This window comes from Hymenobacter sp. HD11105, assembly GCF_054051685.1.
Genome location: NZ_JBSWBR010000002.1, coordinates 576,717 through 807,402, shown reverse-complemented (window position 1 = coordinate 807,402; position 230,686 = coordinate 576,717). Strand labels below are relative to the sequence as shown.

Genomic DNA, 230,686 nt, shown 5'->3' with positions numbered 1-230,686 from the left:
CCGCCGCCGCCGCCCTGGATTTCCTTGGCTAGCTCGCGCACCAGCGTAGAAGCATTCAATTTGCCCCCCACAGCCAGTTCGTCGGCTAGCATCACGGCCAGTTGCGGCTTACCTTCAATCTCAGCGCCCAGCACCAGCACCAGGTTGGGTACCGCTTGACGTAGATTGAAAGCCAGCGTTTTCAATCCATCAGCAGAGTTAACCTGCACATGAGCGGCCAGGAAATTCACACCATTCAGGGGCTTCACCTGAGACGCCAGCTGCTCTTTCTGCTGGTTGAGGCTTTGCTGAGCAAAAGATTCAATCTGCTTGCGCAGGCCGGCAATTTCCTCGGTTTGCTTCTCGATGCTGGTCAACAAATGCTGGGGGTTGCCCAGCGCCTCTCGCACTTGCTGAAGCAAGTCCAGCTGCTGGTTTACGTAAGCTTCGGCTGCCTCGGCAGTTACGGCTTCGATGCGGCGTACACCCGCTCCTACCGCCGATTCGGCGGTGATTTTGAAGAAGCCAATGTCGCCGGTGGTGCGCACGTGGGTGCCGCCGCATAGCTCTACCGAAAAGTCCTTGTCGAAGGTGATGACGCGCACGAAGTCGCCGTATTTCTCACCGAATAAGGCCGTTGCGCCTAACTCTTTGGCTTCGGCAATGGGCACGTTGCGGCGCTCATCCAGCGGGATTTGCTGGCGGATACGCTCGTTTACCAAGGTTTCTACCTGGCGCAGCTGGTCGTCGGTTACTTTGGTGAAGTGGCTGAAGTCAAAGCGCAGGAGCTTTTCGTTCACTAAGGAGCCTTTCTGAGCTACGTGGGTGCCTACCACCTCACGCAGTGCGGCTTGCAGCAAGTGGGTAGCGGTGTGGTTGCGCTGAATCTGGGCGCGGCGGGCATGGTCGATGCGGCCGATGAAGCCGGCGCTCAGGTCTTCGGGCAGATCCAGGACGGTGTGCACGATAAGGTCGTTTTCCTTCTTCGTGTCAATCACCCGCACCTTCGACAAGTCCGACTCAAGGTAACCCGTGTCGCCAATTTGCCCCCCCGACTCGGCGTAGAAGGGCGTTTGATCTAGCACTACTTGATACTCAGTTTTGCCTTTGCGGTCGGTGCGGCGGTAGCGCAGAATGCGGGCCGGCGCCTCCTGCTGGTCGTAGCCGACAAAGGCAGGCTGCTCCTCCGAGTCGGCCACGATGGTCCAGTCGCTTTGCTCAGCCTCCTGGGCGTTGCGCGAGCGGCTTTTCTGCTGTTCCAGTGCCTTTTTAAAGCCTTCTTCGTCTACGGTCAAGCCTTTTTCGCGGGCAATGAGTGCGGTAAGGTCCAGTGGGAAACCGAAGGTATCGGACAGTTCGAAGGCGGTGGCACCGTCGATGCGGTTGCCGTTGGCTTTGGCGGTTTCTTCCAGGGCATCCAGACGGCGCAGGCCGTTTTCCAGCGTTTTCAGGAAAGCAATTTCTTCCTCCTCAATTACGCGCTGCACAAACTGCTGTTGTTGCTTTAGCTCAGGGAAAATGTGCTTCATCTGGTCGGCTAGCACGGGCACGAGCTTGTAGAGGAAAGGCTGCTTTTGGTTCAGCGAGGAAAAGGCGTAGCGCACAGCCCGACGCAGAATGCGGCGAATCACGTAGCCGGCCTTCACATTGCTGGGCAGCTGCCCATCCGCAATGGTGAAGCTGATGGTGCGAATGTGGTCGGCAATAACGCGGATGGCGATGTCCGTCTTTTCGTTTTCGGTGGCTGGCTGGTCATTCACGGTGGCCGGGGCCGTGCCGTGGTATTCCAGGCCCACTTCGGAGGCGATAAACTGGATTAGCGGCTGGAAAACGTCGGTGTCGTAGTTCGACTTTACGCCCGACACGGCCATCATCAAGCGCTCGAAGCCCATGCCAGTATCCACATGCTGGGCCGGCAGCTTCACCAGCGACTTATCGGCTAGGCGCTGGAATTCCATAAACACGTTATTCCAGATTTCTACCACCTGCGGGTGGTCATTATTTACCAAGTCCCGACCTGATTTTTGGGCTACCTCAGCCTCGTCGCGCAGGTCGATGTGGATTTCGGTGCAGGGGCCGCAGGGGCCGGTGTCGCCCATTTCCCAGAAGTTGTCCTTCTTGTTGCCGGGCATAATGCGTTCCTCGGCCACGTACTGCCGCCACAGTTCTTGGGTCTCGGTATCGGCGCCGAGACCGTCGCCCTGGTCGCCTTCGAAGTAGGTAACATAAAGGCGGTCTTTGGGCAGTTTGTATACTTCCGTGAGCAGCTCCCAGGCCCAGGCAATGGCGTCTTTCTTGAAATAATCGCCAAACGACCAGTTGCCGAGCATTTCGAACATGGTGTGGTGGTAGGTGTCGTAGCCTACTTCTTCCAGGTCATTGTGCTTACCCGATACGCGCAGACACTTCTGCGTATCGGCGATGCGCTTGAAGGGCGCGGGCTTATTGCCGAGGAAGTAATCCTTGAACGGGGCCATGCCCGAGTTGATGAACAGCAGCGTTGGGTCGTCCTTCACCACAATGGGCGCCGAGGGCACAATGTGGTGACCTTTGGAAGCGAAAAAATCGAGGAATTGCTGACGGACGTGGTGAGCCGAAGGAAGTGACATGGCAGGAGCCCTGAGCTTGAGCTTGGGGAATGGTTAGAATCGTGGAACGGAAGCTGGCCGTGCTACCAGAAAGTTGGCATCGGCCAGGATTTTGGCTACTTTTCGCCATTAAACTTAATGGCACTAGCAGCAAAGTTAGCCGACTTTGATAGTAGCGCGAACTTTCAGTTGGCGTTTCGTCAGGTTTGCTGCAAAAATGCCCCCCAGCCATACACTCAACGATACGCGAACTAAAAGTTGGCTCGCGCCCTCCTTCGGGTCGCGCTACAAAGCACCACTAGTATATGCCTTACAAAGAACGCGACATCGAAAAGCAGTACTTCACCATCGGCGAGGTGGCCGCCCAATTTAATGTAGCGCCTTCGCTGATTCGCTTCTGGGAAACGGAATTTGAGGAATTGCGCCCCCGCAAGAGCAAGAAAGGCAACCGCCTCTACACACCCCAGGACATCGATGTTTTCCGCACCATCTATCATTTGGTGAAAGAGCGTGGCTACACCATCCCCGGCGCCCGCGACCTGATGAAGCAAAAAGGCCCCCAGCTCAAGGAAAAAATCGACGTGATTCAGAGCCTGGAGAAAGTGCGCAAATTCATGGTAACGATGAAGAAGGAGCTGGACGCTATTAGCAAGACGCAGTAATATCTAATCGGACCGTCTGCAGAGCGGTAGGGAAGCATTTCGCTCGCGGTCGTGGGATTAGTTATCCTGTGTCAGCACGCGAGATGCTTCCCTACCGCTCTGCATGACGGTCGGATTAGGATTCAATGCAAATGACTTCAGTGCAAGTCGTGGCGTACTATTTGACTGGCCGGAAAGCACTACTGTCTACTCGCTTCCATCTGCGTTTTACTTCATGCCCGCCGACGATACCCTTCTCTACGAAGTCGCTCTAACTCTTTTTCCTGGAATTGGTCCCCAACTTACCCGCCAGCTGATGAGCTACGGGGGCTCGGCCAAAAACGTCCTGCATTTGCCTCCCGGCAAGTTGCGTAAGATTCCGGGCGTGGGCAACACCACCGTGACCACACTTACCGGCCCAGAGCGCGCCAAAGCTCTAACTCGCGCCGAAACCTCCCTGCGCCGGGCCGAAAAGGATGGCGTACAGCTACTGTTCTATACCAGCAAACTCTACCCTAGCCGCCTCAAGCAAATTCCCGACGCGCCGGCCCTACTCTACTACCACGGCACCGCTGACCTGAATCACCCTAAAACTGTAGCCTTGGTCGGCACGCGCAAAGCCACCGATTATGGGCGCGAGCAAACCGAGCGCATCGTGCAGGGCTTCGTAACGCATAACCCGTTAGTTGTAAGCGGCCTGGCCTACGGCATCGATATAGCGGCTCACCGCGCCGCCTTGCAGGAAGGCCTAGAAACTATCGGCGTAATGGCTACCGGCCTCGACTTTATTTATCCCGCCGCCCACCGCAAAACGGCCGAGAAAATGATTACCCAAGGCGGCTTGCTCACCGAGTTTCCCTTCGGCACCCAACCCGACCGCTATAACTTCCCAGCCCGTAACCGCATCATCGCCGGCCTTTCCGACGGAACCGTAGTCGTGGAAGCGGCACGCAAAGGTGGCGCCCTCATCACGGCCGAAATTGCGCTTAGCTACAACCGCGACGTGCTAGCCGTGCCCGGTAACCTAGGCACCGACACGTCCGAAGGCTGCAATCATTTAATCAAGAGCAACAAAGCCGCCATGTACGCCGAGCCCCGCGACTTAGAGGAAATACTAAATTGGGATGCGGCCCTGCACCAAACCGGTAAAAAACGCCCCCCAGCTGCTTACGACGCCGACGATTTCTCAGCGGAAGAATTTCAGCTTATTCAAGTGTTGGCTTTGCAGGAAGAATTATTGGATAATCTGAGCTGGAAAGCGCAGTTGCCCGTTAATCAGGCGGCTAGCCTGCTGCTGGGCTTGGAGTTTCGGGGAGTGGTGAAGGCCCTGCCCGGCAAGCGCTTTTCCCTATTATAAAGGCAATGACTAGGCTGTGCCAAGTCTTTAGAGTTTGAGCATCGCCATTACACCTGCGGCATTTACCTTTTCCTGACTACGGCCTTGCCTACCCTACTCTTTAACGGTCAGCTCATTGCAGAAGAAGCCTTTACACTAGCTTTACCCAACCGGGGCTTATTCTACAATGATGGCTTTTTTGAAACCCTTATCTGGGTGAATGGCGGCGTGCGCTTTCTTCCCCATCACCTGGATCGGATGCGCGCCGCCGCTACCGCTTTGCAGCTTTCTTTGCCCATTGCCTTGAGTACGCTGGAAGGCCTAGGGAGCCTTTTTGGGCAAGTTGTAGCAGCCCAAGGCTTGGCAGCCGTTCGCTTACGCCTACACATCTGGCGGGCCGGGGCCGGCTTATACACCCCCACCACCCAGGAAGCTGACTATCTGATAACCGCCGCTCCGTACGAGCCAACCGACTCACCCGGTGCCCGCGCTGATATTAGCCAGCAGGTACGGACGCACTTTTCCCCTTTCAGCTTCTGCAAGGGCCCCAATGCCCTTACCTACGTACTGGCCGCCCAGGAGCGCGCAGCGCGTGGCCTCGACGAAATCTTGTTGCTGGATAGTGCCGGGCACGTGGCCGAAGCCGGTGCAGCAGCCATTTTTTGGCTGAAGAATGATTGCCTTTATACGCCGTCTATTAGCACCGGGTGCGTGGCAGGTGTACGTAGGACGCACTTGCTGCACACAGCCCAGGCACATGGTCTTGCTACCGAAGAAGGGCTCTATTCACAACAGGATCTGTGCACTGCCGAAGCCGTGTTTACGGCCAATGTGGCATCGTTGCGGCCTATCTGGAACATTGGTAAGGCGGGCTTTTCTCCTGATCCTCACCCGCTGTTTACCCAACTACAGCACTGGGAGACAAACTATTAATTCAGAGGCGGAAAATTGCGCCGACGCAGCTGACGCCAGCTTTCCTCAAACTCCACCAAGTCTGCTTCGGTCACCTCGTTTGCGCGCAGCACTTCCGCCCGCGGACTCTGACCAGCGGCCAGCGCATACAGAGCTACCCACGTTCGGTGCCGACGCGTCAGGACTGTCTGGGCAGGTTCGGTGGCGTAGAAAGAGAAGGCGTCGCGGCTAATCACGCGGGCAGTTACGAAAGACACCGGTGGTTGGATTGCTTTTGCTGGAATTTATTTTTTATGCAAAATTTTATATTGTTGGATAAATATACTTGCTGTAGCTTAAACTCTATGGTATTGCAGAATTTATAATGCAATTAGCTCAACTTGCCGTCGAGCTTTATTGAATCGAAAAATTGGCGCTTAAATCCTCTTCGGAGGTCTGAGGGCCGGGCTCAAAACGGAGCATTCGGAAAACACGCTGGGCTTCGTCGGCCAAGGATTGCAGGGCAGGTGCGGGCACTGGCCCGTCGCGGTAGGGATTGGGCGCAGGCGTGAGAGCCACTACTGACGTGCGGCTCACCCGGCCATTGGGCGCCACTTGCAGACGAATAACCACTTTCGCTTCGGCGCGGGCCTGCACGGCGGACGCCGGGTAGCGGCTATTTTGGGAGAAAAACACCATGGAAATGCTGTCTTCGGGCAAGGATTGACCTTGGCGCATTCTGCTACCTAGTCCCCGCTTCAACAGCTTGGATTGAGCCACGCGCGGCTTTTCGGTGGTGTCGGGAGCAGCCTGCGCTTGGGGGTTTGGGACGCGTTGCTTTTTTTGCAGGGGCTCAATGGCGACCGGTGGCCGGGCCGTCCAGCGGTTGTAGCTATTCTGGGCCTGCGCAGCGGGCGCCAACAGCAGTATCAATAAGCCAGTTGCCAGCAACGTATACCACGATTGCTGTAGTTTGATGGGGGTTGCGTCGCTACGCTTCATATCACTTGCTGCCTCTGGGATTGACGAATGCTGGGGGGCACATTTGACTCAGCCTGATTTCCTACGTCAGCCCCAGCAAATAAATTCCCCATAGCCGAACGCTACGGGAACGTCCGATGCCACTAGCACAACCTATGGAGTACAATCCGGTAATGGTAGTTGCATCAGTCGCTACCTAAGATACAGCGTGCGGCCGACAGATCATACGGCTACAGGCGCTTTTATGGCTGGGTGCGGCTCGTAATTTTCGAGGGTAAAGTCCTCATACTGAAAGCCGAAAATATCGGTAACGGCGGGATTCAGACGCAACTGGGGCAAGGGGCGCGGCTCGCGCGTGAGCTGTAAGCGCGCTTGCTCCAGGTGGTTGGAATACAAATGCGTGTCGCCGCCGGTCCAGATAAACTCGCCAGGCTCTAGGTCCGTTACCTGGGCCATCATCAGCGTGAGCATGGCGTAGGAAGCAATGTTAAAGGGTACGCCCAAAAACACGTCGGCGGAGCGCTGGTAGAGCTGGCAGGAAAGCTTGCCGTCGGCCACGTAAAACTGAAACAAGGCGTGGCAGGGCGTGAGGCGCATGAGGGGCAGGTCGGCCACGTTCCAGGCTGAGACCACCATGCGGCGCGAATCGGGCTGGGTGCGCAGCAGGCGCACCATTTCGGCTATCTGGTCGATACTCTGACCGTCGGTAGTCGTCCAGCTGCGCCACTGCTTGCCATAAATGGGCCCCAGGTTACCGTCGGCATCGGCCCACTCCCGCCAGATGCTCACGCCCACTTCCTCCAGCGACTTATTGCTGGTGTCGCCGCGCAGAAACCACAGCAGTTCGTGGATAATGCTCTTTAGATGGACTTTTTTGGTGGTAACGAGTGGGAAGCCCTGGGCCAGATCGAAGCGCATCTGGTAGCCAAATACTGAGAGCGTGCCGGTGCCGGTGCGGTCAGTTTTGGTGGTGCCGTGGTCGAGGATATGGCGAACGAGGTCGAGGTACTGCTGCATGCGAAGAATAGCGCCCGCCGAAGCTGGCTTGAAAGAGGTGCGGATAGGTCAAGTTGCCAAAAATAGAAAAAGCCGCCCGGTTTGGGGCGGCTTTTCTGTTTTCTCAATAAGCATTTGTATTCGCTTATACTGCGGCTGCTTCTTGGGGCTTCGTTTCGTGCCGTTGGACGGCAATCCGAATGCGCGATGCTAAACCGTACAGGTCATCAAGCGAAAATATATCAACTCGCTCCCCGCCTTCCACATCAAAAAGCGTTACATACTTCTTACTCCCGTTGAAGTGGAGCCGGCAAATCGGTTTCCGGTTGTTGTCGTCGAGCAGAATACCACAGTATGACTGCACATCTCGCATTACAACTCGGTTTACGGGCACCATTTTGCGCAAAATAGCTCGCACAATCATAAAGCCCTCGGTTTCCTCCATCGTTGTTTCGATGCCTTTGTCAACTGGTTCGGTACTCACTGCCTCGGCAGTAACTACTGGAATTGGAGCAACCGGTACTTCAGGCGCCAACAGACCGTGGCCACTGGTATCAACCATAGCCGAGCGCAGCCGCATGGTAATCTTATCGTTCAGAAACTGATGAAACGAGCGATGCACTAGCGCCGCAAACTGCTCCTTGAGTTTGGGAGTTAGTACACCATCATACACTTGCTTTGATACGAAGTGAATAAAGTCAGTGGATGGCTGCGTGAACTGTTCATCGAAATACTTCTTGAAAGCCCGCATGTACTTGAGATTGTACGCGGCAAAAAGCATGTCTTCGAGGTTGAAGGATGACTTGCTTAGCTTTTTGAGTTCGGTAACATCATTCTCCTGAAAGTTGAATAAGTCGAACTCCATGAAGGGGCGCTCATCCATCTTATTGGCTTGCTCTAAATCGGTGAACAGCCGATACGTAATTCCATTAGTAAGTATTGCGATACGTGCCTCCGTAACGTGGAAGTAGCGGAATAGCTGGCTCGCGTGATTGATGCTTAAATCGCCGCCAGCGTGCTTGCACTCGAATAAAATAATGGGTTTGCCATCGCGCATGATGGCGTAATCAATCTTCTCGCCCTTCTTAGTACCGATGTCGCAAACAAACTCGGGTACTACTTCCGTGGGATCAAACACATTGTAGCCAAGGGCATTGATGAACGGCATAATGAGCGCGTTCTTCGTGGCCTCCTCGGTTTGAATATGACTGATTTGCTTTTGCGCCCGCGACGCCAGATTAGTTAATTGGTCTATAAGCTCCATATATGAGGTTAGATTGTTATAAAATCTCCTCAATGTAAGTGCTATATATACTATTACAAAGTCAGTTCGAATAAACAGATTTTGTATTTTCCTCAGCCAAGCTTTAAGTCTACCGCTTGCTAATCTTATTCATCGAAATAGCTCGCTGCTGATTGCTCTTGAAGCCACCCATGCCCTCGGCCCGAAGCGCCAGATGCTTGGTGCTGCGGCCAGCCATACGCTTGCGCCACATTTTGAAGGAAGACGCTTTCATCATCTTCCGCATTAGGGCAATGACGTCTTTCTCCGCTAGGCCAAACTGCGCTTCGATGGCCTCGAAAGGCGTGCGGTCTTCCCAGCCCATTTCCATGATGCGGTCCACGTCGGCGGTGGAGAGGTTTTGGTATCCGGTTTCTTCGTTTTTCATAAAGAATACTTGGCTCCATTAGATTCTAGAAGCCAAGTATTCTAACAACAAAAAGCCCCGCTACTTGGCGGGGCTTTTTTACTGAATCAACGTTCTATTTACAGCGACTTCGTAACTGGCGCAGCGGCCGGCGCTGGAGCAGCTTTCACAGCGGCTGTTTTGGTGTCTTTTTTCATGCAGCAGGCAGCGGTGCCCTTCTCGGGCATGTTGCAGGTTTTGGCCGCGGTGCTTTTATTGGCTTTCTTCTCGTTTTTGCCCTCGTGGGCAGCGGCGGTTCCGACGGAAGCAAACAGGGCGAGGGCCAGCAGGGCATTTTTCATAAGTGGTAAGAAGCAAAGTGAGGAAACAAAACCTGGCGGGGCACGGTTGGCTTGGCTACGCCTTCCTACTGGTTCACGCCGCTTCTAAAGTACGAACCGCGACCTAAAGCGCCAAGCGCGCCGCTGTTCAGTATCTCCTATCTCGCCCGAATGCCGCTTCGCAAATTTAGTTACCTCACGCTGCTGGTCTTGGCCCTGGTGTCGGCCCTGAGCGTGTATTACGTGGCTCAGCTGCGCTTCAACTACAACTTCAACGACTTCTACCCCGCCGGCGACCCCGACCTGGATTACTACGAGCAGTACTCCAAGCGCTTCGGCAACGACAACGACTACGTGCTCATCGGCCTGGAAGCCCCGGCCGACGGCAGCGTGTTCAACGCGCCATTTCTGGCCCGCGTCGATTCATTTACGCGCTTTGCCCAGGGTCAGCGCTACGTGGAGCAAGTCACCTCGCCCACTACGCTTACTAACCCAATTGTGGAAGGCCTGGGCGTGTTCAACATTCCCTACCTGCACCTGGATGAGCCCGCGCGCCTGCCGGCCGATTCGGCCCTGATCTACCAGACGCCTGGCCTGGTGGGCAACCTGTTTGCCACCAATGGCCGGTCCGTCACGGTCATGCTCCAGACCGCACCCGACCTAAAAAAGCCCCCCGGCGACTCTCTGATGACCAGCCTGACCACCAGGCTCGCGCAGCTGGGCTTCGCGGAAAGCGACTACCACATGGCCGGCAAACTGGTGGCCCAGTCGGTGTTCGTGGATAGGTTGCAGCGGGAGATGATTCTGTTCATGAGCCTGTCGGTCATGCTGGTGACGGGGCTGCTGTGGTTTACGTTTCGGACCTGGTGGGGCGTGGTTATGCCGCTGGTGGTGGTGCTGGGGGCCATTTTGTGGGGACTGGGGCTGATGTCGGCCTGCGGAGTGAGCATTGATTTGATGACGGCCCTGCTGCCGGTTATCATGTTCACGGTCGGCATGTCCGACACCATCCACTTCATCACCCGCTACGTGACGGAGCTGGGCTACGGGGCCACCAAAAACGACGCCCTGCGCACTACCATTCGCGAGTCGGGCTTCGGCTCGGGGCTGTCGGCGCTGACTACTAGCATCGGCTTTTTCTCGCTGATGACCAGCTCCATTCGGCCCATTCATAACTTTGGGCTGTTCACGGGCATCTCGGTGCTGCTGGCTTTTGTGCTCACCTTCACGCTATTGCCGGCCCTGCTCCTGCTGTTGCGCAAACCCCAGCTACGCGAGCCCCGCAAGCACGGCCGCGACTGGGATGGCGTGTTGGGCCGCATGTTTAGCTGGGTACTGCGGCGGCGACGGCTGGTATTTGGGCTTGGGGGGCTAATTATTGCCGGCTCGCTCGCCTCGGCCATGCAAGTGCGCATCAACTCGGCCCTGCTCGATGACTTGTCGGAGGGCGACCCAGTGCGCCAGGACTTCGGCTTTTTTGAGCAAAACTTCGCCGGCGTGCGGCCCTTCGAGCTGGATTTGAAGCCGGCTAACGGCGGCACTATCTACGATTTGGCCGTACTGCGCCAGATTGAGCGCGTCGAAACCTATCTGCGCCAGGATGTCGGGCTGCGCTTTGTGGCCTCGCCGGTTACTATCGTGAAGTCGGTGCGCAAGGCGCTGAACGGGGGCGGCGTGGCTGAGTATCGCCTGCCCGAGTCGGATGCAGAAATGCGCCAGATCGTGTCCAAAATCAAGCTTTTCCGCAAGAAGCCGGAGTTTCGCTCCCTGGTCCAGCCCGATGCGAGAGAAGGCCGCCTCACCGGCCGCATGTCCGACATAGGCAGCATCCGCGCCGACGCGGCCAACGCCAAGCTGCGCACCTACTTAGCCCAAAACATCGACGCCAGTCTGCTCCAAACCCGCCTCACCGGCTCGGCCAACCTCATTGACAAAAACAACGAAAACCTCAGCCGCGACATGATTGTGGGCATGAGCCTCGATATCATCATGGTCACGCTGATTGTGCTGGCGCTGTTCCGCAGCCTGCGCATGACAGCCGTGGTACTCGTGCCCAATCTCGTTCCCATTATCGTGGTGGCAGGCGTAATGGGACTAACCGGCGTGAATATGAAGGTGAGCACCAGCATCATATTCACCATCGCCTTCGGCATTGCTGTGGATGATACCATTCACTTTATCAGCAAGTTAAAGCTGACTTTGTTACAGGAGCCCAACTTATTCCGGGCCGTACGCCGCACCTACCTGATGGCCGGCAAAGCTGTTATTGTCACCTCATTAATCCTAGTGGGGGGCTTTTCGACGCTAATTTTCTCCTCCTTCGACGGTACGTTTTACGTGGGCTTGCTCATCGGACTTACCCTGCTCTTTGGGGTAATTGCCGAGTTGACCCTGCTACCCTTGCTGATTCTGTACTTCTACAAGCACAAACCCAAGGAGATACGACAGCCGGTAGCGGTGCTAGGGGGCTAATTAGCGAATTGCTATATAAGCCGCCACCCGGACAAACTACACGCGGCACTTCGCCGTTATAGTGGCGTATGAGTATGAGAACATATATTTTTTTCTTGGTGATGTTGCTGGTCGTGGGCGCCAATAAAGGGTTGGCCCAGCAACCGGCCGCTAATGACCCATTACTGCGCGAAATCAGGGAACGGGAGCAGCTCATGCGCACCTATGAGCGCACCAGCACCCAGCGCAACGGCCTGTTTGGGAAAAAGGCTTCGAAAAAAGACTTGAGCGAGGTAAATGCCGCCCTGCGCCGCATTATCCGCAAAGACACCGAAATTTTGCAGGCTGTAAAGCAGCGCACCTTGCCCAACATGGCCCAGATAGAAGCTGCTCGGGTTCGGGCCGAAAGCGCTGCCATAGCAGCTACCAATGGTAAGTATGAGGCCCTGGAAAACCAGATTGAGGAGTTGCAAATAAGAGAGATGGAGCGCGAAAAGCGTGAAGTGGAGCGCGAAACCCGCCTGCTCATAGCTCAGGCCGCTGCCGCCGATGCCGAGAAGGCCCGCGCCCAGCGCGAGATGATTGCCATGGGGCTAGCCGCCTTGAGCGCGGTGCTGCTGGGCTATATTCTGTGGCAGCGAAACCGCCAGAGCAAGATGCGGCCGGTTCCGCTGCAACGCCAGAGTCGCTAGGTGAGAAATGGGAAGCCGTTGTTACTTTGTAGCATGATACGAAGCTTGCTTTCCGGGTTTTTCCTGTTAATTACTTTTTTCGCCGCCGCCCAAACCACTGGCCCAGTTCCAGTTACGGAACCCAGCCCCGTTACTCGTCTGATTCAGGAGCGGGAGCTGCTGGTGCGTCAGTACGAGGCGGCGAATGCCCGCCGCAACAGCTTATTTGGCAATCAGCCTTCCAAAAAAGACCTCCAAGAAGTTATAGAATCCCTCAAAGGCATCATCCGCAAGGACACGGAAATTGTGCAGGCCGTGAAAAATGACGCCCTACGCCGCACGGCCAATATTGTGGCCGAAAAGCAGCAGGCCCAGCAGCAAATCAGCGTCGCCCAAACCGACCAGAGCAGCACCCGCCAGCGCTTCTACGACCTCGAGAACCAGATCCAAAACTTAGAAATGCGCGACAAGCAGCGCGAAAAAAAGCTCCTTGACGCCCAAGCCGCCGCCAAGGAAGCCGAAGACGCCCGCACCAGCCGCGAGATGATTGCTGTAGGTTTGGCGCTGCTCTGCGTGGGGTTGTTGCTGTATATTTTCAAGCTGCGTCAGCGCATCCCAGCCCGTCGCGGCCGCCGCTAAATTTGCCCCCCAGAACGAGGTAGCGGCGCATATTTGCGTCTCTAAAGTTGTTTAGCCTGTCATCCTGATAAAAGAATGACCTTATTAACGCAGAACGAGTCGTTGTTGCGCACGTAGCTCAACCGGCTTAAGGTCCTTCGCAAGCTCAGGATGACAGAATAAACAATCGCTTAAAAAAGACCCCTAGAAGCCCAATTTATGCTGATCCCGGCTGCGCAATACCTGACGTACGCCGAAGCGGTGGGGCTCTACAATGAGCTGCGCGACGCAGAAATTGCCGCCTTGGTCAAAACCTGCGGGCCGCCGTCTTTTCCCTTCGGCGACGGGCTGTATTATCAATTATTAATCGAGGAAGACGAAGCTACAGTGGCCCAGCCAATTGTGGCTGAGTTTGAGCGCCGCCGCACCGAGCCAACGCCGCAGAAATGCCCTCGCTGCGGCTCCACCGAGGTATTGCCCGTGTTGCGGCCGGCGTGGTGGCAGCGCATATTTTACGCCGGCACCACGCTGTATAAATGCAGAAATTGCAGTAGAGAGTTCTCGCGGTAGAGACGCAATAGTTGGAGTCTCGTCGTTAGCGCCGCTGCCCTCCGGTTGCTGATGGTGTTTGTTTGAACAACTTGGCTGCAACTACCCTATTATGCGTCGTTCAACGCCGAGACGCAAGATGTTGCACCTCTACCCTGTTCTAGCCATCAGCTTCTCAGAAAAAACGCGAGTATTGCTGGAAAGCTTGTCTGTTTTTCGCGCGCCATGAAATTCCCTCTGACCTACTTCTTGCTCCTGCTTACCATGACGTTGCAAGCCCAAACCCGCCCCGTCATGCTTTTCGACGCAGGCTGGCGCTTCCATCGGGGCGGCGCCCAGGGAGCCGAAAAGCCAGAGTTCAACGACACCCAATGGCGCCCCCTCGACCTGCCCCACGACTGGAGCGTTGAGGACTTACCGGGCACCTCCTCCCCCTTCAGCCTCGATGCCCCTAGCCAGGTAAGCGGCGGCTTCACGACGGGCGGCACTGGCTGGTACCGTAAGACCTTCGTGATGCCTGCAGCGCAGAAAGGCCAGCGCGTTCAGCTTCAGTTCGATGGCGTGTACATGAACGCGGAGGTGTGGCTGAATGGTCAATCCTTGGGCGCGCATCCCTACGGCTACACCAGCTTCTGGTACGATGTCACTGATAAAGTAAAGTTTGGAGTCAATAACGTGGTGGCGGTGCAGGTCAAAAACGAAGGCGCGAACAGCCGCTGGTATTCTGGCTCAGGCATTTACCGCCACGTATGGCTCACGGTGCAGGCGCCCGTGCACATTAGGCAGTGGGGGGCTTTTTTCACAACGCCTACCGTAACGGCCGCGGCGGCACAAGTGAAAGCCCAGACCCAAGTAGTAAACGAGACCAAGCAAGTAGCCCAAGTCACGCTGGTAACCCGCCTCCGCAATGCCGCCGGCCAGGAAGTAGCCCGCACCGAGGCCAGGCAAAGCGTGGCGGCCGGCACCACCGCTACCGTGGACCAATTACTCACCGTAAAGTCGCCGGAAAGATGGTCGGTGGAGAAACCCACGCTGTACACGGCGGTCACGGAAATATATCAGGGCCAGCAGCTGACGGATCAGGTAGAAACGCCTTTCGGCATCCGCTCAATTTCGTTTGATGCCCAGAACGGCTTTCAGCTGAATGGCCAAACTGTGAAGCTGAAAGGCGGCTGTATTCACCACGACAACGGCCCCCTGGGCGCCAAGGCCTACGACCGCGCCGAGGAGCGCAAGATTGAGCTGCTCAAAGCCAGCGGCTACAACGCCATTCGCTGCTCTCACAATCCGCCCTCTCCCGCCCTGCTCGACGCCTGCGACCGGCTCGGCATGCTCGTCATCGATGAAGCCTTCGACCAATGGCGGGAAGCCAAAAACCCTTACGACTACCACCTTTACTTCAATAAGTGGTGGCAGCAGGACGTAGCCAGCATGGTGCGCCGCGACCGCAACCACCCCTCTATCATTCTGTGGAGCCTGGGCAATGAAATACCAGAGCGCGGCAGCCCCGAAGGCGTAAAAACCGCTCGCCAGCTAGCCGATTACATCCGCACCCTCGACCCGACCCGGCCCATCACGGCCGCCGTCAACGGCCTCGGCCCCGACAAAGACCCGTATTTCGCCGTGCTCGACGTAGCCGGCTACAACTACGCCGCCGGTGGCGACCATCACCAAGCTTATATTTACGCCAAGGACCACGCCCGCCTGCCCAAACGTCTTATGTACGGCGCTGAGTCCTACCCACTCGAAGCCTTCGGCAGTTGGATGAGCGTAGTCGATCACCCCTACGTGCTCGGCGACTTCGTCTGGACCGCCGTGGACTACATCGGCGAGGCCAGCATCGGTTGGCTGGGCTACTGGCAAAACCAAGGTTTCTACCCCTGGAACCTCGCCTTTTGCGGCGACATCGACGTGTGCGGCTGGAAGCGGCCCCAGTCCTATTACCGCGATGCGCTCTGGAAAGAAAATCAGATTTCGCTCTTTGTAAAGCCCCCCACGCCCTCGTTCCCGCTGAACCCCAACAAGGAAGAATGGAGCAAGTGGGAATGGCACGACGTGCTAGCCGACTGGACCTGGCCCGGCCAGGAAAATCAGCCTCTGACCGTGGAAGTGTATTCTTCCTGCGAGCAGGTTGAGTTGTTCCTCAATGGCAAAAGCCTGGGAACCAAGCCCACCACTCGCGCCACCAAGTTCACCGCCACCTGGAGCGTGCCCTACCAGCCCGGTGAGCTAAAAGCCATCGGCCGCACCAGCAATAAGGAGGTAGCTACCGCCACGCTAAAATCGGCTGACAAACCAGTTCGCCTCGCCCTCACCCCCGATCGCCAAACCATAAAGGCTAACGGTCATGATTTGAGCTACATAACTGTAGAACTGGTGGACAGCAAAGGTGTCCGCAATCCGAAAGTGGAAAACACCCTAAAGTTTGAGCTGACTGGCCCCGGCACTATTGTAGGCGTTGGCAATGCCAATCCGCGCAGCACTGAGAGCTACCTGCGCCCCCAACGCAACGCCTGGCAGGGACGAGCTTTAGTCATTGTGAAGGCAAATGAGCAGGCGGGCAAAATTACGTTGCGCGCTTCGGCCGACGGTTTCCCGGCGGCGGAAATAGCAATTCAGGTAGAATAGTCCTCGTACCATCTCGACAGAAAGTGCCTGTATTCGTATGCTGTAATATCCGTTTATCAACAGAGGTTCTCTTCGTCGCCTCACGCTAACTCGCGCCGGTCCTGCCTATGAGATTACTGTCCAGAATGCTGCTACTTGGATTGCTCGCCTCAGCTTGCCAAAGTCGGTCTGATCTGCCTACGGAAGCTGCTACGCCCGACACCACCTACACACCTACTGCCAAACCCGCTGACTCTGTCACCACGGCGAGCAACGACTCGGCGGCCGTGCCCACTGAGCCTTTAGTAAGGCTAACCTTAACGGCCAACGCCCTACAGCTGGTAAACGCCCAAACGGGCTCCACAAATGAAATTACGCTGGGTCGGTCCTTTGAGCCGCTAGTGGCTACCATGACGACTGTGCTGCAACAGCCTCCCGCCAACGTTGGCGTGAACGAGGAGTGCGGCGCTGGCCCGTTGAAAATGGCCACCTGGCCCAATGGCCTCACGTTGGCTTTCCAGGCAAAAGCCCCCCAGAGCGCGGCAGCGGACAGCGCGGCGACTCAGGAGTGGCAGTTTGTGGGCTGGTCGCTCAATCCCACTCAGTTTTCAGGCCCAGCCCTCATCACGATGGCGGGTATAGGCCTTGGCTCCACTCGGGCTGAAATGGAAAGTGCCTATGTCATTAAGGTTGTCAAGTCCAGCCTGGGCTACGAGTTTTCCACCTCCACAGGCCTGTACGGCCTGCTCGACGGGATGGGCTCGGAGGCGCGGATTACGGCCATGTGGAGCGGCACCAGCTGCGTGTTTCGCTAGATACGCGCCTTTGGAGCTGAGCGCCACGCTTAGCAGAAACGATCATTAGCGCCCTTTAAAGTAGGTAAAGAGTCTGCAAACAGCTTATTGCGCTTCACTGCGAAAACATCAGTTACAGTAAAATACTTCTATAACTTATTCAACCTAAACTCGACTAGAACTATTTATAAGCACGTCAGTAAATAATTAAAAATATTGACAGATTATTGACCTAGAAACTTCGAATTAACCAATAAAATTGCAAGATCAAGCCGGACTGTATTTATACAGCATCTGTTGCATCGATTGCCTTTTATTGGTTACTTATTTGAAGCAACTCTACACCCTCCTCTGCTTCTTCCTAACGTTTCAAGCAGTAGCTCAAACAGGTATTCCGGTGCCGGCTTTTACCCAGTTTGAGGCCTCGATGCAGCAGTTTTTGCAGCGTTGGAACATACCAGGCGCTTCCGTGGCCTTTGGGTCGCAGGGACGATTGGTGTATGCCCGTGCCTTCGGCCACGCCGATCCGGCCCGCACGGAGCTGATGCAGCCGTATCATCTGCTGCGCGTAGCCAGCGTCTCGAAGCCCATCACGGCCCTGGCTATTATGAAGCTCGTGGAGCAAGGCCGCCTGAGCTTGGCTGGCAAAGTATTTGGCCCCCAGGGCTATCTACGCAGCCCCTACTATACCCGCGCCATCACCGACCAGCGCATGTACGACATCACGGTACAGCAACTCCTGGAGCACACCGCCGGCTGGGACCGTCTCGTCGGTTGCGACGGATACGCGGGCTGCGACCCAGTGGATTTTCCTTTGCACGTAGCTCAGGCCCTGAAAGCTCCCACTCCCGTAGCTGACTCCACGCTGGTGCGCTTTCTGGTAGGTAAAGGCCTTAATTTTGCCCCCGGCACGCGCTATGCGTACTCCAATGTGGGCTATCTGGTGCTAGGCAAAATCGTAGAAGCCGTAACGGGGCAGCCCTATAAAGCCTGGGTGCGCCACAATTTGCTCGTGCCAGCCGGAGCGCTCGAAGCTCACTTAGGGTATAGCAAGCTGAGCCGCCGCTTGGAGCGGGAAGCGGCCTACGCGAGCCACTACGACATGCTGGCTTGTGATGGGTCGGGCAAAGCAGTGCCCGCCGCTTACGGCGGCTTCAACCTGGAAGCCATGGGGGCGCACGGCGGCTGGGCGTTCTCGGCCCGCGACCTGGTGCGTCTGCAACTGGCCACCGCGGGCAGTGCCGATCGTCCCGGCCTGCTGACGCCCGCTACGCTCGCCGCTATGGTGCAGCCCTCGGCGGTCGGGGCGGGCTACGCCAAAGGCTGGCAGGTGAATAGCGCCGGCCACCGCTGGCACGGCGGCGATTTCGATGGCACCGCTGCCTATTTGGTACATACGGCGGGCGACGTGACCTGGGCTATCCTGCTGAATGCCCGCCCGAGCGCCCCGGAATTCTGGGACGAGTTAGACCGTTTGGGCTGGGTGGGGGGGCAAAATGCCACCGTCTGGCCGGCACACAACCTGCTCGCGCCCGCTCAAAATGCCACCAACCTCACGGCCACGGAAGATTCGGCGGGCGTGTTGCTGCGCTGGACCCGCGGCACCGGCACCCGCCGCTTGGTCCTTTTGCAGGCCGATAAGCCCATAACTAGTTTCCCGCTGGATGGTAGCCGCTACCCGGTGGCGAGCTTGGACCAAACCTCATCGCTCGGCCAAGGCACTTTTGTAGTAGCCAACGAAACGGCCGATTCGGTGCGCCTGCGCAAGTTGGACCTGAGCCGCACCTACTACGTTCGGGTGGTGGAATACGCTGACAACGCAGCTACCGGCTTCCAGGCAATCTATACCCTCGACGGCAACCCCACGCTACGCCTGCATGCGCCGGCGCCTGAGCTATCGTATGCTGCCAGCAGCGCCCCAACTCTAGATCTATATCCAAATCCAGCGCGGGATCAACTGCACATAGCGGGCCTCAGTTTTGCTATGGCATATGAGGTACTGACTCCGCAGGGCCGGCAGGTGCAGAGTGGCTTACTGACAGCCGGCAGGCCTATCTCAATCGGAGACTTAGTACCCGGCGCTTATATTATTCGAGTTCAGACGGCGAATCGAAATGTGTTTCGGCGGTTTGTGAAAGAATAAAGCTTAAAAACAGCTCATAATTACTTCATCTCAAGATTATACTTCAAATCTCTAAGTCGACCTTTCACGTTTATCATCAAAATATACTTTACTAACAATGGAATTAAGCTAAAGGGTGATTTCAACGAAAATGAATAAATAAAAGTGGCCTTGGTAGTGTCTGCGTTTATTTCCTCAAAACGCCAAGAGCCTGCGAATGCCGTGAATATTTTGTTTGGCTTGGTCAGCTTTATAGCTGCTACAGCTGGTGGGTTGTAAGAAACATATTTCGTTTCCATTCCAATTCCGTGCTTGGAAACACACCAGGATTTCACCCCCTTTGCCGCTTCTTTAGCTCCGTCTAATAGGACTGCTTCACGCAGGAAAGTATCCCAAACCAGACGCTGATTATAATCTTGCGTGTAATCGAATATACGCTGCCGCGGGCAATTAATTTCGATTGACTCAGTGAATTTTATCAACCTCATTACACCGCATTCTTTTTAATAGATGTGAGTAAGTACCGTTGAAATATCCGCAATACGAGCGTTATAGGCTTTGGAAAATCGAGGAGACGAAGGTCGCACTAATTAATGTAATATTTCTACCTCACCTTCAGCCACTATTTCTCCTTTTTCGTTGTTACCAACGATCTATCCAATCCCGATTCCTTTGTCTGAACAACATATCCTCACCGATCCTTACGCGCTGGAAAAAGAGCTGCGCAAGGTGCAGGCCCTGCTGAAACTGGAGCAGCAGGAAGACCTGGAGCAATTTAAAATCAAGAGTGCCAAAACCACCATCGCCGAGCGCCAGCACCGTGGCCTGACGTGGTATCCAGTTAAGATTACTAAGGAAGAAATTGGCTTTGGCGGCAAGCTGGTGCTCGAATTGGAGCGCCCGGCCAGCCAGAACAGTCTGCACCTATTTCAAGTGGGGCGCAATGCGGCTCTCTTCGGTAATATTCCAAATCGCGCTGGCTCCGACCGCCCCACGCTCAACGGCGTGATTACGGCTGTGCGCCGCAATAAAATCCTGCTTGCCACCACCAAAGAAGACCTGCCTGATTGGGTCGATGAAGGTAAGCTGGGCGTGGATCTGACCTTCGACGAGGTCAGCTACCGCGAAATGGACTACGCCCTAGGCAAAGTTATGGGGGCGTATGAGTCGCGCCTGGCTGAGCTGAGGGATGTGCTTCTGGGGGGCAAATTAGCCCGCTTCAAGCCCGATGCAGAGGCTACGCTCTACTATCCGAGTCCGATGAATGAGTCGCAGCTGGCGGCGGTGCGCCATGTGCTGGCGGCGCAGGATGTGGCTATTATTCACGGCCCTCCCGGCACAGGCAAAACCACCACACTGGTGCAGGCCATCATCGAAACCATCCGGCGCGAGCGGCGGGTGCTGGTGTGTGCGCCTTCCAATACAGCCGTGGATTTGCTGACCGAAAAGCTAGCTGAGCGTGGCGTGAACGTCATTCGTATGGGTAACCCCTCGCGCGTGTCGGACTTGCTGCTGGATCATACGCTCGACGCTCAGATAATGAACCACAAGAGCTACTCTGAGCTAAAATCGATGCGGCAGACGGCGGAGCAATACCGCGAGATGGCTGGCAAATTCAAGCGGCATTTTGGTTGGGAGGAGCGCGAGCAGCGCCGTATGCTGAAAGAGCAGGCCCACCAAATGCTACAGGAGTCGGATCAGCTGGAGCGCTACATTACAGAGGATTTGCTGGATAAGGTGCAGGTAATCACTTGTACGCTGGTGGGCGCCGGCAACCGCGCCATCCGCCATCTCACCTACGAGACGGTGTTTATCGACGAAGCGGCTCAGGCTTTGGAGCCCGGCTGCTGGATTCCGATTACCCGCGCCAACCGGGTGGTGCTGGCCGGCGACCATTGCCAATTGCCCCCCACGGTAAAAAGCGAGCAAGCCGCCCGCGACGGTCTGCGCGAAACGCTGTTTGAAAAGTGCATTCAGCGCCAGCCCGACGTGGCTCGCATGCTGGAAGTGCAATACCGTATGCACGAGCAGATTATGGCCTTCAGCTCGGCGCAGTTCTACGACAACAAGCTCATAGCGCACTCCACCGTCCGCCACGCCGATCTGCCCGACTACGACCTCCGCTTCGCCCCCGACCTAGCTGTGGAGTTTCTGGACACCGCTGGCTTCGGCTTCCAAGAAATGGGAATCGCCGAAAGTCGCTCAGTAGCCAACCCCGAAGAAGCCGACCTGCTTCTGCGTCGCCTAACCGAACTGCTGGCCGCCTACGTGCCAGAAGATCATCTGGAAGACTTGCTTACAGTTGGAGTAATTGCCCCCTACCGCTCCCAGATCAATTACCTGAAGGACAAGGTAGAAGAATCGCCTGAGCTGGCCGAAATGACCACCCACCGCCTGCTCACCGTAGGCACCGTGGATGCCTTTCAAGGCCAGGAGCGCGATATTATCTGCGTATCGATGACGCGCTCCAACTCGGCTGGCGACATCGGCTTCCTCTCCGATATCCGCCGCATGAACGTAGGCATGACCCGCGCCCGCCGCAAGCTCCTTATCGTGGGCGACTCCAGCACGCTGGGCCGTCATCCGTTCTATAAGGACTTTCTGGATTATGTGGAGAGCATTGGGGCGTATCGGACGGCTTGGGAAATGCAGTAGAAGGCTGACGTGGGTCTCCCCCGGCCCCCACCTTAGGCAAGGCTAGCTATCCCAGGCACTAAGCATGTTATTAAAAAAAGCCCCCCAACTTATTGTTAGGGGGCTTTTTTCTTCCAAAAAGGAAAGGTTGGTAGTGGTTGCGGAGGCGGAAGCCGACGTAGCCGCGTAGAACGACTAGAGAGAGCCTCTCCCTATTCTTTCTTTAGGAGAGGGAGCCGGGGAGTGAGGTTCACGTCAGGCTCCTACTCCAAATCAATCACCGACATGGTATGCGGGGCGTCTGACTTCGAGTTTACAAAGTTTTTCTCCGGCTTGTCGAAGTTAGTTACGTAGAGGCGCTTGCCGATGAGTAGCACTTCGGCGGGCTGGTCGAGGAGACCTTTGGCGCCGTCGGTGTCGCCATTTTTAGCCAGCGTGGTTACCGAGTTGTTCTTTAGGTTAATGACCTGAATGGCGTTTTCGCGGGAGTTGCAGAGGTAAAGTTTGTCGGTGGCCCGGTCGATAATGAGGCCATCGACGCAGGAAACTTTCTCACCCTTGAGCTGCATAGTTTCTTTTTTAGCCAACGTGCCATCAGGATTCAGTGTCATTTTATACATGGTGCCATCGCCGAAGGAGCCGGTGTAGAGGTTGCCCCGGCTGTCGTAGTCGAGGCCGTCGGCGCCGTTATCTACGCCGGTCTCGTTTACTTTGGTGGTGAAAGTTGCCAGCACGTGCGGGTCCTTGGTTTTGGGCTTGAGGTGCACTACGCCTTTGTTTAGCTCATCCAGGGTAAAGACCAGCACGGCGCTGCCTTTGTCGTCGTTGGGCATGTCCCACTGACTATCGGTTACATAAATCTTGTTGCCTTTCCAGACCACGGCATTGGCTAGGGCAAAGTTGTCGACCACCGTTTCTACGGGCCCGGGCTTACCATTCTCTACCCGCACTCGCATGAGCCTAGATTTGAAGTTCTTGTCGTTTTCGTACTGATTTTCGGCGTAGTAAAGGTTACCATCAGGCCCAAAAGCCAGGTCCATGGGGGCCGCCTTATTGGTGGTGGGCTCGGGGGGCAAAGTGGTCAGGTAGGGTTGCAGGCTAGTGTCGGTCACTTCCATGAGCACAGCCGGGTAGGAGTTGTTGGCCAGGTTCGGAACGGAGAGGATAATGTTGCCGTTGGGCGCCAGCGCCATGCCATCGGGGGTATTATGGGCCTCATCGAGGGTGTGTAGCAGCCTAGGACTACCGATGGTAACCACTGTATCGGCCGCTACCGCCGCGTGGGTGGTCGAATCAACGGGAACGGCGGAAGTTCTTTCCGAGTCGGTGCTGCTGGTATTGGACTGGCAGCCACCCAACAACGTGCCGCTGGTGAGCAGCACCGCAAGTAGATTCGTTTTCATAGCGGTAGAAGGAGCAGGTTGTTGATTTCGGATTACTCTATGGTTTAGGTTAACGGCCTATCAACAAACTCGTTTGTGTGAGGACAAATTTTACTTCATCAAAACCTCTCTGCCTAGGTTGCAGTATCACGGAGAGTAGCACTAGCATTAGACATCATTTCCGTAACTAGCCGCTCGAAACCCATTTCCAACCCACATTCCAGGACGCACCAGTCCCCTTGCAGTATGGCTCAAATCAGCGAAAACAAAGTCGTTACCATCACCTACGACCTGAGCGTGACGGACGAAAACAACGAAAAAGTATTGGTCGAATCTGCGGAGGCGGATAGCCCCATGGTGTTTCTGTTCGGCAAGAGCGGCCTACCCGAAGAGTTTGAAAACCAACTCGATGGCAAGCAGGCCGGCGACACGTTCAACTTCTCCCTCACCCCCGACCAAGCTTACGGCGACTACGATCAGCAAGCCGTGGTAAGCATCCCAAAGCAGGTATTCGAAATCGACGGCCAGATAGATGAGGAAATGCTCCAGGAAGGCAACTTCCTGCCCATGTCCGACAACGAAGGCAATCAGATGCAAGGCAAAGTCGTGTCTATCGGCGACACAGAAGTGCAAATGGACTTCAACCACCCCCTGGCCGGTATGGTTATGCACTTCGACGGTCAGGTAGCCGCCGTCCGCGACGCGACGCAAGAAGAGCTAGCCCACGGCCACGTACACGGCGAAGGTGGGCATCAGCATTAAAAATTGATTTTAGTTTGACTAAAAAAGGGGCTATATAGCCCCTTTTTTAATTTATATAAAGACACTTTAATCTTTGACTAATTAATTATAGTGCAATCAAAAATCAAATTATCAGGTTTATTTCAGTTAGTTTTTACAATTTTTCTCAAAGTCACATTATCTCCTGCATCATCATAAGAATCAATTATTTTCATACAAAACTGTCCTTGATCCATTACCAAAATACTCCTAATTAAAAAAGTAGGAGAGGAATCTGTTGCAGGCCAGTAAGTATGCAGCATTAAACCTGGATCTACGGTATTAGTCCCTTCTCCGCGATATTTAATGCTATAAGGTGAATCGAAGATCACACGGTTGTCTTCTAAGATGACAAAACGCTCCTCAGTAAATCGATAAGTTTTCTGCTTTCCTGTGCTTTGAGGTGTCTGCAACGTGGTCTCAGATCCTCGTCGTGGAGATTCTGTTTGGACCCACTCCCAATCCCCAATAATAGCCGCTTTAGCTACTTCTTTTAATTGTATCTCTTCCAATACTGAACAAACCTCATCGAAGACCGGAGCTTCTTCTTTCTTGCAGCCGATGCTTGCTAACAGGATTACCGATAAAGCGAGTGAAAGCACACTATTTTTCATTGAGCATTAATTATATAGATTGTTTTTATGATGAGTAGCTATTTGTTATTAAGGTTGCATTCAGTATATAGTACTATTTAAATAAATTTCACTGCCCCCCGCAAATCCGGCCAGAACTCCCGAAAATCCGTTTCATACGTCGGCAGCTCCGCCAGAAACGCGGCGCCTCCCTTGGCTAGAATCTCGGCGTTGGGTACGCGGCGGCTTAAACCGAGCAGGGCTCTTTCCAGGCCTTGAGGGTGGGCATAGCCGGTGAGCCAGTCGTCGCGGCGCATGTAGTGGAGCAGGTGCTGGAGGCGCTCGGGTAACTCGTGGCGGCGGGCGTGCAGCAGAGCGTAGTGGCGCTGGGCGAAGGCAGGCAGCGGCTCGGCAGGGTTCTGATTGTAGCGGGCGAAGTCGCGGGCCAGCAGGTGATCAAAGCCCATGTCGGAGACAACGCCGGCCCACTTGCCCAAGCCAGCTTCGCGCAGGCGGGCGGTGGTGCGGCGCACCAGCGGGTGGGCATCGGTGAAGGAATCAATGAAGCGGTGCAGGCGGATGCCGCGCTGCACGCCGGGCGGGTAGGCCAGCACCCCGGCCCGGCCACGCACGGCTTCGGCCGCGAAATTGCCGACTACGATGTCGGCGTAATCGGGCGCGTCGGGCGGGCCGGAGAGCAGCAGGTGGGCCAGGAAGTTCATGGGGGCAAAAGTACGCGGCGCCGGTCGAAAAGCTGAGCCGTGCTGAACCTTCAGCCCCACCGGCCGTATTTCTTGGTACTGATCTAAATACCACCAAAACCCTAGAAATCATGGCCGAGCACGTAGCCGTAAGTAACGACGTTACCAAGCTGATTGACCGTATTAAAGACATCAAAATCGCGATGATGACCACCATCGAGCCCGATGGCACCCTGCACAGCCGCCCGATGTATACCCACGAGCCCGAGAATACCGGCACACTCTGGTTTTTCACGGAGCGCGATTCTGCCAAAATCGACGAAGTGCAGCAGGATCGGCACATCAATCTAGGCTACTCCAAGCCTGATGACAACCTGTACGTGTCCATTTCGGGCATCGCCAGCATCGTGAACGATCGGGAAAAAATCAAAGAATTATGGAGGGAGCCACTTCGGTCCTGGTTTCCCAAAGGCTCCGACGATCCGAATATTTCACTACTCAAAGTAGATATCCAGCGCGGCGAATACTGGGACCAGCCCAGCAATGTGTTGGTGCACGCCTTTGGCTACCTTAAGGCTGTAACCACCGGCGAGCGGTATCAGCCCACCGGCGACGAGCATACAAAAGTAAATCCCTAAAGGTGCTTTTCTGAGCTATATGAAGAGGGCCGGAAGCAATTCCGGCCCTTTTTTGTTGCTTACTAGTTATACGATTCCACTCGTCTTTTTCCGTCATGCAGAGCGGTAGCGAAGCATCTCGCGTGCTTCGTTGAGTTACTATTGCAATGACCGCGAGCGAGATGCTTCGCTGCCGCTTTGCATGACGTTCTGATAGCATAGTAGAACTCCACATCTTTACTTTCGATTCTGAATACTGCTTCCTTGACTTCTACCCCGCTCACCACCATTTCGTTATTTGGCCTCGCGCCGGGCCACGTGCGTTGGGGCCTTGCCCAAATGGGCACCTCTCAGGCTCCGCTGCGCAAGGTGGCGGGTTTGCGGTTTTTTAAGTTACTAGGTAGTGGGGCCGATAATGGGTTTGGATTGCGGCCCAACCTGCATTTGTACGGGATGATGGCGGTGTGGGAATCGGCGGCGGCGGCCGAAGTGTTTTTTGCTACGCACCCGCTTTGGGCAGAGTACCAGCGGCGGAGCCAGGAGATATGGACGGCTCATTTAGCGCCCATCAAAGCGCACGGGCTTTGGGATGGAGTTAATCCATTTGATTACAGTGTAGAAATGTCCCCCAGCAACGGGCCGGTGGCCGTGCTAACGCGCGCCTCCATTCGATGGTGGAAAACGCCGCGCTTCTGGAAGTACGTGGCTCCTACCAGCGCCGCCATTGCTAAGGCGCAAGGCGTGCTAGGAGCTGTGGGGTTGGGCGAGTTGCCTGTGGTACGGCAAGCCACGTTTAGCATCTGGGAATCGGCGCAGGCCATGCAGCAGTATGCTTATCGGGATGCTCAGCACAAGGAAGTTATCCGGCTGACGCGCCAAGAGAAATGGTACGGGGAGGAGATGTTTGCGCGGTTTCGGGTGCTGAGTAGTGAAGGCACCTGGGGGGGCAAAAACCCGCTGGCGGGCGTGAATCTGTTCTAAAATGGTTGTGCTGACGACAGGAAATACCTCTACCCTATTATGATTGCCTGATTCAATTATCCAACTCACCATTGTTACCTTAATATTACCACCGCTGCGCCTGCTTTACGTAATTTGCGGGCTATGATACGACGTTTACTACCAGCACTGGTCCTGTTTGGAAGTTTGCTGCTGGCACTACTGCCCACAGCGGTGCGGGCCCAGGGGGAGGCCGACGAGCGGCCCATGCGCTTCAACGGCCTGGAATTCCTTTCCCCCGACTCCTCTTTTTATATCAACTTTCGCTTCCGTATGCAAAACCGAGCGGGCTTCATTTCCCAATCGGGCACTGATTTGAGCGTGCGGGAGTATGATGCCCGCGTGCGCCGCCTGCGCCTACGGGCCGATGGCTACGTACTCAAAGAAACGTTGGGGTATAGTCTGCAACTGTCTTTTTCCCGCGGCGACCAGGATTTTGAAGCCTCTGGCGTAGCCAATATTGTGCGCGACGCGGTGATATTCTACAACTTTACCCCCAATTTCTACGCGGCTTTTGGGCTAAACAAGCTTCCTGGCAACCGCCAACGCGTCACATCGTCGGGGCAGCTGCAGTTTGCGGAACGTTCCATCGTAAACGCGGCCCTAACCATCGACCGCGACTTTGGCCTTAAGCTTTATTATACCCATCCACTGGGACCCGTGGCGCTGTACTCGCTGAAAGGCGCAATAACCACTGGCGAAGGCCGGAGCGCCAATGTTACTAGTCCGGGCCTGGCGTATACGGGCCGGGCCGAGCTGCTGCCCCTCGGTGCTTTCCAGGATGGCGGCGACTACTCAGAGGGCGACGTCGTGCGCGAACCCACGCCGAAAGTGTCGTTGGCGGCGGGCTACAGCTTTAACCGGCAAACTACGCGCACCGGTGGCCAGCTCGGTCCTGACTTATACAGCCCCGTCGATCTGGGAACATTCATTGCCGATGCCATGATTAAATACCAAGGCTGGGCGTATCTGGGCGAATATCTGCAACGTCACAGCCCCGATCCATTCACCTACGACTCCACCGACGAGCTGCGCTATGCTTATGTAGGCCGTGGCCTAAATCAGCAGCTCTCCTACTATTTTCCTTCCGGCTGGGAGCCAGCGTTGCGCTACTCCTGGCTGCGACCAGACCAAGTTCTTCGCAATCAAGCCACTCAGCAGGAGGTGCTGGAAGTTGGTTTAACCAAATATCTGCGCAAGCACCGGGTAAAAGCTCAACTTAATGCAAGCTACCAGCCGGCCCGCGGAAATTGGGACTTTGATGCGCCCGGCAACCGCTGGGGCGGCGTGTTTCAGTTTGAGCTAGGAATTTAAATTGGGTCAGTCGCAAAAAAGCCCCCCAGAGCCGGCCAAACAACCCTCACGCCTACTATAGGCTATTTATCAAGGAGCCGCGCGGCTTTTTGCGTAATTTCGCCTGTTCAGAACAGCCTAAACTCCTGCTAATGCCCGCGTATCGTCCCGAGGAAATTGAAAAAAAGTGGCAAGCCCACTGGAAAACGCATAAAACTTTCGAGGTCAGCAACAGCTCCGACAAGCCCAAGTACTACGTGCTCGACATGTTCCCGTACCCCAGCGGCGCGGGCCTCCACGTAGGTCATCCGCTAGGATACATTGCCTCCGATATTGTGTCGCGCTTCAAGCGGTTGCAGGGCTTTAACGTGCTGCATCCCATGGGCTTCGACTCGTTTGGCCTGCCCGCCGAGCAGTACGCTATTCAAACTGGTCAGCACCCCGAGAAGACCACCCGCGAGAACATTCAGCGCTACATCGAGCAGCTTTCGTCGCTCGGTTTTAGCTATGACTGGAGCCGCGAAATCCGTACTTCTGACCCGAGCTACTACAAGTGGACGCAGTGGATTTTCCTGAAGCTGTTCAACTCCTGGTATAACCTGGAAACCAACCGCGCCGAGAGCATCCGCACCTTGCAGGATATTTTTGGGGAGAAAGGCAGCGCTGGCGTGCGCGCCGCTGGCGACGCCGATGAGCGCCACGACTTCACGGCCGGGCAGTGGCAGATGATGACCGAGAAGCAGCGCATCGACGCGGTTCACCCCTATCGGCTGGCATATCAGTCGGATACGTACGTGAATTGGTGCGCGGCGCTGGGCACGGTGCTTAGCAATGATGAGGTGAAAGATGGCCTCTCGGAGCGCGGCGGCTACCCCGTGGAGCGCCGCCTCATGCCCCAGTGGAACTTGCGTATCACCGCCTACGCCGACCGTCTGCTTCAGGGCCTCGACACCATCGACTGGCCTGAGCCGGTGAAGGAAATGCAGCGCAACTGGATTGGCCGCTCGGTGGGCGCCGAGGTTACGTTTCCGCTCCAAAATACCCCCCAGCAGGGTATTAAGGTGTATACCACCCGCGTCGACACGATTTACGGAGCAACGTTTATGGTGTTGGCGCCCGAGCACGAGTTGGCCGCCCAGCTCACGACGCCTGAGCAAAAAGAAGCCGTGGAAGCCTACGTGCTGGCCAGCAAGCGCCGCTCGGAGCGCGACCGGATGGCCGACACCAAAACCGTGTCGGGTGTATTTACCGGCAGCTACGCTATCAATCCGGTGAGTGGGGAGCCTGTGCCCGTGTGGTTGGCCGACTACGTGCTGGCTGGCTACGGCACCGGCGCCGTGATGGCCGTGCCCAGCGGCGACCAGCGCGACTACCTCTTCGCCAAGCACTTCGATCTGCTCATCATCGCCGTCACCGACGCCCAGCAGAATCTCGATCAGCAAGCCGACCCCACCAAGGAAGGCCGCTACATCAACTCGGAGCTCATCAACGGCCTCACCTATAAAGAAGCCACCGACAAGCTCATTGCTTGGCTGGAAGAGCATAACCTGGGCAAAGGCAAGGTAAACTTCCGTCTGCGCGACGCTATTTTTGGCCGTCAGCGCTACTGGGGTGAGCCGCTCCCGATCTACTACAAAGAAGGCTTGGCCTACGGTGTTGCCGAAGCTGATTTGCCCGTCGTGCTGCCCGAAATCGACGAGTACAAGCCCACCGAAACCGGCGAGCCACCCCTGGGCCGTGCGCAGGATTGGAAGTACCGTGGTAAGTTCGACTTCGAGCTAAGCACTATGCCTGGTTGGGCTGGCTCTAGCTGGTACTACCTGCGCTACATGGATCCGCACAACGACGAGCGGTTTGTGAGCGAGGAAGCCGAGCAGTACTGGCAAACCGTGGACCTCTACATGGGTGGTGCCGAGCACGCCACCGGCCACTTGCTGTACTCCCGTTTCTGGTATCTGTTTTTGAAGGATCTGGGCCTCGTCAGCGGCAACGAGCCTTTCCAGAAGCTGATAAATCAGGGGATGATTTTGGGGCGCTCGAATTTTGTGTATCGCATCAATGGCACGAATACATTCGTCTCGCTTGGCAAAAAGGAGCAGTACGAAACCACTGCTTTGCATGTCGATGTGAGCATCGTTGACAATGACGTGTTGGACGTAGAGAGGTACAAGAAGTGGCGTGAAGAAAACGCCACGGCCGAGTTCATCCTGGAAGAAAATGGCACCTATCTCTGCGGCACCGAAGTCGAGAAGATGTCGAAGTCGAAGCACAACGTTGTTAATCCTGACGACCTCATCAGTCGTTATGGCGCTGACGCGTTACGCCTCTACGAAATGTTCCTGGGGCCGCTGGAGCAGTTCAAGCCTTGGAATACCAGCGGCATGAGCGGTGTGAGCAGCTTCCTTAAGAAGCTCTGGCGCTTGTTCCATCCCGAAGATGGTAAGCTGGCCGTCACCGACGAGGCTGCGACGCCTGCCGAGCTAAAGGCTCTACACAAAGCCATCAAGAAGGCGCAGGAAGACATCGAGCGGTTCTCGTTCAACACTTCCGTCAGTACCTTCATGATTGCCGTGAACGAGCTAACAGCCTTGAATTGTCACAAGCGCGCTATTCTGGAGCCGCTCACGGTTATCATTTCTCCTTACGCGCCTCACCTGGCGGAGGAGCTGTGGGCTGAGCTAGGTCACGAACCCGGCAGCATTACAACGGCTCAATTCCCGGTGTTTGAGGAGAAATACCTCGAAGAAGCTAGCATCGATTACCCTATTTCATTCAACGGCAAAATGCGCGGCAAAATGACCTTCGCCGCTGCTGCCGTTGCTGCAGATATTGAGAAGGAAGTGTTGGCCTCCGAGATATTTGAGAAGTTCAGCGAAGGCAAAGCAGCGAAAAAGGTAATCGTCGTGCCCGGCCGTATGGTGAATGTCGTGGTGTAACTCGAGCCGATCTTGAGCTTGAAAAAGCCCCCCAGACGAGTTCTGGGGGGCTTTTTTATGGCAAGCACAGCACTAACAGCTTATTTACACAACCGGGTTAGGCACCTGGGTAGGCGCTTTATCGAGGCCGCAGCGCTCCATGAAGGGGTTGGTAAATACCCGGCGTGTGGGGGCGTCAAGCAGGCGGTGGCGGCTAGCAAGCCACTGGTTTACCGCCGTGTCGCCGTACATTTTACGGAGGCGGGGTTCGGTCAGGTTGAAGTTAATTTTGCCCCAATGCAGGGTGTAGGGTATGTTCAGGATTTCCAAACGGGCCCAGATCATCTCCAGAAACCGGCGCGTAACTCGGGCTTCGACGCCGTCGAACTCTAGCACAGCTGTAACCGGAAAGCGCGTGAAGCCTAGGGTGGCTTTAGTGCCTTTTACAAACCGCAGCCCCAGCACGCCGGGAAAGGGCGTTTGTTGGTTGAGCGAGTGAACTTCGGCCAGCACGCGCAGCACGTCGCGGTTGTCGATGCCGATGGCGGCGCTGGCCGCTTTGCCCCGGATGTTGGTGTTGTCGAAGGTTTCGCTCATGGTGCCGGCCGTGCCGTTGTTGCGCTCCAAGGCTAGCGGGTACAGCCGATTCACGAGCGTAGGCACCAAGGCCACGCCTGCGCTACCCAAATGGTCGAGCACCGTCGAAATCAGGCCCAGCGAACTATCACCGTAGATAAAACCTGAAGCGGGTGCCTGCCGGCGCGGATACACAGCTCGGTACGGCGCCTTAAATAGCAGTTGCACAAATACGCCCCGGTTCGAATCAGCACCTGTGGGGTCGAACTGATGGGGATTAATGATGATGGTGAGGTGGTAAGGCTGGCGCGTGGGGTCGTTGAGCGGGAGTTGCAGCCACGGTTTCAGGCCCGTCAGGTCGAGATGGGTCATGAGGCGCTTTAGGCCTTCGCGGTAGGGTACGCGCGGGGAGCTGGATTCTTCCAGCAAAAACAAGGGCTCCGTTTCCAGCAGCACGCCATGTATAAAGCCGAAGCTACCGAAGCTCACCAAGGCCGCATTGAATAGGTCATCGTCGCGAAACACGTCCGTTACACCCAGCCAGTCCGTAAATTTGGTTGCAGCCACCGGGTACGAGGCCCTTTCCAGCCACACATGCCGGTCGGGGCCCGTGACAATATGCAGGCCCACTACCGTTTCCTGGACGGAACCAAAGCGAAAAGCCCCCCCGTGCGTTCCAGTTGAGAAAGCGCCCACAATGCTTTGGCCATTGCTGGCCCCGGAAGCCCGCACCGACTTTTGTCGAGACTCCAACTGTTGCTCCAAGCCGATGATGCTCATGCCGCACTCCGTAAAAAACAGATTGTCGGCCCGGGCCCCCGCAGTCTGATACGCGGGCGCGACCATGCTCGGCTGGAGGGCAAATGACTGCCGCAACGCCATGGTATCTACCAAACCTCCATCGGTTACGCACACTTCCGAGAACGACCAGCCCTTTCCGATTGCCCGCAGGCGCACGTTGTGCTCGATACCGTAGCGAATCAGCCACTGAAAATTGGCTGTCGTTTGCTGGTACTGCTGCTGGCTGGTAGGCAGATTGGGAATGCGCAGCTTGAAGCAGGCGCTAGCTTGCAAGCGCTGCGTGAAGTTCTCGTGGCGGTTGGTCCACTCCGCCATTGGGAGCGCCTCAATTCCGTTGGGCAGGCTCATGGTTGGACGGATAAACGGAGTGCGGGCTGGGTGACTGGCCCCAGCCCCAATGTATCAACGGCGGGCGTGTAGGGCGCACAGCACCAGCTTACGCGCTGCTTCGTCACGACGCCTACCGTGACGAGGGAAAGCAGAAAGTAGCCAAAGTTGGTATTCACCGTGACGCTGTTCAGATGGTTAAAGCGCGAGTCGCAGGGTGGCTTTAGGTCGGCGGGTTGCTTCAGACCCCAGAAATACGAGGTGACTACTTTGGTACTGTTCGGGTCATTCACCACCGAATCGCAGTCGTAGATTGTGGCAATGCGCGTAGTCATGCAGCCCGACAGTGATGCGCTTAGTAGTGCTAGTACGATTATGCTAGGTAGATATCGAATCATAGCCTTATCAATAATTTGTATAGTAATAATTTATATATAAAATATACTAAACACAAACCTTTCGAAAGAAAGAAGCCGCGTCGCCCAAACCTATATAGGTTAGGATGACGCGGCGTTTTAATCACTTGAAAGCGGAAGGGAATACTTAGCTGTCTTTAGCGAGTTCTTCGCGTATGGCGCGTGGCAGCGACGCCCGCACCAAATCGTACGAATGATCGGTCCACTCGCGGAGCTGAGAAGCAGAAACACCGCTGCCAATGACAACGGTGTTCCAATGTTTTTTATTCATATGGTACCCCGGCAGCACGTAATCAAACTCCTCGCGGAGTTGCACGGCGCGATCAGGGTCACACTTCAGATTAACGCTGCCGTACTGGCTGATGCTGGTGAGGGAGAAGATTTTGCCCCCCACCTTGAATACCAGCGTATCCTCGTCGAAGGGCGTTTCCTCCGTCACGCCGGACTTGAGCAGACAGTAATCGCGATAATCTTCGATGTTCATTTCAAGACTAGAGCACGTAGCGGAACAGCATCACCAGCAAGCAGACCAAGAACATGGCCATGGAGAGCTTATTGATAAAATGCATGGTACGCAGGTTGAAGTTGGAGTGCCGATTCGGGTCATTCTTGCGGAAGAAATAACCGAGGGCAGGACCGAAATTAAACAGGTTGCGACCTTTCATTACAGTGGCTTTTGGTACGCTATAATAACACCTGACCGGTGAAAATGATTTGCTGCAAGTTAAAATAAATACATAAACACATCATCCCTGATAGAGCTCAAAAACACGATTTACAGCTTCTAAAGGGCGTTTTTATGGCTACCAGGCCTTATGAAACGAATAATTTTATTTATAATTAATCAAATAATACTTTGACTTATATTAATATTTGATTAAATTATTTGAGTAGCTACAATACACTCCTGAAACAAGGACCAACTCCAAGAAAAGCCCCCGAACTTCCAGTACAGCGCCAACAGCTTCCAGCTATTCTACTTGCACAAATGCCCTAGTAGCTGTTCGTGCGCCTGCCTCACGTGGAAGTCAGGATGTCCATGCGATGGGCAGCCCCCGCCTGAATCTCTTGCGATTCCCCTATCGGCATTCTTTCACCCAACCAATCATCTGTTATGAAACTGCCATTATCAAACAGCCGCCGAAAAGTGGCTCATCTGTTCGTGCTTTTTATGTCCGCAATGCTCTTCTACAGCTGCGACGAGTTGTACGAAGAGTTGGTGCGCCAGCCGTCCAAAACCGCTCAGCAGGAAAGCGCCAACGTCGTGTACGATTGGTATAAGGTGATGGCCAGAACCCAACTGCGCACAACCCCGCAGCCAGTTATTATCTTAAACAACCGAAACTTTGGCTACATAGGCGTTGGCCTGTACGAAGCAGTGCGTCCCGGCATAAGGGGAGCCGTGAGTTTATCCACCAAGCTGTATCAAATGCCCACTATGCCCGCCCCGGAGGTGGGCCGGGAGTTTTTGTGGGGCGCTAGTGCCAATGCTGCCCTTGCCAGTATGTTCAGGCAGTTTATAGTTGGCCTGACCGATGCCGATAGAGCCCGTATTGATTCATTGGAAAACGCCTACAACAACCGATTCAGACTAGGCACTTCTGACGCCGCTATTACCCGTTCGCAAGCCTACGGGCGGGCCGTAGCAACGGCTATCTACAACTGGTCGACAACCGATAACTTCAATCTGAGCAGTCAAGGGTATGTGCCACCGGTATTTCCAGGATCGTGGGTGCCTACGCCACCTGCTTTTGCCGCCCCGGTAGGACCTTTTTTACAGAATTCAAGGCCATTCTTAGCATCAAGTTTAACAGCTACAGCGCCGCCATTACCTTTTCCTTATTCCGAAGATCCGTCCTCTCAGTTTTATAAAGAGGCTAAAGCAGTGTATGACATTGGGAAAGCCCTGACTCCGGAGCAAAGAGCAACAGCCAACTGGTGGGCTGATGCGGGTGGCGTGGGCGTAGGAACTCCAGCGCCCTACCATGATCTTTCTACCATAACCGGGCTTCTGGAAAGCAAGAAGGTCAGGCTGGGGCAGGCGGCGGAAGTGTATGCCAAAACTGGGATTGCGATAAAAGACGGACCCATCAATACCTTCAGAGGCAAGTTTCAATATAACCTGCTGCGGCCGGTTACTTACATCCAACGGCATATCGATCCAACCTGGCAAACGTATTTGCCTTCGCCTCCTTATCCTGAGTACCCTTCCGGACTTGTTGGGCTAAACGCGCCCGTTATGCAGGTGCTAATCAGAGAATTCGGCGACATTCCGATAACCGACAATGCGTATGCCTGGAGAGGTTTGCCTGCCCGGCAGTATCCTTCTATTTCGGCCTTGATGGAAGAGGCGGCTTTTTCCAGAGTCTACGCTGGCATACACTATCCATTCACACAAACTATCTCTATTGAAATGGGCAGAGAACTAGGCAATAGAATCGCCGATCTTAACCTAACACCTAATTAGTGATCCTCAGGGGTTTGGTCGCGGATTCCCTTTGTTATTCTCTGTATCTCGATGCTAGAGCACAGCTGAAGAACTAACCTGCGGACAACAATTCGAGTGTTGAGCTAGCTATGACAAAAGGTGTTTGTCCTTCTCGAGAGGGCAAACACCTTTTTTTGAATGGATAAATAAGCGCTGGAGGGCTTTTTTCAGCACTTAAATCTTACAGCGCAGCTTTCCGCTAATTTGCAGCGTCCTTGCTATTGTAATCCGATTGACAAATTTACTCTGCCCCTCTTTCATGAAAAGACTTTTCCTCGCTGCCTGCCTTCTGGGGGGCAATTTTGCTGCCTTCGCTCAAGCCACTGCTACTGAAACCGCCGCCGTTAAGCAAACCATCACCACCTTTTTCGATGGCATGCGGCGCGGCGACAGCACGATGGTACGGAATACCTTGGCGCCGGGCGCGGTGTTCCAAGTTATTGCCAACCGCGAGGGCAAAATGCAGGTGCGGGTAGAGCAGGTGGCTGGTTTTTTGAAAAGTGTGGGCACGCCGCACAAGGAAGTGTACGATGAGCGCATCACTTTCGAGCAAGTGCTCATCGATGCCAACCTAGCCAGCGTCTGGACGCCGTACCAGTTCTACATTGGTACCACCTTCAGCCACTGCGGCTACAACTCGTTTCAACTGGTGAAGCTGGCCGAGGGCTGGAAAATCGTGCACATCATCGACACCAAACGCAAGGATAAGTGAAAGTAAGCGGCCGTTAGAAATTGGGTATACGCTTTAAGGGTGTCGAATCCGCTTTCCAACTGTCTAGCTCGTACAGGTCGCCTTCGGTATCCAGATAAAGCGAAGCCAAGACAGGCACCTCATCCTCATCTTTATACCAGAGTTCGGCTACTACCTTGCCTAGGTGCCGGTTCTGCTTAATGCTTACAAAGCGCAGGCTGCCCATTCCGCCATCGTCCACTTCCTGCACCTCGGCGGTGGGTAGCAAGGCCAAGATTCTTTCCACCTGAGGCTTGCCCCGCAGCATATAAATCAGCAAACCCAGCTCCGGCAGAGTCAACAGACGCTTTTCCATTCTTCCGGCTACTGCGAAGGCTGGTGCAGGGTTACGAATTGGCAGGCGAACTAACCGGCGTTGAAAGCCCCATAATCAGCTCAGCATTAAGCTCGCGCAGATCCGGCACAACTTGGTCGGCGTGGTGCAGATCTTGACCGCTGGAATGTGGGCTGCTGAAACCGATACAGTACATACCGGCAGCTTTGGCCGCCGTCACGCCGTTGGCCGAATCCTCAATTATCAGACACTCATGCGGCGGCTTGCCGGCCAACTTGGCCGCGTGCAGGAAAAGCGCCGGGTTGGGCTTCGACTGCGGAAAATCTTCCCCACTGACTAGATTATCGAAGTACGGATACAGCTCGAACCGCTTAAATACGCGGTGAATCGTTTCCTTGGAAGCCGACGAAGCTAGCTGTAGCGGCATTCCGGCCCGGTGCAAGTCCAGAACCAGCTCGCGGGCGCCGGGCAGCAATTCTAAGTCAGTCGATTCGTCGAAGGCTTTGCCGAAGAACTCTCGCTTGCGGCTCATCAGCGTTTCTACATCTTCGGTCAGGCTAAATTCCTGCTTGAACTGCTGGTACATGTTGCGGGTAGAGGACCCCAGAAAGGTGGCGTATTTCTCATCCGTTAGCGTGATGCCCAGCTCGGCGAAGTGCTGGAAAAAGGCGTCGCGGTGGAGCGGCTCGGTGTCAACAAGCACGCCGTCCATATCGAAAATGACAGTTTTGATCATGTAGAAGGGGTTGTAGCGGGCGAAGATAGTACGCCTTCTACGGCTTTTTGCCCCCCACAGCCGGGCTAGGCCGAAACTCCGGCTTTCGCTAACGCCACAATATCCGGCACTTCTAGCACGCGCTTGGGGTAGCCGTGGCGCACGGCATTGATCATAGCCTGGCCCATCTCCTGCAAGGTGGAAACGTACTTAGGAAACAAGGGCCGCATCACCGGATAAAGCCAGGAAATGTAAGCGTAAGCAGAAAGCGTATTTTTCAGTCCCTTGGTAGGCTGCATAAAGCCGGGCCGAAACATGTATGCCTTTTTAAAAGGCATCTGCAACAGCGCGTTTTCGGTCTGGCCCTTTACGCGCGCCCACATCAGCTTTCCTTTGCCGGTACCATCCGTCCCTGAGCCCGACACAAAGCAGAACGTAAGGTCCGGATTATGGTACAGCACAGCTTGGGCAACGTGCATGGTCAAATCGAAGGTGATGCGACGATACTCCGGCTCCTTCATGCCCACCGACGACACACCCAGACAGAAAAAGCAGGCATTGTAGCCCGCCAGCTGGTCCTGAATGGCCGATAAGTCGTGGAAGTCGCTGTGCACAATTTCGCGCAGCTTGGGGTGACTTAGGCCGTAGGGCTTGCGGCTAATAGATAGCACCTGCTCCACATCGGGGTCGTTGAGGCATTCGTGCAGTACACCCTCCCCCACCATACCTGTCGCCCCGGTTAGTATCGCTCTAATCTTCATGCAACGGTAGACGTTCGACCGCAAAGGATGTTTTAAGTCGCAAGCTCCTCAGCTGAAAATGCTCCCCACAGAAGCAAAAAGGACCCGAATGACAACTGCTGCCTTCCGGGTCCTTCTGTTAAGTAAAATGTCTTTCCGGCTCTTCTGAGGGGGTTATTCTTTACGCCGGCGGGTAATCACGTAATACTGACCGGGGCTGGTCGTGATGTTCGTCCTGTACTTGCCGTCTTTCGAATCCCAAACAGCCTCGTCGGCCTGCTCGTTGCGGGCGTTCAGCTTGGTTTGCATTTTCAATAGGCTGGTCGAGTCCGATAAGGCCGTAAGCGTAGTCACGCAGATGTCGTTTCGGAAGCCGAAGCCAATCATGGCACTTTCTGGGTTCTTATCGCCGGCCTGATACCACTCGATATCGGTGCCGTCGGCGGCCATGTCAACGCGCAGCTTTTTGTACTTTCTGTCGCGCTTCCGCACGTCCTTCTTGATGGCCTTTCTATCCTTGCCAATGGACTGAATATCCTGGGCCTGTGCAGCGGTAGCGCACAGCAGGCACACCAGGATCAATGCTAAGAGGTTCTTCATGGTTTCTAGTCGAGCAGAGCTAGAAAGCAAATAACGGACCTTTTGTAAAGAGCCTGTTTTCTTAAATCTGTGCAGGTTAATAAAATTGTCATACAAGGCTTGCCGCAGTTTCTTATAATAGTGAACTCAACGAAGCAGGAGATATGCTTCGAAAAGCTCTTTACCATTCCAAATTAAATCGACTTATATGACCTGTATAAAGTATCTTGTTTGATATAGATTATATTTCCATTATCCTGATAAAAATATTTACCAATTATTTTAACAAACATACTATCATTGCCAGTAATAGAGATTGAAAAAGGTATTGTATCTCTTTTTTCGGCCTTATCCTTATCAAACCAAACTGCGTATCCATTATTGTTTCCTATACTATCTATAAATGATTTATTTTCAAGCATTTGATCTTTAATGGAATACATAAAGTCAGGAATATCATGATAAGCCTTGAGTATTATTATTGAAACAGCAATAAATAGAATAATAAAATATATTATCAGGATCTTTAAAGATATTTTATTATAATATTTATAAGCCTTAGATAAATTATTGAGTATATTCATTTCTAATGTTAACTAAGTAATCTACACCCCTACCGGCTCTTCCAGCCGCACGGGCTCAATCCAGCGGCCGTCTTCGCGCATGAGCTCAATTAGCTCATCAACGGCCAACTCTTCGGGCACGGCTTTTTTGATAACATCCTGGCCGCGGTAGAGGGCAATTTTGCCTTTGCCCACGCCCACATAGCCGTAGTCGGCGTCGGCCATTTCGCCGGGCCCGTTCACGATGCAGCCCATTATGCCGATTTTGACGCCCTTGAGGTGGTCGGTGCGCTTGCGGATCATGGCGGTGGTTTCCTGGAGGTCGAAGAGGGTGCGGCCGCAGCTGGGGCAACTGATGTACTCCGTCTTGGACATGCGCGTGCGGGCCGCTTGCAGAATGCCGAAAGAGAGCTGGTTGAGCTGGTCGATGGTGGGCAGCCATTCTTCTTTGGCGCGCTCGGGCAGCAATTCGGTGCTAAGCACCACGCCGTCGCCGAGGCCGTCCAGGAGCAGGCCGCCGACGTCGGTGGCGGCGTAGAGTTGGGTTTGCTCGGGCGTGAGCTCCGGGTACTGACGGTTGATGATGACCGGGTTAGTTACTCCCTGATTAATCAGCCGGAAAAACGCGCGCCGCAGCTCCGGCATGGCATGGGCATTATCGGTGTAGAGGATAATAACGGCCGTAGCGTCGGCACGAAGTTGGTCGAGGGTCGGCGGTGTGAGCGACTCCAGATTCTGAAATACGAAGTTCAGCTCCGTGTGAGCCGGGCCAGCGGTGGCGTACTCAGCCTGGGTGAGCACCGGAAAATGGTCGGCGCGGCGGCCGGCGTCGAGCCAAGCTTGGTAGTCAACTACTTCCTTCAAGCCATTGGGCAGCATAAACGGCACCGGGCGCTGGCCGCTGTAGATATAGTCGGCGCCCAGGTCGTTCATCTGAAACTTGTCCAGGAATACCGAATACAATTGCCCCACAGCACGCAAATCGGCATACTCCACCGACGACAAGCGCGAGATATCAGCCATGACCCGCGGCACATTTTGCCCCCCAATGTTCAGCACTTCGCGCGTGCTGCGGCGGTGATACTGGAACGGGTCGATGGGCACTTCCGTCACCGGTGCAATCGGCTTAGCTTCGGCGGCGCGGTTGGTGTAGCGGTCAATCAGGGCTTTGGCAACGGGCGCTTCGGCTTCGGGCGCTTCGGTGAGCGACACGCGCACGGTGTCACCGATGCCATCTTCCAGCAACGTCCCGATGCCCACGGCCGACTTGATGCGACCGTCTTCGGCTTCGCCGGCTTCGGTTACGCCTAAGTGCAGCGGGTAGGGTTGCAGGCCTTCCTCGTCCAGCTTTTGCACCAGTAAGCGGTAAGCCTGCACCATCACCTGGGTGTTGGAGGCCTTCATGCTGAGCACCACATCGTAGTAATTCTCCTCCTCGCACAGCCGCAGGAACTCCAGCGCCGACTCCACCATGCCCAGCGGCGTATCGCCGTAGCGCGACAAAATACGGTCCGATAAAGAGCCGTGGTTAGTCCCAATACGCATAGCGGTGCCGTACTGCTTGCAGATCTGCACCAACGGGCGGAACCGTTCACGAATGCGGTTTACTTCCGCCTGATAGGTGGCGTCGGTGTACTCGATGAAGTCAAACTTCTTCTTGTCGGCGTAGTTGCCGGGGTTCACGCGCACTTTCTCCACGATGCGCGCGGCCAGCTCGGCGGCGTTAGGCGTGAAGTGAATATCAGCAATGAGTGGCACGTTGCAGCCGCGTTTGCGCAGCTCCTTCTTGATTTCCAGTAGGTTCTGGGCCTCCTTCATGCTGGGCGCGGTGATGCGCACATACTCGCAGCCAGCTTCCACCATGCGCAGGGTCTGCTCTACTGAGCCGAGCGTGTCCATTGTATCCACGGTGGTCATACTCTGCACGCGGATGGGATTTTTGCCCCCCAGCGGCACATCGCCAATCTTGACTTCCCGCGAAAGGCGGCGCTGGTACTCAGTAAGGCTAGGGCAATAAATCTTATTCATCATCTGGAGGCAATTTTCTGGGTAGAAAACTAGCGAGGCAAAGGGAAAGTTGCGGCGCCGCAAAGGTACAAGCTCCCGGCGGCTTCCGGGAAGGTTTGGGTTCTGAAAGAAGCAGCAAGCAATTATTGCGCTATCCTTCTGCGGGCCATCTTGGAAAACATTAGTGGAGCATTTAGCTCGCTATATTACTATTTACAAGGCGGTCATGCAGAGCGGTAGCGAAGCATTTCGCGTGCAGTCGTTGCCAAACTAAACAACGAAGCGAGCGAGATGCTTCGCTACCGCTCTGCATGACAGTCAGTTTGAAAAGTATTATAACAAGTAATTCACAGTCCTTCATACAGATGCCTAGACACAAAATATTGCCCTTCTATCTATAGGCTATAATCAACTACGCCTTACCTTGCCCAACCTTACTTCCCCTTCTTGCCCGTATGACCTCATTGCCTTACTCCCGCCGTCATTTTATACAAGTTGCTGGTTTAGGGCTGGCGGGGCTGCCCTTGCTACTCTCAAGCTGCGCTTCCATGATAACCTCCGAAAAAGGCCCCCAGAGTCAGGAAGAGTACTTAGTGTACGTCGGGACGTATGCTAAGCCGGAGCAAGACAGCATTTTTCTCTACAAGCTAAACGTGAGCACCGGCGCCCTCATTCGCCTAGGCGCTACCAAAGCCGGCGCCAATCCCTCTTACTTAACTCTGGACTCTCGGCACGAGCACCTTTATGCCGTTAATGAAACCACTGATTTTCAGGGCAAAGCTAGTGGGGCCGTTAGTGCCTTTGCTATCGACCAGAGAAACGGTGGGCTAGCCTTTCTGAATCAGCAGTCGGCGCTGGGGTCGGCACCGTGCTACATCAGCCTCGACAAAACGGAACGCTACGCCCTGGTGGCCAGCTACTTGGGCGGCAATGTGGGTATGCTACCCATTGAGCCCAACGGCGAGCTTGCCCCCGTCGCTGATACCAAGCAGCACACGGGTTCGAGTGTGCACAAAAACCAAAATGCCCCCCACGCCCACTGCATCGTAGCTGACCCCGCCAACCGCTTCGTCTTTGCCGTGGACTTGGGTACTGATAAGGTGTACGGCTACCGCCTGAACACAAAAGAGGATGCTTTGGAGCCAAGCGCTGCACCGGCCTTTACCGCCGCGCCCGGCGCTGGCCCGCGCCACCTCACGTTTCACCCCGGCGGCCAGCTGGCTTTCCTCATCAACGAGCTAAACTCCACCATCACTTCCCTGCGTTATGATGAGGGTGCTGGCACTTTTCAGGAAATTCAAACCCTCCCGACGCTGCCTGCCGACTTTGGGGGGCAAAATTCCTGCGCCGATATTCACGTGTCGCCCAATGGCCGGTTTCTCTACGGCTCCAACCGCGGCCACGACAGCCTGGTGGTTTACAGCATCGGCACCAGCACTGGCCGTCTGAGTTTGGTAGAGCATGTTCCGACCCAAGGTAAAAAGCCCCGCAATTTCACGCTGGATCCGAGTGGGAAAATAGCGCTGGTGGCCAATCAGGAAACAAATAACATCGTCACGTTTCGCGTAAACAGCGACACGGGCCAGCTCACGCCCACCGGCAACACCGTGCAGGTACCGGCACCGGTTTGCCTGAAAGTAGTGGAAAATTTCACTCAGAGTCAGCGCAGCTAGCTGACTGCCCTACTCACTAAGTCGCTAAATCACTCATTCGCTCAATCACTCCTTCACCCGCAGCATAATCTTGCCGATATGCTCGCTGCTTTCCATGAGCCGGTGCGCCGCGGCCGCTTCTTCCAGGCTTAGCACTTTGTAGATTACGGGCTTAAAATGCCCCCCAGCCAGCAGCGGCCACACGTTTTTTTCTACTTCGGCCGCTAGCGCGGCCTTAAACTCAGCGCTGCGGGGGCGTAGCGTACTGCCGGTAATAGTGAGGCGGCGGCGCATGATTTCTAGGGCATTGAACTCGGCTTTAGCACCCTGCATAGCGTTGATAAACACCAAACGACCGTCGTCGCGGAGCAAGCGCAGGTTTTTTGCTGTGTAGTCGCCCCCTACCATATCCAGCACCACATCTACTCCTCCTTCGGCCTGCAATTCGGCTTCAAAGTCGTCTGTTTTGTAATTGATGCAGCGGTCGGCTCCTAGGCTGAGGCAGGCTTGGCGCTTCTCCTCAGAGCCTGCAGTAGCGAATACCCGAGAGCCCAGTGCGTGCGCCAATTGAATGGCCGTAATGCCAATGCCACTGCTTCCACCATGTACCAGCAGCGTTTCGCCAGCTTGCAACTGCCCGCGCTGAAACACGTTGTGCCACACCGTAAACACGGTTTCGGGCAAAGAAGCAGCCTCGACAAAGCTCCACCCAGCGGGCATGGACAAGCAGTGGCGAGCGTCGGCGGCTACGTACTCGGCGTAGCCACCCACCGTTATTAGAGCGCAAACAGTATCACCCTCCTGCCAGCGCGTGACTTCAGCGCCGCATTGTATAATGGTGCCCGCTACTTCCAAGCCCGGAATCATGCCCTGCACGTCGCCGCTGCCGGCGTATTTGCCCTGGCGCAGGAACACATCGGGACGGTTTATGCCGGCCGCGTGTATCTGAATCAGCACCTCGTGCGCCGTGGGCTGTGGCCGGGGCTGCTCTTTGAGCTGCAATACCTCCGGCCCACCCGCCTGCGCTATAGTTATAGCTTTCATCTGTTTTGGCTCCATATACGTTCTGAAAGGCTTATTTTCTTGCGGTTGACTAAAGCCTATACGCACGAACGGAGCCTAACCACCAAACGCCGCCTCTGCCTCTCCCATTCGAGCTAAAACTACCGTATCTTTTGGGTGCCTTGCGCCCCTGCTCTGCTTGGGGGGCATTTTTGCATTACTATGAAAAAGATTAATCCACTTCCGACTATTCTCACCGCCGCCCGCGCCACGGGCCTGCGTGCTTGGCAAACTGGCCTGCTGTTTCAGAAAGTGGCCCGCACAGCCCTCGAAACGATTCAGGACGTGCTGAGGGCCGAAATAAAGAACGGTAACGCTCAGCTCGTTGCGGATTTTTTGTCTAATACTGCCATGCCCGCGGCCCGCGCCATGCTCCTCAAGCGCATGACCACCCGCCTACTTATGCGCATTGGCTTGCGCGGGGCCCTGGCTAGTAGTGTAGTGGGCTGGATTTTGCCCTTTGTACTAGAGAAAATGGTGCAAGTCGGCGTCAAAACCGGCTTGTTTGAGAAGATCAGGACCCACGATACCGTCACCGATGCTCTGCACCGCCTCGACGAGCTTAAGCGCGCTGCCTGGAAGCTCATTGCCCCCGATGCCGGCAGCGGCGCCGAGCTTCTTCCCGACAATACCGCTATTCCGCCCGCCCTGCCGACCCCAAACACTAGCGAAAGAGCTTAAGCCAAGTAGTGCATTTGTTGACTTTCACGCGTTTGAAAACTAAACAATGCCCGTTGACATGATTTAAAAGGGAATTTTTACTGTAAAAAAGCCCCCCAAAGCAATTATCAACTCCTAGAATATAGTAGATTTACCAATCCGTGGATTTATCGCCTTTTGGCACGTTGGGCTATCTATGAAAAAGTTAGTTATACTCTTGAGCCTACTAGCTTGGTCTGCGCCAAGTAGCCAAGCCCAAAACGCTAAATCCAAGAAGGCGGACCGCACGGCTTCCGCCTCCGTGCGCACCCTGGATACTCAGAATGGCTTCGGTAAAGCTACCTTCGGCGCCGATATCAGCACCTTCCGCGACCTGGAGTTGGTCAAGAGCGACGCTGCCACTGACACTCATTTCTACAACTACCTCACCGACAACCTGAAAGTCGGCGCCCATAAGCTTACGGGCATCACCTACGGCTTCTACAAAGACAAGCTTTACTACATTGAGCTGCGCATGATGGGTGAAGCCAACTGCCGCGGTATCCGGGAGCTACTCAGCGCCCAATACGGTCCGGCCCAGAGTCCCGGCCAAGCCCCCACCGTTTGGTGGATGGGCCAGCAAGTAACGCTACGCTACACCGAAGCGCCTGTGGGCTACGCTACCATTATTTTAGGCAGTAACCACCTAGCTGGGCAGCGCCTAGCTCAGCGCAAAGCCGCCGGTTCTCCGGCCGCTTAAGCCTCATCTGCTACAAGTACGCGGCTGACAAGGCAGCTTACGCCGAATTAATTATGAGCTATAATCAGCATTTACAAATGCATCACTGATGCACTTACAAATTCTGTTTACCTTTGCTGCTCATCACCGGTTCAGGAAATAAGTGCACAAAGGGCGTAAAATTGTAGCGTGGTGGCTGTTATTGCTGCTGGTTCGGGTGCTGACGCCCGAGGCTACCGTGCTACTCCTGCACTTTCACGAACACACGCAAGAAGCTTCGTCCGGGCCTGCTGTGGCAAAATCGCGTACTCAAACCGAGCTTTCGCCAGAGCACAAACACTGCCATGCCGAACAGCTTTATAACACGCCTTTTCAGCCTGGCCTACCTGTAAGCGCGCCCGCACCTTTGCGGCTGTACCGCTATGCCACGTACCGGCCGCTGGCGCCCGTATGCCGGGCGTCGCACCTGCTGGACGGTGCTTCCCTGCGTGGGCCTCCGGCCTACTGCGCCTAAGCCCCAACTTTTATTTGTAGCGTTTAGCAGCACTCGTGTGCCCGGACGGTTATGTCTAGTTCTGGCTTGCGAGCTACTAGCTCCCGTCCCCTGTGGCGGGACAAACGCAGGGCTGCGCCCCTGCTAGTACAGGCTGTATCCTGTTCGCTTTCAGGTGTCTGCGCTTGGGGCTGACTTTTCCAATTACCGCAATGTCATTGGCCCCATGGCAGCTATGGCACTGCCCGTGGCCGGGGCAGGCGTGCGGTATGCCTCTCCTTTTCTCTGATTTCACCCTGCTGAGGCGCGTGGCGCTACGGTCTGGGTATGTTCGCTTTGGCATGTACCGACTTATTCTGTTTATACTTTTTTGCTTTCCCTTGTTGGCCGTAGGCCAGCAGTCATCTGGTCATATCGACGGCCATATCACGGGTCCGGGTGGGCACGGCCTGGAGGGAGTATCGGTGGTAGAAACCTCCGGCCGTTTTTCCGCTCTTAGTGGAGCCGATGGGCATTTTTCGCTGACGCTACCTTTCGGCGAATACACGCTCATTACCCGCAGCCTCAGCCACCAGGAGCAGCGGCGCGCAGTGGTGCTGAGCGCTGATTCTCCGACCTTAACCGTCGACTTTACGCTGCAACCCACTACCAGGACCTTGCAGGAAGTAGAAGTGCTGGGTCGCAAAGAAACCACCTATAAGAGCGACTACAGCTTTGTGGGTACTCGCACGGCCACGGCCCTCATCGACGTGCCCCAGTCTATTTCCACCGTTACCAAGGAGCTCATGGAGGACCGTCAGGCCTACCGCCTCACCGAAACGGTGAAGAACGTGGCCGGCGTGACCCAGTACTCGCACTACGACGACTTTACGATTCGCGGCTTCCGCAACGGCTACGAGAGCGGCTTCCGGCTGCTGAACGGTTTGCGCTCGGGTTTCAGCTACGGCAACTCCTTTACCCAGGCGCCTCTCACGGTGAACCTGGAGCGGGTGGAGGTGCTCAAAGGCCCGGGGGCGGCGTTGTTTGGTGACATCAACCCCGGTGGCACCATCAATATGGTAACTAAAAAGCCGCTTGATGTGGAGCGCAAAGCCCTGACGTTTTCGACGGGTAGCTTCAATACCACCCGGGCCACGGCCGACTTCACAGGCCCGCTCACGAGCCAGAAAAACGTGCTTTACCGCTTCAACGCGGGCTACGAAAAGTCAAACACCTTCCGCGACGTGAATGACACCAAGTCGCTGATGATTGCGCCGACCGTAACGTTCTTGGTGTCAGACAAAACCACGCTCAACGCCGAACTGGTGTACACCCACATCGACGGCTACCTCGACCGGGGCTTGCCTATCCGTGCCAACGACTTGTACGCCGTGCCGCGCGCTTTCACGCTCAGCCAGCCGAGTGATTACTTCCGCACGAATACCTACTACCTGAACGCTTCACTCAACCACAAATTCACGGATTGGCTGTCCTTTAACGCCTCCTATCTCGATTTCACCTACAACGAGAACCTGAGCGAGCACCGCACCCTGAACTCCTACGCCGATGCGCCCGCCAACACGGTGATGAACCTGCGCTACTTTGACCGGCGGGCCGAGGAGTACACCAAAAACTTGTCGACTTACTTCTCGCTGAGCCGCAACACCGGCTCCCTGGCTCATAAAGTAGTGCTGGGGGGCGATTATATCCGCTTCAACACCGATAAGCAGAGCACTATGTTTGAGGCGCGGCAGAAGCTGGTGAACGGCGTGACCACGCCCCTGACTTTCGATTTGAAAAGCCCCCTGTACGAAATTCAGGACCCCACCAAGTACGTGCGCCGCCCCCTACCCCAATTCTTTACTGACTACATCAACTCGATATATCACACCGTGGGCCTGTATGCCCAGGACCAGATAGAGGTGACGCCGCGGCTGGGCCTGCTGCTGGGCGTGCGCTACGAGCTCTTTGCCGATGAGCGCGACTACGGCGACGGCTCCACCACCATTCCGCAGCGCAAAGTGCTGCCTCGCGCCGGCCTCACGTATTCTATCCTCGACAACCTGAATTATTTCGCCAGCTACAGCGCCGGCTTCCGGCCGCTCAAGCCCGAGTACATCCGTTTCCCGGAGCGCTACGGCCGCAGCTCGGCTTTCAGCCCGGAGACCAGCTACCAGCTAGAAACGGGCCTGAAGGGGGAATTTTTCCACAAAGCGTTGTTCGGCACCGTGGCCGCCTACCAGATTGTCAGACGCAATCAGCTAGTGAGCACCGGCTCGCTCACGCCGGACGGGGCACCCGTGTACCGCCAGAACGGAGAGGCTCGGTCGCGCGGCGTGGAGGTGGAGCTAACCGGCAACATCTTGCCCAACTTAAGCTTGAACACCTCCTACGCCTTCAATCACACGGAAGTGCTGCAAGCTGATTTGGCGGCCGAAAACGGGCAGTCCCTAGCCAATGCGCCCAGAAATTCGGGCGGCCTCTGGGCCAAGTACACCTTCCTGACACCGGCCCTGCGGGGCCTGGGCGTAGCCGTGGGGGGCAATTATGTAAGCCGCCGCCGCACTGAAAACCAGATTGCCGCCGTGGGCACAGGAGAACTGTACTGGGGCCGCTGGCCTAGCTACACCGTGGCCGACGTGGCCCTGTTCTACACCGTGGGCAGGTTTAACTTCCATGCCAACGTCAACAACGTGCTCGACAAGTACTACTTCGTGGGCGGCTACGACTTCTTCCGCGCCAGCCCCGGCGCACCCCGCAATTTCATGGCTACGCTAGGCTATTCATTCTAGCGAATAAGCTCCTAACAGGGCTAAAATCAGAGAAACAACTTATGAGATACATCTTAGAAGCTAAGGACTTGCGCAAGCAGTACCCGGAAAAGCTGGCCCTGCAAGGGCTCAACCTGCAGATTGAAGCTGGGGAAGTATTCTGCCTATTGGGTCAGAACGGAGCGGGCAAGTCCACGACTATCAACCTCTTTTTGGGGTTCATTCAGCCCACCGCTGGCGCGGCCTTTATCGACGGGCTGGAAGTTGCCATGAACCCGCTGAAAATCAAGCAGCACCTGGCTTACATTCCGGAGAACGTGATGCTCTACCCCCACCTGACGGGGCTGGAAAACCTTTCACTGTTTAGCAGTCTGGCGGGCTTCAACTACCAGGAAAGCGAGCTGCTGGCTTACTTGGCCCAGGCTGGGCTGCCAGCCGAAGCGGTGCAGCGTCGGGTGGGCACTTATTCCAAAGGCATGCGCCAGAAGGTAGGCATTGCCATTGCCGTGGCCAAGCATGCCAAGGTGCTCTTGCTCGACGAACCTACTTCCGGCCTCGACCCCAAGGCCAGCAACGAGTTTTCGTCGCTGCTGCGCGAGCTCAGCCAGCAGGGCACGGCCGTGTTCATGGCCACCCACGATATTTTTCGGGCCAAGGAAGTGGGCACGCGGGTGGGCATTATGCGCGAGGGTGAGCTAGTAGACGTGCGCCCAACCACCGCCCTGAACGCCAACGAGCTGGAGCAGCTTTACCTCCACTATATGCACTAGCCCATGATTCAGACTATCGCCCAAAAAGAGTTTATAAGCACCCTGCGCGACCGGCGCTTCGTGGTGCTGAGCGTGCTGGTGCTGGGTTTGCTGCTAGCGGCGGCCCTAGTCGGCCGGGCCAGCTACCGCACCTTGCAGCAGGAACGCCGGGTGGCGCAGCAGACTGTTAACGACCAATTTCATCACCAGCCCAACCGCCATCCGCACCGGGTGGCGCACTACGGCTCCTTTGCCTTCCGGCCCAAGTCGGCCCTGAGTTTTCTAGATACCGGGCTGGACTCGTTTACCGGCGCGTCGGTGTATCTGGAGGCCCACCAGCAGAACAGCGTCAACTTCAGCCAGGCCCAGCAGTCGGGCTCCCTTATTCGGTTCGGGGAGCTGAGCGTAGCCTTTGTACTGCAGCTGCTGGTGCCCCTGTTGATTATCTTCTTGTGCTTTAGCGCGTTCACGGAGGAGCGCGAAAGTGGCACTCTGAAGCTGCTGCTGAGCCAAGGCGTATCGTTGCGGCAGGTAGCCTGGGGTAAAATTGCGGGCTACGGGCGGGCGGTGGCGCTGGTGGTGGTGCCGGCGCTGGTGCTGGCGGCGGGGCTGCTGTTCGGGCAGGAAGACCTGGCCGACAACCCCGATTTGTGGGCGCGGCTGGCCTTGTTCGCTTTGAGCTACGCCGTGTACTTCTTCCTGTTTATCGTGGGCTCGGTGGTAGTATCGGCGTGGCAGCAGCACGCGCGCACGGCCCTCGTGACCCTGCTCGGATTCTGGATGCTGGGCTGCATTATTCTGCCCAAAGCAACTGCCAACCTGGGCGCCAACCTTTTCCCCGCCATCACCAAAGCCCAGATGGATGCCGCGGTGCACGAAGAGGCCCAAAAAGGCATCAACGGCCACGACCCACAAGATCAGCGTTCGGCCGCCCTCAAGGCAGGTTTGCTAAAGCAGTATGGGGTCGATTCCGAGGAAAAGCTGCCGGTGAGCGTGGGCGGCCTGGTGATGGCCGAAAGTGAGGCGTACACCAGCAAGGTATACCAGCGGCACTTCGCCGATTTAACTAGCACCTACGAGCGCCAAAACGCCCTCTCCACCTGGATAGGTCTGCTGAATCCCTACCAGGCCATTCGGCCGCTGTCCATGGGCTTGGCCGGCTCCGACTTCGTCCACTACGTGCACTTTCAGCAGGCCGCTGAGGCCTACCGCTACCAGTTGGTGCAGCGCCTTAACGCTTTGCAGGCCGGCATGGGCTACGGCGACAAAGAGCGCAAGCTCGACGCGGCTGCTTGGCGGGCCATTCCCACCTTCGCTTATCAAGCGCCGCCCCTAGGCTGGGCGCTGAGCTACCTGCTGGTACCCGCGCTGGCTTTGCTGCTGTGGGCCGGGGCCCTAAGCTGGCTGGGACTGAAACTGATTGACAAAACGAGCATTGCTTAGCCTGATGAAGATATTCTGGATTCTGTTTACGTATGAGTGGCGGCATTTCAAGGCCGCGAAGGGCCTCGTGCTGCTGACTACCTTGGTACTGCTGGTGGGCTTCTACGGCATCTACTACGGCACCACCGAAATTGGGCGGCAGCGCCAGCACCTGGCCGAGCTGCCTACTCTGGCCAGCCACAACGTGGAGGAGCTGAAAGTGAAGTTTCCGGGCGAAGCCGACGCCGGCGAGATTGGCTACTACCACACTACGTTTGCCGTGCATCACCCAACGCCCTGGGCCAGCCTTTCCCTGGGTCAGCGCGACGTGAACCCTTACTACGTGAAGCTGCGCCTGCTGGGCCTGCAAGCTCAGCTCTACGCCTCCGAAAACGTGAACCCCAGCAAGGCTCTCAACGGCAACTTCGATCTGGCTTTTGTGCTGGTGTATCTGTTCCCGCTGCTCATTATTGCTCTGAGCTTCAACCTGCTGTCCAGCGAGAAAGAGCAAGGCATCCTGACCCTGCTCCTGGCCCAGCCGATTAGCGCCGGGCTGGTCGTGGGGGCCAAATTGGCGTTTCGGCTGGCTCTGGTACTCGGGCTGGCCTTGGTGCTGTCGGCGGTGGCCATGCTGTTGGCGCAAGTGCCGCTGGATGGGCGCGTGGGACTGTGGCTGGCGCTGGTAGTGCTTTATTGTTTGTTTTGGTTGGGCCTGGCTTACGTGGTGACGGGCTTGCAGCGCAACTCGGCCTTCAACGCGGTGGCGCTGGTGGGGCTGTGGTTGGTGCTGGTAGTGCTGGTGCCGGGTCTGCTGAACGTGTACGTGAGTGCCGCCCGGCCCGTGCCCCAGGGCATTGAGCTGACGGTGAAGCAGCGCGAGGAAATCCACGGCGGCTGGGATAAGCCCAAGGCCGAAACCATGAACCGTTTCTTCGCCTTGTACCCGCAGTTTCGCGATACGACCACCATCAAGGAGCGCTTCGTGTGGCGCTGGTACTACTCCTTTCAGCACCTCGGCGACCAATCAGTGCAGCCTCTGGCCGCGGCTTACGCCCAGGGTTTGCAGCAGCGCTACGAGCTGGTTAACCGTCTCAGCTGGCTTTCCCCCGCCATTAACGCTCAAACCAGCCTCAACGCCCTGGCGGGCACCGACTTGCCTTCTCACCTGGCCTTCCAGCAAAGCGCCACCCGCTACCACGATGCGCTGCGGACCTTCTACTACTCTTACCTCTTCCACAAAGTAGCCTTCACCCACGCCGACTACGCCCAGGAGCCCACGCACACGTTCACGAGCACCTCCGAAATCGGGACGGCAGTTGGTGGCCTGAGCAAGCTGCTACTCAGCGTGATCGGCCTATTTGCCGCTGGGCTGCTCCTGTTCCGGGCGCGGCCCATTAATCCGCGCTAAGCATTTGGTCTTCAATAGCTAGCCAAACAGTTTATTTATCAATCCGCTTGTTTCCATGCACTTTCGACTTCTTTTTATTGTCACTTTTCTTTACGCTTTGCCAAGCCTAGGCTACGCAGCGGTAAAGCCGTTTTCCTTCCGCAATGAGACCATCAAAGCCGGCGCCAAACGCTCAATATTACTGCCCATAGCAGCAGGCAAAGACAGCACGGTAATTCCGGTGACCGTTTTTCACGGCGCGAAAAAGGGCCCGGTGCTGGGTATAATTGCCGGTGTGCACGGCTACGAGTATCCGCCTATTCTGGCGGCCCAGCAGTTGGCTCAGTCCCTGGACCCGGCTCAGCTTAGCGGCACCGTTATTCTGGTGCACCTAGCTAATGTGCCGGGTTTCCTGGGACGCCGAATACAGGTTAACCCCTTGGATAGCAAGAACCTGAACCGGGTATTCCCAGGCAAAGCTGACGGCACCATAACCGAACGCCTGGCCTGGACCCTAAGCAATGACATTATCGCCCGCTGCAACTACGTCATCGACGTGCACGCCGGCGACGCCCTCGATGACCTGCGCCCCTATTCAGGTTACTACAACTACTTCGACACCCCCGAGCTCTCCGAAAAAGGCCGGCAGATGGCCGTGGCCCTGGGTTTTCCCTACGTAGTGCAGTTCGGCAACGAGCCCACGCTTAAGGAGGAAGGCGTGTACTGCTCGCGCGAGGCCATCAAGCGCGGCATTCCGGCTGTCGACATCGAGTGCGGGCGCTTTGGTTTGCCCGAAGGGGAAGCGGTAGCCCAAATCAAGCAGGCTCTCTACCGGCTGCTGAGTCATTTGGACATGCAAAAAATGCCCCCCAGCGCACCCAATCAGCCCTTACTGATTGCGCGGCGCACCACTATTTCCAGCCCGCACACCGGCTTTTTCTTCCCGCAAGTAAAGGCAGGCGAGCTGATTTATACGGGCCGCAAGCTGGGCTACATCACCGATCTGTTTGGCAATCCGCTAAGCGAAGTAATTGCGCCCACCAATGGCGTCGTGCTGTACATGACGGCGACGCCTCCCATTAGCAAGGGAGAGAGCTTATTTAGTATCGGCGAAATATGATGATAAAGACAGGCGTAGCTTTTACACTGTTTGATTAGAGAAGGCTTCAAACAAAACGTCTGTTGACACTCATCAACTTACCTACTCTCAGTACTTCTCATGAGGAAGGAGCGTACTAGCTTGCACAGCTGTTCGTGTGTCTGACAAAACAGAATAAGCGGATGCAACCTTATTCTAGCACTTGGACTCTTCACCTAAATAATGCCTGACTGTGATGAAAAATATCCTCGTATTCTTCCTGCTGCTAGCCACTCTCGTCTCTTGTCAAAAAGAAGAGATAGCCGCGGTTGAACCCTATCCCCAAACGTGGCAGCTAGTCAAATTAACAGGAGAAATGCCGAATTATGTCAAGACTGGCGCTGATCTGCCTTGGCAAGAGACTTATGTATTCAGGGCCGATAGCACATTCACAAAAACGCGCCGGCAAGGTGACCAGGTAACGGAAGCCAGCGGCACGTTTGCATTGCAGGACTTCTCAGACGGTCAATACGTTGTACTCACATATAATACGATGAGCAGCATTATTGGCAGTTGCACAACGGTAGAGTTGAAGGAGAACCTTGCTCTCAAAGCGGACGATACGCTTGTGAGCACTTGGCGGGCTTGTGATGGTCCGGGACTTGAGTATAAAAAAGTAAAACAGGATCAGTCTAAGTAAGCTACTGGCCGTGCTTGCAGCCTACTTTGATAATAGATTTATAACCAACTGTTAAAACAAGACGACTTCGCGCACTGGTGCCTGAAATGAAACTTGTGCCGTGAAGAAAAAGCCCCCCAGAAACATCTGGGGGGCTTTTTTGTGAAGGAATTTGAACACGAGTTCCGCAGGCCATCATGTCGTCCAAATGCAACAAGCATTACACACCTCAGCTTGCTGTGCATATTAATTGGGGTCTTGGGTTAGCCACATCATCCTTATTAGGTCTTGGTACTCAATCAGGTTCGTTGGGTGAATTTCTATGGCCTACCCTGCCTCCAGGCAAAAGGAAACCACTGATAGTGCGCTCTTAGGCCGGCACTTCGCTCTCATTGAAAACTATACTGTTGAGCCCGTGCTTAGGCGGGCCTCTCCTCACTGCTCAGAATAACGATACTTAAGTTTATAACTTATTGATATTCAGGTCGCCGGAATCATTTGTCAACCTAGGCAACACCTTTTTATATTATGTATTCAAAGGTTTGGCATTTTTCTAAGGATGCTTTTGCTGACCTATATCGTTTAAGTCGCTCATTTTATATTCTAAGGTTTTGATAAGTCGATTTACCAGCATTTGCACCACTATGAAAAACATAAGTATTGAATATCAAATGCTTACGTATCTATTGCATAAATCTAGGAATATGCATCCTCCCACGAAAAGTGTAAAACTATAGAGGTTAAGAAACCCGTATGTTCGGAAGCAAAAAAAGAACGCATGTAACTAACCTTCTACTCTCAGTAAGTACATGAACAGACTTCTACTTCTCGTTAGCCGGCTAACGTTGGTCTTCACTTTGCTTACGGCGCCCGGGGCCTCCTTCGGTCAAAGCAGTGAACACCCCTCCAAAAACCCCATTCCGCAAGCGGCGCTGGACCACTTCAAAAAGAACCAACGAGCACTAGAGCTGGCCGACGAGGATGTAGCTGACCTCGTAGTAAGCAGTCAGAGTACCAGCAAGCACAACGGCCTAAAGCATATTTATCTCCAGCAGCGCCACCAAGGCATTGAGATTTATGGTGCCGTCACCAACGTCAATCTGACTAAGGACGACCAGGTCGTTAGCGTGGGCAACCGGTTCCACAAAGAGCTAGGCAAGAAGATCAAGGGCAATCAAGCCAAGCTAGATGCCCCCGCCGCCGCAACTGCTGCCGCCCAACACCTTGGTCTGAAGCTCACGGCTCCCTTAGCCTACCAACAGCAAAGCCGCGACCCCAACCGGGCTGCCTTGCTTTCTCCGGGGGGCATTTCTTTACGCCCTATCCCCGCAAGGCTCGTGTATCAACCGCTGGCCGACGGCCAGTTGGTATTAGCCTGGGAAGTTTCTATCTACGAGTTGGATGCCCGCAACTGGTGGAACGTCCGCGTAGACGCGGCCACTGGTGCCATCTTAGACAAAGATAACCTCGTAGTTGAATGCAACTTTGACAACGATGGCCACGCAGGCGAACCGCTGAAAGCTACTAGTGCAGCGGCCGCCGCTCCGTTCTCGTTTGCCGCAGTTGCAGCCGGCCCCACGGCTAACGCCTACAACGTGTTTGCCATACCCACGGAAACGCCTAGCCACGGACCCCGCGTCTTCGTGAGCACCGACGTAGCCGACAAAAAGGCCTCCCCTATGGGCTGGCACACGGTGGCTCCAGGTATTTCGTATACCATCACCCGCGGCAACAATGTGCACGCCTACGAGGACCCAGACAACAACAACAATCTTTTGGGCCTCAACTACAGTCCTAACGCCGGTTCTTCGCTGCTGTTTGACTATCCGGTTGACTTTACTAAGCAGCCCATTACCTACCGTGATGCGGCCACGACCAACTTGTTTTACATGAGCAACATCATGCACGACATTTGGTATCAGTACGGCTTCGATGAAGCCAGCGGCAACTTTCAAGCTACCAACCCCAACCTACTGGTGGGCCTAGGTGCCGATCAGGTAATGGCCGAGTCCCAGGACAGCCGCAACGTGGCAGCTACCCGCAACAATGCCAACTTCGCAACTCCTGTAGACGGCCAAGCCCCCCGCATGCAGATGTACTTGTGGAGCGGCGCCCCCGACCCGAACCTCTTTCAGGTGAGTGCGCCAGCCGGCATTGCTGGTACTTACCCCGCTCGGGAAGGCTCCTTTAGCAAGCCCCTGACTGCAACGGCCGTCACCGGCAAATTGGTGCTCGCCCAGAGCACTCCTCCTGCCTCACCAGGCATCAGCGAAGAAGGGTGCGGCGCCTTTACCAACGCCAGTGCCGTCAGTGGCAACATTGCTGTTGTATACCGCGGCAACTGTGGCTTTGCCGACAAGGTGCAAAACGCGCAAAAGGCTGGAGCCATTGCCGTGGTTGTTATTAATAACATTTCCGGTGAGCCCACGGTAATGGGAGGCGCCCCCACGCAGGCTACGCCTGCTATAACTATCCCCGCCGTCATGATTAGCCAGGAGGCCGGCCAATCTATCCGCCAACAGCTCGACGCCGGTACGCTTGTTACGGTAATTCTGAAAAATAGCGGCTCGCTGCCCGAACTCGACGGTGACTTCGACAACGGTATTATTGCCCACGAGTATGGTCACGGCATTTCCACCCGTCTTACCGGCGGCCCAAACAACTCCAGCTGCCTGCGCAACGCCGAACAAGGCGGAGAAGGTTGGAGCGACTGGTTTGGCCTTATGATTACTATGAAGCCCGGCGACACCGGCGCTAAGCCCCGGGGCATCGGCACCTACGTGCAGAACCAACCCACGTCCGGCCGCGGCATTCGCCCTTCGCCCTACAGCACCGACTTCGGAGTAAATAGCTATACCTACGGCGCCACGAATGACGCGGCTCTCACCCAACCCCACGGCGTGGGCTTTGTGTGGGCCACTATGCTATGGGACATGACGTGGGCCTTGGTAAACCAGTATGGGTTTGACCCCAATTTTTACACTGGCAAAGGTGGTAACAACCTAGCCATGCAACTGGTGATTGATGGGTTGAAACTGCAGGCCTGTAACCCAGGATTCGTAGATGCCCGCGACGCCATCTTAGCGGCGGACCGCGCCAACAATGCTGGAGCCAACCAACAGTTGATCTGGACGGTATTTGCTAAACGCGGCCTGGGCTTTAGCGCCAAGCAAGGACTGAGCACAGACCGCAGTGACCAAGTAGAGGCGTTTGATTTGCCCCCCGCTTATACGTGCACGGCTCCTACCATCACCCTACAGGCCACATCGAGCGTGTACACGGGCGGCCCGGTTTCGACCATCTACCTGGGCTACGGTCCACAAAGCGTACAGCTACAAGCTAATACCCCTAGCACAGGCTTGGTTAGCTACAAGTGGAGCCCAGCAGCAGGCTTAAGCAACGCGGCCATTGCAAACCCAGTGTTTACGCCCACAGCGGCGGGCACCTACCCTCTGACGGTCACCTCTACCACTAGCGCAGGCTGCAGCGCGTCGGCAACGGTAACTATTACTGTGGTAGACGTGCGCTGCGGTCCAAACAACGACCAAGTATTAGTCTGCAACAACAAGACAAGCCGGTGCGTGAAATCCAGCGATGTATCGGGTTACCTGAATCGCGGCGGCTCCCTAGGAAATTGCCCCCCAAGCACCAAGGCATCTGCTGCGGCAGCTCAGGAGGAATCATTCGACTCGGAACTCACCAGCGCGCCAAATCCGGCGGTGGATAAAACAGCGGTTTCCTTCACCTTGCGGGAAGCTGGCACATTCCGCCTGGAGGTGCTCAACTTGCAGGGCACGGTGGTAGCGGTGCTAGGCGAAGGCTCCGGCGTAGCCGGCCAGCAGTTCACCTACGAGTTTACCAAGGGCCGCTTGCCCGGCGAGCTGTTTATTGCTCACCTAATTACCGGTAAGAGCAACCGCTTCACGCGCATTATGATGAAGAACTAAGCCTTCTGGAATCGAGGTATCAACCCGGAATTATGCGAGTGCATAATTCCGGGTTTTTCTTTGTGGCTGCTTTTCAAAAGTAGAGCCTACTAGTCAGAGCTTTCCTGATTATTTAGGCGATGGAAGCGTGATTCTCGCTGGCCGTTGATCCGTTAAGCAGATCTTACAAGAACCTTGCACGTGGCAAATGCCTCCCTCAGATTAATCCTTTCGCATGCTACGCAAACAGTGTCGGGAGGCATTATTTATCACCTACCTTGACCACCCCATAAGACCCGCCCGCGTGACTGCTGAAAGTTTGGGCTTTCGTTCGCCTTGCCCGGTATATTTCCTACTGACCCTGCTATAATTTAAATGCCCCCTGATACGGCCTGCTGGCGGCCCTGAAGCAGTACACCATTCTGAATTTGCCCCCCGACGGGAGCATGAACTGCTTGGTTGCCCGCAGCGAAGCGCAGGCCAGTGCCCAGCGCATGGCTGAGTTAAAGCAGCAATTGGCCTTACGACCCTAAGCTGAACTTCCCGCTTACCGGTATCTTACTTGCTCGTATTACCTCTTCCGGATTCGGGACCTTTAGTCCGTTGACCCAGTCGTGTTAGTGCTATCTCCCTATTTCCGATTCCCTTTGCTGGCCACTGTGATGCTCCTTTATACAACAAACGCACGTTTAAGCCAACGCGGCGCGCACCTTTTCGGGAGTAACTCCGTTCGCCAGTAATGAGCCACTCACGACCGGCGTCCGCAACGCTCTACTTCACGAACAAAGCCGGTCAGCTGCGGTTGGACTCACGCGGCTTTGTGCGCCTAGACTGGGCCCCGGGACCGCGCGACCCCGCAGACTTTCACGGCTTGCTCCATCATGCCCTGGGCGCTCTGCAGCACAGCGGGGCGGGCGGCTTGCTGCGTGTGCAGAGCGGGGGAATGAGCCCTTTTACCGCAACCGAACAGCTGTGGCTGCACACGACTTGGGTACCGGAACTGCGCGCCCACGTCGGTCCCTGCTGCCACGCACTGGTCACGGCCAAGCACCTGCAGGCTCGCCTGGCCACGGCCCAAGTAGAGGCCGACTTACATCAAGAAGCGTTGACTTGTCACAGCTTTGAGGACGAAGGCTATGCCATCGCCTGGTTGCAGGCTCAAGCATGCAGGTAGCTAAAACGTCGGTACTACGCGGGCTGAGCCTCCCCGCGGAACTTAGGAACCAAGGGCGCGTACTGCTGAGACAACCCGTAAGGTGCGCGGGCTTTCCCTTACTATATGCCTGACACTCCCGTGCCCTCCCCCCATGCCTCCTCCGATGAGGCGGAAAACCACGCCCTGCGTGCCGATAATGATCAGCTGCGCGCGGACCACGTAGCGACTACGGTCCAGCAGGCCGAGCAGGATCGCTACCAGCAAAGCCAAGCGCGCTTTCGCACCGTGTTCGAGAACTCGCCGCTAGGCCAGAAAATCATCACGCCCGATCTGACTATCTGCCAGGTCAACCCCGCCATGGTGGCCATGCTGGGCTACGCCCAGCTCGAGGACGTGGTGGGCCATAAAATTCGCGAGTTTGCCCACCCCGACCACCGGGCCGACTGGCAGCAGCTACAAACGCGCCTGTGGGCGCACAAGCTGCCTCACTTCTCGCTTGAAACCTGTTTGGTCCGGGCCGATGGCTCCTCCTTCTGGTGTCAGGTCACTTCCGTGCTGTTTCCCGACGAAGAGGGGGAGTTGGGCTACACTATTCTAGAAGATATTTCGGAGCGCAAGGCCTTAGAAGCCAAACTCCGCCGCCTCTACGATGCCCAAGAAACGATTTTGCAGCTAGCGACGCACGATATCAAGGCCCCCATTGCCCAGATTGAGCTGCTAGTGGACCTGCTACAGCGCGAGGTAGCAGGCCGGGCTGGGGATGGTCCACCGCCCCCAGAAATGGTGCACTACCTGGCCCTCATCCAGCGCGCCTGCGTCCACGCGACGGGTTTGCTTGAGGACTTACTTTACGTAGGCGACTTGGATGCGCACGGCTTGGACAAGCGGCCCACAGATCTGCATACTTACTTGGCAGTACGCCTAGAGGGGCATCGCCTGGCTGCCCAGGATAAGGCCGTAACCTTGGCGCTGGATCTGCCAACCGAACCCGTGCTCGGGTGCCTGCATCCGGGAAAGTTCGGCCGGGTTCTAGACAACATAATAGGCAACGCCCTAAAGTTCACGCCCGCCGGGGGTACCATCACGCTGGGAGCGCAGCGTCACGAGGACAGCGTCCGCCTCACGGTGCAGGACACGGGCATCGGCATTCCCGGCAAGCTACACCACCAGTTGTTCGACAAGTTCAACCCCACCCGTCGGCAGGGCCTACACGGGGAGACCACCACCGGGCTGGGCTGTTCATTGCCAAGCAGATCGTGCAGCTACACGGAGGCTCGATTTGGTTGGAAAGCCGGGAGCAGGAAGGCACCACTTTCTTTATCGAGTTGCCCTAGCGGCCAGGCTGTACGCCTTCGCTATCTATGAGTATCAATCACTGGCTGGCTTGACGCTATTTTTCGCTGATCCGCTATGTCATACGTTGACACGCCTCCTTGGGAAATGGGAATTCAAGCAGGCTGCAATCTTGTGGAGGACAACCGTCTACGCCTTCAAGTTTGGCCCTGCCGTGGAGTGCGCATTACGGGACCCAGGCTTCCTGCAGGGCAGTCTTAAGCCAGAACAGGAGTGCGCCCGCGCGCCGGGGCGAAGTCATGGTCCTCTACGTGGGCCAAGACCTGATCCAGGGTCAACCTACCTTGCTCGAAGGCTTCGAGCAGCAACCCTTCGTAGGGTTGCAGGGGAAGAAATGGCTGCTGAGCGAACCGCAGGGCAAAGCTGATTGCTTGGCGCTGCGCCGGTGCAAGGGCACTCGAAGAAAAAGAAGACATACCTACGAAACGTTTCATTGGCTAGGTCAACTTTCTAGCCACACCTTGCCTAAACGAAATAGTTAGTAAACTTGTTTTCAGAAAGTTAGCTCAGCAAGACTTCGTATTGCCTGCTGACCAGCAAGCTATCTGGCTATGATGCAACTTAAAATAATATACTTTATATTGAGGGACTGCTGCATCGTCTGGGAAGGCTCTCTGTGGAGCTTACATGTAAGCTATAATCTGCTAATTTTTTCCTAAGCGCGGCCCTTATCAATTTGCTATTAGCCCCAAAAAAGGCAGGTTACGCGGCCCCCCTTTGGAGCTTATTCAGTATTCATAGACGGTGAAGCACTCCATTTATGGAGTAACAGGATTAAAATACTGGGGTAGAATATTGGTGATTTTCTTAGTCGTTAAGAGCTTAAACTGGTAGCTAGCCATGAGTAGATCATGCATCTAAGCCATGACCTAAAAATTAGAACAGGTCGCGCTCTAATAATTATGCTCATGGCATGCTCAGTTAGCATGCCATGGGCATGAGCCTCGATAAACTTGGTGCCGTTGAGCCCAGACTGCTGTTCCTACCGTTAAATGAGTGCTGGGCACTCATTCCCAAGCGGTCTGGCCAAGGGCTCTCCAGGTATCAGGCCTGGGCCCCAGTACGCGCTACTAACCGTTGGAAAGCGAGGGCCAGCGCTCGACAAGCCTTCAATCCAGAAGATGGGTGGTCGATCCATCCTCGACTAGAAGCACCCTGCATAGTTGGTATTCGGGCGTTATAAGCTTAGGATAAAGGCAAGGAAACATGGGGCAAATGAACGAAAAAGCTTGTGCCGGCTCCCGCGTAACTGTGCACCTCCACGCGTCCGCCAGCATTCTCCACCATCTTTTTAACCATATACAAGCCCACGCCCGTACCCTCCACATGGTCGTGAAAGCGCTGAAACATCGTAAAGAGCTTGGGTAAGTGAGCGGCATCTAGACCTAATCCATTGTCGTGGACTTCCAGCACCGTGAAATTAGTCCGCACGTGCGCCTGTACATCGATGTGTGGCGTGCGATGGGGCGAGTGATACTTTAAAGCGTTGCTGAGCAGATTGTAGACGACCGAGCGCAGATTTTTCTCGGGGAACAGCACCGGCGGGAAATCCCTTACCTCAATCCGCACGCGGGCCCCAGTAGCCTGAATAAGTTGAGCCAAGTCCTGCCGCACATCCTCCACAACCGTAGCCAAGTCCACTGCTGTTGTGGCGGGAGCATGCTCCTTTTGCAGTTTGCTGACTTCGGTCAGATGATGGATGGTGCGCTTAAAGCGCTCAACCGACTCGCGCATCAGCCCCAGCGTGGGCCCTACATACGGGCCCTGAGAGATGTCGAGGGGCAGCTCTTCGTGTAGCAGGTAAAGCAGCCCTTCGATGTTGCTAATAGGCGCCTTCAAATCGTGGGAAGCCGAGTAGATAAAGTTGTCTAGGTCCACATTGGTGCGCGTGAGTTGCTCGTTGGCCGCGTGCAGATCGGCATTCAGGCTTTGAGCTTCGTCTCGGGCCGTGCGCAGTTTGTAGGTCAGGCGCCGCAGGGCCTGCTCGGCCAATTGCTGCTCGTGCACGTCGATCACCACCCCGGCCATGCCTTCAAACTCTCCACTCGCAGCAAAGCGGGGACGGGCGGCGTCGATGGCCCAGCGGTACTGCCCGTTGTGGCGGCGCAGACGGTAGAGGACGCGGAACGGGCCTTGCTGGGCATTCGCTTCTCGAAATGCCTGTCTAGTTTGCGGGGCGTCCTCGGGGTGCACCGCGTTCAGCCAGCCTTCGCCCAGTGCCTGGGTGGGGGTATGCCCAGTGAAGGCATACCACTGTTCGTTGAGGTAAGTGCACTGTCCCTGGGCATCGGTGACCCAAACCATGGCCGGTAGATGGTCGGCCATAGCGCGGAAATACTGCTCGCTTTCCAGCAGGGACTGCTGCAGACGCTTGAGTTCGTGCACATCAATGGCGGCACCGACCCACTGCCTCACCTGCCCCGCCGCGTCGCGCAAGGGTACGGCCCGGTCCAGGTGCCAGCGGTACTCGCCCGTGGCCGCTACCCGCAGCCGCATTTCGGCCTGGAACGGCTGGCCGGTGCTCACGGCGGTAAGCCAAGCCTGTAGGAAGGGAGCCTGGTCCTCGGGGTGCATATACTCCTGCCAGCCAAAACCCTGGCCGTTGGCGGCGCTGGTAAACTGCTCCCAGTTCGGGCTCAGATAGGTAGTGCTGCCCGCCGCGTCCGCTTCCCACACGATGAGGGGGGTGGTTTCGGCCAGACGCCGGAAGCGGGCTTCACTGTGTTCGGCCTGCTGCTGGGCTTGCCCCCGCTTGGCTACTTCTAGCTGTAGAGCGAATGTGCGCTCTTCCACCCGAGCTTCTAACTCCCGGTTAAGGCGTTGCAGCGCGTGCTGGCTCCGCGACAGAGCTTCATTGTTGGCCCGTATCTCCTCATTGGCGGCGGCCAGCTCTGCGTTGAGCTCTGCGGTTCGGCGCTCCTGTACTTCCACACGTTGCCTAGCGATTACCACTTCGGTTACGTCAGTGGCCACCACTAGCACGCCTGTGGTCTGGCCCTGGGCGTCGCGCTGGGGCTGGTAGACGAAGTTAAAGAAAATGGTCTCGCGCCGGCCGTGGCGCACAAGTTCGATGGGCAGTTCGGTGCCCACATAGGGCTGGCCCGAGTGCAGCACGCCATCGAGTAAGGCGTCAACGCCTTGGCCCCGCAATTCGGGCAGGGCCTCGAGCAAAGGTAAGCTCAGCAGCTGGGCCGGCATGCGCGCCCAGATTTCGCATACGGCGGGGTTGGCCAGCTGAATGCGGTAAGTGGGTCCTTCAAGCAATGCAATAGCGACCGGGGCCTGCTCAAATACCCGGTGTAGCTGGGCGCGCTGCTCCTCGGCCTCGGCGCGCGCGGCTCGCTCGGCCGCCTGGCTAGCGCGCAGTGCTTGTTCTACGGGGGTACGGGGCTGCTCGGCCGTATCAGTGAAGCTCACTAGCAGGCCGGCGCCCACCCGCCGGGCGGACAGGAGAAAGTAGTTATCTAGCCCATCGCCTTGGTAATTAACGGCCATCCGCGCGGGCTCCCCTGATTCAAAAGTGTCGCGATGGAAGGCAAACACGCCCGTCCCTAAGGTGTGGGGATAGTGCTGCAAGTAACTGCCGGCTGGCTGGGCTGGCTGCTGGAGGATGCGCTGGGCCGCGGGGTTGAGCCAGTCGATGCGAAAATCTACAAGGTTTCCTTCGGCATCGCGCACGGGCGAGTAAAACGCCAAGCCCGTCAGGGAAGTCTCTAGCACGGCTGCCAAGAGGTCGGCAGGGGAATAAGTCGCCAATAGATCGGCGGGAAAAGCAGAAAGCGGGGTAGCTTCGGTAGGCATAGCCAAAACTACGGATAAAGGGTGGGCAACGCTTCACGGCCGGAAAATCCCCGCAGGGTTTTGGTTGGGCAGGTGAGGGGGTGATTCAACCCTTACTTGGGCTGGTGGTCAACCCAAATAGTGTCCTCGATGTGTTCACAAACCTTTTAACCATGAACAAACCAGCCCTCGAGCCCTCCACGTGCGGGTGCAGGACAAGGATGGGCACGGGCACCACGGGCTCCCGGTCCGGGTGCCGGTTCTTGCGGGTCTTGCATACGATTTCATTCAATGTCAGCTCGCCAGACTCGAAGCGCGACAGCTGCCGCTCGTGAGACAAGGATTTTGGCTAGTGTAGAGCGCTTGACATCTTCTAAACGCTGTGCTTTCCTCCTGCCCTTTCCCCGGTGGCTTTTTTTTGGAGCTCATGCAACGTACCCCGCCCGCACGTACTCTCTTCCTTAACCTGTTGTTGGCTCCCCTACATTTCTCGCCAACAAGTGGCTGCCAAGCGCGCTTTGGCTTCACTTGATGCGACCTGACCCTTTCCCCTCACCGCGCTCTCACTCCACTCTCATGCCCACTACCTACCATATCCCCGGAGTTGGCCAGCTCACGGCTGCCTCTGACCGGGACTTAGTAGAAGCCTTGCGTCGCGCTACGCAGGAGTGGGTGCCCAGCGGCAGCCTCGGTGAGTTTATGGCGGGTATGGCCTTGCGTGCTTACGTGCTGAAGGGTGCCTTAGTGCGCACCGACCATGTTTTCTTCTTCCTGACCGACCTGATGGATTATGGGTTCGTAACCCCGATCTCGTAGAATTAGCCCCCTGAGTGATGGTTAGGCAGTAACTACGTAATGCATCCACCTGGCGGCGACACCAGCTGACATCTGCACGGTGCCTCAGACAACGACTTGGTCGGCCTAGCTACCAACAGCCCAAGCTTAGTGTAAGGCTAGGCCGCGCTGGTCATTAATACTCCATGATTGATCTCGCACGTCATAGAAAGACCCCGAGCGAGGGCCCGCACATCTGTGCCTTTCTTATGTGATTGATGCCTTGATGCAGTTATGTACTGCCGGGTATAGTAGGCTAAGACGAGGAAGTAGGACTTCACAGATACCGCGCTGTGATGTGCGCGTGTGGCGATTGTATCAATTGGCTAACAGGCTAGGTAAGCTGCCACCGGCTTGTTTTTCGCTGCCCGGCCTGTGAGGAGACACGGAAACCTATTGGGTTAAAGTCGAGGCGCTTTGGCTTTTTGTTGGGCTTCGGAGTACTCACCCTCACTAGTAAAATCGTGTTAGTGGAGATTGCGAACATGTGGTGGGAGGTCGCACTACTTATGGGGGGCTAATTCTCATTGGCATAAATGTGTATATCCACCGACATGCTGTTTTGAAACCGGCAGCTAGTTCGTTCACCAACGAATATATTCTTTAAGTTACTACTGCCCGATCAAATGAATAGTAAGCAATCCGCGCTGCACGCGACTGTGTTTACCCGCGAGACGCTACTAGGCCGCCTCGCGAGTCAGCCCCTCTGGGATGTGATTGTCATTGGCGGAGGGGCCACCGGCCTGGGCGTGGCCATTGACAGTCTCAGTCGGGGCTACAAAACCCTGCTGCTTGAGCGGGAGGACTACGCCAAAGGCACCAGCAGCCGCAGCACCAAGCTCGTGCACGGCGGCGTGCGCTATCTGGCCCAGGGCGAGGTAAGGCTGGTGCGTGAGGCGCTGGTGGAGCGAGGCCGGCTGCTGCGCAACGCCCCACATCTAGTGTTCAATCAGGCCTTTATTATTCCAACCTACTCGTGGTGGGACCGTGCCTTTTACACCCTGGGCCTGACCCTTTATGACCTGCTGGCCGGCAAGCACAGCCTGGGGCCCTCCCAGCAGTTGAGCAGGTCAGAAACCTTGCAGCGGCTGGGCAACCTCCAGGCCGAGGGCTTACAAGGCGGAGTGCTCTACTATGACGGACAGTTTGACGATGCACGCCTGGCCATCAACCTGGCGCAAACCGCCCTGGAACTCGGCGGCACGCTGCTCAACCACTGCTCCGTGCGCGGCCTTCTCAAAGATGAGCGGGGCCGCGTGTGCGGCGTGCGGGCTACGGACGAGGAAACTGGCAGCCGCTATGAGTTGCGAGGTACCGTCGTGGTCAATGCCACCGGCATCTTTGTCGACGAAATACGGGAGTTGGACCAACCCGGAGTTCCGAAGCTGGTGCGCCCTAGTCAGGGGGTGCACTTAGTGCTAGATAAGTCCTTTCTGCCTGGCGAGGCGGCACTGCTAATTCCGCAAACGGACGACGGACGCGTGCTCTTTGCCGTGCCTTGGCAGGGGCGCGTGCTGTTAGGCACGACGGACACGCCCTTGAGTGAAACCCACGTTGAGCCGCGCGCCCAGGAGGCAGAGATTGACTTCCTCCTACGCACCGCCGCCCGCTACCTTGCCCGCGCCCCGCAGCGCAGTGACGTGCGGAGCGTGTTTGCCGGACTGCGGCCGCTAGCGGCACCACAAGACCATTCGCAGAAAACCCAGGAAATCTCACGCTCGCACAAAATTCAAGTTTCGGAAGCAGGCCTGCTAACCATCACGGGGGGCAAGTGGACCACGTACCGCCGTATGGGACAGGACGCCATCGATACTGCTATCCGCTTGGGCAAATTGCCCCCCACCGCGAGCCAGACGGCCACCCTGCCCATCCATGGGGCCATGACCCCGTCTGACCCCGGCCATTACCTCTCGGTGTACGGCAGCGACCAGCCAGCTCTGCTCGAACTAATTCAGCGGCAGCCTGCCCTAGGAACCAAGCTGGACGAGAAGCTTGACTTCTGCCAAGCTGAAGTTGTCTGGGCGGCGCGGTACGAGTTGGCCCGCACCGTGGAGGATGTGCTGGCCCGCCGGGTGCGGGTGCTCTTTCTTGACGCGCAGGCCGCTATCCGGATGGCCCCTACGGTAGCGGCGCTGCTGGCCGCCGAATTAGGGCACGATGCGCGCTGGCAGCAGCAGCAGGTTTCTGCCTTTACCCACCTGGCCCTGGGATACTTACTCCCCGCACCGCGGGTGCTCCCAGCAACGGCGCCATAACACTCTGCATGGGCAGCAACCGGCACTAATGGCACGAGGGAAAGTGTAACCGCCACCCGCGGTGAGGCGATACCAGCAGTCTAGTAGCTCAATGGCTTATCACCTGTTTCCACGTCCCAACTGAATGCCTACCTCGGATAAAACTATCTTGTTTAAGCTTGCTACTTAAAGAACGTATCAGCTTTACTAAGGAACGTTGGGTTTTGAGCCGCCGGCATTTACTCTGGGTAAGCGATTTACTTGGGTCATCAATGGTCATGAGCTGCAGGATGTGGCACTACGTGAACCTTCCTTTGTTGAGCAGCATCTGACCGAATTTAGTCTAATCCTCATACGTGCCGTTCAATCCTGTGGCGCTTTTGGCATAGGTTTATTCCGCCCTGGCATAGCCACGCCAGAGCGAAACTCACAGCTTTACTATCGCCCTTCCGGCTTTAAGTACTTAGCCAGAAAATTCTCTATCGCCGGATCGGTTATCTCGAGTTTGTCGGCGTAGGCTACCCCGTGGCCCACCCCGTCTATTCGCAGGTAGTCAATGGGGGCCCCGGCCTTTCGCATCTGCTGGACAAAATTATCAGTCCGCTCGGGGCGCACCACCGGATCATCTGCTCCCTGGATGAGAAGCATCGGCGGGTGGTTGGCGGAAATATAGCCAATAGGCCACCAGATGGGTTTGGCCATGGGTACATCCCGACCGAGTTCGGTGGGGGGCGCACCGGCCACCACCACATTCAGCCCGCTGGAAAAGTCATTCCAGCCGCCGTCGCCTTCCAGGCCGGCCGACGCTGGCACCATGGCGAGCATCAGAGCCAAGTGAGCCCCGGCCGAGTGACCGTAGCCCCCAATGCGGTCCGGATCCACGTGGTAGCTCGCCGCATGTGCCCGCAGCCAGCGAACGGCACTCTTCACGTCTTCAATACAGGCTGGGAATGGCGCTTCACCGGTCAGCCGGTAGTTGACATTGATGGTAACGTACCCTTTTAGGGCGTAGTCCAGCATCATTTTCTGGTAAACTGGGTCTGACTTGGAGCCCATGCTCCACCCGCCCCCGTGCACAATAACGAGGGCAGGCCGCCGCTGACTGCCCCCCGCAGCGGGCATAGCCAGGTCTAGCACCCAAGAAGGACTGCTACCTTCCCGGTAACGAATGTCTTTGGCCACGGCAATTGTTTTAAAGTCCGCGCCAGCGTCGCGAACCGTATTGCTTGCACTATTTCCTGTTTTGACTGCTTGGCTGCAAGAAACCGCCGCGGCCGCTACTGCTATCAGGGCAACCGCCCGCAGGGTGCATTTCATAATGTTTACTGTTTAAGATTTTTAGTCTTTAAAGTCCAGCCCGGATAGGCTGCCAGATCATTACGGAGAAATACGTCGGCCTTGGTCTTGTCACCTTTCAACTGCCAGGCCAACCAATTCAGCGCTATTTGGGCAAAAGAGCCGCCGAACTTATCCGGAAAGGTGCCCATATGCCCCCCATTACCCAGATCAGCCAAGGCTACCGGAACCTGGTCAATTCGCTCGTAGTCCAGTTGCGCATTAGCATAAGCAATGTCAGAAGGTCCACCAATAATATAGATGATGGGACTATGCAGTTTCTTCAATGATTCCTTATCGGCGCCAGCCATCGCCATATTGCCCATGCCAGCATTGAAAATCACCGCTGTTTTTATGCGGGCATCTGCGGCCGCGTATAGTGCCTGAGCACCGCCGCAGGATTGCCCCATGGCCGCTATTTTACTGGTATCTACTTGGTTGTAATACTCACTTTTTTTATCCCTGCTTTGGGCAACTATCCAATCGATAGCATCTATCAACATGGAGGACGGTGTAGAAGCAGGCTTTAACAAAGGCTCCTTTGCCAGGGGGCCAATGGCTAGGATGATGTAGCCATGCGAGGCGATTTCCGATAGCACCCGCTCGTGGGTAAAGGAGGTGTTCGCACAGCCCCCATTCCCAAACACAATAACCGGCAGCCGGCCTTCCGCCCGACGTGCGGCTTTAATGTCTTTAGGACGATAAACGACATATGCAGGAAAGGCGGCTTCCTTAGCGGCAATTGCTTTGTGGGGCCCACTGCTACCATTATCAATGACTTTGAAGTCTATCACCTGGGCTAAAGCCGCCGTCATGCTTAGATAAAGTAACCCAGTAATCGCAATGAATTTTCTCATAAAGCTTATCCGACGAATGAAATAGTTGATTTTAACTACGTTTTACTTTCTATCGATAATTAGGGTCTTTGTCAAGGGGACAATCAACTTCACTATGGATGTTGCTGGTGATAGCTTGATGTGCTATAAGAGCTATACAGCATAAAATATTTCTGGCTTTACAGAACCGTGCCTCTGAAGCACAGGTCCGTGAAGTGCCCTAGCATGCTATGAATTTACTGATGGGCACAAGTGTAATTGAATCAAAAGATAGGTATTAAGTAATTCCGGTGGCAGATAAAGCTTGGCCCAGCAATTCGCTTGTGCTAACAGACATACTGGGGAACACTGCTTAGGACAATGCTGCTTCTCGGATACAGGCTTGGGAAAGTAGTGCTACTACTTTATGTAGTCTTCTAAAAGGAGAATAGGCTTTCAGCGCCCTCCTCTTCGGCCTATGAAGCTGGGCTACCCCAGTTGTCCTCTCAGACTATTTACGGGCTTGGGGCTCCTAGATGGCCACCCTTTACTTAGTTAAATACTTAGCTCAACAGTAAAGAGGCAAATGGGCGCTGGGTAGCTCCTGATAAATAACATTTATGACACTACCTTGCATAACAAGGTTCTATATGTATGTTTGCACATATATATCATGCAACGCTTTCATCCTGTCCTCTTTATCCCCTACCTAACCCACCCGATTAGCTATGCCTCACTCTTGCTCACTCACGACCCATCTCGCTATGCAGAGATTTCAATCTTTCTTCTGGTTGCGCACGGCGAGTGCCGTGCTGGCGCTCCTGATTAGTATTCCTGCTGCAGCGCAAGCTCCATCGGCGCCCGACAGCGTCGACCAAGTAGTGCAGCGCGCTATGCGCCAGTTGCGAATTCCCGGCGTGCAGCTGGCGGTGGTGCGCCAAGGTCGCCTCGTCAAGTTGGGCAATTACGGCTTGGCTAACGTGCAGGACTCTGTGCCAGTCACTTCACAAACCCGCTTTTTCCTCAACTCCATCACCAAGGCCTTTGTGGGGGTGGCCGTAATGCAGCTGGTGGAAGCCGGTAAACTGGAACTGACCGCCCCAGTAGGCCGCTACCTGCCCGAACTGCCCGCCACCTGGCACCCAGTCACCGTCCGGCAGCTGCTTACTCATACTTCCGGCTTACCCGACATCTTGCCCGAGGATGCGCTGGTGACTGAAAATAACGAAAAGGCTGCTTGGGCGCAGGTGCAAGCCCAGCCGCTGGACTTCCCAGCTGGCCAGCAATTTGCCTACAACCAAACCAACTACCTGTTGCTGGGCCGCTTGATTACCCAACTTAGCGGCCAGCCCTTCGCGGAGTTTATTCAGCAGCGGCAGCTCAACGTGGTGGGTATGCCCCGCACCAGCGTCGGCGACGCCCACGACGTGCTGCCCCACGGCGCCCGCGGCTACACCCACACCCAGTACGTGGACGGGCAGCGACGACGCAGCCCGCAGCTACGCAACCTGTTTGAAGTGTTTCCCCCTTCTCTGCGCCCGGCGGCGGGCATGAGTTCCACGGCCGAGGAACTGTCCCGATGGCTCATCGCGCTACAGCAAGGCAAGCTACTACAACCCGCCAGCCTGACCACACTCTGGACGCCGGGTCGCCTAAACGACGGCTCCCAGCGCGGCTTTGGCGGCCCGCTCACCGGCTACGCCCTGGGTTGGCCGACGGTCGACCGGCTCGAGCACCCGGCCGTGGCCCCCGTTGGGGGCGGCCGCTCGGCCGTGTTTCTCTACCCCCAGGATGAGTTGGCCATCGTGGTACTGACCAACCTGCAGGGCGCTAATCCCGACCGCTTCGTCGACGCGCTGGCCGCCTGCTACCTGCCCGATATGCGTGTAGCCGATGGCTTCGGCCTGCCTCCCACCCTGCGTGCCCTGCACCGCACCCTGCGCCAGCACGGTTTTCGCCATTTGGAGGCTGAAGTAAAAAAAGCCCGCCGCCACGACCCGGCCTACGCCCTGCCGGAAGGGGCCGTTAATGCCTGGGGCTACTCACTCGTGGAGCAGGGCCAGTTGAGTGATGCGCTGGCTGTGTTTGCGCTCAACGTACGCCTCTACCCCACTAGCGCCAACACCTACGACAGCCTGGCCGAAACCTACGCCGCCCTTGGCGACAAGAAGCGAGCAACTCAGCACTACGCCCGCGCCCTGCAGCTGAACCCCCAGAACCGCACGGCAGCCGAGTACCTCCAGCAGCGGTGAGCTGTTGCCTCGGGTAAGCATTTCAACGGGAAAAATAGTCCACGAACCATGAGCAGCCTGCCAAGCAAGATCCGACAGGGAGTTCGGTACCTCAGTAGCGGCGCTTTGCTCGCCGGTTTGTTCTTTATTGGACTGGTCTGCTATCCCGGCCCGCACATCCCCTTCCCCGAGCAGGATTACGAGGTATTGCTTCTGCGCAACATCACTGTCATTGATGTCAGGGGGGAGCGAGTACTGTATGGCCAACACGTCCGCATTAAAGGTGGCCGCATTGCCGCCATCTCGAGTGCTTCCCTCGCGACGACCGCAGGACCGGGGGAAAAGCTCAAAATCATTGACGGCACCGGCCGTTATCTGCTCCCGGCTTTTTGGGACATGCACGTGCACCTGACTAAACGGAGCCCGCAGATAGCCTATCCAGCCTTTATCCGACACGGCATTACCCATGTGCGGGATATGCGGGGGGCCGCTACTGCCCGCGACCCCTTTGCCGGCTACCAGCCGGAGCTGGAGAAATGGAATAAAGCTGTAAATGACCACACCTTATTGGGTCCCCGCCTCCACGGATATGCCAGTTTTGCCATCGACGGCCCTCACACCCGGTACCAGGGCCTGCCCAGCTTTTATAACTGCGCCACCCCAGCAGATGCTCGCAAGCTCGTGGCCTACCTGGCCGGCCAGAACATCACGCTGATTAAGGTGTATAACAATTTGCCCCGACAAGCCTTTTTCACCCTGGTGCAGGAAGCGAAAAAGGCCGGAATTGCGGTGGCCGGGCATAAGCCAGTACGGGTAAGCACGGTTGAAGCTTCCCAGGCCGGAATGAAAAGCTTGGAACACGCCCGCTTTCTTCTCTGGGATAGTTTTGCCGGAGCTGATAGCCTGCGGCGCCAGCAAGATCCTATGAGACTGGACAATACCCAACTCCGCCAACGGATGTTGGCGGAGCATGATACTGCCCTGCTCCAGGCCATGTTTCGCGTGCTACGCCACAACGCCACCTGGTACACACCCACGCATCTGACCCGCAAAGCGGATGCCTTTGCCGGGGATCAGGAATTCAGAGCAAGGTATAAAGATGTAAACCCCATCATGCGCTTTCTGGCTTTCGAGGATCTGGACGCAACGCTGCAAGAAGACACGACCGCGCTAGCCCGGCAGGTGTACCGGGATTTTTATGTAAAGGGATTGGAGATCTCCGGGCAGGCGTCCCGGCAGGGTATAAAGCTGCTGGCCGGCTCCGATGTACCCGAGCTACCCGGCTCGTCGCTGCATGAAGAACTAGTAGAATTAGCAAGAGCCGGCCTGCCCCCGATGGAAGTTTTGCGCACGGCTACGCTCTATCCGGCTCAGTACTATGGGCTGGACAGCCTTTATGGCAGTATCGAGCGCGGGAAACGAGCGGATCTGGTACTTCTCTCAGCCAACCCATTACAAGATATTCGCCATACGGTGGCGATTCAGGGCGTCATTATGGACGGCCGCTATGTAGATCAACACTCCCTCGCCACCTTGGCCTCAGTGGTAAACAAGCGAAGTGCCAGCTGGGACATGCAGGCCAAACTGCTATGGGATATCATGGTCTATATGACCCTTTAGCCTTTACTTCCGGTCGTGCCCGCATCTCCATCTTCCCAATGAGGTAGCTGTTCAATCCCTAGGCATCAGCGCTTCAACAGAAAGGACGTCTCGGATGACGTAACAGGACGTCAAGTCACCAGGGAGAATCAGTGGTCATCGCCGCACAAAGTCGCTTAGCGTAATGTGGTGGGTTTGTTTCTGGGCGTCGGCATATATGTTATACTTGGTCGGATAATAGGTGTTGGTTTCCGGAAAATAGAGCGGCTGCCCAAATGCGGTGGAGGTTCGGTTGCCGCTTTGCAACTCCTCGATGGTCACGATGGGAGAGATAAAGGTATACCGGCCGTTATATGTCCCTAACACCATAGCGTGGGTCATCCCCAAAAAACCCATTCCGTCTGACCAATGGCGGCCGATACCGGGCAGCCGAGAACCCCCAGGAGAATGAGTAGCGGGCATGAAACCGGCTGGGGGAAGAATGTCGAACTTAGCTGCTGGGTCGGTCGGGGCTGGGATGGCGGCCCGTTCGGCCCGCGAGGTCATAAAGAAGCGCGGATCAAAGTGAGGGCCAATAAAGGAAGGACCGTTTGGGCCCGGCATGCCATGGCCTTGGGAAGCCCAGTCGATCTGGATATGGTCAAAGGGGGTGAGTTCTTTGGCCCGCTCCGGCAGTGGTACTTCATCCACGCTGAAGTTGGTATTTGGCAGATTTTGTAAGGCCTCGCGGGTAAGCTCCAACCCTAGCTCGATCGGTTCCTGCTTGGCATTGACAGAAAGCCAGGCGTTGGCTTTCCCGTTCCCCACGTTCACCGAAGGGCCGCGATAAATTCTAAGCTGATCCTTAGGCTGTAGAACGTAGTCGTCTATCAGGTCACAGGAGGGGAGCAGCAGAGTGCTGGCAAATAATAGTAGTGGGTAAAGTAGCCGTTTCATAGTAGTAAGTGATTGAAGTTTGGTAACTAAATTTCAACCACTTAGTAGAAAAATGCGGCCTGAATGAGTAGCCAGTTAAGGCCAGTGAGCAATCGGTGGGTTAGAGCGATTATTATGCTTAGTGCGGTACAGCTTGGAGAATAACAGGTCTCCACCACCTGTCAAAAGAGATGTAAGAAGGCGACACTTATTGGAGTAAATGTGCTCTAAAAGAGAGGTATCGAAAGAAAGCCCCCCACAAACTTTGCTTTGAGTAAACAAGACTCTAAACCGAAGCTGCCTCACTTTACCCGTCAACCAGCGAATTCTAGCTCTTATGCGTTGGGTTTATTCAGCAAGACGCTCAATACTAGTTCTTTGCGTTGCCGAGCAATAGGTACTGGGGTACCGTCGCTCATTTCAATATAACCACCCTCCGCTTTCACGTACCGGCTTACTTGCTGGAGATTAATAAGGTGAGAATGATGCACTCGGAAGAAGCCGTGTGGCTGTAAAAGCTCTTCTACTTCTTTGAGGGTTTTCGAGACGATAAGCTTTGATTTATCGGTGAAATACAAGGTTGTGTAGTTACTCGACGACTCACAACGCGCTATGCTTTTAGGCTTGACAAACGTGATTCCTTCCTGGGTAGCGAAGGGTAGTTTGCTGGGTGCAAGCGAGGGGTGGGCGTAGTGTTCTAGCAATAGTTGAAATTGATCTTTAAATGGGGAGGGCTGCCGTTTCTTATCATAGCGCTGAACGGCCGCCATCAACTCTTCCGCCGCGATGGGTTTAAGCAAAAAATCGAGCGCGGCGAACTTGAAGGCTTTGACGGCAAACTGGTCGTAAGCCGTGGTAAAGATGACGTCAAAAGCAGGTTCGGGAAACGGGCGTATAACCTCAAAGCCGTTTTTATGCGGCATCTCGATATCCAAGAATACCAAGTGCGGCGCATGCCGGTGAATAGCCGCAATGCCTTCGTCGGCCGTAGTGCACAACTCCGCTATTTGCACGTGCGGGCAATACGTTTGGAGCTGCCACTCTAGCATTTCCAACGCATTCTTTTCGTCATCTACCAGAATAGCTTTTACCATATCGGTTTGCTTTTACATCCCTGTGCAGCGAACAATGGCTAACTAATAGCTGATTGCAAATAATAGAAAAATGCCCCCAGGGCTATGTATCGCTAGCACGCCTGCGCTGGTAGCTGAACGAGGATCTTCGTGCCGCTATCATGGCCCTGCCCATCGCGCAAATCCTTCACCTCTACTGTCGCCTTCAAGCCATAGAGCTCCTGGATTAAGAAAAGGCGGTCCTGGCTGATTTGCATACCATACGATTTATTACTGATGGCCTCTTTGCTTTTCAGCTCCTTCGCCTTTTGGCGGCCAATACCATTGTCTTCTATTTCTACGGTCAGCAAGTCTTCCGTGGGTTGGCTAAAGCGCACCCATAAATGCCCCCCTTCTTCTTTGTGCAATAAGCCATGCCAGATCGCATTTTCGATATAGGGCTGCAGCAACATGGATGGAATAGCCAGGGAGTCGGGCTCGATACCTTCTTCTACCTCAATGGTATACTCAAAGGCATTCGCAAAGCGCATCCTTTCCATTTCAATGTAGAGTTGTAGGGTCTGAATCTCCTTCTCTAAGGTTATGCTTTCACTAGCCGAATTGTCAAGGATTAAGCGCATAAGACGAGCGAATTTCGTCAGGTAATGCGAGGCTTTTTTGGGGTCGCTTTTAACGATATAGCGGTTGATACTATTCAGGCAATTAAATAGGAAATGCGGGTTCATTTGCGCCCTGAGCACCCGCATTTCGGTCTGGTGAATTTGTTTCGTGAAGCTGAACTTGAGTTGACTTTCATGCCGTATCTGACGAACTCGGTAAACGGAAAACCCGATGGACAAAAGCAGGGCAGATCCCCCCAGTAGGGCGTAGGTTCTTATACGCCGCGCGTAGCGCTCTTGCGCTTCGCGTCTTTCCTGTCCTACTTGTTGCTGGCGCAGGGCTTCTTGATATTTAATGCTCTCTATCTGTTTTATTTTTTCCTGGTTGAAGAGGCTGTCTCGGAGGGCAGTCAATACTACTAGGTACTTATAGGCACTATCCTTCGGCGTCTTATTAGCATATAGCTCGTGCACCAAGGAAGAGGCATCTACTTGCGCGGCGAGTCGCTGCATCCGGCGAGAAATAGCGAACGAACTTTTTGCATAATACAGGGCTGAGTCTAGTTGATTTCGCAGCCGATAAACAGTAGCGAGTGCTAGTTGACCATTGGCGGCAAGGTCATGGCGAAATCCGATTTTCTTTACGTACTCGATGCATAATTTTGAGTAATAGACAGTACTGTCATGCACTGCTCTTTTAGAAAAGTACTTAACCAAATTATCGGTAGTGAGCGCTAATTGCTGATTGTCCTGTATATCATGGGCCATTTTGTAGGCTAGCCTTTTATAATGGAGAGCTGAGTCCGCTTGATTTAAACCTTCGAAAGCGTGGCTCATAAAGTTCATATACCCACCCAAGGCATAACGCTTCAACTCTTTGTCGTCTTTGGGCTGAAGCGAAGGCACCAGCTTTTGCGACCGTCGGGCATAGCGGAGTGTCGTTTGGTATTCCTGTAAATCGTTATTTACAAACATCACATGACGCAAGGCTACCCACACCGCGAGGGAATCTTTGGTTTGCTCAGCGCGATGAAGATTTCGAAAAGCCGTCTGGAGAGCTTCTGGGTAACGGCCAGTTTGTCGGTAAGCCCATATCATCAGCCAGTACGCATCAGAGGCTCCATCTGCATCGTTAATTTTTTGGGCCAAGGCCAGAGCTCGCTGACTATACCTTAATTGCGAGTCGGCATTACCTAATTGCAGTGAACCACGCGCTAAACCCAAGAGTAGTTTTAAACGCACCGTATCTGTTTTCTCCTGAGCTAAGCGCCTCGCAAGGCTATTCAGTTTCGCTGGAGAAGTGGTCCGGACCTGCGGCAGTTCCGTCTGGGCATAGGCCACAGTCCCGAGCAGGAGGTAGAGAAGAACTAAAGCACCACTTCGCATAGCTGCGGTATCAATGAATGGAACCCTAATGAAAATAGGGAAAAGAACGGTGGTGAAGCGCTTCACCACCGTTCTTTTCCCTATTTTAAAACGCTCCCGTTCGTAATTGGTCTCCTGCTCATGTTACTTCCCCCGTGGGGTTCTGGGAAATGCCCCCCGCTGCCCGGCGCAGGGGACACAGTGTTCTCATAGCGAGGCTATTATAGGCCAGAGAGGAATCTATCAGAAAGAGGAAGTAGAGACAGTGTAAATGGCGCTGGCAGGTAGATCCTCGATGATCATGGACAGCAACCGCAGATATTTCTGGCGCTCAGTTAAAGACGTGTTTAGTACGATTCACTTAGCAATTGCTTTCTTGCAATCATTCGGTACTGTACACCATACTCTAACTACGGCTGTTATTATTAGGCACTCTGAGTGAATCGCTACCCAAGGTGGCTCTCTTACTACTTGCCATGGTGCTACAACTGTGGGCAGTAGAGCTCCTCGTAAAAGACCTCTTTGCTGATCATGACTAAGCTGCTTCGGATGCTCTTATTACTCCGTGGGGGGCAAAATCCGCCGAACTAATTCTACTTAAGCTCTCTCCCACCCATGCCCTTAGAACTAACTAACGGATTCGGCAAAATCTACCTTACGATTGAGTACGACACCACCAACCAGTGGGTCTACAACAATTGGATTGGCTACCAAACCTACATTGGCATCATTGCCGGGGCTGATGCCTGCTTGCACCCGTTGCGCGACAACCATTGCGCTTATCTGCTCAACGATAACCGCCAGGTGATTGGCCCTTGGGACCACGCCGTGGAGTGGATTGCCACTGACTGGGCGCCCCGCGCCATCGAGCAGGGCCTCACGCACTTCGCCCACGTCGTCAGTCCCGAATCGCTGGCGGCAGTTTCCGCCGAAGCTATGCACACTGGCATCGGGACCCGATTAGAAATGCGCATGTTCTCAAAAATCGACGAGGCGCAAGCCTGGCTGCGGCAGGCGCAAAGTGCAGCCAGCGTTTGATACAGTAGCCATGTTTATAGCTCTCATTGCTCTGTGGGGGGCAAAATCCGGGTCGAAAGCCAGGAGAACGACACTACCTTACTGTATCAATTTGTAACAAGCCCGCCGCTGGCCCGTTTTTTACCCAGTGTCGATCACCTGCCGCCTATAACGCATAAATCAGGTCCGCGTAGGGCGGGGTTCGCGGTCCGTATGGCAGGCGGTACCAACGGGTCGATACGGGCCAGAATAGGTAGAGTAAAAAGGAAGGCAAAAGCCCAAAAGCAGCCAGTTCACTTTCACCAGTAGGATCCGCCAAAAGTTCGCACACGCGCTACAGTCGCCTTTCGATATAAGGTATATTATTTTAATCAGGATCGAATCCGGACCGTTTCTAGGTCAGTATACAACCCGAAGTTAAGCTGCATTAAATTTCTGAAGATAAGTTACCTAGCTGGCTCGTGTTAGGCAGGTAGGGTGAGCCAGTGGACCTAGTCGATGAAACGTTTCCTAGGAATGGCTTCTTTCTCTTCTCCTGCCTTAGCTCAGGCGCAGCGCCAGGCGATCAGCTTTGCCCTGCGGTATGCTTCCCCTGGAACCTTACGAAGGCTTGCTGCTGGAGGCTTTCGAGCGGGGCGAGTTAACCCTGGATCAGGTCCTAGCGCATGTGGAGGCCCAGGACTCTGCCCCGGCGCTCGGGCTCGTTCCGGGCCAGGCATAAGGGTCTCTGCTGGGCTTGCGTGGTGGCCGCCGGCGAGCGTGCGCTGACCTTGCCGGACAGGGAGGAACTACCCCCTACTTAGCCGGGAAGGCCACAATAAAGGTGGAGCCGTAGCCCAGCTGGCTTTCTATGCGGATGCTGCCGCCGGTGTGGTCTACGATCTTCTTGACCAGGTACAGGCCCACGCCCGAGCCCTCCACGTGGGAGTGCAGGCGTTTGAACAAGGTAAACAGCTGTCCCTGCTGGGCGCTACTCAGGCCCAGCCCATTATCCTGCACGCGCAGCAGCACCTGGCCTTCGGTGCGTTGGCTGCTGACGCGCACCACCGGCGCGCGGTCGGGGTGGCGGTACTTAAGGCCATTGCTCACCAGGTTGAAGACCAGGCTCCGCAGGTTTTTTTCGGCGATGGCCAGCGAGGGCTTGCCCGCTAGGTCCACCTCGATCTGGCCGCCGGAGACGGTCAGTTGGGGCTGCAGGTCTTGGCGCACATCCTCGACCACGGCGGCTAGGCTGACGGCTTGCCGCAAGGGGGTCACTTCGCCCTGCAGGGTCCCGATGTCGCTGAGCTTGTCGAGCGTATGGTGAAAGCGCTCCAGCGCCTGCTGCATCATCCCTAGGATGCTGGGCACCTGGTCCGCTTGCTGGGCTCCGGGGGCCAGCTCCTGCGTCAACGCCTGCATCAAGCTTTCAAGGTTGATAATAGGCGCTTTTAGGTCGTGGGAAGCGGCATAGACAAACGTGTCTAGGTCGGCATTGGTGTGGGCCAAGTGGGTGTTGGCTTCCAGCAACTCTTCATTGGTCACGCGCAGCTCTTCGTTGACGATGGCTAACTCTTCGTTGGCGGTCCGCAGCAGCTGCTGTTGCTCGTGCTCGCGCGCCTCGGCCTGCTTGCGGGCGGTGACGTCTTCCAGGGTGGTAAAGCCCCACTGCTGGCCGTCCTCGACAAACAAGACGGAGGTGACCCGACACCAGAAGCAGCTGCCATCGGCCCGCACGAAGTAGCTTTCGAGCACATAGGAGGGTAGGTGATGGGTCCACAAGGCCTCGCGCAAGCGGTTCCAATCGGCCTGATAGCGGGGATGCACAAAGTCTAGGATAACCCGGCCCAGCAGCTGCTCGGGGCTGGCTAAGCCCAGCAGGGCCGCGACGGCCGGGTTCGCTTCCCGAATGGTCAGGTCAGGGCCAATGATTTTCTGGCCGAGGGGGGACGCTTCAAACACGCTGCGGAAGCGCACCTGGCTGTGCTGGTAGGCCTCAGCCAGGGCTTGATACTCCGCCTTGACGAGACGCTCGGCCTGCAGCCAGGTGATTTCGGCCCGTAGGGCCTGGATTTCCACTTCCAGAGAAGACGGGTCAGGGTGAGACATAGCGGGCAGCGGACCAAGAGAGGAGGAAAGCAGGAAGCCAGCGGAAGATACTCGCAGAAAATTGACTTAGTACCTCGAGGAGAGAAAAAAAGCAAGCAAAAAGCGAGCCTCGGCGCTAGGGCAATTCGATAAAGATTTGGGGGCATATGCGTACTCAACGTAGCTTACCTGAGATTAACACTATCCCCAAAAACAGCTACTACGTGCCGTATACAAGGTTTTTGTCAGGCTGTGTTAGGCACCCAAACAAAAAAGCCGTCCCCACCCGGAAACGGCCTTTTAATGTATCGGAAGCCGGAGAAAATTCCCACCCAACTCCGGTCCGACCCTGTACGCTGACCTTAGTGCCGGAACATCAGTTCGCGGTACTTAACCAGCGGCCAGTCCTCATCGGCCACCATCAGCTCCAGCTTATCGGCTGAGCGGCGAATGGGGTCGAAACATGTCTTCACCTCGTCGCAGTAGGCAATGGCCCGCTCGCGAGTGTCTTCAATCTTGTTGGCTTTCTTGCGGCGCTCAATCATCTCCGTCACCGTAGTTTTGATGGTTGAGATGTGGCGCGAAATGGCCTTAATCGTGTCTACCGTCACCTGCGAGAACTCGTCGTCGAGGCCGAGCTCGCGCAGACCGCGGATGTTGGTGATAAGCTTGGTTTGATAGGCGATGGCCGTGGGAATGATGTGGTTGACGGCCAAATCGCCCATGGTGCGGCTTTCAATCTGGATTTTCTTGATGTAATCTTCCAGCAAGATTTCGTGGCGAGCGTGCAGCTCTACCTTCGAGAAGATGTTGTGGTGGCTGAACAGAGTGGCCGCGTCCTCGCGCGTTAGGGCGTCAAGGGCCAGCGGCGTGGTGCGCACGTTGGCTAGGCCCCGGCTCTCGGCTTCGTCTTCCCACTCCTGTGAGTAACCGTTGCCCTCGAAGCGGATAGCTTTGGAAGAGATAACATAGTCGCGCAGTACTTCCACGATGGCTACTTCCTTCTTTTTGCCCTGCTCAATCAGCTCATCTACCGACTCTTTAAAAGCAATTAGCTGGTCGGCTACGATGGTGTTGAGCACCGTCATGGCTGAGGAGCAGTTGGCCGACGAGCCCACGGCGCGCAGTTCAAACTTGTTGCCGGTGAAGGCAAAAGGCGAGGTGCGGTTGCGGTCGGTGTTATCGAGCAGAATAGCCGGAATCTTGTCGATACCAAGCTTCAAGTAAATGTTGTCGCCCTTATCCAATGGGAGCTTAGCGGTGCGCTCCAGCTCGTCCAATACGGAGTTGAGTTGGGAGCCCACGAACACCGACATAATAGCCGGTGGCGCTTCGTTAGCACCCAAGCGGTGGTCGTTGGAAGCCGAGGCGATGCTGGCGCGTAGCAAGTCGGCGTGACGATGCACAGCCTTAATAGTGGTAATAAAGAAAGCCAGGAATTGCAAGTTTTCCTTGGGGCGACGGCCCGGCGCGAGCAGGTTCACGCCCGTGTCGGTGCTCATGGCCCAGTTGTTATGCTTGCCTGAGCCGTTTACACCGGCAAAAGGCTTTTCGTGGAGCAGTACTTTGAAGTTGTGCTGCTCGGCCACGCGCTCCATGATATCCATCAGGAGCTGGTTGTGGTCGACGGCAAGGTTGGCGTCCTCGAAGGTAGGTGCGCACTCAAACTGGTTGGGTGCCACTTCGTTGTGGCGAGTGCGCAGCGGAATACCTAAGCGGTTCGCTTCCTCTTCGTAATCAATCATGAAGGCGTGTACCCGGCTCGGAATAGAGCCAAAGTAGTGGTCTTCGAGCTGCTGACCTTTGGCTGGAGCGTGTCCGAAGAGGGTACGGCCGGTCATTACCAAGTCGGGACGGGCATCGAAAAGAGCTCTATCAACCAGGAAATACTCCTGCTCGATACCGAGCGTGGTGTTTACGCGGTTTACGTCTTTGTCAAAATACTGGCAAACATCTACAGCCGCCTGCTCCAGAATAGCCAACGACTTGAGCAAAGGGGCTTTATAATCCAGGGCTTCACCGGTGTAAGCCACGAAAATCGTAGGGATACAGAGGGTTTTAGCGCCGGCCGTTTCGATGATGAAGGCAGGTGAAGTTGGGTCCCAAGCGGTGTAGCCGCGGGCTTCGAAAGTATTACGGATGCCGCCATTAGGGAAGCTCGATGCGTCGGGCTCCTGCTGCACCAGGGCAGAGCCCTTAAAATTCTCAATCGGACGACCGTCGGAGTTCAGGTCGAAAAACGAATCGTGCTTTTCAGCCGTTGCGCCGGTCAGGGGCTGAAACCAGTGGGTGTAGTGCGTGGCACCTTTGGCCATGGCCCAGGTTTTCATTGCCGAAGCCACTGCGTCGGCTACGCTGCGCTCTACTGGCGTGCCTTGCTTTACGGCTGACTGCAATTTCTTGAAATACTCGCCCGGCATAGTGGCGCGCATTGCATCAAGATTGAACACGTTGCGCCCGAACGTATCGGAGCGCCGCTCCCCAGACTGAGTTACAGTAACTGGACGACGCTGATCTACTAATTCGAGAGCTTTAAAGCGGAGAATGGCCATGTAAAGTTTGCGCGGGGTTGTTATTTATAAGGCAAATGTAGATGAACGATAGTTTATTTTCCAAATACCCCCTTAAAATTAGAGGGTATTTGGAAAATAACTTGTGTTTATACTGTAAACCACCCAAATATTACAAGACGGCTAAGTAGAAGCTAGGGCAGTATAGCTTGAGTTGCCGTTATCTTACATGAAGACATCATGTAGAGCGGAGCGAAGGATTTTTCGCCTTGACGAATGATTATTAATCTAATGTCAGCACGCCAGATGCTTCGCTTTGCTATGCATGACGGTATGTTTACAACTGGGAGGTCCAGACGCCAACTGCTTCGTTCCTTGTAGTCTACTACCCAGCAGCCAGCCCTTTGAGATAATACCATCTCCTTTGCCGTTGCTGTCACTTTCATCCTCGTCTTGCTGCGCTACCTTTGCCACGTGAGAAACCGCTTTGCCTTCCAGCCGTGGTATTTTTTGTTCTGGCTGGTCTTTTTTGTCGCCGCGAAGGCTATTTTTCTGGGATACCACACGGCTAAGACGGCCGCTTTGCCTTGGAGCACTGTGGGGGGCATTTTTGGTTACGGACTGCGGCTGGACGCGTCTACGGCAGCTTACCTGTGCATTGTGCCGTTCGTATTGCTGCTGGGGGGCAATTTGGCCGGGCCGCGTTTCCCTACCGACCGGCTAATTCGTTTCTACACGGCCGTAATGGGCGTGGTAGTCAGTGTCTTTACCGTAGCCGATCTGGAGCTTTACCGGGCTTGGGGCTTCCGCCTCGATGCCACTCCCCTACAGTACATTGATTCGCCGGCTGAAATGACGGCTTCGGCTGGTAGTGCACCGGTGTTGCTGCTGGGGGGCATTTTTGGACTGCTGCTGGTGCTGGGGTGGTGGCTGTATAAAACGCTGGTGGGGCGCCTACCCACCTTGCCGCCCGGCTTCGGACGGTGGCGAGCAGCGCTAGTGAGTCTGCTACTGCTGGCGCTGCTGGTAGTACCGTTGCGGGGGGGCTTGCAGCAGATTCCGATTAACCAGAGCGACGTTTATTTTTCCAGCCAGCCCTTCGCCAACCACGCGGCCGTAAATGTGCCCTGGAACGTGCTCAATTCGCTATTGCTCAAGAATAGTGGCCCGAATCCGTACCAGTTTATGCCCGATTCCACGGCTAAGCGCTTGGTGAAGCAGCTCTACGCAGCGCCAGCCACTACTGCCACGCCCGACTCAGGCACCTCTAGCATCCTGCGCACGCCGCGACCCAACGTCCTGTTTATCATTCTGGAAAGCTTTACAGCCAAATTTGTGGGCAGCACGGGCGGGGAGAAGGGCGTGACGCCTAACCTAGATAGTTTAGCCCGCACCAGTGTACTATTTACCAACGTGTACGCCAGCGGCGACCGGAGCCAAAAAGGCCTTGTAGCTTTGCTAAGCGGCTACCCCAACCAGCCCACCGGCAGCATTATTAAGGTCCCGCGCAAAACGGAGAAGCTGCCTCACCTGGCCCGCTCCTTTGAGCAGGCTGGTTATCGCACCTCCTATTATTATGGCGGCGAGTTAGCCTTTGCCAATATGAAAAGCTACCTCGTAGCGGCCGGCTATGACCAACTCACCGAACGCGCTGATTTTGCCCCCCAGGAGCAAAACTCCAAGTGGGGCGCCCACGACCACATTCTTTTCAATCGAATTCTGGCCGATTTAAGTCTTCAAGACACCTCTGATCAGCCTTTCTTCCTCACTGCTTTTACCCTCAGCAGCCACGAGCCCTTCGAGATACCTATTCCGAAGAAATTTCCCGGCACCAGTGAAACAGCGCTGTTTCGCAACTCTGTGTACTACACTGATTGGGCGCTGGGTCAATTTATACGCCAAGCCAGCCAACAGCCTTGGTGGAACAATACGTTGGTTGTGCTGGTAGCCGACCATGGGCACCCATTGCCCGGCAACTCCGCCAACGAAAGCCCAGCCAAGTTTCACATACCATTCGTATTAACGGGCGGCGCTTTACGTCTGGAGGTTCGGGGCCGCACTATCAGCAGCTTTGGCGCCCAAACCGACGTGGCCACTACTCTTCTAGCCCAACTCAACCTACCAACTAGTGAGTATAGCTGGGGCCGTGATTTGCTGCGGCCAGGGGGCAAATCTTTTGCGTTTTACAACTTCAACGACGGTTTCGGCATGCTCACGCCCGCCGGCGCCGTGACTTACGACCACGTAGCCCGCCGCGTAATTTCCCGCGGTGCGCGCGTGCCGGATGCTCAGGTGAAGCAAGGGCAGGCATATCAGCAAGTGTCGTTCGAGGACTACCTACGGAAGTAACCCTTCATCCAACCTAATTTCTTTAGCGCCTTGGCCTGAGTTCGGTAGCTGGCGCTTGTCACTACTGTGGAGCCTAGCCTTTGGCTGATGCAAAGGCCAACTCCTGCCTTTCCTTCTTTGGCTACCTTATCTGTGGTTATTCAGCGGTAAAATATTTGGTTATAATGAGCCCGTAATCGTTTGCGGAAGCGATTGCGATATTTTCATTTTCTGCCTTCTGAAAAGATGAGGCTTTTTCTTTCGTAGCGCTCCTATCTTCCAAACGAAGTCCTTTAAAAGCGGCGCAAAGCCAACTCTGCGCCACCCACCCGACCAAAACCATCCGCTATGAAAAGAATGCTCCTCTCACTTACCAGTAGAATTTCTACCACAAGTACAACGGCTTCGCTAGCTCTTGTGCTAAGTCTTATAGGCTTAGATGTATTTGCCCAAGCGCCTCCCCTGGTGTACCCAGTAGAGAATACGGGAGCAAACTGCGCGGCTCCTCCCCTGCCTACCTTCAGCCAACTGCCTGTTGTTGAACCCTTAACTGACCCGTTTATGTGGTCGAATGGGCGGGGGCGCTCGACCAGTTTCAGCGACTGGGAATGCCGACGCAATGAGATCAAAGCCGAGATTGAAAACTATGAGATTGGGCGCCGCCCCGGGCGCCCCGAAACCATCACGGCCAGCTATGCTCCCGGCACGGGCACGGCCAACGGTACGCTTACCGTCAATGTTACGGTAAATGGCAAAACGCTGACGTTGACCTCCCAAGTAAGCCTGCCAGCTGGCCCCGGCCCTTTCCCGGCTATTATCGGAATGAACAGCTTATCGGGCAGTATGCCGGCAGCGATTTTCACCAGCCGCAACGTGGCGCGTATTCAGTACGCGCACAACAACGTCACGACCTATGGTAATCCGCAGCTGTCGGATCCTTATTATCAACTGTATCCGGATCAGAATTTGGAGAACTCTGGCCAGTACGCGGCCTGGAGCTGGGGCGTAAGCCGCCTCATCGATGGTATGGAGCTGGTGCAAGCTAGTCTACCCATTGATTTGAAACATATCGGAGTAACCGGCTGCTCCTACGCTGGTAAAATGGCCCTCTTCTCCGGAGCCATGGACGAGCGCATTGCCCTGACCATTGCACAAGAATCGGGCGGCGGTGGCGCGCCGGCCTGGCGCGTGTCCCAAACCTTGGGTGGAGTAGAAAATCTTGGGGCCACGGACTACCGTTGGTTCAAGGATGACATGAAGCAGTTCGCCGAATCAAATGTGGCCAAACTGCCCCACGACCACCACGAGCTGATGGCCATGATTGCCCCCCGGGCTCTGCTAGTGACGGGCAACACTGACTTTGAGTGGCTGGCCAACCCGTCGGCGTACGTGTCGGCGCGGGCGGCGCACGAGGTGTGGAAGACCTTCGGCATCGGCGACCGGTTTGGCTTCTACATCGATGGCGGCCACAATCACTGCGCGGTGCCAGCTACCCAGCAGCCCGCCGTAGAGGCTTTCGTAGACAAATTTTTGCTGGGCAACCCGAATGTCAACACCAATATTACCACTCACCCCTATCCGGCGCTGGACTATCAGCGCTGGTACAAATGGTGGGGCACGGCTACCCCCGTTTTGCCCGCTGAGCCTCTGGGCAAACGCCTATGGCTGGAAGCCGAATGCGCTACGGTAGGCTCAGGCTGGGAGGTAGTAAATGACCCAGAAGCCTCCAGTGAAAAATATGTACGGGTAAAAAGCGGGCTTAGCAGCCCAGCAACCCCACCCACCGATGCCTCTTCCCACTTAGTACTGCCTTTTACAATTGATAGTGCGGCCACTTATAATTTGGTGGCCCGGCAAGCTGTTACCGCCGGAGAAGAATATGGCTACTGGGTAAAGATTGATAATGAGCCCTTTCAATCTATCGGTAGCCAACTAGTAACCAATGGAGGGTTTGAAAATGGCTTGACGGGGTGGAGAACAGTTAACTCAACCGGCGCTACCATTTCGGCTAATAGCGTGGCGGCGGAGGCTCATACCGGCAGCGGCTCGATGAAGGTAGTAAACCTGACCGCCCAACCACCTAATAATCAGTGGCGCGTGCAGGTCTCTAGCGCGGCCTTCTCGACTACTATTGGGAAGCAGTATATGATTTCATATTGGGTAAGAGCCGCGGCGCCTGGGGGATCTATACGTCTTTCCACCGGGCCTTCCAGCGCCCAGTACCAAGCCGATCAAACGATTGGCACGGAGTGGCAGCAGATTTCCTGGACCATCACGGCCTCTATTGCTTCCACTACTTTTCTGTTCGATATGGGCCAGGTAGCTGCTACCTATTATATCGATGATGTGAGCGTGAAAGAAGTGAATACCGGTAGTGGCTGGGGCTGGACTAAACTGAAAGATGCGGTCTTAAATCCAGGTCAGCACACGTTAACCATTGCCTATAATGCAGGCGGCGCAGCGAAACTGGATAAACTTGTGCTTGCTACTTCCATGGCTTCCATTAGCGGTCTGGGAGGCACGGCCCCTTACTGCGGGATAGTGACGGGGGCCACCAAGGCCGGAGCGGCTACCGCTATAGAAGTTTATCCAAACCCTGCCGAAGACAAAATCAACATCAAGCTAGGCGCTGATCAGCACGTAAAAAGCATTGAAGTGGTAGATACGATGGGCAGAGTGTTGTCGCGGGTGAATGTAGGCAAACAAAGCACGCTGAGCATCCCGAGTGATAAGCTCAAGCCGGGCGTTTACCTGATTCGCTTTAAAGGGGATACAACCAAAACGCAGCGCGTGATTATTCAATAACAAATCACTCAAAAAAGCCCCCCACAACGGTTTTTTAACGCTAAACACTACACTAAAGAAAGCCCGGCAGCAGCTAGTTGTCGGGCTTTCTTATGTTTGATTATAAAGGGCAACCTCAGGGCGCCCGGCCGGCGGCCTGAACCGACTGATCTTCGTTAGGGTAATTATGAGAACGCTACTATTCGTTTATAATGCTGATGCAGGCCTAGCTAATGGGTTGTGGGATATGGCGCACAAAATCCTTTCGCCCCGCACCTACCCTTGCTCTTTGTGCAGCATCACCTACGGCGCCACCAGTATGCGTCCGGAGTGGAAACAATTCTTGCAATCTTTGCCCGTAGCGGCCCGCTTTCTGCACCGCGACGAGTTCCAACAGGAGTTTCCGCAACTCAAGAACCAGGCCTTACCGGTGGTATTTTGGCAACACGACGCTCAGACGCTAGAACCTCTCCTGACCCGCGCTGAGCTAGATTCGCTGAGCTTGCCGGAACTGATGCAACGCCTGCAACAAGCAACGCTGCCTGCCTGACGTAGGCATTACTTCTATTTCCAGGATACCAGATTAATATAGAGACGCACTACTTTGTGTCTCATCGTTGAACGACTGAAGCCGCGCTGCTCGGACATACTAGCTTCAGCAACGACGAGACGCAAAGTATTGCGTCTCTACATCGTTCGGACAAGTAAACTTCCGTTTAGCATCCAGGCAATTACCTGGCAGATGAAGGCAAAAGCGTGCACTTGTTCGTACCTTTGCGGCTTCGTATGGAACAGAAGAAAGTTGCTTTTTATACTTTGGGCTGTAAGCTCAATTTCTCCGAGACGTCTGCTATTGGGCGGCAGTTTGAGGAGCGCGGTTTCCGCAAAGTCCCCTTTGAGGACGCGGCCGATATTTACGTTATCAATACTTGCTCTGTCACCGACCACGCCGACCGCAAGTGTCGCAAAGTGGTAAAAGAGGCCCTAAAGCACAATCCAGAGGCCTTCGTGACTATTGTAGGCTGTTATGCCCAGCTTAAGCCCCAGGAAATAGCCGAGATTCCGGGTGTGCACGCCGTATTAGGCGCGGCCGAGAAATTCCAGCTGGTGGATATTCTGGCCGGCTTCGAAAAAGCCCCCCAGGCGCAGGTGTACGCCAGCCCCATCAGCGCGGCCACTGAATTTCACGCCGCCCATTCCTTCGGCGACCGTACTCGCACTTTCCTCAAAGTGCAGGACGGCTGCGACTATTCCTGCTCCTTTTGCACCATTCCGCTGGCCCGCGGTAACAGTCGCTCGGGCAGCGTGCAGAGTGTGGTAGAGCGCGTACAGGACTTGGCCACGACCAGCGTAAAAGAAATCGTGCTGACCGGTGTGAACCTGGGCGATTTCGGTTTACAGGGGGCAAATCGGGAGCGCAAGGAGAACTTCTACGACCTAGTGCAAGCTTTGGACAAAGTGGAAGGCATCAACCGCTTCCGCATTTCCAGCTGCGAACCCAACCTGCTCACTAACGACGTAATTCGCTTCGTGGCCCAATCGCGGCGGTTTATGCCCCACTTTCACATTCCGCTGCAAAGCGGCTCCGATAAGATTCTGGGCCTCATGCGCCGCCGCTACCGTCGCGCCCTCTACGCCGACCGCGTACGCCTGATTAAAGAGGTCATGCCCCACGCCTGCATTGGTGTAGATGTTATTGTAGGATTTCCGGGCGAAACCGAGGAGGACTTTCTGGAAACCTACCAATTCCTGAATGACCTGGACATCAGTTACCTGCACGTTTTCCCTTATTCGGAGCGTGAGAATACGCTGGCGCCCACCCTGTCCGGGCGCGTGCAGGACCGCGTGCGTCACGATCGCACTACGCAGTTGCGCAGCCTTTCGGAGAAAAAAAAGCGCCATTTCTACGAGCAGCACACAGGCCAGGAAACTGATGTGCTGTTTGAAGACGATGTGACAAATGGCGTAATGGAAGGCTTCACGCCCAATTATATTCGGGTAGCCGCCAAGTACGACCCATTGCTAGTAGGCGAGCTAAAGCGCCTGCGCCTGATAGCCGTCAATCCACAAGGGCAGATGGAAGCTGAGGAAATAGGCTTCGAAGTATTGCAGCACTAAACGATTGCTTCTTTCTAACGAGAGGCATTATATGTATAAGTCATTATAAACAAAAAGGCCCTAGCTATATAGCTAGGGCCTTTTTGTTGCTCAATCTAGTTTAAACAGCGACACTATTAGCTACGGTTGCCTTTAATACGAATGGATACACAGCTTACATTTTTCGCTGCATCAAATCCAGCATCTGCTGCATTAAACGCTGCTGCTCCTGCAAATGCTGGTTGCGTAGCTCGGCCATTGCTAGCTGATGCGCCATTTGCTGAGTGTAAAGCGCAGTTTGCCAACTAGTATCAGCAAAAATTGCAGACGTTGCTGGGGGCGTGGGCGTGGCCGCAGCGGCTTGGGGCGTTGGTGGTTGCGTAGGAGCAGCAGGCTCAGGCTTTGCTGCCAGATTGGCTGCTACAGGTTCGGGAGCAGCGGGAGTTTGTGGTGTAGAAGTTTCAGCAGCGGGCTGGGCCACGGAAACAGCAGCCGGAGTGGTAGCCACAGCCACGGGGGGCTTTTCTTTAGCGGATACAGGTTTCACAGACGTGTTTTCTGTGGAAGTAACCTGGCTGGCTACTCCAGTCAGTTCCTCCGCAAGCATCGGTCCGTTGCCTTGCAGTAGCCAGTCTTTAGACAGATTTGGATATACTTCAAATACCTTACACAAAAGGTCAAACCCTGGCTTATTACGCTCGTCTACTAAATGTTGAATAACGGTAGCCGTCTTGTCAAGGGAGGCTGCAAAAGCATTTTTTGAGATACCTAAGTAAGCAATAAACTCCGAAAAGCGCTGACCAACAGTCGTATCTTTAGTCATACCCAAATGTTTTATATTGAAATCGAAAGCAAGATATAACAAATGAGTAAACAAGCGACTATCTCTTACATTAGCGCACCAAAGCCAGCATCATCGCCCTGTCGGGCCCGACAATAAAAATACTTGGGAAGCGTGTTAGCGAAAGGCTAATTTTTTATCAATTCAGACTCGTAGTTATAGCGCGCGGATCGACCAGATCGAAATATTCGGCGACACTCGCTCCTCCCTGCTTCATACCATCGTCGCGCTGACCTCAATCAGACCCGAGCCTCGAGCTTTGAGGAAGGCCAGATAATCTACATTTTGGGTGGTGGTTTCAAACTGCGGGCGCAGGTCTAAGTTTTTCGAGTAGAGGGTTGCTCCGGGCCGAGGGGGCCGTGAGATAGATTATCATACTCTTTGTAATATCCTTCTCAGGCACTCGCACTTCTGGCAGCTCAGCATCTTGTGGCAGCAAAAGCAACTCCCCCACAATATGCCATACATAGCTGCTGCCACAACGTGGGCAGACGACCAGCCATCAGCACAGGCTGCATGAGGTATGTATACAGCTGAGAAATATTCAGCGGCCCGGCGGCAGGTGAGCGGTGCTTAAAAATCTTGGGCAAGTCCCATGAGAATAATGACCATTTTTATGAGAGATGTTTATGTATTTGGCATAAGCATAACTCCCCAGCCGCACTACAGATGAATCAGCAAGATTTGACCGGGTTTCAACCGATTAGCTATATCTATACTCTACCATCTTAAAGCTCTGATTGGGATCAGTCAAAAGCGCTGTTTTGTCATGATCGATCTGGCTTCTGCCTGTCGGAGCATGTTTACTGTGATAGTTATTGTCGGCGCAATGAAGCGGCGGAGGTGCTTCGGCTTTGCTTAGCATAACGATTCCCGAAAATTTTCAGGAATGAAGAAAGCCCACTAGTGAGTGACACTAGTTTAATGTGGTGTGGACAAGCAAATCTGCCCCCCAACCTAAATCAAAAGCTAGTCTAGACATCCGTGATTAGGCAGCCTTCATCTCCCCACCTACTTTACTAGTGCAACGCTCGGGATTATGCGGCGTGCGGTATTTGCGGCTCCAGCTCTGGCTTACTCGTAGCGTAAGGACTCAATCGGGTCGAGGCCGGCGGCTTTGCTGGCGGGATAATAGCCGGAGGCTAGGCCCACGCTTACGCAGATTACTAGGCCCACCATCATCCATAGCCATGGCACCAGGAACGTGCCGCCGCCCGGAATAAAGAGCGAAATAGCGTTGCCACCGGCCACGCCCAGCACAATACCCAACGCGCCGCCCATCACACAAATCACGATGGCTTCGATGAGAAACTGCTGACGAATCTGGATGGCCGTTGCGCCCAGAGCCTTGCGGATACCGATTTCGCGGGTGCGCTCCGTCACCGACACCATCATGATATTCATGAGGGCGATGCTGGCGCCGAGCAGCGTAATAAAGCCGACAATAAAGCCTCCCGTACGCAGATTTCCCGACAGGCTGTCGAGAGTGGCGACGGCGGAGTCGCTGCGCTCCATCTCGAACGAATCTTCCTGCCCAAGCCGGTCGCCACGCACGGCGCGCATGATGCCGGTGGCCTGACCCATGATAAAGGTCAGGTTGTCGGGGTCAGTGGTGGCGGTTTTGATATCGTAGGTGAGGGCCCGCTGCCGGGGCATCTGATTACCAGTAATCAGGGGAATAAGTACGAGTCGGTCGGCGCCCCCGCCCCCACCCATGCCGCTGCCGCTGGCTTCCAGTTGCCCAATAATTTGGAAGCGCTGGCCCAGGAAGAACACGTACTGATCGACGGCGGATTGATTGGGGAAAAGCTTATCCTTTATTTCAGTGCCTACAATGGCCACATTGGCGCCTTCCTCCAGCTCGCGGGGCGAAAAGGAACGGCCGGCTTCCAGGTTATAGCTTTGAATGCGCAGGTAATTCTCGTCGCCGGCAATTACCTGCATGTTGGGGTTCGTCTTGAGCCCACCGGCTTTTACTTCGGTGGCCCCGGCAACAAAAGCTGAAATGCCCACCTGGGCGTCGTCGCCGAGGCGCTCTTTATACTGGCGGGCCTGTAAGTAGCTAATGGCTGGATAAGTACGCCCCTGCACGCCGCCGCGCCGGAAGCGGTTGGTATAACCCTTTGCCGTCAGCTCAAAAGAATTGGCCCCCAGACTGGCAAACGTATTGGTTAAGGACGACTTGATGGCGTCGATGGCCGTGAGAATGCCCACCAGCGACATAATGCCAATGCTCACGATAAGGGCCGTGAGCACGGTGCGCAACAGGTTGCTCTGGATGGAACGGAAAGCCTCGCGGATGTTTTCTAGCAAGTGCATAATGGCGGCCAAGTGGCGACAAAACGTAAATAGGAAGGCTGCCCGAAAATGTTCTCAAAGCGGCCTGAATGAGCCACTGAGCCTGATTTGAGCTGACGACTGCTCATGCAAGGTAGCCGGTTTTGGGCAGACTCCGGCCGGGTTTTAGTACCTTTAAATCATGGGGCAGCGCTGATTTTTGTGTTTTCGCTGATTTTCCTCGTTGTATCACCTACTTGGCTGCCTTAAGCGTTATTCGCGAATTGTGGTTGTCTAATCTAGTGTTCTGCCTGCTCACCTTTTGAACGTAAGAATCTGATGCTTGTAAAACGCCTTTCGTTTCTGCTGTTGCTAGTGGCCCTGTGGCTCGGTGCTCCGCTGGCCGCTTGGGCCAACCAGATCCTGATTCCGATGGATAAGGCGCAGAAAGAACATTTGAAAGCTTATGGTGCTACCTACTGGCTGCTTAGCAAGCAGGTAGAAGTAGATTGGCTGCTCAACTACCGCGGGGGGGCTTTTTCCTGCGCCGCCGGGCCGGGCATCGAGAACGAGTTGACCGTGCGCGGCGTCAGCTTTCAGGTTATTTCCTCGGCCCAATACGGTAGCATTTTGCAGGAAATTGCCAATCCCGACGCCAACATGGACATCATGAAGCTGGAGAAGGTGCCCAAGATTGCAGTGTACACGCCCAAGGACAAGCAGCCCTGGGACGACGCGGTGACGATGGTACTGGCCTATGCCGAAATTCCTTACACCCAGATTTATGACGACGAAGTGCTGCGTGGCGACTTGCCTAAGTACGATTGGCTGCACCTGCACCACGAAGACTTCACTGGCCAGTACGGTAAGTTTTACGCCTCCTACCGCAACCGCCCTTGGTATCAGCGGCAGCAGCGGGACTCGGAAGCCGCGGCTAAGCGCAACGGCTTCGCGAAAGTAAGCCAGATGAAAGGCGCCGTGACGGTCAAAATGCAGGAGTTCATTGCCGGGGGGGGCTTTTTGTTTGCCATGTGCTCGGCCACCGACTCTTATGATATTGCCCTGGCTGGCCTCGGCCTGGATATGGTAGAAAGTATGTACGACGGCGACCCCGCCGATCCACAGGCCCAGAGTAAGCTCAACTTCAATCGCACGCTGGCTTTCAAGGACTTTCAGCTCGTGCGCGACCCCTATCAGTACGAGTATTCCAGCATTGATATGCAGCCCTACGAGCGCGGCGTGTACGAAGACAACGACTATTTCCAGCTCTTCACCTTCTCGGCGAAATATGACCCGGTGCCCACGATGCTCACCCAAAACCACGAAAAGACTGTGAAAGGCTTTATGGGTCAAACTACGGCCTTTCGCAAAAGCCTGGTGAAGTCCGATGTGATTGTGATGGGCGAAAACAAGCAGTCGGGGGAGGTGCGCTACATGCATGGCACCCTGGGCAAAGGCACCTGGACGTTTTACGGCGGCCACGACCCCGAAGATTATCAGCACTTAGTGGAAGAAGAGCCCACCGACCTAGCTCTGCATCCTAATTCGCCCGGCTACCGCCTAATTCTAAATAACATTCTGTTTCCAGCGGCCAAAAAAAAGAAGCAAAAGACCTGATTTGCCTCAGCTCGGCATCGGTCTTTTGCCCGAAACTTTGAGTGCTCACTTACTTAAGCATTCAGCAAAAAAGCCCCCCAGACGACTTAAGAAGTCATCTGGGGGGCTTTTTTGGTTTGAACCGGCCTTGCTGTTACTTGGCGGTAGTGAGGTGAGTTGCGGGAGAAAGCTGCACAATTTGGCGGGGCAACGCAGGAATATCTTCGTTTTTGTAGGGGTCAATATCTAGGGTGAGCTGTATCAGCACGGGCTGCCCGTTGGCTACTCCCGACACAATAAGCTGGTAGGCCACGCCCCCTTCTTCCGTTACATAGCTTAGCTTGTAGCCTTTAGCTGGTTTACCAAGGATAAAACCTTCAAAAGGCATCATATCCGTTTTCTTGTGCGCCTTCTTCATTTGCTTGGCAAATTCTTCTGGCGCCGTTCGCATTACCGCGTAGTCCATGTACAGCCAAGTCAGCTCGTATTTATCGCACTTCACTTGGTACGGACTCTGGCTCACGCATCCCTCGGGCGACTCAAGATCTTGACCGCAGAAGTTCAGCTTCACAGTTGCAGGTGGTGTCGCCTCTGTCTGGGCAAAAGCCAAAGAAGCGCAAAACAGGAAAACAAGAGTAAAAAAGCTTTTCATAGCCATAAATATGGACATTATCCAGATATCCTGATTACGTCCAAGTGAAATTTTTACAAAATAACCGCTTGAAATCAAGGAAACTCCGCCTTGTTGCTGGTTAATAACAGCATTGCAAACAATGTGCCTCTATATCACTTACTTTGATTTTGCACGTTTACAAGGAGCAGCTTCGTTCTTTCACCCCCAATAACCTCTTAGAATAGCGCTATTGAAGCGTTCTTTTGTAATCAAGGTTATACAAGAATCAAATTGCCCCGTATGGTAAGCTGGGGGCATTTTTTCTGCGCCCTACCTCTTGACTCGCCTTGAGCGCTTTCGTCCGACTACCTTAACCACCTTGCCCGTATGGATCTTAACCATTCCAACTACGGCCTTTCAGCCAGCAAAGAAGAAGACCGCCTGGCCGAAGACGTCTCGAATCCCCTGCCCCGGGCCGTGCTCCGGCTCAACTCCTATTCTCTGCTTGATGGCGAGTGGCGCTTTGCCGTTGACGACGCCGACTCGGGTCTGCGCGACGGCTGGTATCTAGGCTATGATTACAAGCATACGGCTCAATGGCCTGGCTCTATTGAAGAGCACATGGCTGAGGCGAAAGGCCAGTCTCACCCCGCCGGCTGGCACGACAAGATCGTGGCTTGGTACGAGCGCGAGTTCACCCTGCCCGAGCTAGACGAGCCGGAGGCGCGCACAATGCTACAGCTCACATTTGGGGCTTGCGGCTACGAAACCCGCGTGTGGCTCAATGGGCGCCTGCTCCGGACGGTGGAGGGAGAAGAAGTGCACTATGGCGAATACACGTCATTTTCTTACGAGCTCAACGAAGAGAGCTTGCACATAGTAAACCGCCTGACGGTGCGCATTGCCGATACCATGGACGCCGAAACGCCCCGCGGTAAGCAGGAATCGCACGTGTACAAGCGCGGCGGTATCTGGTACCAAACCTACACCGGGGCCGTGCGCAGCGTGTGGCTGGAAGTGGTAGAGCGCAATCGGCTGCGCTCCCGCGTAGGCGTGGTGAGCGTGGTAGAAGACCAGCTCGTGCGCTTCAACCTCACCACCCGTATTCACGACCCAGGCTGCTACACGCTGCGTCTGCAGGTGTTTGAGCGCGACGCGGACGAGGATGCTCACCCCCTGGCTACATCCGACTTTCCGCTACGGCTGGAAGCGGGGCAAAAGCAGCAGCGAGTGGTGCTGGAGCTACCCGGTGCGGCGCTGTGGGCGCCCGGCGCGCCCCACCTCTACCGCCTTGTGGCACAACTTATTGATAGCGAAGATTATGTAGCCCAAATTGAGTCGCACTTTGGCCTGCGCAAGATTGAGTCGCGGGGGCGGTACGTGTACCTCAACAATGAATCAATCTACCTCGACGGCATTCTGTATCAGCCGGGCACGGCTACTTACGAGGAGATGAAGCGCCATATGTACGCCATGAAGGAGCTGGGCTGCAACCTAGTGCGCGTACATATTGCGGGGGTTGATCCGCGCATTTACAACCTAGCCGACGAGCTGGGATTGCTTCTGTGGGTAGAAGTGCCAAGTCCGCACAGCTCTACGCCGCGCAGCCGCCAGAACCACCAAGCCGAACTGCTGCGTATGGTAGCGCTTATCGAAACGCACCCATCGGTGGTCATTTGGAGTCTGTACAACGAAGATTGGGGCGCCCAGGACATTGCCACCAACCCTGATACTCAACGGTATATCGTGGACATGTACCACTACATGCAAATTGCCCACCCGCAGTTTCTGGTAGTGGACAATGACGGCTGGCATCACATTTCCCACACGGGCCGCCTGAAGTCAGACCTGCTGACAGCCCACCTTTATACCCCCGACCTCGCGCGCTGGCAGGAACTGCTCGACCGTCTGGTGGGGGGCGAAATGGAAGGCACAGCGGCCTTTCCCCTCGTGGTGGGCGACCCGTTCTTCTACCGGCGGCAAGTGCCGTTGGTGGTCAGCGAGTGGGGCGGCTTCGGCTTCCCTGACTATGGCGGTCCCAAGGATGCCGCCGAGCGGACCGAGCGCATCAGCGACTTCAAACGAGAGCTGCGCGCCCGCCCCATCGCCGGTGATGTGTACACTCAGGCCACCAACATTGAGGACGAGCGCAATGGCCTCATCGATGCGCACACGGGCGAGCTGTCGGTGCCGGCGGGCTTGCTTTCTTCCCAATCAGTCGAGGTTCCGGTGAATCCCAAGGTGGCCGACTAGTCTTTAATCGACGCTTAAAAAAGCCCCCCAACCGTATATGTTACGGCTGGGGGGCTTTTTCTGGTATAACCGAGGCGCTTTTTAATATTTGAGTCAGGTCCCAAGCCTGGATCAGCGTGGGGCGATGCTTCGTTGCTAGAGCGCTTAGTGCATCCGGTCGTCGCGCACGGGCAGGTTGGTTACGATATCACCTTCTATTTTGAGCAACTCCTGCAAGCGGGTGTCTACCTCTTGCTTGTCGCAATACTCCTTAGCCAGCTCCACGTAGCTCACGAAATGGCCCGCTTCCGATACCATCAGCTCGTAGTAGAATTTCGACAAGTCGGGATCGGGAATGTGCTTCCATAGGAGCTTAAACCGCTCGCAGCTACGGGCTTCAATCAGCGCGCTTACCAGTAGCTGATCCATCAGCTGCCGCTCGCGCGGGCCGCCTTTGCGCACGTGGGCCATGAGCTGCACCACGTACTCATCGCGGCGTGGCCGCCCCAGAGCGTGGCCCCGCTTGCGCAGCTCGTGCAGCACCCGCTCGAAGTGGGCCCACTCCTCGGCAACTAGCTCCGTAAGTTCATCAACCAGCCGTGTTTTTTCGGGGTACTTCACGATCAGGCTAATGCCCGTACTGGCCGCTTTTTGCTCGCAGTACGCATGGTCAACGAGAATATCCTCGATGTTCTTGCTAGCAATATCCACCCAGCGCGGGTCGGTATTCAGCTTGAGTTTGAGGATGGTTTTTTCTTTAGGCTCTTGTTCCATGGGATGATTATTGAAAGAACGTCATGCGCAGAATGCTCCGTATGACATACGCCTTCAATGATTTAGCTGAATATTTCTAGTCAAAAAACTGCCACTTCAACCCTACTTCGAATCGCCTGGGCAAGCTAGTATAGTAAGGGGTAGTGAAGTAGCCATTGCGGTGCAGGCCCTGATTGAGGTAAGCCATTTTCAGGAACACGGACACTGTGCGGATATCCACGTTCACGAAAGCATCGAGCAGGGAATACCGGCGAATAGTGAAGTGGTCTTGCACAAAAAACTGCTGGGTGCTGGGGCTGTAGTCGTAGGCTCGGAAGCGCGACTGGTAGTACAGCTCCGAGCCAATTTGACCAAACAACGCCTTCTTAAAAATATAGCCCTGGTAGTAAATCTTTGCGTCAGCCACAATGGCCGGGATGCGCAGCCCTTCCTGGTCGCCGCCCAGCGTATAGGTGGCCTGGTTGTCGGCGAAGAAATTGCCTATTTGGAAGCGGTGGCGCACGCCTACAATTACCAGCTGGAGCTGATCGGAAAGCTGAGCCGGCTCGGCCCGTTGATTATAGTACACCAGGTTGGAAATATTCGCGACGGCGACGGATGCCTGAAAGCGCTGCCGGCCCAGGGTTTGATCGAGGCGGCCCGAGAGCTGGTTGACGAAGGTGTTATCAAAGCCGTAGTTATTCCACTCATAATGATTGCCTCGGAACTCGCGCTCGGTGAGCGTGGGAGAATAGGTAGCACTATAAAGCTCGGCCGTGATGGGCCCGGTGCGAGCAGCGGCCCGTCCCCAGTATTCAATTACGCCACGTGCGGGACCTGGCTTCGTGATATCAGGGATTTTGACTTCTCCGGCCGCTTCCACTCCAAATATGCGGTAGCGAAACGCAGCATTGCCCCCCAGAAAAATCTGGTTGTAGGTACGATCTGGCAGGTTTCCAATGGTAACGCTAGGGTCAATCAAACTGCCCGCGTCTAAGGTAGCTAGGCGGTGCCGGCCATAAAGCCGATATTCTACCAGCTTGGTGGCACCCAGTACGCCTACGGAGTTTTCTACCTGCGTAAACCGCACTGAGTCGTTTGTGATGGTAGGACTTAGCGTGGTGCGGGGATAGTACAGCGGGGCCGCGTCGCCCCGGGGAATTGTGATGTCGTTGTAGCGGTTAGTTTGGCGGCTGATGTCCAACACATGAAAAGCCGTGAGTCCACGTCCTAGCAAACGATACGTCTGGGCCAGATGGATACGGTCCCGCTTATCGAAGTTGCGGGCCCCGGTAAGCCACACCTGCTCCTCGCCGTAGTCAAACAGATTCCTTGTTCTCACCACGTTATTTTCTCCAATATCGGCAGGCTGAGGTCGAATACCGCCTTGCTCCACGGCTTGATGGCGGCCAGTATTCACGTTGAAGAGCAAATGATACCGATCATCGGTGGTCTGGTAGCGCACAAAGAAAAGTACGCCCGAGTGGCGGGTGAGGCCTTCCGTGCCTGCATTGGTGAATATCTTGTTGGAAGAAAACCGCTCGTACGCGAAGCCTACGTTGGCATTGCGCTTGATGCTGCGGGCATAGGACACCTCAAATACTTGCTCACCAGTGCTGCCCTGCACGAAGCGAAAGAACGTATAGGGCGAGCGGGTGTCGTAGTAGGGAATGGTAGCCGAGTTGCGCATGTATTTGTCGAATACATTGCGGCCCAGGCGAGCGCCAAGCTGAGTGTTAGGCTCCCACAGCAACCGGCGCGAGGCAGTACCGCCATTGCCTAGATCCTGCTGAAAAGAGCTGTCGTGGTACCAGTTGCGCGCCTGCTGTATGCCCACCAGGGTTGTGTCTATCATCCGCCCTTCGTGCTTGTCGCGCAGCACATCGGCCTCCCGAATGACCAGGGTAGTTTTGGGGCCATACAGGGTTTTCGTCGTGTCGTCCACGATTTGCGCGTGCGCACTATGAAAGCTCAAAATGCCCCCCAACAGCAAAATCAGCACACAGAACCAGCGAGCGAACTGGCGAACAAACAAAGCCTTGGCCGGAGTCGGGCGGTACGACGGGGGCGCAGCGAAAAACAAAGGGAGCAAAAAGTCAGACAACAGCTTGGGGCTGAAAATAAGGAGAAAGCAATTGCCGAAGGCGGGCGGCATCATCGGCCAAAAACTGCACGGTAATCGGAATATAAAAAATGGGTAATTCTGCTACTATGGCTTGCAAGTGGGGTTCCAGCAGGCGCACAGCATCCTTTTGGGTAGTAAAAACGCACTGACCGGGCTGTAATTGTGCAGCTATGCTGGCCACCTCCGTTGCTGTGAAAGCATGATGATCAGCGAAGTTAGCGTGACGAACAATATGGTAGCCACTTGTGGCCAGATACGCGCGCAACGGCTCGGGCTGAGCGATGCCCGTTAGCAAGACAATGGCCTTGCTGGGGGGCATTTTCAGGCTACCAACGGCCACTGGCTCACCGTAGGTATAGGTCGAAAATAGCACGGGCACCGCTGGCCGGGTGTAGTGCTGTATCTGCCGGGTGATGTCTTGGCGCTGGGCAGCGCTCAACTGCGCGGCGCACTTCGTAACCACCACGGCATCGGCGCGACGGGCCCCACGGCGGCTTTCGCGCAGGCGACCGGCGGGCAGCACATAGTCGGTGTAAAACGGGCGCTGCTGCTCGGTGAGGAGAATGCTCAGGGCGGGGCGCACGCGCCGGTGCTGGTAGGCATCGTCCAGCACTATGGTCGTTAGCTCGGGCTGGGCGCTTAGGAGTTGGCGAAGCCCTGCGCACCGATCTTCGGCCACCGCGACCGGAATTTGCCCCCCAAAGGCTTGATACTGTTGCTGGGGCTCGTCGCCGATGGTCGCGGCGGTAGCGGTGGCATCAGCCAGGTAGTAGCCTTTAGTGCGCCGTCCGTAGCCCCGGCTCAGAATGGCGGGTTTTGCGCCCTGGGCCCGCAGCTCGGCTACTAGCCAAGCCACGTGCGGCGTTTTACCGGTGCCGCCCACACGTAGGTTACCCACGCTGATCAGCGGCGTAGTGAAAGCTGTTGATGCTTTTAAACCCTTATCATACAGCCAGTTTCGCACGCCCATCACTCCGGCGTACAGCCAAGCAAAGGGGAGCAACAACAGGGTGAGCAGATGAGGCATTGGGCGAGAAAAGCGCGTGGGGGGCAAAAGTACGGGGAAATGCAGAGTACGCCACTTTTGCTGTTTCTAGTCTGCTTCTCGTATGCACAGCAACTGCTCTGCTCCTATGTCAACATTTGCCACTCGCCTGCGTCAATTCCTGACCAGCTTTCCCCTACCCGATGCTCTCCCCGACAACGTGCAGGCGCTCAGTCCTTATCAAGAGCCAATACCCCTGGCCTTATTCAGTCAGTTTGCCGCCCAGTATTACACTGACAATCAGCCCCGTGTCGGCTTGCTGGGCATCAACCCCGGCCGGCTAGGCAACGGCCGCACCGGCGTAGCCTTCACCGACCCAGTGGCGCTGGCAGCCTACGGTATTCCGAATGAGCTCCCCCAGCAGCGTGAGCCTTCGAGCCAGTTTGTGCACGCCGTGGTTCAGGCTATAGGTGGCCCCGCCGTTTTCTTTTGGCACTGTTACCTAGGCTCGCTCTACCCCCATGTATTGCTGCGCGAGGGGCGCAATTACAACTATTACGATGCTCCTGCCCTCACCACAGCGCTGGATCCTGCCATCCGGCTTTCATTGCAGCGGCAGGTAGAGGAAGTAGGCCTGCGCCGCGACGTAGTTGTGTGCCTTGGCCGCCGCAATGGGCAGTACCTGACGCGCTGGAACCAGGAATTGCGCTTGTTTGACCACATTCATATACTGGATCACCCGCGCTACCTGATGCAGTACAAGCGCCGCGACCTGACTGCAAACGTGGCGCGCTACGTTGAGGTGTTGACTGGCGTAATGCAGTAAGGAAGAAATCGAATGATTGCTACAACTTGCAGCGGCCCACATATTGTAAAGCCCAAGGGTAGTTAGAGTAACTAGCTACCCTCTTATTCCTCATTTATAGTTTTTGCTCTACTCCAATGCCCACCGTTGCTGACCTTGCCCGCGCCCTTGAAAAGGCGGCGCCCCTCGCCTACCAAGAATCGTATGACAATGCCGGCTTACAGTGCGGCGACCCACGGGCCGAAGTAACTGGCGTCCTGATTGCGCTCGACTGCACCCCGGCCGTCCTCGACGAAGCCCTACAACGGGGCTGTAATGTGGTGGTGGCTCACCATCCGGTCATTTTTCGACCCTTAAAAAGCTTGACTGGAGCGACTGAAGTGGAGCGCATCTTGCTCAAAGCCTTGAAAAACGATATTGCCATCTATGCTGCCCACACCAACCTAGATAATGTGCGACACGGCGTAAACCGGAAGTTGGGCGAGAAATTGGGTTTGCAGAATCTGCGCATTTTAGCCCCTACCAGCGGTAATTTAGCTAAGCTAATTACGTACATCCCACCCACTCATACCGAAGCTGTATTGCAAGCGCTCTACCAAGCCGGGGCGGGCCAAATCGGTGACTATTCCGAGTGCAGCTTTCGCTCCGATGGCGTGGGCACCTTCACTCCCGGCCCTGATACTCAACCCTTCCAGGGCCAGCCCGGCCAGCCTGAGACTACTCCCGAGCAGCGGGTAGAAGTGCTACTGCCTCTGCACCAGCAGAAAAGCGTGCTCCGAGTCTTGAAACAAGCCCACCCCTATGAGGAAGTGGCTTATGAAATAGTCAAGCTCGAAAACGAAAACCAGGATGTAGGGGCCGGAATGATCGGTGATTTGCCTGAACCGCTGGCGCCGGCGGCGTTTCGGCAGCGGCTGCGCGCGGCCCTGGGCGTACCGGTGGTAAAGCACACCGACTTCGACCAACCTATTTGCCGCGTGGCTTTGTGCGGTGGAGCCGGCAGCTTTCTCCTCAACAAAGCTCGCGCGGCCGGCGCCGATGCCTACGTGACCGGAGACCTGAAATACCATGAGTTCTTCGGCCCCGAAGGCCAGCTATTGCTCTGCGACGTGGGCCATTTTGAGAGCGAACAATTCACCAGCGAGCTATTTCAAGAATTGCTAACCTCAACGTTTTCGAGTACTTTTGCGGTCTTAATCGCAGAGACCCTCACCAACCCCGTCCGTTATGACTTCTAACCCTACCGCGGAAACCCCCGTTGCCAACAAGCTGGAGGCCCTATTAAACCTGCAGCGCATTGATTCGCAGCTCGATGAAATTCGTCGTGTACGCGGTGACTTGCCCGAGGAAGTTCGTGATCTGGAGGACGAAATTATCGGCTACGAAGTGCGTGTAGGCAAGTTTGACGAGGAGATTTCAGGCCTCAACGACCAAATCAAGCAGCGCAAGCAGGCTGCCAAAGATGCGGAAGGACTTATTCGTAAGTATGAGGAGCAGCAGCAAAACGTGCGCAACAACCGCGAATACGAGGCTATTGCCAAGGAAATTGAATTGCAGCGTCTAGAAATTCAGATTTCCGAGAAGAAAATAAAAGAAGCTCAATATCAGATTGAGCAGAAAAACAACGAAATCGCCGGCACTAAGCAGCGTCTCGACGAGCGCCGCAAGGACTTGGCAAATAAGCAGGGCGAGCTGCAAACCATTGTAGGCGAAAGCGAAGCCGACGAGAAGAAGCTCATGACTGAGCGTGACGGCGCCGTGAAGCCCATTGAGGAGCGCTTGTTGATGGCCTACACCCGCATCCGCGGCAACGTGCGCAACGGCCTGGCCGTAGTGACCGTAAAGCGCGACGCTTGCGGTGGCTGCTTTAACACCGTGCCGCCCCAGCGCCAAGCCGACATTATTTCGCACAAGAAGATCATCGTGTGCGAGCACTGCGGACGGGTTTTGGCCGACGTAGACTTGAAGGCTGCTTAATTATAGTTGAGATATTAGATTAGAAGGAAGGAACGGCCCGGTGTCGTTCCTTTTTTCGTTATGGTGCAGATGATATTTCCCGCAGAGGCACGCAGAGGGTTACGCAGAGGAGCGCAGAGAATGCTCCTCCTGGTCTGTCTGTTCTCCTTCGCAAATCTCTGTGCCTGCCTTAGCGCTTCCCCGCTGAAATTGTTGGCCGCGCAAAAGCCCCCCATGGCCGCTCTGACACCTAATCAGGCCCACGCTTATGCTGAACTGCTAAAGCTGCGCGTACCCGCTGCCCGCGCCTTACTCCGCACCGAAAACCCAGCTAGCCCTGGCACCCTGCTCGTTGCTGATTGCATAGAGATGGTAGAAATCCTGATCAGCCAGGATGCAACGCGCTATTCGACCATTCAGGAAAAGCAGGAACAGCGCATTAGCGCACTGGAAAAAGCCCCCCAGACGCCCCTGCGCGACTACGCCCGGGCTGAAATCAGTCTGCATCGGGCCGTGACTCAGGTTGTATTCGAGCATGAGGTTCAGGGTGCTTGGAATCTGCGCCAGGCCTACCAACAGATGCAAACGGTAGTCAAGCGCTACCCCGACTATCTACCAGCGCGTAAGTCGCTGGGGATGTTGCAGTTCGCTATTGGGTCGTTGCCCGAAGGTTACCGATGGTTTTTGCGGCTGCTGGGCTTGAATGGCAGCGTGGACGGCGGCCTGAAGCACCTACGCGCCGCAGCTCAGCAGCCTCACGACTTTCAACTGGAGAGCCAGCTTATTTTGGCTCTTATCGAGGAGACTTACTTCCGGCGCAGCACCGAAACGACCCAACTAGTTACGCGCCTCGCCGCCCAGCAGCCCGACAATTTGCTGGTTGCCTTCTTGGTTATCAGCCAGAATAAGAAGCTGCACCACACCGACCGCGCCTTGGCTGCTTTCCGAGCCCGCCCGATCGGCCCGACGTATCTGCCCGTGCCCTACCTGCACCACATGGCCGCCGACTTACTGCTTTATCAAGGTCAATACGCGGCGTCGGAGCGAGAGAACCTGCAGTTTCTGCAGCTCTACCGCGGCCAGCACTACCGCAAGTCAGCGGCCTTCAAGCTGTATCTGGCCGCCTGGCTCGGCGGCAAACAGACAGCTGCCGACCGCTACCGCCAGCAGATTGCCGCTGGAGGACGAACCGTAGTAGAGGAGGATACTTACGCCCAACGTTTTTACGAGGATAAAACGCCTCTAAATCCTATTCTAACGCGGGCCCGCCTCCAGCTCGACGGCGGCTACTACCAAGAGGCCCTCACAACGCTGCAAACCTTTACCAGCACCCAGCGCACGACGCTACGCGACCAATTGGAAGCGCCTTACCGTCGCGCCCGCGCTTACCATGGGCTCGGCCAACTGGATTCGGCCCGGCGCTACTACGCTCGCACTATTGCGCTGGCGCGGGGTCAGGCACCCTACTATTTTGCCCCCCAGGCGGCTTTGCAGCTCGGGTATTTGTATCAGGCAGTCGGTCAAACTCAGCTTGCTCGCACTTATTTCCAGCAGGCCCTTCATTATCCGAAGCATGAGTACAAAAACAGCACGGATATGAAGGCAAAAGTGGCGCTGGCTGAGCTTAAGTAGGGTAAAACACTGCCTTGGGTCCTACCTTCGTAGCGTGTCAATCATTCCGCTCTCCAGTTTACCAATTACGCCCGCCGAGTTCCGGGCTAAGGCCTTGTACTGGGCTAGCCGTTTCCAGTACTGCGCCTACTACGAGCCCAATGACCTTGCCTATCCTCAGGGGGCATTTTCGCGTCTTCTAGCGGTGCGTAATACTCTAGCCGTGGCACCTACATCGCTGACGGAGCTGCGGGCCTGGCTTCAACTGCCTACCCGCGCGCCTCGCTGCGGAATTCTGAGCTATGAACTGAAGAATGAGATAGAAGCGCTCAACAGCCATCATTTCGACGGTTTATCCTTTCCAAGTCTTCATTTTTTTGAGCCCGAATTCTGGCTCACCTGGCAAGCAGATAGCCTAGAGATTCACGGTGTGGAGGGCATTTTAGAGGAAATCCTAGCCACCATCGTCCCGGAACCAGTGGCATCTTTGGTGCCCGAAATGCAGGCTCGGATGCCGAAGACCGAGTACCTGACGGCGGTAGCAGCTATTCAGGAAGATATTTTGAATGGGGAAGTCTACGAATTAAATCTTTGCCAAGAATTTTACGCCGAACAGGTTGCAATAGAGCCGATTGGCACTTTCCTCAACCTCAACACTGCTTCTCCTACACCCTTCGCGGGATTCTATAAGTGGCAAGATCGGTACTTGCTTTGTGCGTCACCCGAGCGGTTTTTGCGCCAGCAAGGCGATATTTTGCTTTCCCAGCCGATCAAAGGCACTATTCGTCGCGGCGCTACGCCCACCGAAGATGAACAGCTACGCCAGCAGCTACGCCACGACGAAAAGGAGCAAGCTGAGAATCTGATGATTGTGGACTTAGTGCGCAATGACCTCGCCCGAGTGGCCCTCACGGGCTCGGTGCACGTTCTCGAGCTATTCGGCTTATATGGCTTCCGCCACGTGTGGCAAATGATATCATCGGTGCAAGCCAAGCGCCGCTCCGACTGTGACTTGGTTGATGTACTTCGAGCGGCCTTTCCAATGGGTTCCATGACGGGCGCCCCCAAAATCAGGGCTATGCAACTCATTGAACACTACGAGCATAGCCGCCGCGGTTTGTACAGCGGCAGTTTGGGAGTCATTTGGCCCTCCGGCGACTTCGATTTTAACGTGGTCATCCGCAGCTTGCAGTACAATGCCGCTACGGGTTACCTCTCATTTCAGGTCGGCTCGGCTATCACCTACGACTCGGTACCGGAGCAGGAATACAATGAGTGCTTACTGAAGGCAAAAGCGCTGCTAGGGGTGTTGGGGGCCAGTATATCGTAGACTCTCGCTCCTTTTACTATCTGTACTATCAGTTGCAGACATAATCAGGCACCAAAAAATGAACGGAGCTAGCAAACAACAAGCTCTGCCATTCTGTCATTTTAAGCCTAAAAAACTTACCTTTGCCCTCCTTATTCGTGTTTGACCGCTATGTCGCAGCCCATTCTTACTCTCGACTTTCTAGATACTCCGGCTCCAGTAACCACTACTGACCACGCACATACCCCCAGTGGCGAGGTGCGCGTAAGCGCCGCTACGCGTACGGGCCGGCAGCGCAAGCTCTACATAGAGAGCTACGGTTGCCAGATGAATTTCTCCGACTCCGAAATCGTGTCTTCTATCCTTTTTGAGGAAGGATTTGACACAACGGAGCAGCTAGAAGGTGCCGACTTAGTGCTACTCAACACCTGCTCTATTCGCGAAAAGGCTGAACAGACGGTACGGATGCGACTTTCTCAAATCAACGGCCACAAAAAGCGGAATCCGGGCCTATTGGTTGGCGTACTGGGCTGCATGGCTGAGCGCCTGAAAACCAAGTTCTTAGAGGAAGAGAAAATTGTAGACTTAGTAGTGGGCCCCGATGCCTACCGCGACCTTCCCCGCCTGATTCAGGAAGTGGATGGGGGGCAAAAAGCGGTGAACGTATTGCTCTCCCGGGAGGAAACCTACGCCGACATCACGCCAGTGCGCTTGAACTCAAATGGCGTATCCGCCTTTGTGAGCATCATGCGGGGCTGCGATAATATGTGCTCCTTCTGTGTGGTTCCCTTCACCCGGGGCCGCGAGCGTAGCCGCGATGCCCACAGCATCGTGCAGGAGTGCCGCGACCTAATAGCTGCTGGCTACAAGGAAGTTACCTTGCTAGGGCAAAACGTAGACAGCTACAAATGGGCATCCGATGATGGGCAGGAGCAAGTGAATTTTGCGCAGCTGTTGGAGCAAGTAGCCCTGCTTAGCCCCGAGTTGCGGGTGCGCTTCTCTACCTCTCATCCCAAGGATATTACGGACGAGGTGTTGCACACCATGGCGCGGTACGACAACATCTGCAATTACATTCACTTGCCCGCTCAAAGTGGTAATTCTCGAGTACTCAAGCTGATGAACCGCACCTACGATCGTCCTTGGTATGAGGATCGGGTGCAGGCCATTCGCCGTATTTTAGGCGACGACTGCGCCATCAGCACCGACATGATTTCGGGTTTCTGCTCTGAAACCGAGGAAGAACACCAAGATACGCTGAGCCTAATGGAGCAGGTACAGTACGACATGGCCTATATGTTCTTCTATTCGGAGCGCCCTGGCACGCTGGCCGCGCGCAAGTTGGAAGATGATGTGCCGTTGGAAGTAAAAAAGCGCCGCTTGGCCGAGGTCATTGCTGTGCAACAAAAGCACAATCTCATCCGCAACCAACGCGCCATCGGGCAGGTACACAAAGTGCTGGTTGAGAATTTCTCCAAACGCTCCGATGAGTTCCTGAGCGGGCGCAACGATCAAAACAAGGTTGTTATTTTCCCGAAAGAAGGTTTTCAGAAAGGCGATTACGTAAATGTGCTAGTGCACGACTGCACGGCCAGCACGCTCTTCGGCAAAGCAGTTTAAAGCGCGAATCGGCTCTCTTTTTAGAGAAGAAGCTTTTTCGGATTTAAAATAAATACTGCCGCTTTTCGTCTTTTCAACGAAAACCTATCTACTGATTTTGACTCCCAGCGAAATACAATCTATCAAACAACGCTTCGGCATTATTGGCAATGCGCCGGCGCTGAACTACGCTATTCAGGTGGCTGCCCAAGTGGCACCTACTGATATGACCGTGCTGATTTCGGGTGAAAGTGGCTCGGGTAAGGAATCCTTTTCCAAGATTATCCACGCCCTGTCGCCCCGTAAGCACGGACAGTTTATTGCCATTAACTGCGGCGCCATTCCCGAAGGAACCATTGACTCCGAGTTGTTTGGGCACGAGAAGGGCTCATTCACGGGTGCAAACGAAGCGCGCAAAGGTTACTTTGAAGTAACCAACGGAGGCACCATGTTCCTAGATGAAATCGGGGAGATGCCGCTAGGTACGCAGGCGCGGCTGCTGCGCGTACTCGAAAACGGTGAGTTTATCCGGGTGGGCGCCAGCAAAGTGCAGAAGACAGATGTGCGCGTAGTGGCGGCCAGCAATGTGAATCTGCTCGACGCTGTGCGTGAAGGGCGATTCCGTGAGGATCTGTATTACCGCCTCAATACGGTGCCCATTACAGTTCCACCGTTGCGTGAACGCGGCGATGATATTTATCTACTATTCAGAAAGTTTGCTACTGACTTTGCCGAGCGTTACCGTGTTAAGCCAATCAGTCTCACGCCCGATGCGGTGGCCGAGTTGCAGCGCTTTCGTTTTCCTGGCAACATTCGTCAGCTAAAGAATATCGCCGAGCAAATGTCGGTGCTAGAGATGGAGCGCGAGTTAGATGCGGCCCGCCTGCGCCAGTATCTGCCCGCCGACCAAAGCAGCCGCTTGCCCATGCTTCTCAGCGCCGCCGGCTCCGACGGCTCAGCAAATACATACTCCGAGCGCGACCTGCTTTACAAAGTGCTTTTCGACATGCGGCGTGACATGACCGACTTGAAAAAGTTGGTACTAGACCTAGCGGCTGGTCAGCGACCAGCCGAAGCGCAGGAACTGTTGCGTCAAAACAGTCACTTGTTCAACAATTTAAATGTAGCTCCTTCCTACGAAGGCGGCCGCTTGAATCGGCCGGCCGCACCGGATGCTCCTGGGGAGTACTTTATTACGCCGCGTCCCGTTAATGACTTGAACGATGGAGGTGACGAGGTTAACTATGACGACGAGGCCCAACGTGTAGAGGACATTCCGCACGAAACGGAGGAAGAAACCTTGTCGCTAGAAGCCAAGGAGAAGGAAATGATCATGAAAGCGCTCAAAAAGCACCACAACAAGCGCAAATATGCGGCACACGATCTGGGCATTTCGGAGCGCACTTTATACCGTAAACTCAAGCAGTATGACCTGGAGCAACTTTAATCGCCGGAGCAGTTGGCTGCTGGGGGGCGTTTTAATGTTTTTGCTGGCTAGTTGCAGTGTGTATTCTTTCACGGGCACCAACATCGACCCGGCAGTAAAGACTATTTCTATCGCTACGTTTCAGAACAACGCCAGCAACGGTCCTTCCTCTCTCTCTCAACGCTTTACGGAGGATTTCAAGGACTATTTTCAGCGCAATACTACGCTCAAGCTCGTGCCTCGCGACGGCGACTTGCAGTTTGAGGGAGCCATTACGGCGTATGACTTTGCGCCGGCGGCAATTCAGCGCGAAGGCAATGTGGACCAGGCCGGTCAGAACCGGCTGACCATTCAGGTGCAGGTCCGGTTTGTGAATACCAAAGACCCGTTGCAGGATTTGGAGCAGACTTTTCAGAGTAGCGACAACTTCTCCGCCACCACGGATATTTCGACCATCAACAACGATCCGCGGGTTCGGGTAATCACCAACAATATCATTACCGACATTTTCAATAAGTCGGTGGCTAACTGGTAGTTTCTACGAACTTGGACAGTGGGCTAGGCCAAACTCGGCTGTTTAGTGGATAAATTACCGTATTGTTGTCGGCTCAAAAAGTTTGACCCAGCGCTCACTCTAGATCCGTCTGGTATAAGCATTCAACTTTGAGCTGACTAAATCACAAAATCAGTAACAAGCACCTAAAACCAATGACCCGCGCCTCTCTGCTGCATATTCTGGACAACTTGGGGGGTATTTCGGAGACGGAAGTTCAGGAGTTGGAGCAGTTGGCTGCTGCTTTCCCTTACTGTCAAACGGCTCATTTGCTGCTGGCTAAGGCCGCCCATGACCGCGGTAGTATGCTGGCTGCCCAGCGCTTACGCCGCGCCGCCACCTATGCCGTGGACCGGCAGCGTCTGCGGACTCTCATTGAGCTACCGGCTCCGCTACCGCCTGCGCAACTAGCCGCCGCGGCTGACGCAACGCGCGTGGCTACAGCTCCCGTTTTGCTCGAAATTGCTCCCCAGCTCGCGCCAGCCATGGCAATAAGTGAGGCGATAGAAGAGGCCGAACTAGTAGAAGCGGAGGACGCGCCCGCTAGCACGGGATCTGAGCTGGAATTGCTATATGGCCAAACATTAGATACACTCGTGCCTGCCGCCGAGCTTGCCTCCCCAGAAGTGCCCCCTAGCCCAATGCTGAAGGTAACAGAGCCAGAACCGACAGTTGTAACAGCTACAGCAGAGGAGGAAAGACCGGAACCGCATAACGAGGCCAAAAATACGCCCCAACCGGACTCAGAAGTAACTTTTGCTGAGGAAATCTCTTCTACGACCGAAACTAATACTACTCTGGTAGAAGAACCGGCTCCGGAGGAGTCAGCAACTACTATTGAAGTAGAGGAGAGCATAATAGAAGGAAGTGAAGCACAAGCTCCTGAGGTCACTATTTCGGCTGACACAGACGCCACGACAGAAGAGCAATCAGAGGCGGCACTTGTATCCGAAGCCGCAGATGAGGCGGCTATAGAGTATCCGAGGAATGAGGCTACCGAGGCAATCCCCGATTCGGATGCTCCTCCCGCTTTCAATGAGCCGGAGGTCACTTCTCTATCGGCAGAGGTAGAGTTATTACCGGTCGCGCCGCCCATTCGACCGCCAGTGGAAGCAGGCTCTTCGCGGTTTGAGTTTGGCTTAACGCAGCCCTTGCCTGTTGCTATTCCAAGCTACAATCTATTCGACGTTGAGAAAGCGCCGTCTAAATCAACTGTAGTTATCCCATCTTTCTGGGCCGATGAGGAAGTAGGTTACGCGCCCGGTCTGGGTAGTCGCTTGGGTTTTTGCCTGCAAGCTCAGGACGAATATACCCTAGATTTGCCCCCCAGCGCATTTTTCGAGCCTGATGCGTTGCTGCTTCAGCACCTGAAGCAGCACCAACCCGCGCCGCCGCCAATTCCAAAAAGCATTGACCTGATTGACAAGTTTTTGCGTAGTAAGCCTCGGTTTAGAGCCCCTTTGCCCCTGCCGCCAACCACCGAAGCCCAAGCCGATCTGTCGGTGCGCAGTACGGTAGCTGAGCCCAGTTTGGCCTCGGAAAGTCTGGCCCGCATCTTGGCTCGGCAGGGCAAAATCACTAAGGCTATTGAAATATATGAACGGCTTATGGTGCGCCACCCGGAAAAAAAGGCGTATTTTGCCGACCAAATTCAACAATTGCAAACCTTCGAGTAGATGTATATTGCCCTCATTGCCCTGATTATTTTTGTTTGCTTGCTTCTGGCCCTGGTTGTATTGGCCCAGAATCCGAAAGGCGGTGGGCTGTCGAACCAGTTTGGTGCTGGCGGCGCGGCCAACCTAATGGGTGTGAAGCGGACTGGTGATTTGTTGGAGCGTCTGACTTGGGGTTTTGCTCTAGGCTTGATGGTACTGACGCTGGGTACTCATGTACTCAATGGTAACGACAACTCCGGTCCGGCCCGCAGCATCAACCAGCAGCGTGCCCTCGAAACTCAGCTACCTACTGCCCCAGCTATTCCTGGCGCCGCTCCTAGTGCTACCGCTCCAGCAGCTTCCGGCACGGCCACTCCTAATGAGCGGGCAGCATCGGCTCCCGCTCAAGAGACAACACCACAAACTCAGCAGCCTACGCCGGCCTCTACTCCCAACGAGTAAACCTTTCGCCTCGTGGCGAGCGACAGAAACTATAGCCGGTGGTTCCCATTTCAGGGAGCCACCGGCTTTTTTATGTGGTTTGTCAAACGTGTCAGGTCCGGCCAGACCTGACACGTTTGGCAGCCATTGGATAGCAAAGAGCTTGAAAAAAGTTCACTTTCATGACCATTATGTCAGGTTTGGGTGGGCTGGCACAAGAAGTGTCGGGAACGGCGCACGGGTTTATTCACTCAACATCTTTCAACCAAAACGTACAATATGTCACTTAGCATGAAACCGCTGGCCGACCGCGTGATTATCGCGCCAGCCGCCGCCGAGGAAAAAACCAAGTCGGGCATCATCATTCCCGATACGGCCAAGGAAAAGCCCCAGCGCGGCGAAGTAGTGGCCATAGGCGAAGGCAAAGTAGCCGACAGTGGTACCCTCATCGCTCCCCAGGTAAAAGTGGGCGACCAAGTGCTCTACGGTAAGTACGCCGGCACTGAAATCACCGTTGATGGGCAGGATTACCTGATCATGCGCGAGTCTGATATTTTCGCCGTTCTGTAGGGTTTCCTTTCTTTTCCTGAATTACCTCTCTATCCAAAAATAAGATGGCTAAAAACATCCAATTCGACACCGACGGCCGCGACAAGCTAAAGCGCGGTGTAGATAAGCTGGCTAACGCCGTGAAAGTAACCCTCGGTCCTAAGGGCCGCAACGTGGTTATCGACAAGAAATTCGGCGCCCCCACCATCACCAAGGACGGTGTGACGGTAGCCAAAGAAATTGAACTGACTGACCCCGTTGAGAACATGGGTGCTCAGTTAGTAAAAGAAGTTGCTTCAAAGACTGCTGATCAGGCTGGTGACGGTACTACTACCGCTACTGTATTGGCTCAGGCTATCTATACTGCTGGTTCGAAGAACGTAGCTGCTGGTGCCAACCCAATGGACCTGAAGCGCGGCATCGATAAGGCAGTACACGCTGTTGTTGCTAACCTGAAGGCTCAGTCGAAGAAGATTGAGAACTCTTCGGAGATTGCCCAGGTAGGTACCATTTCGGCCAACAATGACTCGGAAATCGGCCAAATGATTGCCGACGCTATGGACAAAGTGGGCAAAGAAGGCGTTATCACCGTGGAAGAAGCTCGTGGCACTGAAACCGAAGTAAAAACGGTGGAAGGCATGCAGTTCGACCGCGGTTACCTCTCCCCTTACTTCGTGACCAACCCAGAGAAGATGGAAGTGGAGTTGGAAAACCCCTTCGTGCTAATCTATGACAAGAAAGTAAGCACTATGAAGGAGCTGCTGCCCGTATTGGAGCAAGTAGTTCAGACTGGTAAGCCTTTGGTTATCATCTCGGAAGATGTTGATGGCGAGGCTTTGGCTACATTGGTAGTTAACAAGCTACGTGGTTCGTTGAAGATTGCAGCCGTAAAGGCTCCCGGCTTCGGCGACCGTCGAAAGGCTATGTTGGAAGACATCGCTGTGCTAACTGGTGGTACTGTGATTTCGGAAGAGCGCGGCTACAAGCTTGACAGCGCTACAATCGAGTACCTCGGTACTGCTGAGAAAATCATCATTGACAAGGACAACACGACCATCGTCAATGGTAAAGGTGAGAAGGCTACTATCACGGCCCGTATCAACGAAATCAAAGCTCAGATTCAGACGACTACGTCGGACTACGATAAGGAGAAGCTGCAGGAGCGTTTGGCTAAGTTGTCGGGTGGTGTAGCTATCCTTTACATCGGTGCTTCTACGGAAGTAGAGATGAAAGAGAAGAAAGACCGCGTTGACGATGCCTTGCACGCAACTCGCGCAGCCGTTGAAGAAGGTGTAGTACCCGGTGGTGGCGTTGCTTTGGTGCGCGCTATCGAGTCACTGGCTGCTGTTGACACGCTGAACGGCGATGAGCGTACGGGTGTAAACATCATCCGCACTGCCCTTGAGGCTCCGCTGCGCTGCATCGTAGGCAACGCCGGTGGCGAAGGCTCGGTGGTAGTACAGAAGGTGCGTGAAGGCTCAGGCGACTACGGCTACAACGCCCGCGAAGACCGCTATGAGAACCTGATGGCCGCTGGCATCCTCGACCCAACCAAGGTAACCCGTTTGGCTTTGGAGAATGCTGCTTCTATTGCTGGCTTGCTCCTGACCACTGAGTGTGTTATCTCGGATGAGCCAGAAGAAGAGAAAGCAAGTGCTGGCGGTTCCGGTGGCATGGGCGGCATGGGTGGCATGGGCGGCATGATGTAATATCAGCCGCGCAGCTAGCTTAGCTGTTCGCTTAACAAGTAAAAAGCCCCCCAGACAATGTTTGGGGGGCTTTTTGTGTTTATGTCGCGCTGGAATAGACCATCCATCTTAATTTACCACTATGAGCTTCAGCACTGCTAAAGCTTAGCGGGTAAATTTGGTGGAATCCAGCAGAGAGAGGTAGCTCGTCTGGATGTAGCCCGTGGCTCCCCTTCCGCTAGACCAAGGGGCCTCTCGCAACGACGCCCGACACCAGCCATTAGCTTGTACCGCATGAACCTCCAGCGTGTCGCCTTGAGTCACAACGCCCATGGTTGTAGCGGTCAGGTCGGTGGTGGGGTGAGATAATAGTGGGACATCCAAGGCCATAACAGCAGCTGGATGAGAGAGCAGACGGCTGGGGACGGGTTGGGTGTAATAGTAGACTAAATAGCCGAAAACGGTATTAACTAGCATGGTCCACCCAACTAATTGCCACCAGTTAATGCGCCATTCTCCCGCTTGCCGACGCACGGGGGCTAATCGCAGAAACTTGCTCATATATATAAGGACAGTAGAAACCTAGGTATGAAAACGTATACAAAAAAGCCCCCCAGACTTGGTCTAGGGGGCTTTTCCGTGGCATAGAAAACCTAGTTTCCGCGGCCGTGCATCATGTGGAATAGCTTCTTGGCAATAGCAATCAGAATCAAGCCAGCCAGAATAACGAAGCCGGCAATAAGGCCAAACACCTTCAAAGCCCCGAGTTCCTCCACGTAAGCTGCGATGTAGCCACCGGCAATCTGCGCGACGAAGGGAGCCAGAAACCACACACCCATAAGGGCCGAGGTATAACTGATTGGAGCTAGGCGCGTCACCATAGACAAGCCAATAGGTGACAAACACAACTCGCCGATGGTATGGAAGAAGTAAGTAGCGAGCAACCATAGGATGCTGGCTTTCACCGTCGTATCACTCACGTCGCCGCCGCGCTCTAGTACAGCGCCCACCATAAACAGGAAGCCCATACCCAGCAGCACCATTCCTAAGCCCATTTTAACGGGAATACTTAAGTCTTTGCCCTTACGGCCCAGGCTCAGCCATATGCTAGCAACGATAGGTGCCAGCGCCACGATAAACAGTGGGTTAACTGATTGAAACCAAGAAGTAGGAATCAAATATCCAAACACTTCGCGGTTGATGTAGCTATCCGTGTACAAGGTTAGGGAGCTACCGGCCTGCTCAAAGCCGGCCCAAAAGAACACCACAAATAGCGTGATAATGAAAATCACCGCCATACGGTCGGTTTCCTCTTTCGACAGCGTTTCTTTCGGCGCATTCACGTCTTTCACCACCTTCACTGGCGCTAAGCCAATAGGGCCAAGCAAGCGGGGGGCAAATAAGTTGAAGATAATTTGCCCCAGTACCATACCCAGACCAGCGGCCAAGAAGCCGTAGCGGAAGCCGTAGTTGCTTACCTGCTCCACACCGTTAACTACGGTCTTCGTAGCAAATAGGTCTTCGGCAAAATAACCGCACACCAGCGGCGCAAGAAAGGCACCGATGTTGATGCCCATATAGAAGATGGTGAACGCCGAGTCGCGGCGGGGGTCGCCTTGCTCGTAGAGTTGACCAACAAGCGTGGAAATATTGGGTTTAAAGAAGCCGTTACCAATAATAAGTAGCAGCAACCCCAGACAAGTAGTCAGCGGCAGGCCAAACGCCACGGCTGGACTACCGGGAGTAGTTGAGAATAGAGAAAACTGCCCCAAGGCCATCAGGGTACCGCCAATAAGGATGGCGCGCCGCTGCCCAATGAAACGGTCGGCAATCCAGCCCCCGATAATGGGCGTAAAATACACAAAGCCAGTGAAGTAACCGTATATAAGCGTAGCCGTTGCGGCGGGTACTTCCAGGCCACCTGCCAAGATGGTTTTGGTAAGGTACAGCGTAAGCAGGCCCCGCATGCCGTAGTAGCTGAATCGCTCCCAGAGTTCTGTAAAGAAGAGCAGATAGAGGGCTTTGGGGTGTCCTTGCTGCGCGGCAACCGGTGGCTGATTGGGCACGACGGAGGCTGATTGCATGTAAAAGAAGGTAAAGATGGAGGTGGAAAGGAAACCGCCCTGTAACAGAGGGCGGGGGTTGGTAAAGCTACAAAAGTTTCGCAACAGCTAACTTTTCCCTTCTGTGCTGGTATACGATGTCAATAGGTACAGCGAAAATTCGCTACGAGTACAATCGAGGCTAACTCAGCCGTGTCTGAGTCGGTTTTTTGACTACTTTTGCTCCTACAATTCCCATCTCCCACCCACCCAATTATTGTTTATCGGCTTATGATGGACACTGCCACCCACGCTCTTAACCGCCTTCAACCCTTGGGATTTGCCCAGGCTTCCAAGGTACACCTTAACCTTACGCCCGCTGAACTGGTAGAGGAAGCTCTACGCCGCGGCGAGGGAACCCTCACTGATACTGGTGCGCTCATGGCCGACACTGGTAAGTTCACTGGTCGTTCGCCTAAGGACCGCTTTGTAGTACAGGATGCGAACACCCAAGACAGTGTGTGGTGGGGCGACATCAATATCCCCTTCGATGCTGATAAGTTCGACCAGCTTCACCAAAAAATGGTGGACTACTTGGCCGATAGAGAAATTTATGTGCGCGAGGCTTTTGCTGGCGCTAACCCCGACTACCGCCTAAAGCTGCGCGTAGTAAATGAGCTAGCCTGGCACAACATGTTCTGCTACAACATGTTCCTGCGCCCTGCTGAAGGTGAGGACACCACCTGGACGCCTGACTTCAGCATCATCTGCGCCCCCGGCTTCGAGGCTGACCCGGCCGTAGATGGTACCCGCCAGTCCAACTTTGCTATCCTGAACTTCACCAAGAAAATGATTCTCATTGGCGGCACGGGCTACGCTGGCGAGATGAAAAAGGGCATTTTTGGTGTGCTAAACTACCTGCTCCCGCATGAGCAGAACACGCTGCCCATGCACTGCTCGGCCAACGTGGGTGCAGCCGGCGACGCAGCTATTTTCTTCGGCCTTTCGGGCACGGGCAAAACCACTCTTTCTGCCGACCCTAACCGTGGCCTGATCGGCGACGACGAGCACGGCTGGACTCCCGACGCGGGCATCTTCAATTTTGAAGGCGGCTGCTATGCGAAGGTTATCGACCTAAGCCGCGAGAAAGAGCCGCAAATCTGGGATGCAATTCGGTTCGGTGCCATCGTGGAGAACACGCGCTTCATCCCCGGCACGCACACCGTGGATTACGCCAACAAGTCGGTGACGGAGAATACCCGTACGGCCTACCCAATCCATTTCATCGACAATGCCATTGAGCCGTCGGTGGCCGATGCGCCGAAGAACATTTTCTTCTTGACGGCTGATGCGTTTGGCGTTTTGCCCCCCATCAGCAAGCTTGACAAGAGCCACGCCATGTACCACTTCATGTCTGGCTACACGGCGAAGGTAGCCGGCACTGAGATGGGCATCACCGAGCCTCAGACCACCTTCTCGGCTTGCTTTGGCGCTGTGTTCTTGCCCCTGCACCCCACCAAGTACGCCGAGATGCTGGGCCAGAAAATGGACGAAAACCCCGACGTGAACGTGTGGCTGATCAACACGGGCTGGACCGGCGGCAGCTACGGCGTAGGCTCGCGCATGAAGCTGAGCTACACCCGCGCCATGATTACGGCTGCCCTCAACGGTGAGCTAAACGACGTTGAGTTCATGAAGCATCCTACGTTCGGCGTAGAAGTGCCCAATAGCGTGCCCGGCGTACCAGCCGATATTCTGGAACCACGCAACACGTGGACCGACAAAGAGGCGTACGATAAAACCGCTGCTTCCTTAGCTGATAAGTTTGTGAGCAACTTCAAGAAGTACGCTGATTATGCGAACGAAGACATACTAGCTGGCGCGCCCAAAGTGGCCGTTGCTGCTGGCGTATAGTATCATACTGCAATTCAAAAAAGCCCCCCAGAAGCAAACTGGGGGGCTTTTTTGTTCCTATCCAGCCAAACCCACTAGTTTTGCTGCTTGTAACTACTTTTCCTCCTTTCCCTATGCGTAAGCTTCTGCTGCCTCTGCTCCTTGTGTTCCTCTCGCCGCTTAGCCTATGGGCCTGGGGCACAGATGGACACCGCGCCATTGGTAAAATTGCCGAACAACACCTCTCTCGCCGCGCCAAAAGCAAAGTCTACCAATTGCTGGGTACCGAAACAATGCCATTAATCAGCACCTGGCCCGACGAAATTCGTTCTTACCCGGAGTTTAAGGAAACTGCGCCCTGGCACTACGTAAACACGCCCTCAGGCCTCAACCACGATCAATATGTGCAGCAGTTGAAGGCCCAAACGGAACCCAACGCTTACAATGCCCTGCTCACGCAATTGAGCATCCTGAAAGACACCAGCAAATCGCAGGCTGAACGCCTGGCGGCGCTAAAGTTTGTCGTGCATATCGTCGGTGATGTGCATCAGCCCCTGCACGCGGGCCACGCCGAGGATAAGGGCGGCAACGATATTAAGGTGAAATTTCGCGGCCGCGACACCAACCTGCACAGCCTTTGGGACAGCGGCCTACTTGATTATCAGGGTCTAACCTATACTGAAATGGCTACAGCCTACGACGCCAAGCTGCGTGGCAGTGTGGTGCGGAAGCTACAGGCCGCTTCACCCGAGCAGTGGCTCTGGGAATCGTATCAGGCCAGCAACCAGCTATACCAGGAGACCCCCAACAATGCCGATATCGACTACCGCTACTATCCGGCCCACTCCGTGCTGATGCGCCAGCGGATCATTGATGCTGGCATCCGCCTGGCCGGGGTGCTCAATAAGGCACTCGGCTAAGCGGCTACTTAATGGCCAACTAAGTTACTTGCTAGGCGATTTCGTAAGCAGACCATTGCACTCATTTCAAAAGCCCTACTGGCATTGGTCGGTGGGGCTTTTCATTTCCTTACCGCGTCCCTGGTATCTTCGTCGTATGCCGTACACCTTTTACGCCCCCAATCTTAACTCCGCAACTTATCTGCTGCCCGAGGACGAGAGCAAGCACGCCGTCCGCGTACTGCGCCTCGCTCCCGGCGACGCAGTGGAGCTTTTGGATGGCGTGGGGGGCATTTTTGAGGCCGAGGTGGCAGACGCCAACCCAAAGCGTTGCCTGCTTCGCGTACTCCACGAACAACGAGTACCGCGCCGTGCTTATGCTGTACACCTCGCCGTAGCGCCCACCAAAAACCTCGACCGGATGGAATGGCTAGTTGAAAAAGCTACCGAAATCGGGGTAGACCGCATTAGCTTTTTACGCTGTGCACGCTCCGAGCGTCGCGAGCTAAAGCTGGATCGGCTGGAGAAAATTACCATTAGCGCCCTGAAACAGTCGGGGCAGGCGTGGCTGCCGCAGCTGGGCGATCTGACGGACTATTCAACCTTTATTCCAACTCTCGAGCCATCTACCAGCTTTATAGCACATCTGGCCGAAGGCGAGCGTACAGCCTTGTCGCAGGTGGCGGCTCGGGGGGCAAATTGCTGCATCCTGATTGGGCCGGAAGGCGACTTTACCTCAGTCGAGATTGATGCGGCACTAGAGCGAGGCATCCGGCCTGTAACGCTGGGCGCGACGCGCCTTCGCACCGAAACGGCCGCACTAGCGGCCGTTCATACTGTCCATATTGCGCACGAATTTGCCCTTAATTCAACCATTAAAGTGAGTTAACTACTAAAACCAGCGAACCAGCAAGTATTAAGCGAGACGCTTCATTGAACGGCGGCTACCGTTATCTACGTTCTCTCCGCGAGAAACCCCACTACCACCATGCTCAAGCATTTTCTTCTGGCCCTCGTCCTTTTATTGGGCACGGCAGCGTCCCCCGTCCCGAGCTTCCGTATTGCCAAGCTACATTACGGCGGCGGCGGCGACTGGTACTCCAACAAAACGAGCTTGCCCAACCTGATTCAGTTCTGTAACCAGACGCTTAAAACCAACATTGCGCCCGAAGAGGCTGTTGTGGAGCTCGACAACCCGGAGCTATTCACGTACCCATTTGTACACATGACGGGCCACGGCAACGTCGTTTTTACGGAAGCTGAAGCCAAGAACCTGCGACGTTACCTCACTGGCGGCGGTTTCCTGCACATCGACGACAACTATGGCCTCGACAAGTTCATCCGCCCCGAGATGAAGAAGGTGTTTCCAGAGCTGGAGTTTGTAGAGTTGCCCTTCTCCCACCCCATTTATCACCAAAAATTCGATTTCCCCAAAGGTTTGCCCAAGGTACATGAGCACGAAGGCAAGCGTCCACAGGGTTTTGGCCTCCTCTACAAAGGCCGTCTGGTGTGCTTTTATAGCTATGAGTGCGACTTAGGCAACGGCTGGGAAGACGTAGGCACCTACGATGACCCACCCGCTACGCATGAGGCCGCGCTCCGCATGGGTGCCAATTTGGTAGCTTACGCCCTGACCCAGGACTAAAAGCGCGCCTGTGCTGTATAAGTAGGCAAGTTCATGACTATAAAAGCTGCAACGGCCGACTCACTAGGTTTTAGTGAAGCGGCCGTTGCAGCTTTTTTGCCCCCAGCACCTAGTGGGGTTTTAATCGTATTTAGGCTTGAGTATCTCGCTCAAAATAAAGCCCGCACGCAAGTCGGCCGGATTGCGCAGCATGGCCTGCACGCGGCGCCGAGCATCTTGGCGAGCCTCCTCGGCAGCCCGGATAGGTTGGCGAGACCGGTTTTCGTCGCGGGCTGGCAGCGCCGAGGTGCGCGGCAGGGTATCAGCGCGACGTGCGGGCCGCGCCAGGGCTTCGAGAGAGCGGGCCGGCGGCGGAATGGTTTCTAACGATCGGGCAGGCACCTCCGTGCGCTCCAAGCTGCGCGGTACTGGAGCCTGTTCACGCGGTAGTGGCCGACCAGCCGGCGTGGTTTGCGCGGGGCGAGCCACAGGCGGTGCGGGCTGGCCCTCGTTCCCCTGCCTATTTTGCGATTTCATCTGCTCCAGCAATTCCTGAAAGGAAGTAGTGGGCAAACCCGGGACTTTGGGCGGAGTGGGCCGCTCGCGCACTTCTCGATCCGCCATCTCGCGGGCCTTTTGAATCATGCGCCACACAAAAACACCTAGGCCGAGAAGGATAAGCAGTAAGGTTTGAAACTTGTCCATAGGGTTAGTTTGAGGCGTGAGTGAATTAGGTAAAAGCCATTCTTCGGCTTCTTCACCCCACACGTGGTGCACTGATAACAATTGAGAGCAAGTATTAGCGCACTCCCTTTTCAGGAAATTTACCGGTTTTAGTCCGATAGAAGGCTTGTATCTTCTCCAGATCGGCCTCATAGTCTCCGCTAGGGTAAATGGGACCACCAACGCCGGATTCTTTGTTCTTATAATCCAGGAAACCCAGCAGGATGGGGACGTTGGCTCCCTCGGCCGCGAAATAAAAGCCCTTACGCCATTTGGGCTGGTACTGACGAGTGCCTTCGGGCGTGATAAGAATAACCAGCTCCTCACGCTCCTGAAACAGCTTTATCATCCCATCGACGAGGCTGTTGTTGCGGCTACGGTCTACGGGTAGAGCACCCAACGAGCGCATCAGCCACCCCACAAAAGGATTATCAACCCACTCTTTCTTGACGGTAAAGCGCACGGGCACATTCATCAGAAAGAAGGAGGCCCGAGCGTACAGAATGTCCCAATTACTCGTGTGCGGGGCCGCAATCATCATGGCTTTAGTTATACCAGGCGGGACCCGTGAAACTAGCTTCCAGCCTGTTAGCCAAAACCAGAATTTAGAGAAGTAGTACCAGAAGAAAGGTGTAGTAGAGGCTCTTGGCATAAAGATTTGTTTGGTGGGCCAACGAAAAAATGCCCCCCAGGGTTAAAACTAGATAATTTTTTGGCCCTTAACCGGCCGTGCGCGTTTTCTATTGCAACGCTCGCAGCTGAGGCGCCAGGCTAAGCGTATGGCGATAACCAATATCGAAGAGCTCGGTGGCGCGGCGGTAGCTCAGGGTGCGAAAGTGGCGCAGTTCGGGCGGCTCTATGACCAAGTCACAGCGTAGCCGTCGGGCGGGCGTGTTAGCATTGATACCCAGCAGTAAGGTGCGTTCCACCAGGCTGCGAAAAGAAGTGATGCGCGCGGCTGCATTCACCGGATTGCAGTGCACGCCCACAACGGCCATGCCTTGGTCGAGGAGCGGCTCCACAGGCAGGTTATTCAGCAAGCCCCCATCAACTAATTGTCGCCCCTGGTACTCGACAGGTCTATAAAGAACGGGTACCGCCGAAGAGCCCAGCAGAACCGGCAGCAGCGGCCCTTCAGAAAAATATACGGATACACCCTCCACCAGATCAGTGGCTACCAAGGTGAGAGGGCGCTGCAAGTCGGCGAATGTAAAATTGGCCCCCAGGTGCTCTTCCAGTAGCTGCTGTACCGCGTCGAGGTGCAGCAATCCATGCCTACTAAAGGCTGGCCGTAGCAAACGGGTTATAGGCATGGCCGTAAACAGGCGCAATATCTCAGCCGGTGCATAGCCAGCCGCATAAAAGGCGCCCACTATGGCGCCGGAGCTAACTCCTACGAGCCGCGCTACCGGAATTTCTAGCTCGTCTAGCGCTGCCAATACGCCTAGGTGCGCAATTCCACGTGCTCCGCCCCCCGACAATGCAAAGCCTATTTCCCGCATGTGGTAGTTGTTACGAAGACGCCTGGTTTAACACAGCCTGTCAGTTGATCAGTTAAATAACTCAACTTCAGACCTACAGATCTTCTAGGCGCAGGGTTTCTGCCAAACGCACTCCTCTGTCGGTCATCTGCACGGTGCAAGCGGCTACGGTATGGTCGTGCTCGAGTAAAAGAACCCAATTCTCAGCCGCCGCCCGATTAAGTACCGCTTCTTTTTCAGCCAACGTCACAAGCGGGCGCATATCGTAACCCATCACGTAGGGCAGCGGAATATGGCCAGCCGAGGGCAATAAGTCAGCCATAAAGGCTAGTGTGCGGCCTTTGTATTCCAGCACGGGCACCATCATCTTCTCAGTGTGACCATCTACGAAGATGATTTCCCGAAACTGCGGCAGCGGGGAAGCGGCGCCCGGGGTTATGAACTGCAAATGCCCGCTTTCCTGAATAGGCAGGATGTTTTCCTTCAGAAAACTAGCCTTCTCCCGAGCGTTAGGCGTCACAGCCCACTGCCAATGCGCTTCATTCGACCAATATGTAGCATTCGGAAAAGCCACTTCCAAATTGCCCCCCGGCGTACGCACCACCGATCCACCGCAATGGTCGAAGTGCAGATGCGTCAGAAATACGTCGGTAACATCGGCAGCCGTGAAGCCCCGCTGGCGCAGGGAGTTCTCCAGCGTATCATCGCCATGAGGGTAAAAATGCCCTCTGAACTTCTCATCCTGCTTGTTACCCATCCCATTATCAACGAGAATGAGGCGGTTGCCATCCTCAATGAGCAAGCAACGCATTGCCCACGTACACATATTGTTCTCGTCGGGTGGGTTCAACTTTTGCCACATGCTTTTAGGCACCACGCCAAACATGGCCCCACCATCGAGCTTGAACAAGCCAGTATCAATAGTATGCAGGTTCATTTAATATTTATCAGTTACCATTTAACATTCAACAATCACTCAGCCCTGAAAAAGGCTTCTTTTGAAAGGACATTTAACGCGACCAGAACAGCTGTTAAATGGTAACTGATAAATATTAAATATTCTCCACCACGCCCATAGCCGCGAACTTATCAATACGCTGGCTGATGCGCTCGTCCGCGGGCATAGCACTTAGCTCATCGAGCGTTTTGATGAGGGTCTTTTTCAGAGTATCAATCATTTTAGGCGCATTGGTATGGGCCCCTCCCAGCGGCTCCTTCACAATGCCATCCACCAGTTTGGCTTGCATCATGTCGGTTGCCGTCAGTTTGAGGGCTTCTGCGGCTTGCTCTTTATAGTCCCAGCTGCGCCACAAGATGCTGGAGCACGACTCTGGTGAAATAACTGAGTACCACGTATTCTCCAGCATCAGCACCCGGTCACCGATGGCAATGCCCAATGCTCCACCCGATGCCCCCTCGCCGATAATGACGCAGATAACCGGCACCTTCAGAAGAAACATTTCCTTTAAATTGCGGGCAATAGCTTCGCCCTGCCCCCGCTCTTCGGCCTCAAGGCCCGGAAATGCGCCAGGCGTGTCGATGAGCGTGACGATTGGCTTGTTAAATTTCTCCGCAAGCTTCATTAGGCGCAAAGCCTTCCGATAGCCCTCGGGGTTAGGCATTCCGAAGTTGCGAAATTGCCTCTGCTTCGTGTTACGACCCTTTTGCTGACCAATAAACATCACAGAGCGGCCATCCAAGTCAGCAAAGCCGCCTACCATAGCTTTATCGTCAGCTACGGTACGGTCGCCGTGCAGTTCAATAAACTTGCTAGCCATGCCTTCGATATAGTCGAGGGTATACGGCCGGTCGGGGTGACGCGAGAGCTGCACCCGCTGCCAGCGGGTGAGGTTGGCGTAGGTTTCTTTTTTGAGGGCCTTGATTTTGGCCTCCAACGCCGCGACGGCCTCCGATACATCTACTTGGCTGTCAACAGCCAATTGCTGCATTTCGCGGAGTTTGCCTTCAAGGGCCGCGATAGGTTGTTCGAAATCGAGGAGCATTGCCGGGAAAGAAATAGGCGTCAGATAACGAAAAAGGGGTAGAAGCTGGATAAATCAGGCTCAAACCAGAGTCGGCAAAGGTAAGAGAAACCATTCCACCCGCGATACCGAACCGCTTGAATCATGGCTACAAAAAACAATGTCGCTGAAAAACAGCCACAACTGAATAGAAACGCTTTTTTTTACAAAAAAATTGCGCCCTGTGTTGTGCAGTCTCAAACCTCCTCCTACCTTTGCAGCACTTTAAGGGAAAAACAAACGGTTCACCCACAAAGTAATTGGTTCGGTAGTTCAGTTGGTTAGAATGCCGCCCTGTCACGGCGGAGGTCGCGGGTTCGAGTCCCGTCCGGACCGCAGGTCATCCTGTGAAGCCCTTGTAAGTCAATAACTTACAAGGGCTTTTTGTTTGTAGGTAAAACATAGGTAAAACAAACAGTGGGATGCCTCAAATTTCTCTTTCTTAGGTCGAGCGCAAAAACAGATCCTGTGCAGATAGCGCCGATAGTTATAGAATAAGGCACAGTAGTGCACTTCCTTTCCCATTGTCTAACTTGTAAATTTAAATATACCCTTGCTGTGCTAACTCTGGAGTATGGCTATAGAGCTTCAGAATTGTGTTAGAATGAAGTCATAATCCCAGCAAACATAGCAGCCTATTTTTACTATGTTTGCTGGCTAACTATATGTACTGCGTCTCTATTTGATACAATTTTACTTTGCTCTATGCATACCCCTGAACAGCAGGCTCGCCTGCGCATCGACCAGCAGCTTGAACTCGCTGGCTGGATAATTCAAGACGCTGATAAAATCAATCTAGGCGCTGGACCTGGTATTGCGGTGCGAGAGCTTCAAACAGAGACAGGGCCTGCTGATTATGGTCTAATCGTAGATAAAAAGCTAGCTGGTATTGTGGAAGCTAAACGAGAGGGCACCTCTCTAATAGCTGTAGCGGAGCAAACTAACCGCTACCAGACCAGTTCCACCATGTATATTCAAAGGGCAGCGCCGGTACTGCCCTACGGTTACGAGGCTAACGGGAGTGAGGTACGCTTTCGCGACCTGCGAGATCCCAATTCTCGCTCCCGCAACGTCTACAACTTTCACCGCCCAGAAACATTGCGCGCTTGGTTGAATGATGATGTGACTTTGCGCCACCGCCTGCAGTCACTTCCTGCGCTAGTTACCACTGGCTTGCGCGACTGTCAGGTGGAAGCTATTAGCAACTTAGAAGAATCCTTGAGTTACGACCGGCCTCGTGCTCTCATCCAGATGGCGACCGGTTCGGGTAAGACGTTCACAGCCGTATCCTTAATCTACCGACTCCTTAAGTTTGCAAAAGCAAAGCGCATTCTCTTTTTAGTTGATCGCGGCAACTTAGGTCGACAGACACTGCAGGAATTTCAGCAATATACCCCGGCCGACGACAGCCGAAAGTTCACTGAGTTGTACAACGTACAGCACTTGACTTCCAACAAGCTTAATACGGTTAGCAAGGTCACTATCACCACTATTCAACGCCTGTACTCTATGCTGCGTGGCGAAGCTGAGTACGAAGCTGCCAACGAGGAGAGTTCTGGATTTGAGGATAACGAAGTAATAGCTACATCACGTCCTAAGGAGGTGGCTTATAATGCTACCATTCCGCCTGAGACTTATGATTTTGTAGTTATCGACGAGTGCCACCGCTCCATATATAACATCTGGCAACAGGTGCTCGAATACTTCGATGCCCACCTCATAGGTCTCACAGCCACTCCAGCTAAGCAAACCTTCGGCTTCTTCAACCGCAACCTGGTGATGGAGTACAGCCACGAGCGCGCCGTGGTGGATGGTGTGAACGTGGGTTCCGATGAGTACCACATTGGTACACGAATCTCCCAACAGGGCTCCACGGTAGAAAAGGGACAGCCAGTACAACACGTCGAGCGCCTCACGCGCAAGAAGCGCTGGGAATCCCTCGACGACGACCTGACCTATACTGCTACCCAGCTTGACCGTTCCGTAACGGCTAGTGACCAAATTCGTAGTGTTATTCGCGAATTTCGGGATAAGCTCTTCATTCAGATCTTCCCTGGTCGGAGTATCGTGCCCAAAACGCTCATCTTCGCCAAGAGCGACGACCATGCTGACCGCATCGTAGACATTGTGCGCGAGGAGTTTGGCAAGGGTAACGACTTCTGCAAAAAAATCACCCATGGCACTACTGGCGAAAAAGCTGATACGCTCATCCGCAAGTTTCGCAAGGATTATAATCCGCGCATAGCCGTGACGGTGGACATGATTGCCACCGGTACTGATATCCGCCCGCTGGAATGTTTGCTCTTTATGCGCGACGTGCGTAGCCGCGTTTACTTTGAGCAAATGAAGGGCCGGGGCACTCGTGTCATTAGTAGCAGCGACCTACAGGAAGTAAGCTCCGACGCCACTATGAAGACGCGCTTTGTACTAGTTGATGCAGTAGGTGTAACGCACTCACTGAAAAAGGAGTCAACTATTACTACTGAAGCTATTAAGGGCGTAAGCTTCAAAGAATTACTAAAAGCATTATCACTTGGCAGCACCGATTCAGGGTATTTAAAAACCCTGGCTACCCGGTTGGCGCGCTTGGATCAGCAGCTTACACCCGCTGAGCAGGCAGCTGTAGGAAAGCATGCGGAAGGATCCACTGTTAAGGACCTTGCAGGCCGGCTCTTTGATGCCGTCGACCCAATAAAATTGGAGGACACAGCTACTCGTCTGGCTCAGGCTGAAGGTATAGTGCTCTCCATCACTGGATCTGATGGAGAAGAACAGCCAGCGGAAGTTCCAGAAAAGTACTATCAGCAGGCTGAGCAGCAGCTCACAACGACTGCAGTAGCCCCCTTCGAAAACCCTGAGCTACGCGAGCTACTAATCAAGCTGCACACCCAGAAAGACCTTATTATCGACCATCTCAGTATTGATGAAATTTTGGTCTCAGAGTTCGGCAGAAAGTTTTCACAAGAGGAAGCTGCTGAGGAGTTAGCCCGCCAACATGTAGGTAAGTTTCACGCCTTCCTTGAGGAACATCAATCCGAAATTATAGCCTTGCAAATACTTTACAACCAACCTTGGAGCGACCGCGAACTGACTCACAAGCAACTTAAAGAACTTGCCGATGACATGAAGCGGATGCACCCAAGCCTGACCCCGATACATCTCTGGGATGCATATGAGCGGCTCGATAAAACCCGAGTACGGGGGAACATGGGCCAAGCTGGTACCAAAGAGATGCTTACCAATCTCATCAATTTGGTGCGTTTTGCTCTAAATCATACCAATGTGCTTGAACCCTTCCCCCAGACCGTAGAAGATCGCTACCTACAGTGGTTAAGCCAGCAGCAGTTGGCGGGCCGCATGTTCAATGAGCAGCAAAGACACTGGCTTGACATGATGAAGGACCACATAGCTTCTTCCCTAACTGTGGGAACAGCGGATTTCAGTTACGTACCTTTTCAGGATTATGGCGGCTACGTACGCGCTCAAACCCTATTCGGCCATGAGCTTCCCACAGTGGTGCAAGAATTAAATAAAGCACTCGCCGCGTAATCGGCTTAATTAATAGAATGCAGAAGAAAAAGGAATTGCCGAAGGGCTGGATATGGACAACCATTGGCGAATTAGCAAGAACAAGTAGTGGTGGCACTCCAAGCCGCAAAAATCCTCACTATTTCACTGGTCATATTCCTTGGGTTAAATCGGGTGAGCTAGGGGATGGCTATGTCAAGAACTGTGAGGAGTTTATTACTGAAGATGCAGTCGCCAATTCCAGCGCTAAAGTCTTTCCTAAACACACTTTGCTAGTTGCCCTTTATGGAGCAACTGTTGGTAAAGTTGGCATCCTCACCATGGATGCAACTACTAATCAGGCTGTGTGTGGGATTTTTCTACCTGAATCAGTAGAGTTACAGTATGCATTTAATTATCTAATTTCTATACGTAGAGAGCTGATTGCGCAAGGAAAGGGAGGAGCGCAGCCAAACATAAGTCAGGATATTGTTAGAAGCATCCCTTTCCCCCTAGCGCCCCTGCCCGAGCAGCGCCGCATCGTGGCAAAGCTAGAGGAGCTTTTTAGCCGCCTAGATGCGGGCGTGGCCACCCTACGCCGAACCCAGGCCCAGTTGAAACGCTACCGCCAATCAGTGCTGCATGCAGCGGTGACAGGCGAACTGACCCGCCCTTGGCGTGAAGCTCATCCCCAGCCTGAGGAAACAGGAGAGGATTTACTGGCGCGCATCCGCCAGGAGCGACGGGCGCAATGGGAAGCCATTCAAGTGGCGAAGCGTGGGGGGCAATTTTCGCTTAATGACGCTTGGAAAAAGAAATACGAGGAGCCTGCCGCCCCTGATACTTCTGGGTTGCCGGACTTGCCGAAGGGGTGGACGTGGACAGGATTTGCTCAAGTAGCTGCTCTTGAAGCCTATGCTCTTAAGGCAGGCCCCTTTGGTTCGGCTCTAAAGAAAGAATACTATGTATCCTCTGGCTACAAGATTTATGGTCAAGAACAGGTTATTCGTCAAGATGCAAACTACGGTGACTATTTTATTGATGAAGCGCGATACGAGAGTTTGAAATCTTGTGCAGTTAAACCTGGCGACATTTTAATAAGCTTGGTTGGTACAATCGGCAAAGTTTTAGTCCTGCCTGATGGAATTCTACCTGGAATCATCAATCCTCGTTTGGTGAAACTTAGCCTTGACAACCAAACTATAAGAGCAGACTTTGCTAAGATTTATATTGACTCACCAATCGTAAAGTCTAGGTTTTCTACGGTATCACACGGTGGGACAATGGATATTCTGAACCTATCGACTCTGCGTGAGCTTCCAGTGCCTCTTCCTTCACTAGCTGAACAAGATTTTATCTTATTGGAAGTCGATCGACTATTTTCAGCACTCGACCATGTTGAACAAGCCTTGAAAGTGGAACTCGTCCGCTCCGAACGGCTGCGTCAAAGTATCCTTCACCGCGCCTTCACTGGTAAGCTCGTGCCTCAGAATGCCACCGATGAGCCTGCCGCGGCACTACTAGCTCGGCTTGACCAGAAGCCAGCTGCCCAGCCCGCTGCTAAAGCTAAGCGCGGACGTAAGGCTAAGGATTCAATCCAAATCGACCTGTCTTTTTAGTTTTCCTTAATTGTGGGAAGAGAAATAAGCTTATTCTCCGGCTACAGCCAGAAAGAGAACCGCACGACTAACTATTGCCTATTGGTATTGAAGCTACTGTATCAGGAACATCCTAAATTCCTGGCAGAGGCACTGAGTACTATCGTAGGGGGTGGCAGCGGCGTGCAGGTAGGTGTTCAATTCCAGCAGCAGGTTGGCAAAGGAGCCAGCGTACCCGATGGCATCATCACCCAGCCTTCATTTGCTGTTTATATCGAAACCAAGAACTTCGATTGGTTTTACTCACAGCAGCTTAGCGACCACTTGATCGCGCTGGCGCAGGAAAACGCTGAGCAGAAAATAATGCTAGCGCTTTCTAACTTTGAGGGTGATGTGAGTCAACGTTTTAAGGACGTGCAAAAGCAATGCACTGAGCAATATGGTGGGCGAATCGTCTTTGCCGCCGTCACCTTTCAGGAGTTGCTCGACGCTGTACGCCTTCCAGGCTTGTCTCCTAGCCTCAACAGCACCATCGACGAGTTTGAGCAATACCTAAACCACGAAAACTTGCTCCCCGACTGGAAAGGTCGTTTAGATGTATGCAACTGCTCTCAGTTTGCGGGCATGTTGGTGTCAGCTAATGTCTACATCTGCCCGGCGGAAGGTGGCGCTTACAGCCACAGCCGCTGCGAGTTCCTTGGCCTGTATTGGAGCAAGTACGTGCGCTACATTGCCAACGTCCGAGGAGTAGTTGACCTCTATAAAGATAACACACACAAGCTACTCTGGATTAATGACGGCTCTGCTGAAGGCGACATCGTAGACCTAGCCCGACAACGGTTTAAGCAAGCCTACCTTGATAATACTGATTGGAACGCTCGGGTATTCGTACTTGGCCCGCTGGTAGAAACAGCTTTCCACAAAAATACCTCTGGTGGCATGCGCAGCAGCCGGGAATACTTCTGGGTACGACACTTATTGCCAGCTTCTCCCGAAGAACTAGCTGAGAAATTGCGCGCTGCTACCTGGTCCAAACTGAAATAAATACTTCCTAATGAATAACGAGGCTTCTACAATTTCCGGGCGCGTATGGAACTACGCTGGCGTTCTGCGCGACGCCGGGGTGAGCTATAGTGATTACGTTGAGCAGATCACCTTCCTGCTCTTCCTTAAAATGGCCGACGAGCAGGCTGATACTGACGATGTACCTGCACTACCCGAGGGTCAAAACTGGGCTTCCATGCGCAAGCTCGAAGGCGACGAATTGGAAGTGCAGTATCGCCACGTACTTACTAGCTTGTCCAATCAACCCGGCATGCTCGGCATCATCTTTAAGAAAGCGCAGAACAAAATTCACAACCCTGCCCTACTACGTCAGCTCATCAGCACAATTGACAAGGAAAACTGGTCAGGCATGAGCATCGATGTAAAGGGTGAGGTGTACGAAAGCCTGCTAGAGCGCAATGCTGAGGACGTGAAAGGCGGTGCAGGCCAGTACTTCACACCGCGCCCACTTATCCAGGCCATCGTCGACGTAGTTGCTCCGCGTCCAGGCCAGACCATCTGTGACCCTGCCTGCGGCACAGCGGGCTTCTTACTCGTGGCCCGCGACTACTTGGTAAAGCACTACGCTCGCACCATGGACCGCGACCAAAAGCACGCTTTGCGCAATGGCACCTTCTACGGCTCCGACATTGTAGATTCTGTAGTGCGCCTAGCAGCCATGAACCTGTACTTGCACGGCATCGGCGGCCTGGAAAGCCCCGTGCTCACCAGGGACTCCCTCGCCTCAGACCCCGGTGAGCGACATGATATCATCTTAGCCAACCCGCCCTTTGGTAAGAAGAGCAGCATCACTGTACTCGGCGAGGATGGGGAAGCCAGCAAGGAAAAGACGACCTACGAGAGGCCCGACTTCATTGCCACCACTGGTAACAAGCAACTCAACTTTATCCAGCACATCTACACCATCCTCAAGGTGGACGGTAATGCTGCTGTGGTACTGCCCGATAACATACTTTTCGAGGGCGGAGCGGGGGAAACTATCCGCCGCAAATTGCTCAAAGATTGTGATGTACATACCCTACTACGCCTGCCTACCGGCATCTTCTATGCCCAAGGCGTAAAGGCTAATGTACTCTTCTTCACCAAGAAGACCAGCGGAGAAAATGCTCGCACTAGTAAGCTATGGGTATACGACCTAAGGACAAATCAGCATTTCACTCCTAAAACCAACCCCCTGCGCCGCACCCACCTCGACGACTTTGTGCAATGCTACGGTAAGCCCGGGGAAATAGGCAAGCGTACAGAAACCGAGCGATTTAAGTCCTTCACTTATGAAGAGTTGCTGGCCCGCGATAAGGTGAGCATGGACATCTTCTGGCTTAAGGACGAAACTCTGGAGGACAGCGCCTCGCTGCCTGCCCCCGATGTGCTGGCTTTGGAGATTACCGAGAACCTGCAGGCAGCCCTGGCCCAGTTCACCAGCATTGCTGAGGAGCTAGAGGTGACTGAGTAGATTAAGCTGATTAAAAACCAGGCACTCACGACAAGTGCCTGGTTTCATTTTGAGTGGGTCTCTATTTCTATTGCTTACCTATCGGAGCATGGCTTATTCTATTTGTACGGCTCTAATTCAGCGTTCTACTAACACCGCAGACTTTGAGGCCACAGCATCACAGCGGCTGGCGCTATTGGACGTAATATTAACCCAGCTCCATCCTACAGATGTATTGATATTGCCGGGGGGCTATTTCAACTTTCGCAAGAAGCCTTTAGACGTGTATAAATGGGTAAAAGAGCATTTACCGCCGCTGGTTAAGCAGCACAGCCCTAATACTGTAGTGGCGGTGGGCTTAGATATAAACATAGGCGGGCAACGGCATGAATTAGCCGTGGCTATTAGTAAAAGTAAGATCAAGGCAGCGGCTCGCAAGTTTCAGATGGATTTGCCTACTAAAGCAGATGGTCCTTGGGAAAAGGAAGCCGGTTGGAACCGTACCTTCACTAAAAAAGGCAAGCGGTATTATTTAGCCATCTGCAACGATATTTTCGGGCTAAGGAGAAGGAAGGTCGGTATGGAGCTACCAGTGCATGCAGTGCTAAATACTATTCACTATTTCAGTCCAGCAGGTGAAGACCATGGGGGTGACGTGCAATTCGCACGGCATGGCTTGGCTGGGGCTGCCCACCACTGGAAACGGCCCGTGTTTGGAGCAGCACACTTTCTGCGCCCGCAGATTCCAGAGAACTGGCCGTCCGGGGTAAAGTGGAAGCGCGGCCTCGCCGATGACTACCATTGGACCTACGCAGACAATACGCTGAAACCTCAGCAGATTGACAGCCTTAGGGTTAAAGTTGGAAGTGACACAGCAGAGCTACGATACTACCAATTTTAATCTAGCACCTACTTAACTGCACTTCTGTCCGAAGTGCACTATGTATCGCCTTTCAGGCAAAAGCCTATTACCTTATCTGCTCCGCTACTAGCTACCACCCAATCTTAAGACGTCATATTTAGCGCCGCCATACCCGGCTCGGTGCCCGCTTTCCAGCATGCTTTGCAGCGTGCGGCTGTCGAGCAGGATGGCCGAGGGCTCCGGCCGGCCGTGCGCAGCAGCTAGCGCGGGTCATCCACCATTGATTCAAAGCAGCGTGACTCCAGCCAGCCGCGGCAGTTGCAGGCACACGGCCGGCCAAGCCGGAAACTCGCTAGGCAGGTAGCGCCACGGCACCCCGGTGCGGGTCAGGTAGCGCACGGCGTTGAACAAGTGCCGCAGCAGATATTCCCGTTGAGGGGGCGCTTCGCTCATCAACGTCAGGTAGGGTGCGGCAAACGCCCATTCGTCGTCGCTTACATCACTCGGATAATCAGGATGGAGTTTTTCATCCCCAAATTCCCTCAATTAGACATTAACACGCACTAGGGAATTAGCATTGAGAGACAGTCGTAAACATATTTGACGCCAGCGGTTATTGATTCTATTAGCCATTAGTTGAACGCAACGAAGTCGTAACCCGAAAAATACATAACAGCATTTCCTGTTTAGTATTCGCAATAAAATCTTTTAAGTTTAATTCGTCTCCATAACAGCTAAGTCCCATTGGAAACGTTAATCGTGCAATACCATAGAAATAGCGCAGAAAAGTAGCACGATGGGGGTTGTCCTTCGAAGACTCGCTCCTTTCAATAATTTTTTGAATCAGTTCTCTGCGAATACTTACTTGCCTCGCATTGTCATTAAATTTAGCCCGGCCTATTTTGTCAGATTCAACGACTTGGCTGAATATGGCTTTTGCATCATTCTGGGACTTCTCTAAAGTATCAAGCATGATTTCTAGCGAAGGCTGGTTCTTCATAAAGGATTCAACCGTTGTGGAGCAAATAGGACTGATACTTTTAAATTGTGAACTTGTTTTATAAGTATTAAACTCTATTCTTTCTGAAACAATTGCATCAGAAAACGCATTAAAGTGGACTCTTTCAGCTTCAAGCAGACTATCATATTGTGCTCTAAACAATTTCCCGCCATCATACTTGGACGCATCCAACTCATAAGTTTTCACCATGTTGTTAAGCATCCGTGAATTGTTTTTTCCTATTATTTCTAACTCGATGCGTAATTTACTATAAGCTTCATACCTGCGAATTAAAAAATTAAATAAATATTCATGCGACTCGATTAACTTTCTCTGTTTTAGGCTTAATGTAGGCGAAGCTGCTAAAATAGCGAGTTTCTGGCTTGCATCCCTGGAAGCTTGACGAAATGCGGCTTCATCGATAGCATACTCAAGCTTACTTTTTAGTCCAGCAAGTTCCTGGTTTTGCTGATAAAGCGTCACCTTATTAGGGTTAACGTGGGTAATTGAGGGGGTACCCTTTCCCGTCCGTGTTGACAGTATCTTTGTTAATTGTACTTCCTGAAAATCAAACGTGCCATCCGGATTAGCACTTAATACCCGAGTGAACTTCTTAAACCCCTCCTTTTCAACCAAAAGGCTGTAACTAATACCACTTACTAATTCTACCCTTATATCAAATATTCCTCTGCTGTCAGTGTATTTTTCTTTAGGCACTCCTCTACTTGTTATACTAACTTTAGCATTTGTGATTACATTTAGGTTTGTGTCAGAAACCCTACCTGTTATTTGAACAATTTTTTGAGATTGTGATCCTCCATTAATTAATATTGCTGATGAAATGTCGGCCGCTTTAGTAATTGCGGACGCTGACAGACACAGGTTAGACAAAATGCAGATAGCAACTATAATCTTGCACATGGTTAATTACTTTAAAATGTACGCGCTAATCGTATATCCTGAAAAACTTTCTGAGGATTAGGAGATAAATACTCATTAAACACCTTGTATTTCTGTACATCTACCCTTATTTTAAAAGAAGCATGTTCATCATTTTTATCAAAAGCGATACGGTAAACACCTTTATTATCAGTGTAAGTATAGGGTGGTACGCCTGAACTTTCTATACTAACATGTGCACCGCTTATTGGCAGTTCGCTCTCAGCATCTATGACTCGGCCGGATAAAATAATTTTTTCGGCTCCCAAACTGGGTTGCTCCTTAACAGCAGATGGTGCGATTGGCACTTTGGGAGTAGGTTGGGCTTGCTCTTGGGAAGTCTTCACGTCCTTATTGATGGGATCAACGGCTAGTTTTATGATACTACCCACAGCGGCTATTAGAGCAATCACAATTGCTGCCTTGTCTCTAGAAGTCATAACGAGAAGGTTACTGATTATGCAATTTAATATTTAAGCTTAAACTGAGATACTCCTTATGGCAAGTATTGTATATAAGCGGCTTCGAATGAAGAATGATCTTCTGGCGGTGGTCTAACTAGAGCGTGTTAATGACTCAGCAGGTTGATATGATTTGCTTTGACCATCATCAATCAGGCAAAGACGAGGTAGTGAATGCCTTCCAAGGTACTGGCGAGTCGTTCATAATTCCGGGATAAGCATCGGAAGCGGGCAGCCCAGGCAAAGGAGCGCTCGACGTCCCAGCGCATGGGCAGTAAATGGCTCGCTTGGCCTGCGGCAATTTGACGACGTGCAATTCGATGTCCTGGGCCGCCGCGGCCTGCGCCGGTTCCTGGCCGGTAGAGCCCTAGTCGACATAGACCAGCATCATAGTTTGGCCCGTGATAGCCTGCACTTCTTCGGCAAGCGCCGCCACCTGTGCCCGGTTCTGAGCATTGGCTGGCGTGACCAGCGCCGCCAATGCCCAGCGTGTCGACGGCCAAGTGCACCTTACTGCCTTTGCGGCGCTAGCCCGCCCGGTGGCCACTTTCCGGCCTGCTTTGCAGCGTTCGACTGTCGTGCAGCATCGCCAAAGGCTCCGGCGAGTGGCCTTGGGTGGTGTGCAGCAGGTGCCGCAAATTGTCGACCAGTATCTCAACGCAGCGTGCCTCCAGCCACCTTTACCAACTCTACGCCTACTTAAAGCAGCCCCGCCAAGGACCTGTCCCCTTGGAAGCCATCCTTCTGTACCCCGTTACGGAGCAAGCCTATCACTTTCGCTACCAAGTAGAAGGCACGCCCCACGCCATGCGTAAAAACCGTAAATCTGGATCAGCCGTGGCAAGTCGTGGAAAGCGAGTTGCTATCTATCGTCGGTTTATAAGAGGACCACAATGTTCATCATAAACCCATTATATTCTGCGTATTTAATGACTAGATGGTCCCAAAATGGAGTATAAGTGCATGTAATAGTTTAGCAAGACTCCTCTCATAGATGAGGTGATTGCTTGCAGACAGCAGTCAATTCTGGCAAACCAATCAACACTTCGGATCCTTCTTTGAGCTTATTCAGTGCGTCGTAAAGAGCTTCGTAATTCCCCCCTCCCAGATGGTAGAAAAAGTAACGGATAGCGGCTTCGAGTACTTACACGACCACCAAAAATACCCTCTACGGTATCGTAGAGGGTATTTTGTCTTTAAAAGAGTACACGTAGGAGTACACGCATCAACCACCTGCGTGAGCCTTCTTAACTTTGTCGTGACAAACTAGCTAGTAGATCCAGTATCTGTAAGCTCAGCAACACCAAGTCACGCTGCTCGTTTCGAGTCATTCATACCATAGTGGAACTAACGCGTTAGCAAAAGAAGTAGCCGCCCCAATGCAGCAAGAAGATGTCTAAGCCATCATCAAGCAAATGGGGCTTCTCCATAGAGAGAAGCCTCATGAAACCTAGCATGTCGGTCGAGAAGATGTCTTTTTATGATAGCATCGCCTTTGCAATATTTTGCAATATAATACCTAGCATGAGTGCGTTTTAGTGGGCTTGTGCTCATACAAGTAAGCCCGCATTTAGCCAGTAAAGCTGCTTAAGTAGCATTGCTTGATTGCTATTCAAAAAGGAAGTATCCTCGGGTAGCAAGGCGCCAAAAACGAGGAGTGGGGCCTTAGCAGCAGTATTCGGCTCCGGCCGCAGCCATACCTTGCCTCGCCAGAATGCGAAGCGTTTGGTTACTGCCGCGTTCAGGTGGCCCGCCGCCAAGGCAACGGGGTAAGCCTCGCGCAGATGCTTCGTAAAGGCGGCTTCGTCCAGTTGCTGTGAGCTGACGTGAGCGTTTTCTTCAATGAGTAGCAGCAGCACGAAGGCCAGTACCTGCTCGGCCGGACCGAAACTGAAAGGGCGGGTTCTCCCCTGCCCCTGCGCCAGCGACCCAAGCAGATGGTGCTGTAGGCGAACCTTACCAACGAAGCGCTTAATCTGACGGGGCGTGCGCAGTAGGGCGCGGATGTGATCGGCATAGGCCAGCAGCAGCAGTTGCAGTAGCATAGGCTCGCGTTGCTGGGCCGGTGCGTTTTTGGCCTGTTGCAGCCCCTGCCTTGTTTGGTACCAGCCATAGCCAGCCAGAACCAGGGGCAGCAGCGCCACCAGCCCTAATACAAAGAAAGCAAAATAGTTCTGCCACTGCCAACGGGGGAGTAGTTTAGCTCTAGTATATATCGATTCGTAATAATTTCTTAAGTCTTCCTTTGAAAAATTAGATAAACTCCCTTTGCGATGCCATAGATAGTCTTGCTGGGCGCGGCAGGAGTCCAGCCAGCGTAGTAAATGCAGTTCTCGATGGCACGAGTCCAGCAACTGCCGGGCAATGCCGTCGCGCTTTGTACTTGCTTCGCCCTGTTGTAGCTCCAAAGTGTTAACCAAGGCCAGCTTTTGCTGCATGAGCGTGGTGGAGTCGGGAGACGGCCGCCGGGACGGAAGCGAATCCGGCGCCGCCAAGTCCGGCAGGTCTGGTTTTTTTAACTTCTGGGCTTGCGCGTCACTAAGCTGAAGTAGGGCCAACTCGCGTCGGTAAGCAGCCAGCAGGCTGGCCTGCTGGCCGGGTTGCTGCAAGTAGCGCAACTGCAGGGTGGCCAAATCTTGCTGGATGGCGTCGAGAACGTCTAGGGAGGCAGCCTGGTTTTTACGCAGTCCATATAGTAAACTCAAACGCCGAGTCCGAATGGCAACCGCATTAGCTGAATCTAAATCGGCCACATTATTTACATTTAGTCCACGCAAATAATTTAGGCTGTTGTAAAGCTGCATGTTATGGGCGATGACCTGCCGACGGAAGCGTAGTAGCTCCCCTAGCGATAGGCTGTGGCGGCTGGAGTCAAGTCTTTGCAGTTGAGCAGTGACTTTCACCAGCGAATCCAAGAGGTACCTTTGCAGAGTGAATTGTTTATACTCATAATCAAGGTTTGGGGCAACAGTAAGGAGGGCATGGATGCGTTGCGGTAGCGTATGGCGGCCCACCTTGGCGGAGCGAGAGGGTTGAGAGGGTTCGGCCGAGTTTGTCAGTGCAAGGCATACTAGCGCTGCCAACGCCACGCCGGCTACACTGCCTAGTAGCGGCTGCCACCTGACCTGCCCGACCCACGTGCCGAGCCGTCTGAAGTGCGCACGGATAGTTACCAAGCCAGCTATCAGTTGTCGTCGAATGCGTTGCCTGTGGGTTCTCATGCAGTGGTCGGCGGCATGCTGGGTGTACGAGTGGGCGCTTCGCTGCCGAAGAGTAAGTGGTTGAGTTGGTCAGGGGTGCAGTTTTGCAGGCTTGGCAAGGGCACCACCAAATCAACCAGCTTGGCTAGGTAGCGGGCAGCGTGCCGGGTTGCTTGGTCTTCGGGCAGACGGCTCTTTGCGTCCAAGGCTTCGCCCAGGGTGCGGGCTACTTCCGGCACGTACATTCCCAGCACGAAATACAACCGGGCTTCGCCTTGCCGCTCTTCCTCAAGTTGGCTGGCCGTGTCGGAGATGAAGTTGATGCTTTCCAGCAGCTCCAGCACCCGGCTTCCGGGAATGCGGTCCACGTCGTCGATGAAGATCAGGAAACGGGTGTGGGGCGGGGTGGCCCGCATCAGCAGACGGAACTCTTGCTGGTATTTGCGGCGGTAGCCGGCATCAGCCCGTGCGGCCTCTAGCCGGAAACGTTCCATCGGCACGAGGCCAGCTAGCAGGTTGGTGCGCTCCTGCCAGGTTTTGAGCAGACCCCAGGCGGCCCCGCCCCAAGCTGCTATGAACGCCAGCAGGGCGGTCTTGTCGACTGGATTATTTGCACTTCCGAACAGGGCCGCCGCCGGGGCCACCCTTCCGCCGTCCGCCAGCCCGGTTTGCAGCAGCGCGTAGAGGAACCCTCCCGCGCCCGCCAGCCCCAGCGCCAGTACGAAGGCCGTGCGCAAGGCTTCCCAGAACCCTTGGCTGCGCAGCCGCTGCCACCACAGGCGCCGGTGAAAGCCCGGCATCGCCTCGCACCGGGCTAGGATGGTGCCCAGAAAGGTAGCGAGCAGGTGCTGCTCGCTTTGGAAGTGCCATACGTTAAACCACAGGTCTTGAAAGGCGGGTCTCGTGCCTTCAGTTGTTAGGGCGCTACGTATTTGGGCCATCAGCGAGCTTTTGCCTGAGCCCCAACCTCCAGACAGCACTAAGCTGTAGGGGGCCTGCGTAGCTGGGTGTTGCAGCAACTCACAAATGGCCTTGGTCAAGATGCCAAAGCCCAGCGCATCTTGGTCGGCCGGCTGGTCAGCCAAGCCCCGCGGAGTAGATACGTATGCCACCTGCGGCGGGCGTTGCGACTGCCGAAAAAACGCTTGCTTGGTGCGATTGAACTCGTCGAGTAAGTAAAGTGCCGCCAAGCCTGTAAGGCAACCCAGCCCCAACAGCACGAGAGAAATGAGAAATACCCGTTCGGCTTCGAGGCCAAATAGCGAGCCATGAGTATGGAGCCAACTCGGTATCGCTTCCATTAGGGCTAGCAGGAATAATGTACCCAGCAGCACCCATATTCCCACTAATAATGCGCTACACCAGCGAAGGGCCCGGCGCTGAACTACGAAGCGCTGGGTTAGGGTTACCAACTCGGAGCTATCGTTCAGCGCAGTCGTCGCATCTGGGGTGGACATATAGAAGGCATTTGACCCTTTATATTAGTAAAATGTGCGTGGTAAATCTAGTATTACGTAAGTTGGGTTATTTCCTTTAGGCTCTTCCGTGCAGTATCAAGTCAACGATCCCTCGCTAGAATCACAGTGGCGGTCTCTCATCCTCTTCGGCAAAAACTCGGCGACCTACAAGTTTGCCTTTGCCAAGACGTTGCTGGAACTCGCCGAACACGAAACCACCACCATTACCCTCTCCGACTTAGCCGAACCCTTTGCTCGGCACATAGTCGAGCATTTGCGCGAGCACGACAAGCAAGGCAGCGCGGCGTCGAGCAAGTTTTTGACTATATGCCGCCAGTTTCTGGCGAATCAAGTCTCACAGGAGCGCCTGTTGCAGCAAACCGAGCAATTAGGTTTTGTGAACGTGCTGGATGCCTTCCAAGTGGTCAATGGGGGCCTGTTGCCCCAGCCCTTCTATGAGCAGCACAAAGTCAACGGCAAGCCCCAGCTCACGCTCACTGATCACTTTCTGCGCCTGAAAGAGTCGTTTCACTTCCAGAACCTCCCCCAAGAGGCGGAAGCGCGGTGGCGGCTGGTAGAAACGGCCTGGAACCTGAACGTCAGCCCCAACGTGCTCGAGGTGGAGTATGACGAGGCCGCCAGCCAATTCTTCATCCAGCGGGATCTACTGCGCCGGGTGAACATCACCTCCGTGCGGGATGCGTTGAACGGCTACCAGAAGGGCAAGTGCTTCTACAGCTTACAGAATATCAGCATTGTGCCGGGCTCTGCACAGCTCTGCGCTGTGGATCACTTTCTGCCGCACTTGCACAAACAGATTCACCTGCCGGCCAATATCAATGGCGTGTGGAACCTAGTGCTGGCCGATCGAAGCATCAATGGCCAAAAGAGCGCCCGGGTGCCGCACGTGCGTTTCTTAAAACGGCTGCACCAGCGCAACGAGTTCTTCATTGAGAGCAAACATCCCTTATCCGAAACGATCATCAACCAGACGGGCCCTACGCCCGAAAAACGCCGACATTTCCTGCAGCGCCACTACCAGTTGGCCCTCGACTACGCCATTCACGAGTGGCAACCGGCGGTGGAACTGCCCGGTACCTTCTAGTCTATGAGCGTCTTTCTGCAGCTGCCCGCCGAGCGTATCCTTTACCGGGATGCTCACTTCTTCATTATTCTGGATAAGTATCCAGTTTCGCCCGGACACTCGCTCATCATTTCCAATGAGCTGCGAGCAGACTACTTCGCCCTTACGCTTGAGGAACAGCAGCACTTACCTTTAGTCATCGCGCAGGCCAAGCACTTGGTAGAGCAGACCTACCTTCCAGCCGGCTATAATATAGGCATGAATTGCGGCACCGTTGCGGGTCAAACCGTGCCCCATTTTCACTGCCATCTTATTCCCCGCTACCAGGATGATATGGCTGATCCACGCGGTGGCATTCGACATTGTGTAGCTGGCAAGGGCTACTACTAAAGGCCTATTACCGAAAAACTTACGCTTATAAAGATTACTTTACCACTACACGCTTAACAACTGCTATTGGTTCTAAGCGCAAAGTGTATACGCCTGAAGGTAGGCCAACGGTAGAGATGGTGAAGGAAGATTTAGCAGGAATAGCCTCTATCCGGCGCACTACCTGTCCTAAAGCGTTAAACAACACCGCCTGTATAGGCATTGCCTTGATCCGATTTGGCAACAGCACCGTAAAGTTTTCTAAGGCTGGATTAGGGTATAGAGTTACTGCCGATGCTGATACTGGGATTGGACTGGTAAGTACAGTGCCTGTGTTGAGTAGTACGCCTGCCGTCGCGCTGAACGGACCAGTAAGGTTGGCTGTGACGATATCGAGCCTGCCGTCCTTATTTAAATCACTGAGCGCTAGATAATATGGCTCACCACCTACATTAAAAGACAATGCTGGATCAAATCCCCCACCGTTCTTTCCTAGCAACACCTCTACCCTATTTGCTACCCGGTTGTTTGCAACTACGTCTAATCGCCCATCACCATTTAGGTCGCCCAGTGCTAGTCGGGTAGGAAACCCTGAGACAGCATATGTACTGGCAGATGTGAACGTACCGGCGCCTTGCCCGAGCAAGAGGCCAATGGTGTTTGCGTTCCGGTTAGCTGTAACTATGTCCAGTAAGCCGTCTCCGTTGACGTCACCTAAGACTACATGTACCGGCGAACCGCCAGCCGAGAAGGTGCGGGGAGGATCGAACGCTACACCCCCGCCGCTCTGCCTAAGCAGAACACTCACATTGTTAGTGCCTGCACCGTTGGTAGTGGTGACGATATCAGATAATCCGTCACCGTTCACATCGCCCAAGGCCATTCCAATGTCAAAGCTAACTGGCATTCCGGTTAGGAATGAACCAGCCGGCGAGAGCTGGCCATTACCTTGCCCAAGTAGAACTGATACATTATTAGTATTAGGGTTTGTGCCCGTGTTGTAGTTAGAAGTAACAATATCAAGTTGACCGTCGCTGTTAAAGTCCCTCAAGATCAAGCCTGCGATATAGCTACTCCCTGTAGAATAGGCGGTTGCGGGTGCTAGCACTCCACTAGCCTGCCCCTGCATTATCCCAACATTGATAGGCCCGGTACCACCAGCTACAACTACATCTTGCCTACCGTCACCATTCATGTCACCAATTGCAACATCGTTAGGGTTTAAGGGGATAGAATAGGTAGTCGCAGCTACAAAGCTCCCACCCTGCTGCCCTAGCAACACTCTCACGACCGGATTACCCTCTATATAGATGATATCCGGCTGGTTATCTCCGTTTACGTCGCCAACCGCCAAACCCCTTGGACCACTTCCACTGGAAGAGGTAGTGTATGTTATAACAGGGGCGAAGGATTGAGCATATGCACCTGAGGTCAGCATATAGATTACAAGCAAGAAAACCGCAGACAGGTTATCCTTAGACATTGACTCAAAAGAGGAGTTCATTTAGCTAATGCGATAGAGGTGTTGGTAATAAAATTTCGAACTAATGAATATATAATGCAATAGAGTTAAACTAAATACCTTTCAAGTCAATGAGTTATCAACGGAAATGGTTAGTATTTGCGAAACAGAAATAAGGCGCTTGCTTAATAACAGCAATAACCCAGCGGTCAATGAGTATGTGGCCTATAGTGAGGTAACGCAGTTACCGTTTGATACAGCTCGCCAGAACCAGGTCCTATAGACGGGTAAACTAGGCGTCGGCATGCTAGCATATGCTTTTTAATGGAATCCCATCCATATTAATCCGCCACAGTTCCTCCAAGCAAGTGGTGTAGGCTGGAGTCATCATCTCCTTCTTTCCAGCCCATAAGGCTCCGTTGCTGGTCTTGTATCGCTGAGCAACTGCAAAGCCTACTGTCCCCGCCCCATAACGACTATTGAGCTTGTCGAGATCGGCCATGAGTTTAGTCCGCTGCTGAATTTGCGCTGTCGATTCAAACAGGCTCAACTGCTGCTGACCGGCTGCTTCTAACCCATCAAAGACAACACCAGCCTTTTTGTAAGCCGTCTGGGGTTGCCAGAGCCGTTTCAATACTGCGCGGGCGTAGCGAATCAATTCCGCCGTATCACTCGTGGCCACAGGCAAGGTCAGCGTGGCCGAAGAGGTGTAGGGCGGCGGCTCACCGCCAAACCGGTTCTTGCTGATAAACACGGTCACTACCTGCACCGCCGAGTCTTGTCGTCGCAGCTTCTCGGCCGCGCGGGTGGTGAACGCGGCTACAGCTCCTAACACGTCCTGATAAGCTGTCAAAGGTTTACCAAAAGTGCGGGTACAGGCAATGCTCTGTCGGGACAGGGTGCCATCTTCACTCGGTGCCATCGCCAGACAAGAAACGCCCTGCAGTTCGCGTACCAGCCTTGCACCCACCACCCCGCCTAAATGCTTGCGGGCCCACGCCTCCGACACGCGGGCCAGCGCGGCCGCCGTAGTGATACCGTGGGCGTGGAGCTTGGCTGCATACTGGTGGCCAATGCCCCACACATCCTGCACGGCCACCCGCTCTAAGGCCCACTGCCTTCTTTCCTCCGAGTCTAAGTACAGCACGCCATCTAAGTCCAGGTTTTTCTTGGCGATGCGGTTGGCCAGCTTAGCCAGCGTTTTGGTCGGGGCAATACCGACACAGGTGGGAATGTGGGTCCACTGCTTAATCTCTCGGCGGATACGACGGCCGTAGGCTTCCAGTCCCCCCAGCCAGCGTTCCATGCCAGCTAGGTTCAGAAAGGCTTCGTCAATGGAGTAAATCTCCAACTCAGGGGCTACGTCAGCCAAGTAGCCCATTACCCGCCGTGACATATCCCCGTAGAGAGCGTAATTACTGGACAGCACGCGAATGCCGTGCTGCGCCACCAGGGGCTTGATCTTGAAGAGGGGCTCGCCCATGGGAATGCCTAGCGCCTTGGCCTCGGCCGAGCGCGAGACCACACAGCCGTCATTATTGCTCAAGACCACTACTGGTAAGCCTTGGAGTTGGGGCTGAAAAGCCCGCTCGCAGCTTACGTAGAAGTTGTTACCATCAACTAACGCGAACATAGCGCGAAAGCCTTCCTGGCCGGGTTTCAGTGAGCACGTGCGTGACTACGCCCCAGCAGTCAAACAAGTCGGGCTCCTCCCCAATCGGGATAGATGGATACATCGGATTATCGGGTACTAGCCACCAAGAGCCCGGGCTACGCTCTACCAACCGCTTAACGGTGTGCTGGCCTTCCACCACGGCAATGATCACGTCATTGGAACGGGGCTTTAGGCGGCAATCCACGGCCAGCAAGGCCCCGTCCCGAATACCGGACTCACCGCCTGTCATACTATGCCCCTCCACCATCACCAGGTACGTCGCGTGAGGGTGTGACAAAAGCATGGCGTTTAAATCCAGCTTGACGCCCAAATGATCTTCCGCTGGGGAAGGAAAGCCAGCCGGGACATACGACTGAAAGAAAGGAAGCAGCAGGGGCTTCCGTAGAATATCGAGAACAACGACGCGGCTCATAACAACAACACAGGTGGGTTTGCTGCAATAATACGTGTTGCTAAATTAATTAGCATAATGTATTGCCAACAATTTTAGCACAGCAAGCAATTCTTCTATCTCCACCTTATTACACCTAAGGGGAAAGGACTGATTTAGAGTCCAACTATCTGTGCGTGCGTAAGCGGCAAGTATCCACGCAGCTGTAAAACACAGCCGAACCCTTGAGGTGACATACTTGCTGTGGTAATTATAATACATAGCTACGGCGGGATTTGCCCCTTCACTCCTAGCCTTTTCCGTCAGGTCTATTCCTTCCTAAGACCTAAATGGTCATTCAGGAAGCCCTGCTTCCACATGCCAGGCTTTTGGCGTTGGAAAAAATTTTGTGAAAAATTTTCGGGAGGCAGCGGGTGGACCGACCAGCCTATCGCCAAGCCCCGGGGGCTTTACGACAACGGCCCTACCCCCCCCTTCAAGCAGCAGCGATCCTTATTTCTGCGACTGCTTGCATCGGAGATGCGAGTTAACTCTTCCACATTTAACCTTTTACGCGTTATGAAACTACAGCGTGCTGATAGACAGCAATGCCAGATGCGCCTGCTACTGCAAGGGCCCAGCGGGGCGAGCAAAACCATGGGGGCTATACAGGTTGCCCAAGGCCTGGCCGGGGGCGATTGGTCCAAGGTCGCCGTGATTGACAGTGAGAACGGCTCGGCCGATTTGTACGATGACTTGGGCGAGTACCGCGTGCTGCGGCTATCATTCCCATTCAGTCCAGAGCGCTATGCCGAGGCCATCCGCGTGTGTGAGCAAGCGGGTATGCAGATCATTATCCTCGACTCCATTACGCCGGAGTGAGAACACCTGCTCGACTACCACGCCTCCTTACCCGGCAACAGCTTAAGTTCCTGGGCCAAGGTCACCCCTCGGTATACGGCCTTCATCCAGCGCTTGCTTCATTCTTCCGCCCACATCATCGCTACCGTACGGGCCAAGACCGACTACACCCTATCGGAGGAGAACCGCGAGCAGGTACCCGAAAAGGCAGGGTTGAGAAGCATCCAGCGCGAGGGCTTGGACTACGAGTTCACCCTCGTCTTTGAGTTGGATTTGCGCCACCAGAGGCCACAGCCTCCAAAGACCGGACTAGGCTCTATAGTGACCAAGGACCTGTCCATCTCAGCGCTAAAATTGGACTGGCACTTTTACAATGGTGTCAGACCGGCTCCTCGTCCCCGCACGAGGAGCACATCCGTGCAGCCATTAAGCGTGCCTGACCCTGCACGAGTTGATAGAGCTCTACTATAGCATCGCTACTAAGCATCAATCAGTGCTCAAGTTCGATTTCCAGTTTCAGAAACAACATCTGCTTACCAACGATCTGACGCTAAGTAGCGCCGGCAGTAATCTATTGTACACTCAACCTTCAAACTCTCATGGAAAACTCGATTATTCGGCTTAGTGCCGCCCCCGCCCTTATGCACGTGCAACCCGAGGCCGGCCCGCAAGTGTCGGCCTCTTTCGTTGCACCCTCCTCCGACCGCGCCTTTATTGAGGCCAACACCACGGCCACCAGCTTCGCCAACATCCGCCGCGACCACATCATCCCCGTCTTTGTCAAGGACAATGAGCCGCTGATCAGCCAGGCCGACTTCATCCAGGTCACGGCCCAGGCCGTGGCCGATGTGTTCCGGGGCGAGCAAATCCTACAGCCCCAGGTAAGGGTGTCGCACCCCATCAAGGGCCGCATCCCTGAGGCCAAGGACAAGCCGGCAACTCAGCTCGAAGACTGGGAGTGCACGCTCTACTACGAGCGCATGATGTTCTGCATCGAGGTGCCCACGCTCTTCGATACGGTGGGCGGCAACTGCCTGACCCTACAGGTGGGTGGGGTGAAGGCCTACAACCTGGACAACCTCTACAACCGCAAGGGAGCCGTGGAGCACTTCAAGCTGTTCGTGGGCTTCCAGAACCTGGTCTGCACCAACCTGTGCGTGCGCACCGACGGCTACCTGGGCGATCTGCGCGTGAGCAGCCTCGAGCAGCTGCACCAGGCCGTCTACCAATTGTTGCACTCCTACGATCAGCACCGCCACCTGCGCCAGCTACAGGCCCTGACGGAGTACACCCTCAGCGAGCAGCAATTCGCCCAGCTGCTGGGGCGCTGCCGCATGTATCAGCACCTGCCCCCGGCGGCCAAGCAGCAGATCCCAGCCCTGCTCTACGGGGACCAGCAGCTGGCCGCGGTTTGCCGCGACTACTACCGCGACCCCAGCTTCTGCCGCGACGAGCAAGGAGACATCAACCTCTGGCGCTTGTACAACCTGTTCACCGGGGCTAACAAGAGCACCTACCTCGACCAGTTTCTGGACCGCTCCGTCAATGCCCTGGACTTTGCCCAGCAGGTGCAGCACGCGCTCGAGGGACGCAGCACGAGTTGGTATTTGCGGTAATATTTAGCACCAAACGCAAGACCCGCCCTCGCTATTTCCAAGCGAAGGCGGGTCTATATTTAACCTTCAGGCGGCGAAATCCTTTATGCTACCAAGAGGTAGGCGAACTCTGGCAGGAGGGAAACTGGATCTGAGTGAAAACAACCTATTCCTGTTATCACGCAAGATGAGTTGCTACATTCAACCTGTATATAATGCTCGCCATGTAACTCGAAGCCAGCTTTCATAATCATCGGTTTGCCATGAACAGGACATTCGCAGCGAGCAAGCCTTTCGAGTCGATCTGATACTCCTTGCTTAAGTATAGGCTTGTTATCAGGCTTAAATTGAATGAGCTGCAAATAGTCCTCCTCACTTACTGTTTCTAAGCTTTCAGCAGATGAGGGGCTCGGTGTATCCGCACTTGGCAATGATGCCTGAGACCTTTCCGCGCCAAATTGATTGCTGTAGCTTACCAAAAAGCAATTGAGGAGCATACTAGACTCGGCTATGGCCTTTGTTACAAGATCGCTGGGAACCATCAGGGCATCTGCTAATACTTCAGGCGACAGGAATGTACCGAGTAGCTCTCCTTTTAAATTAAATACATCCACTGCTTGAATATTTGGATTGAACGTAGCTCCAAAGTGCTCATTTATCCACTCTGCACGGCGAATTTTATCTTTAGGAGTGAGGGGTGGCAGTGGTATGGTGTGACAGTAGAGAATGTGATGATTAACTCCTGCACGAGTAATGAAAGTGTTTGATCGATTAAAGGAGGATGGGCTGAAATCTTCTTGTGGGTTATTCATGGAAAATGAGAGTAAAAGTGTTGATCACTAGGTGAGTATCGCCCTCTTGATACTATAGGTAAGTTGGTAACCTATTTAGAAGGATGCTATCGTATTCTGTTGGGGTCGGGGCACAGGTAGCCCTGTGGCCGCAAGGGCCTCGAATTTTTATTCTCATAGTTTTGGTGAAAAAAGGCTACCTGAGCTTACCCGGATTAAATCCGGGTATTAGTAGCGGGTCAATTGTCCCGCCGTCGACTCGTTTAAGCCAGTATTTGTAGCGCTGGTCCGACTTCTTACTGCGGACGAAAGCATTCTTCGCCAAGGCTTTTCCTAGTCGCAAGAGGCTACCCGGATCATTACCGACGTTATAGCAGCTTCTGAGTTCAGCAGCAATCTCAGACGTAGTCCAGAACAGGCTTCCCGCCTCGTCTTTCTTGGCTGGCGAGAAAGCCTTGAGGAGCATTTCCTCCTCGTACGTACTATGCTGGTACTGATGGTTGTTCTCGTGAACTTCGGCTATTTCGTTTTGATCGAACCAGAATTGAAAGCCGTTTTCAAACAACCACAATGCTTGGCTAAGGACCAGATCCATGTCGAGGTTATGGGCATTATCAATCCCCACAACATCAGTGCACAAGAATCGGCGTGACCCTGTAGTATCGTTTAGAAACTGTCGGCTATTAATTGAACCCGCAAACGAGGCGCGGCGGGGAAGCTTTTCACTACTCCGAGCATAAGGACGACGCAGGTTAATAGTGCTCTGCGTAATTAAGCTCTTAAGAGCGCCAATTTCACTTTTGCTTAGGTTCTCCAACTCATCCAGATTGATGAGCATACATTCAGCTAGGTGAACGAGAGTATCCTTATTACCCGGGTCTACGACGCCGGAAAAGGTGTACTCTTTCAGTGACCTTGGTGCTAGATTTTCGATCCAGGTAGTTTTGCCTACCCCCTGCCCGCCCGCTAAAACCAGAACTGAGTGGTTAACAACCTCTGTTTGCTTCAACGACCCCACCATAGCCACCACCCATTTGCGCAACCACCGGGACCATAATTCATTATTGGTGGTATTTACCGTATCGGCAAGCAGCTGGAGATAGTCCGTCGTTTGGTCCCAGGGGGGTAAAGAGTCAAGATACTCCAGGAAGGGGTCGTACTTTGGTGTAAAGCTGGAGTGCAAGACGTTGATCAGGGTGGAGATAGGGGACCGAATCTTAGCCTTTGAAAGCGCTCGCCAAAGAGAGTTCGTATCATAATCCAGCAGAGGACGAAATTCGGGCTCGCCCTTATTCCGGAACTCTATTCTTCCCTTTACCTGGTTAAAGCGGAAATCGCAGTGCTTATTAAGATAATCTTCTTGCCGCTGTAGCGGATTGTTTTTTATTGGTCCTGGTGGGCCAGTTGCACTTGGCAGTGCCATAATTTATCGTTTAAAGGGTTTGTGGGAGTGGCTAAGCAGAAAGCGGTTGATCTCTTCCCGGCTATAGTAGATTTTATTACCAATCTGGCTAAAGCCAAGAAGGCCAGAGTCTCTCCAAGCTTGGAGCGTTCGCTTGCTGACGTTAAGCAACGCCAGTGCTTTGTTTGAGTCAAGCCACTCTAATGCATCTTTCTTGTGCTCTTCTTCAAAGAGCATTTTCATGTAGGCGAAGGCATCTCGTTGTAGTTGATCAAATGCCTCGTCTTGGATTACTTTAAATCCCATACTGTATTTTTTGACATTTATTTTCAGTCTTAATTCTGGCATTTATCATACTTATGGGGCTCGCTTTCTGTCAGGCATTTTTGGTTGTTTTGGAGGTAAATGATATGCTTAATGATACAAAGCTAAGCACTGGATACGAATTTGCAAGCCACCTATCAAGCGTATCTATCTGGTTAACAGCATTCTGTAGACCTTCAAGTTCTACAGAATGTGGAGACGGGTTACAAAAATACTTTCAGGCAGGGCCTGTATTGTATTATTCATATTTAAGTTCTACAGAATAGAGCTTAAAAAAAATAATAAAAAATCTTTCGTCTATTTAGACAGGTGGTCGTAACACGGCTTGACTCCTCTTAAGAAAACGCAATGCAGTAGACAAGCTATTCCCTCCTACTACCAAGCAGAGTATTGGATGAAAAGCGATAAGAATGGCTTAGCAGGGCGCCGTAACCTCGACTAAGTCTATTGACAACAAAGGGGTATGCTAGCTATATGGAATCTAAGAAGATAGCACTACAATCAGCCGATGAGGCAGTGCCCCTTTTAGTATGTCACATTCTATCCAGCTAATCAAAGGATTGGTTAGCCTCCCAATGGCATACTAGCGTAAAACTTGTTCCTTGTTGGATAAGAATAGTTAGAGGAATAAGCGTATCTAGCACTATAACTAGTACAGGGAAACAGGACGCTACCGAAAAGCCCAAAGGCAAGCACACAGCATGCAGTCTAGGCGTACATTAAGGGTGCGTATAGTTCCGAGTAATATACAGGATAGTTCAAACTGACTTTGTCTGCCAGCCATCCGATTTATAGGTATGGGCAATCGAGAAGTGATGTGCGCTAGAAACTATGCGCATAAAAAGTTGCTCTTGGCTTACCGCCCCTTCTTTAATTGAATACATCCATGGCTTGATCAAGCTTCTCGTTGATAATTTTCGCATAAATCTGAGTCGTCTTGATAGATGAATGCCCGAGGAGCTTGGATACATACTCAATGGGCATGCCCTTGGCTAAGGCCCTAGTCGCAAAGGTGTGCCGGGAGCTGTGAAAGCTAATTAGGGTGTCTACTCCGGCTGTTCTGGCTATGGTCTTCAGATCCTTGTTAGCGTAAGCCGTCGCGGAAGAGATTGCTTTGAATAAAACCCTAGGATTCGTGTAATCCTTCCCGACACCAAGGAAAGGGAATATATAAGCAGAGGGCTTGCTGTCGGCGCTCTTGTACAACTGGAGGATCTCTAGCGCTTTGTTAGGAATCTTGATGGACACCACATCATTCGTCTTGTGCATGGTGAGACGGATGTGGGTGCTGGAGAAGTTACCCCATTTGAGTTGGAGCAAGTCCGAAATACGGAGTCCACCCGCGTAGGCCGAGAAAACAAAGATGTTTCGGTGATGGTACATTTTACTCCCTTTGATAAGGGGTAGCAGCCATATCTTCTCCAGTTCCTCCTCTGACAGGAATGCTTTTGTTGTCTTCTCGAGCTTGAGCTTATACTTTAAAAAGGGATTACGCTCGGGGGAAACTAGATCCTCCTGAACGGCATCGTTAATAAGCTTGCGGATGATTTTCAGATTAGAATGAATGGTATTCACAGAGTTCCCCAGCTCTTCGCGCAGATACGCCTCATACTGCTTCAGGAAGCTAACCGTAATCTCATCGAATAACAGGTCGCTCAGCCCCATAAAAACTTTGAGCTTCGAGTAGACGGCAGTAGCCTTATCTAGGGAGCCAATCTTACCAGCCTTATCTAAGGAACGTAAGTACCTAGCGAAGTACTTCAAAAAGCTCTCCGACGACTGTCCCATGAGGGCCTTCTTGATTTGCACCGGCGCAACAAACTTTGACTCTATTTGCAGTTCCAGGGATACTTCCTCAGCTTCGGCTGCCTTTTGCGCGATAAAGGCATTCACTCGCTGCGAGTTGGGATGAGACTTCCGAACGCGGCTCAGATCGTTGTTCCAGTCGCTGAGCTTAACGCGCAGTCCGATGGAAAGGTACTTCGGCTTCCGGTCCTTGATGATGCGCAAGTACACAGGCATCTCGCCCGCTTTGTTCGCCTTGTTCTCCATCAGGATAATCTTCACACTTGCCATAGAAAGCACTTTAGTTACAGTCTATAGAAAGGTAGCCCTAAATTCGGAACAGGTAAAACAATAGGTAAAACATTTGCCTCATTTAAGTACTATTGCCTGCTTCGTTTTAACCTCATCACAGAAGTAAAAACTGCTCTTACGCAGCAAAACAAGGAATTTGAAAGAAAACGGGTGCAATTACCATGGTCCCGTCCGGACCGCAAAAAAGGCTCTTAGCACTACGCTAGGGGCCTTTTTTTGTTATAAAGCTTTTTAAGCAGCATCAGTAAAACCATACTTTACGCCGCTAAGTATCTGAATAAAAAAGTTAAGTAGACTTTAGTAAATGCCTTATTTATGGTGCTTAGATGGTAATGAACAGAAGAGTAACAACTCCTTCTCTCTCGTTACAGCTACATAATCAACCAAGCCATGTAAGCAGGTTGTGATCCAGGAGGCGTCATTGTTCGACAATTATACAAGGCGAAGCCTACTGGTGCCCAAGCAGCCCTAGTTGAGTTCTTTATACATCTTGAGTTGAAGGATTAAACTGCTGTTGTTCTGTTTTACCAGTCGTTTGTACACTATAAGTGCTGCGCAGGGACATACGTAATAATTACGCTACGACCCTTAAAAGCTCCTGTAATCTGTTAAAGGCTTGCCAGTTGCTAACAGTCTACCCCTATTTATCTATAGTTTTGATTTAGCACTGATAGTTATTAGTGTATTTTATTAATGAGCATTAAACCAAGATAAAGAGCTATCACTAAAACAATAGAGTAAAAAAGCTACACAACGGTAAAGCATAAACGTTTACATATTGAATAATTTTAACATGCAATAAAGCATATAACATAACTCATTTTTTTCAATTAGTATGATTGCATAATAAACGAGTCAGTGTCATTAGGGACTTTATTATAATATTAGTTATAATATATATTTTATAAAATATGCTTAATAAATTACCTATCACCATTCTTAACAATTACTAGTAGCTCATCGCTTTGAACAACCCATAAGGCATTATTATAAAAGGAATCCATCAACCAAGTACTGGCTTTTTTTGAGGTCCTCAACCATAGCTTAATATTAGATTATATGCTTATTAAACAGCTATTAAAGGAACAAGCCTACAAAATCTCACAGCATTTTATTGGGGCACTTTTTCGCTATTTTCTTGTAATAATTAACTATGATGCAACCTTTTGAAATATAAAAAAAAAGCCCCTAAAGCACGCTAATGGGCTTTTTTTGTGCACAATCCATAGTATTTTTAACTAGCCGTTATGGTTGCGTTTATGTCGTTTCCACTATGTGCAACTTTTTGTTCTATGCTTTTCGGGTAGATTTTATCCATTAATATTGCCCCTTATAAACCGCTATACCACGGTTTAAACTCGTCCGTTTGAATTTCTCTGGATTGTTCTTTCTATTCTTTCAACCCTTCCTACGCATGCACATCAAACACCTTACACCCGTTCCTGCACGCCGAGCGACACACCACTTGAGTCTTTTTTCTTGGCTGCTTCTCCTTCTCACATGCGGTGCTCATACCAGCTTCGCACAAGATTTTAGAGGACCCTTAGTTATTACTAGAGGCGGTACTTACACTGGTAACTTTGAGAGCAACGACTCGGATGTTCCCGCTATCACTGTCAGTACATCAGAACCAGTAGTAATTGAGAATGCGATTATTCGAAGCAGAGGGGTAGTTATTAAGGCCCATTATCCGGGTGTTAACCTTACCGTTCGTAATACTAAGGGTTACGGACTTGAGCCTAGTAGAGATAACGTGCGCCGTGGCCGCTTTATAGATGCTGGCACCTTCAAGAATATGCGAATAGAGCATAACTACCTTGAGCATACTTCAGGTATTTATCTGGCCCACTATCAAGGCAACCACTCAGAAAACGAAACAGTTAAAATCCTTTACAACAAAGCAAGCAACATTGATGGCCGCACCCGTAATGGTGGTTTTGAGTGGTCACAATTTGTGCAGTTCAACAGCGTACGTCAAGTTAGAGGAGCTGAGATTGCCTGGAATCAGGTAATCAATCAACCATTCAATAGCCGAGTAGAGGAGAACATAAACCTCTATATGTCTAGTGGAACTGGAGATAACCCTATCCGAATCCACAACAACTACATTCAGGGAGCTTACCCATCAGATCCAAGATCATCGGAGAGCTATGGTGGGGGTGGAATCAATATGGGAGACGGTCCTAGCTTCGACATGGGAGCAGCTACTGGCTTCGCAAAGGCTTACGATAATCAGATCGTTAGCACAGGTACCCAAGGCATTTGTATAGCAACAGGTCACGACCTAGAATTCTATAATAACCGAATTATCTCATCCGGTTATTTGGCAGACGGTACTTATATGCAGTCTGCGAACGTAGGTATCTATGTTTTGAAATTGGGCGAAGGCATATTTTTCAACAACAGAGCTTACAACAATGTGGTTGGCTATGTTAACAGAAATACGAACCTCCCCAGAATGCGTAATGATCAGTATCTGCCTGATGCAGCTGAGCCCCATCGTTATGATTTGAACGTAGAAATACCCGGCCTTATCACCCGTGATATGGAAAATGCTGAGTTTGTTTCATGGGAAGCTAAAGTCCGTAATAATGGTGTAATACTTGGCCCAACTACCGGCACTTCTACACCGTCTCCAACTCCAGCACCTGCGCCCGCTCCTACCCCACCCAGCAGCAGCGAGATTGTATCGGGCGGCACTTACACACTCACAGGCAAAGGTTCAAATAAGGCACTTGATGTAGATAACAATAGCAACAGTACTGGTGCTAAAGTGCAGATTTGGGATAGAAATAGCTCAACTGCTCAACGTTGGGTTATTACTCGCAACGACGATGGCACATATAAGCTCACACACAAGGGCACTAATAAAGTGCTTGACGTTGATAACAACAGCAGCCAAAATGGAGCTAAAGTGCAGCAGTGGGATGACAACGGCACGAATGCTCAGCGTTGGATACTCACGCGCAATGACGATGGCACATATAAGCTTACAGGTAAAGGCTCGAATAAAGTGCTTGACGTTGATAACAACAGCAGCCAAAATGGAGCTAAAGTGCAGAAGTGGGATGACAACGGCACGAATGCTCAGCGTTGGATACTCACGCGCGAATAAAAACGTTAGAGTTAGTTAAAGAGACTTGTTTCTGTTAGTGTTCTCTATCTGATAAATCAGCAAAAGCCCCTCCCTGTGAGGGGTTTTTTGTTGTATAATAACTAAGTGCAAAATGGATTCCTTATAATTTTGTGGTCAGCTGAATAATTATTAAGTTATATATTACTTTGCTCTGAATTTTTAGGCAACCTGTTCCTACGCAGGTACTACGATAGTTTTTACGCACTGATTTAGCATAGGTTACAAATAACTTAAGTCAAATTTTCAAGTTTATGTCCTATGCTTGAATACTTGCTTATTAGTTTACTTTTAGAGACCAAATTTCATGTCTGATCGAATTCTTGGGCTACACCACGTCACGGCCATTGCCAGCGACGCCCAGCGCAACTACGACTTTTACGCCAACGTCTTAGGGTTGCGCTTTTTGAAAAAGACCGTCAACTTTGATGACCCTAGCACTTACCATTTCTACTTTGGAGATGAAATAGGCTCGGCGGGCACTATCCTCACGTTTTTTCCCTGGCAGCATATGACGCCTGGCCGACGTGGCACGGGGCAGGCGACGGAGATTGGCTACTCGGTGCCCGAGGGCAGCTTCGACTTCTGGCTCAAGCGCTTTGAGCAGCACAACGTGACGTTCAACAAGCCCAGCGAGAAGTTTGGCGAGCCCTACCTCACCTTCCTGGACCCCGATGGCCTGAAGTTGGAGCTGGCCATAGCGAAGAACCCCGACCCGCGTACGCCCTGGGCCACGGCCGACGTGAGTGCTGAAGTTGCCACCAAAGGCTTTCATAATGTGACCCTGACCTTAGCTAGCATTAAGGGCACAGCTGAGATTCTGACCGAGGTCTTTGGCTATAAGCTGGTGGAGCAGCACGTAAACCGCTACCGTTTTGCCACCGACGCGGTGCCGGGCGCGGCTATTATCGATTTGGTGGAAGCCCCTGGCGAATCCCGCGGGCACGTGGCGGGTGGCTCGGTACACCATGTGGCCTTCCGCGTGCCAGACGATGCGACCCTGATGCGGTTCCGGGAAAAGGTGCTGGCGCGGGGCCTCGATATTACCCCCCAGATTGACCGGCAGTACTTTCACTCGCTGTATTTCCGCGAGCCGGGGGGCGTTTTGTTTGAAATTGCGACTGATAATCCTGGCTTCATGATCGACGAGCCGTTAGAGGAGTTAGGCACTCATCTGTTGCTGCCGCCTCAGTACGAAAAGCGCCGCGCCCAGATTGAGGCTCACTTACCCGTTATCCGCTAGCGCATGGATTATCAGCCCCTTCACCATATTTATCGGCCCTCTACGCGGCCCGCCGGACGTACCTTGCTCCTGCTCCACGGCACCGGCGGTGATGAACACGACTTGCTGCCCCTAGCTGCGAACTTCGGCACCGACCTCAACGTGTTGAGCGTGCGGGGTAACGTGCTGGAGAACGGTATGCCGCGCTTTTTCCGCCGCCTAGGCATGGGCGTATTCGACGAGGATGACGTTCGGTTCCGCACCCACGAACTGGTGCACTTTCTGCGCGAAATTGCCCCCCAGCAGGGCTTTGACCTACAAAATGTTATTGCACTAGGCTATTCTAATGGCGCCAACCTGATTGGCAGCGTGCTGCTGATGTATCCGGAGTTATTAGCCGGTGCGGCCTTATTACGCCCTATGCAGCCGCTTACGGACGTACCCGCTGCGCCTTCCGGTGACAACCAAAAAGCCCCCCACAGCGTCCCTGTATTCTTCGCCCCCGGCCAGCGCGACCCTACTGTGGACCCTGCCGCTACGGAGCGCTACGCGGCGCTGCTAAACGCTCGGGGGTTTGCCCTGACGCGCTACGATGCTCTGGCCGGTCATAACCTCACTCCTCAAGATGTAGCACAAGCTGCTGCTTGGTATCAGCATTATTTTGGGCATGTTGCTTAAATTTTAATTGTCTGATCTAATGATTAATAACTAGGCTACTATTAAGCCCTAAATGAAGAAAGGCCCAGAATTAATTCTGAGCCTTTCTTCATTTAGGGACGATGGTTGATAGAGTAAAGAAGATTATCTACGTCTATTTAATTTTGGTCTGCTTGCTGGCCGAGCGGCCGAAACGAGTGGGAAAATACATCAATTCGGCGCGGGCGGAGTTCAGAGTGTATTGTCCCCGAAAGCGTGGTTGCAGGGCAATGCGGAAGGTGTGGCGGCCCACGGGCAGTACGTCGATGAAGATGCCAGTTTGGTGGCGCAGGTATTCGCGGTGCACCTCGAAGGCATTGCCCGCCTTGTTGTCGCCGTAGGAGCAGCCGGCCGGGATGGGCACCTCTAAGAGCACATAGCGCGCTTCTGCGGTCACATCGACCGTCACCAGCAGCTCCGCGGGCTGACCGGCCTTGAGCTTCACCTGCGCGCCTGTTTGACCGGCTAGCATAGTCGTTACGAGGAAGGGCGCGGCTACGGCGGTGGGCTGGGGGTTCCAGAAGGTCTGGTAGGCGGTGGCATACACGGGCAGCAGACCTTCCTTGCGCAAGGTGAACGAACCAGTGCTGGGGGGCATTTTGGCCTCAAAGGGAAACTGCGTTACCTCCTGGTTGAGGCCGCCGCTGAACTGCACCCGCGCTACTGTGGCCCGGCCGGGCGCAAATAAGTCGGGGCCGATGGTTTCTAGAATCTGGGCGGCCTCGTAGGTGCTGGCCCAGTGCCCCACGCGCCGCTGGTTCAGCAGGAACGTGCGGATGCGCAGCAGTTCGGCTTCGTGGTTGCCGGCGGCCCGCAGCACCCGGTAAGCCAGCAACGTGGTGCCTATCCGTCCACTTAGCAGGTAGCGGTAGTAGGTGCTGGAGCGTAGGGTATCTTCGTAAAAAGCCCCCCCGAACTGGGTAGTGAAGCGGTAGCGCCGTAGGCTATCCAACTGGTAGGGCAGCTTCAGCTCCTGGCGCAAATGGGTAAGGGCCAGATGGGTATCCAGTTGCTGCCGGCCGCGCTCCAGGCGGGTGATGTAGGTGGCGTAATCGGTTTGCACGCCCAGGCGGTGCAGGAGCTGCAACAGGCGCAGCCGATCATCAGAAGTGCTGAAAAAGCCCCCCACGAAGGCTGCATTTCGTTTTTCGGCAAAGCTCAGGTCCAGCTGTTTAAGAAGATAGATCTCCACTTCGTCGCGGTCGAACTGCACTTTGTAGCCCTGCTTTTCAGCCTCTAACAGAGCTTCCAGTACGTGCAGCGTGGCCCAGGCGCTGATGGGCGAAGTTGGCCAGGTGCCCCACAGGCCCGGTTTCTGCTGGCCCTGACGCAGCCGCCGAATCAGCTGGTTTACGTCCTTGGCGTGGGTGAACGGCTGGTGCAGAAACTCGCGGATGCGCTGTTCCAGCAACAGGGCTTTGAGCTTGGAGGCGGCCTGCTCGTTGCAGAGGTAGGCGTACTGCTGCACGTGGCGAATTTCCTCCAACAACAAGGGCAGCGGGTCACTTTCCAGGCGCACGGTGGTTTCGCCCAGTTTGGGGTCGAAGGTGAGCTGCAAGGTGGTGTCAGCCGCGGTGAGCACGGCGAAGGTGCCGACTCGCTCGCGGGTGCCGGCGGGCAGCACGGGCACGGTGCGCACTTCGCCATCGGCGTAGCCATCCGGTTTTTGCAGGCTAAAGGTGACTTGCAGGGAATCGACCGCGGCAGGAGCCGTGACGGTGAGTGTATCCAGGGCCGATGTAACTACCTGGTGGCGCGCGGTGCGGGCCACGGTGGCGCCCACCCGGAAACTGGTCGTGACCTGGGCCGTGTCGGAGAGGTAGTTGAGGGTTTTGCCCAGCACCTGGGCCTTGTCACCGGCTACCAGGAAGCGCGGTACGGCCAGCTCGCCCAGCAGGCCTTTGAAGGAGCGCAGGCTGGCGGTGGCGCTGCCGGTGCGGCCGTGGTTGTCGGAGCTTAGTACGAAGGTATCCCATCCGGTTACGTCGTCGGGCAGGGTGACTTCGGTGGTGGCTTGGCCGCGGGCATCAGTAAGCAGGTTGGGGCGCCACCAGCCGACGTCGGAGAAGCGGCGACGCAAAGCCAGGCGCGGGTCACGACCGTCGGGCAGGGTGTTGTCGGCGTCGGTTGGGGCCGTGGGATCGGTTAGGGAACGAGGTGTTTTGGTGGCCTTGGTTTTGATGATAACCACTCCACCCGCGGCTTTAGCGCCGTAAATTGCCTCGGCTTGCGCGTCCTTGAGTACAGTGGTGGAAAGAATGGAAGCGGGGTCAATGTCTTCCACTCGCCCATTGAAAGGCAATCCATCCACGATATAGAGTGGTGACGTGGTCATGGGCAAGCTGGCATTGCCTCTAATTCTGACTCTACTGCCGCCTACACTTGATACACTATTAGTTATCATTACTCCAGCCACTCGACCCTGTAGATATTGGCTACCTAAACCCGTCACAACCACCTCCGAAAGCTGCTTGGTATCCATGCTCAAGCTGACTTCCAGCTCCCGACCAATCACTACACGTTCCATCGTTATATAGCCAATGGATGAGAAAGCCAGCGTGCCGCCGTAGGGCACGTTTAGCTCGAAACTGCCATCGGCGTTGCTGGAAACGCCAACACTGGTGCTTTTTACCAGCACCGTGACACCCGGCAAGCCTTCGCCCGAACTTCTATCGAGTACCCGTCCCCGCACCAGCGGCCACCCCCGCCGCTCCGCCGCCGACGTCTCCCGGATTTGGTAGGTGCGCACAGCCGGCTGATCAGTCGCCGCCGTCGAACGCGTGGTGCGCGTCTCGATGAAACGACTTACGCGCCGGCTCGTAGCACCTTTTGGCTGCCGATGCGTACGCTGAAGCTGAACGTACGTAGTGCCGCCGGCTCGAACGTTTACATCGGCCGGCACCAGGCAGGTGCTATCGGCCAGCAGCACGGCCACACGGTACTTGCCCGGCTTCAGGCCTTGCACAGGCATTAGTCCACGCAACAGCCGACCAAACTTTGGCTGGCTTTGCTGGGTAATTAAGGTGTATAAAACAGCGGGCAAAGCGGGCGTTTGCGGCTTCGTATCGGCCTCGGCGGGTGGCGGCCAGAGCACCAAGCGGCCCTGTCCGGCGCGGGTCCGTACGGTGTCATCGAGCTGCACGAAGGTCCAGGCGCTGCTGGTAGCGGGCTGAAAGCGGAACCGCTCCTGAAGCTTGCGCACGGCGGCTTCGGTGTAAGCAAAGCCGCGCAACGGCAGCGAATCGGCATAGCTGTAGTGAGTTAGGCCCTCAAAGCGGTAAGCCTCCGTGCTGGTTTGCTTGAGCAGGCCCGGCGCGAAGGTGTAGCGGTAGGTGGGCTCAAACAAGAACTTCTGCCGCAGCCCGCTCCCCTCCCGGTACAGCACCGAGTCGGCCCGAAACGGCCCGCCCAGCCACACCGCATTTTGGTAGTCCTGCTGGGAACGATGCTGATACGTCAGCACCTGCAAACGGGCGCCCTGCCGGAGCGTGGGCCACGCTCCGGGGGGCAAATTGGCGATGCTTACGGGCAGCAAACGTCGATTTAGCTCGGTTTGCTCAAGGGGAGTAAAAGTGGCGGGGCGCTCTTCCACCGTCATATCAGGGCGCGGATAGTTCAGGTCGAGGCTGATGGTGAGTTTGTGCATGGGCCGCAGATACACGCCCCGCAAGGTGATGAGGCGGGTGGCGGTGCGCACGGCCAGAGTGTGGTAGCCGCTGTCGGCCACCAGAGCATAAGGCTCGGTGTGGTTGATGGCGCGAATGTAAATTGGCACGCCATCGAGGTAGACGGCTGCTGCGGGCTGCACTCGGCCCGAATCCATCACGAAGGGCGCTACCTGTGTCAGGCCACCCGGCGCGGGTCGGTATTCGCCAAATACGCCGAACTTAGGATACAGAAATTGATAAAACACCAGCGAATCGAGCCCTAGCTGGGCGCGCCACTGGGCCCAATCGAGCGGTTGCTGGCTGGTTTGCTCGGGTTTATTATCAAACTGCTCCGCCAGCCGAAACCGCCGCCCGGCCCGCCGGCTCACCGTAGGCGGCTCGGCGCTGGGCAGTTCGGGGGCCTCGGGCTGCCGGAACTTGCTGGTGTAGGCGTAGGAGGTAAGGTCGGCATTGGGCACCGGCGCGCCCCCAGCATCCGTAACGTGATAAGTCAGGCGGATGCGCTGGCCGGGATAGCCCACGGCGGGCTGCTCGGCGCGCACCTGCAACTGACTTTGGCTCAGCGGAATGCTATATTCTTCGGTACGCATCTCCCCACCCCACTCGTACTGCACCGAGGCAAACCAGGGCTCAGGGCTGCTGGCCCGTTCGGCCATTCTCAGCTCCCGGCTATAGCCCCGGTGCACCAACTCATTGCCCCGGTACACGAAGTACCAGAACGCCAGCCGGTGGGGGTTTTCCATTTCTACAAAAATTGAGTCGTGGGTGCGGTCGGAGCGCAGGGCCAGGGCGGCGTTGGCGGGCGTCAGGCGCAGTTCGGCGGTGCGGCCGGTAGCATCGCGCAACACGTAACTCGCCGCTTGGGGCAGCACCGACAAATCCAGCGGCAGCTGCACGGGGCCACGAAACAGGGGCTGCTTTAGGGTTGAGCTCGGGGGCCAAACTTCCAGCGTAGCGGCCTGGGGGGCATTTTTGCCGGCTTGCTGGTAGCGCAACTGCACGGAGTCGTTGTGGAGCTGCACGGTCAGCTGGCCGGGGTCGAGGCGATGGGTAACCTGGGCCTGCTCGGCGTGGCGCTCATTGTCAGAATTCAGGAAAGTAGCTTCTACGCGGTAGCGCAACTCGGCGGCGGGCAGCTGGCTGTGGGGCAAATTCAGGCGGGTTTCGCCCACGGGGTCAAGCGCTTGGGCGTGCGTCCAGAGCGTATCGGGCACAAACACCACGGGCGAGGCCAGGCGCGTAACCTCCGTAGGCACCACTGCCACCCGCACCCGCGCATCGAGCAGGTTCAGCTCATTGGCATCGGTGCCATGCAGAAACAGAGCCTGCAGCGTGCCCCGGCGCTGCTCGGTTTCGGCTACGCGCAGGGTGTAGCGGGTGTTTTTCAACTCATAATCTTCCAGCTGAAACTCGCCGCTGGCCAGGGTAATATCCTGGTCGTTAGCCAGCCGCACGTACACCGGGCGGCTGCTTTGCAGCCCCAGCGTATCGGTGAGCGGCAACTCAAAGACGTAAGAACCAGGCCGTTCGGGGCGGAGCACGGCTATTTTTTTGGGCTTGCTAGCATTGGTGAGCCACAGCGTAAGCGGCTTGGTGCAGGGCCGGCCGCCGTCGCGCCGGGTCACCCGTGCCTTCAGACGCAACGTGTCGCCTTGGGGCAGGTAGCGGGGCTTGCTGAATACCAGGTAGTGGGTCCAGGCCTGCTCCCACCGCTGCTCACGCTGATTTTGGCGCTCATCGCGCACGTCTTCACTAAACACCGACCGCACCAAGCCCACCAGTCCGGTGGTCGTATAGCTGAAGTGCCTGAGGCCGCGCACAAAGTTGCGCACGGGGCCCGTGAGATAGCCCAGCGGAAACCCAAACACCACCCGATTAGCCACGCTGCGGACTGTGTGCTGCGTTCTAGAGGGAAATGTCCGGTTGAGAAGATGATAGGTTGTGCGCCCTCCCTGGGTGACGGCCACGATGCCGCCGCGCCCGCCCCGCGCCTTCCGGAAGCTGTGCGTAGTAGCGTCAAACGGCACCTCGCGCCCTCCTATGTGCACTTGCGCCCGACCGTCGAGCAGCTGGCCGGTAGTATCGCGCACCACTAGGGCCAGATCGACTTGATTATCCAGCACCACTACCTCGCGGTCGGTGACGGAGCGCAGCCAGTACACCAGGCGCGGGCCCTCGGTGTGGGCCACCAGGTAGTAGCCCACCGGCAACGGGCGGCGCCACTGGCGAAGGCTATCGGTGGGAAACGAATCGACGGGCTGGGTGAAGAAGCTGGCTTTAGCTGCGGCCAGACCTTTCTGATACAGCAGTAGCGTTTCGGCGTCGGTGAGGCAGAAGACTTTGATGTAGTAGCTGCGCTGCCGGCCCTGAGCCAAGCGCTGCTGAGCCGCGGCCACCTGCCAGCTCAACAAATACAGTAAAACACAGGCGAGGCGTAGGCATCGGGGCATAGGCAAGGGAGGTTAGAAGGGCCAGAAGACTGGTCGAGCCCAAGCTATCCGTCGGCCGACGTGAGAATGATGCCCTGGGGGGCTCTTTTCCACACGATGCCACGAAAAAATATTCGTAATATTTTATCACTCTACGACCTATGGTTGTGTGTTGCTTCAACTTCGGTGAGGGCCTTTGGATACGAGTATGTATAGACCTGCAAGATGAAGGACAGGGCCTGAGCGTAGGATTCGTAAGCGAATATCTGTTACTATTGATAAACTGAACATTTTTCGTCAGCTCTCCTCAAAACCTGTCATTTGGCCTTTGAGGTTCAACTGTCATTCACGCATGCTACCACTCCCTCGTTTTTCTACCGTAGCTGGACTACTCGCCTTGGCCTTGGCCAGTTGCCAGTCTCAATCTAGCTCCAACACCACGGAGGCCACGCAGTCAGCAACTGCCACTACCGAAGCTGCCGCTTCTACTGATACTGTCAGTTCGGCCAGCATCAGCAAGTACCTGCAAGCCGTGTCGTCGGATGAGATGATGGGCCGCAAGCCGTTTACCGTGGGCGAGGAACGCAGCACCCAATATTTGGCCGACCAATTCAAGCAGCTTGGCCTCCAGCCCGGCCCCGATGGCAGCTACTTTCAGGCTGTGCCGCTGGTGGAAATAACGGGCACCCCGGCCGCTACTATGCAGATCAAGGGCAACGGCAAAAGCCTGAACTTGCAATACAAGACCGATTTTGTGGCCTTCACTCAGCGCGAGCAGCCCCAGGTGACCGTCACTAACTCTCCGCTGGTATTTGCTGGCTACGGTGTGGTAGCGCCCGAATACGGCTGGAACGACTACGCGGGCCTCGATGTGAAAGGCAAAACCGTGGTGGTACTCGTGAACGACCCCGGCAACGCGGGCACCGACACCACCCTGTTCAAAGGCAAGGCCATGACCTACTACGGCCGCTGGACCTACAAATACGAGGAAGCCGCCCGCCAAGGCGCCACCGGCGTGCTCATCGTGCACGACACCAAGCCGGCCGCCTACCCGTGGTCGGTGGTCCTAAGTGGAGCCATCAGCCCCAAGCTGCGCGCCCAAACTACCGACAAAGGCGCCAGCAAGTGCGCCATCGAAGGCTGGCTGACACTTGATGCGGCTAAGCGTCTTTTCCAGGCCGCCGGCCAGAACTACGATCAGCTTTACGCCGCTGCCAATCAGAAAGGCTTCCGTCCTCGCCCACTCGGCAACCTCACAGTCTCAGCCAGCATCCAGAATAAGCTCCGACGCCAGACCAGCCGCAACGTGCTGGCGGTGCTACCCGGCACTACTCGCCCCAATGAGTACATCATCTACTCGGCCCACTGGGACCACTTTGGCGTGGGCAAAGCCATTGCCGGTGACTCCATCTACAACGGCGCCGTGGACGACGGCACCGGCCTGGCCGCTCTGCTGAGCATTGCCGAAGCCTTCCAAAAAGTCCCCCAGAAGCCCGCCCGCAGCATCGTGTTTCTGGCCGTGACGGGTGAAGAGCAGGGCCTTCTGGGTTCGGCTTACTACGCCCAACATCCGGTGTTCCCGCTCAACAAAACCGTGGCCGACCTGAACATGGACATGCTCTGGCCCTACGGCAAGATGAAGGACCTCACCGTCATCGGCTACGGTCAGTCGGAGCTGGAGGAGTACGCCCGCGCTGCCGCCAAGGAGCAGGACCGCTACATGCTCCCCGACCAAACGCCCGAAACCGGCATGTTCTATCGCTCCGACCACTTCAGCTTCGCCCACGTGGGCGTGCCCTCGCTCTACGCCAGCGGTGGCTTCGAGAGCCGCACCCGCGGCAAGGAATACATCGCCCAGCAGCGTCAGAACTACACCACCAACATGTACCACAAGCCCGCCGACCAGTTCGACCCCAGCTGGGACTTGTCCGGCATCACCCAGGACGCGCAGTTGTACTTCCGCGTTGGGCAGCGCTTAGCTAGCGAAACTACTTTTCCGCAGTGGAAAGCAGGCTCGGAGTTTAAAGGTGCGCGGGATAAGAGCATGAGTCAGTAGCTGTTTTGCGCCGCTGCAATTAATTGCTGTGCTGGTACTTTTCGATAAAAGACACTAACCCCTTCACTGAGCAGGGCGAGAAATACTTTTTACCGGAGTCTTCTGTGCCGTTGGATACAATTCCTACAACGAGCCCTTGCTTATCCACCAGCGGCGCCCCGCTCAGTCCCCCGAATTGCTCGGGCACTACTATATCCTTCAGGAGTATCCGGTTGCCTATCGTTTTATAGTAAGCAAACTCATACACCCGCTGGGGGCCACTTTCCATGTGGCGAGTCCAGCCCACCACGTACAGCTTCTCTCCCGGCGTTAGCGGCGCCGTTCGGATTTCCAAGGGCTTCACGGCGGAACGGTTTGACTGAAGTGAAAAAGCCAGCCAGTCCTCATCGTAAGTCGTTTTGTCTTTCAGGGCCTCTGCCTTATTCTCGTTGAGCAGCTTATTCGTTACAACTATATTCTGTGGGTTGCTCAATGAGAATAAGGACCAGCCTTTGAGGCTGTTGCCAAAGGAAACGCTGTTCATCTCTTTGGTCTTAATTACTTTGAGCAAGTGCTTAGCCGTAATGGCGAAGGTGTCATTGTGGTGCTTTAGAAGGAAGCCACAACTGAATCGTGGCTGGTTGAATTCTGAGTCGGTGAAATCAATCCGGTTGGTCAGGGCAATCTCTGGGAACGTCTTTTTGGAGACCTGCTCCCGCCCGCTACATTTAGTTGTAAGCAGGGCAAGCATCAATAGCGCGATAAACCGCATATTCTTTCTCTTAAAAAGCGCTGTTAGAATCGACGAAGCACCTAAGATATTCAATGGTGGTTACTGCATCAAAGTTGTTAACCAGGTAAATACAAAAGCCAGTGACACCTCTCTTCAGGATTTGCCACTGGCTTTTTTGGGCCTTGAGTATACCCAATACTTTCGCTTTTGCAGTCAAGATCGCCGTTTAGAGTCGCGGGTCTACTGCTTCGCTTTCCAGCGCCAGCACGCCGAATACACACTGGTGCACCTCGCGCAGCGGGGCGCCGGCTACGAAACGTTCCAGACCTTCCACACCGAGGGCAAACTCCCGCAGTGCTAGGTTGCGCTTGCCTTTTACGGCCCGCTCCTTCAGGCGCTCCAGGTTGCCGGGCAGCAGGTAGTCGGGGCCGTAGATGATGCGCAGGTACTCGCGGCCGCGGCACTTGAGGGCGGGCTGGATTAGGCCTTTTTTGGTGGCGGGAATGAACTCATAGGGCTTTACCACCATGCCTTCGCCGCCGGCTTCGGTGAGGTCGGTCCACCACTGGGTAGCGGCTTCTACGGCGGCGGGGTCTTGCAAATTTACTACGTGGTAGGTGGTGGCGCGGAGCAGGCCGGGATCTTGGAGGCTGAGGGCGCGTAGGGTTTCCATGTGCCAAGCATGGTCTTTATCGAAGTAGGTGCGGCCCTCGGTGGCTAGTAGATGAAAGGGCGCCAGGCGCAAATCGTCCAGGCTTTCTACCGGCCAGCAGTAGCGACGGTAGGCCTCGGCGTAGTGAGAGGCAGCGGTGCGGCGGGCCGTGGTGCGGGCCAGCAGGGCTTCTACGCCATCGAGGCCGCGGGTGGTGGCTTGGGCTAGTGTGGCCTCGGCCAGGGGCAGGGCAGCGTCGGCGGCCGCAGCTACAGCGGCGTACTGGTTCTTTATCAGTTCCTGAGCCTTGGCCGACCACGGCAGCAGCTCGGCATCGAGGCAAACCCAGTCGGTTTGAAACTTCTCCCAAAAATCTCCCCCCGTAAGCGCCGCTTGCAGGCGGGTGAGGAAGGCAGCTTCCAGAGCGGGGTCGTTGAAGAAGTTGCGGCCGGTGCGGGTGTAGCACTTGCCTGGCCCCTCGCCTACAACCCCGAAGCGGCGGCGCGCGGCGTCCTCGTCGCGGGCCAGCACCACCACTACGCGGCTGCCCATGTGCTTTTCCTCGCACACCACGCGCTCCTCGCCTTGGCGGCGGAAATAGTCGAAGGCCTCGGCAGGGTGCTCCAGCAAGTCGGGCAGTGGCGAGGTTTCGGTGGGCGACATGGTGGGAGGCAAATACAGCAGCCACTTGGGGTTGAGGGCAAACCGGCTCATCACCTCCAGGGCGGCAATGGCGTTTTCCTCCCGAATGGTAACCGATGGCAGCAGACGCGGCCGGATGATTTGCTTGCCCGTCACGTCGCGAATATCCAGCAGGTCGTCGTGCTGCTGTTGGGCGGAGAGGTCGGTTTGGGTGGCCTCCAGAAGCTGAAGGGCGCGGTAATTCAGTGGGCGCACCGGCTCGCAGTACACTTGGGCAGCGGCCACAGCTACCAACTCCCGCTCGGGGTAGCGCAGGGCGGTGAGTTGGCCGCCAAACACGCAGCCCGTATCAATGTCGATGGTGTTATTCAGCCATTCAGCCTCAGGCACGGGCGTGTGGCCGTACACCACCATGGCCCTGCCCCGATACTCGGAGGCCCAGTTGTAGCGCACGGGCAAGCCAAACTCGTCAATCTCGCCGGTCGTTTCGCCAAACAATGCAAATGCCCGCACGGCGCCCGAGCCGCGGCCCTGCATGTCTTCGCGCATGCCGGCGTGCGCCACCACCAGACGGCCACCATCCAGCACATAGTGACTAACGAGCCCATCCAGAAACTGCCGCACCTGGCTTTTAAACGTATCCGACTCGGCCGCGAGTTGCTCCAGCGTTTCGGCAAAACCGTGCTGCACGTTTACATTTTTGCCCCCCAGATGGCGCAGCAGCTTAATATCGTGGTTGCCGGGCACGCATAAGGCCAAGCCATCCTGCACCATGCGCATAACCAAGCGCAGCACTTGCGGCGAGGCCGGGCCACGGTCAACTAGGTCGCCTAGGAAAATGACTCGGCGTTCAGCTCTATTAATCTCTGCCCTAGCTCCTTCTTGGAAGGAAGTAGAGCCGAATGTTATGGGTTTATTCTCTTCTGAAGCATCTCCTGAAGCTTCAGAAGCAACAGGCTCAGAACGGCGCGTCACCCGCACACCTAAATCGCGCACGTCCACCACCGGCTCTACTTCTACCACATAACCCAGTTTATCTAGCATCTGCACCAGCTCGTCGTAGCAGCCGTGCACGTCGCCGATTATGTCGAAGGGGCCGGTTTCGTGCTTTCGGTTGCTGTAAAGCGGGTCGCGCACGATAGCCTGCACGGCGTTTATTTCCTCGGGGCCGTGCAGGTGATAAATGTGCCGAAAGCCTTCCTGTTTAAGGGTTTTGAGGCTGCGGCGTAGTTGTTGGCGCTGCTGGGGCACCACGTGGCGCGGCATGTGCCGACGCTCCGGGCGGGCTTGGTTGCGGTCCTCGGCTACGCGGTCGGGCACGTCGAGGATGATGACGGTGGGCAGCACGTGGTAGTCGCGGGCCAGCTGCACGAGGACTTTGCGGGCCTCGGGCTGCACGTTGGTGGCATCTACTACCGTGAGCAGGCCGCGCTTGAGGCGCACGCCTACCAGGTATTGCAACAAGGCAAACGCATCGGGCGTGGCCGACTGGTCGTTTTCATCGTCGGCAACCAGGGCCCGGCAGTAGTCCGAAGACACGATTTCGGTGGCCCGAAACAAGCGACGGGCAAACGTACTCTTTCCCGCCCCCGACGTGCCCATAAGTAGGACTAGCGAGAGTTCGGGAAGTTTTAGGGTCGTCAGAGGCATAAAAGCAAAGCGGGCGTATATTTAGGAATAGCTTATTTGGCAACGTTAACGGGTTTCTAGCTTATTCGGCACGATACGATGGCACATATAAACTCCACATATCACGATTTAGCTAGGCTGGTATACAAAAAGCTAACAAAGACGAACTATCCACAGCCCAGCGAGAGCATATTAACTCATCTGTTCGAGAACCTGTTTTTTACGAGCCTCAAAACGGAAGAAGGCCAGCTCATTAAGGTCACCGTCACCTTCATCGATCCCGCCGACCCCGACCCCAGCCCACCAGAGCGCATTGTGGCCGACCGCTGGAATTATATCCGCTTCCGAAAGCGCATTCCCTTCACGGTGAAAAACATCGTGAAGCTGTCGAAAGCAGCCGACCCCTGGAGCTCGTCGCTGGCCGTTTATTACGACTCCAATAATGAGCTGTATATCTGGGGAATGATCGACCAAGCGGTTCACTACCAAGATTTTCTCAATTACGAAACCGAATCCGGCTCCGAACAGCCCGGGTTTTTCCAGACCACCATATCCGACATCGGAAGCATTTATGTAATGCTCGATTACGAGCTAATCGCCACCTTAAAGCAGAACACGCTGATCAGCAATTACGTCGATGTTTTTAGAAAAGGCACCGTAAACGCTATACTAAAATCATTTTCCGAACCATATAAAAAGGCAATTCGGAATTATATTAAAAAACAGCACAAAGATGAAGACCCCAGAGACTGGGATGAGTACATAGAAACCTCTATAATTCAGTCGTTATCGCGCATACTGCTTAAAACTCAGAACTATCATCACGGGGGGGCATTTTTGATAACACCGTATAAAAAAGCCGGTCTAAATGTAAAGCACGAGTTATCATATGATCGTTTATACAAGGCAATAGTAAATTATATTCAGCTAAATATCTCTCACTATAAATACTCAAATGCTATAGCCGATCAATTCTCAAGAGACGAGAAAAATCTGCTTCCTGTATCGTTATATGTAAGCGAAAACGTATCGGAAGCGCAGAAAAATGAAACGAGTGACGAAATAAAAGGTGCCATCCGATTTATTTCTTCCCTTTCCTGTATTGATGGTTTAGTGGTGCTGACCACCGATTTAAAAGTCAAAGGGTTCGGCACTGTTATTCGGTCTAAGCCTTTGCCACAATACGTATATGTATCTAGAAGCGCTACCGTGCGCGATGAAAAAATTACAGCCGTAAGTCCTAATCAATTTGGCACGCGGCACTGCTCTATGTTTTCTTACTGCTGGAATAATCCTGGGAGTTTAGGATTTGTTATTTCTCAGGATGGGGACATTCGCGCTATTACAAGAGTAGAGGATAAATTAATTATCTGGGAAAATATCAAAGTCCAACAATTTATTAAAAGCGAAAAAATAAGTAGGCCGCTTCACATTAAAAGTGAACTTGGCAAGCAACTAGCACAGCCTAGTGCGAGTGGACACCGGGAAGGACGAAGCTAAATGCGATGTAAGTTTGACGAACAATAGTAATAGCTAGCTTAGCCCGGCGGGCATGCGTACGCGCCGGTTAGCCCTCATCCCGCTTCACCCCTTTCTGTTTGCGTTTATGCTGAAAGCATCCTTGACCTTCGTGCTATTGCTGACAACTATGCTGGCCCAGGCCGCCGCACCAGAGCCCATTGTAATTGCCAGCCCCGACGGGGCCGTGCGGGTTTCGGTCAGCCTTAGCAATCAGGGCGCGCCCATTTATTCGGTAGCTTACAAAGACACGGAGCTGCTGCGGCCATCCGGCTTGGGTTTGCAGCTGGCCGACGCGGATTTAAGCAAAGGGCTCAAGCTCACCAGCGCTGGCAAATCGGCGCCCGTCACCGACAGCTACACCCTCACCAACGACAAGCGCTCGGCTTGCCGCTACCAGGCCAACCGGCGCGAAATCACGTTCTCGGGTAGCCAAGGGCGCACGCTCAGCGTGGTGTTTCAGGTATCGAATGATGGGGTGGCTTTTCGGTATGTGCTGGGGGGCAAATCCAAGGAAATGCAACGTATTCTGGCCGAAAAAACCACCTTTAAGCTGCCAGCCGCAGCCAAAGGATGGCTCCATCCGCACGCGGTAGCCCAAACGGGGTGGGCCAACACGCAGCCGTCGTACGAGGAATATTACAAGATGAGCATAGCGGCCGGCACGCCGTCGAGTTTGGGGCAGGGCTGGTCGTTTCCGGCGCTGTTTCAGGCGGCCGGGCACTGGGTACTCTTGACCGAAGCCGGCATGGATCGCAGCTATTGCGGCACCCACCTGGCCCACCTCTCGCCCGATGGCGAGTACAGTATTGCCTTCGTACAGGAGCGCGAAGGCACCACGCCCACGGCTCCGACCACGCCCGAATCGACGCTGCCGTGGAGCACGCCGTGGCGGGTGTTGGTAGTGGGCCCCACGCTGGGCAACATCGTCGAATCGACGCTTACTACTGACCTCAGCGCACCCACCAAGATTAAGGATACCGCCTTTATTAAGCCGGGCAAGGCTTCTTGGAGCTGGGCCTTGCTGAAGGACGAGGCAACGGTGTACGACGTGCAGAAGAACTTCATCGACTACGCGGCCGATATGAAGTGGAAGTATTGTCTGATTGATGCCCTTTGGGACAAGCAAATCGGGTACGATAAAATGACGGAGCTGGCCACCTACGCCCGATCCAAAAACGTGGATCTGCTGGTGTGGTACAACTCCAACGGCAGCTGGAATAAAGCCCCCCAGACGCCCACAAACGTGCTTTTCGACCCAGCATCCCGCAAAAAGGAGTTTGCCCGCTTGCAACAAATGGGTATCAAAGGCGTGAAAATCGACTTCTTCGGCGGCGACGGACAGTCGATGATGAATTACTACCAGGACCTGTTGGAAGACGCGGCCCAGGCCAAGCTGCTGGTCAATTTTCACGGTACCACTATCCCCCGCGGCTGGACGCGCACTTACCCCCACCTGATGACCATGGAAGCGGTGCGTGGCTTCGAGTTTCTGACCTTTGAGCAGGCCAACGCCGACCAAGAGCCCACCCACTGCGCCGTGCTGCCCTTCACTCGTAACGCCGTCGGCCCCATGGACTTTACGCCCATGTGCTTTTCCGAAATTCCCGGTCAAAATCGCCTTACTACCAACGGCTTCGAGCTGGCGCTTTCGGTGTTGTTTCAATCGGGTATCCAGCACTACGTGGAGGTGCCGGAGGGCATGAAAAAGCAGCCGCCCTTCGTGGTGGACTTTGTGCGGAATTTGCCCCCCAGCTGGGACGACGTGAAGTTTCTGGACGGCTTTCCCGGTGAGTATGCCGTGGTGGCCCGCAAAGCCAACAACAAATGGTACGTGGCCGGCATCAACGGCACCCCCACCGACCGCACCATCACCCTTGACCTATCCAAGCTGGGCGCAACCAAAGGTGGCACCCTCATCACCGACGGCACCACCAACCGCGACTTCAGCACCCGCAGCTTCACCGGTACGGCGCTCACGCTGCCGGTAAAAGCACGCGGCGGTTTTGTGCTGGAGTTGAATTGATATATAATTAAATATTTATACTATTTAGTCGTCAATATCAGTTCATAGAATTGAGCAGTGATACGATAATAGAAGCTCACTTCCTATATAAACCTAACAGCATGAAATCGTTCTTTTTAATGGTCTTATCACTGATACTTTGTTGTTCCTGCAATAATGTCAAAGAAGAAGTTAGTACTAACAAAGAAATTACGGCAAATGACAACATACGCCCAGAGATTGAAAAAACAGTTAGTGCCATAGCAAAGAAAAATATAGTTACTGGTCCTTATATCGGAGAAGCTGCTGAGATTTCAGTGCAATGGGAGAGATATCATCAACTGTTGAAAAACGCCTCCGCTGACGAGCTACATACTTTAACGAACAATAAAAACGGTGCTGTTAGATATTATGCATTTAAAGCTTTAGTTACCAGAGACTCTACTAAAATCCTTCCTTTAGTACTACAACATTTACATGACACTGCACAAGTAGTTTTTCGAGCTGGTTGCTTAGGTGGCAGAGAGATGGTAGGGGATAAATTGCTGAGTATGGTTTACAATAAAAATTTATCAGATAATTACCATTTGACTAATAACCAACAAAAATTAGTTGATTCTATTTTAATTAATGATAAAACAATTTTACTATCAGAAAGACGCAGGGCTATTAATGATCTAATTCCTTCAGATCATAATTACAATAAAATAAGAGAGATAGTAGAAACAGAGCAAAACGAGTTAGCGTTACTTATATTATCAAAGTACAGGCGACAACAAGACAAGCAGCTAATTGCTTCTTTTTTCGAAAAAGGAGAATCCCACTATTATGCTCTTATGGCTGTCGAAGAATTTCCAGATGTATATTTCTATCCTTTTGTTAAAGAACTATTTATTGAAGAATGGAATAAAGATCAGAAAGATTGGAAGAACTTGGATTATTGTTATCAGATACTGGCAATGTTTCCCAATCCATCTATTTATAAGCTTTTTGAGACAACATTGATTTCGTATGATGAATTTCGACGCGAAGCCTTGGGAGAATATTTACTAACAGCAATCACAAAGCATTCTAATAAGATATGGGAGCCTTTAAAAGAAAGAATAAGGCTTAATGAGAAATATATGGAGCAAAGGCGCGAAATATATGGTAATTAGTAACTGAGCGTTAACCACTTATGGAGTGTCATCGCTCAAACACCGCCAACTGCGAAGGCGCTCCTACTTCTTCCACCTCGCGCCCTAGCGGCTCCACGCGCACGCGGTAGCCGTGACGCTCCGCAACTCCCGCCGCCCAAGCCGCGAACTGCGCCCGCGTCCACTCGAAGCGGTGGTCTTGGTGGCGGAACTCCCCGGCGGATAGGGTTTCGTAGCGCTGGTTGTAGTCGGCGTTGGGCGTGGTGACGAGCACGGCGCCAGGGCGGGCGCGGACGAATACCACCTGCTCAAAGGCCGCTAGCCGGTTTTCGTCGAGGTGCTCGATGACTTCAACTACGGCCGCCGCATCGTAGCCGCTGAGGCGCGGGTCGTGGTAGAGTAGGGAGCCTTGCACCAGCGTGAGCCGCTCTCGCTGCCTGGGGGGCATTTCTACGATATGCAGGCGCTCGTGGGCGCGCTGCAGCTCGCGGTGCGACACGTCCATGCCCAGAATGTGCTCGATGTGCGGGATTTTGAGCAGACGACGCACCAGCTTGCCTTCTCCGCAGCCCAAATCGAGCACGCGCTTAGCCCCGAGGCGGCGTATTTCTTCGGCTACATGGTCGAGGCGCAGGTCATGGAGGGAGATTTTTTCAGCTTGCTCAACAGTGGCTTCATTAGCCAGAGCATCAACCGTCTCTGCTTCCTCCCCCACCAACAGCCGTTCCAGCGTCGGATCGACGTACTCGCGCAGATTGCGCAGGTAGCGGCGCGTGATGAACTCGCGGTCGGGGTGCAGGGGCAGCCAGTCGCCGCCGCGGTGCAGGAGCTTGTCGGCCTCGGCCTGCCCGATGTAGTAGTGCTTGTCGTTGTCGAGGACGGAAATGAGCACGTAGAGGTGGCTTAGCAAGTCGCGCAGACGCAGGGCCGGGTGGCGCAGGCGGAGCGTGAAGTAGCGGCTGTCGCCCCAGGTCGGCACGGTGGGGTCGAGCGGGTGGGCTTCCGTTTCAATTTCGTAGCCTAGGGGGGCAAAAAGGCGTTGGAGCTGGCTGGCGTTGGCGGCGGGCAGCGCGGCTACGGTCGCTTCGAGGGGCAAAAGCGTGTCGGGCAGGTCGGGGCGGTCCTTGCAGGTGCCGTTCATAGCTGTATTGAAGGCTTTTACCAGAGCCGTGCTCATAAATGAAGAAGCCGCGTAGGGTCGGTCGTTCACGTATTGCTCCAGGGCAAAGCCTTCGCCGGCCGGGCCGCGGTGGTTGCGCACCAGCGCCACCGGGTCGATATCGAGCAGCAAAGCGGCGGTGCAGCGCTCCGCGGTGGCTTCAGGGTAAAAGATGTGGGCCTGCCCGTAGGCAATGTCTACCGACTGCAGGCGCGCCGGATTCTTGTGCAGCAGGTAGCCCAAATCAGTGGCGGGCTGGTGGGTAGTGGTGATGGTGAGCAGCATAAGGAGAAGCTAAACCGGCAAAAATGCCCCCCAAGATACATGGGTTGGGCAGGCCCGCACTCAGAAGATTTAGTCAGCACCCAAAAAAAGCCCCCGGCTTATTCCGCCTGCCTGTTCAGCTCGCTTCGCAATTTCTTAACGCTGCCATCACAGCTTGATAACTGGCTCTTTACACGACGGTAACATGCCCCCGATACTTTTGGGCATTCTTAGTACGCAACCTCTTCCCCTACCTAACTATTTGTTTATGAACAACATTACCCTCTCAGCACGCCTTTCTGCCTTAGCTCTGGGCGCCGCGCTGACCAGCTGCGAAACCGACAAAGGCAACCAGCCCAGCATTCCGGTTAACAAGGCGGTGAAGCTGGAAAACCATTCGGTAACGCCGGCACTGGTCAAGCCCTTGTCAGGCTTCGACAACCTCAAAATCTATTCCCTCATCAGCTCCGACGACGTGCTGCCCGCCTCGCCCGAGTTTATGTTCGGCGGCTCGGCCGACGGTGCGGGCCTACTCCGCAACCCCGACGGCAACGGCTTCACCATGCTCGTCAACCACGAGGACAACCTGTCTATCTCGCGGGTACAGTTTGATAACAACTTCAAGCCCGTGAGTGGCGAATATGTGCTGAACTCCGATGGGGGCCGGTGGCGCCTATGCTCGGCCACGCTCGTAACCCCCAAAGAACACGGCTTTGGCCCGGCGTTCCTGAGCGCCGGCGAAAGCGACGTGAATGCCCAAACCCATCTGATTGACCCATTTGCGCCCAACAACACCCAAGGCATGGCCAAAGGTATTCGCGGCCTGGGCTATTGGAGCGCCGAAAATGCGGTGCCTCTGCCTAAGTCGGCCTATCCCGGCAAAACGGTGGTACTGACCGGCGAAGACGCTTCCGACGCCACTGGGGGGCAATTGGCGCTCTACCTGAGCAACGTAGTGGGCGACCTCGACGGCGGGCAGCAGTACATGCTCCGCCGCACCGACCTCAACCAGAAGGAAACCGACATCAAAGTGGGCCAGAAGTACCCCATCGAGTTTGCTCTAATTCCAGACCACAAGAACCTGACCGGCAACCAGATGCAAGCTCAGGTTGACCCGTTGAAAGCCATCAAGTTTGGCCGCGTTGAGGATATCGACTACCGCAAAGGCCACGAGAACAACGGCAAAGGTAACCGCGACAACGGCCGCGAAATCTACTTCAACGTGACTGGCCAAGCCGCTTCCGGCGCCAACGCCGACAAGTCGCGGACGGTGTGGGGCCGCGTATACCGCCTCGTGCTCGACGAGAAAAACCCACTGAAAGGCACTTTGGAAGTAATTCTGGACGGCGACGACCGCACGGGCATTGCCGGTGAGTTTCAAAACCCCGACAACATCTGCGTAACTGAGAACTACGTGTATGTGCAGGAAGATTCCAACGGCTACGGCCCCGAGACCCACGATGCCTACATCTATCAGTATGCCATCAATGGGGGCGGGCTGAAGAAAGTAGTGGAGCTGGACCACCGCCGCACCGAGGCGGACGCCGCTAAGTACAACGTTGGCAGCGGTGCTTCGCGCAAAGGCAGCTGGGAGTACGGCGCTATGCTCGACGTATCCGACGACTTAGGTGTTCCGAACACGTTTGTGGTATGCATTCAGCCCCACAGCTGGACCGGCCAGAAGTACCGTGATGGTGGAGCTAAGCCTAACAATGGCAACAGCCAAGCCAGCCAGCTAGTCGTGATCAGCGGCCTTCCCCGCTAGTAACATCTTACATACAGAAAGCCTCGCCTGATCAAGGCGAGGCTTTCTCATATGTGTAAAACAAGTGTTTACTCATTTGTTTATTTATTGATAATCAGATGTTAAGAATTTTATTCTGGATTGCATCAAGTTTGTTTGCTGTAGTGCTACTTGGCCCAACAGCCTGCCAGCGCCCCGAGGCTAGCGTTGCTCAAAAGGCCCCAGCGCGACCCACCGATCAGGTGCTGGCCACCTACCATCAGAACCTGATCTTGCTCGATTCGGCGCTGGTGCGCCTGCAAAAAAGTGTGGCTACTAAAGCCCCAGTGGCCGCCCAGCGACGGGCGTTTCGGCAGGCACGGCAATGCTATAAGCAGCTAGAGTTTTTGGCTGAATACTATCAGGCTTCCTTAGCTAAACTGCTCAACGGTCCGGCCATTATTGAAGTGGCCGACTACGACCAGGAGCAGCGCCAGATTATGCCGGAGGGCTTGCAGGTAATCGAAACCTACTTCTACCCCGAAGCCTACGCCCCCGACCAGCACGCCGAACTGCTCAACCAATTAGCCCTAATGCGTAGCTCCCTGCGCGGCCTGCGCAACTCAGCCGATATCTTGGTGCTCACCGACCGGCACGTGTTCGACGCCCTGCGCCTAGGTGTGTTCCGCATCGTGACCCTAGGCCTGCCCGGCTTCGATACGCCCGCTACGCCCGAAGCGGCGGTGCCTGAGGCCGTGGCCAGCTTGCAGGCTCTACGCGCCGCGCTGGCTGCCTATACGCCCGCCCTGCGGACTCGCGATGCGGCCCTGGCTGAGCGCCTTAATAAGACGTTGACCACCAGCATAAATCATTTAAAACGCTCACCTGCCGCCGACTTCGACCAGCTCACCTTTTTGACCAAATACGCTAATCCTTTATCGGAGCAGTTGCGGGCGGCGCAGCTGGCCCTAGGCATTCCGGAGTTTACGGAGGCGCGCGCCTTACGGGCTAGCGCCGCTACGCTGTTCGATTCGACCGCCTTCAACGCCGATTATTTTGCCCCCCAGAGCGATGCGCGCACCACGCCGGCGCAGGTAGCGCTGGGCCAGCAGCTATTTTTTGATCCGGTGCTGTCGGGCAACGGCGGGCGGAGTTGTGCTTCCTGCCACCAGCCCTCCCGCGGCTTTGCCGAAAACCGGGCCCGCAGCGTGGCTTTCGCCGGCAAGGGAACGGTCAGCCGCAACGCTCCTACCCTGCTGAACGCCGCCCTGCAGCGCACCCAGTACCACGATGGCCGCCTCACCTACCTGGAAGACCAGGCTGCCGACGTACTGGCCAACCCCACTGAGATGCACGGCTCCCTAGCCCGCGCCGCCTCGCTCTTGCGCCAAAGCCCAGCCTATCGGGCCGCGTTTGCCAGCGCTTTTGAAACCCCGGACGCCACTGAGACAGCTATTACCGAAAACCAAGTACAGAAGGCGCTGGCCAGCTATGTCCGCTCCCTGGTGCGCCTCAACTCACCTTTTGACCGCTACGTGCGCGGCGAAACGGCCGTGCTGGATGCGGCGGGCCAACGCGGCTTCAACGTGTACATGGGCAAGGGCAAATGCGGCACTTGTCACTTTATGCCCCTCTTCAACGGCAACGTAGCCCCCACCTTCGACCGCACCGAAACCGAGATTCTGGGCGTGCCCGCCCAAGCCAGCCTCCACCCCACCGCCATCGACCCCGATCCGGGCAAGTTTCGCCTGCAAGGCATTGAGTGGCAGCGCCACGCCTTCAAAACGCCCACGCTGCGCAACATCGCCCTCACGGCCCCCTACATGCACAACGGCGCTTACAACACGCTGGAAGAAGTAATCGAGTTCTACGACCAAGGCGGCGGCGCAGGCCTAGGCCTCGACGTGCCCAACCAAACCCTCCCTCCCGATAAGCTCAACCTCACCAAAGCCGAAAAAAGTGACCTGCTAGCCTTCCTCCACGCTCTCACCGATACCACCAACACCCAAAAAGCCCCCCAGCGCCTACCAGACTTTCCGGCGGGTATGGCTCAGCTGAATAAGCGAGTTGTGGGGGGAAAATATTAGCTTAAGAAACGTTTGCGGAATAAGTATAATAGTAGTCCAACGGGCGGTCATGCGGAGCAGAGCGAAGCATCTCGCGTGCAGTCGTCAGGGTTATTCTTGCAACGAGGCAAGCAAGATGCTTCGCTCTGCTCTGCATGGCGTTCTAGAATTGTAGGTGTATCAGGGTTTTTCTTACACTCACACCACATTACCTCCCAACAGACCCGCGTACCAGTGGCCGGAGTCTTTCACAGTGCGCTGCTGGGTGTCGTAGTCCACCCGGACTAAACCGAATCGCTGGTTGTAGCCCTCGGCCCACTCGAAATTATCGGTGAATGACCAGGTGAAATAGCCGTCTACCGGTATGCCTTCGCGCTTGGCGCGGAGCACCTGGCCTATGCAGGCGCGCAGGTAGGCCTGGCGGGCAACGTCGGGTACGCGGCCGGCTACTAGTTCGTCGGGGAAGGCGGCACCGTTTTCGGTTACGAGCAGGCGGGGGGCATTTTTATAGCTACTTAACTGCTTGAGCATGTGATAGATGCTCTCGGGATACACCTCCCAGCCCATGGTGGTGTGGGGCACGCCGCGCTGGGCGGCGCCTACTAGCTTGGCCCACACCAGCGGCACGTAGGGCGAGTGACGCACTACCTCGCGGGTATAGTTTTGAATGCCCAGAAAGTCGAAGTCGAAGGGCAGGAGTTGCTCGTCGCCGGGCTTTACGTAGCGGTCGAGCCAGCCGAGCACGGGCGCCTCGGCCACGGGGTAGCCCAGGCCCAGTGCCGGCTCCACGAAGAGGCGATTGAGAATGGCATTGGCGCGGGCCGTAGCACGCTGGTCGCGGGCCAAATGAGGGCGCCAGGGCGTAACATAGGAGCAGGAAAACGTGGTGCCGATTTGGGCGGTGGCCGGTAGCGCGGCGCGCAAAGCTCGCCCACCTTCGGCCTGAGCTAGGGCGGCGTGATGGGTGCTTGATAAAAAGGCCCCCAGCCCCCGCCGGCCGGGTGCGTGAATGCCAATCATGTGGCCCGCACCCGTAAATACCATGGGCTCGTTGAGCACCATCCAGTGCTGCACCCGGTCGCCAAGGCGAGCAGCCACGTGCTTGGCATAATCGGCAAACCAGCCCGCGATGCTGCGGTTGGTCCAGCCGCCACGCTGCTGCAGGGCGGCGGGCAAATCCCAGTGGTAGAGCGTGGGCCAGGGTGTGAGGCCACGCTCTAGGCAGCCATCCACCAACCGATCATAGAAATCCAACCCTCTGGTGTTCAGCGTACCTGTTCCCTGAGGCAACACCCGCGACCACGCCACCGAAAACCGAAAGTTGGGAATATGAAGCTCGCGCAGCAAGTTCAGATCAGAGGGCCAGCGGTGGTAGAAATCGGTGGCTATGCGGCCGTGTTCCCCACCTCGGATTTTCTTGGGCCGCCGCACAAATTCGTCCCAGATGCTGGGACCTTTACCATCGGCATCCCAGGCCCCTTCGGTCTGGTAGGCCGCGGCCGCCACACCCCACTTAAAATCAGGACCAAAATCGGCACGGGAATAGGTCTGGGGGGCGTTTTCGGGAAAGAAAGCTGCGGGTAAGGCAGCAGCGGAATCAGGCATTCAAACGATTACTAAATAAAGCAGACGACACTGGTAAAGCGCCACCCTGCAGGCAGACTTTTGTAGCTAGGCTTACGAAAAAATATACGACTAAGCCGACTGGTTGCTATGCGCAAAAAAACGACTTTTGGGCCTACCAGAAAGTTGATTTTTGATTTGAATCCGTTTATTGATCTTGATATTTGGTCGGATCTGCTTACTACTAGTCAGTAGGTATAAGGGAAATCAAGGTCATTAGGTACAATCCAAAATGGCCTTTAAATAGCATGTTGCATGCAATTTCTTGTGCTTTTGAAAACTCGAAGTAGCTGATTAATTGCTAGGTTATGAATCTGAACGCTTTATTAGGAATAACAGGACTTAGTTTGCTCGCATTTGTGGCTGCTTTTGCCTTTGGCCGCCTCCACCGCTCAGCGCCAAGTGCTACGTCCCCCACAGCGGGCTACGTAGCCAGTCAGCGCCTAAACGAGCGGCAGCCGCAGTCAACTGCCACCCGCAGCTCCATGACCAACGTAGACTCGATGGCCGATGAAGATCCAAGCCAAAGCACATCCGACGAGGCAGATTTTTCGGAGTCAGCCACCGCCCTTGCTAAGGAATATGCCGAGCCAGCGGCGGCGCGGCCTGCAACGCCATCTGCCGCTGAAAAGGCTGCCGCCAGGAAGCGCGCCACCGAAAACCGCATAGCCGTAGCTGCGCGCCGCGCCCACGCGGACCAACTCCCCGATGATTTCAAAAAATACTATGCCCAGGAGTTGCCCGAAGATGCCATCTCCGACGAGCTCAATGTGCGGGCCCGCGTTTCGGGCGAGCAGGCGGAGGTTATTACGCTTTCCTCGCCGGCTTTTAATTCCGAAAACAAGGATTTTGTGCTCCAGCAAGTACGCAGTGAGCTCACGGAGTTGGGCTTTAAGCGAGTATATATCACCAATGGCAAGGGGTTTAGAACCAAAACGGGCCTATAGCAGCCGGGCGGCACGGCGCAGCTTACTTCAGATGCTCCCGTAACAGTTTGTCCAGCACAGCAGCGGTTTCGTCGGGGTAATGTACGGGGATGGGTTTGCTGTACTGCAGCCACTGATCGAGGCCATCGAGGTGCTTGTCTTTAAGGCTTTTGATTACTGGCACTCCCAGTTTGCCCAAGGCAGCAGCGTTGCAGGCCTGCTCATACTGATTTTTCATTGGCACTACGGCCAGCTTTTTACCTAAAAACAGCGCTTCAGCGGGCGTTTCGAAGCCGGCACCGCAGAGCACGCCAGCGCTACGCGCTAGGCTATCGGTGAAGGCCGCGCCGCTCACGGGGCGCACGCGTACGTTGCCGTGCTCCGCTTCTTGCTTGCTGTGCTTACTGAACACCTCCCAGCGCGTAGTGCGGCTAAGGTAGCGCAGGCGCGCCACCAGGGTTTCTTCGTCGTAGGCCGGCAGGTACACGGTGTAGTGCTCCTCATTGGTGGGCGTCAGCTCGCGCACCTGACTTCGGATTACAGGCGTGTGGGTACCGTGGTCGTAGCGCTCGAAGTGGAAGCCGTAGTGGGCCGTGACTGGGGCGTAATGTTTTAACACCGTGCGGCCCACTACGTCAGGGCGCTTGGGCCGGGGGGCATTTTTAGTCAGCACCGCGCTTTGGTGGCTTAGGGAAATGCATGGTACGTTGCGCAGCTTACAAGCCCAGGCCGACACTGGCTCGAAGTCATTGATAACCAAATCATACTGCTCTACTGGCAGCTGACGCATTTCACGCACGAAGGCAGGGGCATTTACTTGTCCAAATGTTTTGGAGAAGCTTATTCCACCTTTTTTCCCAAACACGAACCCCATACCGTGAAACTGGTATTTCACCGGAAATGGCAATGCCAGATCGGCGGGCGGACCGCTCACGAGCACATCGAGGTGGGAAGCGCGCTCCTGGAGCAGAGGAATAATATCGCGGGCCCGGCTTAGGTGGCCGTTGCCTGTGCCTTGAATGGCGTAAAGGATACGGGGCAAGGATGAAGATTTTGAGGTTAAAAAAGAAGGGGCCACTGCTGAGCTAGCAGCCTCCTGCTATTTCGACATTTATTTGGGTTATGTAAAAATCATGTTGCTTAATAGAGGAGCGCAGCAGGCTTCCAGACCAAGTGTTAGTTCGACTCCAAAGCAGTACTAGCACATTAGGCCCTCTCCCCTACTTGCCGCTCATAATTTCCTCAAACAGCGCCGCTTCTAGGGCGCCATCTGTCTCATCGGTGTCAGCATCAGAATAAGCTTCTACATCGGCGGGCTGCTGCATGAGCGGGTCGTCGGCGTAACGGTAGAGTTGCCAGCCGGTGTCGGCGCGGTACTCTAGGGCGGTTAGATTTTCGACCCAATCGCCAGAATTAAGGTAGGTCACCTCGCCTTTCTGCGTAACAATGGTCTTTATTTCGGGGCAATGAATGTGCCCGCAGGCCACGTAGCGGTAGCCTTCGTCGGCGGCAATACCGGCGGCAGTTTGCTCAAAGTTGCTCACCAGACTTACGGCGCCTTTTACTCTATCTTTCACAGCTTTGGATAGTGCCACGCGGGGCCGGCCCATTTTCTGTAGCATGAAATTGACCAGTCGGTTGAGCAGAATCAGCGCATCGTAGCCTTGGGCGCCCAGTTTGGCTAGCCATTTGGAGTGCTGCATGGTTACATCGAACACGTCACCGTGAAACATCCAGACTTTGCCGTCGCCGGGCAGGTCGAGCACCAGCTTGTTGGCGATGCTGAGCGCCCCTAGACGAGTGCCGGTGAATTTGCGCAGCAGCTCGTCGTGGTTGCCAGTGAGGTAATGAATAGGTGTGCCCTTGGCGGCCAGGCCAGCCAGGTGGCGCACCACCCGCATATGAGCTGCCGGCCAGTAGCTTTTACTGAATTGCCAGATATCAACAATGTCGCCGTTGAGGACTAATACTTTAGGCCGAATACTCTTGAGGTAGCGCAGCAGCTCTTCGGCGTGGCAGCCATAGGTACCCAGGTGCACGTCGGAAATGACGGCCACGGCCACGCGGCGACCTTTGGCGGCTTTCTTTTTCTTTCCCATTAGTAGGCGGCAGTGCGATGGTGGGCCGGAGATGCTGGCGACAAATTCCGGCCTCTGGGGGGCAAAATCGGAGTTTGCGACGCCGTGTGTCCGCCGAAGCTAAACGGAAAACGCCCCCTAGCGAGGGCGCGCAGCCCAAAGGCTATGAGCAGTGCTGCTTGACAGCCGGCGTACGCCAACCACCGCACCAAACGGCGCAGCAGCGGCAGAGAAAGAGGAGCGTGCATAAGCCAAAGCAGATTTACCCGCTGCAAAGGTCGGGGCGGCCTATGACGCCAGCGTTACGTGGGTATTATGGGTTTGTCACGCTTTTTGCTACGGCCCGGCTAGGCCGTTAAGCTGAAGCTTAGCGCTGCACTTTACTCCTGCATCTACCGCGCTACAGCGCACTCCATTTCCTTTCTTACTTATCCCATGAAAAAACTTTTACTCCTCTGCTGCCTCCTCTCTTCTTTTGCTGCTACGGCCCAAAAAAGCCAAAAATCCAAGGAGAAAGAAAAAGAGAAGGAAGAGCGCAAGCAGCGCTATATGATCCCCCAAAAGGATAAGGACTGCGCCTACATTTCCAACGTCACCAAGAATACCGGCGAAGACTCGGAAGCGGCTGGTACCGCCACACGTCTAGCATACCGCCCTTACGAAGAGCTCCTCACCGAAATCAACGCTCTGCGCAAGATGAACAACTGGGCCGACACGACGTATCAACGCCGCTTCAACAGCCTGCCTGCTGGCGGTAACCTAGTGATAACCATGTATCGGCGCGGGGCCTCAAATGCTGACCCGAGCTTGCTTACCATCACGGCGAAGAATAAAGCCGGCGAAGAAGTCTACAACCAAACTCCCGCCCCTGGTAACGGCCGCTTCTGGAACCGTGACTTATACAAGAGTGAGCGTACTATTCCATTTGTTAAAACCGAAACGCCCCAGCCCCTAACCGTCATCATCACCGACGCTAAGCTTCAGCAGAATTTCGAGTACGTGGTAGATCCTAAGGGCTAGAGCTAATAAATAGACCGTCATGCAGTGGCGGAGCCGAAGCATCTCGCGTGCTGATGAGGGGCTACTAACCTTACTAAACACGCGAGATGCTTCGGCTCCGCCTCTGCATGACGGTTTACTATAAATGTCCTTATCCCTTCGCCTTCCGCAATTGCGCCCACTGCACAGCTATTAGCGTCTTGGCATCTTGCAACGGCTCTGCAATCAACTCGTCCCAGGTAAATTCTTCCGCCGTTATCTTTTCGCCCTCGCTGGCCTCACCCCCGCCGGGGGCGATTTTTTGGCTTACCTCGGCGTAATAAATGGTAATGCGCTCCGCATTTGCCCCCGGTGAAGGGTATATCTGGATTATTTGTTCTAAATGATCAACTTTGTACCCTAACTCTTCTTTAATTTCACGGCGCAGCGCCTCCTCCGGGCTCTCACCCTCCTTGTCGAGCATGCCGGCTGGCAGCTCCAATACGTCAGCCTCGGCCCCTACACGGAACTGACGGACCAATGGATAGCGTTGGCGGGTGGTATCCAGTACCAAGGCCGCCACGGCCTCACCGGGCTCGAACCGGATGCGCTGGTACTCCTCGGAGCCATCCTGCACCGTGAGTTCACTAAGTTTGTAAAAGCCTTCGTAGAGGATTTTCCGGTCCTTTATGTTCATAGGTCGTAAGCTTGGCGTGTAAACGTTGAATTTTATCGGAAATAACTGAACCAGGCGCGGCGCTTGGCTCCGGTTATACGTTCAACCGCCGCAATCCGCTTACGCTCCCGGCACCGCTGGGGGGCTTTTTCTCTTTTTCGACCGGTTTCTGAAGCCGCGTTTTTGTCGGCTGCCGCCTGCTGTATTAGTTAGGGGTGGCTCCTTTTATCTTTTTCAATGTCATTCGACGAACTCAATCTGATTGATCCTATCCTCCGTGCTCTGCACGAGGAAGGTTACACTACGCCCACCCCCATTCAGCAGCAAGCTATTCCGCAGGTGCTGGAAGGCCACGATTTGTTGGGCGTTGCCCAGACGGGCACCGGCAAAACCGCTGCCTTTACTGTTCCAATTCTTCAAATTTTAACCCAGACAGCTAAAGTAGCGCACGTGTCACACTCGCGCATTCGCTGCCTGGTGCTCACGCCTACCCGCGAGCTGGCCATTCAGATTGGCGAAAGCTTCGCCGCCTACGGCCGTCATTTGCCGCTGCGCCACACCGTTATTTTCGGTGGCGTGGGTCAATTGCCCCAAACTAACGCGCTGCGTCGCGGCGTAGAAGTTCTTATCGCTACGCCCGGCCGTCTGCTCGACTTGATGAACCAGGGCTTCGTAGACCTGCGCCACGTAGAAGTATTCGTGCTCGATGAAGCCGACCGTATGCTGGACATGGGCTTTATCAACGATATCAAGCGTGTGCTGCCCAAGCTGCCTACCGCTCGCCAGACCCTGTTCTTCTCGGCTACCATGCCGGGCCCTATTCAAGAACTGGCCAGCACAATTCTGAAACCAAACCCGGTAAAAGTGGCCGTTACGCCTGTGTCAAGCACGGCCGACACGGTTTCGCAAGCCGTGTACATGGTCGATAAGCACGACAAGGCCGACTTGCTGGAGCATTTGCTTTCTGACAAGAATATCCGCCGCGTGCTCGTGTTTACGCGCACCAAGCACGGGGCCGATAAAGTGGTAAAAACGTTGGTAAAAGCTGACATTGCCGCGGAAGCCATTCACGGCAACAAGTCGCAGAATCACCGTCAGCGCGCTTTATCTAACTTTAAAGCTGGCAGCATCCGCGTACTGGTCGCCACCGACATTGCCGCCCGCGGCATCGACGTGGACGAGCTGACGCACGTTATCAACTACGAAATCCCGAACGAGCCCGAAACCTATGTGCACCGTATCGGTCGCACAGGCCGGGCCGGGGCCAATGGTATTGCCCTTTCATTCTGCGAAGACGAAGAGCGCGCTTACTTACAAGATATCCAAAAGCTGATTCGTCGGCAGATCGATGTGGCTACGCACCCTTTCCGTTCCACAGCTATTGCGCCGGTACTGCTGAACGGCCGCGAATCTATTCCGCGTCCCAAAGGACCTGCTGGTCGGCCCGCCCGTCCTGGCCGCGAAGGTGGCGGTGGCGGTCGTCCACCACGAGCTGGAGCTGAGGCCTCAAGCCGGGGCGGTCAGGGCCACTCTCGCCCTGCTGCTGGTCCTCGGTCCTCTTCTTCCCGCCCGGCCGGTTCTAGGCCTGCGGGTGAGCGGTCGAGCAGCGGTGGCAACGCTGGGGGGCAAAATCGTCGGCGCTACGGCAGCGGCGACAATGGCCGATAAGCTATAACCCGAAAGCGGGGTCGACTCTGAGTCGGCCCCGCTTTTTTCATGAAACAAAACCCTGTTCTTTCGCCTTATAACCCCGGAAGTCGTTTAGAACTTGTCTTAACCCGATCTACCAATCTTATGGCTAAGAGCACACTCCCCGTTATTCAGGCCCTGCGCGATACGGCCCAGCGCCTCGCCACCCAAGCTCCTTATCAATGGGGCCACATGGGTAGCTGCAACTGTGGCCACCTCGCCCAAACCATCACGCGCCTCACGAAAGCGGAGATTCACGCCCGCGCCATGCAGCGCTACGGCGACTGGGAGCGGCAGCTCATCGACTATTGCCCCACCAGCGGCCTGCCCATCGATCAAACTATCGATGAAATGTTGGCCTTGGGTTTCTCCCGCCAAGATCTTACCCATCTCGAACGCCTTGGCGACCCTGCTATTCGGGCGGCCATTCCCTTTGAGCGCCGCAACGCCCTGCGCCACAACCAGCGCGACGACGTAGTGCTTTACCTACGTACTTGGGCCGACTTGCTGGAGAACAACCTCCTGGCCGGCATTAGTCTCCCCGATTTTGCCCCCCAGCCTGCCCCGGTCCCGACCAAAGAGACTGAGCAACTTGTTTTGGCCATGAATAGCTAACGGTCGCCCTATTTCGACTCACAATATAAAAGCAATGCAGAAGCCCCACCTGACTTACGTCGGGTGGGGCTTCTGGCTTTATGATCGTTTATATAAACAAGCTAGCTACAACCGCAGGACTAGCCCACAGGCAGGCTAGACTACTGCTGAATAGACGGCTCGCTGCTTTGAGCCTTACGGTACATCTCGGTGCGGTGTGCCCGCTTGTAGGCCGCGTCAGCGTCAGGATCCTCCTCGGCATTTGGGGGTACTGAGCAGGACGTCAGGAAAAGCGAAGCGCAGGAGGCAAACAGCAGAAGCAGACGGAATTTTTTCATGCCCCAAAGGTAAGCACCCCTATCAAAACTCCCAACTGCTGTGCTAAGTGAAAGAGCAACTTAAATGAAAGAGCAACTTAAAGCATATAACAAAATTTCTATAGCCAATCCCTGCTATACTTAAGCTAGCAGCAGCCTCGTCAGCACAAGTTCAGTAGATAACATTTGACAACACAGGCTCAATATGAGTAAGTCAAATAAGACTGAATAGGTAAGAAATATAAGGCTGAAGCGCTAATGCAATAAGCGCTAAGATTTGCAGCCGATTTAAGACTATTGCCAAGGGTTTTAGCGAAGCCAAGAGCATCTAGCACTTTCACTTTTAACATGAAATAACCATGTCAAAAGGCTTAGCAATTCCTAGAAAAAGAATTTTGGATCACAACCAATTAATTATAGGGAGCCTTTTGCAATTAGGCAATAAAGTTAAGGCATATCCAATAGCGGCTAACTACTACTATCTATACTTTTACTAAATTAATATAAACATCTGATTTACAAATATGTATAACTATCATATATGTAAAACTATATTTATTTCAAAAACACGTTTTCAAGTATAACTATCCCTATTGACGTAAGTCTTAGAAGTACATACAAGTTATAGATAAATCACCTTTTCTCCACGACGATAACACCTGCTGAAATTGGCTTGTGTCAATTGTACTTCGGGTAGTATAAAAGACTCAAAGGCCCCTATATAGCCCATTAGGGAATTGGGTCTTATAAGACTCAATAACAGGGATATATGTGTACGTAAACAGCACGTATTAGGCGCTCTCAGCTAGAGATACGAGATAGAATGACTAAACAGTTCGAGGCTTTAATTCAGCATTAGCAATGCACTAGCTGGGCATCTCCGGCTGGTATGCAGAAAAGGTGCCATCATGATAAAAAATCACAATGCGACGAATCGTTTTGCCTGGCTCTGCGAAAGCTGACAGTAGATCGGGAGAGGAGGGCGCGGGGGCAGCAGGCACCTGGGGGGCATTTTGCGGCGCGGCTACAGCTACTGCTGGCGCTGGCTGAGCTTCCGCAACGGGTGGAGTGGGCCGAGGCGCCTGTAGGCTTTCAGGGGAAGATGCAAAATTAAGCACAGGCTCACTATATCCAGGAGGCGGTGGGGCAGTTGCAACAGCTACTGGCTGGAGCTGGGCAGGAGGTAGTATAGTCGAAGCGAAAGGTGTAGAAGCCTCTGGTGCACGTGTTGCCGCGCGTTTAGGGCGCTGGGGGGCAGCTATTGGTACTGGGCTTGGTGGTGATACAGCATCCTCAGGGGCTGCTGGCGCTGGCGTAGTAGCTTGAGAAGCTACGGAAGCCAGCATGGGGCCTTGCCCACTCAAAAGCCATGGCAATGATATATCTGGAAAGGCCGCGATTATTTTCTGTACAACCTCAAGACTAGGCTTATTACGTCCGCTCAGTACATGGCTTATAATAGGCCGGGCAAGGCCTAGCGCATCAGCAAACTGAGTGGGACTCAACTGCCGTACCTGCAAAATCTGCCGAATGCGCTCAACCATAATGAACCGTGCCTAATGATTACAAATGTACGTGTAATACGGCAGATGTTGTTATAGTTAACATTAGTTACAATTATAAACAGCCATACTGCTGGATGACACTTTTGTTAACAATCATAATTACTTCTATCCATTGTTTACAATTGACAACAAGCTAGATTCTATGGTTTAGCCTCTTTGATTAAGCACAATCTATGACGCACATAGCTTGATTTTTGCCATCTATAGCTATCTATAATATCTTTCATCAATCATCCTCTAAGCCAACAGAAGGGGCCCGTTCAAAAAACAGCTAAAGACAAAAAGCCCCCCATACGGAGATCTCCGTATGGGGGGCTTTTTGTCTTTAGCTGCTTCCTTCGCTATAGGTAAAACCTGCTTCTCAGGAAGGCACGAGAGCGCCGTTAGCTAATTATTAAAGTACTGCTGGGCTAGCGCCTTATCATGACCATAAATGTCATCGCGGAAGTGCACGTTGCCGGCCTCATCGACCCAAGAAGTGAAGTAAACCAGGTACACGGGCAGCTTCTCATCTAGGGTGACGTACTTCTCCTCGCGGGCCTGAATGGTATTGAGGATACTCTCCCGATCCCAGCCTGGCTTGTTGCGCAGCAGATATTCGGCTAGCTTAATGGGCTCCTCTACGCGCACGCAACCGTGGCTAAAGCCGCGCTTGGTTTGGTTGAACAGCTCATCGTGAGGGGTGTCATGCAGGTAGATATCGTCGGAGTTCGGGAAGATAAACTTCACGTCGCCAAGGTCATTTTTAGGGCCAGGGCGCCGGCGTAAAGTGTACTTGAATGTCTTCTCGTTGACGTTGCTCCAGTCGATTGAACCGGGGTCCACAGGCACCGCTTTGGCGCCGTAGCCCTTCACTACCTCCATGTCTAGGTGGTCCAAATAGTTGGGGTCCCTAACCAGTTTAGGAGCAAGCTCTTTTTGGATAATGCTCATGGGCACGTTCCAGTACGGCGACAAAACAACGTACTCCATTTTGTCGCTAAACACGGGTGTAGCGTTCAAAGCTTTGCCCACGATTACCTTCATAGTGAGCACTTCTTTGTTGTCCTCAATGACGTGCAGCTTGTAATCAGGAATGTTAACCAGCAAATAATTTGGCTCGAAACGCTTCGGAATCCAGCGCCATCGCTCCATGTTCAGCATGATCTGGTCGATGCGAGTGGCCAACGGTACGTTGAGTAAGCGCAGGGTTTCGCCCCCTACTATACCGTCGGGCTTCAGGCCATTTTGGGTTTGAAACGCCTTTACAGCCTCGACCAATTCACCTTCATAAACCTGGGCTGGGGCGGCGTTAGTAGCTGGCGCGGATGCTCCACTCTTGTCGGCTACTGGCTGAATTGGGGTGCTCTCGGCGGCAGGCGCTGGCTCAGATTTGCCCCCCAACAGCCGCTGCCGCAACAGTGCTACGGCCGGCGATGAGCTGCCTGGCTTGAGCTTGGTATCGGCTGGAATGGTGGGCCAGCCGCCGTTACGCTGCAACGCACGATAGTCGGCTAAAGCCTTTTTCAGGGCATTGTATTCAGGGTGCAGGGGCTCGAACTCATAGTATGGATACGTGCTTTCCCGCTCCTGCAAAATCGTCATCAGCGCTTTGTGCAACTTGATTTTGTTACGCTTCACCCGCCAGTCGATGTTCTTAACCTCCCGCGGACTCACCGTGCCCCGATAAAAATCAGACGCCCAGTTGAAATACGTACCCGACAAGGCTACATCAATCTCCTTTTCCAAGGCATTGCGCTTGGTAGAGTCAGATTGAGCTGCCTCTAGATCAGCAAATAACTTATTGAAGTCCTTGACCTTATAATCTTTAGGGTCTAACCCTTCATCGGCGGCTTTTTCAATTACCCCCAGCATGGTCTTGGCTTGCGGTACAAGCTCATGGTTGCGAAACCAGCCCAATCGGTAGTCGCGCTCTTTGTAGAACTTCTTGCCCCACTCAAGCTGGTCTTTGAAAGCTGGTTCAGCATTCATCGCCTTCATGACGTAGACACTATCCAGCTTCGGCTGAGGGCCGCCTGCTTTGGTCAGCACGCCCGGCAAGGCATCCTTGATCTGAGCTTTCTGATCCTGGCTGCACGAGGTAGACGCAGTAAGAACCGTCAGGCCAATCAGCCAAACCAGAAAGGTGGATAGAAAAGAAAAGCGAACTAGAGATTTCATATGTAAATGGTGAAGCGTCAGAAGAAGGCAGCCAATGCCGAATAAACTCCTCAACAAAACCTAACTCAAGATAGGTCCTTGTCGGTAGCTTGGGCGTTCTACTGCATTCAGCCCTGCGAAGTTTCCGCCCGGCTCTGAATACGCCTCAGGTGGCAATATACACGATTTGCGCCTTCCCTTGTATACCCTATAGCTCGTCCTCAGTATACGTTTTGGCTACCTTTAGCTTCTTACCTTTCATTTTTGCCCGCAGGCTTACGCCGTATATTTTGGATTTTGCCAATGCTGTCCCCAACCTCTCCAACCGCTTCTTTCACCACCGATCCACACAGCTACGCTCGTCCTGCGGAGGTACTAGTTCATCATCTGTCCCTTGAGCTAAGCGTCGACTTCGAGGCCAAAACCTTGGTGGGCGAAGCTACTTGGCAGCTGACAAACCCTGCCGGCGCCACCGATCTTTACCTCGACACCCGGGACTTGCAGATCGAAGCGGTGTTGCTCGACAGCCCCACCGGGGCCCCCACTACTTTCGAGTTAGGGCCCGCTGATGATGTGCTTGGTCAGGCCCTCCGCATCACCCTCGCTCCTACGACTTCGGCCGTCACTATTCGCTACCGTACCACGGCCGAGGCAGCGGCGCTACAGTGGCTGTCGCCGGCGCAAACGGCCGGCCGCGAGCACCCCTTTCTATTTACGCAGTCCCAAGCAATTCTGGCGCGCACATGGCTGCCCTGCCAAGATTCGCCGGGCGTCCGCTTCACCTACGAAGCCTGGGTGCGGGTACCGGCTCATTTGCTGGCCTTGATGAGCGCCCAAAACCCGCAGGCCTTGAGTCCGCAGGGAGAGTACCACTTCCGCATGGCGCAGCCCATTCCGGCTTACCTCATGGCCCTGGCTGTGGGCAACCTTACCTACGCTCCCATCAGCTCCCGCACTGGTATCTACGCCGAACCGGTATCTCTACAAGCCGCTGCGACTGAGTTCAGGGATCTGGAAAAAATGGTGGCGGCGGCCGAAGAATTATATGGTCCTTACCAGTGGGATCAATACGACCTATTGGTTTTGCCCCCCAGCTTTCCATTCGGCGGCATGGAAAACCCTAGGTTAACATTTGTAACGCCCACGGTTATCACTGGTGACCGCAGCTTAACTAGTTTGATTGCTCACGAGCTTGCTCACTCATGGTCGGGCAACTTAGTTACAAATGCAACTTGGAACGACTTCTGGCTGAACGAAGGCTTTACCGTGTACTTTGAGCGGCGAATTATGGAGAAGCTGTACGGTCCGGCCTACGCTAGTATGCTGCAAATGCTAGGTCACACTGCTTTGCTGCACACCATTGAGGAAATTGGCCCCCAGAGCCCCGACACTCACCTTCACCTTAACCTAGCTGGGCGCGACCCCGATGAAGGCTTAAACGAAATTGCCTACGAAAAAGGCAACTACCTCCTACTAACCCTAGAGCGACTGGTGGGTCGACCCCGCCTCGATGCCTTTATCAAGCAGTATTTCACCCAGCATAGTTTTCAAAGCATGGACACTGCTTCCTTCGTGTCTTACCTGCGCCGCGAACTGCTGGACCCGGAGCCCGGCCTGGAAGAAAAGCTCCAGCTTGATGCCTGGATAAATGGCCCCGGAATTCCCAGCGTCGCGCCACCGGTGGAGTCCGAACGGTTCGCAGCCGTGGAAGCGACGCGCCGCAAATGGCTCCGCGGCACCCCTGCCCTCGACTTGGTGGTGTCGGAGTGGAGTACGCATGAGTGGGTGCATTTTATTCAGGGGCTACCGGCCGATTTATCCAGGGGGCAAATTGCGGAGCTTGATGCTGCCTTCGAGCTTACCCAATCTGGGAATGCTGAGATTCTGACTGCGTGGCTGCCGGTGGCTATGGCAGCAGGCCATTTGCCCGCCGAGGAAGCAACCCAGCGCTTTTTGCTGCGCGTGGGTCGGCGTAAGTTTCTGGTTCCCCTCTACAAAGCCGTACTGGCTTTACCCGACGGAAAGGCTCGTGCTAAGGCCATTTATGCCCGTGCCCGGCCCAACTATCACGCGGTGGCAACCAGCACTTTCGATGCCTTGTTGGGCCGGCCCTCGCAAGAAAAAAGCGTTTAAAGCAGGAGAGTTACGTAGATAAGTTGTTAACTAGCTGATTGCTTCATTCACTTTGCTCGCGCCCCCCTCTGCTCATTAGGCCGCGACGTGGCTCGAAGCTTGCTTGATTTTGGAGCCATCCGCTCTGTTTTTTGTGTTGAACTAGTCTATTTTTTCGTGTTGGAAAATCAAAAACCTCTCGGTAAACTAATTGCCATCGGCGGCAATGAAGATAAAGGGACCTACCCCAACCCTCGTACTAAGAAGAAGTACTACCTGAATTTCTTTGAGCTTGGCATTCTGAAACGCATCGTGACAGAATCGGGCAAGGCCGATCCGCGCATCGAGGTGGTCACGACGGCCTCCATGATTCCGGAAGAAGTGGCCCGCATTTATGTAGCCTCCTTCGCTATGCTCAATTGCCTCAACGTGGGCGTATTTGATATTCGCGTACCTGAAGACACTGACCAGCCGGAGTATCTCGAACGTCTACGGGAGGCCGACATCATCATGTTCAGTGGCGGCAATCAGTCCCGATTGACCGAAATGTTTGGCAACACCGAGTTTCTGCGCATTCTCACTGACCGTTACCACCACCACCCCAACTTTGTGATTGCGGGCACGAGTGCTGGCGCCATGGCAATGTCTAAGGTGATGATTCGGGGCGGTAGCGTACCCGACGCGCTCATGAAAGGTGCCGTGAAAATGGGCGCCGGCTTGAACTTGATGCCCAAAGTTGTAATCGATTCTCATTTCGTGAAGCGAGGCCGTTTCGGTCGCCTAATTGAGGCAGTGGCCCTCCACCCTAAGCTGATCGGAATTGGTCTGGGAGAGGATACCGGCGTGCTTATCACCGAAGGCAATCTTATTGAGACCATCGGTTCCAACTTGGTCGTGATAATGGACGGGCATCATTTAGAGCACAACAACGCGGCCCAAGCTAAAAAGGGCGCGGCGCTTTCCATTGAAAACATGATCCTGCACGTGTTGGTGAAAGGCAATGTTTACAATTTGACGGATCGTAAATTTTACCCAAGCAAAGAGGTTCACGCCTCGCTGCCCTCGCCTCGCTCCCAGCCAGCGGTTTCGTAATCTTTCAACTCAATACAAAATCCCGCGCTCCTTACAGAAGCGCGGGATTTTGAGTTTACTGGAAACCGTATACTGGCACTTCAAACCTGTGTTTCTAGCTTTCGGCGGGCTTGAAATGCTACGCTGTCTACTCCTTATATATATGGTGCAGTTCAGAACCGGCTATTCTTCCTTATAAATAGCGGTGAACAGCGGGCTCTCGGAGGTAATCGTGCCGCGGTACATGCCCTCCGAATTGAAAGGCAGCGCCAGATTGCCAGCGCTATCAACTGCTACCAGACCACCTTCACCGCCCACGGGGGCCAATTTATCCTGGACCACAATGCGGCTGGCTTCGTCGAGGCTCAAGCCGCGATATTCCATGAGGCAGGCCACATCGTAGGCGGCTACGGCGCGCATAAAGTATTCGCCCGAGCCGGTGCAGGAAATAGCGCAGGTCCGGTTGTCGGCGAAGGTGCCGGCTCCGATAAGGGGCGAGTCGCCGATGCGAGAGTAGCGCTTGTTGGTCATGCCGCCCGTGCTGGTAGCCGCGGCCAAGTTGCCGTGCTGGTCGCGGGCCACGGCGCCTACGGTCCCCATTTTCTTCGGGGGGGTTTTTTTCGATTTGCTGTGGTCCAGCTGAATCCCGCCCGACTCCAGCGCCTCCTGCAATTGGTCGTGGCGGTGCTGAGTGAAAAAATATTCGTCGGGCTGGGTGGGCAGGTTATGCTCGCGGGCAAACTCCTCGGCGCCCGGCCAGGCCAACAGCACGTGGTCTGACTTTTCCATAACTACCCGGGCCACGCTAATTGGGTTTTGCAGGTTGCGCACTCCGGCCACGGCTCCGGCGCTCCGGTCGCGGCCGTCCATGATGGCGGCATCCATTTCGTGGCGTCCGTCGTGGGTGAATACGGCCCCGCGGCCCGCGTTAAATAAAGGAGAGTCTTCGAGCACGCGCACGGCGGCTTCTACTGCATCGAGGGCCGCGCCGCCTTGACGGAGCACATCGTGGCCGGCCTCCAATACCTGGCGCAGAGCCGCATGGTAGGCCTGCTCCTTTTCGGGGGTCATCTCGTCGCGGGTGATGGTGCCGGCGCCGCCGTGTACGGCCAGGGCGAAGGTGGATTTCATAAGCTAAATAAGTGGGTGGAAGCGCCTGACAGCGCCAGATAAAAATCAAGCTCAACGGGCTTTGGCGCCCGATTTCGGCATGTTTTTCTGCATATAGGTACGCAGTCAGCGGGTCGGAGTTCGCGCCATTTTCTTAACCGAAACGGGTTTTTTTTCGTAAGTTTGACTTCCCCATTTCATCATTCCAACTATTCTTTTTTATGGCTTACGACGCTACCGGCCGCCTGCACGAGATTTTCGACGAACAGCAGGTGAGTGAAAAATTCCGCAAGCGCGAGTTCGTGCTGGAAGTCCAGGAGGGCCAGTACCCCGAGCATATCAAGTTCCAATTGGTGCAGGACAAAACCGCGCTCATCGACCCTTTCAAAATTGGTGACGAGGTAAAAGTAACCTTTAATCTGCGCGGCCGCGGATTTAACAAAAACGGCCAGATGCTGTACTTCACTAACCTAGAGGCTTGGCGCATCGAAGCTGGCGCAGGTGGCGGTGCTCCCGCTGCGGGCGGTAACTACGGCAACCAGCAACAAGCGGCACCTCGCTCCGCTGCTCCGGCTCAGAACCAAAACCCAAATCTTCGTGCTCAGCCCGCCGCGCCCATCGCCGGCGACGACGACAACGATCTGCCTTTCTAAGCATTTGACTTCGCTCGATTTTTCTCAATGCCGCCTTCTACCGTAGAAGGCGGCATTGTTTTTTTGTCTGGGGGGGCTTTTTTTAGCTAAAGCTCGTCCTGCCAAATGGAGCACGATAAGCTTTGTGATTGACTGGAGAGAAACAGACTTTTTCCCTCGTGAAGCCGTTTAAGCTCAAATCTTGTCCCAGCGTTGAACGTCTGAAAGGCCTGAAACGTAGGTTAACTCAAATTTTGCCCCCCGCTTACTGAATTTGCTTTTTCTTGATGGTCGCGTCTTCTGATTCTCACTCTCTTCCCCTGCGCGGCAAAATTGCCCTCGTTACTGGTGCTTCTGGCGGTATTGGCCTGATAACGGCGCGGGAGCTAGCCCGACGCGGAGCCCGTGTGGTGCTTGTGTGTCGCAACGAGGAGCGCGGCGAGCGGGCTCGCACTACCATCCGCGAAGCCGTCGGTCCCGATACCCAGCTCGACTTGCTGCTCTGTGACTTATCGCTGCTGAGCAATGTGCGCACTCTGGCCGCTGAAGTTGCGAAGCGTTTCGATCAGGTGGATATCCTTGTAAACAATGCCGGCATTATGCCCGGTCCGCTCACTATTACGGAGGAAGGCCACGAACTGACTTGGGTCACCAATCACTTGTCGGTCTTCACGCTTACTAATTTATTGCTGCCCCAGCTGTCGGAGGCCCCGCAGGCGCGTATTGTTACGGTAGCTTCGGAGGCACACTGGCTGGGCGAGATTGAACACTCGGCCGAGGCCCGCAACGCGCAAGACAAATACAGCTCCTTCACGGCGTATTGCGATTCTAAGCTCGCCAATATCATGTTTACCAATGAGTTGGCCCATCGCTTAGACCTTACCAAGATAACTGCCAACTGCCTCCATCCCGGCATGGTAGATACGGGCCTGGTAAATCCTGGTAGCTCCCGCCTGATGAAAGCGATGTGGTGGGCCGCCAAGCCATTTATGATTAGTGCCGAAAAAGGTGCCCAAACCAGCATTTACCTGGCTTCCTCACCCGAGGTAGCAACGGTCAGCGGCAAATATTTTAAGAACCGCAAGCCTACCCGCGCCTCCAGCAGTGCCCAAAGCCGCGCCGAAGCCACCCGCCTTTGGCGCCTCTCGCAAGAAGAAACGGGTATCGAATAGTTAACCGATTATGTGCCTATGCCCCCTACTAGCCATTATAAGCAAGCCGCTGGGGGACATTTGCTTCTATACCTGCCTGCTGAGTAAGCCTTGACGTACTTGTATAAGCCTGAATATGCGTCCTACACATGCCTAATCTGCAAGAATTGATTCGTCAGGGGGAGGGCGAGCAGGTGGAATTCAAAAAAAAGACCACTCATCCAACGCGCATTTCGCGCACTTTGGCTTCGTTAGCCAACACTCGGGGTGGCTACGTACTAGTCGGCGTCGACGATGATGGACGAATTGTGGGTGTGCGCGATGCGGCAGAGGAGACTCATGTGCTTCGCGAGGCAGCCAACCATTTCGTTGACCCTCCTATCCTACTCACCTTCAATGAAGTAGAGGAAGACAAGCGTACGGTGCTTATCGTGACGGTGCGTGAAAGTGCCCAGAAGCCCCACCGCGCCCAGGTGGCCGAGGGCGACTGGCGTAGCTACGTGCGCGTGCGCGACCAAAGCGTGCAAACCAGCATTCTCACCAAGAAAGTGCTTCAGCAGGAGGAGCCCAGGTTTGAGAAAATTCCGCTTAACAAGGATGAGCTAGCCGTTTTGGATTACCTCCGCTCCCACCCGCGTATCACCTTGGCGCAGTACCAAAAGCTCATCAACGTGGGGCAGCGCCGGGCTTATCGCACGCTTATCAAGCTGGTGCTGCACGGCTACTTGCGCCACCATGATAAAGAGAAGGAAGTGTATTACACCTTATAAGGAGACTAAATGCAAGTCATAAAAAAGCCCCCTGAGTGTATTCAGGGGGCTTTTTTATTAGCAGACTACAGCTCGCTGCTGCTCTCACGCGATTTTTTCTTTTCCTCCTTGGCGGCTTTTTTTTCTTTAGTCGTCTTGGTGGGTTCTTTCTTTTTCTCTTTGCGGGCGTCTTGTGCTTTAGCCATGACTAGAACAGATGAAAGTGAGAGGTAAGATGGACGTAGTAACGCAGGCTAGTTAGTCCGTGTTGTGGTATTAAAGCTACAACAATGGGAAATACCGTTCATGCAAAATCATCAAATGATGTGCCTCGTGGCCCGGCACTACGTGCACCAAAGCACGTACGCTGATGGGATGATCATTAGCCAAACCTACCCGATCGAGGATGTGGGGGGCAAAGGAGCGAAACAGCGCCACCGTACTTTGGCGCACGGCGGCATGCTCGGCCAGTATGTCACTGATTGGGCGGGCATTGGCTTCTGAAGCGGGGGCATAAGCATTCTCGTCGAAGCCGGGCAAGGATTGTTGGTCTCCGCGGGCCACGCACAGGGCACGATAGGCAAAGATGCGCTCCGAATCCAGAATGTGTACCAGCACTTCCTTTATCGTCCATTTCTCGGGAGCGTAAGCCAGCATTGCCTGCTCATCGGTGAGGGCACCAAGCATGGCACGAACATGCTCGCCCTGAGCAACTAACAGATCTATCGGATCGGTTTCGGCGGGTACGTGCCGCAGATAGTTCTCGTAATACGCTGGGTACTCGCCGCTGATTGGCTGGACAATAATAGCCGTTTCAGTGGGGACTACCACCGATGCCTCAGTGGCCTGGGGGGTATTTTTGAATGTCTGCCGCCGCCGGCCTAAGCGCTGCGTGCTGCCCCAGTTGCGTTTGGAGGGCAGCGCGCCGGCTGGCTGCCAGGCTGCATTCGGCGCTGGCGTAGCTTTCCCAAAGGCCCAGCGCAGAAAGTCAGGCATAATGCGCCCCCACGTCTGCTGATCGTGGTGGCCTCCAGCTACTTCCACGTAGCGGATATGCTGATCAGGAACACCCTGGCGTACCAGTTCAGCAAGCAGATCCAGCGTGTCCTCAATGGAATCAATAATACCGTTCTGGTTGCGGTCATTGGTTTCGTCCAGCGTGCCCGTTTGCAGCCAAAAGCGGTGGCTAGGATGCGACCTGCCTGACCGCACCAAGGAATGCATAATCCGGTCGGCGTCGATGTAGCCGTCTTCAAAGGCTTTGCGCCGCCACCAAAACGAGCCCGAAAAAGCTCCGGCACGCGTAAAAGCATCAGGATTTCGCCATACTATATCGAAGGCAGAAAGCCCGCCAAGCGAAAAACCGGCAAAAACAGCCTGCTCCGGGTCGGCGCTTGCGTGATATTTTTGCTGCACATAGGGCAGTAATTCTTGCAGCACAAAATCGGTATAGAGTTGCGCTTTGCTGCCCCGCCCCAGATAGTCGGGCCGGCCGGCTGTGCCGTATTCCTGCATGCGATTGCCGGCATGAATAGCGATGAGCACAAACGGCCATAGCTCCTGCTGCTGATAAAGTGCGTCGAGGGTGGCTTTTAGCCGTAGGCGCCTTAAATCCTGACCGTCATTGAGATACAATACCGGATATGGCCCATGGCTAGCGGGGTCGAAAGCTGGTGGCAACACCACATCAAGCCGCACCGTACGACCTAAAGCAGCTGACAATACTTCGTCGCGCACTACCTGCACGGTAGCGGCTCGGGAAGGTGAAAAAAGAGACTGACTCATTACGTAAAAGCTAAACTCACTAAAGCTACTGTTGGGTTGCAAGGTACCTTTTTCCGGTTCTTGACGATGCTTTACTAGGTCGAATGAAATATTTCGTTACTTTTCTCCTATCCTCTCCTCTCGTTTAAGGCCCCTACGATTTTGCACGAAGAATACCGCACCTTTCATTCCCAGCACCTCGGCCACGCCATTGAGATGCTGGTCTATGGTACGCATGGCTACCCCATCGTCATTTTCCCAACCTCGGGTGGGCGCTATTACGAAGCCAAAGATTTCTTGTTGGTCGAATCTGTTCGATGGTTTATAGAAAGCGGAAAGATCAAGCTTTACTGCCTTGACAGCCGCGACCACGACAGCTGGTACGCCAAACATCTGCACCCCGCTGAGCGCGTTCAGAACCACAACCGCTATGACCGCTTTCTCAGTCAGGAGTTTGTGCCCATGCTGCAGCAGGAGTGCAACGTCGATAAAATTGGAGTGGCGGGCTGTAGTTTTGGAGGCTTCCACGCCCTCAACTTTGCCTTCCGCCACCCCGAGCAGGTAGCCTACCTCTTTACTATGGGTGCCGCCTTCGATATGCGACCTTTCCTCAACGGGCACTACGACGAGGATGTGTATTATAACAACCCGCCGCAGTACATGCCCGACGCGCAGAACGAGCATTTTTACCAGATGAATATCGTGCTGGGCACCGCTGAGCATGACTTCTGCCGCCCTGGCAACGAAGAGATGTCCGGCATTTTGCACAACAAAGGCATTCGGCACTGGCTGGATATCCGTCCCAATGGCACCCATGACTGGCCCATCTGGCGCGATATGTTTCCCCACTACATCTCCTTGATGTAGAAAAAGCCCCCAGCGGCTCTAGGCACTCAACTTGACCTCCCTTTTACATAAGAACTTTACACACTGCTTACTATGAAAAAAATTGGAATCCTCTTTGGCCAGGAAAACACCTTTCCTCAGGCGTTTGTTGACCGGGTAAACCAGAAAGCTGGTGGCGAGTTTACGGCCGAGTTCGTGTCTATCGATCAGGTAGAGCAGAACGTGCCCACCGAGTATGCCGTCATCATCGACCGTATTTCTCAGGATGTTCCTTTCTACCGCGCCTTCCTCAAAAACGCCGCCCTGACGGGTACGGCGGTCATTAACAACCCCTTCTGGTGGAGCGCCGACGAGAAGTTTTTTAATAATGCGCTGGCCGTACAGCTCGGCGTGCCCGTGCCCCGCACGCTGCTTTTGCCCTCCAAAGAGCGCCCCGACGACACCAGCGAGCGGTCTTTCCGCAACCTGCAAATGATGGATTGGGATGCGGCTTTTCAAAAGATTGGCTTCCCAGCTTTCATGAAGCCCCACTCCGGCGGTGGCTGGAAAAGCGTTTACAAGCTGCATAACCCGGAAGAATTTTTCAACGCCTACGCTGAGACCGGCCAATTAGTAATGCTGCTGCAAGAAGCCATCGAGTTCGATGACTACTTCCGCTGCTACTGCATTGGCGGCAAAGAAGTGCTCATCATGCCTTACGAGCCGCGCAATGAGTTTCATCAGCGCTACGCCACCGAAATGAAAACTACAGGTCCCGCTGGCGAAAAGCTTCTGGCTACCATCCATGATTACGTGCTGCGCCTAAACAAGGGCCTGGGCTACGACTTCAACACCGTAGAATTCGCCGTGCGCGACGGTATTCCAATCGCCATTGACTTCGGCAACCCTGCCCCCGACGCCGACGTGAACTCCGTGGGCCAGGAAAACTTTGAGTGGGTAGTAGAAGCTGCCGCTAACCTAGCCATCGAGCGGGCCCGCGCCTACCAGCCCGGCCGTGATAACCTGACTTGGGGCACATTCGTGCAGCAGTCGGCGCGGCGCGATGCGCTGAGCATGCCAGCCGTAACCAAAGCAGCAGCCAAAAAGCCGGCTGCCTCGAAGGCAGCTGCTCCTAAGGCAGCTGCCTCCAAAGCAGTTGCGCCTAAAAAAGAGGCAGCTCCGGCCAAGAAAGAAAGCAAAGCCCCTGCTGCTCCTAAAGTTAAAAAAGCACAGGAATAGCTGCTGGGGGGGCTTTTTTTGAGTAATGAGGCCTCATTGTCCGGTTTCTTTTTTTGTATAAGCGACACCGGAGAATGAGGCCTCTTCTTCCCATTAGATAACCAGATACCACTATGGCCAAGCCCGTATTTACGCTCGGAATTGAGGAAGAATTTCAAACGATTGACCCGGAATCCCGCGATTTGCGCTCCCACATGTCGCAGATTGTGGAGGGGGGCAAAATGGTGCTGCAGGAGCAGGTGAAGGCCGAAATGCACCAATCGGTGGTGGAGGTGGGCACTACTATTTGTCAGAACATCGAAGAAGCCCGCCACCAGGTTATTCATCTGCGCCAGCACGTAATTGAGCTGGCCGATAAAGTAGGCTTGCAGATTGCTGCTGCCGGTACGCATCCATTTTCGCGTTGGCAGGATCAGCCCATCACGCCCGACGTGCGCTACGACAAGATTGTAGAAGAGCTGCAAGATGCGGCACGCTCCAACCTCGTATTTGGTATGCACGTGCACGTGGGCCTCGAAACCCGCGAGTTGGGCGTGTACATGATGAACTCGCTGCGTTACTTTTTACCTCACATTTTCGCCTTATCTACCAATTCTCCTTTCTGGGAAGGCCGCGAAACGGGCTATAAGTCATTCAGAACGAAGGTATTCGAGCGCTTCCCGCGCACGGGTATTCCCGAGCACTTTGCTAGCGCCAGCGAATACGACTCTTACATAAACCTGCTGGTAAAAACGGGCTGCATTGACAATGGAAAGAAAATATGGTGGGATTTGCGCCTCCATCCATTTTTCAACACCATTGAATACCGCGTGTGCGACATGATGCTGCGGGCCGATGAGGCCATTGCCTTGGCGGCTGTGATGCAGGCCCTGGTGGCCAAAATTCACAAGCTTATGGTCAGCAACCTCAGCTTCCGGCAGTACCGTAAGGCGCTAATTAATGAGAATAAGTGGCGCGCGGCCCGCTATGGCATTGCCGGCCGGATGATCGACTTTGGTAAGCAGGAAGAAATCCCAACCCGTACGCTCATTCTGGAATTACTTGATTTTGTGGATGATGTGGTTGATGAGCTCGGTAGCCGCCATGAGGTAGAATACGTATTGAAGATGCTGGAAATGGGCACCGGTGCCGACCGGCAGCTTGCCGTATTCCGCGAAACCGGCGACCTAAAGAAGGTAGTAGACTTTATCGTGGCGGAAACTTCTTATGGCCTTTGATTTGTAGTAAACTATTGGATTAAAACGCGTCGAGTAGGTGCTGCGTTTTTCCATGTCATTGTGTGTGGACCTCACAGGCAGTTCAGGCTACTGTTGAGGTCTGCTTTTTTTCTAGTTATTGGCTGACTCTCAGGAGTTGGCGCCCCTGCATGAAGTTTTTGAAGATTGCCATTTTGGACATGTACGACAACCAGCCCAACGAGGGTATGCGTTGTATTTTACGGTTAATCCGTCAGGCCCAGGCCAGCGGAGCAGCCTTGTATTTCGATATTTTCAACGTTCGGGCTGCCGCGTCGCTGCCCACGCTTGACTATGATATTTACATCTCATCGGGCGGCCCCGGCAGTCCTTTGCCAACGGCTGAGGCCTGGGAGCAGCCTTATTTCGCGTTGATTGACAGCATTTTCGCCTGGAATAGCATCCATATCTGGAAGAAACACCTTCTGCTCATTTGCCACTCGTTTCAACTCGTGAGCCGGCACCTCGGCGTAGGTACTCTGAGCAAGCGCAAGTCTACTTCGTTCGGCATCTTTCCTATTACTAAAACGACTGATGGAGAGGTTGATCCGCTATTTGCAGCGTTACCGGCCCCTTTCTACGCCGTCGATTCGCGCGATTACCAAGTAACCGAACCTGCCGCCGATCGGTTGGCTGACTTGGGAATCAAGATACTATGCATGGAAAAAGAACGTCCGCACGTACCGTTTGAGCGGGCCATCATGGCCATTCGATTCACCCCCGAAATCGTAGGCACCCAGTTTCACCCCGAGGCCGACGGCGAAGGCATGCTACGGTATTTCTTGACTGATACCAAGCGCCAGCAGATAGTGCAGGAGTATGGAGAGGATAAGTATAACGACATGGTGCGCCTGCTCCAAGACCCCGGCACGATTGAGTTGACGGAATCGGTGGTAGTGCCTACTTTTTTACAGCAAGCCATTGAGGCTCTGACGAATCCCGAGACTACTTTGCAGCCAGCCTAGCCTGCGAAGCCCTAGAAGCTTATTGAAAAAGAAGGTCAATTAGAGCTGTGCTCCGATTGACCTTCTTTTTTTGCGTACACTTACGGCATGCTTCTGTCCTAACTTTCCTTGCTATGATTCCCGAAATTCGTCAGGCGTATAACCAGGCTTTCAGTGTGCCGCGCTACCAGGAAATGCTCGCTGCTATCGAGCGCGACTTGCCTGGTCTGCCCGATTTTCGTATTGCCGAGACCCCCATTTTTATACCAGCCGCCCTGCGCGACAAGCTTATCAACGCGGGTGAAAGCATCATCGACGTGCTGACAGCGCCTGATTTTAAAGCCCTTACCGAGCACGCTATGCCTGCCCGGCAGCGGGTGCCCAACGAGAACGAGCACACGTCCTTTCTGGCCATTGACTATGCCGTGTGCCGCAATGCCCAGGGCGAGCTAGAGCCCCAGCTTATTGAGTTGCAAGGCTTTCCCTCGCTCTATGCTTTCCAGGACTATCTGCCAAGCATGTTCCGGCAGCATTTTCCGATACCCGATTCGGTGTCGCATGTGTTTCAGCCGGGTGGCAGTGCCGCTTATATTGAGCATTTGCGCCAACTAATTGTATCCGATGAAAATCCGGAGCAAGTGATCTTGCTAGAGCTGTTTCCGGAGAAGCAGAAAACCCGCCTCGACTTCGAGCTGACGCGCCGAGCCCTGGGTATCGAGATTGTATGCTTGACGCGTGTGCGCAAGAATGGGCGACAGCTATACTATGAAAAGGACGGCCGCCAGATTCCTATTAGGCGCATCTATAATCGACTGATTTTCGACGAACTAGATCAGCATCCTGATCTACAAACCGAGTTTCAACTCACCGACGACGTCGATGTGACTTGGGTGGGGCATCCTAACTGGTTTTTCCGCATTAGTAAGTATACTATGCCACTGCTGCACAGTCCGTTTGTGCCCGAGAGCCACTACCTGCACACGCTGCCTACCTACCCCCCCGACTTAGAAAACTACGTATTGAAGCCCTTGTTTTCCTTTGCCGGCAGCGGCGTGCGCTTGCACGTAACCGCCACCGACCTGGATGCAATTGCCGACAAGCACAACTACCTGCTTCAGCGTAAGGTGCAGTACGAGCCAGTAGTGCAGTCGCCGGACGGCCTGGTGAAGTGCGAAATTCGCATGCTGTATGGTTGGCCAGATGAAGCACCCCGACCGCTGCTCCTCACCAACCTGGGCCGCCTGAGCCGAGGTGAGATGATTGGAGTAGATTTCAACAAAAACAAAGACTGGGTAGGTGGTACTACCTGCTTGTTTGAGTAAGCTCGCTGCTTGGGCGTGAGCCGCTTCGGCCATAAAGGTAAAAAGCCCCCCAGGAATGTCTGGGGGGCTTTTTTATGAATTTTATGTTTAAAAATGCCTTCCTGAACCTCTGAGGCAGGTTAAAGCCAGTTCGTAATAATGAAATAATATCTATTCTTAATGCTGTAACGTAGCTTTGTTTATCCGCCATAATTTCCCCTAACCCATGAAGCACGTTTTACTTTTTCGGCTGCTTAGCTGCCTTGTTCTATTGCTGCCAGCGACGGGTACCTGGGCACAGGTAACCCTAACCACCAGCCCCTACGTTGAAACTTTTGATGGTCTGGATGCGGGCCTGCCGGCGGGGTTCAGCGTCCGGACGGGCGCTACAGCCACTGCCCTGGGCACGCCCGTAGCTACCTTCTCCCCTGCCAAGGTTGCTTGGAATAACACGAGCGGCGCCTTCAAAAACTTTGCCTCGGCTACTGGTCTCGAAGCAACAGCCACAACGGAGCAGCAAACTAACGCAACCAACCGCGCCTTGGGCGTGCGCCAGACGGGGACCCTTGGTGATCCTGGCGCGGCGTTTACGTTTCAGCTGGCCAATACAACCGGCAAGGGTAACCTCGTCCTGACCTTCCTTCTGCAATCCCTAGATCCTTCCTCGCCCCGCACCACTACGTGGCGAGTCGACTACGGTATCGGCGCCACACCTACCACTTTCACAACGGTACCTACCACGCCCGGAACCCCAACGACCGGCGGCTCTACCTTCTCGTCTACGCCTGTTACAGCCGACTTCGGCACTGCCCTCAATGATGTAAGCGAAACCGTTTGGATTCGAGTGGTGGCGCTGGCCTCCACGGGCACGGGCAATCGCCCTAGTTCCGCCATCGACGATTTCTCGCTGTCTTTCAGCAGTAATGTCCCTTCGGTTCCGGCGCTGAGCGTAACGCCTGCCAGCCTCACCTTTGACCGCCAGAGTATTAACACAAACTCGGCCCCAAAATCCTATACGCTTAGCGGTACTAGTCTAACGGGCAACGTAATAGCAATGGCGCCTGCCGGTTTTGCTTTATCAAAAAGCAATGCTCCCGCGGCCACTTACACGTCCACCCTCACCTTTACACCTACTGAGTTGGCTACGGCCCAGACCGTGTATGTGCGCTTTTCGCCTACCACCGGGGGCTCCAACTCGGGCGCTATTACGCACACCAGCACGGGAGCCGAAGCCAAAAGTGTAGCCGTTATTGGCACAGGTGTGAACCCAAACGACAACCTTTTCTCGTTTGATGTGTGCCCCAACAATGCGACCAGCTTTGACACCTGGACGGCTTTCAGCGTAACAGGGCCTCAGACCTGGGCTTGCACTACGTTTGGTCGCGCGGCCAATGACCCTACCAACCGGGCCTCGGCGCCTAACGGCTTACAGATAAATGGCTTTGCCTCGGGCGCGGCTGTTCCCAATGAAGACTGGCTGATTTCGCCCGCTTTTGATCTGAGCGCGTTTCAGTTTCCGATTTTCTCTTTCTGGAGCCGAGTAGCATTTTCTGGTTCTGCGCTGCGTCTGCGCGTTTCCACCAACTACACGGGCACCGGCAGCCCCACGGCAGCCGGCGTCACCTGGACCGATCTTAACGCTGATTTTCCGGGTAGCGGCTCCGATACTTGGACCCTTACCCCTGATATTGACCTGACGCGCTTTAAAGGTCCTAACGTGTATCTAGCTTTTGTATACACGAGCGGTCCCGAGTTGGGCGCTGCACGCTGGACTCTTGACGATTTGCGCCTGCAAAATGCCTCTTCCCCTGCTGCTCCCGTCTTGTTGCTTAGCCCCGCTAGCCTCGCGTTTGGCTATCAGGCTGCCACTACTTCAGCTCAGCAAACCTTCACGGCTACCTTCCGCAACCTGACCGGCCCCGTAACCCTAACTTCTTCGGATCCAACTTTTCAGCTCTCCAAAGACGGCGTAGCTTTCACAAACACGTTGACCTATACCGTAGCTGAGGCAAACTTTACTTCCGCTAGCGTACGGGTCCGCTTCGCGCCTACGCAGGCAGCCCGCGCTTATGCAGGTACTATAACCGCCAGCACTACGGGTGCTACCAATGCTGTGGTGAACCTAGCCGGCAATACCTATGCGCCAGAAAGCACCTTGGATGTAGTCAACTGGAACATTGAGTGGTTTGGATCACCAGCTCAAGCTCCCGCCGACGACAACTTACAGCAGGCTAATGCCTTAGCTATTCTCACAGCCTTGAACGCCGACGTATACGGCCTGACGGAAATAGTTGATACTGCCCGCCTCGGCACCGTAGTGCGCCAACTGCCCGGTGGCTACAGATACCGGGTAGCCGAATTTGCTTCGCTGGCCCCCGATGCTAATTCCCCCAATTTTGCCTCAGCTCAAAAGCTGGTTTTTGTATACCGTACGAGCGTAGTTAGCAACCCTACATTCTCGGGTTTGCTGCGCTGCCCCGGCAATACCACTACTTGCCCGCAGTACAATGCTTGGGCTTCAGGTCGTTTTCCGTATTTGATGGAAGCGGATGTAACCGTTAATGGGCAGCAGCAGCGGGTCAACTTCGTGCTCATTCATGGCAAAGCCAACGAAAATACGTCTGTTGCCGATGCGCAAGAAGCTTACGACCGGCGCAAGGCGGGCGCCGATGCCTTGAAAACTGAATTGGACACGCGCTTCGGCACGGGCAACGTGCTTGTACTAGGTGACTTCAACGATGACCTTGATCAGACCGTAGCCTCAGGAATAAACACAACGGCAACTTCCTTCAGCTCCTTTACCACCGATGCCGCTAATTACGTGGCGCTTACACTGCCCCTAAGCCAGACGGGTCAGCGCTCTACCGTCGACTTCGGCGACGTAATTGACCACGTAGTTGTGTCGAGCGAGCTAAATACCTCCTACCTGCCCGGCACCGCCCAGATTCGCACCGACCTGGCGGCTCAGATTCCGAACTACGCCAACACAACTTCTGACCACTTCCCTGTTCTCACGCGTTTTAGCTTTGGCTACGTAACGGCCACCAGCAGCGCCAATAAGTTAAATGCGCAACTGGAAGTTTACCCTAACCCCGCTACCCACTCGGTACAGCTTCGTTTGCCAGCCACGGCTGGTAAGGCAGTGCAGCTGCAAGTGAGCAGCGCCGATGGTCGTACCATCACGCAGGCTAGCGGCTCTTTGGAGCAAGTAAACCAACAGTTTAACCAGCAGCTTTCTATACTGAGTTCGGGCGTATACATCCTGCGCATTACGAGCGCCAGTCAAACCTATGTGAAGCGGATTGTGAAGCAATAAACACAAGTAGACTTCCACTTGCCTTGTTTGTAGAAAAGGTCCCGCTCGGTGAGTGGGACCTTTTTTGTTGTCTAGGTAAATCGTGAATACGCCTTTGTACTTCGGGTCCGTACCAGTAAAAAATGTCCCCCAGCGTGGGCAGCACAACGCCAGCCAGCCCTCGACCGTACCATCCTTACTGTCCCTTTTACCTAACTCACTCTTCATGTCCTCGCTCTACGAAAAAGGCCTCGCCATTTCCAAAAACGCACTTTTCAATGTATTTCTGGGCCGGGCCGGCAAGCTATTGGGCCGCCCTTTTCGCGTAGCCCTCATTCTGCGTGAAGTAGCTTCTAAGCTCGACGCTAAAGACAGCAAAAAAGGTCCTATCCAGCAAGTCATTGATATGGCCCGCACGCTGATTCGCCTAGTGGCGGCTTACGTAAGCGGCTCGTACCGAAAAATCGAAACCAGCACCATTGTTTCTGGTCTGGCGGTGCTCCTGTACGTTTTATCGCCCATTGACTTAGTACCCGATTTTATTCCAGTGGTCGGCTTTCTGGATGATCTGAGCTTGATTAGCTGGTTTATCAGCAAATTTCAGGGTGAAATTGCTCGGTTTCAGGCTTGGGAGAGCACATCGGCAGCACCTAACAATGGCGTAACGACGGCACCGTCGGCTCCGGCTCAGTCCGATAAATCGTTGCCGGCCGTAGCAGAGCTTGGGCATTCCTAAAATTGCCCCCGGCAGCCCACCGCAGCGTGTCAATTTTGACGGTCTGCGGTGGGCTGCTGTTTATTTTTGCGGAAACTTAAATAGTTTGAGAGGCCCTTTATTTACTTACAAGCCCTTTTTACTTCTTCGTTCGTATTCATGCCCAAACGCTTTCTCCTCTCCCGCCTGACGCTGTTAGGACTCTCCCTGCTCCTACTTTTGCCCCCCGCCCGCGCCGATGAAGGCATGTGGTTGCCTTTGTTGCTGAAGCAACTGAATGAGGCCGACATGCAGAAAAAGGGGCTTCAACTTACGGCTGAGCAGATATACAGTGTCAACCAAGGGAGCCTGAAGGATGCGGTCGTACAGTTTGGGGGCGGCTGCACGGGCGAAATCATCTCCGATCAAGGCCTGCTGCTGACTAATCATCATTGCGGCTACAGCCAGATTCAAAGCCATTCCTCCGTTGAGAAAGACTACCTCACCAAGGGGTATTGGGCCATGAGCCGCGACCAGGAGCTACCTAATCAGGGTCTTACGGCCACGTTCATTGTGCGCATGGAGGACGTAACGAAGCAGGTGCTCGACGGTATTCCTACTACTGGTATTGCTGAGGCTGAACGTGAGCGGCGAGTGCAGCAAAACGGGCAGCGCATAGCGCAGGCTGCCGTGCAGGGTACGCATTATCAAGCATTTGTGCGTCCGTTTTTTAATGGCAACGAGTACTATATGTTTGTCACGGAGGTGTTTCAAGACGTGCGCCTAGTGGGCGCGCCACCTTCTGCCATTGGCAAATTTGGCGGCGACACCGACAACTGGATGTGGCCCCGCCACACCGGCGACTTTTCCCTCTTCCGTATCTACGCCGGCCCCGACAATAAACCAGCCTCTTACTCACCTGACAACAAGCCGTTTAAGCCACGCCATCACCTCCCCATATCCATGGCCGGCGTTAAGCCCGGCGACTTTACGCTTGTATTTGGCTTTCCGGGCCGCACCAATGAATATCTCACTTCCTGGGGGGTAGATGAGCTGTATTCGCTTTCTAATCCCGCAAAAATTAAGGTGCGTGATGCCAAGCTTAGTATTCTGGATCAGGATATGAAAGCCTCGGATAAAGTGCGCATTCAATACGCGGCCAAATACGCTAGCCTAGCCAATTATTGGAAGAAGTGGATTGGGGAAAACCGTGGCCTCAAGAAGCTCGATGCCGTAGCCCGCAAGCGAGAGCAGGAAGCTCGCTTCACGCAATGGGTGAATGCCGGCGACGCCAACCGCACAGCCACGTACGGCACGTTGCTGCCTGATTTTGAGAAAAACTACACCAGCCTGCGCGACCTCACCGTAGCCCGCGACTATGTAACAGAAGCCGCATTGGGCGTAGAATTATTACTCTACGCAAATAGCCTGACTGCCTTAGGTGATATGGCTACGGCCAAAACGCCCCCCGCCGATATAGCCGCAGCCGTTGACAAGCTAAAGAAAGGCGCAGTAGGCTTCTTCAAAAATTACAATAAATCCACAGATCAAAAAGTTGCCAGCGCACTGCTCGCTCTTTACGCCGATGGTACCCCCGCTACCCTGCTACCAGATTATATCAAAACCTTGCGCAAGCAGAACCCTGGCCCAACAGGCTGGACTACGTATACCACTACGCTTTACTCAAAATCACGCCTTACTAACCAGGCCGACGCCTATGCTGTGCTTGACGAAGTGGCCCAGGGGAATGTTCGTGCCTTGCTTAACGACCCAGCCTATCAGCTTGTCAGCGCGATAGTTACGAATTACCGGTCCAATATTTTGCCACCTTATACCATTGCCACTGATAATGTAGCCTTGCTTTCTCGCACCTATTTAGCAGGGTTACGTCAGATGCAGGCGGACCGTAATTTTTACCCTGATGCGAACTCTACGTTGCGCGTAGCCTATGGCCAAGTAGCTGACTACGCGCCGGCCGACGGCGTGCGCTACGCCTACTACACTACACTCGACGGGCTGATGGAGAAAGCCGACTCTACTAATCCTGACTTTGAAGTTCCGGCCCGCCTCACAGAATTATACCAAAGCAAGGATTATGGTCCTTATGCTGTAAATGGTACGGTGCCAGTGGCTTTTATTGCTACCAACCACACCACGGGGGGCAATTCTGGCTCGCCCGTTATCAATGGCAAAGGCGAACTGATTGGAACCAACTTCGACCGTAATTGGGAAGGAACTATGAGTGACATCATGTTCGACCCCGACCGCGTGCGCAACATCACGCTTGACGTGCGTTACATGCTTTTCGTGGTAGATAAATATGCTGGGGCCAAGCACTTAGTCGACGAAATGACTTTGGTAGGCGGATCCGAGCAACAGATTAAGTCCGAAAAAGGCAGCAAGAAGCAAAAGAGCAAGCGCCTACAGAAAGCGACTTAGCGTTCGTTTAACCAGGATCGTTATCAGGCAAAGCATACGCAGCCTGTTCTTCGCTTATTAATAAGCCTTTTCTTTTGCCTTACTTTCAACCGGAAACTGCACCTTGGGGCGGTTTCCGGTTTTTGCTTTTGGCCTACCCTCCTCTCTTTATCTATGCGCTATTTTCCGATTGCTGGGATTTCTCTTCTATTGCCCGCTTTCCTCCTGGGAGGGTCAAATGCAGCCGTAGCGCAGGCTACAACAGCGCCTCCAGCAGTAACATTGCTACGCCCCGCGGCTGTATTCGACGGAGAAGCTCTGCATGCCGGCTGGGTAGTGCTGGTCACAGACAACAAAATCACCGCCGCCGGACCGGCCGCGCAGGTTGCTGCCCCTGCCGGTGCTCGCACGCTGGAATTGCCGGGCCTGACTCTGCTGCCCGGCTTGATAGAGGGCCACTCGCACATGCTGCTCCATCCTTATAACGAAACCTCCTGGAACGACCAGGTTCTGCTAGAATCGCAGGCGCTGCGGGTAGCGCGGGCTACGGCGCACGCACGCCAAACGCTGCTAGCGGGCTTTACCACCGCCCGCGACCTGGGCAGTGAGGGCGCTGGCTACGCCGATGTGGGCTTGAAGCAAGCTATCAATCAAGGGCTTATACCTGGGCCTCGCTTATTAGTCGCTACGCGGGCTTTGGTCGCTACGGGCAGCTATGGCCCTAAGCTTTCTACCGACGTAAATGCCCCCCAGGGAGCCCAGGAGGCCGATGGCGTTGATGGTATTCTGCGGGCCGTGCGCGAGCAAATTGGAAAGGGCGCCGACATAGTGAAGGTGTACGCCGATTATCGTTGGGGCCAGGGAGAGCCCTCGCGGCCCACCTTTTCGCAGGAAGAGCTAAACCTGATTGTGCAAACCGCACGAGCCGCGGGTCGCCCTGTAGTTGCTCACGCTAGCACACCCGAAGGCATGCGCCTAGCCACCCTAGCGGGCGTGGAAACCATAGAGCACGGCGACAATGGCACGCCCGAAATATTTAAGCTCATGAAGCAGCGCGGCGTAGCCCTCTGCCCTACCGTAGCCGCCGGTGATGCTATTTCGCAGTACCAGGGCTGGCGCCGGGGTACCACACCCGCGCCGGACCGCGTGCAGCAAAAGCGCATTAGCATGCAAGCTGCCCGCAAAGCCGGCGTGGAGCTGGTAGTGGGCGGCGACGTAGGCGTGTTCACCCACGGCGATAATGTGCGGGAGATGGAGCAGTTGGTGCAAGAACACGGCTTGTCGGCCCTTGAGGTGCTACGCGCCGCAACCAGCGGTAATGCCCGCATTTTTCACTTAGCCGACCGAGGCAGCATCCGCTCCGGCTTGCTCGCCGATCTGGTAGCTGTAGCCGGCGACCCAACCCGCGACGTTACAAGCTTGCGACAAGTGAAGCTGGTAATGAAGGATGGTGCGCTTTACGCACAGCCTTGAGCTAATAATCTCAGGCCCTTAGCTGGGCTAAAGCTTTTCCTCGACCCCCAACCCAAACAAAGCAAAATCATACTTCACGGGGTCTTGGGGGGCAAAATCGCGGAGGTGAGCGGTTATTTCCTCGGCGGCTGACCAATCGACCAGGCGGCGCGTGAGCAGGCTCAAGCGACGGGCAATTCGCTCCACGTGCACATCGCAAGGGCAAATCAAATCCGTCATGGGCAGGCGGGTCCAAAGGCCAAAATCCACGCCCCGGTCGTCGCGGCGCACCATCCAGCGCAGATACATATTCACGCGCTTACAGGCCGAGCCACGGGCGGGCGTGGCCACGTGCTTGCGGGTGCGCTGGGGGGCATCGGGCAGGCTAAAGAACAGATTGTGAAAGTTTTCCAACCGCTCGCGTTGGGTGTTTCCCAGCAAAAAAGCATCCTCCAACGTGTCATGATCGGCGTAGTACCAGCGCAGCCAATGCACAAAGTACAGCAAGTCGGTGTCGCAGAAGGTGCGATGGCAGAAACCCAGCAGTTTCTTTAAATCTTCGTCGGAATGCTGGGTAACAAACTGATATGGTGCATTATCCATGCGCTGCATTAGCTCATGACACTTACTGATAATAGTAGGGCGCCTTCCCCAGGCCAGTAACGCCGCAAATAACCCGCTGATTTCGACGTCTTGGCGCTGCGAAAATCGATGGGGAATGCTAATAGGATCGTGGGCGATGAAAGCCGGCCGGTTGTAGCGGTCGTGGTGTTCGTCCAGAAACTGCCGAAGCTGAGCGTGATTCAAATTGATGGAGCTAAATAGTAAAAAAAGCAAAAGCCGATAAGAATGCTGTAGATCAACAGTCTTACCGGCATTTTGCCTTCTGACATGTTTCCTTAAGGCACGTAGGAAGTTTCAACTCGAAAGCGGCTATCGGGCGTCGAGAGGCGCTGCACAGCCCTGGGCGAGAGGCGTACGAGAATATTGTTGTTCTCGCCCGTATCTGGCAATTGACCAATCACGCGCACATACACCGATTGGCCATTCATGATGTTGCGCACCTGCATGATGGTGCCTACGGCGGCCGTTTTGTGTAGGGCCAGGTACTTATCCGTGCCGCTGCCCTCAATCTTGGTTGCCAGACCGCTCTCGGTCACGCGGCGCACAATTTCGCTGGCTCGTTCGGGCGTCCGCTCCTCCGCTACTTGGGCCGGAGTACGTACACTGTCTTTATTGTCGGATGCTGGCGCCGTCCGTGCGGGCACAGGGGCAGCAACCGGGGGCCGCGAAGCCGCTGGTGAGGGTACTGCGGCGGGCGTGGGCGCGGCCGACCTAGGCGTTTCCGTTGGCACAGTAGGCGCCGGCGTCGACTGATTGGACGCGGGAGCGCTAGTAGATGATGAAGACGAGCCGGTTCCTGGCACAATAACCAAACGCTGGCCAGTTTTAACGTTTGTATTAGTAGTCAAGCCATTAAGGCGCGCAAGCTCGGCGGGAGAAATCTTAAACAAACGAGCCACGGCGTACAAGGTCTGCCCCTTCTGCACGGTGTACACGCGGTTGCCAGCGTCATCGGTGGGCAAGGAGCGGGCCGCGGCCACCGTAGCAGCTGGCACGGGCGCCGACTCTGTGGCAGTGGCCGGCGCGGGCGTCGTCAGGACGACGCGCGTGCGGGGCACCAATACCACCTGACCGGTTGCGAGGGCGCCTTTCAGCGACGGGTTGGTTTCTACAATTTGCTCCACCGGCACGGCATAGCGCCGCGACAAGCCATAAAGCGTTTCGCCCGCCACGACGCGGTGCTTGATAAACATTTTATTATTGCGGTATTCTACGCCGATTGAGTCGGGCGGAAGCATAGGCCGGGGCGCGGCGGTGGCGGCAAAACCAGCGAAAATGAACGCAGGCAGCAGCGACAAAAAACGGGTCATACGGGCAGTTCGCAAAAAACAAGCAGCCCCAAAATCAGGGCCGGGCGACTTAAGGGGAGATTTAACAGAGCCGAAAGATAAAAAATAATCCCGGCCAAGTCCCAAAACGGCCATTTCGTAGGCTAAATGGGTACCGAATAGCGCACTATTGACTAACGCGAGCCAGTATTTTTTATTGGACCTGTTCCTTTATTGAGATCAGTGATTAGTAGGGCATTCGCGGTTTTCACTGTTCTTTGCAAAAAGCCCCCAGCCCACACTTAGCTGCTACTTTCTTCTGCATATGGTTCATGCCGTTGGTATTATTCCCGCCCGTTATGCGTCCACCCGCTTGCCTGGTAAGCCTTTAGTTGATCTGGGGGGCAAATCTATGATACAGCGCGTGGTGGAGCAGGCGCGGCTGTCTAGCCTGAGTCGGGTGGTGGTAGCCACTGATGATGAGCGTATTGCCGAGCACGTGCGCGGTTTCGGCGGTGAGGCGGCACTTACTTCCCCCGATCATCCGAGCGGCACCGATCGGGTATTTGACGCCTATCAACAGCTTGGCATAGCGGCCGACTGCATTATCAATATTCAGGGGGATGAGCCCTTTATTCATCCCGCTCAAATTGAAGCCTTAGTACAGCTTTTTGCGGCAGAAAAAGCCCCCCAGCTTGCCACTTTGGTCAAGCCCGTGCTCAGCGAGGATGAATTATTTAGTCCGCACTTACCCAAAGTCGTGCTAGATGCTGCGGGATATGCGCTCTATTTTAGTCGGCACCCCTTGCCCTATCAGCGCCAGGCTGCGCCGGAGCAATGGCTCAGCCAGCACCGCTATCTGCGCCATATCGGTCTCTACGCCTACCGCCCCGACGTGCTGGCGGCCATTACGCAGCTCCCCCCCTCTTCCCTGGAGCAGGCTGAAAGCCTAGAGCAGCTGCGTTGGCTGGAAAATGGCTATCGCATCCTTACAGCCGAGACTGAGCTGGAAACCATTGGTATTGATACGCCCGAAGATGTGGAGCGCGCTAGAAGGCATTTAGTAGAAGCGGCTGGAGCGCGGTAGAGATGCCGTATTGTGCGTCTTGTAAATGCATGGTCTCACCCAAACAACACAGCATCATTAACCGAAGCTCAGCATAGCAATTACTTAAGGCATGAAGCCTTATTGCTACATTACTCTACTACAGCTCATTATCCTTAAGCACTTGGTGCTTGGTGAGCATTTTCGGTTACGGCTTGCTCGGCGCTTTGGCGTTCTTCCTGCTGCATTTCCTTGGTTAGAAAGTAATTCAGGCCTGTTCGGATGACGGCAATGGCGCCTAGCTGCCCGATTTGCTCCCAGCTAGGAGCAATAGCGGTTGAGAGTATATCCGCGCCGAGCTGAAACTCCAATGCCAGCGCTAAGTAGCGGGCCAACGTGAGACGAATGGCGGTAAAATTGGCCGTTTGGCGCTGCAGCAAAGCTTTTACTAATAGATAGCCTGCCACGAGTATACCCATCGCAATAATGCAGGCTCCTATGGTCTCTACTCCCAGCTTTAGCCACTGCACCGCATTGATAATCCCACTTTCGGCTATTTCACGCATGCTGCCTGTTTCCATAACCGAGCGTTGAGGATATGTCTTGTTATGCTGACGTCAGCGGGTAGAGAATAGTTTTCACTCAGGCTATACGAAGTACTCTCAATTTTCAGTCAGTAGGGTAGCAGGCAGGATCAGCCGCCTGCTTTCTTCGCTTTGTAGCCTTGCTCAAGCAGCACGCCCATTACCTTATCTCGGAAGTCACCTTGAATGAGGATATCGCCGTCTTTGGCATTACCGCCCACGCCGCACTTGGTTTTGAGCAGCTTAGCCAACGTTTGTAGATCCGAATCCTGACCCACGAAGCCGGTGATGAGCGTTACTTGCTTGCCGCCACTTTTGCGATCGAGGTGTACGCGCAGGTTTTGCTGCTGGGGCGGCAGCGTTGCGGCGGCTTCCTCATCGGCGTGCTGATAGGAGAAATCCGAGTTGGTGGAGTACACAATGCCTTCGCGGCTGCGGCGGTTTTTGTCAGCTTTCATGCGTTGGTTTAATGACTATTGACTGGAGACCTGAACAATCTAATAGCTAAGCGTCCAATCCTTTAACGAATAAAATTACACTGCAACTTCTAAAGCCAGAGGCAGCAATTCAATCTCAAAACTAGTGGCTTCGCCCGCATAGTCGCCATCAACATGGAACCCGATGGGCGTTTCGGCCTCTACCAACACGTGCCGGGAGGTGTGGTACACGGCTGCCCCGGATTGAGGGAGGTCGCCGAGAGCTAGTCCTATCCCTACGCGCACGGCGCGGCGCAGGGGCAGCGCGTCTATAAGGCACACGTCCAGTAGTCCATCCCGAATATCGGCCCGGGGGGCAATGTAGGCGTTATTGCCATACTGCCCAGCATTAGCAAAGGCCAGCATATAGCAATCGGTAGTCAGCGTACGATTGTTAAGCGTCACGGTGACTGGCTGGGGCCGATAACTACGATATTCCCGCACGGCCACCTTCACGTAGGTAGCTAGGCCGCGTGTCCCGGCCACAGCGAAGCATTTGCTCACATGCGCATCAAATCCCAGCCCGGCCGTGCAAAAGAAGGGTCGCCCATTGATGCGTCCTACATCTATGCGCTGATACTCAGGCTGGCTAAGGCGACGAATGGCGGCGGGCAGCGACAGCGGCACCTCCAAGTGACGGGCTAAGCCGTTGCCCGAGCCCCGCGGTAGAATTCCCATGGCCGTCTCTGTGCCCAGCAAACCGCGTCCTACTTCATTCACCGTGCCGTCGCCGCCTACCGCTACTACCGTCCGAAATCCTTCGGCGGCGGCCGTGCGGGCCAACTCCTCGGCGTGCCCGGCATAAGCAGTCATGCGCAGAGCATGGTCCACGAGTTTATGATCGAGGTAACGCTCAATGAGCGCAGGCACGTCTTGGCGGCGGTTAGTGCCCGAGGCAGGATTCAGAATAAAACAGATACGCGGCTTAGCGGGCATAGGAAAGTAGAAACGCGGCGTATAGGTGCAAGGTTGGAGCAGAGGCGTTAGGTGGGCACTGGTAGCAGTGGGTATTAAGCCGTAACGGCTACTGAATATTCGTCAAACGGCGCCGGAGGGCTTTTGTGTTACACAACAACCCTCTCCCCAACGCGGCTTCGAATAGTTGCTACTATTCAGTAAAAAGCTTCCCGGCCCTCATCCAGCAGCAATAGAAAAGCCCACCCAAACAGGGCAGGCTCTTCCGATAAACTTGAGGCTGAAAGGCGTTATTTCGCCATTTTCTCACCCAATTGCTGAATCAAGTCGGCGGTGCGGGTGCTGTAGCCAAACTCGTTGTCGTACCAGCCAACTACTTTCACCAGCGTACCGTTGGCGGCCGTCAGCTGCGAGTCGAAGATGCAAGAGTGGGGGTTACCCACGATATCGATGCTCACCAGCGGGTCGGTGCTGTATTCAATGATGCCCTTCATGGGGCCTTCAGCGGCCTTCTTTACGGCTTCATTGATTTGCTCTTTGGTTACTTCCTGCTTCAGAATAACTGTCAGGTCGGTAGTAGAGCCATCCGGCACGGGCACGCGCATAGCGATACCATCAAGCTTACCTTTTAGCTGAGGCAGTACCAGACCTACGGCCTTAGCGGCTCCAGTGCTGGTTGGGATAATGCTGAGGGCAGCGGCGCGGGCACGGCGCAAGTCTTTGTGCGGCGCGTCTTGCAGATTTTGGTCAGAAGTATAGGCGTGTACCGTCGTGATATAGCCTTTCTCGATGCCGAAAGCTTCGTCCAACACCTTCGCCATGGGGGCCAGGCAGTTGGTGGTGCAGCTAGCGTTTGAAAGAATCGTCTCGTCGCCGGTCAGAATGTCTTCATTTACGCCCAACACTACCGTCGGAATGTTACCAGTAGCGGGAGCCGAAATAACTACTTTCTTGCATCCAGCGGTGAGGTGTTGGCCAGCGCCAGCCTCATCCACAAAGCGGCCAGTTGACTCAAGTACTACGTCGATACCTAAGTCACCCCAAGGCAATAGCTTAGGGTCGCGCTCGGCCAGGGCCTGAATGCGTTGTCCATTTACAGTTAGGCTGTTCTCGTCGAACTCCACCGTGCCATCGAAGCGGCCGTGTACAGAGTCGTATTTGAGCAGATGAGCCAGGGTTTTGTTATCCGTCAGGTCGTTGATGGCCACGACCTCCACGTTGTCGCGGCCGAGCAAGGACTTGAACGTGAGGCGACCAATGCGGCCGAAGCCGTTGATGGCGACTTTAATTTTAGCCATGAGTAGGAGTTTGGGGTTAAGAAAGAAAAAGGCCACGGGGCCGGGTGGAAACGCGCAACGAAGGTACAGGGCTAAGGGTATATAGCCAAATCACTTCCTATGCCATTCACGTTACCTGTTCCTCCTACGATTTTTAGCCGTCACCGATGGGACTTCAAGCTTAAAAAAGCCCCCCACAAAAAATTTCAGCCTGAAAGTCAGCTCATTTCCGACTGGGGGGCTTTTTTTTTGATCATAGGTATTGCGCTGAATTATCTCTGCCTTATCTTTGCACCACCAAAACGAGTTAGGCACATCACATGGTCCGTTCGTCTAGGGGTTAGGACAGTAGATTTTCATTCTACCAACAGGGGTTCGATTCCCCTACGGACTACTTAACCACTCGTTTTAAGGAAGAAAAGGCCCTTAGCTAACCGCTAAGGGCCTTTTTCATTTTTCAGTGGCAATTTCAGTGGCAAACCCTTTCTTGCGACTTAGTAGGTGGTTTATTTGCTATCATCCAGCCCTGTTTGAAATAATAAGCCTAGTCGGGAAGCCCATCAAGTACCTTCAAGGCGGAAATAACAAGCGATGAATCTTACGGATGAACAGTCTGCCATTCTGCTTTCCCAAGGTGACCTGAAAATAAATGCGGTCGCCGGAAGCGGTAAAACCACCACCATGGTGGAGTATGCCCGCGCTCAACCAGCGGCAGCGCGAATTATATACCTGGCTTTTAACAAGACAGTGCGCCAGGAAGCAATCCGCAAGTTCCAAGCGGCTGGACTAGCCAATGTGGTTGTCGAAACGGCACACTCCCTGGCCTATCGTTACGTGGTGCGTGGCAGCCGATACAATCTCAACAACAAGGGCTATCGGGCGCACGAACTGGTGGAGTTGCTAAAGCTGCCCAAAGGCACGGGCAAGAACCGCCACCAAGAATTTGTACTAGCTAACCACATTGCCAAGTTTGTCAGCTATTTCTGCAATAGTGACCAAGCCCGAGTGCAGCAGCTTAATTACAGGGCCACGGTGATCGACCCGAAGGCCCAAGAATTTGTGGCAAAGCACTACCCCACCATTGAGCGCAACTGTCGGGAACTACTGGCCCGCATGGACCGGGCAGAGATTGACATTACGCATGACTTCTACCTGAAGAAATTTCAGCTCAGCAAGCCAATGTTACCGGCCGACTTCATTCTCTTCGATGAAGGGCAAGATGCCTCTGGGGCTATGCTAGATGTCTTCTTTCGCCAGCCGGCCACCAAAATCATTGTTGGGGATACCCACCAGCAGATTTACGGCTGGCGGCACGCGATCAACTCGCTGGAAAAAACGGATTACCCAAGTCTGCAGCTTAGCACCAGCTTCCGCTTCGGAGCGCCTATCGCCGCTCTAGCTTCGCAGGTGCTGGGTTGGAAAACGCAACTTGGCGCCGGCCCGCAGCTAACCGTGACGGGGGTGGAACAGGCGTTGGGCGAGGGCACCACTTGTGCCGTCATTGGCCGCTCGAATCTGGCCCTGCTGCTCAAGGCTATTGAATACGTGAAAGAGCACCGGCAGCAGTTACATCGGGTCTATTTCGAGGGCAACATTAATTCCTACACCTACGCAGGAGAAGGCGCTAGCCTGACGGATGTGTTGGCGCTCTATAACGGTCGTAGTGAGGCCATCAAGGATCCGTTAATTCGCACGATGGCCAATCTACAGGAACTGGCCGAATATGCCGAGCAGACCGAGGATACCCAGTTGCAAATGCTCATTACCATTGTGGAAGACTATGGTAATGAAGTAATTGACCTTATCAAAGAGTTGAAGCGCCTGCATGTTGCCGACGGGGCACGAGACCAAGCGCAACTCTACTTCTCTACTGTCCATCGCTGCAAGGGGCTGGAGTATGACCAAGTGCAACTTACCCAGGGTTTCATCACGCAAGCCACTATTGATAAGCTAGAAGAGGAGTTTGCAGCCAAGCCACCTGAGCCGGGGGTGAAAGCCCGCATCTTTGAGGAAATCAATCTTCTGTACGTCGCCCTAACCCGAGCCAAGAGGCGAGTATATGTGCCGTCCGAATGCCTTCCTACCCACTTCCAGCCTCACCCCGACGTACAGAGCAGTATAGGGAGCGGCGGCACGGTCCTGCTCTCGCCGCCCATTTTGGCTCCTGTTCAGCGGGCTGTAGGGGTACCTTACGCCCCGGATCAGGTTACTCTGGATCCACGCTTTGTATCACTTCAACAGAAGCTGGACACCAAGAACAAACCTTAAGAAGGTCCTGCTACGCTCCCACCGGTCAAAAGCCTATGCCCACTCAAGCTTAAAGATACTTTAAAGTAAAAACGCATGTGTCCATAAAAAGGAACGTATTCTCGGACACAATTACCGCTCGGGTAGGAGTGGCGGAGATGAAAACTAAGTCGGATAAAAAGTCTAAAATTGTCGTCTCATAAATCAATGTTCCACTATCTTTGGGTTTGCTGACTTAGATAGACAAGCGTATGATTTGGGGTTATGCCCGGGTGTCCACCCAGGAACAACAGTTGCACTTACAGCTCGATGCGCTGCGGGCTTATGGCTGCCAGGAGGTGGTGAAAGAAAAGGCCTCAGCCCTGAAGGAGCGCCCGGCTTTGCGCGAGTTGCTCGACCAGGTCCAGCCCGGCGATACGGTCGTGGTCTGGAAGCTGGACCGACTTGGACGTTCCTTGAAACACTTGGTGGAGCTAGTCCTTAGGTTTCAGGAAAAGCAGATTCAGTTTGTCAGCTTGCAGGATCATATGGACACGACCACGGCGCAAGGGCGCTTGATGTTTAACTTGTTTGCCTCCCTGGCCGAGTTCGAGCGCGATCTGATTCGCGAACGTACCCAAGCGGGGCTGGCCGCCGCGCGGGCCCGGGGCCGACAAGGGGGTCGCCCACCGGGCCTGAGCAAGGAAGCCCAGCGGAAAGCCGAAGCGGTCAAAACGCTCTACTTGCAGAAAGACAAAACGGCGGAAGAAATTGGCCAGTTGTTGGGCCTTGGTCGCTCGACTGTGTACCGATATTTAGGTTTGCTGGGCGTCCGGACGGATTCGACGGCGAGCATTTCCTAGAACAGCGCCCGTTGTGTCTACTGACGTCTGGTCCTATCTTCTCTTACTGTATCTTCTAGTATAAAAGGTATTCTAACGTCTCCCTTGAATTCATTAACATCGCCGCTAGGTTGAAATTGGAGACAGGTCCACTACTTTTGATTCACTTGGCTTTGTACAGCATAAAAATCAACGTCGCCTAGGAGTTCCTTCGCAGCAAATTCACTGGGTCTTCTCCGCTATTTGTCAAACCAAAATGGTTAGCGCACTATACTCGACAACCACTGCCTGGGTGAAGTGTTGCTTCTAAGGTGAGCAATTAAACAATCAGCTCTCAATGAAGGACAGGCTATTGCGCTAAAGCTGAAACCATCTGTTTACCTCAGGCTGCTAAGCCGGCCAAATTAATAAGCCAATGCTTTAATAAAGCTCCTATTTGCTTTCGGTTAGAAAAGGACACACTGGCATTTGTCCTCCTAATTCTTGTCTATCGTCACCAAGTAAATTGCCTTCTTCCGCAAGCGGCTCGTATAGCTCGATTGCAAACCAACATATGAAATACATTGTCCTTCTGAGTGCTAGCCACAATGGGTCAAATTGATTAGCTTTACTAGTATTCTTAGCTTTTAATAAGCTTAGCCCACAGGGCTGCACAAAATATTAGTAAAGCATCCAAAAAGGTGCTGGCTGAAAGCATCCAGCTCTCCCTCCCCTATCCCTGATGGCACGCGCAGACCTCATATTAAAACTTGTGAAAGCTGGGCTATCCGGCGATACTGGCCTGACAAAAAAAGTCGTCCAAGCTGTTATCGCCGAGGAGCGCAACAAACAACATAACGTCATTGCAAATCAGCTCGAGGAAGCGCTGAAAACAGTTCCCATGAGCACGGTCCCTTCCCCCAGTCGCTCTGTTACCCCAGTATTATATGATAAAATAGAAAGCTTCTTATATACTGTCAATCCGAATAAGCCACTCACATCCCTTGTTTTAGAACGGTTTATCACGAACTCAATTGAGGAATTTGTAAACGAGTACAACCGTGCCGACCTACTGCGGTCCTATAACCTCGAACCTCGCAATCGTGTGCTGTTAGTTGGCGAGCCTGGCAATGGCAAAACGTCGATTGCAGAAGTGATAGCGACCGAGTTAATGCTGCCTATGTTCGTCATTCGATACGACGGTATTATTGGTAGTTACCTCGGCGAAACAGCCAGCCGGCTAGAGAAAATGTTCAACTTTATCAAAACCCAGCAATGTGTGCTGTTTTTTGATGAATTCGATGCTATAGGTAAGGAACGCGGTGATGTGCACGAAACTGGCGAAATCAAACGGGTGGTGAGTTCGCTGCTTCTGCAGATTGACAAGCTTCCCAGCTACGTGGTAGTAGTCGCAGCCACTAACCACTCCGAGCTATTGGACAAGGCAGTCTGGCGTCGGTTCCAAATCAAGCTCAAAATTGACAAGCCAAGCAAAGTGCTCATTCAAGAGTGGCTGGATAAGTTCGAAGCCGATTTTCAACGCAAGTTACCAGGAGCTAAAAATACCATTATCGATAAGCTATTAGGATTCAGCTTCGCTGAAATTGAAGAATTTGGTTTATCAATAAGACGCCGTTATATCTTATCGCTGCCCCAGCCTAATTTATCTGAAATTGTCACATTTTCCCTACAGGAAGTAGAAAGTAAAAAGAGTTTCAACAATGCCTGAGAGACCTATTCTGATTTTTCCAAAGTCGACTGATGCAACATATACCAAAGGCAGTAGGCCCGTCATTAAGACTCCTAAAGTAAATCTACGCACACAGGCTAGAGAGTTTGAGCCAAAATGGAGAAGTGTAAAAGACCAATTTGACAACTTCCATATTTCCAATACCATTGGAGAAAGCGTTCCAGAAATGGTACTAGTATTAGAGATATGGGGTACCGTTGATGACTTTTATAAAGCGGCACTGGAGACAGAAGAACTACAATTTTTAGGTCAAGAATTTGAGTTCGCTCCAATCATTGTCGAAAGCTCAGTAGATGAGGATGAGGATAAGCTCGACCCAGAATATCCTACCGCAAGCCGAGTGTTTCTTACACTTCAGAATGAGGAGAGCTTGACAAAAATCTTATCTCTGTGGAGCGACTATATTAACAAAAGAGATTTTGCGCGTCGCACCAACCAATTTAAATCGTTATTCAAGCTGCTTAAGGATGTGCGATTGTATAGCGTAGAGGATCGACTACGCGACACGGGCTTTCGGGAATACATACAAGAGATGAGTCAAATTGACAATTCTCCTGTGTTAGCTGAAGTAGAATTACTATATATCAACAAAAAGAACAGGCCAGCGCCTATTCTTCGCAGAGATGGCTCCTTCCTACAGCGCGCGACTAGTGAAGCCGACGACCTTGAAAGCAGCTTGGCCGTGTACCAACGTTTTAGTAAGGTCATCGCAGAAGCAGGCGGTGAAATTATTCAAGGTTCACGAACCATCATTCCTGAAATCAACTACCACGCAGTAGCTGCAAAAATCCCTATTAGCGCGTTTCGGGACTTAAGCGATAATACTGATATAGAGCTACTTAAAGCACCAGAGGTAATTTTTTTTCGTCCATTAGGTCAATCCAGTTGGACTGGCCACCTCGATGACGAAGACGAGTTTAATTTGGAGGAGGTAATCGAGAATGATGTATTAGAAGCAGTTTCTACACCCAGCGGTGAACCAATTGCTGCATTACTCGATGGACTTCCGTTGCAAAACCATGCTGTATTAGCCAATCGGCTAACAGTGGATACTGAGGGGATGGATGAGTCGCTTTATCCAACTGTTGATAGGGTACACGGCACCGCCATGGCTACACTCATTACGCGGGGCGATCTAAATGATACTGCTGCTCAGCCCTTACAGCATAAACTATACGTGCGGCCAATCATGGTCCCTGGAGTTGCTTTTGATGGCAGTTCAATTGAGGAATTTGATAAAACCAAACTACCCATTGATGTAATCCATCGGGCAGTAATTCGAATGTTCAGAGGTGAAGGCGGAGAAGCCCCAGTTGCACCTCATGTAAAAATTATCAATCTGTCTATTGGGGATCCATCCAGGCCTTTTCATCAAAGCATGAGCGCTTGGGCAAGGCTCCTTGATTGGCTCTCCTCAGAGTTCAACGTGCTATTCATAATTAGTGCAGGCAACGTCTTGACTAATATCGAACTACCTGTGCCAACAGCAACATTTGATAGCGCTAGCCCCGAAGAGATTGAAAAACACTTGTTAAACCACATCGTTTCAGACAACCTGAATAGAAAGATACTTACGCCTGCTGAGTCAATTAATGCAATCACCGTTGGAGCAGCGCAGTCTGATGCCGGCCCCAATACTTGGGTAAATGCATCATCTCGTTTTACACTTATTATTGACGATCAACTTGTTAGTCCAATCAGCAGAATTGGGTTCGGGTATCGGGGCTCAATTAAGCCCGATATTCTGATGGCAGGAGGACGTAAATGCTACAAAAAGCATCCAATTAACAGGAATGCTACCGTAACCACTTCTCTTGTTCTAGAGAATTTCAAATTTAGCCAGCACCCTCCTGGAATTAAGGTTGCGGTACCCGTCCCTGCGGGCTCACTCTCTGGCACAGCATACCAAACAGGTACCAGCAGCGCAGCAGCGCTTGCAACACGTTTAGCTTGCCAAATCCATGAAATGCTCGATGGCCTGAACGCAGCCAGTGATTCAGAAGAGCTTATTCCAAAAGAGTACTTCACTGTACTTATCAAAGCGTTGTTGGTTCATGGCGCAGGCTGGGGAGCAAGCAGCACTAATCTATTCGACATCATCCAAGCTAAACCAGGTGTCCCATCTGGGTATGTAAAAAAGCATGTTACTCCGTACTTGGGTTATGGTATGGTTGATTGCCAGCGAGTACTCAGTTGTACTGACAGCCGTGTAACACTTCTTGGATGGGGGAAGCTCATAGATAAAAAAGCGCATGAGTTCACTTTTCCTCTACCTCCTGCGCTTGAACAATTAAGCATTGAAAAGCGGCTTACCATCACTTTGGCTTGGCTCAGCCCAACCAATGGAAAGTCCCGCAAATACCGTCAATCAAGGCTTTATATTGACAACATAACGGGTGTGAATGCTCGTTATGTGAACGCCAATGAGTCGATAACTCTGGAAAGGAAAGGGGTTGATTGGAAGACTACTAGACGAGGCACAGTTCAACATGACCTACTTATTGGCGACCAAGCAGAGGTGTATGTCAATAGTGGTAATTTAATAGTGAAAATAGATTGTCGCAGGGACGCACCAGGCCTTACTACTAGTGATCAAATTCGCTATGGTGTGGCAGTTACTCTGGAGGTAAACGCAAGGACTGGTATTGAAATCTATGAGGAAGTCAAACAAAAGATCGATTTAATTAACCGCGTTAGAGTATAAATTATAAAATTGGCTTTATTACGAAGCTTGCCTGTAGTTTGGTACTCATTGTTTTCTTAATGTAATGAGTTTACCAAAGCTATACAGATAACTCTTACAATAAATAGCATCTTAAAAATGGTATACCTAATACTAGACACAAATATTTGGATCGGATTTATTGCAAAAGATATTCCTACTGGAATATTTCAGCAACTTCAAGATAAAATAAATGACAAGGAAGTGATACTACTTTCTAATGATATTATTATTGAAGAATGGAATAGGAATAAAGAACAAACCATCAAGGCTGTAACTAACACTATAAAAGGAAATTACAATGCAGCTAAAAAAGTAGCTGATTTTTTGGACCCTCAAGACAAAAGTGATTACCTAAAATCTCTCCAACCTTATTTTAATAATGATCAGAATATTATAGACATAGCTACAAAGCGAGTTGAAGAAACTGAGCGAATTCTCAGAGATAGTGCAAAGGCGCCAATAACAGATGCTATGAAGTTAAACGTAGTCGAATGGGCCTTGAATAAACGTGCACCATTTAAAAACAAAGCTAATAGTGTTGGTGACGCATTAATTTTATTAAGCTCGGTAGAGTATATTAAGGCCAGAACTATTGGCATTACTGATTCCATTTTTGTCTCATTTAATCATGACGACTATACTGATGGTAAAGACATTAATAAATTACATGATGAATTCAATGAACTAATCACGGACTCACATATGACCTTTACTAGAAATATTGGTGAGGCATTAGATTTAGCTCCAACACTAATTGGTCAAATCAGCGATTATATTGATTTTCACGCTGATAGCTGGGTGGCATGGCAAGCGGAAATTAGCAGAGGCAAATAGGAAGTTGCTGCTTTTGCTGTGAACACTAGTTTATAGTATATTTGAGGAGTCCACTCCGCTCATGAGCATCCAACGTCTAGCCCCGCTCTCCTTATAAAGAGCGGGGCTTTTGTTACCTGACTTACTGCCCATCTATCATTAAAAAGACGGAATAAGCGGTTCACTGACTATATGTTCTCATACATTAAACCATTAGTTAATTAATAATTAGTGTTCTGAACCTATAAGGTTTTTTATCGCTATTTAATCTGCAATCAGCAGTTCTCGCAGAAGCTTTCGAGATTTTTTAGTAATCTCAAAGCTGCCCTCCTTAGCATGAAATGCATTCAAATCCGCAATTTCTTGCTCTACCTCTCCAATGATATCCTGTATAGCATACAGTTCTTTTAACCGGCTAGGCATTGAATTACCTGGCATCTTTAAATAGGGATGCTCTCTATAAAGTGATATAAAGTCGTTTAGTTTTTCAAGAAACGTGGATACTGGTCTTGCCTTCAGAACTGTCCCTTCAGCATCCAAGAACTCTTGAACGATATCACAGAATTGCTGATGCAATTGGGTTGCTTGTTCACGCAACTTGGTGACCTGCTCTTTGTCTGCTTTAACCTTGCGCTCAGCACCTTCACGTTCCTTCCGTTCCTCATCTTCCCATTTCATCCGCTTCAAAGTACTAGCTACGAGGTCATTTATGCTTTCCTTTGACTCGGTAGCTTTGTAATAGTGAGATGAATTTGGGTCAATTGGGTGCGGTGAGATAGAAGGGCTGCTATCAGCTTCGGATGGGGGGTTGTTATCTCGAAAGTGTCGGCCTTTGCAGGTATCACTGCAGAACTTTTTGTTCGGGCGGCCTTCAATAATGCCTCCACATTGGAGGCATTCACGGTAGGGAATGTGCATATGTAAAAACGGTTTCTTTACATAAAAAACGCCTCATAGATCATGGAAATGCGTTTTTAGTGACTATTGGGGTGTAAAACGATTCCGGCCGTGTAAAACGATTTCACTGCCATTCTCCATTAAGAAATTCATAGATTTTGACTCCCGTTTTATTGTCATAAATAATAGCGCGCTCAATTGTATCTCCCCACTTTTCTACTACCCGCTTCATCAAACCACGCATACCATATTCCCGAGGATCTTCTACCTCATAGCGGCCGCTGGTATCGTATGAATAAAATGTTTTTTTGGAGCCATTCCTCCAGACCACCCACGCCTTAGTGAGCGCATTATCCTTCAAAGAATAGGATTTTAGTCGATGCTGAGAAGTCATTAGGATTATGAGTTTTGACAGATAGGAGGTGTTAAGACTATTTTCAGGATAGCAAGCTTCTTAGAGAAGTAGTAAAGAGCTTGCTTGCCACCCAGAGCTTCGAGCACCCTATGATGGTAGGCAAACAATTGCCATAAGGTGCTATTTTGAACGCGTTTTGAAGCTTTAATGCGCCGTCCTCGATTTAGCTCAACCCATTGCTTCATTTCTTTCCCTGCCACTCGCAGGGCTTGTCTAAGCTGAAATTCTGCATGTCGCTTTTCATCAGCGATTAGCCATTTCTCAGTACCTCTAAAGCCATCCTTATTTTCCTTATCAAAATAGCCACAGCCTGGTACCTGTTCG

General features: G+C 54.2%; 182 protein-coding genes, 2 tRNA genes and 1 pseudogene (2 of these 185 only partly in view). 104 read left to right on the top strand and 81 right to left on the bottom strand.

Annotated elements, in window-relative coordinates:
* A protein-coding gene (gene alaS, locus ACW9KT_RS09615) for an alanine--tRNA ligase (protein WP_457079728.1) crosses the window boundary here: on the bottom strand, positions 1 to 2,588 show its 5' portion. It extends 97 nt beyond the left edge of the window; only the first 2,588 of its 2,685 coding nucleotides appear in the window; the start codon lies at positions 2,586 to 2,588; its stop codon lies off the left edge, out of view.
* Positions 2,589 to 2,872: 284 nt separating this feature from the next.
* On the opposite strand from alaS, the gene ACW9KT_RS09610 reads away from it, so the two are divergent.
* From ACW9KT_RS09610 to ACW9KT_RS09600, 3 genes are all read left to right on the top strand, one after another.
* Positions 2,873 to 3,229, top strand: coding sequence for a MerR family transcriptional regulator (locus tag ACW9KT_RS09610; protein ID WP_457079726.1), 357 nt, complete (start codon positions 2,873 to 2,875; stop codon positions 3,227 to 3,229).
* A gap of 214 nt (positions 3,230 to 3,443) precedes the next feature.
* A complete protein-coding gene (gene dprA / locus ACW9KT_RS09605; RefSeq protein WP_457079724.1) occupies positions 3,444 to 4,565 on the top strand; it encodes a DNA-processing protein DprA in 1,122 nt (373 codons plus the stop codon).
* An 84-nt stretch (positions 4,566 to 4,649) separates the two neighbouring features.
* Positions 4,650 to 5,477 (top strand): aminotransferase class IV, encoded by an 828-nt coding sequence (locus ACW9KT_RS09600; RefSeq protein ID WP_457079722.1) that lies wholly within the window; start codon positions 4,650 to 4,652, stop codon positions 5,475 to 5,477.
* Here ACW9KT_RS09600 and ACW9KT_RS09595 read toward each other — a convergent pair.
* The 6 genes from ACW9KT_RS09595 to ACW9KT_RS09570 all read right to left on the bottom strand — a co-directional run bounded on the left by ACW9KT_RS09595 (position 5,474) and on the right by ACW9KT_RS09570 (position 9,402).
* Positions 5,474 to 5,713, bottom strand: a complete 240-nt coding sequence (locus tag ACW9KT_RS09595) for a hypothetical protein (protein WP_457079720.1) — start codon at positions 5,711 to 5,713, stop codon at positions 5,474 to 5,476. The two genes, ACW9KT_RS09600 and ACW9KT_RS09595, sit on opposite strands and share 4 nt — an antisense overlap.
* Before the next feature lie 136 nt (positions 5,714 to 5,849).
* Positions 5,850 to 6,437, bottom strand: coding sequence for a hypothetical protein (locus ACW9KT_RS09590; protein ID WP_457079718.1), 588 nt, complete (start codon positions 6,435 to 6,437; stop codon positions 5,850 to 5,852).
* Positions 6,438 to 6,638: 201 nt separating this feature from the next.
* Positions 6,639 to 7,433, bottom strand: coding sequence for a thymidylate synthase (locus ACW9KT_RS09585; RefSeq protein ID WP_457079717.1), 795 nt, complete (start codon positions 7,431 to 7,433; stop codon positions 6,639 to 6,641).
* 124 nt (positions 7,434 to 7,557) lie between these two features.
* Positions 7,558 to 8,676: a type I restriction endonuclease gene (locus ACW9KT_RS09580; protein ID WP_457079715.1), complete on the bottom strand. Its 1,119-nt coding sequence runs from the start codon at positions 8,674 to 8,676 to the stop codon at positions 7,558 to 7,560.
* Positions 8,677 to 8,785: 109 nt separating this feature from the next.
* Positions 8,786 to 9,082 carry a TIGR03643 family protein gene (locus ACW9KT_RS09575; protein WP_457079713.1) on the bottom strand — a complete coding sequence of 99 codons (297 nt, stop codon included), beginning with the start codon at positions 9,080 to 9,082 and terminating at the stop codon, positions 8,786 to 8,788.
* A gap of 98 nt (positions 9,083 to 9,180) precedes the next feature.
* Complete coding sequence (locus ACW9KT_RS09570; protein WP_457079711.1) at positions 9,181 to 9,402, bottom strand: hypothetical protein; 222 nt, start codon at positions 9,400 to 9,402, stop codon at positions 9,181 to 9,183.
* A gap of 150 nt (positions 9,403 to 9,552) precedes the next feature.
* Between ACW9KT_RS09570 and ACW9KT_RS09565 the strand changes: the two genes are divergently transcribed.
* The 7 genes from ACW9KT_RS09565 to ACW9KT_RS09535 all read left to right on the top strand — a co-directional run bounded on the left by ACW9KT_RS09565 (position 9,553) and on the right by ACW9KT_RS09535 (position 19,214).
* Positions 9,553 to 11,853: an efflux RND transporter permease subunit gene (locus ACW9KT_RS09565; RefSeq protein WP_457079709.1), complete on the top strand. Its 2,301-nt coding sequence runs from the start codon at positions 9,553 to 9,555 to the stop codon at positions 11,851 to 11,853.
* Positions 11,854 to 11,927: 74 nt separating this feature from the next.
* Positions 11,928 to 12,524 (top strand): hypothetical protein, encoded by a 597-nt coding sequence (locus ACW9KT_RS09560; protein WP_457079707.1) that lies wholly within the window; start codon positions 11,928 to 11,930, stop codon positions 12,522 to 12,524.
* 33 nt (positions 12,525 to 12,557) lie between these two features.
* Entirely contained in the window at positions 12,558 to 13,142 is a 585-nt protein-coding gene (locus tag ACW9KT_RS09555; protein WP_457079705.1) for a hypothetical protein, read from the top strand.
* A gap of 198 nt (positions 13,143 to 13,340) precedes the next feature.
* Positions 13,341 to 13,691 carry a hypothetical protein gene (locus tag ACW9KT_RS09550; RefSeq protein WP_457079703.1) on the top strand — a complete coding sequence of 117 codons (351 nt, stop codon included), beginning with the start codon at positions 13,341 to 13,343 and terminating at the stop codon, positions 13,689 to 13,691.
* Positions 13,692 to 13,895: 204 nt separating this feature from the next.
* Entirely contained in the window at positions 13,896 to 16,298 is a 2,403-nt protein-coding gene (locus ACW9KT_RS09545; protein WP_457079701.1) for a glycoside hydrolase family 2 TIM barrel-domain containing protein, read from the top strand.
* A 125-nt stretch (positions 16,299 to 16,423) separates the two neighbouring features.
* Entirely contained in the window at positions 16,424 to 17,092 is a 669-nt protein-coding gene (locus tag ACW9KT_RS09540) for a hypothetical protein (RefSeq protein WP_457079699.1), read from the top strand.
* Between the two features lie 307 nt (positions 17,093 to 17,399).
* On the top strand, positions 17,400 to 19,214 hold the full coding sequence (locus tag ACW9KT_RS09535; RefSeq protein ID WP_457079697.1) for a serine hydrolase: 1,815 nt from the start codon (positions 17,400 to 17,402) through the stop codon (positions 19,212 to 19,214).
* Positions 19,215 to 19,234: 20 nt separating this feature from the next.
* On the opposite strand, the gene ACW9KT_RS09530 is transcribed toward ACW9KT_RS09535, so the two are convergent.
* Positions 19,235 to 19,681, bottom strand: a complete 447-nt coding sequence (locus ACW9KT_RS09530) for an SRPBCC family protein (RefSeq protein WP_457079695.1) — start codon at positions 19,679 to 19,681, stop codon at positions 19,235 to 19,237.
* Between the two features lie 184 nt (positions 19,682 to 19,865).
* Here ACW9KT_RS09530 and ACW9KT_RS09525 point away from each other — a divergent pair, with 184 nt between their 5' ends.
* On the top strand, positions 19,866 to 21,848 hold the full coding sequence (locus ACW9KT_RS09525; protein ID WP_457079693.1) for an AAA domain-containing protein: 1,983 nt from the start codon (positions 19,866 to 19,868) through the stop codon (positions 21,846 to 21,848).
* A gap of 242 nt (positions 21,849 to 22,090) precedes the next feature.
* On the opposite strand, the gene ACW9KT_RS09520 is transcribed toward ACW9KT_RS09525, so the two are convergent.
* Positions 22,091 to 23,230 carry an SMP-30/gluconolactonase/LRE family protein gene (locus tag ACW9KT_RS09520; RefSeq protein ID WP_457079691.1) on the bottom strand — a complete coding sequence of 380 codons (1,140 nt, stop codon included), beginning with the start codon at positions 23,228 to 23,230 and terminating at the stop codon, positions 22,091 to 22,093.
* 225 nt (positions 23,231 to 23,455) lie between these two features.
* Between ACW9KT_RS09520 and ACW9KT_RS09515 the strand changes: the two genes are divergently transcribed.
* The gene (locus tag ACW9KT_RS09515; RefSeq protein ID WP_457079689.1) at positions 23,456 to 23,971 is read left to right on the top strand and encodes an FKBP-type peptidyl-prolyl cis-trans isomerase; all 516 of its coding nucleotides are present in this window, start codon (positions 23,456 to 23,458) and stop codon (positions 23,969 to 23,971) included.
* A gap of 122 nt (positions 23,972 to 24,093) precedes the next feature.
* Here ACW9KT_RS09515 and ACW9KT_RS09510 read toward each other — a convergent pair whose 3' ends face one another.
* Together ACW9KT_RS09510 and ACW9KT_RS09505 are read right to left on the bottom strand one after the other, a co-directional pair.
* Entirely contained in the window at positions 24,094 to 24,603 is a 510-nt protein-coding gene (locus tag ACW9KT_RS09510; protein WP_457079687.1) for a hypothetical protein, read from the bottom strand.
* 77 nt (positions 24,604 to 24,680) lie between these two features.
* Positions 24,681 to 25,283, bottom strand: a complete 603-nt coding sequence (locus ACW9KT_RS09505; protein WP_457079685.1) for an acyl carrier protein phosphodiesterase — start codon at positions 25,281 to 25,283, stop codon at positions 24,681 to 24,683.
* Between the two features lie 110 nt (positions 25,284 to 25,393).
* On the opposite strand from ACW9KT_RS09505, the gene ACW9KT_RS09500 reads away from it, so the two are divergent.
* The 4 genes from ACW9KT_RS09500 (at position 25,394) to leuS (ending at position 31,107) form a co-directional block, all read left to right on the top strand.
* The gene (locus ACW9KT_RS09500) at positions 25,394 to 25,900 is read left to right on the top strand and encodes a pyridoxamine 5'-phosphate oxidase family protein (protein WP_457079683.1); all 507 of its coding nucleotides are present in this window, start codon (positions 25,394 to 25,396) and stop codon (positions 25,898 to 25,900) included.
* A gap of 243 nt (positions 25,901 to 26,143) precedes the next feature.
* Entirely contained in the window at positions 26,144 to 26,860 is a 717-nt protein-coding gene (locus ACW9KT_RS09495; protein WP_457079681.1) for a spheroidene monooxygenase, read from the top strand.
* A 123-nt stretch (positions 26,861 to 26,983) separates the two neighbouring features.
* Positions 26,984 to 28,192, top strand: a complete 1,209-nt coding sequence (locus ACW9KT_RS09490; RefSeq protein ID WP_457079679.1) for a porin — start codon at positions 26,984 to 26,986, stop codon at positions 28,190 to 28,192.
* 131 nt (positions 28,193 to 28,323) lie between these two features.
* The gene (gene leuS, locus ACW9KT_RS09485; RefSeq protein ID WP_457079677.1) at positions 28,324 to 31,107 is read left to right on the top strand and encodes a leucine--tRNA ligase; all 2,784 of its coding nucleotides are present in this window, start codon (positions 28,324 to 28,326) and stop codon (positions 31,105 to 31,107) included.
* An 84-nt stretch (positions 31,108 to 31,191) separates the two neighbouring features.
* Here the strand turns inward: leuS and ACW9KT_RS09480 are convergent, their stop codons facing one another.
* From ACW9KT_RS09480 to ACW9KT_RS09465, 4 genes are all read right to left on the bottom strand, one after another.
* Complete coding sequence (locus ACW9KT_RS09480) at positions 31,192 to 32,811, bottom strand: FAD-binding protein (protein WP_457079675.1); 1,620 nt, start codon at positions 32,809 to 32,811, stop codon at positions 31,192 to 31,194.
* Positions 32,808 to 33,125 carry a hypothetical protein gene (locus ACW9KT_RS09475; RefSeq protein ID WP_457079673.1) on the bottom strand — a complete coding sequence of 106 codons (318 nt, stop codon included), beginning with the start codon at positions 33,123 to 33,125 and terminating at the stop codon, positions 32,808 to 32,810. Before ACW9KT_RS09475 ends, ACW9KT_RS09480 begins: the two co-directional genes overlap by 4 nt.
* 208 nt (positions 33,126 to 33,333) lie before the next feature.
* Positions 33,334 to 33,690 (bottom strand): MmcQ/YjbR family DNA-binding protein, encoded by a 357-nt coding sequence (locus tag ACW9KT_RS09470; protein WP_457079671.1) that lies wholly within the window; start codon positions 33,688 to 33,690, stop codon positions 33,334 to 33,336.
* A gap of 7 nt (positions 33,691 to 33,697) precedes the next feature.
* Positions 33,698 to 33,871 carry a DUF6728 family protein gene (locus ACW9KT_RS09465; RefSeq protein ID WP_457079669.1) on the bottom strand — a complete coding sequence of 58 codons (174 nt, stop codon included), beginning with the start codon at positions 33,869 to 33,871 and terminating at the stop codon, positions 33,698 to 33,700.
* Between the two features lie 449 nt (positions 33,872 to 34,320).
* Between ACW9KT_RS09465 and ACW9KT_RS09460 the strand changes: the two genes are divergently transcribed.
* Together ACW9KT_RS09460 and ACW9KT_RS09455 are read left to right on the top strand one after the other, a co-directional pair.
* Complete coding sequence (locus tag ACW9KT_RS09460; RefSeq protein WP_457079667.1) at positions 34,321 to 35,673, top strand: hypothetical protein; 1,353 nt, start codon at positions 34,321 to 34,323, stop codon at positions 35,671 to 35,673.
* 280 nt (positions 35,674 to 35,953) lie between these two features.
* Positions 35,954 to 36,406 carry a nuclear transport factor 2 family protein gene (locus tag ACW9KT_RS09455; protein WP_457079665.1) on the top strand — a complete coding sequence of 151 codons (453 nt, stop codon included), beginning with the start codon at positions 35,954 to 35,956 and terminating at the stop codon, positions 36,404 to 36,406.
* Between the two features lie 13 nt (positions 36,407 to 36,419).
* Here ACW9KT_RS09455 and ACW9KT_RS09450 read toward each other — a convergent pair whose 3' ends face one another.
* The 6 genes from ACW9KT_RS09450 to ispG all read right to left on the bottom strand — a co-directional run bounded on the left by ACW9KT_RS09450 (position 36,420) and on the right by ispG (position 41,344).
* Positions 36,420 to 36,740 carry a DUF6984 family protein gene (locus ACW9KT_RS09450; protein WP_457079663.1) on the bottom strand — a complete coding sequence of 107 codons (321 nt, stop codon included), beginning with the start codon at positions 36,738 to 36,740 and terminating at the stop codon, positions 36,420 to 36,422.
* Between the two features lie 31 nt (positions 36,741 to 36,771).
* Entirely contained in the window at positions 36,772 to 37,455 is a 684-nt protein-coding gene (locus tag ACW9KT_RS09445) for an HAD family hydrolase (protein WP_457079661.1), read from the bottom strand.
* A 65-nt stretch (positions 37,456 to 37,520) separates the two neighbouring features.
* The gene (locus ACW9KT_RS09440; RefSeq protein WP_457079659.1) at positions 37,521 to 38,195 is read right to left on the bottom strand and encodes an NAD-dependent epimerase/dehydratase family protein; all 675 of its coding nucleotides are present in this window, start codon (positions 38,193 to 38,195) and stop codon (positions 37,521 to 37,523) included.
* A 153-nt stretch (positions 38,196 to 38,348) separates the two neighbouring features.
* Positions 38,349 to 38,774, bottom strand: coding sequence for a hypothetical protein (locus tag ACW9KT_RS09435; RefSeq protein ID WP_457079657.1), 426 nt, complete (start codon positions 38,772 to 38,774; stop codon positions 38,349 to 38,351).
* A 173-nt stretch (positions 38,775 to 38,947) separates the two neighbouring features.
* A complete protein-coding gene (locus ACW9KT_RS09430; protein WP_457079656.1) occupies positions 38,948 to 39,337 on the bottom strand; it encodes a hypothetical protein in 390 nt (129 codons plus the stop codon).
* 21 nt (positions 39,338 to 39,358) lie between these two features.
* Entirely contained in the window at positions 39,359 to 41,344 is a 1,986-nt protein-coding gene (gene ispG / locus ACW9KT_RS09425; protein ID WP_457080183.1) for a (E)-4-hydroxy-3-methylbut-2-enyl-diphosphate synthase, read from the bottom strand.
* A 527-nt stretch (positions 41,345 to 41,871) separates the two neighbouring features.
* Between ispG and ACW9KT_RS09420 the strand changes: the two genes are divergently transcribed.
* Entirely contained in the window at positions 41,872 to 42,996 is a 1,125-nt protein-coding gene (locus ACW9KT_RS09420) for a lactonase family protein (RefSeq protein WP_457079654.1), read from the top strand.
* A gap of 45 nt (positions 42,997 to 43,041) precedes the next feature.
* Here the strand turns inward: ACW9KT_RS09420 and ACW9KT_RS09415 are convergent, their stop codons facing one another.
* Positions 43,042 to 44,019: an NAD(P)H-quinone oxidoreductase gene (locus ACW9KT_RS09415; RefSeq protein ID WP_457079652.1), complete on the bottom strand. Its 978-nt coding sequence runs from the start codon at positions 44,017 to 44,019 to the stop codon at positions 43,042 to 43,044.
* A 180-nt stretch (positions 44,020 to 44,199) separates the two neighbouring features.
* Here ACW9KT_RS09415 and ACW9KT_RS09410 point away from each other — a divergent pair, with 180 nt between their 5' ends.
* From ACW9KT_RS09410 to ACW9KT_RS09355, 12 genes are all read left to right on the top strand, one after another.
* Complete coding sequence (locus tag ACW9KT_RS09410; protein WP_457079650.1) at positions 44,200 to 44,718, top strand: hypothetical protein; 519 nt, start codon at positions 44,200 to 44,202, stop codon at positions 44,716 to 44,718.
* A gap of 175 nt (positions 44,719 to 44,893) precedes the next feature.
* The gene (locus ACW9KT_RS09405; protein WP_457079648.1) at positions 44,894 to 45,436 is read left to right on the top strand and encodes a hypothetical protein; all 543 of its coding nucleotides are present in this window, start codon (positions 44,894 to 44,896) and stop codon (positions 45,434 to 45,436) included.
* Positions 45,437 to 45,578: 142 nt separating this feature from the next.
* A complete protein-coding gene (locus ACW9KT_RS09400; protein ID WP_457079646.1) occupies positions 45,579 to 45,929 on the top strand; it encodes a hypothetical protein in 351 nt (116 codons plus the stop codon).
* Positions 45,930 to 46,177: 248 nt separating this feature from the next.
* Positions 46,178 to 48,679 (top strand): TonB-dependent siderophore receptor, encoded by a 2,502-nt coding sequence (locus ACW9KT_RS09395; protein WP_457079644.1) that lies wholly within the window; start codon positions 46,178 to 46,180, stop codon positions 48,677 to 48,679.
* Between the two features lie 41 nt (positions 48,680 to 48,720).
* The gene (locus ACW9KT_RS09390; RefSeq protein WP_457079642.1) at positions 48,721 to 49,428 is read left to right on the top strand and encodes an ABC transporter ATP-binding protein; all 708 of its coding nucleotides are present in this window, start codon (positions 48,721 to 48,723) and stop codon (positions 49,426 to 49,428) included.
* A 3-nt stretch (positions 49,429 to 49,431) separates the two neighbouring features.
* Positions 49,432 to 50,850, top strand: coding sequence for an ABC transporter permease (locus ACW9KT_RS09385; protein ID WP_457079640.1), 1,419 nt, complete (start codon positions 49,432 to 49,434; stop codon positions 50,848 to 50,850).
* Between the two features lie 4 nt (positions 50,851 to 50,854).
* Positions 50,855 to 52,237 carry an ABC transporter permease gene (locus tag ACW9KT_RS09380; RefSeq protein ID WP_457079638.1) on the top strand — a complete coding sequence of 461 codons (1,383 nt, stop codon included), beginning with the start codon at positions 50,855 to 50,857 and terminating at the stop codon, positions 52,235 to 52,237.
* A gap of 55 nt (positions 52,238 to 52,292) precedes the next feature.
* Positions 52,293 to 53,336, top strand: coding sequence for a M14 family metallopeptidase (locus ACW9KT_RS09375; RefSeq protein ID WP_457079636.1), 1,044 nt, complete (start codon positions 52,293 to 52,295; stop codon positions 53,334 to 53,336).
* A 214-nt stretch (positions 53,337 to 53,550) separates the two neighbouring features.
* Positions 53,551 to 53,994: a hypothetical protein gene (locus ACW9KT_RS09370; protein ID WP_457079634.1), complete on the top strand. Its 444-nt coding sequence runs from the start codon at positions 53,551 to 53,553 to the stop codon at positions 53,992 to 53,994.
* Between the two features lie 788 nt (positions 53,995 to 54,782).
* The gene (locus ACW9KT_RS09365; RefSeq protein ID WP_457079632.1) at positions 54,783 to 57,920 is read left to right on the top strand and encodes a T9SS-dependent M36 family metallopeptidase; all 3,138 of its coding nucleotides are present in this window, start codon (positions 54,783 to 54,785) and stop codon (positions 57,918 to 57,920) included.
* A 718-nt stretch (positions 57,921 to 58,638) separates the two neighbouring features.
* Positions 58,639 to 59,073: a hypothetical protein gene (locus tag ACW9KT_RS09360; protein ID WP_457079630.1), complete on the top strand. Its 435-nt coding sequence runs from the start codon at positions 58,639 to 58,641 to the stop codon at positions 59,071 to 59,073.
* A 105-nt stretch (positions 59,074 to 59,178) separates the two neighbouring features.
* On the top strand, positions 59,179 to 60,420 hold the full coding sequence (locus tag ACW9KT_RS09355) for a PAS domain S-box protein (RefSeq protein ID WP_457079628.1): 1,242 nt from the start codon (positions 59,179 to 59,181) through the stop codon (positions 60,418 to 60,420).
* A gap of 185 nt (positions 60,421 to 60,605) precedes the next feature.
* Here ACW9KT_RS09355 and ACW9KT_RS09350 read toward each other — a convergent pair whose 3' ends face one another.
* Both ACW9KT_RS09350 and ACW9KT_RS09345 read right to left on the bottom strand, forming a co-directional pair.
* Entirely contained in the window at positions 60,606 to 60,824 is a 219-nt protein-coding gene (locus tag ACW9KT_RS09350; protein WP_457079626.1) for a hypothetical protein, read from the bottom strand.
* Between the two features lie 769 nt (positions 60,825 to 61,593).
* Complete coding sequence (locus ACW9KT_RS09345) at positions 61,594 to 64,209, bottom strand: PAS domain S-box protein (protein WP_457079624.1); 2,616 nt, start codon at positions 64,207 to 64,209, stop codon at positions 61,594 to 61,596.
* 555 nt (positions 64,210 to 64,764) lie between these two features.
* On the opposite strand from ACW9KT_RS09345, the gene ACW9KT_RS09340 reads away from it, so the two are divergent.
* Positions 64,765 to 65,004, top strand: coding sequence for a hypothetical protein (locus ACW9KT_RS09340; RefSeq protein WP_457079622.1), 240 nt, complete (start codon positions 64,765 to 64,767; stop codon positions 65,002 to 65,004).
* Positions 65,005 to 65,648: 644 nt separating this feature from the next.
* Complete coding sequence (locus ACW9KT_RS09335) at positions 65,649 to 67,277, top strand: FAD-dependent oxidoreductase (protein ID WP_457079620.1); 1,629 nt, start codon at positions 65,649 to 65,651, stop codon at positions 67,275 to 67,277.
* A gap of 417 nt (positions 67,278 to 67,694) precedes the next feature.
* Here ACW9KT_RS09335 and ACW9KT_RS09330 read toward each other — a convergent pair whose 3' ends face one another.
* Together ACW9KT_RS09330 and ACW9KT_RS09325 are read right to left on the bottom strand one after the other, a co-directional pair.
* Complete coding sequence (locus ACW9KT_RS09330; RefSeq protein WP_457079618.1) at positions 67,695 to 68,573, bottom strand: alpha/beta hydrolase fold domain-containing protein; 879 nt, start codon at positions 68,571 to 68,573, stop codon at positions 67,695 to 67,697.
* Between the two features lie 5 nt (positions 68,574 to 68,578).
* Positions 68,579 to 69,448, bottom strand: a complete 870-nt coding sequence (locus tag ACW9KT_RS09325) for a poly(ethylene terephthalate) hydrolase family protein (RefSeq protein ID WP_457079616.1) — start codon at positions 69,446 to 69,448, stop codon at positions 68,579 to 68,581.
* A gap of 722 nt (positions 69,449 to 70,170) precedes the next feature.
* Here ACW9KT_RS09325 and ACW9KT_RS09320 point away from each other — a divergent pair.
* A complete protein-coding gene (locus tag ACW9KT_RS09320; protein WP_457079614.1) occupies positions 70,171 to 71,658 on the top strand; it encodes a serine hydrolase in 1,488 nt (495 codons plus the stop codon).
* Positions 71,659 to 71,706: 48 nt separating this feature from the next.
* On the top strand, positions 71,707 to 73,257 hold the full coding sequence (locus ACW9KT_RS09315) for an amidohydrolase family protein (protein ID WP_457079612.1): 1,551 nt from the start codon (positions 71,707 to 71,709) through the stop codon (positions 73,255 to 73,257).
* A 135-nt stretch (positions 73,258 to 73,392) separates the two neighbouring features.
* Here ACW9KT_RS09315 and ACW9KT_RS09310 read toward each other — a convergent pair whose 3' ends face one another.
* The 3 genes from ACW9KT_RS09310 to ACW9KT_RS09300 form a co-directional block, all read right to left on the bottom strand.
* Entirely contained in the window at positions 73,393 to 74,172 is a 780-nt protein-coding gene (locus ACW9KT_RS09310; RefSeq protein WP_457079610.1) for a DUF5602 domain-containing protein, read from the bottom strand.
* Between the two features lie 314 nt (positions 74,173 to 74,486).
* Entirely contained in the window at positions 74,487 to 75,245 is a 759-nt protein-coding gene (locus tag ACW9KT_RS09305) for a LytR/AlgR family response regulator transcription factor (RefSeq protein ID WP_457079608.1), read from the bottom strand.
* Between the two features lie 92 nt (positions 75,246 to 75,337).
* Entirely contained in the window at positions 75,338 to 77,275 is a 1,938-nt protein-coding gene (locus tag ACW9KT_RS09300) for a sensor histidine kinase (RefSeq protein WP_457079606.1), read from the bottom strand.
* Positions 77,276 to 77,803: 528 nt separating this feature from the next.
* On the opposite strand from ACW9KT_RS09300, the gene ACW9KT_RS09295 reads away from it, so the two are divergent.
* Positions 77,804 to 78,226 (top strand): STAS/SEC14 domain-containing protein, encoded by a 423-nt coding sequence (locus ACW9KT_RS09295; protein WP_457079604.1) that lies wholly within the window; start codon positions 77,804 to 77,806, stop codon positions 78,224 to 78,226.
* A gap of 562 nt (positions 78,227 to 78,788) precedes the next feature.
* Entirely contained in the window at positions 78,789 to 78,926 is a 138-nt protein-coding gene (locus ACW9KT_RS09290) for a hypothetical protein (RefSeq protein WP_457079602.1), read from the top strand.
* 74 nt (positions 78,927 to 79,000) lie between these two features.
* On the opposite strand, the gene ACW9KT_RS09285 is transcribed toward ACW9KT_RS09290, so the two are convergent.
* On the bottom strand, positions 79,001 to 80,293 hold the full coding sequence (locus ACW9KT_RS09285) for a sensor histidine kinase (RefSeq protein ID WP_457079600.1): 1,293 nt from the start codon (positions 80,291 to 80,293) through the stop codon (positions 79,001 to 79,003).
* 341 nt (positions 80,294 to 80,634) lie between these two features.
* Positions 80,635 to 82,824, bottom strand: a complete 2,190-nt coding sequence (locus tag ACW9KT_RS09280; protein ID WP_457079598.1) for a glutamine synthetase III family protein — start codon at positions 82,822 to 82,824, stop codon at positions 80,635 to 80,637.
* A 432-nt stretch (positions 82,825 to 83,256) separates the two neighbouring features.
* Between ACW9KT_RS09280 and ACW9KT_RS09275 the strand changes: the two genes are divergently transcribed.
* From ACW9KT_RS09275 to mtaB, 4 genes are all read left to right on the top strand, one after another.
* A complete protein-coding gene (locus ACW9KT_RS09275; RefSeq protein WP_457079596.1) occupies positions 83,257 to 85,131 on the top strand; it encodes an LTA synthase family protein in 1,875 nt (624 codons plus the stop codon).
* A 327-nt stretch (positions 85,132 to 85,458) separates the two neighbouring features.
* On the top strand, positions 85,459 to 87,915 hold the full coding sequence (locus tag ACW9KT_RS09270; RefSeq protein WP_457079594.1) for a glucuronyl esterase domain-containing protein: 2,457 nt from the start codon (positions 85,459 to 85,461) through the stop codon (positions 87,913 to 87,915).
* 166 nt (positions 87,916 to 88,081) lie between these two features.
* Positions 88,082 to 88,444 (top strand): hypothetical protein, encoded by a 363-nt coding sequence (locus ACW9KT_RS09265; RefSeq protein WP_457079592.1) that lies wholly within the window; start codon positions 88,082 to 88,084, stop codon positions 88,442 to 88,444.
* Between the two features lie 236 nt (positions 88,445 to 88,680).
* Positions 88,681 to 90,012 carry a tRNA (N(6)-L-threonylcarbamoyladenosine(37)-C(2))-methylthiotransferase MtaB gene (gene mtaB, locus ACW9KT_RS09260; protein WP_457079590.1) on the top strand — a complete coding sequence of 444 codons (1,332 nt, stop codon included), beginning with the start codon at positions 88,681 to 88,683 and terminating at the stop codon, positions 90,010 to 90,012.
* Between the two features lie 154 nt (positions 90,013 to 90,166).
* Here the strand turns inward: mtaB and ACW9KT_RS09255 are convergent, their stop codons facing one another.
* Together ACW9KT_RS09255 and ACW9KT_RS09250 are read right to left on the bottom strand one after the other, a co-directional pair.
* The gene (locus ACW9KT_RS09255) at positions 90,167 to 90,814 is read right to left on the bottom strand and encodes a hypothetical protein (RefSeq protein ID WP_457079588.1); all 648 of its coding nucleotides are present in this window, start codon (positions 90,812 to 90,814) and stop codon (positions 90,167 to 90,169) included.
* A 1,092-nt stretch (positions 90,815 to 91,906) separates the two neighbouring features.
* A complete protein-coding gene (locus ACW9KT_RS09250; RefSeq protein WP_457079586.1) occupies positions 91,907 to 93,151 on the bottom strand; it encodes an ABC transporter permease in 1,245 nt (414 codons plus the stop codon).
* A 297-nt stretch (positions 93,152 to 93,448) separates the two neighbouring features.
* Here ACW9KT_RS09250 and ACW9KT_RS09245 point away from each other — a divergent pair, with 297 nt between their 5' ends.
* The gene (locus tag ACW9KT_RS09245) at positions 93,449 to 94,726 is read left to right on the top strand and encodes an asparagine synthetase B (RefSeq protein ID WP_457079584.1); all 1,278 of its coding nucleotides are present in this window, start codon (positions 93,449 to 93,451) and stop codon (positions 94,724 to 94,726) included.
* A gap of 133 nt (positions 94,727 to 94,859) precedes the next feature.
* Here the strand turns inward: ACW9KT_RS09245 and ACW9KT_RS09240 are convergent, their stop codons facing one another.
* The gene (locus ACW9KT_RS09240; protein ID WP_457079582.1) at positions 94,860 to 95,357 is read right to left on the bottom strand and encodes a hypothetical protein; all 498 of its coding nucleotides are present in this window, start codon (positions 95,355 to 95,357) and stop codon (positions 94,860 to 94,862) included.
* A 348-nt stretch (positions 95,358 to 95,705) separates the two neighbouring features.
* On the opposite strand from ACW9KT_RS09240, the gene ACW9KT_RS09235 reads away from it, so the two are divergent.
* Positions 95,706 to 97,571, top strand: a complete 1,866-nt coding sequence (locus ACW9KT_RS09235) for a glycoside hydrolase family 2 protein (RefSeq protein ID WP_457079580.1) — start codon at positions 95,706 to 95,708, stop codon at positions 97,569 to 97,571.
* A 144-nt stretch (positions 97,572 to 97,715) separates the two neighbouring features.
* Here ACW9KT_RS09235 and miaE read toward each other — a convergent pair whose 3' ends face one another.
* The 3 genes from miaE to lpxK all read right to left on the bottom strand — a co-directional run bounded on the left by miaE (position 97,716) and on the right by lpxK (position 101,455).
* Positions 97,716 to 98,324 (bottom strand): tRNA isopentenyl-2-thiomethyl-A-37 hydroxylase MiaE, encoded by a 609-nt coding sequence (gene miaE, locus ACW9KT_RS09230; protein ID WP_457079578.1) that lies wholly within the window; start codon positions 98,322 to 98,324, stop codon positions 97,716 to 97,718.
* Positions 98,325 to 98,400: 76 nt separating this feature from the next.
* Positions 98,401 to 100,386: a putative porin gene (locus ACW9KT_RS09225; RefSeq protein ID WP_457079576.1), complete on the bottom strand. Its 1,986-nt coding sequence runs from the start codon at positions 100,384 to 100,386 to the stop codon at positions 98,401 to 98,403.
* Positions 100,387 to 100,399: 13 nt separating this feature from the next.
* Positions 100,400 to 101,455 (bottom strand): tetraacyldisaccharide 4'-kinase, encoded by a 1,056-nt coding sequence (lpxK, locus tag ACW9KT_RS09220; RefSeq protein WP_457079574.1) that lies wholly within the window; start codon positions 101,453 to 101,455, stop codon positions 100,400 to 100,402.
* 106 nt (positions 101,456 to 101,561) lie between these two features.
* Here lpxK and ACW9KT_RS09215 point away from each other — a divergent pair, with 106 nt between their 5' ends.
* The 12 genes from ACW9KT_RS09215 to groL all read left to right on the top strand — a co-directional run bounded on the left by ACW9KT_RS09215 (position 101,562) and on the right by groL (position 115,026).
* Positions 101,562 to 102,239 (top strand): uracil-DNA glycosylase family protein, encoded by a 678-nt coding sequence (locus tag ACW9KT_RS09215; protein WP_457079572.1) that lies wholly within the window; start codon positions 101,562 to 101,564, stop codon positions 102,237 to 102,239.
* A 116-nt stretch (positions 102,240 to 102,355) separates the two neighbouring features.
* Positions 102,356 to 103,456 (top strand): Nif3-like dinuclear metal center hexameric protein, encoded by a 1,101-nt coding sequence (locus ACW9KT_RS09210; RefSeq protein ID WP_457079570.1) that lies wholly within the window; start codon positions 102,356 to 102,358, stop codon positions 103,454 to 103,456.
* Positions 103,446 to 104,195 (top strand): zinc ribbon domain-containing protein, encoded by a 750-nt coding sequence (locus ACW9KT_RS09205; protein WP_457079568.1) that lies wholly within the window; start codon positions 103,446 to 103,448, stop codon positions 104,193 to 104,195. The genes ACW9KT_RS09210 and ACW9KT_RS09205 overlap by 11 nt, the downstream gene beginning before the upstream one ends.
* A 213-nt stretch (positions 104,196 to 104,408) precedes the next feature.
* Positions 104,409 to 105,806 carry a tetratricopeptide repeat protein gene (locus tag ACW9KT_RS09200; RefSeq protein WP_457079566.1) on the top strand — a complete coding sequence of 466 codons (1,398 nt, stop codon included), beginning with the start codon at positions 104,409 to 104,411 and terminating at the stop codon, positions 105,804 to 105,806.
* 34 nt (positions 105,807 to 105,840) lie between these two features.
* Positions 105,841 to 107,115, top strand: a complete 1,275-nt coding sequence (locus ACW9KT_RS09195) for an anthranilate synthase component I family protein (RefSeq protein ID WP_457079564.1) — start codon at positions 105,841 to 105,843, stop codon at positions 107,113 to 107,115.
* 150 nt (positions 107,116 to 107,265) lie between these two features.
* The gene (gene miaB, locus ACW9KT_RS09190) at positions 107,266 to 108,714 is read left to right on the top strand and encodes a tRNA (N6-isopentenyl adenosine(37)-C2)-methylthiotransferase MiaB (protein ID WP_457079562.1); all 1,449 of its coding nucleotides are present in this window, start codon (positions 107,266 to 107,268) and stop codon (positions 108,712 to 108,714) included.
* 94 nt (positions 108,715 to 108,808) lie between these two features.
* Positions 108,809 to 110,140, top strand: coding sequence for a sigma-54 interaction domain-containing protein (locus ACW9KT_RS09185; protein ID WP_457080181.1), 1,332 nt, complete (start codon positions 108,809 to 108,811; stop codon positions 110,138 to 110,140).
* A complete protein-coding gene (locus tag ACW9KT_RS09180) occupies positions 110,121 to 110,654 on the top strand; it encodes an LptE family protein (protein ID WP_457079560.1) in 534 nt (177 codons plus the stop codon). The genes ACW9KT_RS09185 and ACW9KT_RS09180 overlap by 20 nt, the downstream gene beginning before the upstream one ends.
* Positions 110,655 to 110,827: 173 nt before the next feature.
* A complete protein-coding gene (locus ACW9KT_RS09175) occupies positions 110,828 to 112,348 on the top strand; it encodes a hypothetical protein (protein WP_457079558.1) in 1,521 nt (506 codons plus the stop codon).
* Positions 112,349 to 112,789, top strand: coding sequence for a preprotein translocase subunit SecG (gene secG / locus ACW9KT_RS09170; protein ID WP_457079556.1), 441 nt, complete (start codon positions 112,349 to 112,351; stop codon positions 112,787 to 112,789).
* A gap of 258 nt (positions 112,790 to 113,047) precedes the next feature.
* Complete coding sequence (groES, locus tag ACW9KT_RS09165; protein WP_457079554.1) at positions 113,048 to 113,338, top strand: co-chaperone GroES; 291 nt, start codon at positions 113,048 to 113,050, stop codon at positions 113,336 to 113,338.
* 44 nt (positions 113,339 to 113,382) lie between these two features.
* Positions 113,383 to 115,026, top strand: a complete 1,644-nt coding sequence (gene groL / locus ACW9KT_RS09160) for a chaperonin GroEL (RefSeq protein WP_457079552.1) — start codon at positions 113,383 to 113,385, stop codon at positions 115,024 to 115,026.
* 144 nt (positions 115,027 to 115,170) lie between these two features.
* Here groL and ACW9KT_RS09155 read toward each other — a convergent pair whose 3' ends face one another.
* Both ACW9KT_RS09155 and ACW9KT_RS09150 read right to left on the bottom strand, forming a co-directional pair.
* Entirely contained in the window at positions 115,171 to 115,566 is a 396-nt protein-coding gene (locus tag ACW9KT_RS09155; RefSeq protein ID WP_457079550.1) for an SH3 domain-containing protein, read from the bottom strand.
* 92 nt (positions 115,567 to 115,658) lie between these two features.
* Complete coding sequence (locus ACW9KT_RS09150; protein WP_457079548.1) at positions 115,659 to 117,089, bottom strand: peptide MFS transporter; 1,431 nt, start codon at positions 117,087 to 117,089, stop codon at positions 115,659 to 115,661.
* 249 nt (positions 117,090 to 117,338) lie between these two features.
* Here ACW9KT_RS09150 and pckA point away from each other — a divergent pair, with 249 nt between their 5' ends.
* From pckA to ACW9KT_RS09130, 4 genes are all read left to right on the top strand, one after another.
* Entirely contained in the window at positions 117,339 to 118,961 is a 1,623-nt protein-coding gene (pckA, locus tag ACW9KT_RS09145; RefSeq protein WP_457079546.1) for a phosphoenolpyruvate carboxykinase (ATP), read from the top strand.
* A 113-nt stretch (positions 118,962 to 119,074) separates the two neighbouring features.
* Positions 119,075 to 119,860 (top strand): S1/P1 nuclease, encoded by a 786-nt coding sequence (locus ACW9KT_RS09140; protein ID WP_457079544.1) that lies wholly within the window; start codon positions 119,075 to 119,077, stop codon positions 119,858 to 119,860.
* 136 nt (positions 119,861 to 119,996) lie between these two features.
* Positions 119,997 to 120,728, top strand: a complete 732-nt coding sequence (locus ACW9KT_RS09135; protein WP_457079542.1) for a 16S rRNA (uracil(1498)-N(3))-methyltransferase — start codon at positions 119,997 to 119,999, stop codon at positions 120,726 to 120,728.
* 99 nt (positions 120,729 to 120,827) lie between these two features.
* Positions 120,828 to 121,484: a DUF4159 domain-containing protein gene (locus tag ACW9KT_RS09130; protein WP_457079540.1), complete on the top strand. Its 657-nt coding sequence runs from the start codon at positions 120,828 to 120,830 to the stop codon at positions 121,482 to 121,484.
* Between the two features lie 120 nt (positions 121,485 to 121,604).
* Here the strand turns inward: ACW9KT_RS09130 and ACW9KT_RS09125 are convergent, their stop codons facing one another.
* From ACW9KT_RS09125 to ACW9KT_RS09105, 5 genes are all read right to left on the bottom strand, one after another.
* Complete coding sequence (locus ACW9KT_RS09125) at positions 121,605 to 122,168, bottom strand: hypothetical protein (RefSeq protein ID WP_457079538.1); 564 nt, start codon at positions 122,166 to 122,168, stop codon at positions 121,605 to 121,607.
* 94 nt (positions 122,169 to 122,262) lie between these two features.
* Positions 122,263 to 122,838 carry a 1-acyl-sn-glycerol-3-phosphate acyltransferase gene (locus tag ACW9KT_RS09120; RefSeq protein WP_457079536.1) on the bottom strand — a complete coding sequence of 192 codons (576 nt, stop codon included), beginning with the start codon at positions 122,836 to 122,838 and terminating at the stop codon, positions 122,263 to 122,265.
* Positions 122,839 to 122,926: 88 nt separating this feature from the next.
* Entirely contained in the window at positions 122,927 to 123,688 is a 762-nt protein-coding gene (locus ACW9KT_RS09115) for a patatin-like phospholipase family protein (protein WP_457079534.1), read from the bottom strand.
* A 73-nt stretch (positions 123,689 to 123,761) separates the two neighbouring features.
* On the bottom strand, positions 123,762 to 124,604 hold the full coding sequence (locus tag ACW9KT_RS09110; RefSeq protein WP_457079532.1) for an MBL fold metallo-hydrolase: 843 nt from the start codon (positions 124,602 to 124,604) through the stop codon (positions 123,762 to 123,764).
* 115 nt (positions 124,605 to 124,719) lie between these two features.
* A complete protein-coding gene (locus tag ACW9KT_RS09105; RefSeq protein ID WP_457079530.1) occupies positions 124,720 to 125,670 on the bottom strand; it encodes an acetyl-CoA carboxylase carboxyltransferase subunit alpha in 951 nt (316 codons plus the stop codon).
* A gap of 280 nt (positions 125,671 to 125,950) precedes the next feature.
* Here ACW9KT_RS09105 and ACW9KT_RS09100 point away from each other — a divergent pair.
* From ACW9KT_RS09100 to ACW9KT_RS09075, 6 genes are all read left to right on the top strand, one after another.
* Positions 125,951 to 126,024, top strand: a tRNA-Asp gene (locus tag ACW9KT_RS09100).
* Positions 126,025 to 126,393: 369 nt separating this feature from the next.
* Positions 126,394 to 129,237 (top strand): type I restriction endonuclease subunit R, encoded by a 2,844-nt coding sequence (locus ACW9KT_RS09095; RefSeq protein WP_457079528.1) that lies wholly within the window; start codon positions 126,394 to 126,396, stop codon positions 129,235 to 129,237.
* A 17-nt stretch (positions 129,238 to 129,254) separates the two neighbouring features.
* Positions 129,255 to 130,814, top strand: a complete 1,560-nt coding sequence (locus tag ACW9KT_RS09090; protein WP_457079526.1) for a restriction endonuclease subunit S — start codon at positions 129,255 to 129,257, stop codon at positions 130,812 to 130,814.
* 12 nt (positions 130,815 to 130,826) lie between these two features.
* Entirely contained in the window at positions 130,827 to 131,837 is a 1,011-nt protein-coding gene (locus tag ACW9KT_RS09085) for a hypothetical protein (RefSeq protein ID WP_457079524.1), read from the top strand.
* 10 nt (positions 131,838 to 131,847) lie between these two features.
* Complete coding sequence (locus ACW9KT_RS09080) at positions 131,848 to 133,311, top strand: type I restriction-modification system subunit M (protein WP_457079522.1); 1,464 nt, start codon at positions 131,848 to 131,850, stop codon at positions 133,309 to 133,311.
* Between the two features lie 88 nt (positions 133,312 to 133,399).
* A complete protein-coding gene (locus tag ACW9KT_RS09075; protein WP_457079520.1) occupies positions 133,400 to 134,191 on the top strand; it encodes a hypothetical protein in 792 nt (263 codons plus the stop codon).
* A 246-nt stretch (positions 134,192 to 134,437) separates the two neighbouring features.
* Here the strand turns inward: ACW9KT_RS09075 and ACW9KT_RS09070 are convergent, their stop codons facing one another.
* The 6 genes from ACW9KT_RS09070 to ACW9KT_RS09045 form a co-directional block, all read right to left on the bottom strand.
* Entirely contained in the window at positions 134,438 to 134,698 is a 261-nt protein-coding gene (locus tag ACW9KT_RS09070) for a transposase (protein ID WP_457079518.1), read from the bottom strand.
* Between the two features lie 79 nt (positions 134,699 to 134,777).
* Positions 134,778 to 136,073: a carboxypeptidase-like regulatory domain-containing protein gene (locus ACW9KT_RS09065; RefSeq protein ID WP_457079516.1), complete on the bottom strand. Its 1,296-nt coding sequence runs from the start codon at positions 136,071 to 136,073 to the stop codon at positions 134,778 to 134,780.
* 11 nt (positions 136,074 to 136,084) lie between these two features.
* Entirely contained in the window at positions 136,085 to 136,531 is a 447-nt protein-coding gene (locus ACW9KT_RS09060; RefSeq protein WP_457079514.1) for a carboxypeptidase-like regulatory domain-containing protein, read from the bottom strand.
* 173 nt (positions 136,532 to 136,704) lie between these two features.
* Positions 136,705 to 137,061: a transposase gene (locus tag ACW9KT_RS09055; protein ID WP_457079512.1), complete on the bottom strand. Its 357-nt coding sequence runs from the start codon at positions 137,059 to 137,061 to the stop codon at positions 136,705 to 136,707.
* A 1,041-nt stretch (positions 137,062 to 138,102) separates the two neighbouring features.
* The gene (locus tag ACW9KT_RS09050) at positions 138,103 to 139,455 is read right to left on the bottom strand and encodes a hypothetical protein (RefSeq protein ID WP_457079510.1); all 1,353 of its coding nucleotides are present in this window, start codon (positions 139,453 to 139,455) and stop codon (positions 138,103 to 138,105) included.
* A gap of 314 nt (positions 139,456 to 139,769) precedes the next feature.
* The gene (locus ACW9KT_RS09045) at positions 139,770 to 141,209 is read right to left on the bottom strand and encodes a P-loop NTPase fold protein (protein ID WP_457079508.1); all 1,440 of its coding nucleotides are present in this window, start codon (positions 141,207 to 141,209) and stop codon (positions 139,770 to 139,772) included.
* A gap of 88 nt (positions 141,210 to 141,297) precedes the next feature.
* On the opposite strand from ACW9KT_RS09045, the gene ACW9KT_RS09040 reads away from it, so the two are divergent.
* A complete protein-coding gene (locus tag ACW9KT_RS09040; RefSeq protein WP_457079506.1) occupies positions 141,298 to 142,314 on the top strand; it encodes a hypothetical protein in 1,017 nt (338 codons plus the stop codon).
* Positions 142,315 to 142,317: 3 nt separating this feature from the next.
* Positions 142,318 to 142,683 carry an HIT family protein gene (locus ACW9KT_RS09035; protein ID WP_457079504.1) on the top strand — a complete coding sequence of 122 codons (366 nt, stop codon included), beginning with the start codon at positions 142,318 to 142,320 and terminating at the stop codon, positions 142,681 to 142,683.
* Between the two features lie 34 nt (positions 142,684 to 142,717).
* Here ACW9KT_RS09035 and ACW9KT_RS09030 read toward each other — a convergent pair whose 3' ends face one another.
* From ACW9KT_RS09030 to umuD, 3 genes are all read right to left on the bottom strand, one after another.
* Positions 142,718 to 144,166 carry an FG-GAP-like repeat-containing protein gene (locus tag ACW9KT_RS09030; RefSeq protein WP_457079502.1) on the bottom strand — a complete coding sequence of 483 codons (1,449 nt, stop codon included), beginning with the start codon at positions 144,164 to 144,166 and terminating at the stop codon, positions 142,718 to 142,720.
* Between the two features lie 265 nt (positions 144,167 to 144,431).
* Positions 144,432 to 145,757: a Y-family DNA polymerase gene (locus ACW9KT_RS09025; RefSeq protein WP_457079500.1), complete on the bottom strand. Its 1,326-nt coding sequence runs from the start codon at positions 145,755 to 145,757 to the stop codon at positions 144,432 to 144,434.
* A complete protein-coding gene (umuD, locus tag ACW9KT_RS09020) occupies positions 145,741 to 146,211 on the bottom strand; it encodes a translesion error-prone DNA polymerase V autoproteolytic subunit (RefSeq protein ID WP_133272476.1) in 471 nt (156 codons plus the stop codon). The genes ACW9KT_RS09025 and umuD overlap by 17 nt, the downstream gene beginning before the upstream one ends.
* A gap of 537 nt (positions 146,212 to 146,748) precedes the next feature.
* Here umuD and ACW9KT_RS09015 point away from each other — a divergent pair.
* The 3 genes from ACW9KT_RS09015 to ACW9KT_RS09005 all read left to right on the top strand — a co-directional run bounded on the left by ACW9KT_RS09015 (position 146,749) and on the right by ACW9KT_RS09005 (position 148,646).
* Positions 146,749 to 147,051, top strand: coding sequence for a hypothetical protein (locus ACW9KT_RS09015; protein WP_457079498.1), 303 nt, complete (start codon positions 146,749 to 146,751; stop codon positions 147,049 to 147,051).
* Positions 147,052 to 147,144: 93 nt separating this feature from the next.
* Positions 147,145 to 147,501: a hypothetical protein gene (locus ACW9KT_RS09010; protein WP_457079496.1), complete on the top strand. Its 357-nt coding sequence runs from the start codon at positions 147,145 to 147,147 to the stop codon at positions 147,499 to 147,501.
* A gap of 128 nt (positions 147,502 to 147,629) precedes the next feature.
* Complete coding sequence (locus ACW9KT_RS09005; protein WP_457079494.1) at positions 147,630 to 148,646, top strand: DUF3871 family protein; 1,017 nt, start codon at positions 147,630 to 147,632, stop codon at positions 148,644 to 148,646.
* Positions 148,647 to 148,729: 83 nt separating this feature from the next.
* On the opposite strand, the gene ACW9KT_RS09000 is transcribed toward ACW9KT_RS09005, so the two are convergent.
* The 4 genes from ACW9KT_RS09000 to ACW9KT_RS08985 all read right to left on the bottom strand — a co-directional run bounded on the left by ACW9KT_RS09000 (position 148,730) and on the right by ACW9KT_RS08985 (position 153,209).
* Entirely contained in the window at positions 148,730 to 149,437 is a 708-nt protein-coding gene (locus tag ACW9KT_RS09000; protein ID WP_457079492.1) for a hypothetical protein, read from the bottom strand.
* Positions 149,438 to 149,612: 175 nt separating this feature from the next.
* Positions 149,613 to 150,839 carry a VapE domain-containing protein gene (locus ACW9KT_RS08995; RefSeq protein WP_457079490.1) on the bottom strand — a complete coding sequence of 409 codons (1,227 nt, stop codon included), beginning with the start codon at positions 150,837 to 150,839 and terminating at the stop codon, positions 149,613 to 149,615.
* Positions 150,840 to 150,842: 3 nt separating this feature from the next.
* Positions 150,843 to 151,166 carry a helix-turn-helix domain-containing protein gene (locus ACW9KT_RS08990; RefSeq protein ID WP_457079489.1) on the bottom strand — a complete coding sequence of 108 codons (324 nt, stop codon included), beginning with the start codon at positions 151,164 to 151,166 and terminating at the stop codon, positions 150,843 to 150,845.
* A gap of 846 nt (positions 151,167 to 152,012) precedes the next feature.
* Positions 152,013 to 153,209, bottom strand: coding sequence for a tyrosine-type recombinase/integrase (locus ACW9KT_RS08985; RefSeq protein WP_457079487.1), 1,197 nt, complete (start codon positions 153,207 to 153,209; stop codon positions 152,013 to 152,015).
* A 1,444-nt stretch (positions 153,210 to 154,653) separates the two neighbouring features.
* On the opposite strand from ACW9KT_RS08985, the gene ACW9KT_RS08980 reads away from it, so the two are divergent.
* The 3 genes from ACW9KT_RS08980 to ACW9KT_RS08970 all read left to right on the top strand — a co-directional run bounded on the left by ACW9KT_RS08980 (position 154,654) and on the right by ACW9KT_RS08970 (position 158,272).
* Positions 154,654 to 156,354, top strand: a complete 1,701-nt coding sequence (locus ACW9KT_RS08980) for an RICIN domain-containing protein (protein ID WP_457079485.1) — start codon at positions 154,654 to 154,656, stop codon at positions 156,352 to 156,354.
* Between the two features lie 325 nt (positions 156,355 to 156,679).
* Entirely contained in the window at positions 156,680 to 157,615 is a 936-nt protein-coding gene (locus ACW9KT_RS08975; protein ID WP_457079483.1) for a ring-cleaving dioxygenase, read from the top strand.
* Positions 157,616 to 157,618: 3 nt separating this feature from the next.
* Complete coding sequence (locus tag ACW9KT_RS08970) at positions 157,619 to 158,272, top strand: alpha/beta hydrolase (RefSeq protein ID WP_457079481.1); 654 nt, start codon at positions 157,619 to 157,621, stop codon at positions 158,270 to 158,272.
* Between the two features lie 133 nt (positions 158,273 to 158,405).
* On the opposite strand, the gene ACW9KT_RS08965 is transcribed toward ACW9KT_RS08970, so the two are convergent.
* Positions 158,406 to 164,408 (bottom strand): carboxypeptidase-like regulatory domain-containing protein, encoded by a 6,003-nt coding sequence (locus ACW9KT_RS08965; RefSeq protein ID WP_457079479.1) that lies wholly within the window; start codon positions 164,406 to 164,408, stop codon positions 158,406 to 158,408.
* 331 nt (positions 164,409 to 164,739) lie between these two features.
* Here ACW9KT_RS08965 and ACW9KT_RS08960 point away from each other — a divergent pair, with 331 nt between their 5' ends.
* Positions 164,740 to 166,443: a M28 family metallopeptidase gene (locus tag ACW9KT_RS08960; RefSeq protein ID WP_457079477.1), complete on the top strand. Its 1,704-nt coding sequence runs from the start codon at positions 164,740 to 164,742 to the stop codon at positions 166,441 to 166,443.
* A gap of 19 nt (positions 166,444 to 166,462) precedes the next feature.
* On the opposite strand, the gene ACW9KT_RS08955 is transcribed toward ACW9KT_RS08960, so the two are convergent.
* Positions 166,463 to 167,173 (bottom strand): trypsin-like serine protease, encoded by a 711-nt coding sequence (locus ACW9KT_RS08955; RefSeq protein WP_457079475.1) that lies wholly within the window; start codon positions 167,171 to 167,173, stop codon positions 166,463 to 166,465.
* A gap of 208 nt (positions 167,174 to 167,381) precedes the next feature.
* Positions 167,382 to 170,099 carry a polynucleotide kinase-phosphatase gene (locus tag ACW9KT_RS08950; RefSeq protein WP_457079473.1) on the bottom strand — a complete coding sequence of 906 codons (2,718 nt, stop codon included), beginning with the start codon at positions 170,097 to 170,099 and terminating at the stop codon, positions 167,382 to 167,384.
* Between the two features lie 78 nt (positions 170,100 to 170,177).
* Between ACW9KT_RS08950 and ACW9KT_RS08945 the strand changes: the two genes are divergently transcribed.
* From ACW9KT_RS08945 to ACW9KT_RS08935, 3 genes are all read left to right on the top strand, one after another.
* Positions 170,178 to 171,578, top strand: a complete 1,401-nt coding sequence (locus tag ACW9KT_RS08945) for a putative sensor domain DACNV-containing protein (RefSeq protein WP_457079471.1) — start codon at positions 170,178 to 170,180, stop codon at positions 171,576 to 171,578.
* A gap of 106 nt (positions 171,579 to 171,684) precedes the next feature.
* Entirely contained in the window at positions 171,685 to 173,622 is a 1,938-nt protein-coding gene (locus tag ACW9KT_RS08940) for a glycoside hydrolase family 97 catalytic domain-containing protein (RefSeq protein ID WP_457079469.1), read from the top strand.
* Between the two features lie 101 nt (positions 173,623 to 173,723).
* The gene (locus tag ACW9KT_RS08935) at positions 173,724 to 174,758 is read left to right on the top strand and encodes a hypothetical protein (RefSeq protein WP_457079467.1); all 1,035 of its coding nucleotides are present in this window, start codon (positions 173,724 to 173,726) and stop codon (positions 174,756 to 174,758) included.
* A gap of 28 nt (positions 174,759 to 174,786) precedes the next feature.
* On the opposite strand, the gene ACW9KT_RS08930 is transcribed toward ACW9KT_RS08935, so the two are convergent.
* On the bottom strand, positions 174,787 to 176,181 hold the full coding sequence (locus tag ACW9KT_RS08930) for a 3' terminal RNA ribose 2'-O-methyltransferase Hen1 (RefSeq protein ID WP_457079465.1): 1,395 nt from the start codon (positions 176,179 to 176,181) through the stop codon (positions 174,787 to 174,789).
* A 247-nt stretch (positions 176,182 to 176,428) separates the two neighbouring features.
* Here ACW9KT_RS08930 and ACW9KT_RS08925 point away from each other — a divergent pair, with 247 nt between their 5' ends.
* Both ACW9KT_RS08925 and ACW9KT_RS08920 read left to right on the top strand, forming a co-directional pair.
* Positions 176,429 to 177,925, top strand: coding sequence for a hypothetical protein (locus tag ACW9KT_RS08925; protein ID WP_457079463.1), 1,497 nt, complete (start codon positions 176,429 to 176,431; stop codon positions 177,923 to 177,925).
* 98 nt (positions 177,926 to 178,023) lie between these two features.
* Entirely contained in the window at positions 178,024 to 179,970 is a 1,947-nt protein-coding gene (locus tag ACW9KT_RS08920) for a cytochrome-c peroxidase (protein ID WP_457079461.1), read from the top strand.
* 177 nt (positions 179,971 to 180,147) lie between these two features.
* On the opposite strand, the gene ACW9KT_RS08915 is transcribed toward ACW9KT_RS08920, so the two are convergent.
* Positions 180,148 to 181,554 carry a GH1 family beta-glucosidase gene (locus ACW9KT_RS08915; RefSeq protein WP_457079459.1) on the bottom strand — a complete coding sequence of 469 codons (1,407 nt, stop codon included), beginning with the start codon at positions 181,552 to 181,554 and terminating at the stop codon, positions 180,148 to 180,150.
* A gap of 326 nt (positions 181,555 to 181,880) precedes the next feature.
* Between ACW9KT_RS08915 and ACW9KT_RS08910 the strand changes: the two genes are divergently transcribed.
* Positions 181,881 to 182,519 carry a hypothetical protein gene (locus ACW9KT_RS08910; RefSeq protein ID WP_457079457.1) on the top strand — a complete coding sequence of 213 codons (639 nt, stop codon included), beginning with the start codon at positions 181,881 to 181,883 and terminating at the stop codon, positions 182,517 to 182,519.
* A gap of 22 nt (positions 182,520 to 182,541) precedes the next feature.
* Here the strand turns inward: ACW9KT_RS08910 and ACW9KT_RS08905 are convergent, their stop codons facing one another.
* The 3 genes from ACW9KT_RS08905 to ACW9KT_RS08895 all read right to left on the bottom strand — a co-directional run bounded on the left by ACW9KT_RS08905 (position 182,542) and on the right by ACW9KT_RS08895 (position 184,824).
* Positions 182,542 to 183,540 (bottom strand): glycosyltransferase family protein, encoded by a 999-nt coding sequence (locus ACW9KT_RS08905; RefSeq protein WP_457079455.1) that lies wholly within the window; start codon positions 183,538 to 183,540, stop codon positions 182,542 to 182,544.
* Positions 183,541 to 183,718: 178 nt separating this feature from the next.
* Positions 183,719 to 184,597: a UDP-2,3-diacylglucosamine diphosphatase gene (locus ACW9KT_RS08900; protein WP_457079453.1), complete on the bottom strand. Its 879-nt coding sequence runs from the start codon at positions 184,595 to 184,597 to the stop codon at positions 183,719 to 183,721.
* Positions 184,597 to 184,824, bottom strand: coding sequence for a hypothetical protein (locus tag ACW9KT_RS08895; protein WP_457079451.1), 228 nt, complete (start codon positions 184,822 to 184,824; stop codon positions 184,597 to 184,599). Before ACW9KT_RS08895 ends, ACW9KT_RS08900 begins: the two co-directional genes overlap by 1 nt.
* A gap of 187 nt (positions 184,825 to 185,011) precedes the next feature.
* On the opposite strand from ACW9KT_RS08895, the gene ACW9KT_RS08890 reads away from it, so the two are divergent.
* Positions 185,012 to 185,596: a hypothetical protein gene (locus tag ACW9KT_RS08890; protein ID WP_457079449.1), complete on the top strand. Its 585-nt coding sequence runs from the start codon at positions 185,012 to 185,014 to the stop codon at positions 185,594 to 185,596.
* A gap of 130 nt (positions 185,597 to 185,726) precedes the next feature.
* Here the strand turns inward: ACW9KT_RS08890 and ACW9KT_RS08885 are convergent, their stop codons facing one another.
* Positions 185,727 to 186,251, bottom strand: coding sequence for an NUDIX domain-containing protein (locus tag ACW9KT_RS08885; RefSeq protein WP_457079447.1), 525 nt, complete (start codon positions 186,249 to 186,251; stop codon positions 185,727 to 185,729).
* A gap of 216 nt (positions 186,252 to 186,467) precedes the next feature.
* On the opposite strand from ACW9KT_RS08885, the gene ACW9KT_RS08880 reads away from it, so the two are divergent.
* On the top strand, positions 186,468 to 187,898 hold the full coding sequence (locus ACW9KT_RS08880; RefSeq protein ID WP_457079445.1) for a DEAD/DEAH box helicase: 1,431 nt from the start codon (positions 186,468 to 186,470) through the stop codon (positions 187,896 to 187,898).
* A 126-nt stretch (positions 187,899 to 188,024) separates the two neighbouring features.
* Positions 188,025 to 188,534, top strand: coding sequence for a hypothetical protein (locus ACW9KT_RS08875; RefSeq protein ID WP_457079443.1), 510 nt, complete (start codon positions 188,025 to 188,027; stop codon positions 188,532 to 188,534).
* Between the two features lie 140 nt (positions 188,535 to 188,674).
* Here the strand turns inward: ACW9KT_RS08875 and ACW9KT_RS08870 are convergent, their stop codons facing one another.
* The 4 genes and pseudogenes from ACW9KT_RS08870 to ACW9KT_RS08855 all read right to left on the bottom strand — a co-directional run bounded on the left by ACW9KT_RS08870 (position 188,675) and on the right by ACW9KT_RS08855 (position 192,555).
* Positions 188,675 to 188,851: a hypothetical protein gene (locus ACW9KT_RS08870; protein WP_457079441.1), complete on the bottom strand. Its 177-nt coding sequence runs from the start codon at positions 188,849 to 188,851 to the stop codon at positions 188,675 to 188,677.
* 845 nt (positions 188,852 to 189,696) lie between these two features.
* Positions 189,697 to 189,948 carry a hypothetical protein gene (locus ACW9KT_RS08865; protein WP_457080188.1) on the bottom strand — a complete coding sequence of 84 codons (252 nt, stop codon included), beginning with the start codon at positions 189,946 to 189,948 and terminating at the stop codon, positions 189,697 to 189,699.
* A 258-nt stretch (positions 189,949 to 190,206) separates the two neighbouring features.
* Positions 190,207 to 190,374, bottom strand: a pseudogene (locus tag ACW9KT_RS08860) (helix-turn-helix domain-containing protein); the annotation flags it as partial.
* A gap of 408 nt (positions 190,375 to 190,782) precedes the next feature.
* Positions 190,783 to 192,555 (bottom strand): L,D-transpeptidase family protein, encoded by a 1,773-nt coding sequence (locus tag ACW9KT_RS08855; protein WP_457079439.1) that lies wholly within the window; start codon positions 192,553 to 192,555, stop codon positions 190,783 to 190,785.
* Between the two features lie 282 nt (positions 192,556 to 192,837).
* On the opposite strand from ACW9KT_RS08855, the gene ACW9KT_RS08850 reads away from it, so the two are divergent.
* Positions 192,838 to 194,667, top strand: coding sequence for a M1 family metallopeptidase (locus ACW9KT_RS08850; protein WP_457079437.1), 1,830 nt, complete (start codon positions 192,838 to 192,840; stop codon positions 194,665 to 194,667).
* A 159-nt stretch (positions 194,668 to 194,826) separates the two neighbouring features.
* Entirely contained in the window at positions 194,827 to 195,738 is a 912-nt protein-coding gene (locus ACW9KT_RS08845) for a cyanophycinase (RefSeq protein ID WP_457079435.1), read from the top strand.
* A 162-nt stretch (positions 195,739 to 195,900) separates the two neighbouring features.
* On the opposite strand, the gene ACW9KT_RS08840 is transcribed toward ACW9KT_RS08845, so the two are convergent.
* Positions 195,901 to 196,848 (bottom strand): isoaspartyl peptidase/L-asparaginase family protein, encoded by a 948-nt coding sequence (locus ACW9KT_RS08840; RefSeq protein ID WP_457079433.1) that lies wholly within the window; start codon positions 196,846 to 196,848, stop codon positions 195,901 to 195,903.
* A gap of 200 nt (positions 196,849 to 197,048) precedes the next feature.
* Here ACW9KT_RS08840 and ACW9KT_RS08835 point away from each other — a divergent pair, with 200 nt between their 5' ends.
* The 3 genes from ACW9KT_RS08835 to ACW9KT_RS08825 all read left to right on the top strand — a co-directional run bounded on the left by ACW9KT_RS08835 (position 197,049) and on the right by ACW9KT_RS08825 (position 199,380).
* Entirely contained in the window at positions 197,049 to 197,480 is a 432-nt protein-coding gene (locus tag ACW9KT_RS08835; protein ID WP_457079431.1) for a DUF3127 domain-containing protein, read from the top strand.
* Positions 197,481 to 197,746: 266 nt separating this feature from the next.
* A complete protein-coding gene (locus tag ACW9KT_RS08830) occupies positions 197,747 to 198,631 on the top strand; it encodes an SDR family oxidoreductase (protein WP_457079429.1) in 885 nt (294 codons plus the stop codon).
* 128 nt (positions 198,632 to 198,759) lie between these two features.
* Positions 198,760 to 199,380 carry an AlbA family DNA-binding domain-containing protein gene (locus tag ACW9KT_RS08825; protein WP_457079427.1) on the top strand — a complete coding sequence of 207 codons (621 nt, stop codon included), beginning with the start codon at positions 198,760 to 198,762 and terminating at the stop codon, positions 199,378 to 199,380.
* Positions 199,381 to 199,641: 261 nt separating this feature from the next.
* On the opposite strand, the gene ACW9KT_RS08820 is transcribed toward ACW9KT_RS08825, so the two are convergent.
* Positions 199,642 to 201,144, bottom strand: a complete 1,503-nt coding sequence (locus ACW9KT_RS08820) for an alpha/beta hydrolase-fold protein (protein ID WP_457079425.1) — start codon at positions 201,142 to 201,144, stop codon at positions 199,642 to 199,644.
* 141 nt (positions 201,145 to 201,285) lie between these two features.
* Here ACW9KT_RS08820 and ACW9KT_RS08815 point away from each other — a divergent pair, with 141 nt between their 5' ends.
* From ACW9KT_RS08815 to ACW9KT_RS08775, 9 genes are all read left to right on the top strand, one after another.
* The gene (locus tag ACW9KT_RS08815) at positions 201,286 to 201,990 is read left to right on the top strand and encodes an esterase family protein (protein ID WP_457079423.1); all 705 of its coding nucleotides are present in this window, start codon (positions 201,286 to 201,288) and stop codon (positions 201,988 to 201,990) included.
* Positions 201,991 to 202,062: 72 nt separating this feature from the next.
* Entirely contained in the window at positions 202,063 to 203,187 is a 1,125-nt protein-coding gene (locus tag ACW9KT_RS08810) for an ATP-grasp domain-containing protein (protein WP_457079421.1), read from the top strand.
* A 113-nt stretch (positions 203,188 to 203,300) separates the two neighbouring features.
* Entirely contained in the window at positions 203,301 to 204,404 is a 1,104-nt protein-coding gene (locus ACW9KT_RS08805; protein ID WP_457079419.1) for a carboxylate-amine ligase, read from the top strand.
* Positions 204,405 to 204,553: 149 nt separating this feature from the next.
* The gene (locus ACW9KT_RS08800; protein WP_457079417.1) at positions 204,554 to 205,387 is read left to right on the top strand and encodes a type 1 glutamine amidotransferase; all 834 of its coding nucleotides are present in this window, start codon (positions 204,554 to 204,556) and stop codon (positions 205,385 to 205,387) included.
* A gap of 113 nt (positions 205,388 to 205,500) precedes the next feature.
* Entirely contained in the window at positions 205,501 to 206,688 is a 1,188-nt protein-coding gene (locus tag ACW9KT_RS08795; RefSeq protein WP_457079415.1) for a hypothetical protein, read from the top strand.
* Positions 206,689 to 206,893: 205 nt separating this feature from the next.
* Positions 206,894 to 209,983 carry a T9SS type A sorting domain-containing protein gene (locus ACW9KT_RS08790; RefSeq protein WP_457079413.1) on the top strand — a complete coding sequence of 1,030 codons (3,090 nt, stop codon included), beginning with the start codon at positions 206,894 to 206,896 and terminating at the stop codon, positions 209,981 to 209,983.
* A 205-nt stretch (positions 209,984 to 210,188) separates the two neighbouring features.
* Positions 210,189 to 210,698 (top strand): YkvA family protein, encoded by a 510-nt coding sequence (locus ACW9KT_RS08785; protein WP_457079411.1) that lies wholly within the window; start codon positions 210,189 to 210,191, stop codon positions 210,696 to 210,698.
* Between the two features lie 138 nt (positions 210,699 to 210,836).
* Positions 210,837 to 213,095, top strand: a complete 2,259-nt coding sequence (locus ACW9KT_RS08780; protein WP_457079409.1) for a S46 family peptidase — start codon at positions 210,837 to 210,839, stop codon at positions 213,093 to 213,095.
* 153 nt (positions 213,096 to 213,248) lie between these two features.
* Complete coding sequence (locus ACW9KT_RS08775; RefSeq protein ID WP_457079407.1) at positions 213,249 to 214,547, top strand: metal-dependent hydrolase family protein; 1,299 nt, start codon at positions 213,249 to 213,251, stop codon at positions 214,545 to 214,547.
* Positions 214,548 to 214,574: 27 nt separating this feature from the next.
* Here the strand turns inward: ACW9KT_RS08775 and ACW9KT_RS08770 are convergent, their stop codons facing one another.
* On the bottom strand, positions 214,575 to 215,333 hold the full coding sequence (locus ACW9KT_RS08770; RefSeq protein ID WP_457079405.1) for a TIGR02757 family protein: 759 nt from the start codon (positions 215,331 to 215,333) through the stop codon (positions 214,575 to 214,577).
* Between the two features lie 92 nt (positions 215,334 to 215,425).
* Complete coding sequence (locus tag ACW9KT_RS08765) at positions 215,426 to 216,460, bottom strand: LysM peptidoglycan-binding domain-containing protein (protein ID WP_457079403.1); 1,035 nt, start codon at positions 216,458 to 216,460, stop codon at positions 215,426 to 215,428.
* Between the two features lie 283 nt (positions 216,461 to 216,743).
* Here ACW9KT_RS08765 and kdsB point away from each other — a divergent pair, with 283 nt between their 5' ends.
* On the top strand, positions 216,744 to 217,505 hold the full coding sequence (gene kdsB, locus ACW9KT_RS08760) for a 3-deoxy-manno-octulosonate cytidylyltransferase (RefSeq protein WP_457079401.1): 762 nt from the start codon (positions 216,744 to 216,746) through the stop codon (positions 217,503 to 217,505).
* A 134-nt stretch (positions 217,506 to 217,639) separates the two neighbouring features.
* Here the strand turns inward: kdsB and ACW9KT_RS08755 are convergent, their stop codons facing one another.
* From ACW9KT_RS08755 to gap, 4 genes are all read right to left on the bottom strand, one after another.
* The gene (locus ACW9KT_RS08755; protein ID WP_457079399.1) at positions 217,640 to 218,044 is read right to left on the bottom strand and encodes a DUF1622 domain-containing protein; all 405 of its coding nucleotides are present in this window, start codon (positions 218,042 to 218,044) and stop codon (positions 217,640 to 217,642) included.
* 113 nt (positions 218,045 to 218,157) lie between these two features.
* A complete protein-coding gene (locus ACW9KT_RS08750; protein ID WP_457079397.1) occupies positions 218,158 to 218,505 on the bottom strand; it encodes a translation initiation factor in 348 nt (115 codons plus the stop codon).
* Positions 218,506 to 218,580: 75 nt separating this feature from the next.
* Positions 218,581 to 219,459 carry a diacylglycerol/lipid kinase family protein gene (locus ACW9KT_RS08745; RefSeq protein ID WP_457079395.1) on the bottom strand — a complete coding sequence of 293 codons (879 nt, stop codon included), beginning with the start codon at positions 219,457 to 219,459 and terminating at the stop codon, positions 218,581 to 218,583.
* A 269-nt stretch (positions 219,460 to 219,728) separates the two neighbouring features.
* Positions 219,729 to 220,736, bottom strand: coding sequence for a type I glyceraldehyde-3-phosphate dehydrogenase (gene gap, locus ACW9KT_RS08740; RefSeq protein WP_457079393.1), 1,008 nt, complete (start codon positions 220,734 to 220,736; stop codon positions 219,729 to 219,731).
* A gap of 301 nt (positions 220,737 to 221,037) precedes the next feature.
* Here gap and ACW9KT_RS08735 point away from each other — a divergent pair.
* From ACW9KT_RS08735 to ACW9KT_RS08710, 6 genes are all read left to right on the top strand, one after another.
* Positions 221,038 to 221,109, top strand: a tRNA-Glu gene (locus tag ACW9KT_RS08735).
* Between the two features lie 197 nt (positions 221,110 to 221,306).
* Positions 221,307 to 222,983: a UvrD-helicase domain-containing protein gene (locus ACW9KT_RS08730; RefSeq protein ID WP_457079391.1), complete on the top strand. Its 1,677-nt coding sequence runs from the start codon at positions 221,307 to 221,309 to the stop codon at positions 222,981 to 222,983.
* A 230-nt stretch (positions 222,984 to 223,213) separates the two neighbouring features.
* The gene (locus tag ACW9KT_RS08725; RefSeq protein WP_457079389.1) at positions 223,214 to 223,804 is read left to right on the top strand and encodes a recombinase family protein; all 591 of its coding nucleotides are present in this window, start codon (positions 223,214 to 223,216) and stop codon (positions 223,802 to 223,804) included.
* Positions 223,805 to 224,504: 700 nt separating this feature from the next.
* Positions 224,505 to 225,491, top strand: coding sequence for an AAA family ATPase (locus ACW9KT_RS08720; RefSeq protein WP_457079387.1), 987 nt, complete (start codon positions 224,505 to 224,507; stop codon positions 225,489 to 225,491).
* Complete coding sequence (locus tag ACW9KT_RS08715) at positions 225,484 to 228,216, top strand: S8 family peptidase (protein WP_457079385.1); 2,733 nt, start codon at positions 225,484 to 225,486, stop codon at positions 228,214 to 228,216. The genes ACW9KT_RS08720 and ACW9KT_RS08715 overlap by 8 nt, the downstream gene beginning before the upstream one ends.
* Positions 228,217 to 228,333: 117 nt before the next feature.
* On the top strand, positions 228,334 to 229,071 hold the full coding sequence (locus ACW9KT_RS08710; RefSeq protein ID WP_457079383.1) for a PIN domain-containing protein: 738 nt from the start codon (positions 228,334 to 228,336) through the stop codon (positions 229,069 to 229,071).
* A gap of 243 nt (positions 229,072 to 229,314) precedes the next feature.
* On the opposite strand, the gene ACW9KT_RS08705 is transcribed toward ACW9KT_RS08710, so the two are convergent.
* The 3 genes from ACW9KT_RS08705 to ACW9KT_RS08695 all read right to left on the bottom strand — a co-directional run.
* The gene (locus tag ACW9KT_RS08705; RefSeq protein WP_457079381.1) at positions 229,315 to 229,968 is read right to left on the bottom strand and encodes a hypothetical protein; all 654 of its coding nucleotides are present in this window, start codon (positions 229,966 to 229,968) and stop codon (positions 229,315 to 229,317) included.
* Positions 229,969 to 230,071: 103 nt separating this feature from the next.
* Entirely contained in the window at positions 230,072 to 230,308 is a 237-nt protein-coding gene (locus tag ACW9KT_RS08700) for a hypothetical protein (RefSeq protein ID WP_457079379.1), read from the bottom strand.
* 38 nt (positions 230,309 to 230,346) lie between these two features.
* Positions 230,347 to 230,686 carry the end of a hypothetical protein gene (locus ACW9KT_RS08695; RefSeq protein ID WP_457079377.1) on the bottom strand. It continues 902 nt past the right edge of the window, so the window shows 340 of its 1,242 coding nt (coding positions 903–1,242); the start codon falls outside the window, past its right edge — the gene reads right to left on this strand; it ends in the stop codon at positions 230,347 to 230,349.

Coding starts and splice junctions, on each gene's coding strand:
- ACW9KT_RS08970 (WP_457079481.1), top strand. CDS start 157,619: ATGGATTATCAGCCCCTTCACCATATTTATCGGCCCTCTACGCGGCCC.
- ACW9KT_RS09325 (WP_457079616.1), bottom strand. CDS start 69,448: ATGAGAAAATTCATTGCGATTACTGGGTTACTTTATCTAAGCATGACG.
- ACW9KT_RS09410 (WP_457079650.1), top strand. CDS start 44,200: ATGAAAAAGATTAATCCACTTCCGACTATTCTCACCGCCGCCCGCGCC.
- ACW9KT_RS08915 (WP_457079459.1), bottom strand. CDS start 181,554: ATGCCTGATTCCGCTGCTGCCTTACCCGCAGCTTTCTTTCCCGAAAAC.
- ACW9KT_RS08995 (WP_457079490.1), bottom strand. CDS start 150,839: ATGGCACTGCCAAGTGCAACTGGCCCACCAGGACCAATAAAAAACAAT.
- ACW9KT_RS08980 (WP_457079485.1), top strand. CDS start 154,654: ATGCACATCAAACACCTTACACCCGTTCCTGCACGCCGAGCGACACAC.
- ACW9KT_RS09575 (WP_457079713.1), bottom strand. CDS start 9,082: ATGAAAAACGAAGAAACCGGATACCAAAACCTCTCCACCGCCGACGTG.
- ACW9KT_RS09585 (WP_457079717.1), bottom strand. CDS start 7,433: ATGCAGCAGTACCTCGACCTCGTTCGCCATATCCTCGACCACGGCACC.
- ACW9KT_RS08910 (WP_457079457.1), top strand. CDS start 181,881: ATGAATCTGAACGCTTTATTAGGAATAACAGGACTTAGTTTGCTCGCA.
- ACW9KT_RS08745 (WP_457079395.1), bottom strand. CDS start 219,459: ATGCCCGCTAAGCCGCGTATCTGTTTTATTCTGAATCCTGCCTCGGGC.
- ACW9KT_RS09285 (WP_457079600.1), bottom strand. CDS start 80,293: ATGTCTCACCCTGACCCGTCTTCTCTGGAAGTGGAAATCCAGGCCCTA.
- ACW9KT_RS08935 (WP_457079467.1), top strand. CDS start 173,724: ATGAAATCGTTCTTTTTAATGGTCTTATCACTGATACTTTGTTGTTCC.
- ACW9KT_RS08765 (WP_457079403.1), bottom strand. CDS start 216,460: ATGACCCGTTTTTTGTCGCTGCTGCCTGCGTTCATTTTCGCTGGTTTT.
- ACW9KT_RS08775 (WP_457079407.1), top strand. CDS start 213,249: ATGCGCTATTTTCCGATTGCTGGGATTTCTCTTCTATTGCCCGCTTTC.
- ACW9KT_RS09550 (WP_457079703.1), top strand. CDS start 13,341: ATGCTGATCCCGGCTGCGCAATACCTGACGTACGCCGAAGCGGTGGGG.
- ACW9KT_RS09415 (WP_457079652.1), bottom strand. CDS start 44,019: ATGAAAGCTATAACTATAGCGCAGGCGGGTGGGCCGGAGGTATTGCAG.
- ACW9KT_RS09080 (WP_457079522.1), top strand. CDS start 131,848: ATGAATAACGAGGCTTCTACAATTTCCGGGCGCGTATGGAACTACGCT.
- ACW9KT_RS09150 (WP_457079548.1), bottom strand. CDS start 117,089: ATGCAATCAGCCTCCGTCGTGCCCAATCAGCCACCGGTTGCCGCGCAG.
- ACW9KT_RS08930 (WP_457079465.1), bottom strand. CDS start 176,181: ATGCTGCTCACCATCACCACTACCCACCAGCCCGCCACTGATTTGGGC.
- ACW9KT_RS08835 (WP_457079431.1), top strand. CDS start 197,049: ATGGCTTACGACGCTACCGGCCGCCTGCACGAGATTTTCGACGAACAG.
- ACW9KT_RS08925 (WP_457079463.1), top strand. CDS start 176,429: ATGAACAACATTACCCTCTCAGCACGCCTTTCTGCCTTAGCTCTGGGC.
- ACW9KT_RS09290 (WP_457079602.1), top strand. CDS start 78,789: ATGCTTCCCCTGGAACCTTACGAAGGCTTGCTGCTGGAGGCTTTCGAG.
- ACW9KT_RS08885 (WP_457079447.1), bottom strand. CDS start 186,251: ATGAACATAAAGGACCGGAAAATCCTCTACGAAGGCTTTTACAAACTT.
- ACW9KT_RS08825 (WP_457079427.1), top strand. CDS start 198,760: ATGCCTAATCTGCAAGAATTGATTCGTCAGGGGGAGGGCGAGCAGGTG.
- ACW9KT_RS09280 (WP_457079598.1), bottom strand. CDS start 82,824: ATGGCCATTCTCCGCTTTAAAGCTCTCGAATTAGTAGATCAGCGTCGT.
- ACW9KT_RS09335 (WP_457079620.1), top strand. CDS start 65,649: ATGAATAGTAAGCAATCCGCGCTGCACGCGACTGTGTTTACCCGCGAG.
- ACW9KT_RS09435 (WP_457079657.1), bottom strand. CDS start 38,774: ATGAAGAACCTCTTAGCATTGATCCTGGTGTGCCTGCTGTGCGCTACC.
- ACW9KT_RS08810 (WP_457079421.1), top strand. CDS start 202,063: ATGAAAAAAATTGGAATCCTCTTTGGCCAGGAAAACACCTTTCCTCAG.
- ACW9KT_RS09610 (WP_457079726.1), top strand. CDS start 2,873: ATGCCTTACAAAGAACGCGACATCGAAAAGCAGTACTTCACCATCGGC.
- ACW9KT_RS08840 (WP_457079433.1), bottom strand. CDS start 196,848: ATGAAATCCACCTTCGCCCTGGCCGTACACGGCGGCGCCGGCACCATC.
- ACW9KT_RS09365 (WP_457079632.1), top strand. CDS start 54,783: ATGAACAGACTTCTACTTCTCGTTAGCCGGCTAACGTTGGTCTTCACT.
- ACW9KT_RS09540 (WP_457079699.1), top strand. CDS start 16,424: ATGCTGCTACTTGGATTGCTCGCCTCAGCTTGCCAAAGTCGGTCTGAT.
- ACW9KT_RS09350 (WP_457079626.1), bottom strand. CDS start 60,824: ATGTCTTCTTTTTCTTCGAGTGCCCTTGCACCGGCGCAGCGCCAAGCA.
- leuS (WP_457079677.1), top strand. CDS start 28,324: ATGCCCGCGTATCGTCCCGAGGAAATTGAAAAAAAGTGGCAAGCCCAC.
- ACW9KT_RS09135 (WP_457079542.1), top strand. CDS start 119,997: ATGCCGTACACCTTTTACGCCCCCAATCTTAACTCCGCAACTTATCTG.
- ACW9KT_RS08790 (WP_457079413.1), top strand. CDS start 206,894: ATGAAGCACGTTTTACTTTTTCGGCTGCTTAGCTGCCTTGTTCTATTG.
- ACW9KT_RS09090 (WP_457079526.1), top strand. CDS start 129,255: ATGCAGAAGAAAAAGGAATTGCCGAAGGGCTGGATATGGACAACCATT.
- ACW9KT_RS09270 (WP_457079594.1), top strand. CDS start 85,459: ATGAAAAGAATGCTCCTCTCACTTACCAGTAGAATTTCTACCACAAGT.
- gap (WP_457079393.1), bottom strand. CDS start 220,736: ATGGCTAAAATTAAAGTCGCCATCAACGGCTTCGGCCGCATTGGTCGC.
- ACW9KT_RS09465 (WP_457079669.1), bottom strand. CDS start 33,871: ATGAAAGGTCGCAACCTGTTTAATTTCGGTCCTGCCCTCGGTTATTTC.
- ACW9KT_RS08795 (WP_457079415.1), top strand. CDS start 205,501: ATGATTCCCGAAATTCGTCAGGCGTATAACCAGGCTTTCAGTGTGCCG.
- ACW9KT_RS09505 (WP_457079685.1), bottom strand. CDS start 25,283: ATGAACTTCCTGGCCCACCTGCTGCTCTCCGGCCCGCCCGACGCGCCC.
- ACW9KT_RS08920 (WP_457079461.1), top strand. CDS start 178,024: ATGTTAAGAATTTTATTCTGGATTGCATCAAGTTTGTTTGCTGTAGTG.
- miaB (WP_457079562.1), top strand. CDS start 107,266: ATGTCGCAGCCCATTCTTACTCTCGACTTTCTAGATACTCCGGCTCCA.
- ACW9KT_RS08895 (WP_457079451.1), bottom strand. CDS start 184,824: ATGCACGCTCCTCTTTCTCTGCCGCTGCTGCGCCGTTTGGTGCGGTGG.
- ACW9KT_RS09490 (WP_457079679.1), top strand. CDS start 26,984: ATGATACGACGTTTACTACCAGCACTGGTCCTGTTTGGAAGTTTGCTG.
- ACW9KT_RS09470 (WP_457079671.1), bottom strand. CDS start 33,690: ATGAACATCGAAGATTATCGCGATTACTGTCTGCTCAAGTCCGGCGTG.
- ACW9KT_RS09200 (WP_457079566.1), top strand. CDS start 104,409: ATGGCCGCTCTGACACCTAATCAGGCCCACGCTTATGCTGAACTGCTA.
- ACW9KT_RS09345 (WP_457079624.1), bottom strand. CDS start 64,209: ATGCCTACCGAAGCTACCCCGCTTTCTGCTTTTCCCGCCGATCTATTG.
- ACW9KT_RS09580 (WP_457079715.1), bottom strand. CDS start 8,676: ATGGAGCTTATAGACCAATTAACTAATCTGGCGTCGCGGGCGCAAAAG.
- ACW9KT_RS08750 (WP_457079397.1), bottom strand. CDS start 218,505: ATGAAAGCTGACAAAAACCGCCGCAGCCGCGAAGGCATTGTGTACTCC.
- ACW9KT_RS08850 (WP_457079437.1), top strand. CDS start 192,838: ATGCTGTCCCCAACCTCTCCAACCGCTTCTTTCACCACCGATCCACAC.
- ACW9KT_RS09340 (WP_457079622.1), top strand. CDS start 64,765: ATGCCCACTACCTACCATATCCCCGGAGTTGGCCAGCTCACGGCTGCC.
- ACW9KT_RS08945 (WP_457079471.1), top strand. CDS start 170,178: ATGGCACATATAAACTCCACATATCACGATTTAGCTAGGCTGGTATAC.
- ACW9KT_RS08890 (WP_457079449.1), top strand. CDS start 185,012: ATGAAAAAACTTTTACTCCTCTGCTGCCTCCTCTCTTCTTTTGCTGCT.
- ACW9KT_RS09355 (WP_457079628.1), top strand. CDS start 59,179: ATGCCTGACACTCCCGTGCCCTCCCCCCATGCCTCCTCCGATGAGGCG.
- ACW9KT_RS09385 (WP_457079640.1), top strand. CDS start 49,432: ATGATTCAGACTATCGCCCAAAAAGAGTTTATAAGCACCCTGCGCGAC.
- ACW9KT_RS08730 (WP_457079391.1), top strand. CDS start 221,307: ATGAATCTTACGGATGAACAGTCTGCCATTCTGCTTTCCCAAGGTGAC.
- ACW9KT_RS09500 (WP_457079683.1), top strand. CDS start 25,394: ATGGCCGAGCACGTAGCCGTAAGTAACGACGTTACCAAGCTGATTGAC.
- ACW9KT_RS09360 (WP_457079630.1), top strand. CDS start 58,639: ATGAGCCACTCACGACCGGCGTCCGCAACGCTCTACTTCACGAACAAA.
- lpxK (WP_457079574.1), bottom strand. CDS start 101,455: ATGCCTCATCTGCTCACCCTGTTGTTGCTCCCCTTTGCTTGGCTGTAC.
- ACW9KT_RS09395 (WP_457079644.1), top strand. CDS start 46,178: ATGCCTCTCCTTTTCTCTGATTTCACCCTGCTGAGGCGCGTGGCGCTA.
- umuD (WP_133272476.1), bottom strand. CDS start 146,211: ATGAGCCGCGTCGTTGTTCTCGATATTCTACGGAAGCCCCTGCTGCTT.
- ACW9KT_RS08955 (WP_457079475.1), bottom strand. CDS start 167,173: ATGCTTGCCCTGCTTACAACTAAATGTAGCGGGCGGGAGCAGGTCTCC.
- ACW9KT_RS09035 (WP_457079504.1), top strand. CDS start 142,318: ATGAGCGTCTTTCTGCAGCTGCCCGCCGAGCGTATCCTTTACCGGGAT.
- ACW9KT_RS09545 (WP_457079701.1), top strand. CDS start 13,896: ATGAAATTCCCTCTGACCTACTTCTTGCTCCTGCTTACCATGACGTTG.
- miaE (WP_457079578.1), bottom strand. CDS start 98,324: ATGGAACAAGAGCCTAAAGAAAAAACCATCCTCAAACTCAAGCTGAAT.
- ACW9KT_RS09405 (WP_457079648.1), top strand. CDS start 44,894: ATGAAAAAGTTAGTTATACTCTTGAGCCTACTAGCTTGGTCTGCGCCA.
- dprA (WP_457079724.1), top strand. CDS start 3,444: ATGCCCGCCGACGATACCCTTCTCTACGAAGTCGCTCTAACTCTTTTT.
- ACW9KT_RS09295 (WP_457079604.1), top strand. CDS start 77,804: ATGCCCTTAGAACTAACTAACGGATTCGGCAAAATCTACCTTACGATT.
- groL (WP_457079552.1), top strand. CDS start 113,383: ATGGCTAAAAACATCCAATTCGACACCGACGGCCGCGACAAGCTAAAG.
- ACW9KT_RS09180 (WP_457079560.1), top strand. CDS start 110,121: ATGACCTGGAGCAACTTTAATCGCCGGAGCAGTTGGCTGCTGGGGGGC.
- ACW9KT_RS09265 (WP_457079592.1), top strand. CDS start 88,082: ATGAGAACGCTACTATTCGTTTATAATGCTGATGCAGGCCTAGCTAAT.
- ACW9KT_RS09555 (WP_457079705.1), top strand. CDS start 12,558: ATGATACGAAGCTTGCTTTCCGGGTTTTTCCTGTTAATTACTTTTTTC.
- ACW9KT_RS09120 (WP_457079536.1), bottom strand. CDS start 122,838: ATGCCAAGAGCCTCTACTACACCTTTCTTCTGGTACTACTTCTCTAAA.
- ACW9KT_RS08950 (WP_457079473.1), bottom strand. CDS start 170,099: ATGCCTCTGACGACCCTAAAACTTCCCGAACTCTCGCTAGTCCTACTT.
- ACW9KT_RS09000 (WP_457079492.1), bottom strand. CDS start 149,437: ATGAATAACCCACAAGAAGATTTCAGCCCATCCTCCTTTAATCGATCA.
- ACW9KT_RS09005 (WP_457079494.1), top strand. CDS start 147,630: ATGGAAAACTCGATTATTCGGCTTAGTGCCGCCCCCGCCCTTATGCAC.
- ACW9KT_RS09075 (WP_457079520.1), top strand. CDS start 133,400: ATGGCTTATTCTATTTGTACGGCTCTAATTCAGCGTTCTACTAACACC.
- ACW9KT_RS08715 (WP_457079385.1), top strand. CDS start 225,484: ATGCCTGAGAGACCTATTCTGATTTTTCCAAAGTCGACTGATGCAACA.
- ACW9KT_RS09475 (WP_457079673.1), bottom strand. CDS start 33,125: ATGACTACGCGCATTGCCACAATCTACGACTGCGATTCGGTGGTGAAT.
- ACW9KT_RS09480 (WP_457079675.1), bottom strand. CDS start 32,811: ATGAGCCTGCCCAACGGAATTGAGGCGCTCCCAATGGCGGAGTGGACC.
- ACW9KT_RS08965 (WP_457079479.1), bottom strand. CDS start 164,408: ATGCCCCGATGCCTACGCCTCGCCTGTGTTTTACTGTATTTGTTGAGC.
- ACW9KT_RS09015 (WP_457079498.1), top strand. CDS start 146,749: ATGAAACTACAGCGTGCTGATAGACAGCAATGCCAGATGCGCCTGCTA.
- ACW9KT_RS09210 (WP_457079570.1), top strand. CDS start 102,356: ATGCCCACCGTTGCTGACCTTGCCCGCGCCCTTGAAAAGGCGGCGCCC.
- ACW9KT_RS09375 (WP_457079636.1), top strand. CDS start 52,293: ATGCACTTTCGACTTCTTTTTATTGTCACTTTTCTTTACGCTTTGCCA.
- ACW9KT_RS09030 (WP_457079502.1), bottom strand. CDS start 144,166: ATGAACTCCTCTTTTGAGTCAATGTCTAAGGATAACCTGTCTGCGGTT.
- ACW9KT_RS09515 (WP_457079689.1), top strand. CDS start 23,456: ATGGCTCAAATCAGCGAAAACAAAGTCGTTACCATCACCTACGACCTG.
- ACW9KT_RS09065 (WP_457079516.1), bottom strand. CDS start 136,073: ATGTGCAAGATTATAGTTGCTATCTGCATTTTGTCTAACCTGTGTCTG.
- ACW9KT_RS09130 (WP_457079540.1), top strand. CDS start 120,828: ATGCTCAAGCATTTTCTTCTGGCCCTCGTCCTTTTATTGGGCACGGCA.
- ACW9KT_RS09380 (WP_457079638.1), top strand. CDS start 50,855: ATGAAGATATTCTGGATTCTGTTTACGTATGAGTGGCGGCATTTCAAG.
- kdsB (WP_457079401.1), top strand. CDS start 216,744: ATGGTTCATGCCGTTGGTATTATTCCCGCCCGTTATGCGTCCACCCGC.
- ACW9KT_RS09245 (WP_457079584.1), top strand. CDS start 93,449: ATGCTTGTAAAACGCCTTTCGTTTCTGCTGTTGCTAGTGGCCCTGTGG.
- ACW9KT_RS09330 (WP_457079618.1), bottom strand. CDS start 68,573: ATGAAATGCACCCTGCGGGCGGTTGCCCTGATAGCAGTAGCGGCCGCG.
- ACW9KT_RS09520 (WP_457079691.1), bottom strand. CDS start 23,230: ATGAAAACGAATCTACTTGCGGTGCTGCTCACCAGCGGCACGTTGTTG.
- ACW9KT_RS09105 (WP_457079530.1), bottom strand. CDS start 125,670: ATGCTCCTCGATTTCGAACAACCTATCGCGGCCCTTGAAGGCAAACTC.
- ACW9KT_RS09060 (WP_457079514.1), bottom strand. CDS start 136,531: ATGACTTCTAGAGACAAGGCAGCAATTGTGATTGCTCTAATAGCCGCT.
- ACW9KT_RS08880 (WP_457079445.1), top strand. CDS start 186,468: ATGTCATTCGACGAACTCAATCTGATTGATCCTATCCTCCGTGCTCTG.
- ACW9KT_RS09570 (WP_457079711.1), bottom strand. CDS start 9,402: ATGAAAAATGCCCTGCTGGCCCTCGCCCTGTTTGCTTCCGTCGGAACC.
- ACW9KT_RS08720 (WP_457079387.1), top strand. CDS start 224,505: ATGGCACGCGCAGACCTCATATTAAAACTTGTGAAAGCTGGGCTATCC.
- pckA (WP_457079546.1), top strand. CDS start 117,339: ATGATGGACACTGCCACCCACGCTCTTAACCGCCTTCAACCCTTGGGA.
- ACW9KT_RS09430 (WP_457079656.1), bottom strand. CDS start 39,337: ATGAATATACTCAATAATTTATCTAAGGCTTATAAATATTATAATAAA.
- ACW9KT_RS08940 (WP_457079469.1), top strand. CDS start 171,685: ATGCTGAAAGCATCCTTGACCTTCGTGCTATTGCTGACAACTATGCTG.
- ACW9KT_RS09305 (WP_457079608.1), bottom strand. CDS start 75,245: ATGGTAAAAGCTATTCTGGTAGATGACGAAAAGAATGCGTTGGAAATG.
- ACW9KT_RS09590 (WP_457079718.1), bottom strand. CDS start 6,437: ATGAAGCGTAGCGACGCAACCCCCATCAAACTACAGCAATCGTGGTAT.
- ACW9KT_RS09240 (WP_457079582.1), bottom strand. CDS start 95,357: ATGAAAAGCTTTTTTACTCTTGTTTTCCTGTTTTGCGCTTCTTTGGCT.
- ACW9KT_RS08855 (WP_457079439.1), bottom strand. CDS start 192,555: ATGAAATCTCTAGTTCGCTTTTCTTTTCTATCCACCTTTCTGGTTTGG.
- groES (WP_457079554.1), top strand. CDS start 113,048: ATGTCACTTAGCATGAAACCGCTGGCCGACCGCGTGATTATCGCGCCA.
- ACW9KT_RS08875 (WP_457079443.1), top strand. CDS start 188,025: ATGGCTAAGAGCACACTCCCCGTTATTCAGGCCCTGCGCGATACGGCC.
- ACW9KT_RS09460 (WP_457079667.1), top strand. CDS start 34,321: ATGAAACTGCCATTATCAAACAGCCGCCGAAAAGTGGCTCATCTGTTC.
- ACW9KT_RS08800 (WP_457079417.1), top strand. CDS start 204,554: ATGAAGTTTTTGAAGATTGCCATTTTGGACATGTACGACAACCAGCCC.
- ACW9KT_RS09235 (WP_457079580.1), top strand. CDS start 95,706: ATGGATCTTAACCATTCCAACTACGGCCTTTCAGCCAGCAAAGAAGAA.
- ACW9KT_RS09445 (WP_457079661.1), bottom strand. CDS start 37,455: ATGATCAAAACTGTCATTTTCGATATGGACGGCGTGCTTGTTGACACC.
- ispG (WP_457080183.1), bottom strand. CDS start 41,344: ATGAATAAGATTTATTGCCCTAGCCTTACTGAGTACCAGCGCCGCCTT.
- ACW9KT_RS09420 (WP_457079654.1), top strand. CDS start 41,872: ATGATAACCTCCGAAAAAGGCCCCCAGAGTCAGGAAGAGTACTTAGTG.
- ACW9KT_RS09315 (WP_457079612.1), top strand. CDS start 71,707: ATGAGCAGCCTGCCAAGCAAGATCCGACAGGGAGTTCGGTACCTCAGT.
- ACW9KT_RS09565 (WP_457079709.1), top strand. CDS start 9,553: ATGCCGCTTCGCAAATTTAGTTACCTCACGCTGCTGGTCTTGGCCCTG.
- ACW9KT_RS09320 (WP_457079614.1), top strand. CDS start 70,171: ATGCAGAGATTTCAATCTTTCTTCTGGTTGCGCACGGCGAGTGCCGTG.
- ACW9KT_RS08820 (WP_457079425.1), bottom strand. CDS start 201,144: ATGAGTCAGTCTCTTTTTTCACCTTCCCGAGCCGCTACCGTGCAGGTA.
- ACW9KT_RS09560 (WP_457079707.1), top strand. CDS start 11,928: ATGAGAACATATATTTTTTTCTTGGTGATGTTGCTGGTCGTGGGCGCC.
- ACW9KT_RS08900 (WP_457079453.1), bottom strand. CDS start 184,597: ATGGGAAAGAAAAAGAAAGCCGCCAAAGGTCGCCGCGTGGCCGTGGCC.
- ACW9KT_RS08710 (WP_457079383.1), top strand. CDS start 228,334: ATGGTATACCTAATACTAGACACAAATATTTGGATCGGATTTATTGCA.
- ACW9KT_RS08785 (WP_457079411.1), top strand. CDS start 210,189: ATGTCCTCGCTCTACGAAAAAGGCCTCGCCATTTCCAAAAACGCACTT.
- ACW9KT_RS09125 (WP_457079538.1), bottom strand. CDS start 122,168: ATGGACAAGTTTCAAACCTTACTGCTTATCCTTCTCGGCCTAGGTGTT.
- ACW9KT_RS08725 (WP_457079389.1), top strand. CDS start 223,214: ATGATTTGGGGTTATGCCCGGGTGTCCACCCAGGAACAACAGTTGCAC.
- ACW9KT_RS09370 (WP_457079634.1), top strand. CDS start 53,551: ATGAAAAATATCCTCGTATTCTTCCTGCTGCTAGCCACTCTCGTCTCT.
- ACW9KT_RS08830 (WP_457079429.1), top strand. CDS start 197,747: ATGGTCGCGTCTTCTGATTCTCACTCTCTTCCCCTGCGCGGCAAAATT.
- ACW9KT_RS09095 (WP_457079528.1), top strand. CDS start 126,394: ATGCATACCCCTGAACAGCAGGCTCGCCTGCGCATCGACCAGCAGCTT.
- ACW9KT_RS09115 (WP_457079534.1), bottom strand. CDS start 123,688: ATGCGGGAAATAGGCTTTGCATTGTCGGGGGGCGGAGCACGTGGAATT.
- ACW9KT_RS08805 (WP_457079419.1), top strand. CDS start 203,301: ATGGCCAAGCCCGTATTTACGCTCGGAATTGAGGAAGAATTTCAAACG.
- ACW9KT_RS09510 (WP_457079687.1), bottom strand. CDS start 24,603: ATGAAAAATAGTGTGCTTTCACTCGCTTTATCGGTAATCCTGTTAGCA.
- ACW9KT_RS09455 (WP_457079665.1), top strand. CDS start 35,954: ATGAAAAGACTTTTCCTCGCTGCCTGCCTTCTGGGGGGCAATTTTGCT.
- ACW9KT_RS08990 (WP_457079489.1), bottom strand. CDS start 151,166: ATGCCAGAATTAAGACTGAAAATAAATGTCAAAAAATACAGTATGGGA.
- ACW9KT_RS09440 (WP_457079659.1), bottom strand. CDS start 38,195: ATGAAGATTAGAGCGATACTAACCGGGGCGACAGGTATGGTGGGGGAG.
- ACW9KT_RS09310 (WP_457079610.1), bottom strand. CDS start 74,172: ATGAAACGGCTACTTTACCCACTACTATTATTTGCCAGCACTCTGCTG.
- ACW9KT_RS09255 (WP_457079588.1), bottom strand. CDS start 90,814: ATGACTAAAGATACGACTGTTGGTCAGCGCTTTTCGGAGTTTATTGCT.
- ACW9KT_RS09250 (WP_457079586.1), bottom strand. CDS start 93,151: ATGCACTTGCTAGAAAACATCCGCGAGGCTTTCCGTTCCATCCAGAGC.
- ACW9KT_RS09530 (WP_457079695.1), bottom strand. CDS start 19,681: ATGAGGTTGATAAAATTCACTGAGTCAATCGAAATTAATTGCCCGCGG.
- ACW9KT_RS09390 (WP_457079642.1), top strand. CDS start 48,721: ATGAGATACATCTTAGAAGCTAAGGACTTGCGCAAGCAGTACCCGGAA.
- ACW9KT_RS09140 (WP_457079544.1), top strand. CDS start 119,075: ATGCGTAAGCTTCTGCTGCCTCTGCTCCTTGTGTTCCTCTCGCCGCTT.
- ACW9KT_RS08975 (WP_457079483.1), top strand. CDS start 156,680: ATGTCTGATCGAATTCTTGGGCTACACCACGTCACGGCCATTGCCAGC.
- ACW9KT_RS09215 (WP_457079572.1), top strand. CDS start 101,562: ATGTCAACATTTGCCACTCGCCTGCGTCAATTCCTGACCAGCTTTCCC.
- secG (WP_457079556.1), top strand. CDS start 112,349: ATGTATATTGCCCTCATTGCCCTGATTATTTTTGTTTGCTTGCTTCTG.
- ACW9KT_RS09175 (WP_457079558.1), top strand. CDS start 110,828: ATGACCCGCGCCTCTCTGCTGCATATTCTGGACAACTTGGGGGGTATT.
- ACW9KT_RS09110 (WP_457079532.1), bottom strand. CDS start 124,604: ATGAACCTGCATACTATTGATACTGGCTTGTTCAAGCTCGATGGTGGG.
- ACW9KT_RS09205 (WP_457079568.1), top strand. CDS start 103,446: ATGACTTCTAACCCTACCGCGGAAACCCCCGTTGCCAACAAGCTGGAG.
- ACW9KT_RS08705 (WP_457079381.1), bottom strand. CDS start 229,968: ATGCACATTCCCTACCGTGAATGCCTCCAATGTGGAGGCATTATTGAA.
- ACW9KT_RS09025 (WP_457079500.1), bottom strand. CDS start 145,757: ATGTTCGCGTTAGTTGATGGTAACAACTTCTACGTAAGCTGCGAGCGG.
- ACW9KT_RS08780 (WP_457079409.1), top strand. CDS start 210,837: ATGCCCAAACGCTTTCTCCTCTCCCGCCTGACGCTGTTAGGACTCTCC.
- mtaB (WP_457079590.1), top strand. CDS start 88,681: ATGGAACAGAAGAAAGTTGCTTTTTATACTTTGGGCTGTAAGCTCAAT.
- ACW9KT_RS09155 (WP_457079550.1), bottom strand. CDS start 115,566: ATGAGCAAGTTTCTGCGATTAGCCCCCGTGCGTCGGCAAGCGGGAGAA.
- ACW9KT_RS09450 (WP_457079663.1), bottom strand. CDS start 36,740: ATGGAAAAGCGTCTGTTGACTCTGCCGGAGCTGGGTTTGCTGATTTAT.
- ACW9KT_RS08960 (WP_457079477.1), top strand. CDS start 164,740: ATGCTACCACTCCCTCGTTTTTCTACCGTAGCTGGACTACTCGCCTTG.
- ACW9KT_RS09045 (WP_457079508.1), bottom strand. CDS start 141,209: ATGTCCACCCCAGATGCGACGACTGCGCTGAACGATAGCTCCGAGTTG.
- ACW9KT_RS08755 (WP_457079399.1), bottom strand. CDS start 218,044: ATGGAAACAGGCAGCATGCGTGAAATAGCCGAAAGTGGGATTATCAAT.
- ACW9KT_RS08870 (WP_457079441.1), bottom strand. CDS start 188,851: ATGAAAAAATTCCGTCTGCTTCTGCTGTTTGCCTCCTGCGCTTCGCTT.